The 174478-nt window shown below is 39.4% G+C and carries 148 protein-coding genes, 2 tRNA genes and 1 pseudogene; 70 read left to right on the plus strand and 81 right to left on the minus strand.

All coding sequences use genetic code 11. The features are described from left to right. Positions 1 to 218: 218 nt before the first annotated feature. The 10 genes from ABDZ97_RS13805 to ABDZ97_RS13850 form a co-directional block, all read right to left on the minus strand. On the minus strand, positions 219 to 428 hold the full coding sequence (locus tag ABDZ97_RS13805; RefSeq protein WP_343788807.1) for a hypothetical protein: 210 nt from the start codon (positions 426 to 428) through the stop codon (positions 219 to 221). 22 nt (positions 429 to 450) lie between these two features. Continuing rightward, positions 451 to 693 carry a hypothetical protein gene (locus ABDZ97_RS13810; RefSeq protein ID WP_343788810.1) on the minus strand — a complete coding sequence of 81 codons (243 nt, stop codon included), beginning with the start codon at positions 691 to 693 and terminating at the stop codon, positions 451 to 453. Between the two features lie 215 nt (positions 694 to 908). Next, positions 909 to 1346 carry a hypothetical protein gene (locus ABDZ97_RS13815; protein ID WP_343788813.1) on the minus strand — a complete coding sequence of 146 codons (438 nt, stop codon included), beginning with the start codon at positions 1344 to 1346 and terminating at the stop codon, positions 909 to 911. 130 nt (positions 1347 to 1476) lie between these two features. Then, positions 1477 to 2169 carry a hypothetical protein gene (locus ABDZ97_RS13820; RefSeq protein ID WP_343788816.1) on the minus strand — a complete coding sequence of 231 codons (693 nt, stop codon included), beginning with the start codon at positions 2167 to 2169 and terminating at the stop codon, positions 1477 to 1479. A gap of 85 nt (positions 2170 to 2254) precedes the next feature. Beyond that, positions 2255 to 2806, minus strand: coding sequence for an OmpA family protein (locus ABDZ97_RS13825; protein ID WP_343788819.1), 552 nt, complete (start codon positions 2804 to 2806; stop codon positions 2255 to 2257). A gap of 153 nt (positions 2807 to 2959) precedes the next feature. Then, entirely contained in the window at positions 2960 to 3571 is a 612-nt protein-coding gene (locus ABDZ97_RS13830; protein ID WP_343788822.1) for a FeoB-associated Cys-rich membrane protein, read from the minus strand. Positions 3572 to 3759: 188 nt separating this feature from the next. Beyond that, on the minus strand, positions 3760 to 5592 hold the full coding sequence (locus tag ABDZ97_RS13835; RefSeq protein WP_343788825.1) for a P-loop NTPase fold protein: 1833 nt from the start codon (positions 5590 to 5592) through the stop codon (positions 3760 to 3762). A 271-nt stretch (positions 5593 to 5863) separates the two neighbouring features. Next, on the minus strand, positions 5864 to 6817 hold the full coding sequence (locus tag ABDZ97_RS13840; RefSeq protein ID WP_343788828.1) for a hypothetical protein: 954 nt from the start codon (positions 6815 to 6817) through the stop codon (positions 5864 to 5866). Positions 6818 to 6926: 109 nt separating this feature from the next. Then, positions 6927 to 7880 (minus strand): hypothetical protein, encoded by a 954-nt coding sequence (locus tag ABDZ97_RS13845; protein ID WP_343788831.1) that lies wholly within the window; start codon positions 7878 to 7880, stop codon positions 6927 to 6929. Positions 7881 to 7979: 99 nt separating this feature from the next. Beyond that, on the minus strand, positions 7980 to 8486 hold the full coding sequence (locus ABDZ97_RS13850) for a hypothetical protein (protein WP_343788834.1): 507 nt from the start codon (positions 8484 to 8486) through the stop codon (positions 7980 to 7982). A gap of 228 nt (positions 8487 to 8714) precedes the next feature. On the opposite strand from ABDZ97_RS13850, the gene parS reads away from it, so the two are divergent. Together parS and ABDZ97_RS13860 are read left to right on the plus strand one after the other, a co-directional pair. Beyond that, positions 8715 to 9218: a type II RES/Xre toxin-antitoxin system antitoxin gene (parS, locus tag ABDZ97_RS13855; RefSeq protein WP_343788837.1), complete on the plus strand. Its 504-nt coding sequence runs from the start codon at positions 8715 to 8717 to the stop codon at positions 9216 to 9218. Then, a complete protein-coding gene (locus ABDZ97_RS13860; RefSeq protein ID WP_343788840.1) occupies positions 9218 to 9682 on the plus strand; it encodes an RES family NAD+ phosphorylase in 465 nt (154 codons plus the stop codon). Before parS ends, ABDZ97_RS13860 begins: the two co-directional genes overlap by 1 nt. Before the next feature lie 53 nt (positions 9683 to 9735). Here ABDZ97_RS13860 and ABDZ97_RS13865 read toward each other — a convergent pair whose 3' ends face one another. From ABDZ97_RS13865 to ABDZ97_RS13900, 8 genes and pseudogenes are all read right to left on the minus strand, one after another. Then, positions 9736 to 10605, minus strand: coding sequence for a hypothetical protein (locus tag ABDZ97_RS13865; protein ID WP_343788843.1), 870 nt, complete (start codon positions 10603 to 10605; stop codon positions 9736 to 9738). Between the two features lie 196 nt (positions 10606 to 10801). Further along, on the minus strand, positions 10802 to 11545 hold the full coding sequence (locus ABDZ97_RS13870) for a hypothetical protein (RefSeq protein WP_343788846.1): 744 nt from the start codon (positions 11543 to 11545) through the stop codon (positions 10802 to 10804). A gap of 108 nt (positions 11546 to 11653) precedes the next feature. After that, complete coding sequence (locus tag ABDZ97_RS13875) at positions 11654 to 12292, minus strand: hypothetical protein (RefSeq protein WP_343788849.1); 639 nt, start codon at positions 12290 to 12292, stop codon at positions 11654 to 11656. Positions 12293 to 12409: 117 nt separating this feature from the next. Then, positions 12410 to 12647, minus strand: a pseudogene (locus ABDZ97_RS13880) (tyrosine-type recombinase/integrase); the annotation flags it as partial. Between the two features lie 182 nt (positions 12648 to 12829). Beyond that, entirely contained in the window at positions 12830 to 13333 is a 504-nt protein-coding gene (locus ABDZ97_RS13885) for a hypothetical protein (RefSeq protein ID WP_343788851.1), read from the minus strand. A gap of 159 nt (positions 13334 to 13492) precedes the next feature. Further along, the gene (locus ABDZ97_RS13890; protein ID WP_343788854.1) at positions 13493 to 14401 is read right to left on the minus strand and encodes a helix-turn-helix domain-containing protein; all 909 of its coding nucleotides are present in this window, start codon (positions 14399 to 14401) and stop codon (positions 13493 to 13495) included. Between the two features lie 100 nt (positions 14402 to 14501). Continuing rightward, positions 14502 to 14942 (minus strand): SRPBCC family protein, encoded by a 441-nt coding sequence (locus ABDZ97_RS13895; RefSeq protein WP_343788857.1) that lies wholly within the window; start codon positions 14940 to 14942, stop codon positions 14502 to 14504. A 12-nt stretch (positions 14943 to 14954) separates the two neighbouring features. Next, positions 14955 to 15782 carry an SDR family oxidoreductase gene (locus tag ABDZ97_RS13900; protein WP_343788860.1) on the minus strand — a complete coding sequence of 276 codons (828 nt, stop codon included), beginning with the start codon at positions 15780 to 15782 and terminating at the stop codon, positions 14955 to 14957. 185 nt (positions 15783 to 15967) lie between these two features. Between ABDZ97_RS13900 and ABDZ97_RS13905 the strand changes: the two genes are divergently transcribed. Then, on the plus strand, positions 15968 to 16804 hold the full coding sequence (locus ABDZ97_RS13905) for a GIY-YIG nuclease family protein (RefSeq protein WP_343788863.1): 837 nt from the start codon (positions 15968 to 15970) through the stop codon (positions 16802 to 16804). Positions 16805 to 16868: 64 nt separating this feature from the next. On the opposite strand, the gene ABDZ97_RS13910 is transcribed toward ABDZ97_RS13905, so the two are convergent. Beyond that, the gene (locus ABDZ97_RS13910; protein ID WP_343788866.1) at positions 16869 to 18740 is read right to left on the minus strand and encodes a T9SS type A sorting domain-containing protein; all 1872 of its coding nucleotides are present in this window, start codon (positions 18738 to 18740) and stop codon (positions 16869 to 16871) included. Between the two features lie 299 nt (positions 18741 to 19039). Here ABDZ97_RS13910 and ABDZ97_RS13915 point away from each other — a divergent pair, with 299 nt between their 5' ends. From ABDZ97_RS13915 to ABDZ97_RS13940, 6 genes are all read left to right on the plus strand, one after another. Further along, entirely contained in the window at positions 19040 to 19840 is an 801-nt protein-coding gene (locus tag ABDZ97_RS13915; protein WP_343788869.1) for an SDR family oxidoreductase, read from the plus strand. Positions 19841 to 20002: 162 nt separating this feature from the next. Further along, positions 20003 to 20911, plus strand: coding sequence for an AEC family transporter (locus ABDZ97_RS13920; RefSeq protein ID WP_343788872.1), 909 nt, complete (start codon positions 20003 to 20005; stop codon positions 20909 to 20911). Positions 20912 to 20974: 63 nt separating this feature from the next. Continuing rightward, a complete protein-coding gene (locus tag ABDZ97_RS13925; protein WP_343788875.1) occupies positions 20975 to 21793 on the plus strand; it encodes an alpha/beta hydrolase in 819 nt (272 codons plus the stop codon). After that, positions 21786 to 22337 (plus strand): DUF4269 domain-containing protein, encoded by a 552-nt coding sequence (locus ABDZ97_RS13930; RefSeq protein ID WP_343788878.1) that lies wholly within the window; start codon positions 21786 to 21788, stop codon positions 22335 to 22337. The genes ABDZ97_RS13925 and ABDZ97_RS13930 overlap by 8 nt, the downstream gene beginning before the upstream one ends. Positions 22338 to 22382: 45 nt before the next feature. Next, complete coding sequence (locus tag ABDZ97_RS13935; RefSeq protein ID WP_343788881.1) at positions 22383 to 23069, plus strand: response regulator transcription factor; 687 nt, start codon at positions 22383 to 22385, stop codon at positions 23067 to 23069. Next, positions 23066 to 24439, plus strand: coding sequence for a HAMP domain-containing sensor histidine kinase (locus ABDZ97_RS13940; RefSeq protein WP_343788884.1), 1374 nt, complete (start codon positions 23066 to 23068; stop codon positions 24437 to 24439). The genes ABDZ97_RS13935 and ABDZ97_RS13940 overlap by 4 nt, the downstream gene beginning before the upstream one ends. Before the next feature lie 4 nt (positions 24440 to 24443). Here the strand turns inward: ABDZ97_RS13940 and ABDZ97_RS13945 are convergent, their stop codons facing one another. After that, the gene (locus ABDZ97_RS13945) at positions 24444 to 25946 is read right to left on the minus strand and encodes a lipopolysaccharide biosynthesis protein (RefSeq protein ID WP_343788887.1); all 1503 of its coding nucleotides are present in this window, start codon (positions 25944 to 25946) and stop codon (positions 24444 to 24446) included. A gap of 161 nt (positions 25947 to 26107) precedes the next feature. On the opposite strand from ABDZ97_RS13945, the gene ABDZ97_RS13950 reads away from it, so the two are divergent. After that, on the plus strand, positions 26108 to 27019 hold the full coding sequence (locus ABDZ97_RS13950; protein WP_343788890.1) for a glycosyltransferase family 2 protein: 912 nt from the start codon (positions 26108 to 26110) through the stop codon (positions 27017 to 27019). Positions 27020 to 27024: 5 nt separating this feature from the next. Here ABDZ97_RS13950 and ABDZ97_RS13955 read toward each other — a convergent pair whose 3' ends face one another. The 6 genes from ABDZ97_RS13955 to carB are packed head-to-tail and all read right to left on the minus strand — an operon-like array spanning position 27025 to position 35701. After that, entirely contained in the window at positions 27025 to 28035 is a 1011-nt protein-coding gene (locus ABDZ97_RS13955; RefSeq protein WP_343788893.1) for a glycosyltransferase family 2 protein, read from the minus strand. An 18-nt stretch (positions 28036 to 28053) separates the two neighbouring features. Beyond that, positions 28054 to 28785, minus strand: a complete 732-nt coding sequence (locus ABDZ97_RS13960; RefSeq protein ID WP_343788896.1) for an FkbM family methyltransferase — start codon at positions 28783 to 28785, stop codon at positions 28054 to 28056. A 15-nt stretch (positions 28786 to 28800) separates the two neighbouring features. Further along, positions 28801 to 31842, minus strand: coding sequence for a YfhO family protein (locus ABDZ97_RS13965; protein ID WP_343788899.1), 3042 nt, complete (start codon positions 31840 to 31842; stop codon positions 28801 to 28803). A 7-nt stretch (positions 31843 to 31849) separates the two neighbouring features. Then, entirely contained in the window at positions 31850 to 32623 is a 774-nt protein-coding gene (locus ABDZ97_RS13970; protein ID WP_343788902.1) for an FkbM family methyltransferase, read from the minus strand. A gap of 1 nt (position 32624) precedes the next feature. After that, positions 32625 to 32885, minus strand: a complete 261-nt coding sequence (locus ABDZ97_RS13975; protein ID WP_343788905.1) for a hypothetical protein — start codon at positions 32883 to 32885, stop codon at positions 32625 to 32627. Next, positions 32885 to 35701: a carbamoyl-phosphate synthase large subunit gene (gene carB, locus ABDZ97_RS13980; RefSeq protein ID WP_343788908.1), complete on the minus strand. Its 2817-nt coding sequence runs from the start codon at positions 35699 to 35701 to the stop codon at positions 32885 to 32887. Before carB ends, ABDZ97_RS13975 begins: the two co-directional genes overlap by 1 nt. A gap of 171 nt (positions 35702 to 35872) precedes the next feature. Between carB and ABDZ97_RS13985 the strand changes: the two genes are divergently transcribed. Next, positions 35873 to 36367 carry a phosphoribosyltransferase family protein gene (locus ABDZ97_RS13985; RefSeq protein WP_343788911.1) on the plus strand — a complete coding sequence of 165 codons (495 nt, stop codon included), beginning with the start codon at positions 35873 to 35875 and terminating at the stop codon, positions 36365 to 36367. Here ABDZ97_RS13985 and ABDZ97_RS13990 read toward each other — a convergent pair. The 5 genes from ABDZ97_RS13990 to hemB form a co-directional block, all read right to left on the minus strand. Next, entirely contained in the window at positions 36355 to 36873 is a 519-nt protein-coding gene (locus ABDZ97_RS13990; protein WP_343788914.1) for a shikimate kinase, read from the minus strand. The genes ABDZ97_RS13985 and ABDZ97_RS13990 overlap by 13 nt on opposite strands. A gap of 41 nt (positions 36874 to 36914) precedes the next feature. Then, the gene (locus tag ABDZ97_RS13995; RefSeq protein WP_343788917.1) at positions 36915 to 37523 is read right to left on the minus strand and encodes a hypothetical protein; all 609 of its coding nucleotides are present in this window, start codon (positions 37521 to 37523) and stop codon (positions 36915 to 36917) included. Next, positions 37523 to 38167, minus strand: coding sequence for a hypothetical protein (locus ABDZ97_RS14000; protein ID WP_343788920.1), 645 nt, complete (start codon positions 38165 to 38167; stop codon positions 37523 to 37525). Before ABDZ97_RS14000 ends, ABDZ97_RS13995 begins: the two co-directional genes overlap by 1 nt. 169 nt (positions 38168 to 38336) lie before the next feature. After that, the gene (locus ABDZ97_RS14005) at positions 38337 to 44300 is read right to left on the minus strand and encodes a T9SS type B sorting domain-containing protein (protein WP_343788922.1); all 5964 of its coding nucleotides are present in this window, start codon (positions 44298 to 44300) and stop codon (positions 38337 to 38339) included. Positions 44301 to 44490: 190 nt separating this feature from the next. Then, on the minus strand, positions 44491 to 45465 hold the full coding sequence (hemB, locus tag ABDZ97_RS14010; RefSeq protein WP_343788925.1) for a porphobilinogen synthase: 975 nt from the start codon (positions 45463 to 45465) through the stop codon (positions 44491 to 44493). A gap of 265 nt (positions 45466 to 45730) precedes the next feature. Here hemB and ABDZ97_RS14015 point away from each other — a divergent pair, with 265 nt between their 5' ends. From ABDZ97_RS14015 to ABDZ97_RS14035, 5 genes are read left to right on the plus strand one after another with little or no spacing between them, the layout of a single operon-like run. After that, on the plus strand, positions 45731 to 46633 hold the full coding sequence (locus tag ABDZ97_RS14015; RefSeq protein ID WP_343788928.1) for a hypothetical protein: 903 nt from the start codon (positions 45731 to 45733) through the stop codon (positions 46631 to 46633). Positions 46634 to 46637: 4 nt separating this feature from the next. After that, entirely contained in the window at positions 46638 to 47069 is a 432-nt protein-coding gene (locus ABDZ97_RS14020; RefSeq protein WP_343788931.1) for a hypothetical protein, read from the plus strand. A gap of 12 nt (positions 47070 to 47081) precedes the next feature. Further along, positions 47082 to 50156, plus strand: coding sequence for an ATP-binding cassette domain-containing protein (locus ABDZ97_RS14025; RefSeq protein ID WP_343788934.1), 3075 nt, complete (start codon positions 47082 to 47084; stop codon positions 50154 to 50156). Between the two features lie 50 nt (positions 50157 to 50206). After that, complete coding sequence (locus ABDZ97_RS14030) at positions 50207 to 50938, plus strand: 2-phosphosulfolactate phosphatase (RefSeq protein WP_343788937.1); 732 nt, start codon at positions 50207 to 50209, stop codon at positions 50936 to 50938. Continuing rightward, positions 50904 to 51929, plus strand: coding sequence for a zinc dependent phospholipase C family protein (locus ABDZ97_RS14035; protein ID WP_343788940.1), 1026 nt, complete (start codon positions 50904 to 50906; stop codon positions 51927 to 51929). Before ABDZ97_RS14030 ends, ABDZ97_RS14035 begins: the two co-directional genes overlap by 35 nt. On the opposite strand, the gene ABDZ97_RS14040 is transcribed toward ABDZ97_RS14035, so the two are convergent. Beyond that, entirely contained in the window at positions 51930 to 52709 is a 780-nt protein-coding gene (locus ABDZ97_RS14040) for a DUF481 domain-containing protein (RefSeq protein ID WP_343788942.1), read from the minus strand. A 253-nt stretch (positions 52710 to 52962) separates the two neighbouring features. Between ABDZ97_RS14040 and ABDZ97_RS14045 the strand changes: the two genes are divergently transcribed. Together ABDZ97_RS14045 and ABDZ97_RS14050 are read left to right on the plus strand one after the other, a co-directional pair. Continuing rightward, on the plus strand, positions 52963 to 53385 hold the full coding sequence (locus tag ABDZ97_RS14045) for a hypothetical protein (RefSeq protein ID WP_343788947.1): 423 nt from the start codon (positions 52963 to 52965) through the stop codon (positions 53383 to 53385). 15 nt (positions 53386 to 53400) lie between these two features. Then, entirely contained in the window at positions 53401 to 57402 is a 4002-nt protein-coding gene (locus tag ABDZ97_RS14050) for a T9SS type B sorting domain-containing protein (protein WP_343788950.1), read from the plus strand. A 67-nt stretch (positions 57403 to 57469) separates the two neighbouring features. Here the strand turns inward: ABDZ97_RS14050 and elbB are convergent, their stop codons facing one another. Beyond that, positions 57470 to 58159, minus strand: coding sequence for an isoprenoid biosynthesis glyoxalase ElbB (elbB, locus tag ABDZ97_RS14055; RefSeq protein ID WP_343788953.1), 690 nt, complete (start codon positions 58157 to 58159; stop codon positions 57470 to 57472). Between the two features lie 98 nt (positions 58160 to 58257). Here elbB and ABDZ97_RS14060 point away from each other — a divergent pair, with 98 nt between their 5' ends. Beyond that, positions 58258 to 58662, plus strand: a complete 405-nt coding sequence (locus tag ABDZ97_RS14060; protein WP_343788956.1) for a thiol-disulfide oxidoreductase DCC family protein — start codon at positions 58258 to 58260, stop codon at positions 58660 to 58662. An 8-nt stretch (positions 58663 to 58670) separates the two neighbouring features. On the opposite strand, the gene ABDZ97_RS14065 is transcribed toward ABDZ97_RS14060, so the two are convergent. The 11 genes from ABDZ97_RS14065 to prmC all read right to left on the minus strand — a co-directional run bounded on the left by ABDZ97_RS14065 (position 58671) and on the right by prmC (position 69072). After that, a complete protein-coding gene (locus ABDZ97_RS14065) occupies positions 58671 to 59801 on the minus strand; it encodes a T9SS type A sorting domain-containing protein (protein WP_343788959.1) in 1131 nt (376 codons plus the stop codon). A 357-nt stretch (positions 59802 to 60158) separates the two neighbouring features. Then, positions 60159 to 61052, minus strand: coding sequence for a patatin-like phospholipase family protein (locus ABDZ97_RS14070; RefSeq protein ID WP_343788962.1), 894 nt, complete (start codon positions 61050 to 61052; stop codon positions 60159 to 60161). 50 nt (positions 61053 to 61102) lie between these two features. Continuing rightward, positions 61103 to 62038, minus strand: coding sequence for a peptidoglycan DD-metalloendopeptidase family protein (locus ABDZ97_RS14075; RefSeq protein ID WP_343788965.1), 936 nt, complete (start codon positions 62036 to 62038; stop codon positions 61103 to 61105). A gap of 22 nt (positions 62039 to 62060) precedes the next feature. Further along, positions 62061 to 62135: transfer RNA gene (locus ABDZ97_RS14080), tRNA-Pro, on the minus strand. A 106-nt stretch (positions 62136 to 62241) separates the two neighbouring features. Beyond that, complete coding sequence (locus ABDZ97_RS14085; protein WP_343788968.1) at positions 62242 to 63120, minus strand: FKBP-type peptidyl-prolyl cis-trans isomerase; 879 nt, start codon at positions 63118 to 63120, stop codon at positions 62242 to 62244. After that, complete coding sequence (locus ABDZ97_RS14090) at positions 63117 to 63635, minus strand: FKBP-type peptidyl-prolyl cis-trans isomerase (protein ID WP_343788970.1); 519 nt, start codon at positions 63633 to 63635, stop codon at positions 63117 to 63119. Before ABDZ97_RS14090 ends, ABDZ97_RS14085 begins: the two co-directional genes overlap by 4 nt. Continuing rightward, positions 63625 to 64641: a DHH family phosphoesterase gene (locus tag ABDZ97_RS14095; protein WP_343788973.1), complete on the minus strand. Its 1017-nt coding sequence runs from the start codon at positions 64639 to 64641 to the stop codon at positions 63625 to 63627. Before ABDZ97_RS14095 ends, ABDZ97_RS14090 begins: the two co-directional genes overlap by 11 nt. 115 nt (positions 64642 to 64756) lie before the next feature. Next, positions 64757 to 65638, minus strand: a complete 882-nt coding sequence (gene dapA / locus ABDZ97_RS14100) for a 4-hydroxy-tetrahydrodipicolinate synthase (RefSeq protein WP_343788976.1) — start codon at positions 65636 to 65638, stop codon at positions 64757 to 64759. Positions 65639 to 65695: 57 nt separating this feature from the next. Next, positions 65696 to 66154 (minus strand): DUF6913 domain-containing protein, encoded by a 459-nt coding sequence (locus tag ABDZ97_RS14105; RefSeq protein ID WP_425542675.1) that lies wholly within the window; start codon positions 66152 to 66154, stop codon positions 65696 to 65698. Then, a complete protein-coding gene (ligA, locus tag ABDZ97_RS14110) occupies positions 66154 to 68169 on the minus strand; it encodes an NAD-dependent DNA ligase LigA (protein WP_343788982.1) in 2016 nt (671 codons plus the stop codon). The genes ABDZ97_RS14105 and ligA overlap by 1 nt, the downstream gene beginning before the upstream one ends. A gap of 27 nt (positions 68170 to 68196) precedes the next feature. Then, complete coding sequence (gene prmC / locus ABDZ97_RS14115) at positions 68197 to 69072, minus strand: peptide chain release factor N(5)-glutamine methyltransferase (protein WP_343788985.1); 876 nt, start codon at positions 69070 to 69072, stop codon at positions 68197 to 68199. A 296-nt stretch (positions 69073 to 69368) separates the two neighbouring features. Here prmC and ABDZ97_RS14120 point away from each other — a divergent pair, with 296 nt between their 5' ends. After that, entirely contained in the window at positions 69369 to 69671 is a 303-nt protein-coding gene (locus ABDZ97_RS14120; protein WP_343788988.1) for a hypothetical protein, read from the plus strand. A gap of 11 nt (positions 69672 to 69682) precedes the next feature. Beyond that, a complete protein-coding gene (locus tag ABDZ97_RS14125; RefSeq protein WP_343788991.1) occupies positions 69683 to 71515 on the plus strand; it encodes a T9SS type B sorting domain-containing protein in 1833 nt (610 codons plus the stop codon). A gap of 600 nt (positions 71516 to 72115) precedes the next feature. Here ABDZ97_RS14125 and ABDZ97_RS14130 read toward each other — a convergent pair. Continuing rightward, complete coding sequence (locus ABDZ97_RS14130) at positions 72116 to 72490, minus strand: hypothetical protein (RefSeq protein ID WP_343788994.1); 375 nt, start codon at positions 72488 to 72490, stop codon at positions 72116 to 72118. A 3-nt stretch (positions 72491 to 72493) separates the two neighbouring features. Beyond that, positions 72494 to 75274, minus strand: coding sequence for a T9SS type B sorting domain-containing protein (locus ABDZ97_RS14135; RefSeq protein ID WP_343788997.1), 2781 nt, complete (start codon positions 75272 to 75274; stop codon positions 72494 to 72496). A gap of 97 nt (positions 75275 to 75371) precedes the next feature. Between ABDZ97_RS14135 and ABDZ97_RS14140 the strand changes: the two genes are divergently transcribed. The 5 genes from ABDZ97_RS14140 (at position 75372) to ABDZ97_RS14160 (ending at position 80979) form a co-directional block, all read left to right on the plus strand. Continuing rightward, positions 75372 to 76214: a transketolase gene (locus ABDZ97_RS14140; protein WP_343789000.1), complete on the plus strand. Its 843-nt coding sequence runs from the start codon at positions 75372 to 75374 to the stop codon at positions 76212 to 76214. 6 nt (positions 76215 to 76220) lie between these two features. Beyond that, positions 76221 to 77579, plus strand: a complete 1359-nt coding sequence (locus ABDZ97_RS14145; RefSeq protein ID WP_343789003.1) for a vWA domain-containing protein — start codon at positions 76221 to 76223, stop codon at positions 77577 to 77579. A 4-nt stretch (positions 77580 to 77583) separates the two neighbouring features. Further along, the gene (locus ABDZ97_RS14150; protein WP_343789006.1) at positions 77584 to 78540 is read left to right on the plus strand and encodes a transketolase family protein; all 957 of its coding nucleotides are present in this window, start codon (positions 77584 to 77586) and stop codon (positions 78538 to 78540) included. Between the two features lie 12 nt (positions 78541 to 78552). Next, entirely contained in the window at positions 78553 to 79740 is a 1188-nt protein-coding gene (locus ABDZ97_RS14155; RefSeq protein WP_343789009.1) for an aspartate aminotransferase family protein, read from the plus strand. Positions 79741 to 79899: 159 nt separating this feature from the next. Continuing rightward, positions 79900 to 80979, plus strand: a complete 1080-nt coding sequence (locus tag ABDZ97_RS14160) for a CNNM domain-containing protein (protein WP_343789012.1) — start codon at positions 79900 to 79902, stop codon at positions 80977 to 80979. A 9-nt stretch (positions 80980 to 80988) separates the two neighbouring features. On the opposite strand, the gene ABDZ97_RS14165 is transcribed toward ABDZ97_RS14160, so the two are convergent. Beyond that, positions 80989 to 81765, minus strand: a complete 777-nt coding sequence (locus tag ABDZ97_RS14165; RefSeq protein ID WP_343789015.1) for an ABC transporter substrate-binding protein — start codon at positions 81763 to 81765, stop codon at positions 80989 to 80991. Between the two features lie 12 nt (positions 81766 to 81777). After that, positions 81778 to 83136: a pyridoxal-phosphate dependent enzyme gene (locus tag ABDZ97_RS14170; RefSeq protein WP_343789019.1), complete on the minus strand. Its 1359-nt coding sequence runs from the start codon at positions 83134 to 83136 to the stop codon at positions 81778 to 81780. 179 nt (positions 83137 to 83315) lie between these two features. Here ABDZ97_RS14170 and ABDZ97_RS14175 point away from each other — a divergent pair, with 179 nt between their 5' ends. After that, on the plus strand, positions 83316 to 84287 hold the full coding sequence (locus ABDZ97_RS14175) for a bile acid:sodium symporter family protein (protein WP_343789022.1): 972 nt from the start codon (positions 83316 to 83318) through the stop codon (positions 84285 to 84287). Between the two features lie 7 nt (positions 84288 to 84294). Here ABDZ97_RS14175 and ABDZ97_RS14180 read toward each other — a convergent pair whose 3' ends face one another. Then, a complete protein-coding gene (locus ABDZ97_RS14180) occupies positions 84295 to 84969 on the minus strand; it encodes a peptidoglycan DD-metalloendopeptidase family protein (RefSeq protein WP_343789026.1) in 675 nt (224 codons plus the stop codon). Positions 84970 to 85089: 120 nt separating this feature from the next. Here ABDZ97_RS14180 and ABDZ97_RS14185 point away from each other — a divergent pair, with 120 nt between their 5' ends. Then, positions 85090 to 88254, plus strand: a complete 3165-nt coding sequence (locus tag ABDZ97_RS14185) for a UvrD-helicase domain-containing protein (protein WP_343789030.1) — start codon at positions 85090 to 85092, stop codon at positions 88252 to 88254. Between the two features lie 4 nt (positions 88255 to 88258). Beyond that, on the plus strand, positions 88259 to 88801 hold the full coding sequence (locus tag ABDZ97_RS14190) for a hypothetical protein (protein WP_343789033.1): 543 nt from the start codon (positions 88259 to 88261) through the stop codon (positions 88799 to 88801). Positions 88802 to 89004: 203 nt separating this feature from the next. On the opposite strand, the gene ABDZ97_RS14195 is transcribed toward ABDZ97_RS14190, so the two are convergent. Further along, positions 89005 to 89352: a hypothetical protein gene (locus ABDZ97_RS14195; RefSeq protein ID WP_343789036.1), complete on the minus strand. Its 348-nt coding sequence runs from the start codon at positions 89350 to 89352 to the stop codon at positions 89005 to 89007. A 491-nt stretch (positions 89353 to 89843) separates the two neighbouring features. On the opposite strand from ABDZ97_RS14195, the gene ABDZ97_RS14200 reads away from it, so the two are divergent. Further along, positions 89844 to 92075, plus strand: coding sequence for an NADP-dependent isocitrate dehydrogenase (locus ABDZ97_RS14200; RefSeq protein ID WP_343789040.1), 2232 nt, complete (start codon positions 89844 to 89846; stop codon positions 92073 to 92075). 78 nt (positions 92076 to 92153) lie between these two features. Beyond that, positions 92154 to 92831, plus strand: coding sequence for a tRNA (5-methylaminomethyl-2-thiouridine)(34)-methyltransferase MnmC2 (gene mnmC2 / locus ABDZ97_RS14205; RefSeq protein ID WP_343789043.1), 678 nt, complete (start codon positions 92154 to 92156; stop codon positions 92829 to 92831). 30 nt (positions 92832 to 92861) lie between these two features. Here mnmC2 and ABDZ97_RS14210 read toward each other — a convergent pair whose 3' ends face one another. The 8 genes from ABDZ97_RS14210 to ABDZ97_RS14245 form a co-directional block, all read right to left on the minus strand. Beyond that, positions 92862 to 94298, minus strand: a complete 1437-nt coding sequence (locus tag ABDZ97_RS14210; RefSeq protein ID WP_343789046.1) for an efflux transporter outer membrane subunit — start codon at positions 94296 to 94298, stop codon at positions 92862 to 92864. Further along, complete coding sequence (locus ABDZ97_RS14215) at positions 94288 to 97425, minus strand: efflux RND transporter permease subunit (RefSeq protein WP_343789050.1); 3138 nt, start codon at positions 97423 to 97425, stop codon at positions 94288 to 94290. The genes ABDZ97_RS14210 and ABDZ97_RS14215 overlap by 11 nt, the downstream gene beginning before the upstream one ends. A gap of 7 nt (positions 97426 to 97432) precedes the next feature. After that, positions 97433 to 98596 carry an efflux RND transporter periplasmic adaptor subunit gene (locus ABDZ97_RS14220; RefSeq protein WP_343789053.1) on the minus strand — a complete coding sequence of 388 codons (1164 nt, stop codon included), beginning with the start codon at positions 98594 to 98596 and terminating at the stop codon, positions 97433 to 97435. A gap of 16 nt (positions 98597 to 98612) precedes the next feature. Further along, on the minus strand, positions 98613 to 99221 hold the full coding sequence (locus ABDZ97_RS14225) for a TetR/AcrR family transcriptional regulator (protein WP_343789056.1): 609 nt from the start codon (positions 99219 to 99221) through the stop codon (positions 98613 to 98615). 180 nt (positions 99222 to 99401) lie between these two features. Beyond that, complete coding sequence (gene fabG / locus ABDZ97_RS14230) at positions 99402 to 100148, minus strand: 3-oxoacyl-[acyl-carrier-protein] reductase (RefSeq protein ID WP_343789059.1); 747 nt, start codon at positions 100146 to 100148, stop codon at positions 99402 to 99404. Between the two features lie 83 nt (positions 100149 to 100231). Continuing rightward, the gene (locus ABDZ97_RS14235) at positions 100232 to 100945 is read right to left on the minus strand and encodes a Dph6-related ATP pyrophosphatase (RefSeq protein ID WP_343789062.1); all 714 of its coding nucleotides are present in this window, start codon (positions 100943 to 100945) and stop codon (positions 100232 to 100234) included. A 16-nt stretch (positions 100946 to 100961) separates the two neighbouring features. Continuing rightward, on the minus strand, positions 100962 to 102101 hold the full coding sequence (locus tag ABDZ97_RS14240) for an FAD:protein FMN transferase (RefSeq protein ID WP_343789065.1): 1140 nt from the start codon (positions 102099 to 102101) through the stop codon (positions 100962 to 100964). Next, positions 102031 to 107595 (minus strand): hypothetical protein, encoded by a 5565-nt coding sequence (locus ABDZ97_RS14245; protein WP_343789068.1) that lies wholly within the window; start codon positions 107593 to 107595, stop codon positions 102031 to 102033. The genes ABDZ97_RS14240 and ABDZ97_RS14245 overlap by 71 nt, the downstream gene beginning before the upstream one ends. Positions 107596 to 107699: 104 nt before the next feature. On the opposite strand from ABDZ97_RS14245, the gene ABDZ97_RS14250 reads away from it, so the two are divergent. The 23 genes from ABDZ97_RS14250 to ABDZ97_RS14360 all read left to right on the plus strand — a co-directional run bounded on the left by ABDZ97_RS14250 (position 107700) and on the right by ABDZ97_RS14360 (position 132714). Continuing rightward, positions 107700 to 108845 carry an NAD(P)/FAD-dependent oxidoreductase gene (locus ABDZ97_RS14250; RefSeq protein WP_343789071.1) on the plus strand — a complete coding sequence of 382 codons (1146 nt, stop codon included), beginning with the start codon at positions 107700 to 107702 and terminating at the stop codon, positions 108843 to 108845. Positions 108846 to 108950: 105 nt separating this feature from the next. Beyond that, entirely contained in the window at positions 108951 to 109862 is a 912-nt protein-coding gene (locus tag ABDZ97_RS14255) for a dialkylrecorsinol condensing enzyme DarA (RefSeq protein ID WP_343789074.1), read from the plus strand. Further along, positions 109862 to 110998 (plus strand): dialkylresorcinol biosynthesis protein DarB, encoded by a 1137-nt coding sequence (gene darB, locus ABDZ97_RS14260; RefSeq protein WP_343789077.1) that lies wholly within the window; start codon positions 109862 to 109864, stop codon positions 110996 to 110998. Before ABDZ97_RS14255 ends, darB begins: the two co-directional genes overlap by 1 nt. A gap of 2 nt (positions 110999 to 111000) precedes the next feature. Beyond that, entirely contained in the window at positions 111001 to 111405 is a 405-nt protein-coding gene (gene DarG, locus ABDZ97_RS14265) for a flexirubin biosynthesis protein DarG (protein WP_343789080.1), read from the plus strand. Next, positions 111402 to 112406 (plus strand): BtrH-related acyltransferase DarH, encoded by a 1005-nt coding sequence (gene darH / locus ABDZ97_RS14270; protein WP_343789083.1) that lies wholly within the window; start codon positions 111402 to 111404, stop codon positions 112404 to 112406. The genes DarG and darH overlap by 4 nt, the downstream gene beginning before the upstream one ends. Before the next feature lie 7 nt (positions 112407 to 112413). Continuing rightward, the gene (locus ABDZ97_RS14275) at positions 112414 to 113151 is read left to right on the plus strand and encodes an ABC transporter ATP-binding protein (RefSeq protein ID WP_343789086.1); all 738 of its coding nucleotides are present in this window, start codon (positions 112414 to 112416) and stop codon (positions 113149 to 113151) included. Further along, complete coding sequence (locus tag ABDZ97_RS14280; protein ID WP_343789090.1) at positions 113151 to 114425, plus strand: ABC transporter permease; 1275 nt, start codon at positions 113151 to 113153, stop codon at positions 114423 to 114425. Before ABDZ97_RS14275 ends, ABDZ97_RS14280 begins: the two co-directional genes overlap by 1 nt. A 16-nt stretch (positions 114426 to 114441) precedes the next feature. Then, positions 114442 to 114714, plus strand: a complete 273-nt coding sequence (locus tag ABDZ97_RS14285; RefSeq protein WP_343789093.1) for a phosphopantetheine-binding protein — start codon at positions 114442 to 114444, stop codon at positions 114712 to 114714. Positions 114715 to 114723: 9 nt separating this feature from the next. Beyond that, entirely contained in the window at positions 114724 to 115914 is a 1191-nt protein-coding gene (locus ABDZ97_RS14290) for a beta-ketoacyl-[acyl-carrier-protein] synthase family protein (RefSeq protein WP_343789097.1), read from the plus strand. Positions 115915 to 115926: 12 nt separating this feature from the next. After that, complete coding sequence (locus ABDZ97_RS14295; RefSeq protein ID WP_343789099.1) at positions 115927 to 116946, plus strand: beta-ketoacyl synthase chain length factor; 1020 nt, start codon at positions 115927 to 115929, stop codon at positions 116944 to 116946. 68 nt (positions 116947 to 117014) lie between these two features. Further along, the gene (locus tag ABDZ97_RS14300) at positions 117015 to 117611 is read left to right on the plus strand and encodes a DUF4293 family protein (RefSeq protein WP_343789102.1); all 597 of its coding nucleotides are present in this window, start codon (positions 117015 to 117017) and stop codon (positions 117609 to 117611) included. Between the two features lie 4 nt (positions 117612 to 117615). Continuing rightward, positions 117616 to 119481: an ABC-F family ATP-binding cassette domain-containing protein gene (locus ABDZ97_RS14305; protein ID WP_343789105.1), complete on the plus strand. Its 1866-nt coding sequence runs from the start codon at positions 117616 to 117618 to the stop codon at positions 119479 to 119481. Between the two features lie 215 nt (positions 119482 to 119696). Then, positions 119697 to 122150, plus strand: a complete 2454-nt coding sequence (locus ABDZ97_RS14310; RefSeq protein ID WP_343789110.1) for a DUF5686 family protein — start codon at positions 119697 to 119699, stop codon at positions 122148 to 122150. A gap of 87 nt (positions 122151 to 122237) precedes the next feature. Next, positions 122238 to 122690, plus strand: a complete 453-nt coding sequence (locus tag ABDZ97_RS14315; RefSeq protein ID WP_343789113.1) for a 3-oxoacyl-ACP synthase — start codon at positions 122238 to 122240, stop codon at positions 122688 to 122690. Between the two features lie 243 nt (positions 122691 to 122933). Next, entirely contained in the window at positions 122934 to 123152 is a 219-nt protein-coding gene (locus ABDZ97_RS14320) for a hypothetical protein (protein ID WP_343789116.1), read from the plus strand. Positions 123153 to 123326: 174 nt separating this feature from the next. Then, complete coding sequence (locus ABDZ97_RS14325; RefSeq protein ID WP_343789119.1) at positions 123327 to 126434, plus strand: tetratricopeptide repeat protein; 3108 nt, start codon at positions 123327 to 123329, stop codon at positions 126432 to 126434. A gap of 201 nt (positions 126435 to 126635) precedes the next feature. Continuing rightward, entirely contained in the window at positions 126636 to 126983 is a 348-nt protein-coding gene (locus ABDZ97_RS14330; protein ID WP_343789122.1) for a helix-turn-helix domain-containing protein, read from the plus strand. A 202-nt stretch (positions 126984 to 127185) separates the two neighbouring features. Then, a complete protein-coding gene (locus ABDZ97_RS14335; RefSeq protein WP_343789125.1) occupies positions 127186 to 127689 on the plus strand; it encodes a hypothetical protein in 504 nt (167 codons plus the stop codon). Position 127690: 1 nt separating this feature from the next. Beyond that, a complete protein-coding gene (locus tag ABDZ97_RS14340; RefSeq protein WP_343789129.1) occupies positions 127691 to 127906 on the plus strand; it encodes a helix-turn-helix domain-containing protein in 216 nt (71 codons plus the stop codon). A 4-nt stretch (positions 127907 to 127910) separates the two neighbouring features. Next, entirely contained in the window at positions 127911 to 129500 is a 1590-nt protein-coding gene (locus ABDZ97_RS14345) for a MutS-related protein (protein WP_343789134.1), read from the plus strand. A 140-nt stretch (positions 129501 to 129640) separates the two neighbouring features. Beyond that, positions 129641 to 130201, plus strand: coding sequence for a Crp/Fnr family transcriptional regulator (locus ABDZ97_RS14350; protein ID WP_343789137.1), 561 nt, complete (start codon positions 129641 to 129643; stop codon positions 130199 to 130201). A gap of 65 nt (positions 130202 to 130266) precedes the next feature. After that, on the plus strand, positions 130267 to 131388 hold the full coding sequence (locus ABDZ97_RS14355) for a peptidase MA family metallohydrolase (RefSeq protein WP_343789140.1): 1122 nt from the start codon (positions 130267 to 130269) through the stop codon (positions 131386 to 131388). Beyond that, on the plus strand, positions 131389 to 132714 hold the full coding sequence (locus ABDZ97_RS14360; RefSeq protein WP_343789143.1) for a S41 family peptidase: 1326 nt from the start codon (positions 131389 to 131391) through the stop codon (positions 132712 to 132714). Between the two features lie 17 nt (positions 132715 to 132731). On the opposite strand, the gene ABDZ97_RS14365 is transcribed toward ABDZ97_RS14360, so the two are convergent. Next, complete coding sequence (locus ABDZ97_RS14365) at positions 132732 to 133268, minus strand: hypothetical protein (protein ID WP_343789148.1); 537 nt, start codon at positions 133266 to 133268, stop codon at positions 132732 to 132734. Between the two features lie 53 nt (positions 133269 to 133321). After that, positions 133322 to 135127: an excinuclease ABC subunit UvrC gene (uvrC, locus tag ABDZ97_RS14370; RefSeq protein WP_343789151.1), complete on the minus strand. Its 1806-nt coding sequence runs from the start codon at positions 135125 to 135127 to the stop codon at positions 133322 to 133324. A 45-nt stretch (positions 135128 to 135172) separates the two neighbouring features. Here uvrC and ABDZ97_RS14375 point away from each other — a divergent pair, with 45 nt between their 5' ends. Together ABDZ97_RS14375 and ABDZ97_RS14380 are read left to right on the plus strand one after the other, a co-directional pair. Then, complete coding sequence (locus ABDZ97_RS14375) at positions 135173 to 135985, plus strand: glycosyltransferase family 2 protein (protein ID WP_343789154.1); 813 nt, start codon at positions 135173 to 135175, stop codon at positions 135983 to 135985. Then, entirely contained in the window at positions 135978 to 136988 is a 1011-nt protein-coding gene (locus ABDZ97_RS14380) for a glycosyltransferase family 9 protein (protein WP_343789157.1), read from the plus strand. The genes ABDZ97_RS14375 and ABDZ97_RS14380 overlap by 8 nt, the downstream gene beginning before the upstream one ends. A 121-nt stretch (positions 136989 to 137109) precedes the next feature. On the opposite strand, the gene ABDZ97_RS14385 is transcribed toward ABDZ97_RS14380, so the two are convergent. The 5 genes from ABDZ97_RS14385 to ABDZ97_RS14405 all read right to left on the minus strand — a co-directional run bounded on the left by ABDZ97_RS14385 (position 137110) and on the right by ABDZ97_RS14405 (position 139814). Next, positions 137110 to 137829, minus strand: a complete 720-nt coding sequence (locus tag ABDZ97_RS14385; protein WP_343789160.1) for a Bax inhibitor-1/YccA family protein — start codon at positions 137827 to 137829, stop codon at positions 137110 to 137112. Positions 137830 to 137878: 49 nt separating this feature from the next. Beyond that, positions 137879 to 138469, minus strand: coding sequence for a GTP cyclohydrolase I FolE (folE, locus tag ABDZ97_RS14390; RefSeq protein WP_343789163.1), 591 nt, complete (start codon positions 138467 to 138469; stop codon positions 137879 to 137881). Between the two features lie 36 nt (positions 138470 to 138505). Next, on the minus strand, positions 138506 to 138937 hold the full coding sequence (locus ABDZ97_RS14395) for a 6-pyruvoyl trahydropterin synthase family protein (protein ID WP_343789166.1): 432 nt from the start codon (positions 138935 to 138937) through the stop codon (positions 138506 to 138508). A 150-nt stretch (positions 138938 to 139087) separates the two neighbouring features. Further along, positions 139088 to 139160 (minus strand) — tRNA-Gly (locus ABDZ97_RS14400). A gap of 129 nt (positions 139161 to 139289) precedes the next feature. Next, positions 139290 to 139814 (minus strand): DinB family protein, encoded by a 525-nt coding sequence (locus ABDZ97_RS14405; protein ID WP_343789169.1) that lies wholly within the window; start codon positions 139812 to 139814, stop codon positions 139290 to 139292. A gap of 221 nt (positions 139815 to 140035) precedes the next feature. On the opposite strand from ABDZ97_RS14405, the gene ABDZ97_RS14410 reads away from it, so the two are divergent. Beyond that, positions 140036 to 140470, plus strand: coding sequence for a PaaI family thioesterase (locus tag ABDZ97_RS14410; RefSeq protein ID WP_343789172.1), 435 nt, complete (start codon positions 140036 to 140038; stop codon positions 140468 to 140470). A gap of 10 nt (positions 140471 to 140480) precedes the next feature. Here the strand turns inward: ABDZ97_RS14410 and ABDZ97_RS14415 are convergent, their stop codons facing one another. Further along, on the minus strand, positions 140481 to 141023 hold the full coding sequence (locus tag ABDZ97_RS14415; protein ID WP_343789175.1) for a hypothetical protein: 543 nt from the start codon (positions 141021 to 141023) through the stop codon (positions 140481 to 140483). 261 nt (positions 141024 to 141284) lie between these two features. Here ABDZ97_RS14415 and pcaF point away from each other — a divergent pair, with 261 nt between their 5' ends. Next, positions 141285 to 142502, plus strand: a complete 1218-nt coding sequence (gene pcaF / locus ABDZ97_RS14420; RefSeq protein ID WP_343789178.1) for a 3-oxoadipyl-CoA thiolase — start codon at positions 141285 to 141287, stop codon at positions 142500 to 142502. Between the two features lie 57 nt (positions 142503 to 142559). Continuing rightward, entirely contained in the window at positions 142560 to 143429 is an 870-nt protein-coding gene (locus ABDZ97_RS14425) for an ion transporter (protein WP_343789181.1), read from the plus strand. 6 nt (positions 143430 to 143435) lie between these two features. Here ABDZ97_RS14425 and ABDZ97_RS14430 read toward each other — a convergent pair whose 3' ends face one another. After that, the gene (locus ABDZ97_RS14430; RefSeq protein WP_343789183.1) at positions 143436 to 144098 is read right to left on the minus strand and encodes a hypothetical protein; all 663 of its coding nucleotides are present in this window, start codon (positions 144096 to 144098) and stop codon (positions 143436 to 143438) included. Positions 144099 to 144370: 272 nt separating this feature from the next. Here ABDZ97_RS14430 and ABDZ97_RS14435 point away from each other — a divergent pair, with 272 nt between their 5' ends. From ABDZ97_RS14435 to ABDZ97_RS14450, 4 genes are read left to right on the plus strand one after another with little or no spacing between them, the layout of a single operon-like run. Beyond that, complete coding sequence (locus tag ABDZ97_RS14435) at positions 144371 to 144979, plus strand: acyltransferase (protein ID WP_343789186.1); 609 nt, start codon at positions 144371 to 144373, stop codon at positions 144977 to 144979. Between the two features lies 1 nt (position 144980). Further along, positions 144981 to 146183 (plus strand): anthranilate synthase component I family protein, encoded by a 1203-nt coding sequence (locus tag ABDZ97_RS14440; RefSeq protein ID WP_343789189.1) that lies wholly within the window; start codon positions 144981 to 144983, stop codon positions 146181 to 146183. Next, positions 146167 to 147471: a tRNA lysidine(34) synthetase TilS gene (tilS, locus tag ABDZ97_RS14445; protein ID WP_343789192.1), complete on the plus strand. Its 1305-nt coding sequence runs from the start codon at positions 146167 to 146169 to the stop codon at positions 147469 to 147471. The genes ABDZ97_RS14440 and tilS overlap by 17 nt, the downstream gene beginning before the upstream one ends. Positions 147472 to 147507: 36 nt before the next feature. Continuing rightward, positions 147508 to 147801 (plus strand): hypothetical protein, encoded by a 294-nt coding sequence (locus ABDZ97_RS14450; RefSeq protein ID WP_343789195.1) that lies wholly within the window; start codon positions 147508 to 147510, stop codon positions 147799 to 147801. 52 nt (positions 147802 to 147853) lie between these two features. Here ABDZ97_RS14450 and ABDZ97_RS14455 read toward each other — a convergent pair whose 3' ends face one another. The 8 genes from ABDZ97_RS14455 to panB all read right to left on the minus strand — a co-directional run bounded on the left by ABDZ97_RS14455 (position 147854) and on the right by panB (position 158825). Beyond that, the gene (locus ABDZ97_RS14455) at positions 147854 to 149086 is read right to left on the minus strand and encodes a PP2C family protein-serine/threonine phosphatase (protein ID WP_343789198.1); all 1233 of its coding nucleotides are present in this window, start codon (positions 149084 to 149086) and stop codon (positions 147854 to 147856) included. Between the two features lies 1 nt (position 149087). Then, positions 149088 to 150014: a UDP-3-O-(3-hydroxymyristoyl)glucosamine N-acyltransferase gene (locus ABDZ97_RS14460; protein WP_343789201.1), complete on the minus strand. Its 927-nt coding sequence runs from the start codon at positions 150012 to 150014 to the stop codon at positions 149088 to 149090. Positions 150015 to 150140: 126 nt separating this feature from the next. Then, complete coding sequence (locus tag ABDZ97_RS14465) at positions 150141 to 151781, minus strand: YceI family protein (RefSeq protein WP_343789205.1); 1641 nt, start codon at positions 151779 to 151781, stop codon at positions 150141 to 150143. 171 nt (positions 151782 to 151952) lie between these two features. Continuing rightward, positions 151953 to 152951: a pyruvate dehydrogenase complex E1 component subunit beta gene (locus ABDZ97_RS14470; RefSeq protein ID WP_343790999.1), complete on the minus strand. Its 999-nt coding sequence runs from the start codon at positions 152949 to 152951 to the stop codon at positions 151953 to 151955. A 114-nt stretch (positions 152952 to 153065) separates the two neighbouring features. Next, a complete protein-coding gene (locus tag ABDZ97_RS14475; protein ID WP_343789208.1) occupies positions 153066 to 154658 on the minus strand; it encodes a T9SS type A sorting domain-containing protein in 1593 nt (530 codons plus the stop codon). A 116-nt stretch (positions 154659 to 154774) separates the two neighbouring features. Beyond that, a complete protein-coding gene (gene pheT, locus ABDZ97_RS14480; protein ID WP_343789211.1) occupies positions 154775 to 157210 on the minus strand; it encodes a phenylalanine--tRNA ligase subunit beta in 2436 nt (811 codons plus the stop codon). Positions 157211 to 157316: 106 nt separating this feature from the next. Then, complete coding sequence (locus tag ABDZ97_RS14485) at positions 157317 to 157997, minus strand: RluA family pseudouridine synthase (RefSeq protein ID WP_343789214.1); 681 nt, start codon at positions 157995 to 157997, stop codon at positions 157317 to 157319. 9 nt (positions 157998 to 158006) lie between these two features. Further along, positions 158007 to 158825, minus strand: a complete 819-nt coding sequence (gene panB / locus ABDZ97_RS14490) for a 3-methyl-2-oxobutanoate hydroxymethyltransferase (protein WP_343789217.1) — start codon at positions 158823 to 158825, stop codon at positions 158007 to 158009. Between the two features lie 364 nt (positions 158826 to 159189). Here panB and ABDZ97_RS14495 point away from each other — a divergent pair, with 364 nt between their 5' ends. Continuing rightward, a complete protein-coding gene (locus tag ABDZ97_RS14495) occupies positions 159190 to 159666 on the plus strand; it encodes a cupin domain-containing protein (RefSeq protein ID WP_343789221.1) in 477 nt (158 codons plus the stop codon). Here ABDZ97_RS14495 and ABDZ97_RS14500 read toward each other — a convergent pair. Beyond that, positions 159647 to 160906: a mechanosensitive ion channel family protein gene (locus ABDZ97_RS14500; RefSeq protein WP_343789224.1), complete on the minus strand. Its 1260-nt coding sequence runs from the start codon at positions 160904 to 160906 to the stop codon at positions 159647 to 159649. The genes ABDZ97_RS14495 and ABDZ97_RS14500 overlap by 20 nt on opposite strands. Positions 160907 to 160972: 66 nt before the next feature. Between ABDZ97_RS14500 and ABDZ97_RS14505 the strand changes: the two genes are divergently transcribed. After that, positions 160973 to 161524: a CPBP family glutamic-type intramembrane protease gene (locus tag ABDZ97_RS14505; protein WP_343789227.1), complete on the plus strand. Its 552-nt coding sequence runs from the start codon at positions 160973 to 160975 to the stop codon at positions 161522 to 161524. 11 nt (positions 161525 to 161535) lie between these two features. Here ABDZ97_RS14505 and fabF read toward each other — a convergent pair whose 3' ends face one another. Next, positions 161536 to 162780 (minus strand): beta-ketoacyl-ACP synthase II, encoded by a 1245-nt coding sequence (gene fabF, locus ABDZ97_RS14510; RefSeq protein ID WP_343789230.1) that lies wholly within the window; start codon positions 162778 to 162780, stop codon positions 161536 to 161538. A 32-nt stretch (positions 162781 to 162812) separates the two neighbouring features. Continuing rightward, positions 162813 to 163556 carry a leucine-rich repeat domain-containing protein gene (locus ABDZ97_RS14515; protein ID WP_343789233.1) on the minus strand — a complete coding sequence of 248 codons (744 nt, stop codon included), beginning with the start codon at positions 163554 to 163556 and terminating at the stop codon, positions 162813 to 162815. An 87-nt stretch (positions 163557 to 163643) separates the two neighbouring features. Here ABDZ97_RS14515 and ABDZ97_RS14520 point away from each other — a divergent pair, with 87 nt between their 5' ends. From ABDZ97_RS14520 to ABDZ97_RS14540, 5 genes are all read left to right on the plus strand, one after another. After that, positions 163644 to 164048 (plus strand): Spy/CpxP family protein refolding chaperone, encoded by a 405-nt coding sequence (locus tag ABDZ97_RS14520; RefSeq protein ID WP_343789236.1) that lies wholly within the window; start codon positions 163644 to 163646, stop codon positions 164046 to 164048. A gap of 62 nt (positions 164049 to 164110) precedes the next feature. Further along, positions 164111 to 164347: a hypothetical protein gene (locus ABDZ97_RS14525; RefSeq protein WP_343789239.1), complete on the plus strand. Its 237-nt coding sequence runs from the start codon at positions 164111 to 164113 to the stop codon at positions 164345 to 164347. Between the two features lie 117 nt (positions 164348 to 164464). Further along, complete coding sequence (gene ftsH, locus ABDZ97_RS14530; protein ID WP_343789243.1) at positions 164465 to 166378, plus strand: ATP-dependent zinc metalloprotease FtsH; 1914 nt, start codon at positions 164465 to 164467, stop codon at positions 166376 to 166378. Between the two features lie 9 nt (positions 166379 to 166387). Next, entirely contained in the window at positions 166388 to 168205 is a 1818-nt protein-coding gene (locus tag ABDZ97_RS14535) for an ATP-dependent DNA helicase (protein WP_343789246.1), read from the plus strand. A gap of 66 nt (positions 168206 to 168271) precedes the next feature. Next, positions 168272 to 168520: a hypothetical protein gene (locus tag ABDZ97_RS14540; RefSeq protein WP_343789249.1), complete on the plus strand. Its 249-nt coding sequence runs from the start codon at positions 168272 to 168274 to the stop codon at positions 168518 to 168520. Positions 168521 to 168707: 187 nt separating this feature from the next. Here ABDZ97_RS14540 and ABDZ97_RS14545 read toward each other — a convergent pair whose 3' ends face one another. The 3 genes from ABDZ97_RS14545 to ABDZ97_RS14555 all read right to left on the minus strand — a co-directional run. Further along, positions 168708 to 170966 (minus strand): OmpA family protein, encoded by a 2259-nt coding sequence (locus ABDZ97_RS14545; RefSeq protein ID WP_343789252.1) that lies wholly within the window; start codon positions 170964 to 170966, stop codon positions 168708 to 168710. A 21-nt stretch (positions 170967 to 170987) separates the two neighbouring features. Then, positions 170988 to 171911: a PorP/SprF family type IX secretion system membrane protein gene (locus ABDZ97_RS14550; RefSeq protein WP_343789255.1), complete on the minus strand. Its 924-nt coding sequence runs from the start codon at positions 171909 to 171911 to the stop codon at positions 170988 to 170990. 33 nt (positions 171912 to 171944) lie between these two features. Beyond that, positions 171945 to 174478, minus strand: a 2534-nt coding sequence (locus ABDZ97_RS14555; RefSeq protein ID WP_343789258.1) for a T9SS type B sorting domain-containing protein, incomplete at its 5' end; no start/stop codon positions are given.

The raw sequence follows: 174478 nt of genomic DNA on the forward strand, positions 1-174478 counted from the left end.
CTTCCATTCTAATTGAGGATAACGGTTTGGCTAAGAAACGTGGGGATTTCGAAGTACTTCACTTTCAGTTTAGCACATACGGTAGCCAAAACTTTGTTTTTTCGTTTTAAATTTACCCAACAAAAACGTCAAAACGAAGTTTTGGCGGATAGAAAGCACAGACCTTTCAGTTTGCACTGAAACCCGCATTACGTATAGCCTTTGTTATGGGCTGGTTTTTAGTCGCTTGTTAATTCAAATGTCGCTTGATAAACATTTTGTCCATTAGCAAGTTGAGAGTCTTTTAATAATTGTTCGTAATGAATTTCTTTCAATTTATCATCTGAAACTTGAAAAGGAATTTGTAAGCCGTTTTCAAACTCAATTATTCCGTTGTGAAATGAGTTGTCATTTTTACGTTCTCTATGTATTTTGATGTTAATCTTCATATTATTTCAGAATTTCAGATTCTTATTTCTCAAAAATATCGCTAAACCATTCAGATGAACTCCAATCAGAAGTGTTCTGACTAGTTAAGATACTAACTTCTTTTCCGATAAGATTTTGTGCCTTTGAATAAACTTCTTCAGCAGAGTCCTTATATTTTTTTAGACTCATTTTCCTCACTTCTCCATTCGTGTTTGTAATTTTTACAAATGAATAATCTTTTTTGACATTTGATAGTGTTCCAAAGTCGTTTCTTACATATCCCATACTATTATAATATTTAATTCCCTACTCATATGGCTTTTCAGTGTCGCCCCGTTTTATATGGTTTCTGGTCTCCAATTTTATTTTTTACTTGCCCATAACGGTTTACATATGGCTTGTGACGGTTTCGAAGAACTTTCCTTTCCCCAAAACCAAAGCTGGCTTTGAAGCGAAAACCTTACTGGTAGCCGTTTACCCGCCATAAGCTATATGCTGTGTTAGCTTGCGTTTTTCTTTTTTAATTTTTTCGCGTCAGTAAATTTAATTCTCCAACGCTCTTCTAATTCTTTGTCTTTAAATTTTATAATCGTGTAAGAACTGTCAAAACAGATGATTTCAATTTCAGAGTCAGGGAGTAGAAATTTGTCAGGACTTGTCCAAATTTCACTATTCATGTCAGCGTAGGGTATTTGGTCTTGGTCAAGTTTCAGAATTCTTTTCTTGGTCGCGCAGAATACTCCCCAAATGAATTGGATTTGTCGGCTTTCTAAAATCTCCAAGAGTTCCTGTCCGTCAAAGTGAATTATTTCTGATTCATGGTCAAGTTTCTCCACTACTCCTTTTTCTTTGTAATCGAGCAAAGTGTACTCTTGATTCGTTAAAATCCAATTCAACGATTTCAGTTCTTCCTTGATTGGTTTGATTATTTCACCCATGTCAGTGTGAAATTCAAGTTGTTTTGTATCGTCTAGGATTAGTGTCATTTCAAATGCAAGCTAACGGTTCTCAACTAGGAGATGCGGGCTTCTCGGTTGTGATTGTTCAGCCCGTGGCTTTTAGTTGATGTTATAGAGAGTATCTTATTATTTGCTCAGTTGTATAATTATCATTGTGGAAATTCATTATAATTTTTGTGAGAAATTGATATTGTTTGTCATTTTTTTCAAGTGTAACATATTCATAATTCTTCGTAGCGAACAATTGATTGTCGTGATAAACTTTCTCTTCTTTTAATAAACCTCCTTCGTGGATAGATTCAATTCTGCTATTCACAATTATTTTTTCTCTAATAAATACCCCATCTTCAATTCTTTGTGGTCGACCTATTTCTATATTTCTTAATTGGATGCCATCATATTGATAATAATTAATCCATGAGCTAAACAAAATCGTGTCACTCGCATATATCAATGAATGAACAAAGTTGGTATCTAAATGTGCCTTTATAGAAACAGTTTTAGAATTAGGTAACATTTCATAATCTAAGGATTCGCTGAAATTGTACATTATTCTGGAAAGACGGGAAATGGAATCGTATTTAAAAAGGTAATCCATAAATATTATTTGATTAACCTTATTTTTTTTATCTATTGTGTCCTCTTTGATTATGGTAAATATTTCAATTTGATTTACACCTAAATTTTTTAATCTATTATCCACTGGATTAATCGGCATCCCTTTCGGGAACCAAAATTCTTCATTCTGTGAATAACAATTACTCACAAAAATTATTGTCAATACGGTTATTATGCTCTTCATTCTCTATAACGGTTCTGAACTAGGCAAAGGTGCCTTCTCGAATATAATACTTTTGGCGTTTTTGTTTATTTGCTGTTATGTACATTTATTTTTCAATCGAAGTAATGACGAGCTCTTCTCTTCTGTTTAGTTGATGGAGCATTTCATACCTTCTTTTATCTGTTTTTCGAAATGTATTGATGTAGTGTTCTGTTAATACAACGGGCAAAGCTTGAACATCTTTGGATTTATCCAAATAGTAAATATTATCTTTTACCCAAACTGTTCTTGGGGTTGACTCACCAAATCCTATTGATTTTAACTGTGAAGAATCAACACCTCGTTTTACGAGTCTGCTGTACCAGTCATCAGCGTTTCTTTGAGACAGAACCAAGTTTGCAGAATCACTACCTCTTGAATCAGTGTAAAATCGAATTTCAAACTTGATTTTGTTATTCGATTTTAGAAATTGAGAAATGCTATCAAAAACAGAAGAATACTCTTCTTGAAATTGCTTTTCTGCCCATTCTTCTCCCCAACTTATACAAACCGGATAACGGACTTCAGGTAAAACAAAACTTTTTCCAACATATAGCGAGTCTTGCGAGTACGACGAACTGCAATTGCAAATTAACAGGAAGAGTATAAGCTTCTTCATTTTATTGTACATAACGTTTTAGGGCTTTGCGTTCGGGCGGGTTTCGGAGCACAAAGTTTCAATTTATTACTAAAGTTCATTAGAAGTACAAGGCTCCAATTTTGCACGTCAGCCCGCCTGACGCAAAACCCGTGTTGGTGGCTGGGCTTCCTTTCATCGTCTCATTGATATGTTTTCGTGCACCCATTTTGCTTCTTCGTCTGGCGTTACTTTGTCTAACGTACTACTTATTCTGCTAAAAGTCGCTTGCGGAAAATCGTAAGGTTTGCTGTCGTCAAAATATGGTCCAACTACACCTAAAAACCATCCGTCTTTTGCAGCCCAATGCGGTTCGCTCACTCTCCATTTAAAAACTTCATAGTGAACAAAGTTATTTTGTCCGTCAAAGTCAAAGGTTACACGTTTAATATGTTCAATTTCGTCAGGGCAAGCATCAAGTTCAGTCGGAAACTCTAACCAATTTGCAAGATTACTTTCAGCACCTGAAATTAAATTATTGAACTCCTTCGGAAAAAGATTTGTCTTGTTGTGGTCTGCTAAAAGTTGAAATGCTGTCTGTCTGGTTAATATGTTTTTCGCAAATGGCAAAACATCATTTTCTGTAATTTCTTGTCCACTTTCAAGTTTGTCGTAGAGTTCTTTAACTCTATCAAAACGTTCTGCGTTGAGTTTGTTGTTCTGTCGTTTAACAGTTACAAGTCTGTAAACAGCAAAAACTACAATTGCTAAAACTATCAGTCCGATTATTATAAAAACTATTTTCATTCTTCGTTTATTTTGAATTTGTCTGTCTGTGAAGTGTCAGTTAGCCTTGCCACCAACGGTTTGGCGCTTGGCGCAGTGGCGGGTTTCGAAGCACAAAACTGTCAATACACCACAAAAGTTGATGCGAGGTAGAGTGTTCAATTAACCACTTCACCGGCCATTGAGCCAAACGCCTGTTAGTGGCTGCCTTATTTTTTTCTCGTGTCATTTAGGTGTTGAATTGTCAACATTAAAGTCGTTTCTAATGTGGCGAACAAGAATTTTCTTGGCTGCTCAATGTTTTCATTTTTGTCAAGGTAGTCCGATAACCTTGTCTTTAATTTATTCAAACAGTCTGTATCCTCAAACAAAAACTCTCCAATGTTGCTAATTTCGTAACGATGTCGCAGTAACTCTGTAAAATTGAATAACTGCTTATTGGAAATTTTTAAAATTGTATCAAGTAAAAGTTTGTCGTCTGTGTATTGAAAAAGCTCTTTTGAGAATTTATGCTTTTCAAAAATTTCTGCTAACACAAACTCGTCTTTGTTTGTTAAACAGTCAATAAGTTCGTTGCTGTTTGCAACGTATTCCTCTTTTTTTATTTCGTTATGGATTTCTTTAATAAGTTTCTTTATTACAGTTACGTCAGGGTTTTCGTCCCCAAAATGTAAAAGATTTTCAAGAACTTTGTCATTGATTTGTTTTCGTGATTTAGCAATATCAAGCCCGTCATTGATTATTTTATCAATGTCCTCTTTGCTTTCAGTAATAAGGTTGTTTTTAGAGAAAAAGTAAAAGAAGTTTGCAATTTGAACGTAATCGTAAATGGAATACTTGCCCTCTTTAGCGTATTGTAAAACGTCTTTTGTAAGCCTTGCAAAATCTTCGTCTGATAGTTCACGAAATTTGTAGTGAAGTAACGTTCTGAAATCTTGAATTTCTTTTGAAATGACTTCAGGATAACGTTTTTTAATCTCATTTTCTAATTTTGTTTGGTCAAAATAACCTGACAGAATATATGAATATATTGACGGATAGAAGAAATATTCTTTTACTTTTTTGTCTAAATACTTCTCATAAAAAGTTTCGGCATAAGGTTTATCTCTTTCTTTTTCCTCTTTCTCTGATTTCCTTATTGTCCTTGCAATGTATAAAGAATAGTAGTGTTCGTCAATAATGTCAATACCTTTAAAATTATTGTAATCCGCAGAAGAAAATCCGCCACTTTTATATTCAATTGTAATAATTGCGGAAAACAGAATTATTTCTTGAATATATGCTGTTTCGATATTTTTAAATGCAGGAAAAACTCTTTCCAATGTGTCCAAATAGAAAGTGATTATTCTAAGGTTATCTTGTTTATATTCAATTAATACTTCTGTAATGACATTTTTTTGAGCCATCAAGAAATTATGAAAGTCTGTGTTGGTGCTATATTTGTCAAAGAGGTTAGGCAAAGTTGAAGCAATGTCAAGCTCAAATTTTAAATCACGACCAACTACTTTTTCTTTAATTCTTTCGTATCCGTTTGCCTTGTCAATTTCTGGCTCGTGAGCAAGAATTATTGTTTTCAAGTTTTTATGTTCAACTAAATTATTGATGAAACCTAAAACCTCTTTTACAGGAATTTGGCAACGTTCCAAGTCGTCAAAACAAACTATGTATTTTGAAAAATTAAAAGTGTCAATGCTTACGCCTTTGAAAATGGCTGATAAACTAGCGTTAAGATAATGGCTGCTTAGTTTGTTTAACGCATTACCCAAAAACTTTGTCGCATTTTTTATTATGTTGTTTTCTTGATTGCTAATGAAAGGTATTAGCTTTATGAATAGCTGATGGTCAAGGTCTTCTATTTTGCTAATTCCATTTAGCGACAAATAAATCGTATTAAACTTACTGTCCTTTGCAAGTTTGTCTAATGTGTATTTCCAAAAGTATGTCTTTCCACAACCCCAACTACCATTTAGCAAAATCGCATATTGCGTTTTGTCTGTTTTAATATAGTCGGTAAATATTTGTTCAATATGTTCTGTTGTCATACTTTTTCTGTATAGTGTGCTGTGTCCAAAGGTTGCCACTAACTAGTTTATACATCCAATTTAACCATACACTATCGTCTACAATATGGAAATATTGTACAGTTTTACTGAATATTACATTGTGAAAATTAATGAAATGTTTTTGATTTATAAATCATCAAACGGACTTTGAATGTTTTGTAAGCTTTTTTGACTTACGGTTCTGCAGTAGGAAAAGTGGCGCTTTTCTCGAGTATAATCATGCGCCATTTTTTACCGCATGTTAGCGGTATTATTCTTTTTTAAAATATAAATAATGTCGGAAATACGGTCCATAACCATATTCTTGAACCTCCATGAATAATCCAGTTGGAATAAAATACCCTCTATGTGAATTGATTTCTTTCCCAACTAAATTAAAGTGATTAGCCGTTGTGTTGATTGGATTAGAAAAACTTATTTGGTATTCGCTACAGGATTCCCAATCATAATAGTCTTTAGTTATCTTGTCCATTTTTTTCATCCGAATTGATCCATTGGGATAAAATTTAATTACGAAAGAAGTTCCATTCAAACAATTTGTGTCTTCGCACTGGTTGTAAAAATAGTATCCATCATATCTAATAAATGAAAAAAAATCGGTACGCTCATTCAGTATATTCGGAAAATACTTCATTCCCAAATTCTCGATATTTTTTTTCATCAAAATGACAGAATCCATCGTGCGATATTTTACCTTAAGTTTCTTATTCGTTTCAGGATAATATTTGTATTCAATTACTTCATTTTTCTCTATGTTCTTTATTTCTCGACAAATTAATTTTTTGTCGAATGGATTAGGATTCCAAATTTTAAATGATGTCAGCCCCCAAGAGTATGAATTTGAATCTTGGTGTTGTTTCTTGGATGAAAAATTAGCTGATAATTCTATTTCTCCTTGCGTGTAAAGTCTTGTTTCATTTAAATGGTAAGTACCTCTTTTTTTTATATAGGTTGCCGAATAACCATCCTCTATTCCGTTTCTGTAATGGCGTATTGACAACCTGTTTTTAGATTCAACTCTTACCCAACCTGTTATAGGTTGCTTGTCTTTTAATTCAATTAATATTGGCTTGAGATATTTGTTAAAATTAAACTCAGTTTCCTCCCATTTTATCAGTTTTTCAATTTTCAGAGTGTCTTGACCTATTCCTACGAAGAGCACCAATGTATAAATTACTGTTATTGATAAGGTTTTTAATTTCATTTTATTGCTTGGTTCATGTTGTGAAGCATAACGGTTCTCAACTAGGAGACGCGGGCTTCACGGTTGCGGCTGTTCAGCCTGTGGCTTCTAGTTGATGTTATATGTGGCCTTATTTCCATTGTCTAACTTCTGAATAAATTTTATTAATCCATCTTTTTGCATCTTCGGGTGAGATTACTTCATGAACTAAAATCAACCTATCGACAAATGCACTAAGTTTTCGCTTACTATCAATATTTCCATTAATGTCAAACTTGGCAAAATTCTTTTCATCTTTCATCAAAAACTCTTCATATTTTTTTCTGTTAAAATTTTCAATATGATCATTCAAATATTTGAAGCAGTCTTGATATGTTTGTTTTACAAATGGATTCAATTTACTGAAAGCATCTTTGTAATAAGGGTATGCCCATTTCCATGTTAGTTCTCTTAAATTCTCATTTCCAATAATATTGTAAAGAGTATTCAGTTTAAATGAATTCCATTTGTCTGGTTCTTCATACATATAATCTCCTGAAAAATTTCCTCCTGATATCAACATCCCGTATCCAGTACAGATTTTGTCCAAGTTACCTAAATCATCATAAGATTGTGGTTCAAGAATAAAAGCCTGAAGATTATGATTTAGCATTGATGGTAAAGTCCAGTTGAAATTCAAATACGAATGCTTCCCAAGAATATGTGAACTATCAGGAATCTCTTTTGGAGCATTTGAAATATTCCAATTTAAAGATTCAAAATTCAAATATGGATATATAAATTCATTTCCTTTTAAATCTAAATATCCTTTATACAATCCATAGCCTCCATTATCAAAAATTGAAAAAGCAGCGAATCCTTTCTGAAATGTTCCAATATCTGAATATTTAAACTCGGTGAGTTCTGAGCTGTCTTTCGTAACCAATCCCCACAAATTTCCTTTTAAACCTTTGTAAATACCACTAGAATCTATTTGAATTAAATTGGAATATTTCGTTTCAATTAAATTGGATCCATTTTTACTAGTACCGCAATTGTAGAGAATCAGTAAAGTGAGGATTGTTATAATTTTATAGCGATTCATGTAAAAGAAATAATTGAGTCTTGGTGTTTGGTTACATATAACGTTTTCGCACTAGGCGATGTGGCGCTTTCTCTTCAATAAGTTCGTGCGCCATATTACTTACTGAGTGTTATGTGTATTTCTTAATATTAAATCGTTTTCTGATAAGTGTTCAATTTTCATTAACAATGTATCGTTTTTGTGCTTAAATCTAAATGAGCCATTTTTCATATCAATAGGTAAATATTCTGGTAATTCCATATCGTAATATGAAGCGCCCTGTTTGTCCATAAAAATAATTACACTACATCCGTGTTTTTCAATTGCTGCCTGAATTGTATAAAACTGCTTAAATACATGAAGATCTTTCTCGTTTAGTGTAATTTGTCCGAGATAGGTGGCAAAATATTCAGCTTCATCTGATTTTCCTGATTTAACTTCCTTATTGATTTTTGTTGGATTAATTAGAGTATTCAGATATACAACTTTTGGATCTTTTTTCTCTAGTTTGAATTGTAATGAACCTAGAATTACTTTAAGCTCATTTTCCTCCGTTACCTCTTCAACATCATCTTTATTTACGATATCAGAAATACAATCATCGTCAACCAAATCTGAATGGCTCATTTTTTCATTCTCATTATTACATGAGTAAAATAAAAGCATGATGAAAATTGTATTTATCCACTTCATTTTAGTACTGATTGTCATTACACATAACGGTTAGAGCTATGCTTTCGCCGCCTAACAAATATAACACTTTCGGCGGTGAAGTATAGCCGATGTTAGCAGTATACTTTGATTGCTGGAATAATAGTTGTATATTTACAATAGAACACAAGTAAAAATACAATAATGGGTAAATTAAAAACATCAAGAGAAGTAGGCAGGAAAGAGAGAGGTAAGCATATAGGTGTAGGCCAAAAGAGAACTGGAATTGCTAGTTTGGATAAATTTTCACCAGCTTGGGTTGTTGTACATGCCAAGGACGCACCGGGTTATAAATTAGAACTTATTGACCGTATTCGCAATGGAGTCAAAAAAACCGATTGGAAATATTTGATTTCTTATTTAGGGGCAACTGAAAAAGAGTTTGCGAACATTCTGCCTGCATCAATAAGCAGTATGCAAAAGAAAAGTGTATACGGCAAAGAGACTTCTGAAAGAATCTACGAGTTGGCCAGATTATTCGGATTAGGTTATGAAGTTTTTGATACTAAGGAAGACTTTAAGAATTGGCTTATGACTCCATCTAGAGCGCTTGGAAGCAAGAAGCCTTTTGATTTGCTGGATAGTAGCTTTGGGTTTGAAATGGTCGAAAATGAGATTGTTAGAATTCAATATAACGTGTACAGCTAATGATAGTTTATAGAGTCGCTAATGTGAAGTATAAAAATTCCACTTTATCAGGAATTGGAGCTGAAAAGGTTGGTGGTAGATGGAATGAAATAGGTACTAGAGCGGTTTATTGTTCAGAAAATATTTCATTGGCTTTATTGGAGTATTATGTTCATTCCGAAAATATCACGAACTTGCCGAGCAAGATTTTAGTTGCCAAAATTAAGTTTCCAGATGAATTTAAAATTGAAGAACTAAAAGAGCTTCCAGAGCGGTGGAATCAATATCCTTATTCATCGAAAACCACTTCTGTTTTTACAAGTCTAGCAAAAGACAGGAATGTCTTTGCCCTCCGGGTTCCCTCTACAATTGTGGGTTTGGAATCCAACATAATACTCAATCCTTTATATAAAGACTTTGGAAAAGTTGAGATTGTTGATTTTATAGAGTTACCAATTGATGAAAGGCTTAAAAAAGATGAGTGAAAATAAAGCTAATCTTTAATTCTCTCAGAATAATTACCGCTAACCTTTCTCAACTAGGAGATGCGGGCTTCTAGGGTGTGGTTGTTCAGCCCGTGGCTTTTAGTTGATATTATCCTCATATTAAAATTCGACTCAAACTTTTCTTCATGGATTAATTTGTTATAACAATCATATTGTCTTGAGTAAATTCGATATCCTGCATTATCGCATTTAAATTCAATTCTTTGGCAACCGAACATTCCACCAATCACATTGAAGTATTCATCATATTCAACAGTCATAATTATTGTGTCAGCTTCATTCCAACCATAATCAATATTTAAAACGTAACTAGGCTCATCAATTTGATTAAGCCTCGCAAATGTTGAATCACAAGATTGAACGGTTTTATCTCCAATTTTTGAATAGCTACATGTTTTATATGATAAATTTGAATTCAACGTATCATGATAGTATTTTGTTTCTTCAAAAATTTCACCGTCATTTTTCTTGATGTATGAAATCAAATGACCATTTTCATAAACCCAAAAACAGGATTCGTAACTTGAGTACCTCGCTATCGGTCGGTTAAGATCATCATAGACAACAGAGTCAATTTGGTTACCATATTTTCGACATACGATATTACCATTCTCGTCAAATTTCAGGACTTGCTCAAAAGTCTCACCGTCCTTCTCTCCTTCAGACCAATATCCCTCAATAAATTTTCTATAGGTAACAGTGTCTTCATCTTTAACAATATTGGTTATTCTTCCGAGCGAATCAAATTCTTTTGTTATTGTCAATTCAAATTCACTTAAACTATCACTTGCAGATATTTCTCTCCTCCAAGCTCGAAAGGTTCTAACACCATCCATTTTTAATGGCACTATATTCTTTATGGATATATAAAACCTCCGGTGGATAGCTCCAAACTTGTCCAAACAAACTTGAACTGATTAATGTCATTGATATGATTAAAAATATGTTCTTCATTATTGAGGATAACGTTGATTATAAGAATAGTAGCCGATTGCGTTGCACTTTCCTGTCAAGTTACAAGAAAGTTGAAGCGGGCTACAACCTGTGAATTTACTACTGTCTCGGCTATTATTTTTATACATTGTTGTGTACTGGCTTTTATTCATCCGTAGTTCTATTCCACCAATTTATTAATTCTTCATTTAGTTCCTTATCAATCTTTGGACAAGCATATAACCCAAATAAAACAGCTTGTTTGTCTTTATATGCTTTTATAAAAATTGCTGCATACGCACCTTTTTCTGCAAATCCAGTCGGAATATACGATGAAAGTGGATTCAAGAAACAGCCACAAGAATCTTTTGAGTCCAACATAGTTATCAAAGTATCAATATGTTCTTTCTTTACCCAGTCAACTGGAAATTCATCAAGCATAGTCATGCATGGAATCAATGTTTTATTGTCCGAGTTTACAATTCTTGAAACTGAATTAATAAACGTAATTGGGTCATATTGTTCTGGTCTTGGAAAAAGGTTATTTGATTTCCATATTGAATTTATAAATGCTGTATCTCCGATAGAAAATGACCAATCATTGTTTTCCTTTATCTTATCGTTATTTGTCCTGAACTTTCTAATCGAACCGTCTTTTTCTTTTAATATTATCCAAAATTCAGGTAAGTAATTATACAATCCTACCGATTCCGAATTGTTCCATTTTTCAATAAAAGCTTCTTTTTGTAAATCATTTAGCTTAATTGAATCCTTATCAATCGATGACTTTTTTATATAAATATTCTCTACTGAGTCAATCTGTATTGGATGCTTTTCCGAAAATGTCTTTGAGTTATTCTGTCCGCACGCAGAAAGAGTTAATAGTAAAAATGATAAAATTATCTTCATTGCAGTTCGTTTTTTAAGCTTGCACACAACGGTTTGCAAATAGGCGCTACCGCCTTTTAAATATAGTGCTTTTGGCGGTTGCGTTTATTTGCTGTTATAGGCATCTATTCAACGAGAACCCAACCAGAGATCTCCAACTTTGAATCCATAAGCAATATCCTTTACACCTTCTTTGAATTCAAAATTAAGTTCAGAAATTCGTTGAGCCTTTTTCTTTTTATCATTCAAATATTTTAAATAATCATTGTCAAGGTCAGATTCAAAGTCAGATTCAAAAATAAAATCTTCATCTATCCTATGTTCCCATTCAAATTCAGAAATCTGTCGACCTATTGAACCGAATTGATTGCAATTAAGTTTTTTATAGTCCTTAGGATTAAAGAATGTATTCTGATAAAAATCTATTTGATCATCAATAGCACACACAACTTGTGATTTTGAAATATGTGGTATGCACAGCCATATTTTCAGATAGTATGGCTTGTCTAATTTATCAAGTTTCTTTTTCCAACAATCGTAAATATCAACTAATCCTTTAATAATTTCCTGTTTTAATTGCCCATAAGGCTCAGGAAAAATGGAATTTGTCAATGATATTCGAGTTCCCCAAGGGATAATCCTGACTTTGCAATATTCCCTTTTGTAATTGTCAAGTTCATCAAGATCGAGTTCTTTATTCATTGAAACCCACTGCTCAATCTTTCTGAACTTTCTTTTGTTACCACGTATTTTTCGGGTTCTCTTCATTATTACCTATAACTAGTTTATACATCCAATTTAATCATACACTATCATCTACAATATGGAAATATTGTACAGTTTTACTGAATATTACATTGTGAAAATTAATGAAATGTTTTTGATTTACAAATCATCAAACGGACTTTTTATTCGTTGTATGTATCTATTAATCAATCGCGTGTAATCTCGGTTGTCTTTGAACTGCTATGTCCTAGTAATTCCTGAATAAAGCGAAGATCTGTACCACTTTCCAATAAATGGGTAGCATAGCTATGCCGTAACCGATGAAGTGTGACTTTTTTCTTAATGTCTGCCTTTTTTACAGCTTTTTTACTACTTCTTGAATGCTGGCAGGGCTATATTGTTTAGCGTTGTTTTATCTTTATTATTTAACGATGTGTGATTATTATTATTTAACGCAATTATAGAACTAATAAACTAAAATACAATAAGATTAAGATCTATTTAAGACTATTATCCGAACAGTTTGAGAAGAAATATCAGGACGATAAAATAAACCTTCATAAACACACACCATCCCCATCACTGTAAAAAACTGGAATACCAATCGATAACAAAATGGTACCGGAATCCGTTCTTCTCCAATTGGAGGTTTTCCGGATAAAGTTCCTGAGCGTTACCACCGAACATATAGTCCTTATAATCAAACACAAGAGAATCGATCAGTCCGGAAACGGAACCGTACAAATGAATTTTCCAGTCTTCGGTTGTGTTATAGGTCATTACCACTATCGGATCCGTTGTAAGGTTTTCAACATGTGGAATATTCGAATTGGCAAAAGTATCTGAAACAAATACAAGGTCCTGGTTCGAATCGGTTAAGGTATAATACAGATCTTCTTCAGGCCAGGGATTACCCGTGCTATCCAATCCGGGTATTGCATCTAACGAATATTCATAGATAAGACCTTTTCCGGGATAAGTACACTCCTGCTTAAAACCGGTATTGGTGGCTTTAGGATCATCACATTTTTGTTTACAGGAAAAAAGCATAAATAGCACAAAAGGAATGACAAAGAGCTTCATAAGGCAATACAATTTGATTATCAACAAAGTAACGCCTTAACAGAACAATTTATTGTTCTAAGAAATCCAGTGAAATGGAACTTCAGATAGCAGAACGATATTCAAGTCAGCCAATACGTTCAAACTGTCCGGATTCTTCCTATAAAAATCATATCTTATTTACGAATAACTTCTAAATTCACTCGGACTCAGTCCCGTTTTAGATTTGAATAGTTTACTAAAGTGATTCGGATAGTTGAAACCCAGTTCATAGGCAATCTCGCTGATGCTTTGTTCCGATTGCAACAGTAATTGCTTTGCCTTGTCTATTAAAAACAGATCAATGTGTTCCTTCGCACTTTTCCCTGTTTCGGCTTTTAACAAGTCACTCATATAGTGATCAGACATATTCAGCGCCTTACCACACGCAGCCACGGTCAGCATTCCTTTCTCTGCCAGATCATCGGCAAAATAATCCTTCAGAAAGTTCTCAAACCGCACCAAAAACCCTTTATTGATACTCTTACGGGTGATAAACTGCCGATCGTAGTACCGCTGACAATATTTCAGTAATGATTCCAGATTAATGCTGATAATTTCATTCGTATGTTTATCAATACGCTGATGGTATTCCCGTTCAATTTTCTGCACGATTTCGGTCAGCGATTTTTTCTCTTCATCCGAAAGGTGAAGTGCCTCGTTAGACTCGTATTTAAAAAAGTGATAGTTGCTCATTTGGCTCCACAGATCTGACTGGGTAATAAAATCCTTGTGCACCAAAATACTCCATTCGTCCCCGGTTTCTGAAAAATCAGCTCCCCGGGTAGCAAACACCTGATCCGGTGCAATAAATACCATCGTTCCCTCCTGAAAATCGTAGGTATTCCGACCATACTGCATTTCTGCCTGCTGTTTATCCTTCAGTGAAATCATATACATATCCGCACTGAATCGTTGCTCTCCGAAATTTTCATCCAATTGCAAATCTGCATGTCGCAATACGGAGATCAACGGATGCTTCGGTTTAGGCAATCCAAACATAGCATGTACTTCCGAAAGGGTTTTAACATGAATAACCGGCTGACTCATACTACAAATTTAGTGATTTACAGATGTTTCTTTTTCCTCTGTGATTTTTTATAAAAAACAGCTCCCGACTCGATATATTTCGGGAGCTGTTTTCATTTTTCTATATTCCTGATTCGACCAGTTGTTTCAACTCCTGGTTAAAAACCTTATACCCTTCCAACATTTGTTTTTCGATTTCCTCCACTCCCGGAATATCGGCTCCGTGTAAACCGTCGGATTGTATCAGTCGTGTTCTACTATTTCCGGCATCCTCCAATTCAAAAACATGAAAATCTTTTAATCCCGCAAAAGCATCTCCTGTCCATCCGAACACTTTTCCTTCTTCGAAGAGAAACATCGTTCGTTCAAAAACAATACTTCCCCCATCCGGGCTGACAAACTCCAGTATTAATTGACTCCTCTTTTTGAACGTCCCCTTTGCCGAAAGCATCAGACTCGTCCACTCCGGCCATTTTTCGAGATCGGACAGAACCTGCCAAACGATTTGTCTGGGTGCGTTGATAATAACATCTGTAGAGATATGAATATTTTCGTGCTGCATTTGTTTCTGTTTTTAATGTGAATCCGGATTTACTGTTAACATATCATTTGTACGAGCTTTCCAGGCTTGCTCCTGTGTGGCTTTAATCCAGGGAATGATGGCCTCCGGAATGACATTCCGAAACAGGGAGTTTTCTTCTTCCGCGACGCGGATCATTGCATCTATCATTACCTGTGGATCCAGTTGTTGTTCCAGTGCTGTAGGATCAGTAAATGCCTGAATAATTTCCGGCTTAGACAGTGATACTTCGGGGTTCCACCATTTTAACAAGGTCTCCGCTCCCCGGTCATTGAATCCTGTACCAAACACACCCGGATTCACCGTACAAATCTCTACTCCGGTACCTGTTAGTTCTTCTTTCAGTCCTTCTGCAATTCCTTCCAAAGCGTGTTTTGTAGAAGTATAGATCGCTGCAAAAGGAACTGTAATCAGCCCACCCATCGAGGAAGTGAAAACGACTTTTCCTTTTCCTTTCTTTACCATTTTCGGAAGAAAAGCCTGTACCAACTGTAAAGGGGCAAATACATTCACTTCATAATTTCTACGGACATTTTCAATCGGAATTTCAGCTACCGGACCGGTTTCCATCACTCCGGCATTGCTCATCAATACATCTACATCGTATCTTTCCGCAGCATACTGTCGGTCACTCGCTTTGGTTACATCCAGTACAATTACTTCCAGTTCTACATTTTCCTTTTTTGCTTCTTCCAACAAAATGGTCTTCAACGGCTCAACGTGTACGGCCGCTATCACTCTATGTCCTTTTTTTGCCAGTCCTATCGCTGTTCCTTTACCAAAACCGGACGAAGCTCCTGTAATCAAAATTGTTTTACTCATTTGTTCTGTTTTTAGTTTGTAACAATTTGTAGTACAAAGGTGCAGTCATTCTATCCGGGGGACAGATACAAACCGCAGCAGATCGGATATAAAATGCAGGAAAAGTTCTATTTTTACCCTTTGAAGAGCTTTAAGAACCTGTAATTACGTTCCTGAAATGCCTGATTATAATTGAATAAACAGATATGAAACCTCAAACCATACAAATATTCCTCCCGGACGGATCTCCTACCAGTATCCGGGAAGCTGAAATAACGAATCGCCTGGTAAAAGCTATTTTGTTTCCGCGGAATAAGATGCAGGAAGTAGCCGAACGCGACATGGTCCATTTTACCGGGATCTATTTTTTGTTTGGTACAGATAAAGACGGCAGTAGCCCAAAAGTCTATATAGGAGAAGGAGAAAATTGCTACAAACGTATTCAACTACACAATAGAAATAAAGATTTCTGGACGCATTGTATTGTTGTAACTACCAAAACAAACGAATACACGAAAACAGATGGTAAATTTTTAGAGCATTATTGTCTGGAACATGCTACGAAAATCGGGCGTTACAAAACAGATAATGACAATGGTTCAAAGAAACCATCCATTCCGGAAAGCAGAGAGCACGATCTACTGGATAATTTCGAAACGTTAAAAATTCTTTTAGCAACATTGGGATACCCCCTATTTGAAGAAAAACGCAAAGCGAAATCTTCGAAAGAGCTATTTTACTGTAAAGGAAAAGAAGCGAGTGCCAGGGGAGAATTAACGGATGATGGTTTTCTGGTTTACAAAGGAAGTTTGGCAAACAAAGAAACAAGTAAAACAGTTGGTGAATGGATAAAGAATATGCGGGATTCTATGATTGAAGATGAAATACTGGTCGATAAAAATGGTGTTTTAGAATTTCAGGAAGATTATATTTTTAAATCCCCCAGCGCGGCTGCCTCTACCATTCTGGCACGTAGTTCAAACGGATGGAAAGATTGGAAGAATAAAGAGGGAAAGACATTAGATGAACTAAAAAGAAAATAAAACGTACTGCAACAAAAAGGCCGGGTATCGCTACCCGACCTTACTTGTACTAGCAATCTAAAACCTAGTGTTTGATAATTCGTTTTCTTAGAACACCTTCTTCTGTAGAAAGGTTTACAAAATATACTCCCGGAGCCAGCTCTCTGACATCAATACTGTTATCAGCGTTCATTTCCACCTGAATTTGTTGTCCATTTAAAGCGGTCAGGTGCACAGACGAGATCGCTACATTTGCATCAATAAACAAGCGGTCGTTAACCGGATTCGGATAAACTACCCATTGGTCTTCTTCCTGATCTGTAATTCCCAGATTAGTAATAACTACACACGCTGACGTATCCGGACAAGCAAACGAAGAGGAGGTTACAACCACCGCATAACTTCCATTTGAAGATGGCGTAAACGTCTGATTCGTCTCTCCTGAAATTTCTGCATATCCGTTGTTACAATCCACCCACTGATAAGATACTCCGGTTGCTTCCGATGTTAGGATTCCATCCTGAAATGTAACCGATGTATTTACTACACACATCATGAACAACTCGTTACCGTTTGTTCCATCATCTGCGCTAAAAAACAGAACATCTCCCATGGCAACCAAATCCATTGGATTAGCATCTCCTGCCCCGGGATTAATCGAATGCAATTGAACACTGTTGCCATCGTACGAATACAATTCATTACCTTCACTGGTGCTCATTGCTGAAAAAATCAATTGCTGGTTAACAACCATAAGCATGGAAGGATTTGAACCTGCTGCTCCTGCCTCAATATCCTGCACCAGAGAAACAGTAGTTCCGTCATACATCATCAGCTCGACACCGTTTGCTCCGTTATCTGCTCTGAAAAACACATTTCCATTATACAGGGTAAAATTCTCCGGATTTGACCCTGAAGCTCCCGGATTAACATCCGATGAAGAAAGTGCTGTTCCATCAAAATACCAAAGTTCCCTTCCTTCTGTTCCGTCATCAGCGGCAAAGTACACGCCTCCGTTTCCATCCGGAACATAGTTATCCGGAGACGAAGATGTTGCACCTGTATTGATGTCATAGGTATTCAAATCCGTTCCGTCGTAGGTATAAAATTCAGTTCCTTCTGTTCCAGTCGTTGCTGTAAAGAACAACGTAGTTCCATCACTCGTAAGAGAATACGGATAGGAACTATTCGGACCGGATTGAATATCAATAAGGGTTACCGAAGTTCCGTCATATTTTCTCAACTCGGAACCGTTTGCATCGTCCTGTGCTGAGAAATATAAAATTCCGTTTGATTCCGTAAACTCATTCGCCAGAGAGCTTCCTGATCCGGGATTGATGTCTTCGATTAAACTCGCGGTACTTCCATCAAATTTATAGACTTCTATTCCCGTCGTTCCGTCATCGGCTTTAAAAACCAATTCGTTACCGTAAACGGTAAGACTGGTCGGATAAGAACCATTTGCCCCTGTGTACACTTCGAACATCGTCACATTCGTTCCGTCACACTGCCAAAGCTCTGCTCCGTTTGTTCCGTCATCGGCCGAAAAGACCACATTTCCGTTAAACACGGTAATCTCCGAAACACCGCTTCCGGTTGCTCCGGGATTAATTTCAAACTGCGTAAGACTACTTCCGTCATACTTGTACAACTCTGGCCCTGATGTCCCATTATCAGCAACAAAATACAAGTCACTTCCGACCGCTGTCAGACTGGACGGATACGAACTCCCTACCCCGGGATTGATATCAATCAATGTAGTAGAACTCCCATCATACATCCACAACTCATTTCCATCACTACCATTATCAGCCGTAAAATAAACCGCAGAACCTACAGGAGTAATCTCCATCGGGTAGGAATGATTTCCTCCGGGGTTAATATCTTCGACTAAAAATTGAGACCTCGCACTGAAAGCTGCCAGTGCAACAACCAAGGTAAGATACGTTTTTTTCATAATACTTGTTTTTTGGTGTACCATTAGACACGTAACAACTCCAACATTGGTTGGAGTTTTTTTAGAATCACTGAAAAAAACTATTGGATTCCTAAAAAAATAAAAACAAAAAATAATCACACAAAACCTGTAAAACAGCGAATTACCATCAAAAAACATGTCTCATTTTTTAATTCCTTAAAATTTGTTAAAATTATTTACCCCGTACTCTTTCCCTACTTGTATTCTATCAAAAAAGAGTCCGCTTTCCGGCTTGATTTTTCCTTTTTTCACTATCTTTCTTTACCAAATCAGAAGGCATGTTCACGATCGCAGGAAAAACAGTTTTGATTACCGGAGGTGCCTCCGGAATAGGAAGATTAATGGGAGAGCTAATCCTTCAAAAAGGAGGAACATTAATTATCTGGGATATCGATTCCGAAAAAATTGATCACACGGTCCGGGAGTTAATTCCACTTGGATCTGTAGCAGGTTACCGGGTAAATATTGCTGATGTAACTCAGGTAAAAGAAACCTACCTGAAAACAAAAGAAAATCATGGTACAGTAGATCTATTGATTAATAATGCCGGAATTGTTGTCGGAAAATATTTTCATGAACACAGTGAAGAAGATATCGAACGAACAATGGAAATAAATGCCCGCGCACCTATGTATATTACCCGTCTTTTTCTACCCGATATGCTTCAGCAGAATTCAGGATATATATGTAATATCGCCTCTTCGGCAGGTTTAATTTCCAACCCGAAAATGTCGGTCTATGCGGCCAGTAAATGGGCATTACTGGGATGGTCGGATAGTATACGACTGGAAATGAAACAACTCCAAAAGAACATTGGAGTAACAACTGTAACTCCTTATTATATCAATACTGGAATGTTTGATGGCGTGCGTTCTGTTATTCCTATTCTGCAACCGGAAAAGGTCGCTAAAAAAGTGATTCGCAGCATTGAACGCGGTAAACCTATTGCCAGCATGCCCTGGAGTATTCATTTTGTCCGCTTCTTTCAGGGAATTTTCCCGATTCCGTTTTTCGATTGGTTTGTCGGGAAAGTTTTGGGTGTGTATACAACAATGGAAGACTTCAAAGGTCGACATTAGTCCGACATTCTGAAACAGAAAAACCGGATCGTGATTCCCTCCCACTTTACTCACACACAACACATAACATTTTCCTTCGGAAATCTGACACAAAACAAATCTCCTTTACTCCGCTTTAGCCCGTAAAATCTCTGTAGCTTTGTCGTAAATACGTTCGGTATAATGACAAGTATTATTCTTCTTTTTCTATGCCTTTTCATCGGAATTGGCATTCGTTACATCAAGGCTTTCCCCAGAAACACACATACTACGCTCAATCAATTTATTATCTATATTTCACTTCCGGCGATGGCTCTCCATTACCTGCCGAAGATTAATTTCTCATGGGATCTGTTGTTTCCTGTTGCTGTCCCCTGGATTGCATTTGCCGGAGCATTTTTACTCTTTGCCGGTCTGGGGAAACTATTCGGATGGTCCCGATCATTAATCGGCTGTCTGATCCTGACCGGAGGACTCGGAAATACTTCATTTGTAGGAATTCCTGTCATCGAAGCCCTGTATGGACAAGAAGGACTGAAAACACTTATTATGGTTGATTTACCGGGAACTTTTGTTGCCTTATCAACCGTTGGGATACTGGTCGCTACGATTTATTCGAGAGGAGAAAATAATTTCGGACTCATTTTCAGGAAAATATTTACGTTTCCTCCCTTTATCGTTTTCCTGATTGGGATTGGCCTGAATTTACTGAACGTTCAGTTTCCTGATTATCTGGATGAAGTTTTTTACAAACTCAGTGCTACGATCACGCCAATAGCACTTGTTTCTGTAGGGTTTCAGTTGAAAATCAAAGAACGGAGTAAACACTGGCCCTTTTTATTTCTCGGGCTATCGTATCAATTGATTGTATTACCTGCATTCATTTATCTTCTCTACATCGTATTTCTTGGTCAGAAAGGAACAGCTATCGAGGTTTGTGTTATGGAGGCAGCCATGGCTCCGATGATCACTGCCTCTATTATTTCTTCGTCCTATGGTCTCAAACCCCGTTTAAGTAATATGATGGTTGGTGTGGGAATTCCTGTATCCTTCCTTACTCTTGCCTTGTGGTATTTTATTTTACAGGTATAAAACGCTATACGAATTCCGCAATTTTATTTACCTTGCTTTCGGTTAACCTTATATTTTATCAATATGCGTTTATATATTTTCGCTCTTAGTGCCTTATTATGTAGCATCACTGGTTTTGGGCAGCATAAGTCGCAGCCTATTACTATCGGAGAAACGGTGACATTACATTCTGAAATTCTACAACAGGAAAGAAAGCTGAATATCTACTTACCTCAGGGGTACTCTCCTGACTCGATAAAGCGTTACCCGGTTCTTTATCTTCTGGATGGATCTATGCATGAAGATTTTATTCATGTGTCGGGGTTGACGCAATTTGCTTCTTTCTCCTGGATCAATATGATGCCGGAATGCATTGTTGTCGGAATAGCCAATACAGACCGCTACCATGACTTTACTTCTCCCTGTGACAAAAAGGAGTATAAGGAAATCATTGAAAACAACGGTGGTTCAGAAGACTTTACTTCCTTTCTCGAAAAGGAGGTACAACCCTTTATTGACCAGAACTATAAGACCACAAAAAGCAAAACACTCATCGGACAATCGCTTGGCGGACTTTTAGCCACAGAGATTCTTTTTAAACACCCCGATCTGTTTGACAATTACCTCATCGTTAGTCCAAGTTTGTGGTGGGATGATCAGTCGCTTCTGGAAACGACTCCCCTCCCCTATACTTCGGATAAATCTGTTTATGTAGCTGTTGGAAACGAAGGAAAAGTGATGAAAAAAGTTGCGCGAAAATTATATAGTAAATTGAAAAAAGTAAGTCCTGAAACCACTTCGGTTTATTTCCGTTATTTCCCAGAACTGGATCATGGTGATGCACTTCATCAATCTGTGTACTATGGCGTGAAGAAGATATTTTACCCTGAAAAGCGTGATTAATTTTGAAAACATCGACTATCTCCAAACCGGGAATAAACGTCAGCGAGAGGCTTACCAGACACTGACCCGACACACACTACTGGAAAGACTGGTCGAGTTTGATCCGCTTCTTGCAGGTACAGTACCAATTGGGATTAATCTTCCCTCCAGTGATCTTGATATTGTCTGTTCTTTTCAGTCTCCTGATTACTTTGAGAAGTTCATTCTCTCCCGTTTTCAGAAAGAAGATCAATTTCGGATCAGGTTGATAGAACACCCGGCAGGTAAGGCCATTATCGCTAACTTTTTTCTGGATACATTCGAAATTGAACTCTTCGGACAAGCTGTTCCCTCCAAACAGCAATATGCCTTTCGACATTTACTCGTTGAACATCAGCTTCTGGTACAATTCGGTGAAGAACTACGACAAAAGGTAATTCATCTCAAAGAACAGGGATATAAAACAGAACCTGCTTTTGCAGAAGCACTTGGCATACAAGGAGATTCATACATTGAATTACTCCATTTACCAGCCGATTTATCAGTTCTCTCAATAAAAAAATAATTCCCGGGCACCCAAAGAGCTGTTGTTATCCCTACCTTTACGAATATGAAAATTCTAGTCATAGAAGATGACCCCACATTGAATCAAAACATCTCCGAAGCACTGGAAGCTGAAAAGATGATTGTCGAACGTGTATTTGATGGTTCATTGGCGGAAAGAATGCTCAAAAAGGATGTTTTTGATTGTGTGATCATGGATATTAATCTTCCCGGAAAAACAGGATTTGATGTCTGTCGTGAGTTTCGCACCTTCAATACCATTACACCGGTAATTATGCTTACGGCATTCAACGAACTGGAAGACAAGGTAAAAGGATTTGACTGTGGAGCGGACGATTATCTTACCAAACCCTTTTTCATGCGGGAGCTGTTACTTCGCATTCATGCCCTGGTAAAGCGTGCTAAAAATCAAAAAAACAATCCTGACGAAAACGATACCTTAACTGCCGGAGATATCCGCATCGTCAAAAGCAGAAAAAAAGTATTCCGTCAGGAAAAGGAAATTCAACTCACACCACGAGAATATCAGATTTTGGAACGCCTGAGTAGTAATCCGGGAGAAATTATTTCCAAAAAAGAGCTGATCAACGAAATCTGGGGTACTTCCTTCGACACCAACACCAATACGATTGAAGTGTATATTAACTTTCTCAGGAATAAACTGGACAAGCCTTTTGGTAAGAACAGTATAAAAACAAAAGTCGGTTACGGTTATTTTTTGGACCCTGAATGAAAATACGTAATAAAATACTGATTTATTTTTCCAGTACAGTGATTGCTTTATCAGCAATTTCCTTTGTACTGATCTATCTCCTTTTTTCAGAGTACCGGGAAGAAGAATTTCAACAGCAGCAAAATGAAAAAATCAAATACACAATTGGTCTGATCACCGACTTTAAAGACATGAGTGAAGAACTCTCCTTTCTCATGGACGAACAAAACATCAATGACTTTTACGATGAAAAACTACTTGTATTTGACAGTCAAAAGGACCTGATATTTTCCAGTCTGGATGACCTCCCCATCACACACTCTAATGAAATTCTGAATCAATTATCTCCTTCCAAAAGATGGATAGAAACCAAAGACGGGAATTATGATCTGATCGGAGTTTATGTTGAAAATAATGGTAAAAGCTACTATGCCATCAGTAAGGCGTATGATGAATTCGGATATTCTAAAATGTACTATCTGAGAACAGTTCTTACCGGATTATTTATTGCAATTACCGTGATCGTCCTCTTTGTATCTTTCTTCCTCTCCAATGCTATTTCCAAGCCCATTACTCGCCTTGCAGAACAGCTTACCCGAACCGATCTCAGTAGCGAAAAACCTGTTGAACTGGATCCAGACACTTCATCGTATGAGTTAAACTATTTAACCGATCGCTTCAATGAGTTACTCCGCAGAACCAATACCGCATTTTCATTTCAGCGCCATACCATCCATCACATTTCACATGAGTTAAAAACACCCGTTGCTGTGCTCGTTTCCGAACTTGAGAAAACAAAAAATACAATTCATGACCCTCTTTTGGAAAGCAGGTTAGATAATCTGGTGAACAAAGCCAAGTCACTGGGAGAAATTATTAATGTTCTGCTTGAAATTTCCAAAATCGAATCCGGTCAGGATATACAGAAAACTAAACTTAGAACAGATGAAATTCTATTTGACCTCATTAGTGAGCTAGCCAGTATTTATCCTGATTTTCATTTTGAAATTCGCTATACCCCTGATACATTTAATGAAGATCGCCTTATCCTTACGGCTAACAAGATGCTTCTCAAGCAAGCATTTCTCAACCTTCTGACTAATTGTGTGACATACGGAACTGAAAACAGAGCGGAAATACATCTGGATTGTTCATCTCCCGAACAACTACGAATTGCTGTTATAAATCACGGAAATCCTGTTTCAAAAGAAGAGGAAAACTACCTTTTTCATCGTTTTTTCAGAGGAGAAAACAGTCGCGGCAAATTGGGGTTTGGACTCGGATTAGTACTTACACAACGTATTATACGTTTTCACAACGGTTCAGTCTCCTATCAAAACCCATCCGGAGATGAAAATATTTTCGAGGTTGTGTTTACTAATAAAGTCTAGAAAACTAGTTACCGGAAATCACGCGAAATACTTTTCGGAACACATTATTAATTACCGTATTTACATCCTCTGAACACTTTAATACATAGACCAAAGGAATAAATGAAAGGGTAATAATCCCTCCCTTCCAGAAAAGATTAAGATATAGATTTTCAAGATCCGGCAGAAAACCTGACAATGCTAAAACGCCCAGAAACACACTCATTGACTTCAGTGTTTTAAGTGAAAAAGGAGACAAACCGTACCGGGATTTCAGGAAAATAAATCGCACTAAATTAATCACAAAAACAGATACTAATGATCCCAATGCAGCTCCTACAATTCCGATTTCCGTGATGAACCAATAATCTGTAAGTACCAGAAGAACAACAGAAATAACGGATAAAATTACGTTGAAGTAGTAGTAACGGGAAACAGCAATGATCTGATAATTCACCGATGCAATTACATCTGTAAACTGCGCTAAACCAATAAAAAAGATTACCCATATTGCTCCCGAAAATGGTTCTCCGAGATACTGCTCAACGGAATATCGGTTCCCCCAAATCATTAAAAACACATAACCGGCAACGACCATTAAAACCTCACTACTTTTTTTGTAGATTGCCTGAATTTCGCTCATCTCTTTTTTAGCAAAGGCTTCCGCTATAATAACAATTGCCACGCGTGTCAATCCACGTGCAGGAATCCCGACAACTAACCCGAAAAAGAACAATGTGGAATATACACCCACCGCTTCTTCTCCAATCAACCATTGCAACATAATGGTATCGACATACAAAATAATTCCAGCGCTGATGATCTCAAACAACCCCACCATTGAAACACCCCGCATCTCTTTTCGTTCCTCCTTAGAAAAAGGTCCCGGAGCCGACAAATGAAAAATCTTTAGTTTTTTCAGAAAGACAAAAGAAAGTACAAGTGGTAGAATAAAGATTGACATATTAAAGTAGATTAAACCTACAAAATCAATCCATTCAAAGTAGTACAAAGCTAATCCTATAATGGGAAACACTTTCAGGATGATACTATCAGAAAAAATCCCCAGGGTACTGACTTTATTTGCTCTCAGATAACCGTCCAGAATATTCTGAAACAATCTCGCTATTATAACCAGAATGACTCCCAGATAAAAATTGTTTGTATAGGCAAACTCCTCCAGCGATTCGCCTTCCTTATTTTCAAAAAAGAAAAACTCTGTTGCCAGAAAAACAGGGATCATAATCAAAGCTCCCATTATTCCGATCAGTAATACCAAAGAAAACAACCCCCGGTTATTATCCTTTTCCGATTGAAAAATGGGAAACATTCGCAGAGTGGTAAAGTTTGCGCCCAACGTAAAAATACCGGAGAACATAGCCGTTGTATTGAGAATAATCTGCAACAATCCAATTTCTCCTTCGGATAAAATTTTAGGACGGATCAGGGCAGTCCCTATAAAACCGATAATCACTCCTGCATAAAGTATGATCAGCGAATAAGTTGACTGCTTTTTGATAATTCCCATACCTGTTATACCTGAAAAAGCAAATGTAATGAATATAGTCAGGAAGACCGATAACTAATTACTTTTCTTGTTTTGAGTTATCCGCTGGGAGCAGAATATTACCTACTCAGGTTCATCCGGTTTAATGTTACCTTATATTTGTGAGGAAAAGTAAGCTGGTAATGTATAAAATATCTGTTGCAATATGTACGTATAACAGGGAAAGATACCTCCCTCAGCTTTTCGAATCTATTCGGAAGCAAACTATTCCCAGAGAATACTTTGAGTTGATTCTTATCAACAATAACTCTCCCGGGAATACAAAAGAGCTATTTGAGAACTTTATCGCAGCAAACCCGGATATTCGATCAACCTACGCCGATGAGTTTAATCAGGGGCTATCCTTTGCTCGAAATACAGCCATTTCCAAGGCAACCTATCCCTTAATAACCTTCCTTGATGATGACGCCTTTATCTCTGAAAATTATCTGGAGGAGGTTATCAGGGCTTTTGAGACACATCCGGATATGCATGCTTTAGGAGGAAAAATACGTCTCCACTATGAATCCATTGTTCCTTCCTGGGAAAACAAATATCTCAACTCATTATTAGGTTATTTTAATAAAGGTGATAACTCTTTTTGGTTTACTTCTCGTGACTATCCCAGAGGGTCTAACATGGCTTTTAAGACGGATGTTTTTAAAAAAATCGGAGGGTTTGACACGAATCTTGGAAGAATCGGGAAAAAGATGACCGGAGGAGAAGAAAAAGAACTTTTCAACCGGATTTATGCTTCAAAACTCAATGTCTTTTACTCACCCGATGCTATTGTATATCATTGCGTCCCTGTCGAACGAACGACAAGCTCTTTCATCCGAAAACAAGCTATTGGAACAGGTATGAGTGAACGGCAACGCACTTTATCCCAAGGAATAATATCCTATGGTAAAAGATTAGTAATCGAAGCATTTAAATGGGGAGCCAGTTTTATTTTATGGGGCTATTATCTACTCTCTTTTCATCCCGCAAAGGGTACTATGATTTTAGCATTTCGATGGTGGGTATCGCTGGGACTTATCGGAAAAAAAATATAACTTTTTTATTTATACAACAGTAATTTTATCGCCTTAAATACAACCTCCGGATTATACCAGGTAAAAGGAATCCGTGTCAATTGAGTCAATCGTTTCGTCCGTATACATATCACCCACCAACGGCTCAATAATAAAGCATCTAAATCATTTTGGCGAAATAATTGTTTTGACTGGTTTTTCTTTGAAAGCTTAATCAACCATTTTTTAGCCTTTTTCAATAACTCCGGAGAAACGAGTTTTAATTGTTCCTTAGGTTGATAAGACATAAAATGTAATGTAAGATCTTCCCGTTGCAATTCTCCGGACAAGTGCTCTACAAACGGTAAAATATATTTCCCTCTATTCTCCAATTGAAATTCCGCATGCTGAACCGATATGTTTGTCGAATGCCAACGATATTTCAGTAAATATTCAGGAATATTAGCAAACTTATATTGCTCATTATTAGCTAAACGAATCCATAACTCAAGATCTTCACAATGCAAAGCCTCCTCTTTATATTTTTCGGTCTGTAAGGCCTCTCTTCTGATCATAACAGTCGGATGCAGGAAAGGAGTAGTAAATAACATATTTGCCCGAACGAGCTCATTGGTATCGATCCGTTTTACTCGTCCCGTTAAATCACTTCTATCATTCATGATACGTGCCCATGTTCCACACATAACATACTCCTGATTCTCTTCAAGAAAATTGACTTGTTTCTGAAAACGATCCGGCATACAGACATCATCTGCATCCATTCTCGCAATATATTTTCCCTGAGCTAACTCTATCCCTTTATTAAGCGTTCGTATAAGCCGGATATTTGTTTCGTTTTCTATATAGCGAATACGAAGGTCTTTGAACTCATTGATGATTTCTTTACTTTTATCCGTTGAACCATCATTCAATATAATAAGCTCAAAATCGATAAAAGTCTGATTCAATACACTTTGAATAGCTTCTTTCAGAAAACTTTCCGCATTATAAACGGGGAGAAGTACAGATATCGTTACAGTTTTTAAAGCTTGTTTCATACTAAAAAGATGTTACTCTCAAACTATGAATTCCCTTCGAACAAAAACGACCTTCTCTCCCTTACTCCACTCTCGCCAAATGCTCTTGTCAATAGCATTATACACTGCTTCTGAGCAACCTTTTCTCATCCTGTCATGGAGTTCTAATACAATTATATTTACTTTGTTCAGCCACTTTTTACTATTTGTAGAGAATAATTCTTTCTCCGCTCCTTCAATATCTATTTTCAAAATATCTATCCTATCAAAATCAGAATCTTCCAGCAACTTACTAACTGTGACCGACCGGATATCGTACTCTTCTCCCTCCTCAACCCTCTCCAGCGTAAAAGCCCATTTTTCTTTTTTTACATCAGCAATTTTCAGTAGTGCATTCTCCGACCATAGTCCTGCCTGAATACATTCAATGTTTGAATTATCAACCGTATTCTGATTCAAAACTTTAAAATTAGATGACTCAGGTTCTACAGCTATAATTTTTGCGTTAGGATATGTTTTTGAATAATAAAGGGCTGACAAACCAGTATAAGCTCCTGCATCAATAATGAAATCAGGATCAATATCCACAGGTAGTTTAAACTCCCCAAATAAAAATATATCCCTGAAAACATAATGATCTGAGGTTCCTCTCCTTATAATTAGTTTCTTAAACTTAAACCTGTATATACCTATAAGCAAGTTAGTAACTGCAGCTAATATTCCTTCTACAACGGGTCGTGGTACTATTTTCTTTGTTAATTTCGTCATCATTTTTTGGTCAAAAGATTACTCTTCTGACTCTACTTTTTTTCTTCTTCTGTTAAGAATTTCATATACCAGACCTGCTAACAGTAATAGGTATACCAAAGAAGAACCTATTCTTGCAAATAAAACTCCCTTTTCGTAGGTACCTGTATTCACCTCAAATTCGATTGTATGTTTACCCGCCGGGATCTTCAATCCTCGTAACACGTAGTTAACACGAATGTGTTCTACTTCTTTTCCATCAATTTTCGCAGTCCAACCTAGTGGGTAGTAAATTTCTGAAAAAACAGCCAACTGTTCTTCGTCAGATTCAAACTCATAGGTAATCTTATTTAGTGTTCGGTCTTTCAGTTCAATTTTACCTTTTCCTGAAAATTCCGTTTTTCCAATAGCACTTTCATTGTCTGCATTAACGATCGTCATTTTTGACGGATCAAAATTATAATCGACAATTAGTTTTAGAACAGATGTAAATGAATCTGTTGTATCCTGCTCAACGGCTCCCGCATTTACCCACTCTATGGTTCCATTTGTATCTGTCACCAGATAAGCTGTAGTTGCCACAGCCAATCCATCGGGCCATTGCACCAAAATAGAGTCCTGATCTTTTGATACAACTATGTCTTCTCTACCATACACCTGGGCTTTTTCCTTTTGCTCATCATTAACAGATAGCTTCCACCCGGACTGCGATTCAATAGAGTAGATTTTCCCCAACTTTAAGATCTCTTCATCTTCATCTTCAGCAATGACTACCGATCGGGTTAACCACACATTCCCCATTGCACCAGCATTTCTCCGGGCTGCGGGACCTTGTTCAGTACCCTGTATAATATACTTTGTATTCAGCATATTCAGAACCTGTCTGTCATAGGGAATATAATCAAATTCAAATAAGTTCTGATATCGTCTCAACTTAGCTCCGTGGTACCCCCCAACGGATTCGTGCCAATAGGACGCTCTCGAAGAAGATGAAACAGGGTCTGTAACATCTGCCACACGAAAATTAGTACTTTCATTGTATACCCGAAAACGCTCTCTTTGTATGTAATTATTGGTTGCTGTTCTAGAATAATCATTTTCTTTCGCAAAACGTAACGCTGCCTCACCGGCTTTATCAATCTCTGCTCTTAATTCAGGATTGGCTGCCATTTCTACCTCCAGAATCTGTATATCCGCCTCTTTTGGAGATAAGGGATAACGTTTTTCTTCAACTTTCTGCCACTGGTTGTATATTTTTTCTCCTCTTCGTTCTTCCCCTTCAGTATTTAAATATTTCAGGTCAAGATTAATCAGATCCACTACCATTACAACACAAATCACGCCTATAGGAATTATCGCCTTAACAGAAGGCACGAATAATAAAATCAGAATCATTCCTATCCCTAACAACATCAAGCCAAATGAGCGAAATGCATCCGATGTGAAAATAGAAGCCCGAAAAGCTCCTAATTCCGGCATATTACTTTCATAAGCATCAGCTTGCTGTTTCACTACCGCCTGAATAAACAATTCTACTTGTTGCGGATCATTTGGGTTTTGTACACCATATTGAACCAATTGTTCTTTAGGGATTCGTTTTACCTGTTCTCTTACCTCTGCTCCGATATACAATTCAGGGTCACTCATCTTATTCATTTCAGCCTGAGAGTATAGCCCTGTCGAAGATGGTGAGGCAATTAAAAACAACATAAAAGCAACTACAACGGATGAAATGAGTACGAATTTCTTTCTTTGTTCGGCTATCTCTCCTCTGTTTTTATACAGTTGGTGTAAAAATAGAATAGCCAAAATAGGCATACACAGTTCAAGAATAACAAGAATAATAGTAACAGCTCTAAACTTGGAATACATTGGGAAATAGTCCAAAAAGAAATCCGTAAACCACATCATATTCTTTCCCCAGGATAAGAACAGTGTGAGTATTGTAACAACTAATAAAGGCCATTTAATTGCTGATTTGATAAAAAACAGACCTACTATCGCTAATAAAAACACCAGTGCACCAACATACACAGGACCACTCGTAAAAGGCTGATCCCCCCAGTATTGTGAATTTTGTGCAATAAACTCTTTCGCTTCTCGACGAAACTCAGCTGTTTTTAAATTTTCTGAAAATTCTCCGTTACCAATGGCAATACTATGTCCTCCTTTTGCATAAGGGATTAAAAATGTAAGTGATTCAGATTTACCATAACTCCATTGAGTTACATAATCCCGGTCCAAACCGTCCGCAGTCGAATTGGCATCATTTTCCCGTAAGTCAGGAGCTATTGTCAGATTATTCTTACCTCTTATTGTTTCATTCGCATACTCCTGAGTCACCATGATATTAGCAGCACTCGACATTATTGCCAACCCGTAAGCAACTATTACTCCAGCTGAAGCGATAAAAAGGCGCTTATAACTTTTAGACTTTATTGCCCGGACTACTTCCAAAACTCCCAAACCAATTAGTAAGAAGCCTAAATAATAAGTGATTTGTAAGTGATTCGATCCGATTTCCAGCATCATAAAAAATGCAGAAAGTAAAACGCCCCAAATCAAATTTCTTCGATACGCCATTATAAACGCCCCAACAACAGGAGCCATAAACGCAATAGCATACGCTTTTGTAACGTGCCCTGCTTCAATAATAATCAGGAAGTAAGATGAAAAACCAAAAGCCAGAGCTCCTGCAGCAGAAATCCAGGGATTAATTCGAAGTACCAACCCTAAGAAAAAGAACCCTATAAAATAGAGGAATAAAATATTAACAGGGTGCGGTAGCCCTAACCCTATTACCTTTCGAAGAGGATCAATATCATTCCCTAACTCATAAGCTGTAATTTGGATAGAAGGCATTCCTCCAAACATACTATTAGTCCACAAGGGTTCCTCATCCGGATTTTTCTCATGGAATGCATTCAGGTCATTTGACATACCTCTGTAATTCACAACATCGGCCTGTTTTACATCGTATCCGTCAAAAGCCGGACTAAAATATAAGGACGATACGACCAAAAAGATTAACACAGGCACTACATAAGGAATACTGCTCTTTAAAATTCGGCTAAACGACATATTTCTTCTATTTACAAATCAAATCACTTCCGAATTGCTGCATCTTTTCTTCAGTAAGAAAATAAAAGTCCTGATCGATGCTCTGCAATTCATCTTCAGTAATCGGCTTCAGTTTATTTTGGTCTAATATAAAGGCTTTATACGAAATAGACGTAAGAAGTTTGTACGAAATACTTCTGTTTTCTCTTCCTGACAATTCTATTTGTATTACCGGAAGATGGGTTCTCAGGGTAGACTCGATTTCTCTGAGAACAAATTGCTCATACCCTTCCACATCTATCTTGACGAAATCCAGTTGCTTCAGATCAGAAAAGATAGCATCTCCCCGTTCCATTTCTACATCAAAACTAAGAGCGGACTGTCCTACATTATCTCCTGTATCTACTTTGGTAAGTCCATGTCGGACTACTCCATCCCGAACAGGAATTGACATTTTCACCTGTTTCTTTTCCTCTCCTAAAGCGATGTTGTATAAGGAAACTTTTTTTCGGGAAGGTAAAATATTTGATTTCCAAATAGCAGCAAAAAGAGGAATGGGCTCTACTGCATGTAAAGCCCCTCCCTCAATATTTCGTAAAATTCTATTTGAATAGTATCCTAAATTGGCTCCTATATCCAAGCATACCCAATTCGGTTGTACTAATCGGTCTATAAAAAAAAGTTCAGGATATGATTTTTTCAGAAAACCCAGATTCGTAAGAGACAAATAGACTTTACTGATTAATTTCAGATAAGCTTTTATCCCTATTAACCGGACCAGCAGTTTTCGTATCCATTTCATATTAATCCTTTACTTCTTCGTAATCAACATAATCTCCTTCATCCCGAGAATGTTCTTTTTTCCCAAGAATCTTGACTCTCCCTTTGTTTTTCTCCACTTCTTTTTTGGCTTTTTCAAAGCGTTGCCTTTTGCTTTCGAAATCAGCGGCTTCAGCCTGACTTCTTTTTGCAGTAAGCAATTGATTAATAAAACGAAGAACAACAATTACCCCAATGACAATCAGTACCGTCCGGACAACTCCTGTGAAACTGGCCTCTACCATTACTTACTCAGATAAAGGTTTCTTTCGGAATAAATTTTCACAAAGAAAGGGTCTTTCAGATTCTTAATGAAACGAATTGCCTCTCCGGTGGATTTCATTTCCGGACCTAACTCCTTATTTACATTCGGGAATTTTTCAAATGAGAATACCGGGATTTTAATTGCGTATCCATCTGTCTTGGGTTCAAAAGTAAAGTCTTTCACTTTTTTATCTCCCAACATCACCTTTGTCGCATAGTTCACATACGGTTCGTCGTATGCTTTTGCAATAAACGGGACTGTTCTGGATGCTCTTGGATTCGCTTCTATGACATATACTTTGTCATTCTTGATGGCAAACTGGATATTAATTAACCCTACCGTCTCAAGTGCCACAGCTACCTTTCTGGTAATATCTTCTATTTGCTGCATCACAAAATCTCCCAGATTGTAAGGAGGCAATACGGCATATGAATCTCCAGAATGGATTCCCGCAGGTTCGATATGCTGCATCACACCAATAATGTGAACATCTTTTCCATCACAAATAGCATCTGCTTCCGCTTCAATCGCACCTCCAAGGAAGTGATCCAAAAGAATCTGGTTGTCCGGCATATCCCGAAGGATCTCTACCACATGATGCTCCAACTCCTCTTTGTTAATCACAATTTTCATCTTTTGTCCACCCAATACATAAGACGGACGAACAAGAAGCGGAAAACCAAGTTGATCGGATAACTCAAGTGCCTGTTCAGCACTTTCTACTACTCCGAACTCCGGATAAGGGATATTCAGTTCTTTTAACAGTCCTGAGAATCGCCCTCTGTCTTCAGCAAGATCCAGTGCTTTATAAGAAGTTCCAAAAATCCTGATGCCGTATCGCTCTAGTTTTTCAGCCAGTTTCAATGCTGTCTGACCTCCCAACTGAACAATAACTCCCTCAGGCTTTTCGTGTTGAATAATATCGTAAATATGCTCCCAGAAAACCGGCTCGAAATATAATTTATCTGCCGTATCAAAATCCGTTGAAACCGTCTCCGGGTTACAATTGATCATAATGGTTTCATAACCTGCTTCTTTAGCAGCCAGAACCCCGTGCACACAACTGTAATCAAATTCAATTCCCTGACCAATTCGGTTCGGTCCTGATCCGAGTACCACTACTTTTTTACGATCTGAAACAACTGATTCGTTTTCATACTCGAAAGTAGAATAATAATAAGGCGTCTCTGCTTCAAATTCAGCAGCACAGGTGTCTACCAGTTTGTATACACGTTTGATACCAAATTCTTTTCTTTTGGCATGTACTTCAGATTCCAGACAACGCAACAAATGAGCTACCTGTCTGTCAGCATATCCTTTTTGTTTGGCTTCGAATAATAATTCTTTAGGAATACTTGTAAGCGAATGCTTTTCTATGCTACGCTCCAACTTGATCAAATCTTCAATCTGACGCAGGAACCAAACATCTATTTTTGTTTTCTCGAATATCGTCTTGAAAGGAATTCCTAGTTTAACCGCATCATAGATATGAAACAATCGGTTCCATGATGGATTCTCCAGAGAGTGCAAAATTGCATCCTGATCTCTCAATTCTTTTCCGTCAGCCCCCAAACCATTTCGGTTGATTTCAAGTGACTGACATGCTTTTTGAAGAGCTTCCTGAAAAGAACGTCCGATTCCCATTACCTCTCCCACTGATTTCATTTGGAAACCAAGTCTTCGGTCCGATCCCGGGAATTTATCAAAATTCCAACGAGGAATCTTTACAATCACATAGTCCAACGTCGGTTCAAAAAGAGCCGATGTAGTCTTTGTAATCTGGTTTTTCAATTCATCCAGGTGATATCCTATCGCTAATTTTGCGGCAATCTTTGCAATCGGATATCCTGTTGCTTTAGATGCAAGAGCTGAAGAACGGGAAACTCTTGGGTTAATCTCAATTGCTATGATATCTTCTTTTTCGTCCGGAGAAACAGCGAACTGAACATTGCAACCTCCTGCGAAATTACCGATAGAGCGCATCATTTTGATTGCCATATCCCGCATACGCTGAAAAGTCGTATCCGAAAGTGTCATTGCAGGAGCGACCGTAATAGAATCTCCCGTATGTACTCCCATCGGATCAAAGTTCTCGATAGAACAAATAATCACAACGTTATCATTTGCATCCCGCAAGAGCTCAAGCTCATATTCTTTCCAGCCAATAACAGCTTTGTCAATCAATACTTCGTGGATCGGAGACGTATGCAAACCTACCGTAAGTGCAGCATCAAAATCTTCTTTATGATACACTACAGATCCTCCACTACCTCCAAGTGTGAATGAAGGACGAATCACCAACGGAATTCCCAGTTCCTGCATTACCTCTTTTCCTTCCAGAAAGGATCTCGCTGTCTTAGAAGGTGCACATCCCACACCGATTTTTTCCATCAGTGCACGAAACTCTTCTCTATCCTCTGTAATATTGATCGCATCAATATCTACTCCGATGATACGAACACCGAATTCCTCCCAGATTCCGAGTTCATCACATTTTATACAAAGATTAAGTGCTGTTTGTCCCCCCATAGTTGGAAGCACCGCATCAATCTTGTGCTTTTCAAGAATAGACCTGATACTTTCAGGCTCCAAAGGCTGCAGGTACACATTATCCGCTACAACTTTATCAGTCATAATAGTCGCCGGATTAGAGTTGATAAGAGTCACCTCTATCCCCTCTTCTCTCAGAGATCTTGCGGCTTGTGAGCCTGAGTAATCAAATTCGCATGCTTGTCCGATGACGATGGGTCCACTTCCGATTATTAGGACCGATTTAATGCTAGTATCTTTTGGCATAAATAAAGAATCGTTTGCGTGTTTAAACAGAACACAATAAATCGGATGCGAATTTAAGGAGAAAAAATGGAACTCACAGGATGTTTTTTGAACAAATACAATTCCTATCCCAACAGCCTTGTCCGACTCCCCGTTCAAAAAAAGAATTTATATTTGCTAAAAATTAGTGCGATGGAGAATACGATTTTGAACAAACAACAAATTGAACAGAAGATTGTACGTATTGCTCATGAGATTGTAGAAAACACTTTTTCGCACAACCGGATTTTTATTGCCGGAATTTCAGGTAACGGGATGATTCTTGCCGAAAAAATTGCTACCATCGTAAAAACGGTAGCCGATCAGCAGGTTGAACTGGTCACAATTACACTCGATAAAGAAGCCCCTTTATCTCATCCTGTGAAGCTATCCTGCCCATCAGATGATTTAACCCATTCGGTTGTCATTCTTGTTGATGATGTGATCAACTCCGGAAGAACAATGCAGTATGCACTTATGAAAATACTGGAAACTCCAGTGGATTTTATAAAAACGGTAACTCTGGTAGATCGAACCCACAGACGTTATCCTATCCGGGCCGATTTTGTCGGAATCACACTTACGACAACACTAAAGGATCGTGTTGAAGTCACTTTTGAAAACGAAGCACGTGCTTACCTCGTATAAGTTCTGATTAATTCAACAATTTTTCCGGGATGTATCTCATTCCCGCTGACAATAAGATGTGCCTGTTCATAAAAAGGAGACCGTACTCGCATCATTTCTGCAATGTACTCTTTCAGTTCCTGTTCACTTTTCTCACGAATTAATGGCCGTGTTTTTTTAGCATGTATCAACCGATTTACCAACTGTCCAACAGGATGCTTAAGATAAACTACTATCCCCAGACTCTTCATTTGATCCATATTGTTATTAAAACAAGGAAGTCCGCCACCAACGCTCACTATACCAGAAGAATTTCGGTCAAGACTCTCTAAAAAAAGTGTTTCCTGTCCCCGAAAAAAGGACTCTCCTTTTTCGTCAAAGATTTGATTAACGGTCATTGCGTGTCTCTTCTCCAACTCCTGATCCGAATCCTGAAAGGGAAGTCCCATTTTTGCAGCCACTTTTTTTGCAACAGATGTTTTCCCTGCCCCCATAAAACCAACAAAAAAGATATACCCCTCCTCCATACTATTCGAATTTGTGGCAAAATAATCAATTTTACTTCAATTTAGATTTTGATTCTTGTTAGAACTAGCCTCAGTAAAAGAAAAGGAGTTATGATAAGTACTGATCCCCATAAATTGTCTGGCGTAAAAATGTCCGGATAACGAAATACAACAAAAAACAGAATAAATGCACTTAATATGATCGAGATATGTAACACAATCATATTTACCGTAAATATACCCGAACTCATCAATACAGGTTTATTGGTCCAATGTCTATATAAGCGCTCTAGCAAGACAAATGAAAGGTTCAGATTAAAAAACCAATTGTGAAAAAATAATACTTCCAAATTGGTTATCAAAAGTTTTTGATTTTGCCAGTTAGCTATAAAACCAAAAAACACAACAATAAAAACAAAGTAGATACCCAAAACGAATAGTGAACGAGAAATAGGAGTTGTTGTACTTTCTTCCGATGTAAAAATCGCCTGTGGATTCCTTTTATAAAAAAGCCGATCTACACTAATAATCGCTGCTTCATTCCACCAAAAGAAATACAGAATGTAAAAAATCGTAACCTCTCCCTGATACACCCCCAAAACCGTAAATAGAGTAAACACCCAGGCATCTATCCTGTCACGAATTTTACCCGAAAAAATCGTACTTATCACTATCTTTCCATCATACGGGGAGAAAACTGTATTTCTACTTGCAATGCATTATCAACAAAATACTTTTCCCGGGTTATTACTTCTTTAATCACCTCCATACTTTCCTCCGTCCTGATCCGATCTACCTTACTTATTTCGCTTGTCAAAACCAAATGGTCTTCGATCTCTTCTATTCGTGTCGTTTCGCTAAAATCATGTACAAAGTAGCGATCGTTCCGATCATAATACCTACTGGAAGCTTGCCCCACCACCAACACTTTGGTGTGATCACCTGCGAACAAAATCAGTTCATAATGTCCTTCCAATCCTCCATCAGCAGGATTTCGAACTACTGCATACACTAAAAGCCCTTTTACTACAGATACTTCTACTTTCCCAACAGAATAATAACGTACTCCTTTTTCAAAACCTGTATACTTTTCAGAAAAAAGGGTCGTCACCTCATTCATTGGCAGAGTTGGATTCGCTTCAAACTCGAGCTCAACACCATAACGGTCATCATATCCAGCTACCGGAAAGTAATCCAGCGGAGTATCAAAAGGTAATTCCAGAAAGGAAAAATGATCTTTCAAAGCGGTATAATCTCCTTGTCCAAAGGTTATATTCCCCAGAAAAAATAATACTACAGCAGATAAATATTTCATGCGAAAAAGGTACTCTATTTATTCTTCAAAAATAGACTCTCTTTAAGAGATTTACAATAGGGCGAACACCTTATATTTTAAGCTATCGCGGAACTATGGAACACTCTTCTATTTAACAAAAAAGTCCGGTAATTAACCGGACTTTTTCATCTGTTTTAATCTATTTTCATTAGCGAAGTAGTGTAACGTGTCCTATTTGTTCAACTCGTTGGGCATTTTGAAGATCTCCCACCATAATTTTCCAGATGTACACACCATCTTCCACATCTACGCCTCCATAGGTACCATTCCATCCCACTTCTGTATTGTGTGATTCAAATAGAACTTCTCCCCACCGGTTAAAAATTAACAACGTATAATCATACGGATCATACCCTGAATAAAAGACCGGCATAAACACCTCATTTACTCCTTTTCCATCAGGCGTAAAGGCATTTGGCACATAAAAAATCAATTCATTACCAATTGTTACCGGCATTGTTATTGAATCTACACAACCGTATGCTGAAGTAGCCACTAAAGTCACAAGATATTCTCCGGGACCGTGATCAGGAAAAAGGTGTTGTACATTCTCTAAATTTGAATCTTCAGACCCATCCCCAAAACTCCACTGATACGCTTCTGCTCCGGAAGAGAGGTTCGTGAAATATACAGATGGAGTAATAAATGAAGGATCTTTTGGTGTAGAACTAAAATTTGGATTTGGTAGAGGTTCTACACAAATATAGTCACTCACCATTTGGGTTGTCACACACCCAAATGAACTTATCGCCTCAACTTCTGCATCTATACATCCCAACCAATTTGCAGTGATCGTTCCAGGAGCACAAGAAGAACTTGTCAAACCATTAGAGAATGTCCATAGTACCGTATTATCCGAATCTGTTGCACACGAAATCTCTACCTCATCTCCCAAACAAACTCTCTGAGGGGTCGACAACGAAATTTCAGGTACAGGGTGAGCATCTAAAATAATGTTATCACTGACCTGACAACCATTCGCATCAAAGATAGTCACATCATATTGTCCTACTCCCAAACCGGACAATGAGGAGTTATTCCCGGGAGGATTATGCCAGACGATTGTGTACGTAGGTGTTCCTCCGCCAAAAACAACCTCTATCGTTCCATCCTCATTATTGTCGCAACTAACCGGCATTCCAAAGTAATCCGTCAATGTATTTATATCTGTAAAAAGAGGTCCCGGATCACTTAGGACTACCGTAGATGTTGACTGGCACCCATTAGCATCCGTAACCACAACCGTATAAGTTCCTGCTCCTAAACCGGAAACACTTTGTGTATTCCCTACATTTTGCCCTCCGGCATCTATCCACACATAAGTAAACGGTCCCGTACCACCCGCAACGACAACTGTTGCAGAACCATCAGTTGCATTATAGCAACTAATATCCTGACCATTATAATCAGAAGTTACGGTACTATTCGCTTGCAACTCTTCCGGCTCTTCTACGGTCACCTGATCTGTAAACTGACACCCATTAGCATCGGTAATCAATACTGTATACAGACCTTCCTCAAGCCCCGAAACTGCCGGTGCATTACCCACCAATACATTACTGGAATTTGTCCATTCATAAGTATAAGGGGCAACTCCTCCTGAAGGAGCACTTGCTACACCTCCGTCAGAAGCTCCAAAACAAGATATATTTTCTCCGTTATAATTTGTTGTCACCTGGGAAACCGTATTTAAAGGAGCGGGAGATTGTACTGTTACGGCTGTAGAAGTCGTACAACCATTCTGATCCATTACTGTTACAGTATACACCCCTGCGCTTAAATTTCCTGCATTAGGTAATGTGCTCACTACATTTCCTGTTGCATCTGTCCAGGTATAAACATACCCCGGAGTTCCCCCGTTAACTGTAGCCATCACCACACCATCCGACGCTCCTGCACAACTTATATCTTCTCCATTATAATCTGAAATAACCTGAGCTGAAACAGTAATAGCAGGAGGCTCCGATAAAGTTATTGCTCCAGGTAATGTACACCCGTTAACATCAGTAATCACAACAGAATAAGTTCCCGCCGGAACACCAGAAAGGTCTTCCGTTACAGCCCCATTATCCCATGAATAAGTATACCCGGGAGTACCTCCGTTGACTGACAAATCGACACTTCCATCGCTGGCTCCATTACACGAGACATTCCAGCCACCAGTAAAAATTGTAGCTGTCATTGTTTCTGTTATTACCGGAGGTTCAGTTAATGATACTGAAGAAATAATAACACAACCATTCGCATCCGTTACGGTTACATTATAAGTTCCTGCCGAAACACCGGAGAGATCTTCTGTACCAGCTCCATTATCCCAAACATACGTGTAACCAGGTGTACCGCCTCCTATCGTTAAATCTACCGAACCATCACTCGCACCATTACATGAAACATTCCAGCCCCCCGGAAATACTGCCGCAGTGCTATTCTCTGTTAACATTGGTGGTTCTGTAAGTGTAATCGATGAAGTAATAACACAACCGTTAGCATCTGTTACAGTCACTGTATACGTTCCTGCGGACACTCCCGAAAGATCTTCTGTAATAGCTCCATTACTCCAAGCATACGTATAACCAGGTGTACCGCCTCCTATTGTCAAATCTACCGAACCGTCACTCGCGCCATTACATGAAACATTCCAACCTCCAGCATAAGTTGCTGCTGTGGCATTTTCCGTAAGCACCGGCGGCTCAGTTAGTGTTATAGAAGAAGTAACTGTACAACCATTCGCATCCGTTGCTGTTACCGTGTAAGTTCCTGCTCCAACATTAGACAGATCTTCCGTTGTTGCACCATTGTTCCAAACATAAGTATATCCGGGCGTACCACCTCCTATTGTTAAATCTACCGAACCGTCACTCGCACCATTACACGAAACATTCCAACCTCCGGCATAAGTTACTGCAGTGACATTTTCCGTAAGCACCGGCGGCTCAGTTAGTGTTATAGAAGAAGTAACCATACAACCATTTGCATCGGTTGCTGTTACCGTGTAAGTTCCTGCGCTAACATTAGACAGATCTTCCATTGTTGCACCATTGTTCCAAACATACGTATATCCGGGCGTACCGCCTCCTATTGTTAAATCTACAGAACCATCACTCGCGCCATTACACGAAACATTCCAACCTCCAGCATAAGTGGCTGCAGTAGCATTTTCCGTAAGCACCGGTGGTTCAGTAAGTACAATTGATGTTTCGTACTCACAACCGTTCGCATCTGTTACGGTTACCGTATAGGTTCCCGCAGGTACTCCGGAAACATCCTCGGTAGTAGCTCCCGTATTCCATAAGTAAGTATACGGTGCAGCACCATTGAAAGGAGTTAAATCAATACTCCCATCACTGGCTCCGTTACACGAAACGTTCCAACCACCAACATAGGTTCCTGCACTTATATTTGCAGAAACAGCATCCGGAGAAATTAAAGAGATCTCATCTGTAATTACACAACCATTCGCATCCGTTACAGTTACCAAATAATTTCCAACACCAAGTCCAGAAAGGTCTTCTGTCACCTCTCCATTACTCCAACTATACGTATAAGGTAATGTACCACCTGTGACAGTTAAATCAATAAAACCATCATCTACACACCCTGATGTGTTTCCACCTCCCGCATAAACAGATGGAGTTAACGAGCTAGTCAGTACAGGTGGCTCAGTAAGTATAATAGAAGTTGAAATTACACATCCGTTAGCATCTGTTACGGTTACGTTATACGTTCCCGCTCCGACATTGGAAAGATCTTCCGTTGTTGCACCATTACTCCATGTGTATGTATAAGGTGGTGTTCCACCTCCTATAACCAAATCAACAGCCCCGTCAGTAGCTCCATTACAAGATACATTCCAACCACCGGCATAGGTTATAGCACTTACTGATTCTGTCAGAACCGGCGGTTCTTGCAATGTTATTGAAGAAGGTATTGTACATCCGTTCGCATCTGTTACTACAACTGAATAGGTACCTGCCGGAATTGAATTAATATCTTCTGTTACAGCTCCATTACTCCAGGCATACGTATATCCGGGAGTTCCACCTGCAACTGTAAGATTTATTGCACCGTTGCTCGCTCCATTACAAGTTATATTCCAGCCACCTCCATAAGTTGTCGCAGAAATTCCTTCTGAAAGTACTGGTGGCTCCGTAAGCGTTATAGAGGAATTGATCACACAACCATTCGCATCCGTTACGGACACATTATATGTTCCCGCAGAAATCCCAGAAAGATCTTCCGTCACATCTCCATTATCCCAAGAATAGGTATAATCGGGAGTACCTCCTCCAATTACCAGATCAACCGATCCGTCATTCGCCCCATTACAGGAAACATTCCAACCTCCGGCATACGTTATCGCACTAGCACCTTCTGTCATCACAGGCGGCTCAGTAAGTGTAATAGCGGTTGAAATTACACATCCGTTAGCATCTGTTGCAGTTACGCTATACGTTCCCGCTCCGACATTGGAAAGATCTTCCGTTGTTGCACCATTACTCCACGCGTATGTATAAGGTGGTGTTCCACCTCCTATAACCAAATCAACAGCCCCGTCAGTAGCTCCATTACAAGATACATTCCAACCACCGGTATAGGTTATGGCACTTACTGATTCTGTCAGAACCGGTGGCTGTATAATATCAGCCTGTGTGGCGTATTCACATCCGTAAACGTCTGTAACTACAACGGAATAAGTCCCTATCCCTAATCCCGAAATATCTTCGGTGGTTTCTCCTCCTGACCAAACAAACGAATATGGCGATGCACCACCAGTAATTGTCATATCTATAGCACCATCTGACAGTCCAAAACAAGAAACATCTGTCACATCCAATACTACATTTGAATCAAACTGAGACAGAGTAATTGTAATAGCATCCTGATCCCCCGGACAAGTCAAATTATTAGTTGTACTTAATGTAAGTGTTACTGATCCGGCAGCAATTTCTGCTGCACTTGGAATGTATTGCAAATCAAGGCTTGTATCTCCGTTTACATAGGTTCCTGTTCCTCCACTCCAGATTCCGGTTGTAACACCTGTTACCACTCCATTTAATTGGAGAGTAGGAGCAGGTGTTCCACAAACTGTAAAATCAGTCCCCGCATCTGCTGTTATCGGATTACTAAACTGTGTAACTGTGATCGTAGATACAGCTGCCGGACAACCTGTAGCATCTGAAATTTCAACGGTATAATTTCCGGGAGTTGTCGCAAAAATATCCTGTGTTGTTGCACCATTATTTGACGGACCATACCACACATAGGAATAAGGCGCTGTTCCTCCTATCGGAACAGCACTGAGGTTAACTCCTGCCGCCCCAAAACAGATTGCAGGATCATCCGGATTGATATCCGCAAATAATGTAGGGTATATAAATACGCTCACCGTATCACAAAATGATCCAACGCTACAACTTCCCAACACATCTCCACATACTTCGTACTGGATTTCCGATGGGAAACCAGGTTGTGGCGTTACGACAACAGTTTCTTCTCCTGTATAAGTAACACCAGTAGCACCTGCGTTTGACCCTCCCAGATTATTTAGATAACCATTATAGTCTCCCGGAGCCCCCGGAAAAATAGAGTTCCATGTAATTGTCATTGGTTCAAGCCCGGATATACTCAATGTATCAGCACAACCGTCTGCCGTAATCACATCTCCTGAACTAACAGGACCTGGAACTGAAGTAATTGAATACGTATTAGTGTTGTTTCCGACTTTACAATAAGAAATCAAATGCGGACCAGCTCCATCCAAACAAATTGGTGCAGATCCTGAAGCCACAGGCACATCCTGACAATTGATCTGGTAATACAGTGATCCTCCCGGATTAGCCCCGGATTCCACAGCAAATATTATTCCTTCAGCGGCAGGATCTAATGTGATTGACAATTCTATACAATTCACCTGATTTGTACCTCCCCCACAACAAGAGCCATTTCTTGTCACTGCCGGACTTACCCACACTCCATCAGGGTCTCCTGATAAGTCAACTGTAAAAAACGGAGTATCACCGGAACAATTAACCTGGCTGAACAAACCAGAAGAAAAAAGTATTATCCCTACTAACGTTACCCCTACTTTTAAGGGTAAAAGTATCTTTTCCATAGGCCTTTATTTAGGGTATATTTCATACCCTCTTTGGCATATTTACGGAAAAACGGTCTGCTTAGTTGCCAAAAAGTGTGTTTCTCACCAATTATTTCGACTAATTAACAGATTACATAGTTAAAGTTATATATCTAAAACTGTCAAAACTTACCGAAACAAACTGTTTACGAAACACTTACTCTCATGTTCATTTCTTTACAAATTCAGCAAAATCCTTTGCAAAATAGGTTAAAATTCCGTCTGCCCCTGCTCTTCTCATACTCAGAAGCATTTCTGCTACCACGCGCTCATAATCTAACCATCCGTTTTGAGCTGCCGCATAAACCATTGCACATTCTCCTGAAACATTATAAGCAGTAACCGGTAATGTAAAATTCTCTTTGAGAAGATGAATAATATCCAAATAACATAATGCAGGCTTCACCATTAACATATCTGCCCCTTCTGAAAGATCTAGCTCGGCTTCACGTAGTGCTTCTGTTTTATTAGCCGGGTCCATCTGGTATGTTTTCTTATCTCCCGATTTTGGAGCCGAATCAAGCGCATCGCGAAACGGATTATAGAATGCACTTGCATATTTGGCAGTATAACTCATAATACTAACATCCGTATATCCTGCATTATCCAAATGATCACGAATAAACCCAACTCTTCCATCCATCATATCTGAAGGTCCTATTATATCGACCCCAGCCTGAGCCTGAGCAAGAGACATTTTAGCTAAAACAGGAAGTGTTTCATCATTTAGAATTTTGTCTCCTTCCACTATTCCGTCATGCCCATCACTACTATAGGGATCCATCGCCACATCACTCATAATCACCACTTCCGGAAATGCCTCTTTTACTTTTCGGATTGCATCAAGATAAAAGTTCTCTTCTGCAAAACTGTAAGACGCCATTTTATCCTTCAGCTCCTCTCTTACAGCAGGAAACAGATCAAACTTATTGATTCCTAACTTAATGCAAGACTCTATCTCTGGCAACAAACGATCGGTACTCCAACGAAAATTATTCGGCAATGATTTCACTTCTTCCTTAATATTATTTCCCTCTACAAGAAACATTGGATAAATCAGATGTGCAGGCGATAAATAGGTTTCAGCAACCATATCCCGTATTGCCGCCATTTTTCGATTTCTTCGTGGTCTGGATAACATCATTTTTTTGTTTTTTGATCTGTAAAGTTACCAAATAGATTTTGTCTGTAGTAAGATTCCCGGAAGCAAAAAAACCGATCTATGCGCTTCTTTATTTAATTCCTCCTGTCTAATGAGATTAAAAAATGATAAACGAATAAAAAAAACGAACCAAACTTCTTTTTTCGTAGATTAATACTTCTCTTTTGACAAAAGAAAAATACTCAGAAAACCTATTCTTTATAATAGTTTTCATAATTTAGCTGATTGAATAATGAACAGTACTATCATGAGATTACAATCTGTAGTTTTTCTTTCTTTGGGAGTTGTATCTTCTTTCCTTATCAGCTCCTGCAATGACGACCGTAAATCAACTGATAATGAACCACAAGAGTTAAAAACACATGTGGTTGATTCAACCAGTGCTATTAACGCCGAATTTGAAGGTAAAATATTTTCAATTCCATCTCCGGTTCAAACGGCTATTTTATTAAAACAAGCCAGCGGAAGCTTCAATGCTGAGCTGATTAATCCGGCTGAAAATGCAGATAAATATTCCACTACTTATAGTCGTGCTTTAAATTTAGGTGTTTATGGAGCCGATCTGGGCTATGCTACGTTATTCGGACAGCAAAAAGAGAGCATGAATTATCTGAAAGCATTGCAAACACTTGCGGACGGGTTATCAATAGCGGGAGCATTTGACAAAAGTTTTGCTGAGCGGTTTGAACGAAATATGAATCAGCAGGATTCTCTTCTTATTATTGTACAGGATGCCTACAGAACAGGAGACAACTTTCTGAAAAACAACAAGCAGAAAGATATTTCCTCACTTATTCTTGCCGGCGGCTGGATTGAGTCAATGTATTTTGCCTGTCAACTCAATGCGTTACAATCAAATCCTCAGATTATTGAACGAATCGGAGAGCAGAAACAAAGTCTTGAAACCCTGCTTTCTATTTTATCAGGGTATAATACAGACAACATGAACGATGCCTTGCTTAATGACCTTAATGAAATCAATGACCTGTTCAAAGAAGTTCAGTTCTCTTACACATTCAGAGAACCTGTTACAGACGCATCCAACCATATAACAACTTTGAATCATGATTCATCCGTTATTATGTCAGATGAATTGGTCGTTGCTATTACAGAAAAAATTAGTGCTTTGAGAAACAACATTATCGGATAATATTATGAACAAGTTAGGTTTATTCTTTTTCACTCTTTCTATTCTTTTCTTTTCCTATTCATATTCTCAGGATTGTGACAGCATAGTAAAGATTTGCGAAAACCAGTTGCGAAATGACACCAACGGATCACTTTTCGTTTCTGACGGACAGGTATACCAGGCATTTATTAATGACGAAATTGCAGAATTCAAAACTACTTTTTTCGGCGGGACTACTTACCGGATTGTAGCTTCAGCCGGATCTGCTGATAATTATGTCATTTTCACCGTTTACGACCCTGAGAATCGCGTGCTTTTTACGAATAAAGATCATAAAAATGCTCCCTATTGGGATTTCAAAGTAAACAGTACTATTCCTGTAAAAATTGAAACGCAGCTTGATATGGATAAAAAAGTATCCGGATGCGCTATTATGTTGATCGGTTTTAAAAAATAAATAACCTCCGAAATGAGTGAACGAATACTAAAGGCTCTGATGCAGCTCTTTGCCATCATTGCGAAAGTAGAAGTTGACGAAAACGGAGAGTTAAATTTTAAAAAGAATTCCAAAGAACGTTCGATCGTTGAGTTATTTCTCAAACAGGAACTCAATCCCGAACAAGTCAAATCCTACCTTAAAAGGTACGACGATTTCCTGTTACAGCATCATAATTCAAAAAAGAGAAAAGACGGGAAACAGAAACGAACTTCTGTAAATTCCGTCAAAATTCTTCGAATCTGTGCTCAGATAAACAGTGAACTTACGCAAAAGCAACGAATTATTGTTTTAGTGCGTATCCTGGAGTTTATTTATGTAAAAAAGAATCCTACCGAACAAGATATTGAATTTGCCAGAACTGTTTCTGACAGCTTTAATATTGATGAAGAGGAATTTGAAAGTATCTTCAACTTTATACGTTCAGACAAAAAATCCGTAGCTTCTTCGCAAGATCTCAACCTGCTTCTTATTAGCTCAGAGCGTCCCGAATCTGCTTATCGTTTTTTACAGGCAGAAGGGATAGAAGGTGAAATCTGGGTACTCCGTATCAGTTCTGTTAACTTTCATTTTTTCAAATACCTGGGAAAGGATGAAATTTACCTGAACGGGCAGTTGATATCCAATGACAGACATCATATTCTCAATCAGGGATCCAGCATTCGCTCCAACAGGATGCAAACGATATATTACAGCGATATATTAAGTGTCTTTCTTTCCGATGAGAATCATGAAAAGTTTGTTTTCAAAGCAGACAATGTAGTATACCGGTTCTCCAGAAATTCATACGGTGTTCGGGATCTCAACCTTGAAGAAGAAAGCGGAAAGCTGATCGGGATTATGGGAGCATCCGGTTCAGGAAAATCGACCTTACTCAATATTCTTAATGGGAACCTCGCACCGACAAAAGGTTTTGTTTCTATCAACGGAATTGACATCCACAATGAGAAAGACAAAATCAGAGGTGTTATCGGTTATGTATCGCAAGATGATCTATTAATAGAGGAACTGACGGTTTTTCAGAACCTGTATTTTAACGCCCAACTTTCTTTCGGGAAAACCAATAAACGATTAATTGCCCGCAAAGTATTATCCCTGCTTACTGTTTTGGGACTTTACGAAGTAAAGGATTTAAAGGTAGGAAGTCCACTGGAAAAAACAATTTCCGGAGGACAGCGTAAACGGCTAAACATAGCACTTGAGTTAATCCGTGAACCGGCAGTACTTTTTGTTGATGAGCCTACTTCCGGGCTGTCTTCCCGGGATTCGGAAAACATCATGGATTTATTAAAGGAACTTACCTTAAAGGGTAAACTTGTTTTTGTTGTTATTCATCAACCTTCTTCTGATATTTTCAAAATGTTCGACCAACTTCTCATTATGGATCAGGGAGGATATCCGATCTACCAGGGAAATCCGGTTGATGCAGTTATCTATTTTAAAGAAGCTATAGATCATGCCAACAGTCAGGAAAGTGAGTGTAGAACCTGTGGTAATGTTAATCCCGAACAAATTTTCAATATCATAGAATCGAGAGTTGTTGATGAGTATGGAAATCAGACTCCTGTTCGCAAAACACCTCCGGAATCCTGGTACAAACTATATAAGGAACACCTTTCTGAAAATAAATCGCAGCAGGAAACAACTCTGGAAACAACAGCTCCTAAAAGTCAATTTGAAATTCCTGGAAAGTGGAAACAGTTTTTACTTTTCTACAAAAGAGATATCCTTGCTAAGCTTACGAATCGTCAATATGTTCTGATTAATTTACTGGAAGCACCTGTACTTGCTTTAATTCTTGCTTTTTTTGTCAAGTTTTTTGCAGGAGAATCATATAGTTTTGAGAAAAACAGTAATATTCCGCAGTACCTGTTCATATCTGTAATTATTGCTTTATTTATTGGGTTAACAGTTGCTGCCGAAGAAATTATAAAAGACCGAAAAATCAAAAAAAGGGAAACATTTCTGAATCTTTCAAGAGGAAGTTACCTTTTTTCAAAAATCTCTATTCTCTTTGGAATTTCCGCAATTCAGGCACTTCTTTTTGTTTTGGTTGGAAATTCTATTTTGGAAATAAAAGGTTTGTGGTTGCCTTACTGGTTTACCTTTTTTACAGTTGCCTGTTTTGCAAATCTTGCAGGATTAAATATTTCCGCAGGATTTAATTCAGCTAAAGTAATTTACATCCTGATTCCTCTTATCATCATTCCTCAACTTCTCTTTAGTGGGGCAATTGTAAAATTTGACAAACTACATCCTGTTTTTGGAAAGGAAAGTGGCGTCCCCGGTATTGGAAACCTGATGGCCTCACGATGGGGGTATGAAGCGTTGGCTGTTGTCCAATTTAAAAACAATACCTTCCAGCAATTAACGTACGAACTTGAAAAACAGAAAAGCTTTCACGAATGGAAAAGAGATTTCTACATTCCTGAATTAATTCGGATAACGGATCAGGTTATCCTGAAAGGAACAATCTCTTCGTCTGACTCTTCTCTTTTTTCAAAAGAGTTGCAACAGGAACTTAGTAACTGGTCAGATATCCCAAATAGCGAAGGTTTTGAACTAGCAACACTTTCTTCTGATCCGAAAAAAGTATCACGTTTATACCAAACAAAAGAACTACTGACAGACATAAAGAACTATCACAATATCCAACTTCGAAATATTAACCGACAACTTGATAGCGTAGTCATGAGTTATCCTCCTGACCAATATGCAAAAATAAAAAGGACATACTTCAACACCGCATTATACGACCTAATGACAAATCGGGACGAGCTGGATAAACTGGTTTTAAAAAATGGGGCTATCATTCAAAAACACGACCCTGTTTTCAGGGACTCTGATGCAGCTTTTTTTTCAGCACATTTCTTTGCTCCACGTAAACAGATAGCAGGAAGAACCGTTTCAACGTTTGGGGCGAATATGGTTGTTATCTGGTTCATGACAATTATACTATTCATTATGCTTTATTATAACCTGCTCCGTCGTCTTATCGTATCCGGAAACAGACTGCGAAAAACAGTTTCTCTGAGAAAAAGGGCTTAATTTCATCCTAATTCCTAAATTCGCAACTCGTTTTACTTTAAGAAATTTAAATGGACACCAGAAAACATATAGAAGTCTGCTTTTCACCTTATCTATTTCCCTTACACAAAGAGGAATATGAAATAGTAGTAGTTATTGACGTGCTTCGTGCAACATCTGCTATCTGTGCAGCCTTTGACAATGGTGTCAAAGCAGTTATTCCTGTCGCAACTATCGAAGAAGCCCGTTCTTATCAGGAACAGGGGTACCTTGTCGGGGCTGAGCGCGGGGGACAGATTGTTGAAGGTTTTGACTTCGGTAACTCACCGTATAGTTATATGAATGATGATCTGAAAGATCAGGAGGTCGTTCTTTCAACAACAAATGGAACTAAAGCTATTGACCTGGCCAAAGATGCTGAAACAGTAGTTATTGGTTCTCTATTAAATCTGGATGCTCTCTGCGAATGGCTTGTTGAACAGGATAAGAATATATTATGTCTTTGTTCAGGATGGCAAAACAAGTTCAACCTTGAAGATACAATCTGCGCCGGAGCAATTACAGAACACCTTATCAATACAGGAAAGTTTAAATCCGACGAAGATTCTTCAATTGCCGCAAAATATTTGTATCTTTCTGCGAAGGACAACTACATGGGATATCTGAAATCCAGTTCTCACAGAAGACGTTTGAAGAACCTGAACCTGAATGAGGATATCAAGTATTGTCTGACACCCAATCAATCGTCGGTAATACCTGTGCTGAAAGATGGTAAACTTGTCAACATTAAAAATAGTAAGTAGTTTTCTGCTGGTAACTGTTACCATTGCTTTTTCTTTTCCTTCCGCTCAACCCGAAAAAGTTAATCACCTCAACTGGGGATTTTATGGTCATAAGCGTATTAACCGAATGGCTGTATTTACGCTTCCTCCTGAATTGTTTGGTTTTTATAAGGAGCATATCGAATACATTACCGAACATGCTGTAGATCCGGATAAACGAAGATATGCTGTAGAAGGAGAAGCTCCCAGACATTATATTGATATTGATCATTACGCCAAAGAAGGCGAAGATCCTTTTGCCATCGTTCCTCGTTTCTGGAAAGATGCCGTTTCAAAATTTTCTGAAGACACACTACAAACCTATGGAATTGTTCCCTGGTACATCGAGGTTATGGTCAATAAACTCACCCGGGCCTTTGAATCTAAAAACGTAGACCTTATTTTAAAATATTCTGCGGATTTAGGACACTATGTAGGAGATGCCCATGTTCCTCTTCATACAACCGAGAATTATAATGGTCAATTAACCAATCAGAAAGGCATACACGGACTATGGGAGTCCCGACTACCCGAGTTAATGGCTGACAATTACGATTACTTTGTTGGAAAAGCCCGTTACCATAAGAATATCAACACATTCGCATGGGAGGCTGTTCAAGCCTCCCATATTGCAGTAGATTCCGTATTAAAAATAGAAAAAGAATTAACTGAAGAACTTGCTACAGATGCCAAATACTCTTTTGAAACAAGAGGAGCCAGTACCGTTCGTACATATTCACGTGATTTCTCTACCGTCTATCATGAACGCCTGAATGGAATGGTCGAACGAAGGTTTCGCGCAGCAATTATTGGTGTGGGATCTATGTGGTATACAGCCTGGGTAAATGCTGGGCAACCGGACCTCACTGAACTTCTTCATGTCCGTCCGTCAGAAGAATTACTCCGAGAACAGGAACAGCTTGATCTGGATGTAAAACAAGGAAAAGCAAAAGGACGAATTTGTGATCACTGATTATTTCTTGCCGAACTTGTATTTCAGAGAATTCCTTGCCGAGAAAAAAGTAGTCTGCAATCCTTCCGGAGGATGTGTATCGTAAAAGACGGCAAATGCAACTTTGAAAAGTAGTTTCTCCGTAATTGGAATCTCATAACTTGCCTGAGATGAAATCCTGAAATCAGTAAGTCGTGCAATATCCGGCTGAATATAGGCTACCAATTCAAAAGCCGACTTTGACGAAAAAGGGACATTGAATGAGACAATGGAATTGAGCCGGTGATGACGATTAATTTTCCCACCCATTTCCTCTTCGTATTCCGGCATGTAATGTACACCTGTATAAAGCTGTAAAGAATCTTTTTTGGTTTCAAAAACCTTAAACAACATTCCTATTCCTGCAAGGTATCTGGCTTTTAATCGCGTATTATGATTGTACTGCCCCTGAACAAAGGATTCAAAAATATAGTGTTCCTTTATTTTATATCCGTACCTAAAATGTTGAAAGCCATCATTAACAGGAGTTGTTTTATTCACAACAGTCAGGTTTAATGAATTGACAGATAATACGGAATGATTTTTTTTCGCATACTGCAACTGCGAAGCATTAGAAGTATTAAAGATAAAATTAACCGCCTGAGTAAAGTTTAGCCCCACATCAATATTCCCTGAAAATCCTTCATTTCGCTGACTAAACCGTGAATTTTCAATATGCACTATTGACTGAGAAGATACGTATAATGAAAGGAAAAACACAATCCCTGTCACAACTCCTCTTTTTGCCCCATTCAGCTTCATAATCGGCAAAGTTAGAAATAGAAGAATGAAACTCCTCTCAAATTGCAGAAGAAAATAACTGTTTATTCAATAGAGCTTAATGCTTTTTTAACACTAATTTATAAACTAGTTTATATTAACATCTATAAAAAACACATAAAACACTGATAAACAATACACTAAACCAAAAAAGTCAACTTTTCATTCTTCTCCCCTTTGGATATATTTCTATAAAAAAATAATTTTGGGATGAAACCCTATTATTACTGTACATATGTTTTCGCAAAAACGATTCATTCCCTTCATAGCGGGATTTGCTTTATTTACGTATACACTTCCAGGTTATTCTCAGGAAGTGATCAACCAATCTGGTATTCAAATTACTTCTTCTCAGATAAGATGTACTTCTACAAAAAACGGAACCGATAACTCTTATATAAGTCTGTCTTTAGAGAACACAACGGACAAACAAGTAACCGTTAGTTTCTATAAACAACTCTGGTATAATAACAATTGTATCAATTGTAATGAAACTTCCGAGGAGTACCTGGTTCAGCAAACGCTCTCTCCCTATGAAAAAATGGAAGGTAACTGCACGAAAGAAAACATGCAACTTCTCATCTTCCACTCCATGCCCAAACACCTAAGCAAAAACACATTAACAAAACATAAACTTATTGACATACAGGTCAAATAAACAAAAACGAATACCATGCTATTACGAATATTTGTTCTATTTTCAGTCTTTATCATTTGGAGGACTGATCTTTGGGCGCAACCATGTGATATCACTACTATCGCATCTCAGGAGACAATAACATGTGGAAACTGTACAACTCTATCAGCTTTCGGATACGGAGCAGGAAATATCGCTTTTCAGGAAGATTTTAACTCCGGGTCGCCTGTCGGATGGCAGTTTACTCAAGCTGTTACTATTGCTAATAACACATGTGGAGTTCCCTCTCCGGACGGCTCACCATTTATGTGGATGGGAGACGCGTCTGTAAATCCCAGAAGTATGGAAACTGTTCCGTTTGACCTCAGTCAGGGTGGAGTAATCTGCTTTGAAATGCGCTATTCTATACAGGCAGGGGCTTCTCCATGTGAGGGTCCTGACCTCTCCAATGAAGGAGTTTACGTACAATACTCTACCGATAACGGTGCGACATGGAACACTATACAATACTGGGATCCCAATGGTGGAAATGATCCGCAACTCACCAACTGGAATGAATATTGCGTAACAATTCCAGCAGCAGCTCAAACTGCAAACACAATGATCAGATGGTATCAGGATGATGTATCCGGAGCGGAGTATGACCATTGGGGTATTGATAATGTTCTTATTACTCTGAATGATCCCAACTTTGAAATTTCCTGGGTCCACGACGGTTACTCTTATGGCTTGGGACAAAGTGGTGGTGAAAATCCAAATCAGGTTTGTCCGACGACAACAACTTCGTATGAAGCTATTATTACGGATGGAGTAGAAACATGTAATAGTACAATAACCATTGTTGTGGAAGATCCTGTACTTATTGTTGATGCCGGAGAAGATACCACATTTTGTCCCGGAGAATGTATTGATCTCGATGCCGAAGCCAAAGTGATTGTAAGCCCTGCAGGAATAAAAGAGTTTTGTGATGCAACCATTCAAGAGATAACAGGAGCTTTCGGTATGGTAAGCAATTCCATTGAAATTAATGTCACTGGGTTAAATTTAGCTACGGTTACATCAGATTATATCACCTCTGTATGTATTACCGGATTACAGTTTTTTGGACAAAATATTTTCCCTCCGTCAACGGTTGATTTATCTAGCTTTGATATCTCACTCTCCTGTCCTTCCGGGCAGTCTGTTCAGCTAGTTACCTCTGGTGATTTATCGGGTCAGAACCTTAGTAGTCTTGGTCAGGAAACCTGTTTTACATTACTGGCTACTCAGCCAATCAGCAATGGAACCAATCCTTATGATGGTGACTTCCTTCCTACAAACGGTAACTCATTGAATGATCTCGTAGGGTGTAGTACAGAAGGAAACTGGACATTAACAGTGAACACAGACGCAAATATTGGATTTGGTTTTTTCAATGGCTGGTGTATCACATTTGACGATCCTGAAATTAGCTATGAAGCAGATTTTGCATGGACTCCGGTAACTGATATGACCAATGAAACAACATTAACACCAACGGTCTGCCCTACTACCACCACAACTTACACTTTGGAAGCTTCTGATGCCAATGGTTGTATCAGTACTTCTGACCAGATTACGATCAGTCCTTCATCGGATTGTTGTGACCTTGTTATTGATGATATTCAGATTACTCCTGCATCATGTGGTGCTAATGATGGTGAAATTACAATTCAAACATCAGGTGCTACAACCGGGTTAATTTTCAGTATTGATGGAGGAACAACCTTTCAACCATCAAATGTATTCAGTAATTTACCTGCCGGTAACTATGCTATTGTTGTAACAGATGATAACAACTGTGATGTTTCTGATAATGTAACTATTAGTAATAATGGTGCTCCCGTTATTGACGATATACAGATAACAGGCTCCAATTCATGTACTGCGTCAAACGGTTCTATATCTGTCACCGTTTCCGGAGGTACACCGCCCTATCAGTATAGTTTAGATGGTGGAACGACTACTCAACCGGGAGCTAACTTTACAGGTCTTAGCAGTGGGAATTATACTGTAACCGTTATTGATGATAGTGGTTGTGAAGTATCCAGCTCAGTTATTACTATTCCCGGATCAGGAGGAGCGATAACCGCAGATACTGATACACAACCGAATTCGGCCTGTTTATCCTGTAATTATGATGGCCCTTCTATCATGATTAATGAACTAATGATCTCTCCAAGCAGTGGAGACGGATCTATATCAGGTGAAGGCGGTTCAGGAAACGGGCGTGGTGAGTGGATCGAACTGTACAATCCAAACTGGTGTGACTCAGTGGATATCTCCTGTTACTATCTGGGGAATAGTGCTCCCGGTAGTATTGGCGGAACAAACTCAGGAGGTTACGTAATCCCTCAGGGAACGATTGTACCACCATTAGGATTCGCGTTGATAAGAGGAGCGAACGCCTCACCAGTCCCCTCACAACTTCTGGTTGAAAACGGAGGGAATGTTGTCGAATTAATTGTGCCTTATAACATTACCGATCCCGGAGTTTGTGTGGGAACAGGTACACAACGCCTTTGGTTTCCTAATGCCGGAGGATGGTTTGCTTTTTATGATGCTCAGGGTGTTCCCCAGGATGCTGTAAGATGGGGAATGGGAAATACAACTGATTTAGATGGTACGCCTTGTGTTCCGCAATCCAATTGTAGTTTTTCCGGTACTCTGGATAGTTATAATACAATTCCTGATGCAAATAAAAATCACGTCAGTACTCTGGATGCCGGATCTCATATCGGGCAGTCTATTCGAAGAATTCCTGACGGAGGGACATGGGATGGAGCAGGAGCTCCTTCTTTGGCCACTTGTAATGATCCTTCTAATTGTCTTGCTGAAACCGGAATCAGTTTTTGTAACGGAACAGCTACAGTTACCCCTCAAACCGGAACAGCTCCATTTAGTTATCAATGGGATGATCCGGCATCACAAACCTCTCAAACGGCTTTAAATCTTTGTGCAGGAAATTATACTGTGGTCATAACGGATGCCAATGGTTGTACTGCCACTTTTTCCGTGACTGTGGACGAGGATATTTTTACAATTGAAGCTACAAGTATTGATCCCATTTGTTATGGTACGGATGGTAGCATTAGTGTCACAACAAGTCCGGTAACAGGTAATTATCAGTTTGACTGGTCAGCCAATACAGGAATAACAGATAATCAAACAACTACAGCAGACAATCTTGGTGTAGATACGTACTCTGTATCGGTAACCCGCGGAGGATGTACAAGAGATACTTCTATTACACTCACATCAAATGGTATCGAAGCCATTGTAATTACAACCGAGTCAACCGAATGTGGTTTTGATAATGGAGCACTTTCCGTTACTGAAGTAACGGGAGGAACACAACCCTATTCTTATCAGATCAACTCCGGTTCTTTTGGTTCCTCAAATCAATTTACTGATTTAGCTGCAGGTAACTATACGGTTACTGTAGAAGATGCTGAAGGATGTGAATACACAGAAACGGATATTTTAGTTGACCCGTCGAATGGTATTGAGAGCATTACAGCCTTCAGTACTGAAGCTACATGCGGTTTTGATGATGGACAAATTATTGTTGAACAGGTTTTCGGAGGTGAGGCACCGTATTCTTTCCTTTTGAACAATACGCTAACGTCAGAAGAAGGTGTATTTACAGATCTTTCTGAAGGTGAATATACGCTGACAGTTGAAGACAACAACGGATGTATTCTGGAGAATCTGTTCACAGTTCATACAGCTGCATCAATTGAGGAAGTCATTGTTCCAAACGTGTTAACACCCAATAATGATGATGTGAATGATTACTGGTTTGTAACCGCTGATTGCGTAGAGGAGTTTGAATGCTCTATTCTTAATCGATGGGGAAATCTTGTCTACCAGTACAATGATATTTCAGGCTTCTGGAACGGGAAAGACCTGGGAGGAAATGACTCCAGTGAGGGCGTGTACTTCTATAAAATAACATTGAAGTATTACTCCGGAAACTCTGAAGATTTACACGGGTTTATTACCCTTGTTCGAAAATAATAACTACTCACAATAAAAACGGGGCGGTATTTAACCGCCCCGTTTCTTTGTATATATACTTCAATAGCTATGCTTCAATTAAATTAATTGTCTCTTCGATAGCTGACTTAATATTGTTTCTTACTTCTATCATATTTGCGTCCATCATATAACAAGGAGCCGAAACAATTCTATTTACCGTATCTACCTGCACTTCTTTAACTGTTTTAAAAACAGGTTCTACTCCTGTCTGTTTGATTCCATCCGAGAATCCCTGAATATCATAAGGCGAAGATTCTTCTGTTGTTCCCAACGTCATGGTCGCATGAATATCGGAATCTTCAAGAGCTTTTGACACAACAACCGGACTAACACATAGGGCACAAACCGGCTTACCGATATTTATCATATTAACAATTAACAATTTGACTTCAGGTAGAACCATTCCCTCCGGACCTTCAAATGCCCAGGAAGTAAAGTTTTTCGCAGACCCAAATCCTCCCGGGATTACCAGAGCATCAATATCCGCAGGATCAACTTCTGTAATGTCTTTTACATTTCCTCTCGCAATACGTGCAGCCTCTATCATCATATTGCGGCTTTCTTTCATCTCTTCTCCTGTCAGGTGATTAACAACATGATGTTGCGGTTTATTTACCGAAATACAAATGTATTCTGCTCCCGCTTCCTGAATAGCAAGCATTGTAAAAACCGACTCATGAATTTCTACCCCATCATACACTCCGCACCCTGATAACAATACACCTATCTTCTTCATATCCTCAAATCTGTTTTCTGTTTCTCTGATTAATTTCGACAACGACTAAGATAAGAAATGTTAAGCAATGGAATAAACTTATTCGTATTTTAGCAGGTATGAATGATTTTCATCAAATCGTTTTTTATGATGGCGATTGTGGCTTTTGTAACCGGTCGGTAATGTATATATTACGTCACAATAAAAAGGATCCCTTTTTGTATTTCGCCTCTCTTCAATCTGATTTCGCAAATGATTTTTTCCGGAAAAAGGGAGAACCTTTGCCCGATTTATCCTCTCTGGTTTTCTTTGAAAATGGACATTTCTATTATCGTTCAACCGGTGCACTCCGAATAGGCAAGCATCTGAAGAGGTATAAATTCCTATCAGGAGTAGTATTACTAATCCCTGTTATCATTCGGGATAGTGTATATAACTTCATTGCCAAACACCGAAAAAAAATCTACAAACAGGAAACCTGTCAACTTCCTTCTGAGAAAGAACGGCATCGTTTTCTCGGGTAACCCAATCGTTAGAATAGAATAACTTTTTGCGCTTTTTGGCTCCCTTCTTCAGTAACACTAACTATATATAATCCTTTTGGAAGTGAAGACACATCAAAGATCACCTGGTCTCCCGTATCAATAGCAGGTATCTTTACTTCTTGCCCGGTTGAATTGATTATTTTCACCAGGCTGATCTCATCACTATTCACAACAAGTGTCTGATCAGACGTATTTAGGTAGGCGAATAAATGCTCTTCACGAGCACAATCCACTGTAACTACTCTCAACATCTCTCCCTCTCCATTAAAGTCGGTCTGTGAGAGTTTATAATACATGATCTTCTCATAGTCTGATACATCTTCAAACTCATACGTACTACTATTAGTTGTCGTTCCGCTTCCATCTACTTGCCCTACTTCCCTCCACGAAACACCATCTACAGATCTTTCAATCGTAAAATAGTCATTATTACTTTCAGAAAAAGTTGTCCACCTTAGTATTGTTTTGTTATCATCTTCACAAACGGCCGTAATATCCTTTAATTTAACAGGAAGAGGAAAACCACCACAATCCACACTGTTAATCTGAAGGTTATAGTTTCTGTTCTGACTGGAAGACATTGCACTACTCCAACTGGAGCCCCACCCCACTTTACCTGAATAAATTCCAGGTCCGGCATTATTCGTTCTATCGAACCAGGGTTCCTCATACGTATTATCACTCCCTCCCCTGTTTTCAATTAAAAGTTCAAGGTTTTGAATACCATCGTAAGCAAAACCTGTGGACAGTACAAATGTGTAAGTTCCGGTTGAACTAAAAGTCATATTCCCTGACCAGACCTGTATAAAACCAGTTGTTCCCGGATATCCCGGAGAACTACTATAATTAGTTACTGAAGTATGTCGCATATATATTCGAATATTGTTGTACGTATACGACCCAAAAGGAGAATGATTATCCAAACGAAATGATAAAGTGGTCAGCGTTTGTGCCCCTCCCAACTGAAAAGGCATATATAACCCTGCTGACCAACTGTAAAGCGCCCAATCATCGTCTGTGGTAAATGGGAATTCCGGAGTATTCAGAGGACAATCAGTCTGTCCGGAAACAAAAAAACTTGAAATAAAAATACTGGTAGCTAGTAGTAGTTTGTTCATGATGTTACGTTTATGTTGACCGCAAAAGTACATCATAATCAATCTGATACAAAAAAAATATTATTTTTTTATCAAAAAAGAATGATTAGTGTTAAAATTAATGTAACACTTTGGTAAGAATCAAGAAACAGTAACCAACTCGTTCTGTATCTATATTTTAGGACACTTCTTGCAGTGTTTACCCTTCTTCTTATAGTTCTTACAACACTTACTTTTCTTTCCACAACAACCTCCATCCAAAACAGGAATGTCTTCAGAAAAAAGAGGAAAATTCACTTCCAATCCATTAAGATTTTTCGCTTCCATCTATTTAGATTAAATCCAAACAAAAATAAGCAAAAAAACGTTTGATTAGAATCAGGCGGATAATTTTATTGTCATCAAATTAAAAAGCCGATCAAATTTAGGGGTTGCTGCACGAAGGTAATTGACAGAATCATTAACTAAACCGGAAATATTTTCATCCGAAGTATCATCAATGCTTTCGTTTGCAATCAATAGATCAGGTTGTAAACGTACATAGATCAGATTTTGATCAAAATCCATCTGCTTCTTCATGTATGAATGTGTCTTTACCACCTCACTATCTATCCAGTCGGTCTTCTTTGTTACGCAAGATCCCGTCCCTAAAGAAACTACTAATAGTTTATCATTCGGAAATAATTCCCTTGCATACTCGTACGCATGTTTCGTTGGATTCTTTGCGGTCAGCATTCCATCAGCCAGTTCCCGATCCCGATATCGAACAGGAGGAAAATATCCGGGGACAGCTGAACAAGCCATAATCACCTCTGACAATTCCGTAGCGTTTTGCTCTTCTGTATTGTTTTTAAAAAAATAGGGGGAGTTTTCAACCAAATCATAACTAACAAACATATAGTTATGTTTCAGATCACTCATACGATAGTTACCAAAACTGGACTCCAATACCAATCGGAAAGGGTAAACATATCTGTGAGAACTATTCCCATTACTTTTATTAAAAATCTGGTGTCCCCGATTCATATACATATTCAGCATATCTCTTACCGAATATTTCATCGAGCCATCCGGATTCTTTAACATCAGACCACTACTGATTATGGTTCCTGTTGAAGTTCCAACAAATAAATCTACTAAATCAGGGATTAGAACTTCATGACCTATCACCCTGAAGTTCTCTACGATATGATCCAACATAATCAAAGGAATAATACCTCTGATTCCCCCTCCGTCAATCGACAACACAACTCTATATCCGCACGTATCCATGGATACAACTTACGAAAAAAAAGAGTGTCAAACAAATTTTTGTGATTTTTTTAACGAACGCGAAGTGTCTGTCCTATCTGAAGGATAGTCGTCTGGCGGATTCCGTTTAACGAGCACAAACGCGACACAGTTGTTCTGTATTTTGCGGCAATGTGCCCCAATGTATCCCCGGAACGTACTTTGTGATACGTCGCTCCTGATGTTGACGCAGAACTGGCAGAAGATGATGAATAAGAAGGACTTCCTTTAAATAGTCCACTGTGTACAAACAGGTTCTCATCCACCAGTTCTTTTTTATCAAAATCAATGATTCGTTCCGGATTGATCGGAATATCGAAGAATCGTACTTCAAAGTGGAGATGCGCACCATACGACCTACCTGTATTTCCACCAAGCCCAATAGGGTCTCCTGCATTTACCAATTGATTGGGAACAACCATATGCTTGGATAAGTGTGCGTAAAATGTCTCCAAGCCATTGTAATGGCGGATAATTACAAGATTACCAAAACCGGACTCATTGTATTTAGCGTAACGTACTCTCCCTGAAAAGGCAGCTCGAACGGTATCTCCTGTTCGCAAACCAATATCAATTCCATGGTGAGGACGACCTCTTCTCCATCCGTAACGAGAAGTTACTCTTCCGTCAAATGGCATCACAAATTCGGAATACATCGAATCCACTGTACACAACCAGATTGTGTCTTTCAGATCTGAGTAACTATTTTGCAAATTGGAAGGATAGCAAACTTCCGTATCCCAATCATGTGTAAAATTCAGGGTGGAATCTGCCGCAAGAATATCATACAGGTAGCTATTCATGATACCGTCAAAGTGCATATCCTCCAGATATTCCCAGGTATAATTTGAATAGATAACCATTGGACCTCTTTCAGAATCCAAGGTATCCAGTACGTATTGAGACCGAGCCGTTAATGCGGAAGCAAAAATGATAAAAAACAGAGTGAATCGGATAGTAAACTGCATGATTTTCAAGTATTTTAAAAAGTCGGGGTGAGAGGATTCGAACCTCCGACCACACGCCCCCCAGACGTGTACTCTAACCTGGCTGAGCTACACCCCGAGCTCATTAAAATTCAAAACTTCGCAAAGATAGCAATCTTTTTGAGTTTTAGGATGTATACTACTTCCTCCAACTGATTTTTGTACGAAAGATTATAGATAATCAATTAATTAGCATCCAAAATTTTGAGGATACGCAGATCAAAAAACACACTCTCGTTTGGTTTAACCAAATTCAGGTTCCCCTTCGTTCCAAAAGCATGTCTGGCAGGAATTCGAACCCATAACTTATCACTTAATTTAGCCTTCGACAATGCTATATTTAATCCCGGAAGGTTGCTTCCTCCTCCAACTTTCAACTGATAAGGTTCTCCGTTCTTAAAGGAATTATCATAACGAGGGTTTGATTTGGCATGCGCGAAATAGTCTATCAGAATTTCGTCCCCTTCTTTTACTTCAGGCTGTGTCTTTCCCCGATTAATGACCCATACCTCTACACCATCGACGGTATAATCAGGTGCACTAACTTCGTTTACTTTTAATGTGATAACATTATCTGCATTCGGAGGAATAACACCCGGAATTCCTTTTTCTCCTCTGGCATATTTCGCAGGAAGAAAAATGTCTACCTCATCGCCTTCTTTTAACTCCTTAACAGCTATATCCCATCCTTCCGTCTGCAATCCCCAGCCGACCATATACGGTATGGGCTTCCCCAACTTCTTGTTGGTATCAAATACTTTTCCGTCCGTAAGTCGACATGTATAATCTATCCAAATAACGTCATTGTCTTTTACCTGCTCCCCACTACCTTTCTCCTTGTACACAATATAAATACCATTATTCAGGAAAAGTGTGTCAATCGGAGCTTTTTCAATTTCGGGCGTTATAACCTCAGAAGTTATCTTTTCTGTAGAGTCCTGACTTTCTACTGATTTTCCGTTCTCACGAAATGATTCATCCTTTTCTTTATCTACACCTGAAAAATTACAGGAAGCAACAATCAAAAATCCTAGCAGTAAAAGACTTAATTTCTCGTATTTCATCGGCTCAATCCAATTAAGTGAATATCAAAAATAACGGTTTCCAAAGGAGGTATTTTATCCATATCTCCTAATAGGCCGTGCGCTAAGTGACTTGGAATAATCAATTTTGCCCGGTCACCAACCCGCATGTACTTAATACCTTCCTGAAGTCCGCTCTCCACTTCGCTTCTGTCAATCAAAAATGATTCCGCCCCAGTTGAGTCTGACGAGTAACAAACCGTGCCATCCAATAAACTGATTTCGTATTCTACCTTTGCAAACCAACCGGCTCTTGCAGAATCTCCTTCTCCATGTTCATAAACCATATAGCGAAGTCCTGTTCCTGATTCTGTCATTTTCCAATCCGGTCTTCTTTCCAAAAACTTTTGGATTACATATTCTTCGTCTTCTGACCAGGACTTATTCAGTTCAACGGATTGCTCCTTTGTCCACTCAATATTCTGCTGTTTTTCTTCTTCTCCACAACTCTGGAGTACCAAAGCTATACCCAGCAATACGCAAAAGCTATATTTCATTTTTCAATGCTTTTTTAAATCGTTCCACAGCGCTTTCAATCGGTAAATCCCATCTTCCACCGGCGGCGTTTTTATGTCCTCCGCCATTGAAATATTTCGCTGCTATCTCATTTACCGGATTATCCTCTCCCTTGGAACGGAAAGAAATTTTTATGTAGCCTTCACTTTCTGAAAAATAGGCTGCTCTTTTCATTCCCACTATTGATAAAGCAACATTTACCAGTCCTTCGGTATCTCCTTTTTTATAATTAAAGCGCTTCATTTCTTCTTCTGTAAGCGAAATAACTGCCGTATCCAGATCTTCCCAGATTTCCATTTTTTCGGCCAGCGCATATCCTCTTAACTTGATCCGGTCAATCGTATTGGTATCATATACATTTTCATGCACTTCGTATTGTTTGACTCCCGCCCGAATCAGTTTCGCTATAATTTCGTGTGTTTCCGGTTTTGTTGACGGAAATCGAAATGAACCTGTATCTGTCATAATTCCACAATAGAGTGGCGTACCGATCAAATTGTTCAATTTATCCTCATGTCCCGAAGCGATAATAAGTTCGGCAATCATTTGACTGGTCGAACAACAAGAAGGATCAGAATATGAAAGATCAAAAAAGTCTTTATCAGGATCCAGGTGGTGATCAATCATGATTTTCTTTGCTGTCGCTTCTTCCAAAGCTGGTCGCATATCCTCTCCTACACGTCCGGGAGCATTAAAATCGAGGTGTATTACGAGATCTGCATTAGCAAAAAGTTCTTTAGCGAATTCATTTTCCTGCTGCCAGCTATGCACCTGATCAGCTCCTGTCAACCATGACAGAAAATCGGGAGCAGGATCCGGATGACAAATACAAGAATCAATCCCTAACGACTGAAGGAAAAAATACATTCCTAACGAACTCCCTATGGAATCTCCGTCAGGTGATTTGTGTGCTGTAATTACAATGTTATTTGCGGCTTCAACTTCTTTCAGAAAGCGAAGACTATTCTCTGCGTTAAATATGGACATGTACCTCGTTCAATTTTTGCCCTAAAGGTATGAATTTTGGCTGTATAACGTTAGTATATACTTTCGTTACGCAATCCCTTAAAAGCTATTGAAAACAGGTGCGATTCCTGAAAACTTATACCAACGCGTTCATTTCTCCCACTATTTTTTCTGACAAAGCAGAAGAAACATTAACAAGTGGAAGGCGCATATACTTTTCCATTATTTTCCTGAAGACCAAGGCTTCTTTAACTCCCCCTGGATTTCCTTCTGCGAAGAATAATCCGGTAACAGGCAATAGTTCATAATGCAGTTTACGTGCCAACTCCCAATCTCCTTTTAAGCCTGCATGTACCATTTTACCGAATTTTTCAGGAAGAGCATTTGAAACAACAGAAATAACTCCGTCTCCCCCACACGCAAGAATTGGTAACGTAAGCGCATCATCTCCTGAAAGAAGAAGAAAATCGTCCGGTTTGTTACGAATAATTTCCATGATCTGCTCTAAACTTCCGGAAGCTTCTTTCATAGCAACAATTGTCGGAATTTCGGAAAGTCTCAACGTTGTTTCTGCTACTACATTCGACGAGGTTCTTCCCGGAACATTGTATAAGATAATCGGTAAATCAGAGACCTCTGCTATATACTTGTAATGTTGATAAATCCCTTCCTGTGTAGGCTTATTATAATAGGGAGATACGGAAAGAATTCCATCTACCAGTGACGTATCAACCTGCTTGATTTTTTCAGCAACATCAACTGTATTGTTTCCTCCCACGCCATAAACAATGGGAAGTCGCTTATTGTTTACTTCCGCTACCGTTTCAAGGACCTGCTGTTTTTCAGTTGACGATAATGTCGGAGACTCCCCAGTAGTACCTTGTACGACCAGAAAATCTGTCCCCCCATCCAGTTGCAACTCTACCAATTTTCGCAAAGCAGTAAAATCGATTGAATAATCTGATGTAAAAGGGGTTACCAAAGCTGTCCCTACTCCTGAAAAACGTTTAGCGTTCATACGTTGAATCTATTTAATACCTAACTGATACAAAGTTGGCGAAAGTTTTGAAATATTTTATCTTCTCAGAACATACTTTCTGAATAATCTTACTTTTTCAGAAAACTGATTGCTACTATCTGAAAACACTGCTGAGTAAAAATCTTCTTTTGGAGTAAATCCAATCTTTAGTCCGTTTTCCGTCTTTTTGAATAATTTTCGTACTTTTTCCGGAAATTCAAAAGGAAAAACGACCAAAACTTCAAAGTCACCTAAGAAATAATGCTTCAAATGTTCATTTTTGAGCTTCCCGAAAAGAGAGAAATCCGTCCCATTCATTTCATTCGGATGTCGAACGTGATTCTTTGCACCCGCCTTTCGCTTATCCGGTTCCCATACAATAGTCTCAAGTTGTAGTCCGGAATTCATTTCTTTCATTTCCAGTAATAATTCCCGAAATTTCTCCTGTTCTGTATGATTCAATACAGGTAGAATGAACAAAACACGTTTCCAGTCTTTTATATTACCAACCTCCATCAAGCCTTACCAATTAGGGTTAAGAACTCTTTTTCGCTTATTATCTGAACACCTAACTTTGTGGCCTTTTCAAGTTTTGCTGGCCCCATATTTTCGCCCGCCACAAGATAGGTAGTCTTTGCTGAAATTGACCCCACGTTCTTCCCCCCATTGTCCTCTATCAGCTTTTTTAATTCATCTCTGCTTACGGTTTCAAAAACTCCTGATACAACAACAGAAGCTCCTTCCAGCAGATTGGATGCCAACTCTTTCACCTCCATCTCAAACTGGAGCCCACTATCCCGAAGACGACGTATGATTTCGATATTCTCCGATTGCTGAAAATGATACTGGATACTCATCGCAATCTTTTCTCCGATCTCATCCACAGCTATCAATTCATCAAAAGAAGCTGCTATCAGTTTATCAATCGACCCAAAGGCCTTTGCTAATTTTTTTGCAACAGTCTCTCCTACAAATCTGATTCCTAACGCAAACAAAACACGTTCAAAAGGTATTTGCTTGCTGGCTTCAACTCCCTGCAACAAATTATTGACCGATTTATCAGCCATCCGATCCAGTTTGACAAGATCATCAAACTGCAGATGGTAAATATCTGCCACATCATGTATCAATCCTTTTTTGAAAAGCAATTCAATAGTCTCTGCCCCCATTCCATCAATATCCATTGCTTTTCTACTGATAAAATGCTCCATACGCCCCGTTATTTGTGGGGGACACCCTAACTCATTCGGACAAAAATGCTGTGCCTCACCTTCTCGGCGGATCAATCCGGCCTTACATTCAGGGCAAAACTCTATAAAACTTACTTTTTCCGCACCCGATTGACGAAGCTCAGTATTTACCCCCACGATCTTAGGAATTATCTCCCCTCCTTTTTCCACATATACAGCATCACCAATATGTAAATCCAATTTCTCTATCTGGTCAGCATTATGGAGAGAGGCTCTTTTTACGGTAGTTCCTCCCAATGCTACAGGTCGTAAATTTGCAACAGGTGTAACTGCGCCTGTCCTTCCCACCTGAAAGTCAACCGACTCAAGAATCGTCTCAACTCTTTCTGTTTTAAACTTATACGCAATCGCCCATCGAGGAGACTTGGCAGTAAACCCCAGATCATCCTGTTGCTGATAACTATTTACTTTAATAACAACTCCATCTATTTCAAAAGGCAAGTCATTTCGTTGTTTATCCCAGAAATGGATAAACTCCATAATTCCTTTTATAGTTGTATGCTTTTCAATGTATCGTTGTTTAACGGGAGGAATCTTAAATCCCCATTCTCCCGCATGTTGGACCATTTCAAAATGTCCTGATTCTACTCCGTCGGCTCCATAAACACCATATAAAAAGCAGTCCAGACCTCTCTCTGCAACCACAGAAGAATCCTGTAACTTCAACGTACCTGACGCTGTGTTTCTCGGATTAGCAAACAAAGGCTCTCCTAATTCTTCGCGATAATTATTCAGTGCATGAAAATTCTCCAGCGGGAAAAAGATTTCTCCTCTGATTTCAAAATCTTCAGGAAAATCACCTCTGAGTTGAAGAGGAATTGTTCTGATTGTACGCACATTTGCAGTAATATCTTCCCCCTGGGTTCCATCTCCCCTAGTAACGGCCTGAACGAGCTTCCCTCCCACATAACGAATCCCTATCGCTACGCCATCGTATTTAAGTTCACAAACATACTCTAGGTCTCCAGAAGCCAGTTTTTTCAACCTTGCCTCCCAATCGGTAATTTCCTCCTCTGAATAGGTATTAGACAAAGAAAGCATCGGGAAACGGTGTACAACCGAAGGAAACTTCTTTGTTATATCTCCACCTACACGTTTCGTCGGACTATTTTCATCGGCAAACTCAGGAAACAAAGCCTCCAACTCCTGTAATTCTTTCAACAACATGTCAAACTCGAAATCAGAAATTTCAGGTTCTGATTGTACATAATACAAATAATTATGATGATTCAGTTCTTCTGTTAATCGTTTAATCTTATCCTCTGCCTGTTCTTTTGTCATGATTGAAAGTCATTTTCGGGGCGAAAATTACGCATTTTCAGCAAAAACCATTCGTTCCTTCTCCTGCAAATCCGTCAACACACTTACGTGAATAAACTTGTGTTCCTGTACTTGTTTTACCGTCTCTTGTGCCAGATCCTCATGTATTTCAAATCCTAACAAACCTCCGCTCAGTAGACTCGTTGAAGCATACGCTGCTATTTCCCGGTAAAAGATTACTGGATCATCATCTTCAACAAACAGAGCAACATGCGGCTCAAAACTCAATACGTTAGTACACATATCCTGCTTATCACGCAACGGGATATAAGGAGGATTTGACACAATGATATCCCACTTTGCATCCTTCAACACCTTACTCTCTCTCCATTTTAATACATCTACCTGATGAAAGGCAACTTCTAATCCGGTACTTATAGCATTTTCTTTCGCTAGTTCTAACGCTCCCTCCTCACTATCTACTCCAACAACTTCTGCCGTCGGGAAAGCTGACTTCAAACTCAAAGCAATACAACCTGACCCTGTACATAAGTCCAGTATTCTCAATCCTTCATAACCGTCCCGCTTATTTACAATCTGGTGAACCAATTCTTCCGTTTCCGGACGGGGAATCAAAGCTCTTTTGTCCACCTTCAACCTCAATCCAAAAAATTCCGTATCCCCAATAATATACTGTAAAGGTTCATCGTTCAACAAACGTTTCACCACATCTCTGAAAAAAAGCAAATCGGATTCAGACAATCCCTCCGTTTTATTCAACATCAGATCCGAACGGGAAAAACCGAGACGTTTCTCAAATGCAAGATGCTGGATAACCCTGATTTCACTCTCGCTAAACCTGGGACTCAATCTCTCTTTCATATAATCCAGACAGGCAGCTACTGTATTCTTACTTACAAACATGTTCTATTTTTCTAACAACAAAAGTAATTTTATATTCTCGTAAAACTTTTCTCTCGTCCTTTTCAATGGTTCATTTTTAACTTTATTGCTCATCTACTTACCCTGTTAAACGAACAAAAACAACACTTCATCCCGAAAGAATAATAATTACAAGAAATTTTTGAGCTTTTCACTCTCTAAGCCCCTCTGCCTCTACTAGTATTTAGCAAGTCACAATTCCATTCAAAAAGCAGAAACCTAAGCAACTTTAGCTGTTTTTTAAACGTCTAATAAGTATATTTGTAAAAAATATAACAATGAAAAAACTTATAATTTCAATACTTTCTTTACTGTGCATAGCGACATCTTTCGCACAGGAACAACCTAAATCAAACTCAAGCAACACAAGTGTCCAAAAAGATCGATTTACATCAATCGCGGACGTTGATTCATATATTAAAGCAGTTCAAACTAAGATTGAGTATGTAAAAAACACTCCTGAAGAACATGCTATAGCACTTAAAGAGGGTTGGTACGAAAAAATGGAAAAGAACATTCAGAAAGCTCTGATTCAGAGAGAGGAATTGGTCAAAGCTTCTGAAGATAACAACAACAAATAAAACCAATTGACATGAAACACATACATTTTTTCATTGGATTACTGGCTCTTGGTATATCTTCTTTCGCTAACGCTCAGGGGAACAATTGTATCAATGCAGCCCCTCTGTGTACTGATTCACCCATTACTTTTCCTGCCGGGACCAACTCCGGAACAGGAGAAACAGGTCCTGATTACGGGTGTCTGGGATCGGAGCCTAACCCGGCATGGTATTTTCTTCAAATTGCTGACCCCGGGTCTATCACTTTTACTTTAACAACAAGTCCTTCAGAAGATATAGATTTTATTCTTTGGGGACCTTTTGCTAGTCAGTCAGCACCTTGTACGGATGATTTGACAGATGAGAATGAGGTAGATTGCTCATATTCATCTGCTTCTACAGAAACAGCCGTGATTCCAAATGCTCAAACAGGAGAGTTGTATATTCTACTAATCACAAACTACTCTAACGATCCTACAAATATATCAGTGTCTCAAACAGGAGGAACCGGTACAACGGATTGTGGAGCTGTTATTCCCTGTGATCTGGTTGTAGATGCAGGTCCTGACATTAATATCTGTGTAGGCGAACCTCAACTTCTTAACGGATCTTTTACTGATGATGCAGGTAATACATCTTACACCTGGACGTCTGTTCCGGCAGAAGCTGTAAATGATCTGGATGATCCGACATTGCTAACACCTACATTTACTCCGACAATAAATTATGACTCAGTAGTGTTTACTCTTACAGTCGCTGATGACGGAGCTTCTTTAGGTACTTGTACACGAACTGATGAGGTTACAGTTTACTTCAGACCTCTCCCCTCATTATCTTACAATCCGAATGTTTGTCCTAATGATGATGCCTCCTTTGTTTTTTCGGGAACAGAAGGTGATACTATCAATTACACATTAAACGGTGTAGCAGGTATAGCTGCAATTGATCAATCGGGTGAGGTTGTCATTACAACAGAAAATGTCACAGAAAGTCAGGAACTAATCCTTACCAGCGGATCTATCGGAACATGTCCACTTTCTGCGGACGATTTAGATAGTATCGGAAATGGATTTATTACAATGTATCCGATATCAATAGATACACTCATTCAATATCCTGCCGATTGTGGTGTTAACAATGGAGCTGTACAGGCTGTAGCTTCCAACTTCCAGGGAACACCTAGTTACCTGTGGAGCGGACCAGGTCCAGACAGCCCGAATACTTTTCAGGCTACAGTTTGGCAAAATCTTTCATCGGGATGGTATTACTTCTCGGTCTCTGATAATGTTTGTACAATAAATGATAGTGTATTTGTAGAACAAAACAATCAACCTGTTGCACAATTTGAGGCTGATCCAACCTCAGGAAATGCACCATTAGATGTTGTATTTACAAACAACTCAGAAAATGCAAGCTCCTTTGAATGGGACTTTGGGAATGGTGAAACTGCCAGCGTAAATGATATGAGTTCTCAAAACACAACGTATGGTCAGGAAGGTGTTTATATCGTAACACTTACAGCCATTGAAGGAGAATGTACAGATGTGGCAACTCAGGAAATTGTGGTAAATCTTATTTTACCTCTTTCTTACGACCTTCCGAATGTATTCACTCCTAACGGAGACGGAAGCAATGATGTATTTACTGTGAATCCGCAAAATGCTACCAGTATGAGTCTTTCAATTACCAATCGCTGGGGTAATGTTGTCTTCCAGTCGGATGACATTAACGCAACATGGAATGGTCGGATAATGAATACAGGAGAAATGTGTGCCGAAGGGGTATACTTCTACAACTTAAAGATTGCAGGAGCCGATTTAGAGCAAATTTCAGAACACAACTTTGTGCACTTGGTACTGGAATAAAATTTTAAATTTCTTTTTAGTTAACGATAAAAAGATCCGGGAAGAAATCCCGGATCTTTTTTATTTACAACGGTCTAGAATAGACATACTGTTTGGAAATAATCACAAATATCTTTGAATAAACTACTCCCCCGAAACAAATGATTAAACCATCAGAGTATCTTATAAACTATTCTCCTCTTCCTATTATTCATAAGACAAAGAGCGGTAATCCACTCTAAATACCTGACTAGTTAATGAAGAAAATGAAATCTTGGGCTTTTTAAGCTTTTCCCTAGTTTCCAAATCTTTAAACAGGAATACTCATCACTATTAAACACAATATTCTAAGACACCAAATTCATTATAGCATTCAGTCACTTAACCTCCCTTGGACTTCCTGATAAGTTGACTGATGATCTTCAACTAAGACAGTAACTCATAGCCTCAAACTAATACGTAATTATCTGATTACATCGAACTCTCGCTGGGCAGAATCTTTCTTCTATAAAAACAATGTCAACTTATATTTGAGAGACAAAGCATCAAAACAAAAAAAGAGGACTCAATTAATGAATCCTCTTTTACTTTCATAGTTGTTTTTTAGCTTACAGCTTCTTATTAATTTGCACGTAGCACCTCAAGCTCTTCTACAGGATGGCTTTCTCCATCGATTACAATAGTGGTAATACCCATATTTTTCAATGCAGAAATCGCATAATTTACATCCTTTTCAGGTTTAAACATTAGAACTACACGATACACATTACCTTCTCCTTTTTCGTACGTAAACTTCAGGTGCTCATACAATGGATTCGTGTAATTTATCATATTGGTAAATTCCTCCTGAGTTGCTGTAACCTCAAACCTTGTAGATTTGAATCGTGCCTCTGTCTTAAACAAATTCTCTTTCACTGAATAATGAGCAGTTAATTCCTGTGCATATCCAAAATACCCCAGGCTTAATACAGCCAAAATAGCAACAAACTTTTTCATAATTTACTCTCGTATTAATTGAACGAAACCATGCTTCTCAAGAATTTCTCCGTTCCATGTTTCTGTTTTCACGTTATAAAAATAAACTCCTTCTCCTAACTCTTCTCCTGCCTCATTCGTACCATCCCACTTAAAGTCAGGACTTGTATATACCCGAATCACATTCCCCCATCGATTAAGAATAGCAATTTCAAAATTCTCAAGTCCGTCATACTCTTTCAACTGGAAGAAATCATTTAAATCATCCCCATTAGGAGTAAAGACATTAGGCACCTCAAGATCACAAAGAATAAAGTCCACAAGAATTGTATGACTATATGATCCACATGAATTTGAAACAGTCACCGTATACTCACCTGGTTCATCAATATTTGTTGCTTGTGCCTCATATCCATTATCCCAGGAATAAGTCTCATTTTGTTCCAAATGAAGCGCCTCTACATAATAGACACTTCCTCTACATAAAACCGAATCTCTCGCCTCTGTCCAGGGATACCTGTTGAAATCAACATAAGTCGTGTCCGAATCATTACAAACATCTTCCGAATAAACGAAACCTACAGTTCCCATGCCTTCATAAACAGCATTGGTATTCAGGTCGTTTTCATCAATAAAAGTAACATCCAAATCATCCAAAACAGACCACACACCTGTGGTTACACCCTGATTACCAAACATAAACAATGTGTCATCACAAACTAAACTAAAATCATTCAGAATGATTTTGTCCTGTGTATCAATGATAAACAATGTGTCATTTGTACAACCGCTACTATCTACAAGCGAAGCCTGGTACTCTCCGGCAGGAAGATAATTAGAGAAATTCGTCCCTATTACCGATCCTCCTGAGATCCATTCGAATGACTCAAGCGCAAGTGAATCTGCAGCAAACAGAAACTCCTCATCTCCGGGACAAACAAAGAAATCAGAGTCAAATCCAAAGTTCTCCGGAATAGCTACTGTAACTGTCATTTGATCATCGGAATAACATTGTGGAGCTCCTTGCGGATACACTGTAATCGTAAAAGTTTCTTCTCCCGTAACAGTAGCATTCGGATTAATAATATTCGGATTATCCAAATTATCAGGACTTGTCCATTCGTATACCAGATTTGAGAAACCATTAGCTGTAACTGTTGCTCCCAACTGAACAACATCAGTACCAGTTGTATTACAAACAAGAATATCATCTAATGCCTGCACAACAGGTGGTTCTTCAACATTTACGACTAAAGAAGTATCATTAATACACCCAAAGTTATCAATCACCTCATAATTCAGTGTATACTGTCCAACCTGATCTGGAGTTCCCTGAAATAAATTATTGTTATCTGAAATACTCCCCCAAGGATAAGAACTTGTCCAATACGAACTATCCTGATGTTCCGGAACGACAACATCAATTGTAATATTCTCCGCTAATAAGGCCGGGTTTACATTGATCGAGAAACCAAAAATCACTCCATCATCTGCCGCCCAATTATCCGTAAATATAATAGTCCACACATCATTCAGCGGACATCCGATCAAATCATTTAAATTACCTACCGGAGCATAATCCCCTGCAGGAATAGATGCACCACCTACAGCAACATCTACCCAGGTCTGTGTTGCAGTTGGCGTAAAACAATAGTTATATCCGACTCCAATTGTAGAAGGGTCATCACAATCCACATTATCTGCCTGAACAGGCTCTCCAAGGTTAGCACTCCCCCCTCCTTGCTGGTGAAGCGTTACCGTTTGTCCTGTAGCACATTGAACCTGTAAAACAAAATCCCCGATAAATGAATGCTCTATCTCTATACATACACTTTGTAAGTCACTTATATCCGTAAGTGTTGCTCCGGGAATATATCCTCCCAATTCCAACGTATGCACCTGCGCAATTCCGTACTGCTCATCATCCACACATCCGTCGGCAATCGTAGATGAATTAGGAAAACCATTCCATGTATTTCCATATGTTTCAGGTGTGGCTTCAATAGAAATAGATTGTCCCAAACAGATGGTCGTATCTGTTGGAAAGCCTTCAAAAGATGGTCGTGGCGCAACATAAACACGCAAACCTGTAGAGTTCATACTTTCACATCCGTTCTCATCTACGACTACTAATCGAGGCGTATAATATCCAGGCTCAGTGAATGTATGCGTTGCATTTTCCTGAGCAACCGGTGCCGAACCATCCTGAAAATCCCACTCATAGCTCACAATATTAAACCCTGAAGGTGAGTACGATCCGTTATTCAAAAAATCTAATGGAACGTCCAAACATGCCGGAATACTATCTCCCGCAATTCCGGAAACAATAGCATCTACAATAGGAGGTGTACAAGGAGCAACACACGTTACTGCCGCTGTAAATCTTCCTCCCCCTGAGGCATCTGAAACAAACCGTATTGTTATACACCCAGTAGGATTTGTAGCTGATGCAGCCAATACAATCCCCTCTAATTCATTATCAACATATGATCCGATTAACGGTGCTCCCGTATTATCCCCATCATAAACGAACATAGAATCTGCAGAACCACCAACAGCGTCCAGATTAAACAGGTTAAACTGAATGAAAATTTCATCATTCGCCGGATCAGGCGGGCAAAATGTAATCGTTATATCTTCGTTATCCGAATACCCTGGTCCTCCCTGTCCTCCTGAATCAATAATAAAACCTGCACATGTACTAAATGTAGCTCCATCATTTGCCGAAGTATAATCAATTTGATCCTGTTGTGCCTTCAAAAGAAAAGGAAACGCAAGACCAAATAGTAATAAAACTTTCTTCATTTTCTACCGTTAATAAACTGTTTATACATTATTCTGTTTAAAACGAAATAGTACGCCAAAAACACTAACTTTGCACAAATATTATGAAATAATCCTTATGCAGACATCAGAACTTCAACGAATCGCTTCACAGGTAAGACGTGATATTGTCAGAATGGTTGCAGCAGTTAATTCCGGACACCCGGGTGGGTCATTAGGTTGCGCTGACTTCCTGACTACGTTATACTTTGATACTATGAGAATTACCCCTGAAAATTTTTCTATGGATGGGGTAAGTGAAGATTTGTTTTTTCTTTCAAACGGACACATCTCGCCCGTTATTTATAGTGTTCTTGCTAGAAGAGGTTATTTCGACGTAAAAGAGCTTGCCACATTTCGTAAGCTTAGTTCCCGCCTTCAGGGACACCCCAGTGTCGATAAAGGGCTACCCGGAATACGAATGGCATCAGGTTCTCTTGGACAAGGTCTTTCGTGTGCGCTTGGTGCAGCTTTGACGAAAAAACTAAATAACGACGACACCGTTGTCTACTCACTTCACGGAGACGGAGAATTACAAGAGGGGCAAATTTGGGAAGCTGCAATGTACGCAGCAGCCAATAAGGTAGACAATATTATTGCCACAGTTGATTACAACGGCAGACAAATAGACGGAGACGTAGAAGATGTTCTGTCACTTGGAAATCTGGCACAAAAATGGATGGCTTTCGGTTGGGAAGTACTTGAAATGGACGGACATAATATTGATGAGATTAAAGACACATTGTCAAAAGCTAAGTCTAAACTTGGAAACGGAAAACCTGTAGTTATCCTGATGAGAACAGAAATGGGTCAGGGAGTTGATTACATGATGGGATCTCACAAATGGCACGGGGTCGCTCCAAATGCCGAGCAACTTGAAAACGCGCTTGGACAACTGGAAGAAACTCTGGGAGATTATTAATTTTAGATGCGGAAAACCTTTTTTGTCATACTGTTTAGTTGCATCTCGTTGGGAAGTTATGCTCAACCAGATGAGTTGACTCGAATTCTTTTCGTTTTTGACGCCTCCAACAGTATGAATGCAAAATGGGACGGATCAACACGTATTGCAATTGCCAAAGAACTATTGATTAAAGCGGTTGACAGTTTGCGTGGTGTTCCGAATCTTGAGCTCGGTTTACGCATATATGGTCATCAGTCACCAATTACTCCTACCTATCAGGATTGCGAAGACACCAAGCTTGAAGTTCCTTTCACAAAAGGCAATCACAATCTGATAAAAGGAAAAATCAGAGGAGTCATTCCTAAGGGAACAACTCCGATTGCCCGTAGTCTTGAAGCCGCTGCAGATGACTTTCCTGATAAAAATGCCCGAAATGTTATCGTTCTTATTACCGACGGAATTGAAGCATGTGATCATGATCCTTGTGTAATAGCGGATAAACTTCGCGCAAAGGGGATTTCCATTCGCCCTTTTGTTATCGGAATCGGGATTGATATGGAATACCTGAATCATTTCGATTGTATAGGAACCTATCTGGACGCGAATAACAGAACTTCGTTTGCCAATGTTTTAACCACTGTTATAAACAGTGCTTTAATAGCAACTACGGTTCAGGTTAATCTGAACGATATATATGGCACTCCTTCTGAAACAGACGTGACATTTAACCTGTATGAATCCGGTAAAAAAATTCCTTTGTATTCGTATACACATACGTTGAATAAATTCCGTCTTCCTGATACATTAGTGATCAATGATCGGGTAACATACGATCTAGAAGTATTTACTACTCCTGTCGTATCTAAAAGCGGTATTACGATCAAGCGAAATCAACATAACATTATTGAGATTGATGCTCCAAGAGGGACACTTCACGTTCGCTTTTCCAATGCTCTTCGGGAATACCCTGTTCAGACGCGTGTCATACAACACGGAAAAAGTAAAACACTGAACGTCCAGGAGATGAATCAGGAAGATGCTTATATAGTGGGGAAGTACGATCTGGAAATAATGACACTCCCGAGGATTTACCAAACGGTAGAAATCAATCAAAGTAGTAAAAAGACGATCAATATTCCTGCACCGGGAATTCTGTTGTATACGACAAGTAAAAAGATATCCGGGCAGTTATTCCTGATTACTAGCACCAATGAAATGGAGTGGGTAGCCAATCTTGATGAACAGGCACAATCCGGCACGTGGAATTTACAACCGGGTAATTACCGGATCGTATACCGTCCTCTGAATGCAATGAATACATTGCACACTGATAAAAAAGACTTTAGAATATTATCCAATAAAACAACTTCGTTAAATTTTTAGTAGCATGCAAGAATTTGAAATTTTTGGGAACAAGGATACCCGTTCAGGTTTTGGAGAAGGACTTCTTGAAATCGGAAAGAAAAACCCGAATGTTGTTGCACTTTGTGCTGACCTGACCGGCTCATTAAAAATGAATGCCTTTCAGAACGAGTTCCCGGAAAGATTTTTTCAGGTAGGAATTGCTGAAGCCAACATGATGGGACTCGCTGCCGGAATGACAATAGGAGGAAAAATTCCTTACACGGGAACTTTTGCAAACTTCTCTACCGGACGTGTATATGACCAGATTCGTCAATCCATCGCTTATTCTCAGAAGAATGTCAAAATCTGTGCTTCTCATGCCGGACTAACTTTAGGTGAAGATGGTGCCACACACCAGATTCTTGAAGACATCGGTATGATGAAAATGCTACCAAACATGACCGTTATTGTTCCTGCTGATTTTAATCAGACGAAACAGGCTACAATTGCAATCGCAGATCATGTAGGTCCTGTTTATTTACGATTTGGTCGTCCTTCAGTTCCTATTTTTGTTAAACCGGATGCGAAGTTTGAAATTGGAAAAGCAGATGTTCTTATCGAAGGAACAGATGTAACAATCATAGCATGCGGACATCTTGTGTGGAAATCAATCGAAGCTGCTCAGGCACTTCATGAAAAAGGAATTTCTGCTGAAGTTATCAATATGCATACGATAAAACCACTAGATGAAGAAGCTATTCTGAAATCTGTTGCAAAAACAAAATGCGTAGTAACAGCAGAAGAACACATGAGAAATGGTGGTTTGGGTGATTCCGTAGCACAGGTACTGGCAATGAACACTCCTGCTCCTCAGGAATATGTCGCGGTCAATGATACTTTCGGAGAAAGTGGAACCCCGAACGAACTAATGACCAAATACCATATTGACACAGTTGATGTTATTGCAGCAGCTGAAAAGGTACTGGCTCGCAAAGACTAGTTTCTCCTCCTTATGACCAGAAAGGATACTTTTCTTAAGCGTTTAGGACAAACATCGCCCTTCCCTTTTTTAATCGATGTGGATTATGCTGAAGGCATATACATCTATGATAAAGCAGGAAAGGCATATATGGATATGATTTCCGGTGTGTCTGTTACTAACATCGGACATCGTCATCCCAAAGTAATTGCTGCACTGAAAAAGCAACTGGATAAGCATCTGCATGTGATGGTTTACGGAGAATTCATTCAGGATAGTGAGAATGAATTTGCGGAAAAGTTAACAGCAATACTGCCGGAAAGTTTGAATTGTGTATATGCTGTAAACTCTGGAACAGAAGCAAATGAAGCTGCACTGAAATTAGCAAAACGAATTACAGGCAGAACCGAATTAATTTCTTTTCGAGGTTCCTATCATGGATCGACTCATGGATCTATGAGTGTTTCCGGAAATGAGGTTAAAAAACAGGCTTTCCGTCCCTTATTACCTGATGTACAATTCCTTCAACACAACTCGATCAATGACCTGGATCGAATTACAGAAAAAACAGCGGGGGTTATTATAGAAACTATTCAAGGTGATGCGGGAGTCCGCGTTCCTTCTTTTGAATTTCTGCAAGCACTTCGTAAACGATGCAATGAGACAGGTGCTCAACTTATTTTTGATGAAGTTCAGGTAGGTTTTGGAAGGACGGGGAGAAATTTTGCATTTGAACACTACACAATAGTACCCGATATTTTAACATTGGGAAAGGCTTTGGGAGGAGGAATGTCTTTTGGAGCATTTGTTTCTTCTTACGACAAGATGAAGTTATTGTCTTTTGATCCTATACTTGGACATATCACGACTTTCGGCGGACATCCGATGAACTGTGCAGCAGCAGCAGCAGCGTTAGATGTGCTTGTCACAGAAGTGGACATGAATGAAGTAGAACGATTGGGGTATTTGTTGGAAACAATTATCAGTAAATCTGACGAAATAAAAGAAGTTAGACGAAAAGGTATGTTGTTTGCATTTGACATGGTCTCAGCTGACAGGGTAGCAAAAGTTGTAGACAGATGCCTTGAAAAAGGACTTATTAGTTTTTGGTTCCTTTCACATCCTTACAGTTTCCGTTTATCTCCTCCACTGACTATCACAGAAAGTGAAATTCGAAAAGCAGGGCAAATAATATTGGAGGCAATCAAAGAGACAGAGTAATTCTCAGAACCTGTTTCTTTTGTTAAAAATTTCTAATAATACGCTGCCGGCTGAAATAATCCCTACCTTTACTCTAAGATTTAAGAATTTCAAATGGAATCTTTCAGGTGTAATACACGCATTTTGTGTATTTTTTTGTAAAGTAACGGAAAAGCAATTATGATACTGTTACTTGTATATCTTTTTATAGCAATTTTCACTTCTTTTCTTTGTTCTATAATGGAGTCCGTATTGCTATCTCTACCGATTTCCTATCTAAAATCAAGGGCTGAAAAAGGAGACCGGAATGCTGACTCTATGATTAAGCTTAAAGAAGACATTGACAAACCATTGTCTGCAATCCTTTCCTTAAACACTGTAGCCCATACAGTCGGAGCTGCCGGAGTTGGGGCACAGGCTTCTATTGTTTTCGGTGAAGCCTATTTTGGACTGGTTTCTGCTATCCTTACTGTTTTGATATTGGTTCTTACAGAAATTATTCCAAAAACATTGGGAGCCAGTTATGCGAAAGATCTGGTAGGACCTACTGCTAAGATTATTAAAGGGATGATTATTCTTACCTATCCTTTAGTTGTCGTTTCTGCATTTATAACCAAATTGATTTCGAGAAACAAGGAAGGTGATTTCACTATTTCGAGAGACGAAATTTCTGCATTAGCCAGCATTGGTACACGCGAAGGAATTTTTATTGAAAAAGAAAATAAGATCATTCAAAACCTGATAAAACTAAAAGGTATCCGCGTATCGGAAATCATGACCCCACGTGTGGTAGTTGTAATTGCCAATGAAGAAATGACCTTACAGGATTTCCTGAAAAATAAGGATTTTCTTCACTTTTCCCGTATCCCGGTTTACAGAGAGAACAGTGATAATATTACAGGATATGTATTCCGCTCTATGGTATTTGAGAAACTGGCTGAAGATCAGTTTGACCTTAAACTAAAAGACATTAAACGGGATATTCTGATTTTCCCAAAATCCACAACCCTTTTCAATGCGTGGGATGAAATGCTTTCAAAAAAAGAACATATTTCTCTTGTCGTAGACGAATACGGGGGAATGGATGGGATTACAACTCTGGAGGATATTATCGAATCTTTGCTTGGTTTTGAAATTGTTGATGAAAAAGACAAAGTTGAAAACATGCAACAGTACGCAACAGAACGTTGGAAGACAAAACAGAAAAAGTACATTCTGCTGAAAGAAAGTCAAAAAAACAAAGAGGAAAATAACGAATAATCTCAGTTCTTATTCACTGATAACTTTCTGAAAGTATGGCAGGGCTTTTACCAAACGACTTCCGTACCACGAAAAAAACTCACCATCCAATAAACGAACTTCTGCACCGGGACACAATTTTTGATACCGTTGAACATGTTCCTCTTTGTACGGATATGGTTCTGAACTCAATATAATTAAATCGGGTTGCAAGCGAACAATCTCTTCATCCGACAATTCCGGGTACCGTATCTGTTCTTCCAAAACATTCTCCCACCCGATCCTTGTTAGCATATCATGAATAAAAGTAGTATTGCCTGCTGCCATAACTGGTCTTTCCCAAATTAAATACAGCACTCTTTTTCTTTTTTCAGCTTGTTGAATAGCTTCAAAACCTTCTCGAATTGTAGTAATCATCGAACGGGACTTCTCTCGTCTATTGGTCAAAACACCAATCTGCTTGATCATATCCAGGGCTTCTTCCAGTGTATGAATATCTGAAATCCAAACAGGTGCAACACGTACTAACTTTTCAATATCCTCTTTGGTATTCTCTTCCTTATTAGCAATAATAAGATCCGGTTCCAACGTTTGCACCTTATCGATGTCTACCGTTTTTGTTCCCCCTACTCTTGTTTTTGATCGAAACCAGGTATCGGGATGAATACAAAACTTTGTGATTCCGACAACCTCATCTTCCAACCCCAGGTCAAAAAGAAGCTCGGTCTGACTGGGCACTAAAGAAACGATTCGCCTTGGAAAATTTTCCAGGCGAATCGTTCGGTTCATTTGATCTTTATATTCCATTCGGCACAGGTTTTACGCCATTGCCGCTATAATGTCATGACGCGTAATAATATGGTATCCGTTCTCTGTGTTAACCAAAACCGCAGGAACATCTTTGGTGATTAACGCTGATATCTTTTCAATCGTAGCTGTGCTATCCACTACTGGTAAAGGCGGATGCATAATCTGAGAAACAGGTTTATTCAATAAATCCGGCTGCTCACACAACAACTGAAAAACGTGAAGGTCATCCACAAATCCAACAAACTCTCCTTCTTTCATCACAGGAATCTGAGAAATCGAATGTTTCTTCATTTTCGCAACCGCATGTGACAACAACTCTTCCGAATACAATGTCACCAAAGGCTGATCTCCATGACGACCGACAAGATCTCCTGCATTCTTTGTTTCTTCCTCAAGGAAGCCACGCTCACGCATCCAGTCATCATTGAAAATTTTCCCTACATACCGGCTTCCATGGTCATGGAAAAGTACAACTACAACATCACCTTCCTTCAACTCGTCTTTTAACTGTAAGATACCTTTTATTGCAGCCCCGGCTGAGTTTCCTACGAAGATTCCTTCTTCTCGTGCCAGCCTACGTGTATAAACGGCAGCATCCTTATCCGTAACTTTTTCGAATTTATCAATCACATCAAAATCCACATTGGCAGGAAGGATATCCTCTCCTATCCCCTCCGTGATATACGGATAAATTTCTGCTTCATCAAAAATACCTGTCTCATGGTATTTTTTGAAAACAGAACCGTAGGTATCAATTCCCCAGATCTTGATATCCGGATTTTTCTCCTTTAGGTATTTACCTACTCCTGAAATAGTACCTCCGGTTCCAACACCCACTACAAAGTGTGTTATTTTACCATCTGTTTGCTCCCAGATCTCAGGTCCGGTCGATTCATAATGCGCTTCACGGTTCGACAAGTTGTCATATTGATTGACGTACCATGAATTAGGGATTTCATTCGCAAGACGCTTTGAAACCGAATAATACGATCTTGGATCACTCGGATCAACCGCTGTAGGGCAAACAACTACTTCAGCACCCACCGCTCTAAGGATATCCATTTTTTCCTTCGATTGCTTATCATTCAGAACACAAATCAATTTGTATCCTTTTACGATAGCCCCCAAAGCCAATCCCATACCGGTATTTCCTGAAGTACCTTCAATAATGGTACCACCCGGTTTTATCAAACCTGCTTTTTCAGCGTCTTCAATCATTTTAACCGCCATACGGTCTTTCACTGAATTTCCCGGGTTAGTAGTTTCTACTTTCGCAAGAATCGTAGCCTTTACGTCCTTTGTCAGTTTATTTAAACGTACAAGCGGAGTATTCCCGATTGTCTCAAGTATGTTGTTATACACCTTCATAAATTCTCTTTTCTTCTACAAAGATAATAGTATAAAACGGAATAGCCGGGGTATCAACTCCTGTTTTCCGGCAATTCCCCTGCCGGAGTCCTCCAATAGTTTTCAAATGACACACAAGCTATTATCAGGAACCTGATTCTAACGCCCCACGGTCTCTATTTATTCACTAATTTTGCAAAATGAAATGGAAATTTCCGTCCCCTGATCCTTTTATCATCGGAATTATCCTGATGATTGTGGTCGCTTCTCTTTTCCCATTCCGGGAATCATACAGTATTTATTTCCCTCTCAAAGACACTATTTACTGGGGAATTACAGGGATTTTCTTTCTTTACGGGTTAAAACTAAACCCAAAACAAATCCGTCAGGACATGAGTAACTGGCGACTTCACATCCTGATTCAGTCAGCAACTTTTTTATTTTTCCCTCTAATTATTTTACCTTTTTACCCTTTGTTTGCAGGAGGACCTTACGAAAATATCTGGCTGGCAGCTTTCTTTCTCGCTGCTCTGCCCTCAACAGTTTCCTCTTCCGTAGTGATGGTATCAATAGCAAAGGGTAATATTCCATCCGCCATATTTAATGCCAGTATCTCAGGATTAATCGGATTAATTGCTACTCCTCTCTGGATGAGTCTCTTTTTATCTGCAAACGGGGAAGGCCCCGAACTTTCCGAAACAATCCAACAATTGGTTCAACAGATATTACTCCCTGTTGCTTTAGGGTTATCATTGAATAAATACCTGGGAACAGCTGCTCAAAAACACAAATCCCTGATCGGATGGTTTGACAAAATCATTATTTTTCTGATTATTTATAAAAGCTTCTCCACCGCCTTCCTGTCCGGAGTATTTACTCAACTCCCACCGATTTCGTTACTGTTACTTGCTGTTTGTATTATTGCGCTCTTTTTCCTTGTATTTTATAGCATCCGTTTCTTATCACAAAAATTCCATTTTTCAAGAGAAGATACAATAACAGCTTTATTTTGCGGTTCAAAAAAATCACTGGTTCACGCATCAGTATTTGTTATTATTCTGGTTACAGATAGTGCGGCTCAAAGTTTATTTCTGCTTCCTGTTATGGTGTATCATGCTTTTCAGCTTTTTTACACCAGCTACCTCGCCCGTAAATGGGGGAAAGAACAATAAAGTTGTATTAATCAGTCAAACGAAGCAGTAGATTCGGGTTAGGACAATTCGCACTTAGATCTGGCAATTCTTCTTCCGAGCTTACCCCCGGATAATCACCCTCTTTCCCCTGCATATCCAGAATAATCTGAAAGTGAAGATGCGGAGGGTAATCTCCATTTACCGTCCGGTCTCCTAACTCTCCAATCTTTTCACCAGCTTTAACTTGTTTTCCTTTCCAAAGTCCCTGTAAACTATTCACTGACAAATGACCATATAAAGTATGGAAGACCTGTCCGGCAAACTGATGTTTCAAAATAATTGTAGGTCCATAATCTCCCATCGAATCATTGTTCTGAAAACTATGTACTTCTCCTTCCAAAGCTGCGAGAACGGGTGTACCAGAATCACACCAAAGGTCAATTCCCAGATGAATAGTACGCTCCGGAGTTTGAGAATCTCTAAAAACAGGACTTCTTTTATAAATGGCTCTTCGTTCCAGATAACCTCCCCATAAATAGTCCACATCAAGATCAGCTATGATTCCATCCACATACTTACTAAAGGCTTCACTATTGCTTACCTCCACACTATTCTTTTCCGTAAAAACCTCTGACAAATCAAGCCGGGCGTACTTGCTCCCGGTTTCTAAAACCCGGGCTTCTGGTAAAGCGCTAAAAAAAGCAGTATTAAATACAGACATACTTCAAAGTTACTAATGGGATTTTGGAAACCCAAATCAACGATTCACGATTACTTGAAAATAACCAGTAAACGAAAATTAATGTACCTTTAAAACCAATTCGTTTTTAAGAAAAACTTCATGTCTGAACAACCATTAAAAATACTAAAAGCTTCTGCTGGATCAGGTAAAACGTATGCACTGGTTCAGGCATTTTTAAAGATTGTACTTACCAACGACAATCCTGATCACTTTGCAAGGGTTATGGCCATGACTTTTACCAATAAAGCAGCTTTGGAAATGAAAGAGCGGGTAATTAAAGCACTGGTACAACTCAGCTTTCAGGATGCAGAAGACCTAAAGTTTGTAAATGATACCTGTGCAGCAATTGGTATTCCACCGCACGAAATTCAAACAAAGGCCAAAAGAGTTCTTAAACGTATTCTTCACAACTTTAATGATCTCTCTGTTCAGACAATTGACAAATTTAATATCCGGCTTGTCCGGTCATTTACACGGGATCTTGATCTCCCGGGCGATTTTGAAATTCTTCTGGATACGGAAGAGCTTCTTTCCCGTACGATTGATAAGTTAGTAGATGAAATAGGTGAAAAAGGGAAAGAAAAAATATCCAATCTTCTTATTTCTTTTGCCCGACACAATATTGACGAAGAAAAACACTGGGATTTTAGAAAATCACTACTCGACTTCCTGAAAATGACCGAAAAGGAGGAGTTTAAGGAGGTCATTAACATCATATCAAGAACAGAATTTACAAAAGAGAAAAAAGAAGCTATTTCCATGGTCTGTCAACACCTGGAAGAACAGTTTAATCAGAAAAAAGATCCAGTTGTTCGCACGATTGTAAGTAATAACTGGACAAAAGAGGATTTTAAAATCGGGCGTGCTAATCCTTATGACAGAATTTGTCGGATCCCTGAACTTTCACTAGCAGATATGACAATCCGGTCAAGTGCAGAAATAAGTGCTGTATCTCCTACCGAGGCGATGCTTAAAGCCATTCTTTCAGAAGCGGAAGGTGGTGCTAAAACAAGTGTTCCTTCTGAGTTTTTTCAGCAATTACTGGATTTCTACAACTATACAGAGAGCATCAAAGACGAGTATATGGTACACAAGTACGCTATTGATAGCTTTCATCAATTGGCGCTGCTTAAATATACTTCCGAACTCATCAAAGAAACGCGCAACAGGGAGAATATATTACAAATCAGTGAGGTAAACGGTTTAATATCAGAACTCATACAGTCAGAATCCGCACCTTTCATTTACGAACGAATCGGTACACGCTATGACAATTACTTGTTGGACGAATTTCAGGATACATCACGGTTACAGTGGCTCAACCTGATTCCCTTGCTACATGATTCTATGGGAGAGAATAATAGTAACCTGATTGTTGGAGATGCCAAACAGGCTATTTACCGGTTCAGAAACGGACTTGTAGAACAGTTTGCTGCTTTGCCTGCTATCTACAATCCGGAAGACAACCCCGAAATAGCGATAAAGTCGGTTTATTTTCAGCAAATGAGTTTACCGGATACACTTCAGTATAACTTCAGGTCCAAAAAAGAAGTGGTCGAATTCAATAATTCTCTTTTTGCCGGAATCCGTGAACAACTTCACCCCGATTACGCCCCCTATTATAATGACAAGGATTTAGTTCAGATAGCCAGGGGAGCTTCCGGCGGATATGTGAAATTTGAACTTTCCTCTCCTGATAACATTAGTGAAACGTCAGAGGAAGAGGATGAATCCACACCACAGGAATTATCATTCATAGACAAGACAATTGAAGAAGCTGTTGCAGACGGATACAGTACAGGAGACATTTGTATTCTGGCAAGAAAACGGGGACATTGCGAAGAATGGGCAAACTACCTGATCAAAAAAGGATATTCCGTTATTTCGGACGAAGGAATGAAAGTAAGTCAATCGCCCTGGGTGACAACACTTGTTGCCTGCCTTGAATACAGAAACACTCCTTTATCGGAAACTCATCAACTACTTTTATCGGAGAGTTTTTTGCTCGCAAAGCAAATAGAACCTTTTAAGACACTTGTTCCTTATATAGAAGAAAGAAAGTTCGACTTTCGAAAGTTCTGTAACGATTTTTTTCAATCCGAATCGGCATTGGACTTTACCTATGAAAACTTGTACGATTTTTCGCAACACCTGTTAAAAGTCTTCCAAATACGGGAAACAGATGAACCGTATATTCATTATTTCTGCAATATGCTACTCAATTTTGACCTTACCTCAGGTCCCGATCTATCGCGTTTTCTGGAGTATTATCGCACAAAAGGGCATAAAGAAAGTATTCCCCTCCCGGAGCAAAGTGATGCCATTACCATCATGACTGTACACAAATCAAAAGGACTTGAGTTCCCGATCGTTCTGCTTCCCAATATGAAATGGAGATACTCCCTCCTTCCCGGAGAACAATATATTTTCCATGACAAACAATATGATCAGGTATTTTATCAGGCCATTAGCTCCAACCGGACGAAAATTCAGGCAGAAGTCTACGAACGAAAACTCGCGACCAACCTTCTGGATGAAGTAAACCTGTTTTATGTGGCTTGTACACGTGCTGTTGATCGCCTATATGGGTTCATAGACACAGCCAAATCCAGAGGAGGAAAGTATCTTACCGATATTATTCGTGAAACCATACAAAACCTTTCAATTCTGGAAACGGAAGAGGAGCGCTTCAGCACCTATGGAAGCAGAACATATACGCCTCATCCAAAAACTCCGGTCGATAAATTTAAACTGAAACCGGAAGGAGAAAAACTTTGGTTCCCGGATATTTCTTTGATCGATAAAGAAAACATTGATGATCTGGATATCAGTTCCGAACGGATTTATGGCCGCAACCTCCATCGGGTCATGCAGGAAATTACTCAGTCGGAAGAGCTACAAAGTGTGATTCAGCAATTAACTCTTGAAAAAGTAATTGAAACTGAATTTGCTCCACTTATAGAAGACAATATCCGGAAACTACTGGATAATCCTGAAATAGAAGAAATCATCCTTCCTCAGAAGGGAGAGAAAGTACTGGATGAGCGGGAAATTATTCTTTCAAAAAACGAGAAAATACGCCCCGACCGGGTAATTGTCAAGGGAACAGCCGCCCGGATTATAGACTATAAAACTGGTATTCCGCGAGAGAAGGATAAAAAACAGATTTTATCTTACGCGCTTGCACTACAACAAATGGGCTTTGAAGCTTGTAGTGCTTACGTTTTATACACGGATTCAGAACAATTGATTCAATTACGCTAATACGATGATCAGAAAATTTCTATTTACCATTTATCTATTTCTGGCACTCCCTTCCCTGTCACAATCAGGACCTATGGTTGAAAAAATCATTGATTTTGAAACAAATGAAGCGGTTTTTATCGTTACGCAGGAGTTTATGTTACACATGAAAAGCGGAGACACGGTATTCGTTGAGTGGAATATTCACCCGGAAAGGACCGGATTCATTATTGACGACTTTGTGCTCATCTTTCCGGAAGGATTTGAAGGAAATTTACGCAAATCCATCCTTACTTTTTATTTAGAAAATGGTCAGCAAATTCCCCTTCCTGCTTCCTATTTTATGGAGGAATTACCCGCTCTTTTTTTCACACTATCTCCTATACAAAAAAGAACGATTAGCCGCTCTCCCCTTAAAACCATTACACTTTCTTCTTCAAAACAAACCTATCATTTCTTTGATCTTTCCGGACGCAACAAACATTTTATGCAACAACTTTTTGAAGAAGAACAAAACACCATCTATTCTCCCGTAAACTGGTTGAATCCTTATTATTACGATGAGTAGAAAGTAACCGTAACAGATATTTTTTCTTCGCGGGTTGAATACCACTCCGAATATTATTACTTTTACCGAAAATTCACAAGACTATGGACGACAATAACAATTATTTTGACGATTCGACAGCTGGCGTAGGTGCTATCTATACAGTAGTTTGTTTGGCAATCGTTATTGGAATTTTAATCTTCGGATAAAAAAAGGAGAATATTTTATTCTCCTTTTTCATTTCCTATCTCGTTTTCAAACGGGAATTGAGGTATCTTCACTTCTACTTTTGCATTCGGGTTTTTATACCTGATAAATTCAACGATCTTATCCGTAAAATCATCCAAACCGGGACGTAACTGCTCGAAGGAAATCTCCAGTACTTTATACCCCCTATCGTATTCGTATTCAATATATCCGAATTTAGCTACTTTCTCCGAATTATAATAAATGTACTCTTTATCGTAAGAGAATTTACTAAGCTCATCTTCGGTTAATGTCATCTTGTATCTAATACCACTGCAAGAAACCAAAACAGCAGCTACAAACCCTAAAATCAAAATTCGTTTCATTCTTCTTTTTTCAGCAAAGCTAGGACGGTTTATCTGCTTATGAGTTAACACAAGGTTAATAATAGTTAACAGTAACATTATCCTTTCAGGTCTTTATTTAAAGTCTCCCCCTTTCACTATTTACAGCAAAAGAGAGAGACTTCAGGCAGTAGGTTAGGTTGAAACGCAACTGAATTGATTTGCCTGTAATCAACACGTCAAAGTTCCATAAGAAAAGTGCATGATCTGTTTATTAATCAATTGTATTCGTAAGTTATTCGTTTACAAACTTTTTTACAACTAAAAACCAACCATTTAACCCCAAAACATAAGCACCCGAAGTGTTCTGCTTTCTTTTGTTTGTTTTCATTATTTTCTTCGCGGGAAAACGGAAAAACAACAGCAAAGCATTCGCATTTTTTTATTAAATTCGCATCGCTTGTAAAAGTCAATTCAAAGACTGAATTCAAGTAGGTTATTTGAAATTTTATCCAATAAATAATACATGTAAAATGGCATCAAAAATCATTTACACAAAAACGGACGAAGCTCCTTTTTTAGCAACTTATTCATTATTACCAATCATTAAAGCTTTTGCTGGTTCAGCAGGAGTAGAAATGGAAACCAGAGATATCTCCCTTGCAGGACGTATTCTGGCAAACTTCCCTGAGTATCTTTCTCCTGAACAGCAAATCAATGATGATCTTGCTGAATTAGGCCAGTTGGTTACTCAACCTGATGCCAATATTATCAAACTACCTAATATCAGTGCTTCTGTACCACAGATAAAAGCAGCTGTAAAAGAACTTCAATCGCAAGGATACAAACTTCCTGATTATCCGGAAGAACCTAAGAACGAAGATGAAAAGGCCATTAAAGCCAAATACGACAGAGTAAAAGGAAGTGCTGTGAATCCGGTACTTCGCGAAGGGAACTCGGATCGACGTGCTCCAAAAGCAGTAAAGAATTATGCCAAGAAAAACCCGCATAGTATGGGGGCATGGGCTTCCGACTCCAAGTCCCATGTATCTACAATGACTTCCGGAGATTTTGCGCATAATGAAAAATCGGTAACGCTTCAAAAAGCAGGAAGTGTACGCATTGAAATGACAGACACCACCGGACAAACAACGATTTTGAAAGAAAGTGTAAAAGTACAGGAAGGTGAAATCATTGATGCGACTGTTTTAAGCAAGCAAGCTTTACTACAATTCATCAGTCAACAGATTGAAGAAGCTAAAGCGCAGGGTGTACTTTTCTCGCTTCACATGAAAGCAACCATGATGAAAGTTTCTGACCCTATTATTTTCGGTCATGCTGTTGAAGTATTCTTTAAAGATGTCTTTGAAAAGCATGGTGCAACGTTCAAAGAGCTTGGTGTAGACGTAAGAAACGGGTTCGGTGATCTTATTGCAAAAATCGAAACACTGGAGGAAGGAAAAAAACTGGAAATACTCGCTGATATTAATAGTGTATATGCATCACGTCCTGAACTTGCTATGGTGAACTCCGATAAGGGCATTACCAACCTTCACGTTCCAAGTGACGTAATTATCGATGCTTCTATGCCGGCTATGATCCGTAATTCGGGACGTATGTGGAACAAAGAAGGGAAAGCGCAAGATACAAAAGCCGTTATTCCTGACAGCAGCTATGCTGGCGTATACAGTGCTACTATTGATTTCTGCAAGAAAAATGGTGCTTTTGATCCTACCACGATGGGAACAGTTCCGAATGTCGGGTTAATGGCACAAAAAGCAGAAGAGTACGGTTCTCATGATAAAACATTTGAAATCAAAGGAAATGGTGTTGTTAAAGTAGTTGATCAGGACGGAAACGTATTGATGCAACACGATGTTAACGATGGTGATATCTGGAGAATGTGTCAGGTGAAAGATGCACCTGTTCAGGACTGGGTTAAGCTTGCTGTAAACCGTGCCCGTGCAACAGCAACACCTGCTGTATTCTGGTTAGACAGTAACCGTGCTCATGATGCCGAGTTAATTAAAAAGGTAAATCTATACCTGAAAGATCATGATACAGAAGGTTTGGAAATTCTCATCAAATCTCCGGTAGAAGCGACTCTTTATACGTTGGATCGATTGAAAAAAGGAGAAGATACTATTTCCGTAACCGGAAACGTTCTTCGTGACTACCTTACCGATTTATTCCCTATTCTGGAGCTGGGAACCAGTGCAAAAATGCTTTCTATCGTTCCGTTAATGAATGGCGGAGGTCTTTTTGAAACCGGTGCAGGAGGTTCTGCTCCTAAGCATGTTGAGCAATTCCTTGAAGAAAACCACTTGCGTTGGGATTCTTTAGGTGAATTCCTTGCTATTGCTGTATCGTTTGAACATTTAGCACAAACAACTGACAACGAGAAAGCACAGATATTGGCAGACACATTGGATGAAGCAACTGGAAAATTCCTTGAAAACGACAAATCTCCATCCCGTAAAGCAGGAGAATTGGATAACAGAGGAAGCCACTTCTACCTTGCTACCTATTGGGCTGAAGCTCTTGCTTATCAAGCAAAAGATACTGAGTTAAAAGCTCTTTTTGCACCAATAGCCGAAGAGATGAAAGCTAATGAAGGTAAGATTGTTGATGAACTAAACAGCGTTCAGGGACAACCTGTAGATATCAAAGGATACTATCACCCGAATGAGATGTTAACTTCATCTGCAATGCGTCCAAGTGTAACTTTAAATACAATTTTGGATAAATTAGCTGTTGAAGCCTAAAAACATAGCTAACAATAAGCATATCAAAATGGCGGGTTTTATATCCGCCATTTTTAATAAACACCACTTTTCATCAATATGGAAGCCAATACATTCAAACGCGAAGTAAGGATTACCGAAGATGGTTCGAAAACGATTTATATTCCGGAAATGGATGAAAATTATCATTCGTTTCACGGTGCACTCCAGGAAGCCCGACATGTATTTATCAAGCATGGCTTGTTACATACAGATCAAAAAGAACTCTCTGTTCTGGAAGTTGGTTTTGGTACAGGTCTAAACGCACTACTAACTGCTTTAGAAGCTGAGAAAGAGAACATAAAAGTTTCGTACTTCGGACTGGAAGCCTATCCGGTAGAACGTGAAATTCTGGCTCAAATGGATTATTGTTCGGTCATTTCTGAGAGCAATTGTCAGTTACTTTATGACGCAATACACGCGTCTGAGTTTGGGAAAAAAAGTGATGTTTCGACATTTTTTAGTCTCGAAAAAATCCAGGAAAAACTGGAAGATTATATCCCCGGGGAGAGCAAATTTGACTTGATTTACTTTGATGCGTTCGGCCCCCGTGCTCAGGCGGATATGTGGAACAAAAAACATTTTGAAAAGCTATATCACGCAGTAAAGCCGGGAGGAGTATTTGTTACCTATTGTGCCAAGGGACAGGTGAAAAGAGATTTGAAAGCTGTAGGATTTAGCCTTGAAGCACTTCCGGGACCTCCGGGAAAAAGAGAAATGACACGGGGAAGGAAATAAACGGATGAAAATCCTCCCCCAAATGTCATTTTATTTCCATCCACCACCTAAAGCCCGGTATAGATGAATCATTGCTTTATACTTACTTAATTCATCTGAGATTTCTTCAATCTGCGCTCCAAGTAATGCCTGTTCAGATGTAAGAACATCTGTATAGTTTGTAGAACTCGTAAATTCCAATAATTTCATTCGGAAAGTAACCGCATTTTGCAAAGCTTCAATTTGCTTTTCTCTGATCGCTTCTTTTTCCTCTATTGTTTTATAAGCAAAAAGAGCGTCTGTCACTTCCTGCCCGGCAACCAGCATACTTTTCTCGAAGTTATTGAACGCTTGTTGTTGCGCCAGTAAGGCATTTCTGTGATTTGCCTTCAATTTTCCTCTCTGAAAGAGCGGTTGCGTCAATCCTCCTACGATATTCGCAAAAATACTTTTCGGATCAAGTAAGGTACGCGTTGTTAAAGCTGAAATTCCAAAAGTTCCCGAAGTAAGTGTAATAGAAGGATAGAAAGATGCTTTCGCTACATTAGTTTGTTCAAAAGCTTCTCTGAAAGCCCATTCCGCCTCCATCACATCCGGACGATTTTGTAACAGCCGTGCCGGTACTCCCACCATCAATTCACGGGAAAGGTCTACTTCATCCAACTTCGACCGGTCAATGGTTTGAAATGGTTTTCCCAATAAAACACACAACGCATTTTCCAGTTCCCGAATCGATCGTCTTAATTCAGGAACCTGAATTTCCGCAGCATACAGATTAGATTCTGCCTGTACCAGATCTGCACGGGTAATCGTACCTGCCTCCAATAATGAGGACAGAGTATTCACGGTCTCTTTACGCAAATCAATTGTCCGCAGCGTAATTTCCAACTGCTTATCCAGTGCCATCAACGTGAAATACGACTCGGCAACAGAACTGATCAACGATGTCTGATACGCTCGTTTACCGGATTCTGCTTTCATAAATGAGGCATACGCTTTATTCTTGGCCGCTGTCATTTTTCCCCATATTTCCAATTCCCATGAACTGGTAACACCAATCGACACATTTGTCGTTTTGAGATTAATGTTAACGGATGGAGGTAAATTCAATGAATTCTGCGACGTATTATTGTACGTAACAGAAGGAGAGAAGTCTAAACTCGGCAAGAAAGCCAATTTACTTTGCTTCAATGAATTCTCTGCAGCCTGAATAGATAGTACAGCATTTTGAAAATCATAATTATTTGCCAGAGCCTCGTCTATCAGAACCAACAATTTAGGGTCCTTAAAAAACTCTTCCCATGAAATATCCCCGATACTTAACGTATCTGTAACCGTAGTATCTCGATATAATGAATCAACAAGTCCTTCTGAAAAATCAGGACGTTCATATTTTTTGGTGACTACACCGCAGGCATTCAGAACAAGTAGTCCGAATAGTATCCCTGCTATAATTTTAACTGAAAAACGTTTCATATTATTCTTCATGAATTTCACTATTCTCTCTCTTTTTTCCGGAAACCTTTTCCTGTAAATACTGGAATACGACGAACAAAGCCGGGATAACCAGTATTCCCAACAAGGTTCCTGTTAACATTCCTCCAATAGCTCCTGTTCCAATAGAGTTGTTCCCGATAGCTCCGGCTCCTTTCGACAACATCAGCGGCAAAAGCCCTAAGATAAATGCAAAAGATGTCATCAAAATCGGACGGAAACGCGCTACAGCACCCTGTACAGCAGCTTCAACAAGCCCCATTCCCCGCTTTCTCCTGTCTACCGAGTACTCTACAATCAGAATGGCATTCTTAGCCAACAATCCTATCAACATGATCAGGGTGATCTGCAAATAGATATTGTTACTGATAGCAAAAAGATTGGCGAAAAGGAATGTTCCCGCTAACCCAACCGGCACTGACAACAAAACAGAAAATGGCAGAAGATAACTCTCATATTGAGCTGCCAACAGGAAGTAAACGAAAACAACTGACAGCAGGAAAATGTATATCGTCTGACCACCTGCATTCAACTCTTCACGCGTCATTCCCGAAAACTCGTATCCGTAACCAACCGGCAGTGTTTCTTCGGCAACTTCTTCGATCGCATCAATCGCATCTCCTGATGAATATCCCTGATCAGGAGCACCGGTAATCGTAATACTGGTAAACAGGTTAAAGCGATTAATAATCTGTGGTCCAAGTACCCGTTCTATCGTAATAAACTCGGTAATCGGAGCCATATCTCCATTCGCATTTCTTACCATTATTTTTCGCAACGACTCCTTATCTGCCCGGAATTCGGGTGCTGCCTGGTACATAACACGATACTGCTTTCCGAAAGCGTTAAAGTTGGAAGCATAAACTCCTCCATAATACCCTTGCAACGTACTTAGTATGTGATTAACAGGGATACCTGCTTTCTTCGCTTCTGCCGCCTTCACATCTATCAGGTACTGCGGGAAATTCGGAGAAAAAGAAGTCGAAGCATATTGAATTTCGGGACGACTGTTCAGTTTTGCCAAAAATTCGTTTTTAACCCCGTCAAAATCGGTTATTGAACCACCTTTTTGATCCTGAAGCTGTAATTCAAAACCGGAAGAGAATCCAAAACCACGGATGGTAGGCGGGGCAAAGAAAATAATACGGGCATCATTTATTTTCCCGGTTTGCATAAAGAGCTTCTTAACGATACTCTGCACATCCTGACCTTGCCCTGTGCGTTCTGCCCATCGTTTCAACTTAACGATAATCATTCCGTAATTGGAACCGGAACCGGAAATCAATGACCGACCTGAAATTCTCAAAATGTTATTGACTTCAGGGATTTCCTTCACCACTTTTTCTATCTCCAGTAATACGGTCTCCGTTCTTTCTATCGAGGTTCCCGGAGGAAGAGAGATATCAGACATGATAGACCCCGTATCCTCATTAGGAACAAAGGCCTTTGGTGTTGTTTGCATAAGGAATACAAAAAGTCCTATAAATGCTGCAATAAAACCAAAAGTCAGCCATTTTCGGGCGATAAAGAAGTTTACTATCTTTCCATATTTATTGGTTGTTGCTGTAAACCCAGTATTAAATGCCACATAAAATCGTTGTAAGAAATTCTTGTTCTTATGCTCTTCATGTGGTTTCAAAAGGATAGCACAAAGTGCGGGAGACAATGTTAACGCGTTAACTGCTGAAAGTAGAATTGCAATCGCAAGAGTTAGCCCGAATTGCTTATAAAATACACCTGCCGAACCGGAAATAAAACTCACCGGAATAAATACGGCCGCCATGACAAGTGTAATGGAGATAATTGCCCCAGAAATGTCATGCATGGCTGCAAAACTTGCTTTTCGTGCATTCTTTTCACCTTCTTCCATTTTTGCGTGGACCGCCTCGACGACGACAATGGCGTCATCCACTACAATTCCCACCGCAAGCACCAAAGCAAATAAGGTCAACAGGTTGATGGTAAAACCAAATAAACTCAGGAAGAAAAATGTTCCGATAATAGCTACGGGAACAGAGATGGCAGGGATCAATGTAGAACGCCAATCCTGAAGGAAGAGGAATACAACAATAAATACAAGAATAAATGCCTCTACCAATGTTGAAATTACTTTCTTAATCGACGCATCCAGAAAGTCATTTGCATTAACAAGACTGGTGTAATCTACCCCAGAAGGAAATTTCACCTTTTCCTCTTCCAGTACTTTCAAACAGTCTTCAATTACCTGCTGAGCATTGGAACCAGCTGTCTGACTGATTGCTACACCAACCGATTCATTTCCATTTGTAAACGAATTACTGGCGTAACTTTGTGCACCCAACTCAATACGAGCGATATCTTTCAGATAAAGTACCTGACCACTCTCATCCGACCGAATCACAATATCCCCGAATTCAGTCTCATTTTGAAGACGTCCTTTGTATTTCAGCATATACTGAAAGGACTGGTCTCCGTTTTCCCCGAACTGACCGGGAGCTGCTTCAATATTTTGTTCTGCCAATACCGCCTGAATGTCATCCGGAACTAATCCATAACTAGCCATCACATCCGGCTTCAGCCAGATCCGCATGGAGTAATCCTTCTGCCCGAATACCATGGCTTCTCCTACCCCGGTAACACGTTTGATTTTCGGAAGAATGTTAATATTGGCGTAGTTCTGCAAGAACGTCTGGTCATACGCCGTATTCTCTGAATACAACGAGAAGATCAAAATATTATCCGACTGTCTCTTGGCTGTATTTACCCCGGACCGGGTTACTTCCTGGGGTAAAAGAGGGGTTGCACGCGCTACTCTGTTCTGAACGTTTACAGCCGCCAGATCCGGGTTAGTACCCAGCTTGAAATAGATATTAATATTTGCAGTTCCATCATTAGAAGAGGTGGAAGTCATATATAACATGTCTTCCACTCCGTTAATTTGTTCTTCCAGCGGAATTACAACAGAATTCATTACCACATCTGCATTAGCTCCCTGATAATTTGCAGATACTGTCACCGTCGGAGGTGCAATCTCCGGATACTGCGATACAGGAAGCGTAATCAGACCAATTACTCCCAGAATGACAATGAGAATAGAAATAACTGTTGAAAGAACTGGTCTTTCAATAAACTTATTAAACATAAAAATCTTATTTACTTAAATTATCCGCCAGCTGAATGACTTCTTTTGTGTCAACCTTAACCGGTTCAATAACTGTACCTTCTGTCAACAAGCCTATTCCCTCTACAACAACGCGATCATTAACCGCCAGTCCTTCATCCACAACGAAATACTTTCCTCCGGGTACAGGACGTACTTTTACAGGAACACCTTTTACAGCATTTCCTTCACCTACGATAAATGCCATTCGCTTGTCCTGTAACTCAACAGTTGCTCCTTGTGGAATAACAATACGGTTCTCAACTTTAGTCGGGATTTGTATACGCGCACTTCCTCCGGAAAGAAGAACTCTTTCTTTATTCGGAAATGCTGCTTTTACACGAACAGAACCTGTCAATGTATTAACAATACCTGAAAAACTCTCTATATGTCCCTCTTCTTCGTATTCTTCTCCTGTTGATAGAATCAACGACACGGCATCCATATTTTTAATTTTCTCGGCCATATCTTTCCCTTCCAGGTTTCTCATCATCTCCAATTGCTCTTTTTCATTCAGAGCAAAAGAGGCATAGACTTCACTGATATCCGAAACGGTTGTTAACGGTTCTTGTGTAGCATTACTGATATAACTTCCTACTTTAAAAGGAATAACTCCCACTACCCCAGTAACCGGGCTTTGAATTTTAGTATACCCCACATTGGTTCGGGCATTGGATAACTGAGCCTTAATCTGTGCCAAGTTAGCCTCCGCTGATTTCAATTTCAATTCCGCTGCCTGCAGATCAAATGCAGAAACAATTTTCTCATCTACCAACGGACGTGTTTTTTCCACCTGAAGACGAGCTGTGGCAATTTCTGATTCGGCAGCTGCTTTCGACGCTTCCAACCGCATTACATCCTGATTGTATTGCGGATTTGATATCGTAAACAATAGCTGACCCTTTTTCACTTCCTGTCCTTCAATAACGTGGATCTGTTCAATATACCCGTCTATTTTTGAACGGATACTAACATCCTGCTTACCTTCCAGTGTCGCAGGATATGAAGTCAACAAGGTTACATTTTCACCTGTTGCTTCGATGAACTTATATGGCTTAGCCTGCTGTACCTGCTTACCATTCTGTTCACTCTGACCACAAGCTGTCAATACCAACAACCCCGCAATCCCTGCAATAAATTTAAAACTCCTCATTCCTACTTTTACTGTTTTAATTAAATACCATACGTAAAGCAACTTCTTTACGTTCTGCCAACATTTGTTCGTAATCGTGTTCCGAAATATTGAATGCACTCTGGTAAATTGGCTTCATTACTTTCGGATATGAAATCAATGCGATAATCGTAATGATAAAATCAATCGGCTGTTTGAATTTTAGCCTCCCGGTTTTTATCTCCTCATCAATCTCACAAAGAAAAACCGACAACTCTTCAATGTATTTAGGTTGTACAATTGATGCTTCTCTGTTAGAAATTTTCGCCGTCTCGTGAATATTGAACACCTCCAAAAACGGGTATTTATCCCTGAACTCAAGAACAAAATCAATAAACAACTCTACTTTCTCTCTGAAAGGAATTTTTTCCAGATATACCCTTGCTAGTTCTTCCTTCATTTCTTTCATTACCTCGGCATGTGCTTTCGCAAAGAGGTTCTGTTTAGAGCGGAAATAATAATTTACAAGGGTTCTGTTCACACCCGCAAAGTCAGCTATTTCCTGAGTGCTTGCATGTAACAATCCACGCGAAAAGAAAAGCTCTTTTGCTTTCACCAACAATTGCTCTTCTGTTGATTCACAAGGATTTGACGATTCGTTTAACATACTGTTTGACAAAAGTGTCAACAAAAGTAGTCAATAAACCCGATCAGGGCATAGTTACCCTGGTAATTTAACATTTTTTTAATTCGTAAAAATCGGATTCCTATCAGGAAATTCGGAATTAGTTTGCACAAAAAAACGGCCCCCTAAGAAGCCGTTTCACTATTCATATTTTGTCCAGTATTACATCAACATACCACCACAAACATGCAATGTCTGTCCTGTAACATACGCTGACATTTCAGAAGCCAGGAATACGGTAGCATTCGCAACATCTTCCGGTGTACCTCCTCTTTTTAGAGGAATTGAAGCTCTCCATTCCTCAACAACTTTCGGATCAAGCACTTCTGTCATTTCTGTTTCAATAAATCCGGGAGCAATGGCATTACAACGAATGTTTCGGGATCCCAATTCCTGTGCCACGGATTTCGAAAAACCAATCATACCCGCTTTTGAAGCTGCATAATTAGCCTGTCCGGCATTTCCTGAAACACCTACAACCGAAGACATATTTATAATTGATCCCGCTTTTGCTTTCAACATAGGACGAATAACCGCCTTTGTCAGGTTAAAAGCAGACTTCAGATTCGTATTAATAACTTCATCCCACTGCTCTTCTGTCATTCGCATTAAAAGTGTATCACGTGTAATTCCGGCATTGTTAACCAGTACATCCACTTTACCATAGGTAGCTACAACATCATCTACCAATTGCTGTGCTGCTTCAAAATCACCGGCATTTGATTTGAATCCTTTCGCCACACCACCATTTGCTGTTAACTCCTGCTCTAATGCTTTTGCTTTTTCGTCTGAAGAAACATACGTAAACGCAACCGTCGCCCCTTGTTCTACAAACTTTTGAGCGATCGCTTTACCTATTCCTCTTGACGCTCCTGTTATAATTGCTACTTTTCCTTCCAGTAATCTCATAATGTATTGTTTAAGCACATCCCGAATCAATTCAGGCGGTCAAATATAGGTAGTCTGTCTCAGAAAAAGAAACCCGTCATAAATTATTGATTGTTTACAGGGATCAGATCAATGAACCAGTAAGCTGTCTCTTCATATTCTTCTGAAGGAGCAGGATATGTCTTTTTAACGATTTCCCCTTTAGAAAACTGAACCGGTTTAGCAAACAATGGACCGTCAAATACAAAAGTATGAAACTCTCCGTTTTCACCACAGGGATCAACTCCCTCAGGCAATTCTTCCAGAAGTTTCTTATCTATAACTCGCCCGACAAAACTCTGATCCAAAACACATGCATCGACACAGGTTATTATCGTTTTAAACCCCAAATCTATAAATTCACGTATCAATTCTCCCGTATCTCTTCCCCATAGCGGAAAAACAGCAGTAATACCTGCTTTTTTAAGGTTATTCTCCCGATAGACACGTAAATCTTCCAGAAAAATATCACCAAATGCAGCATACGAAACACCTCTCTGGGTATATACTTTCAATTGTTTCTGCATACGTACTTCATACACTTCCATATTCGTGTTTTCAGGAATATACATCAGATCACAAGGAAGTCCGATGGCTTTTACCTGTTCTTTCAAAAGCTCTGTACGCACACCATGCATAGAAATACGATCCGCACCGGAAGTAACGGTTGTCAAAAGCGAAACAACTTCACTATCTTTTGTTTGCCGTAAGGTATAAAGCGCCATACAAGAGTCTTTTCCCCCACTCCAATTCAGAAAAACTTTTCGTTGTTGTTTCATTTACAAACACTCTTCATTAATCCAGAAATCGCTTCATTCCGGGAGTAAAGAATTTTTCCATTCGCCCCTTTTTATTTGTAAAAATAAGCAGCACTTCCAGATGTAAATCGGAATTCGTTTCCAGAAACTCCATTGCTTTTTCCGTTCCCATCACCATAAAAGCAGTTGCATACGCATCCGATGTCGAAGCCTGCGCTGACCAGACCGTTGCACTCAATAACGTATGCTGTACAGGGTAACCCGTAACAGGGTTGATTGTATGACTATATTTTATTCCGTCTTTTTCGTAATACTTACGATAATTTCCGGAAGTAGCCACTGCCCCGCCACGCAAGTTTACAACATTCGTAATATCACGTATTTCATCTCGTCCGTCATTGGATTCCTTGGGGGCATCAACACCTATTCTCCAGAAATGCCCTTCCCGGTTCCGTCCTTTTACCCGAACTTCTCCACCAATCTCTACAAAGTAATTTTCATGTCCTTTTTCCTCCAGATACTTTGCCACAACGTCAACAGAAAGTCCCTGCGCAATAGCATTAAAATCCATCCTCAGTCCCTGTTTCTTTTTGGTCAATGAAAAACGTCCGTCACCTAAATTCTTATAATCAAAATCAATCCCACTCCGGAACCCAGTCATGGCCAACAAAGAATCTACTATATGCTGATCCATTTCCATTCCAGGATCTTTCAAAAACCCCCATCCTGCAACCAGTGGATATACCGTAGGGTCAAATGCTCCCTTTGTCCGATCATAAACACGCATTGACTCCTCGATACACTGTTGAAAATACTGCTGTTGATCATCGAAATAATAAACTCCCGGAGAAGCTACATTGAATCTGGAAACAATTGACTCTGGAATATACGACGACAGAGATGTATCGAAATCCTTTAGTAAATTATCAATCTCCTGTTGAGATACCAGAAGAGAATCATCTCCTGTAATAATCGTATAGGAAGTTCCCTGCGCATAACCAGAGATTAATTGATCTATACGTACCTCATCGTTGTCTGTTTCAAATTTTTCTTCAGAAACCGGAGCATCACAAGCTGTAAGGAATAAGGCTCCCGTTAGTATAAACTTACTTATGACGCACCAGTTTCGCGTCTTGTGTATCTCTTTGCCAAACATATTCTGCAATCGGTTCTCCATTTTTCGTATAAGTCGTTCCGTATTTATTCGAGCTACGTACATATACATCTCCACGTCCATCCTTCACAACAATTCGACGGGTTTTCATTTCAACCAACAATCCGTCCTCATCCTCTATTGTAAAGTTTTGTTCTGTTACTCCTTCCGGAAATTCTTCTCCCAGGGTATTGGCTACAGATTCAGAAAATCGAATTCCTTTTGTCTCAAGACTCTCCAACATACGACGCATCTCAAGCGTTCGTTTTTTCTTGTCCTCAGAATCCTTACCTGCCTGATCTTCCAAATCTTGCTTTGTAGAAGTGATAATCTCGTTATTGTCCGTTTGTTTTTCTGACTCTTTTTCCTTTTCCTTGCGGACTCCTTCTTCAATATTGGAAACCGTCTTTTTCGTCAGGTAAATATCTTTTGTTTTATCATCTGATTGCTTAGAAAAATGATCTCCCTGTTCTTTATTCAACCCCTCGACAGCATCCACAATCTCCTCTCTTTCTTCTGCTCTGTCACTAACAGCTACTTCGTATTTCTCTTCTACTTTACCGACTTCTTTTCTTGTATCCAGAATTTCGGTTTTCTTCTCATCTGTTCTTTCAGCAGCCACATCATCCTGATGCTTGAATAAGCCTTTCACAGTCTCGACATTTTCCTGCCTGTCCAAATCCCGTCCTTCATTATCCGCACTAACCTCTTCATTAACCGCAATAATTTTCCCTTCAATTGTTTTGATTACCTCATAATCCGAAAGCGCTTTTTCTCTGACATTATCTGATATTTCTTTATTAACTCGTGAAATTTTATCATCAATATCTTTACCGATCAAAAGCAAGTCCTCTTCAGCAGAGTTCTTGTTTTTGGAAATTTCTTCCATTTCCTGAATCATTCTTTGAACCCGGTCGTATTCTGTCAATAACTCTTCATCGGTCTTGGTATCGAGATCAAATTTCAATCCTTTTAATGCCATCTCATTGGCATCAACAATCATCTTACCTTCTTCCTGAAACCCGGAATGTTTCTCTTCAACATCCACAACCAACGATCGGGTCTCCTGATGAACAACCTGTTCATCCATAGCGTCATTTCTTAATTTCTGCTCAATTTCATACGTTTTCCCTTTTATGATTTCCTCATTCTCATTTGGGATTACGATTTTACCTTCTTCATGTTGCGCTTTTTCAATCACCACCTGACGAGCATATGCTTCTCTTCTTAATCGTTCTGCATAAGCAAACAGATTGTCTTCCGCTTCTTTTGCTTTCAGGGAAGTATTCAACTGATCCACCTCTTCCGCTATCACCTGTTGTTCTTCGCTCCTGTCTGCTTCAAACGCTGACTTTTCTTTTTCTATCTCCGCTACGACTTCTCTTGCTTTTAAACGCTCCTCTTCTTCTGATTCAGAAACTACGACTGACTTATCCTGAATCTCTTCCTCCGTTTTCTTGACTTTCAGGTTGCGTTTGTATCTTCGGTTCTCTTCCGCCTTCACAAAAAGAGCTTCTCCTTCCAAAATAGAGATATTCTCTTTTTTACCAAGGTTCTCCAGTTTGACAGGCATTTTACCTCCGTTTGCTAAAATGGCCTCTATCTCAACCAGCTTATCTTTCGGATACTGATCATTAGCACGGAAAGTAAGTGCTCTTTCATACATTCCTTTTGCCTTCTCCCAATTCTCACTATCAAAAAAGTCGTCGGCTTTTGCCAGAATTTTCAGATATTGCTTCTCAGCTTCTTTCTCGGATTCTTCTTTTTGTTTCTCAATTACTAAATTCAACTGACTTTTCGCATACTTATCCAAAGGACGAATTGTCAACGCCTCCTGATAGAATTCCTGTGCTGATTTCCAATCCTCCTTCACAAAACGGGTATCAGCTTTACTGATCACTTTTCGGTATGCCTGTTCCGTTTCTGCTTCTTTCAGTTTCTGTTCTGCGATACTCTCCAGAATTTTATTGATTTCTTCAATCTTATCCAAAGCAGCTTTATCGTTTGGCTTTACTTTCAATGCTTCATTGTAAGCATTTTTTGCCACATCATAATTTTCCTCAGAAAACGCTCTGTTCCCCTGTCCGATCCATTCTGCATATTTTTGATTATCCGCCTGATTCTTTTCTGATTCGATCAGTGCCTTCACTTCCTGAATTCGTTTTTGGGCATCCGGATCACCTGCCTTAACCGCAAGTGCTTTCTCAAACGTCTTTATTGCCTCCTGGTAATTCCTTGCATCAGCCAGTTTATTTCCTTCGGACATATATTTCTTATATTCTTGCTGTGCTTTCTCGGCATTCATCTTCGATGCCATCAGATTATTCACCTGTTCAATTTTCTGCCCCGGTAACGACTCATTAGGTTTCAGGTTTTTTGCTTTCACAAACTGTTCAAGTGCTCCGGACAAATCTCCGGCAGCCAGTTTAGCATCTCCACTTTTCATAGCTGCATCGTACTCCGCAGTAACTTCTGCATTTTCTGCTTCCTGCTTTTTACGTTGCTCTATTATCTCCCTTATTTCTGCAATTTTTTGTGTTGGGTACGCGTCGGCAGGTTTGATTGTCAGGGCACGCTCATAATAACCAATTGCGTTTTCAAAATCTTCTGCATTTTTCAGCTGATCGGCTTTATCAATAATCTTTTGATAGTTTCTTTCCTCCTGCTCCTGTGTTTCCGCTTTCATTCGTGCTTCCACATCTTCCAGTTTACGACGAATAGCATCATCTTCTCGCAGAGAAAGCGCCTCATGATATTTTTCTTTTGCTCCATCATAATTCCCTGCCCCTAACTTCGTATCTCCTTCACTAACGAGTTGTGCGATTTGATTATTCAGTTTCTGATCGGCCGACTGTTTTGCTAATCGGTCTTTTAGTTCACTGATCTTTTGACGGGGAAGTTCTTCTTCCGGTTTGATCTGTGTCGCCTTTTCATATTCTGCAATTGCTCCGGATAAATTTCCCGACGCTTCCTGCCCCTGAGCACGGGCGATGGTCTCACTATAATTTTGTTCTTTAGACAATTCAGCTTCTTTTTCCGCTAATTCTTCCGAAATAGCAGTAATGCGTTGGCGAACGTCAGCGTCTTCTTTATACGATAATGCCTCTTCAAATTTTGCAATGGCTCCCTTCAAATCTCCCGAACCATACAAAGAATTAGCCGCAGCAACCAGTTCTGTAAACTGCTGTTCTTTTTCAACTTCCGATTGTTTCGCTGCCAGCTTATCATTTAATTTTTTGATTTGCTCTTTGGGGTATTCATTTAAAGCATCAATCTCCTGAGCTTCCTGATAAACCGCTATTGCTTCCGCATACTTCTCAGCGTCACGTAGCTGATCTGCCTGAGCTATTTTCTGCTGGTACAACTGCTCCTGTTGCTCTTTTTTAAGACGTTCTGCCAGTTGCTCATCAATTTGAGTAATTTGTCCTTTTGGATAGGCCTCATCTTTAACGCCTAATGCATCCTGATACTTCGCCTTGGCTTCTTCGAGTTTTCCTGCATTCAACAGTCCGTCCGCCTCTGCAATCAACTGATTATACTGAGCTTCCTGTTCCGCATTAGCCGCCTGTTGTTCTAATAATTGATTAATTTCAGCTATCTTGTCTTTTGGCTCCTGTTCATTCGGTTTTAATCCGGAAGCTTCCTCGTACTTTGCTTTTGCAGTAACTAAATCTCCCGTAGAAAAAGTATTCTTCGCCGCCTCCATTGCTGAAGTATAGTTGCTTTCTAATTCTTCAGCAGCCGCTAACTCACCAAGAAGGGCGTTTATTTCCTCAATTTTTTCACCCGGTAGACTTTCTGCCGGTTTTATCGTCTGCGCCTCCTGATACTTTGATTTCGCCTCCTGATATTTCTGTTGCTGGAATAATTGTCCTGCTGCCGCAATTAATTCATCATACTGTTTTTGTTGTTCAGCTGCCGCATTCTGTTCTGCCAGTTTACTGTCAATCAACTCCACCTGACTTTTCGGGTACCCTTCCTCCGGTTTAATAGTTGATGCTGATAAATAGACCGGTTTGGCTTCGGTCAATTTACCTTCGACAAAAAGTTGATCTGCTTCGGCAATTTTTTCAGCAAATTCCTTCTCCAGTTGTTCCTGATTCTTTAATTTCTCTATCTCAGCCTGCGCTAGAACTATTTTATCTTTTGGGGTCTGTTCGTCAGGTTTAATTCCTAAAGCTTTGTTGTAAGCATCAATTGATTTCTGCCACTCTTTCGCATCAAAGAAGGTATTTGCTTCCGCTAAAGCCTCCTCATACGCTTTGTCTTTAGCCATCTGATCTGCCAGATTTTGTAAAATTCCTTCGATCTCAGTTATTTTATCTTTTGGCTCCTGTTCATCCGGTTTCAATCCGGAAGCCTCAACATACTTGCTTTTGGCTTCTTCGTAGTTTTTCTGATCAAACAGAGCTTTTGCCGCAGTCATAGCAGCTGTATATTCCTTCTCCAATTTTTCAGCAGCATCTGCATCAGCCATTATTTTCTCTATGTTCTGAATCTGATCCTTTGGATACTGCTCTTCTTTTTTCTCCAGCGCCTGCTGATAGGTCTGAATGGCTTTTTCATAGTTTTTCTGATCACGCAGATTATCTGCTGCCTGAATCAAATTATAATACTCTTCATTCTTTTGTTTCTCTTCCAGCTCTTTTCGCTTCTGTTCAGAAAGAATTTCATCAATTGCCACAACTCTCTCCGTCGCATGCTTATCATTTGGTTTGTACCCCAAAGCTTCTTCGTATCCAGAGAGTGCTTTATTCCAATCTTTTTCAATAAATGCCTTGTCCGCAGCAGCTATCGCTTCATTGTATTTAGCTTCTTGTTCCGCTAGTTTTTTTGCTTCTTCTTCCTCTTTTATTTTCGCTTTTGCTTCCTCAATTTTCGTCTTTGGTAAAGCTTCTGTTGGTTTTAATTTTTCCGCATTCTGGTAATGACTCAATGCCTCTTTGTATTCCTTCAAAGCCATCGATTTATCACCTGCAGCCATCGATTCGTCGTATTGCTTATTAATCGCTTCCGTCTGATCGCCCAGTTCCTCCTTCTTTTCCAACATGTCATCGATCTTAGACTTCATGGAAGAAATCTGTTTCCCATCCATATCGACCATCATCTTTTTCATGTTGACCGAAAAAGTGGTTGTGGGTTCCTGCGCAAAAAAGGACATATCTACTCCGGGAACTTCAGCATAAAGTGTCATCTCCATTTCCTGCATCAAGTCTCCTGCCGGCAAATCCTCTTCATTAACCCCTACTAAATCAACATAAAGGTGACGGGCAGCAAGACCACCTTTATTAAATTCTATTTTATACCTTTTTCCGTAATCGAGTGCAACCTTAAATTTACCGGAATTGGAAGTAACTGTAGTAGTAACCGGAGATCCATTTGCTGTAACCGTAACGGTCACATCACCTTCACGGCGATTCATATCATCATTAGTTACCGCTCCGAAAAGCAAAAACTTACTTTGCCCTATCGAATAGGAAGCAGTTAAAAGGAAAAGAAATAATATTATGTTTTTCATTTCGGTTACTTCAACGCAATTCGGTACACTTTGTTACCAAAAAAGTTCATTCTTTAACTTACAAATATCGTGAAAAATTAGCATACTTGTTAAAAACGAACACAATGCTTTCATTTAGCGACTTAAGTTACTGGGAAAAAAGATCTTTCACGGAAAACATTGATTATGTCATTATTGGCTCCGGGATTGTTGGCCTCAGTACCGCTATCGAGTTAAAGCAATTACATCCGGAAAGTAAAATTGTTATTCTCGAAAGGGGTTATTTACCCACTGGAGCAAGCACAAAAAATGCAGGTTTCGCCTGTTTCGGAAGTCCGTCAGAGCTTCTCGACGACCTTAAAACTACTACTCCGGGTAATGTCAAAGAGATAATTCAGTTGCGCGTACAAGGATTGAGACGTTTACTAAACCGACTTGGTACAGCAGATATAGATTATCAGAACTGTGGATCGTATGATCTTTTTACAGAACAGGAAGCTGATGCATTCACCTACTGTTCTTCACAAATTCCCTTCCTCAACAATCTCATAGAAGAAACCACGGGGTTACGCGATTGTTATTCCGTTTGCAAGAAGGGAACGATCCCGGGATTACCCAATATTCACGGAGCAATCTACAATCGTCATGAAGGCAGCATTGACACCGGAAAAATGATGAGTTCACTAGTAAGGGAAGCCGTAAAATCAGGTATCCTACTACTTAACCGGATACAGGTTATTGACATTCTTTCACAAGAAAACAATGTTATGATAGCAACTGAATTCGGGCCACTTTTCGCTAAAAAGGTAGCTTTATGTACCAACGGACTTACGCAATCTTTATATCCGGATATAGAACTGGAACCTGCCCGGGCACAAGTACTTGTTACCTCACCTATTCACAATCTTCAACTCAACAGCACATATCACTATGATAAAGGATATTTTTATTTCAGGACAGTGGACACAAACCGAATATTGATCGGTGGTGCACGTAATTATGACTTTGCAGGGGAACGAACCGAAAAAATAGAAAATACAAACCTTATTCTCGACAAAATTCAGGAATTACTTCGTCAGGTAATTATCCCTGATCAATCATTCGCGATCGATTATCAATGGGCCGGAATTATGGGGATAGGAAAAAACAAAGCTCCTATCCTGAAAGAACTGGAGCCAAACATCTATTGTGCTGTCCGTTTAGGCGGCATGGGAGTTGCAATGGGTTCTGAATTAGGCTCTCGTCTTGCCAACTTACTTTCTTTCAGATAAACAGAAAGGCATGCACAGTTAACACCAAAAGTATTGATCTGTGAAAAATCACTTTTTTAAACCAATCAATTTGTTATTTTTGCAGCCATTAACGGCATGTTCTCCATGAAAAAAGTTCTTGTTTTACATTACAGTCAATCCGGTCAGCTGACAGAAATTTTAAAGTCATTGACATCCGGCATGAATGCGAACAACGTAGAGCTGGAATTTGTCGATATACGACCTAAAAACAAATTTCCTTTTCCATGGAAAGGAGATAGTTTTTTTGAACAAATGCCAGAGTCCGTATTGGGAAAACCTTGCGAACTGGATGAAATCACGACTCGTCACGACCAATATGATCTGATTATCCTCGGTTATCAGGTATGGTTTCTCAACCCTTCTGTTCCTTTCAATAGTTTCTTACAGTCTGACAAAGCCAGGACTCTTTTGAACAACACACCTGTTGTCACTGTCGCCGGAGTTCGCAACATGTGGGTTATGGCACAGGAAAAAATAAAGAACGAGTTACTAAAAATCGGAGCCCGTCTTGTGGGAAATATTATCCTTGAAGATAAAAACCCGAATCTTATTTCAGTCGTTACGATTCAACATTGGCTTTTTACAGCAAAAAAAAGCCGTTTCCTTGGTTTTTTCCCACTTCCCGGTGTCAGCCAGGAAGATATTGATGGAGCGAAACGATTTGGCACGACTATTGAGGAAGCATTACTAACAGATGATTGTAACAATCTTCAGGAGAAACTCGTCAAACAAAATGCCGTAAGGATTGTTGATACAATCGTTTTTGTTGAAAAACGGGCTACGACTCTTTTCGGGATATGGGCGAACCTGATCGAAAAGAAAGGAACTACCCCGAAAAAGAAGAAATTATGGCTCAGAGTATTTAATTATTATTTGCTTTTTGCCATATTTATTATTTCTCCTATTGTAATATTACTGTATTCGATAGGTCGATTATTCTTCTTGGGAAAAGTGAAAAAAGAAAAATTGTATTACCAAGGTGTTAAGTTAAAGTAATGATAAAAGAAGCCTATATAACACGCATAAGCAAGTTTTTGCCGCATGATCCTATATCAAATGATGAATTGGAAAGCGTGCTAGGTTATGTTAACGACCAACCCTCTAAAAGTCGTGCTATTGTTCTTCGGAACAATGGAATAAAAACGCGCTATTACGCTGTAAAAGACGGTGTATTTACGCACAACAATGTTCAGTTAACCTGCGAAGCTATTAACAAACTTGTTGATCAGCAGGAAATTCAGAAAGTTGACTTACTGGCTTGCGGAACTTCTTCTCCTGACCAAATGATGCCTTCTCACGCATTAATGGTACATGGAGAGCTTCGTCACGCTCCTTCTTTTGAGGTTGTTTCCCAGGCAGGAAATTGTTGCTCTTCTATTCACGGATTGAAATATGCTTTCAATTCTGTTCGGGTAGGCGATGCAAAAAAAGCGGTTGTTACAGGTTCCGAATCATTTGCCCGAAAAATGCAGGCTTCTAACTTCGTTGAAGAAGTTCAAAAACTGAAAGAATTAGAAGAAAACCCATACATAGCCTTTGAAAAAGATTTTCTTCGTTGGATGCTTTCCGACGGTTCTGCCGCAGTGCTTGTGGAAGACCACCCGAACGAGGAAGGTTTATCTCTTCGCATTGACTCTATCGATATGTGTTCTTATGCCCAAAAATATGACACATGTATGTATATGGGAGGCGATAAAGATGAGAACGGGAATTTTAAAGGCTATCTTGAGTTCTCCAATCAGGAATTAATCGAAAAAAGTATTTTCTCTGTAAAACAGGATGTGAAACTTCTGCGTCCGAATATCGTTGCACAAGGCTTTGAAAAACTAACTGAGATTTGTGAAAGATATGCAATCGGAGCAGATGACATCGACTGGTTCTTACCTCATATGTCTTCCGAGTTTTTCAGAAAACCGATTCAGGAAGCACTGATCAAATATAATTTACCCATTCCACAAGAGAGATGGTTTACCAATTTGACAAAGGTTGGAAATGTCGGAGCAGCCAGTGCTTTTCTCATGCTTGAAGAGTTACTGAATAAAAATATGTTGAAAAAAGGAGAACGCATTTTAGTTGCTGTTCCTGAAAGTTCCCGTTTCACTTATGCATTTGTTCTGCTAACCGTTGTTTAGCTATGAAAAAAGATGAAATCCCTCAGGACTACAGCGCGCTTGTCAATCACTTTCGGGAGCTATGCTACGCAAAGGATAATGACGGAAAATATACCACCGGACTTTCTACTGGTTGGGAAGTAAAAACAGTAGCCCTCGAACAGGCCTGGGAAGAAATCAAATTGAGGATTGAGGAAACGTTGGAAGAAATCCGAAAGGGACATAAAACACCGTTGGCTTATTTTATGGAACTACAACTAATGGATTCCAAGCTCCTTTCTAAGTATGTAGGCATCTGGCATTTCAAAGTAAAACGCCATCTTAATAAACCAGAGGTATTTCGTAAATTAGACAGTAAAACAATCCAAAAATACGCACAGGCGCTCGACATCACCGCAGAGGATTTGACCCAATTTAACAAGGCATGAAGACAAATTTCGAACATCATCAGGCAGCCCATTGTGAAAACGGGGTCACCTCTAATTTATTCCAGTTTTATGGACTGAATCTTTCTGAGCCTATGGTATTCGGAATAGGTGGCGGGATATTCTTTATGCACCTTCCCTTCATTAAGGTTAATAATGCTCCGGGAACCACCTTTCGACCAATGCCCGGAACCATTTTTAAGCGCAACGCGTCTTACTTTGGAATAAAATACAAGCGTCTCACATTCAATTCCCCGGAAAAAGCACAGAAGAAACTGGATGAAATGCTGGAGCAGGGAAAACCGGTAGGTTTACAGGTCGGAGTGTTTCACCTCCCCTACTTTCCGGTTGAATATCGCTTTCATTTTAATGCCCACAATATTGTTGTTTTTGGAAAAGAAGGAAATACCTACCTAATTTCTGACCCTGTAATGGAAACCACAACCACCATTACGGAAGAAGAACTGGCTCGTGTTCGTTTTGCCAAAGGTGCTTTTGCTCCCAAGGGACAAATGTATTACCCGGAATATATTCCGCATATCAGCGATGATAAAATAAGAGGTGGAATAAAAAAGGGGATTAAGCATTCTGCCTTTTTCATGAATGCTCCCGGGCCGATAATCGGGGTCAACGGAATCCGTTACATTTCGAAAAAGGTACGCGGATACAAAGAAAAACTGGGAGACAGGAAAGCCGGGTTATATCTTGGTCAACTCGTACGGATGCAGGAAGAAATAGGTACCGGAGGTGGTGGTTTCCGCTATCTTCACGCAGCATTTCTGGAAGAAGCATACGGGTATATTCCAAATGAAGATTTACTCCGGTTGAGTGAGCAGTTTACTAAAAGCGGAGATCTTTGGAGACAATTTGCTTCTCAGGCAGCTGCCATCTATCGGGGAAGAATAACAACACAGGAAGCATTTGATCAGGCAGCTGATATTTTACTGGAAGTCGCTGAAATAGAAAAACAAGCCTTTCGAAAATCTGCCAAACTGAAATTCTAATTCGGGTATGGAAGCTTTAGTAGCCGAGCACATATCAAAATCATACCCGGGATCAGAGCACCCGGCACTCGACAACGTGAGTTTATCCATTCAACAAGGCGACATCGTCGGGATTTTAGGACCGAACGGTGCCGGAAAAACAACCCTGATATCCATCATCTGCGGACTTATCCGCGCTGACTCGGGAAAAGTCTTCGTTATGGGGGAGCCGAATTCCTCTCCTCAAACCAAATATACACTGGGAGTCGTTCCACAGGAATACGCTCTGTATTTTGATATGACACCACAGGAAAATTTGCGGTATTTCGGAAAAATGTGGGGAATTCCGGGAAAATTGCTTCAGGAACGAATTGATATGCTGCTGCAAGTACTCGGACTTGAAAATGTAAAAAACAAAAAGTTAAAAACGTTTTCAGGAGGTATGAAACGCCGAATCAATCTGGCGGCTTCTATTCTGAATAACCCGAAAGTTCTGATTCTGGACGAACCTACTGTAGGTGTAGACGTGCAATCAAGAGCTGCGATTATCGATTACCTGAAAAAATTAAACAGGGAACAAGGAACAACAATCATATACACTTCACATTTGCTAGCCGAAGCTCAGGAATTGTGTAATCAGGTGCGAATAATTGAACAGGGAAAACTATTGGAAACAGGTAGTCCGGATGAGTTGATTCAAAAATATGAAGCTGCAAATCTGGAAGAAGTGTTCTTAAAATTAACCGGAAAAACAATCCGAAACTGATGAAAAAGTTGTTGACCGGAATATGGAAAGAAATGATCTTACTCAGGAGAGATAAAGCCGGACTGGGTATTTTGTTTATTATGCCGGCGATTCTTGTTGTCATCATCACGCTTGTTCAGGATAGTACTTTCCAGTTGATGCAGGACAATCGTATCCCGGTAGTGATTGTCAACCAGGACCAAAAAGATATTGCCGAAGAATTGATTGGTAATGTTGAGAAACTGGGTGAATTCAATCTTGAGAAAAATGACCAACTCAGTCTCTCTAGACTCGAACAGGAAATCAGGAAAGGAACCTACAAAGTCGGGATTTATATTCCGAAGGGTTTTTCACAATGGATTCACAACAGGAGCTCCGGAAACGGAGAAAAGATAATAGCAGCATTGAACGAGGTCGAGATGGAAAAGATTAATGACACTGATTCCTCTTCGATTCAACTGGTATTTGACCCGGTTATGAAACTCTCTTTCCGTACAGCGGTACGAAGTGGTTTAGAAACCATTCTTGCCCGAATTGAAACCGAACAAATGATGGAATCCCTGTTTGTTGAACTTACAGGTGAATCAATGCCGGATGATGTTGCAGAAATGCTAAATGAACCTCCTGTATATTTTACTGAAAAAGTACAGGATAATTCAGGCAAATCTAAAATTCCGAGTTCTACTCAACATAACGTTCCCGCATGGACACTATTTGCTATGTTTTTTATTGTTATTGCCCTTGGCGGAAACATCGTTTACGAAAAAGATCAGGGTAGTTTTATGCGTCTCCGCACTCTTCCCGTATCGTTCATGAACATTTTAACGGCAAAAGTGTTAACGTATATCATGGTATGTTTTATTCAACTTGGGGTTATTCTTATTATCGGTTACTTTTTGTTTCCTGTAATCGGGCTTCCGCAAATTGAACTACCGGAAAACAATGTTCTTTTCTTTATTATGACTTTTCTGATTGCACTTGCGGCAACTTCCTACGGAATGCTTGTCGGGACGCTATCAAGAACTCATCAGCAAGCAGGTTCTTTCGGGGCAATTTCCGTGATGATACTTGCCGCACTTGGAGGCATCTGGGTTCCAACATTTGCCATGCCTGATATCTTACAAAAAATAAGCATCCTTTCGCCTTTAAATTGGGGACTGGAATCCTATTACGGATTATTCATTCGTAATTCAGGGATAGCAGATTTATACATTTATATCGTTTTATTTGTGATATTCTCGGTATGTTGTTTTTCTGTTACCTTTGCATCACTCAAAAAACAAGGAATATTATAACCCATAATCAAAATAAATGGATCGTTCAGAGTTAATACAAAATCTTAAAGCTCAGATCATCGAGCAATTAAACTTAATGGATATGACACCGGCAGACATTGCGGACGACGCTCAGCTTTTCGGTGAAGAAATAGGCTTGGACTCCATAGACTCTTTCGAACTTATTGTATTAATGGAAAGAGAATACGGTGTAAAAATAACTGATCCTAAAGAAGGTCGGCAAATATTAGCTACTGTTGAAGCAATGGCTGATTACATTCTTGAAAAATCTGACAAATTTAAAGCCTGATCTTTTCCTGTGAGTCACCGCGTATTCATAACGGGAGTCGGTCTCATCTCGGCAATTGGCGATACACCAGAAGAAAACTGGCAATCCTTAGTCGAAGGGAAATCAGGAATCGGCACTGCAAAATATGTTGATTCAAAACTAACAGACCGTTTCGTATTCGGTGAAGTTCCTCATTCTAATGAAGAGCTCAAGCAAATAGCCGGGCTTCCTTCAGACGCTAATTTTGCACGCACCTCACTTTTGGCATTTATTGCTGCCGGTGAAGCACTGCTGCAAGCCGGTCTCACCTCTTCTGAAATTGACGGAATTATAATGGGTTGTACAGTCTCTTCCATGTGCGAAACACAAAAACTGTACGAAAACGCCCAGGGGATTGATAACGGATCTATGTTGTACGACCGATACGACATTGGTTCTGTAGCCATGGAAGTAAGCGAATACCTTGGACATATTCCTTATCACAATACCATCAATACGGCCTGTTCCTCTTCAGCGAATGCCATTATGCAAGGTGTCATGATGATTCGTTCAGGAAGAGCAAAACGAGTATTGGTAGGCGGAGCTGATGCACTTTCCAAGTACACCATCAACGGATTTAATTCTATGATGTTGTTATCCGAACAACGTTGCTCGCCTTTTTCAGGAAATCGCGACGGAATCAACCTTGGCGAAGGAGCTGGCTTTTTAGTCCTCGAAGGAGAAGAATCGATTGCCTCAAAACCTGTTTTGGCTGAAGTAGAAGGTTTTGGAAATGCGAATGACAGTTACCACGCAACGTCTACCTCCCCAGAAGCGACCGGTCCCACCTCTGCAATGCAGAAAGCCCTCAGGACTGCAGGAATATCTTCGGAAGAGGTTCAGTACATTAACGCTCACGGAACCGGAACAGAGAACAACGATGAAACTGAATTTCAGGCCATCCGTAAAGTATTTGACAAACAGATTCCTCTTTATGCTTCAACGAAAGCGTATACCGGGCATACATTAGGTGCTGCCGGTTCAATCGAAACTATTTTCAGTCTGTTGATGCTCCGACATCAAACAGTAATCGGGGGAAATTACACCTTGACTCACGACGATAAAATCAGTATATTGCCTTTAGAAGCGTCCAAAAAGGTGCCTTTACGTCGGGTAATGTCCAATGCTTTTGGTTTCGGAGGAAACTGTACCTCTCTTATTCTAAAAGCCGGAAGAGAATAAATACGGGAACAAATGAAGTATTACCTCAATCATAGCTCGTGTATTTCACCTCAATCTTCTTTTGAGGGTAAATTTCCCTATGAGCCTTTTACAAATCAGACAACGCATCATATTCTTGCCTCGGAACCGGATTACAAACCTTTTTTTCCGATGAACCTTCTCCGGCGAATGGGAAAAATATCGCGAATGGGCTTAACTACCGGACTAAAAGTTATCGAGGATAGTAAAACTGATTTTGATGCAATCATCAGCGGTTCCGCTTACGGCAGTAATGAAGAGTCATTCAAATTCCTGGATCAGATCTATAAATACGATGAAGGTCCGATGACTCCGACGAACTTTACACAATCCACTACCAATGTGGTCAGTTCGCAGCTTGGGCTTATGACTAAAAATTATTGCTACAACTCAACCAATAGTCAAAAAGCACATTCATTCGAAAATTCATTACTCGAAGGAATGATCCTGTTGGATAATCAGCAGGCTTCTCACATACTAGTAGGAGCGGTTGACGAAATTTCAGAATACACATTTAATCTTTTCGGATTGTTAAACTGGGTTCGGAAAGATCAGGTCACACCACAGGAAGCACTTAATAATCCGGGAACAGGATTTGTACCCGGTGAGGGTTCCGCTTTCTTCCACCTTTCAACACAACCCGAATCTGAATGTTCTGTAGAGGTAGCTTACCTGAAAACATTCGCTGGTATTGATCAGGAAAACGTTCTTAAAGAGATCAGACAACTGGAGGAACCGGATCTTATTCTTACACCTCGTAACGGGGATCTTGAGAACGACAAAGCTGTCAACCATCTGATTGCTCCGTTTGAAGATATTCCCCAAATTGATTTTAAACAGTTCTTCGGTGATTCTCCCACGGTTTCTGCTCCCGCAACATGGCTCGCCCAGCAATTGCTGAACCCTGCAATGACAGGATTTCAGGGAATACAATGGGAACGACCACTTACATCGATTCTTGTATTCAATAAATTTGCGACGGGACAATCCAGTTTACTTCTTCTGAAGAAATAGCAAATAACCTTTCTTTCATTCATCACATACGGAGGGAATATCCCTATATTTGCAGAAATACTTTCACCATGATTCAACGTATTCAAACAGTTTATTATGCTATCGCCATTGCCTTACTGGTATGGATCAGTCTAGGGCAGGAAATTGTCAGTTTTGATCTGTCCGCCGAAGGGTATACTGAAAATGTACACCTGACCGTTAATAGTTTCGGAATTGATGCCAACGCTACACTGGATCTTACAACAGAAGAAGTAAAAGCATTTGAAAAACACATTACTGAAACCGGAGCTGTGTTCAGTATGGAAGAACAGCAACTGAACTGGAAAAATACGATTCCGGTCTATATTCTGTTTTCTGTTGTTGCCCTGCTTACACTTATCGCGATACTTTCTTATAAAAACCAAAAACGCCAGCTTCGTTTGGGAAGAATTGCCTTTTTCCTGAATTTGCTTGTAACAGCAGGTTTGTTTGTACTTATCATGATGATTCCTTCCAGTTTACAGGAAACAGCTACACAATTTATGTACGCAGATACCATAGAAGCAAAGCGTTCCTTAGGACTTGGATTCTATCTGCTTTGTGCTTCAATTCCTTTCATTTTCCTGGGTAATTTAGGAGTACGAAAAGATTTGGATTTGTTAAAGTCACTGGACAGATTACGTTAAGTCTATGAATTATCTATCCATTGAAGAAGTAACCAAATCGTACGGAGACCGAATTCTTTTTAAAGATCTCACGTTCGGTATTGAACAAGGCCAAAAAGCAGCTATTGTAGCCCGTAACGGGAACGGAAAAACAACTTTACTGCGCTGTATTCTTGGTGTGGAAAGCACCGACTCTGGACGCGTTGTTTTTCGTAATGATATTCGTGTAGCTTTTCTGGAACAAAGTGACCAGTTAAATCCGAATCATACGATCGAAGAGGAAATTCTCTCACATGATTTACCTGAACTGAAAGCGTGGAAAGCCTATAATGATGCACTAAAAGCACAGGATGACAAAAAAATAACAGAAACTTCCGAAGTACTGAATTCTCTTCATGCCTGGGAAGTTGAAAGTCGTATCCAACAGTTGATCAGTGTCCTTAAATTATCCGGAGTTCATAATCCTATCGGAGAACTTTCGGGAGGACAGAAAAAAAGAGTGGCTTTGGCGAAGGTACTTCTCGCTGATCCTGATTTCCTTATTTTGGATGAGCCTACCAACCATCTCGATCTGGATATGATTGAATGGCTGGAAAATTACCTTTCCCAAAGTAAGGCTACTTTACTTATGGTTACACACGACCGTTATTTTCTGGAAGTCGTTTGTGATACAATCTTCGAACTGGAGGATCAGACGATCTATAAATACAAGGGAAATTTCTCCTATTACCTTGAAAAAAAGGCAGAGCGGGAAGAACAGTTGGCTGCGACAATCGATAAGGCCCAAAACCTTATGCGAAAAGAGCTGGATTGGGTACGTCGCCAGCCTAAAGCAAGAGGGACAAAACAAAAGGCCCGTTTAGATGCTTTTGAAGTAACCAAGTCGGTTGCCTCTCAAAAAGTCAACAAAGACGAACTGGAGCTAAATATCAAAATGGAACGCATCGGTTCCAAGATACTTGAATTACATAAACTCGGAAAGAGTTATGGTGATAAAGTAATGTTGAAAGACTTTTCATACGTCTTCAAAAAAGGCGAACGGGTAGGAATTGTCGGAGCTAATGGAGTCGGAAAGACTACCTTTCTGAATATGCTCACCGGCCTTGAAGAGCCTTCCAAAGGAAAAGTTGTCGTTGGTGACACCGTTGTTTTCGGATATTACCGACAGGAACAAATTAAAATTCCGGACGACAAACGTCTGATAGAAGTTATTAAGGATATTGCTGAGTTTATTCCTCTTGAAAAAGGAAAAGAACTTAGTGCCGCCCAGTTCCTCGAAAAATTTCTTTTCCCACGCAGCGTACACTGGAATTATGTCAGTAAATTAAGCGGAGGAGAAAAAAGACGGTTGAAACTGATGACCGTTCTGATGGCAAATCCTAACTTCCTTATTCTGGATGAGCCTACCAATGATCTGGATATTTTCACACTCAGTGTTCTCGAAGATTATCTGCGTTCCTTCCCTGGGTGTCTTATTGTAGTTTCTCACGACCGTTATTTTATGGACAAGATGGTCGATCACATCTTCTACTTTAAAGGAGACGGAGAAATCAAAGACATACTTGGTAACTATACGATTTACCGTCAAGAGCTACAGGAAGATGAACTGAACAAACGTAAAGAAGAAAAAGCGCAAATTGTTGAGAAAACGGAGAAGTCTAAAGAAGTAAAAGAAAAAAGAAAGTTATCCTACAAAGAGAAAATTGAGTTTGAATCCATGGAGGAAGAACTCGAAAAACTGGAGGATAGAAAAAAGGAACTTACCGACAAGCTTTCTAATCCTGATCTTTCAGGAGATGAATTGAATCAGGTTAGTATCGAGCTTACACAAGTCATGCAGGATATCGAGTATAAAACGGATCGCTGGCTTGAACTTTCCGAATTTGCCTGATTTTTTATTGGGAAATGATTCTCGTTTATTTTTCAGTAGCGGGCTCTTATTTTGGGTGTACCTGAAATAGACTACTTTTGTCTTATTATGCACCAATAGAACGACTATGAAAATGTAGAATACTACTCATTCGCACTTTTCTTCCATTCTTTGGACGGATCAACCGTTCATACCATACCTGATTGAGACATTTGATTTTATTTTATTTTTGTCACATGAGACAACTACTATGTATTGCTATTTGCTTATTTACTTCTATACACTTTCAGGCACAGGAAATTGAAGCCCTCGTACTTGACAGCGAAACCAAAAAGCCCATTCCGTTTGTCAATGTGATTGCCTACAACAACGGAAAAGTAATGGATGGAACAGCAACCAATGTGGAAGGAAATTTCCGCTTGCGACTTTCAGTTCCTACCGACTCGGTCGTACTCTCTTTCGTAGGCTATCAACGTAAGAAGATCACCAATTACTCAGCCCGGCACTACTACCTGAATCCTGTTTCCAATGAATTAATTACAGTTGAAGTACGTCCCGGTCTGAATCCCGCATTACGCATCATACGAAATGCTGTAGAGAATCAAAAGATTAACAACATTCAACGAAACATGAGCTACACTCATGACACCTATAATGTATTTAACGCAGATGTCGACTCTCTTTCTGAAGAGCAGATTGCTTCTCTCGAAGATTCTTCGGACATCAAGACGGCTCTTTTCTTCAAAAAACAACAGGCCTTTCTTATCGAGAATTACAGCCACGTTGAATATAAGCCTCTAAACAACCGAAAAGAAACGATTACAGCAACGCGTACTTCAGGGCTGAAAAACCCATTGATTGCCACACTTGCTGCGCAAATCCAGCCTTTTTCTGCCTACGATAATCCCATCAGTCTGTTTGCCACGGAATACCTGAACCCCATAACTTCTGCCGGGATGAAAGGCTATTATTACGAGCTTCGGGATACGCTATATACGGAAAAAGACTCGGTTTTCATCATTGACTTTGCTCCCAAACCCGGCAGTAATTTCAAAGGAGTAAAAGGAAAGGTCTTTATCCACTCTGAAAACTGGGCTATTACCAATGCTATTTATGAACTTGATCCCTCTCTTTCGCTGAGTGTGGAGCAGGAATCCTCTTCTTCCGAAAACAAGGATGATTCATCAACAGGTACTACCATACTGATTGCCTATGAACAACTTTCTTCGGGACATTGGTTCCCCAAAGAAGTCCGAACAATTATACCGCTGGGGTCACTTGTTGGGAATTCCAATTTCTTCATCTGGAATACCAGTTTCTATAGAAATATTCAGTTGGATGTAGATCGAAAAACCGTAAAAACAGGCGGTGCACCAATTGAGGTAACAGAAGCAGCAATGGAACGTAGTAACGCTTACTGGGATAGCTTAAAAGGAGAAACAACCAATGCACGCGAATTGGAAACATATCGTTTTAATGACAGTATTTCGGAAGAAGCTCAACTGGATCGCAGACTGAACAATCTAACTACCCTGGCAAAAGGGTATGTTAGTATTCGTTGGTTTGATCTGGATTTACTCAGTATTCTTGATTTCAATAATTTTGAAGGTTTCCGACTTGGTATTGGCGGACGAACGAATGACCGTCTGGCAAAATGGATGTCCGTCGGAGGTTATTTTGCATACGGTTTTGGTGATAAACGCTTTAAATACGGAGGTGATCTTACGTTTCGGTTGAAACGATCTCATAATGTGAACCTGAGAGTACTTTACTACGACGATGTGGAAACAACCGGAGAATATGAACTCCCCTCTCCTACTGGTGTTCTTGATCCGGGACAGTTCTATCGCCAACTGTATATTAACCGTATGGACTATACCCAAAATCTGGGGTTTGAAGTGGAAGGATACCTTTTCAAAAGTTTTTTTGTTAAAGCGTTTAACCACAATAAACGGGTTTGGGCAGGTTACGATTACAACTTTGCTGATCCGAACTCCCTATCAGATGGTCAATTTTTCCGTCTTTTTGAAACCGGATTATCGGTGAACTGGAAAATCAAGGATGACTATATTCAAATGGGTTCGGACCGTGTTTATCTGAAACCGGCTAAATTCCCGGTCATCAGCGCTACTATGGTAAAAGGTTGGAACGGAATCTGGATGGGCGAATACGACTATTTACGCTCACAGGTTCGCGTAGATCAGACGTTTAAAATCATGCGATTGGGCTCCATTGGCTTACGCGGAGAATGGAATCAGGTATGGGGTGATGTTCCACTTCCATTACTTTTACAAACACCAGGAATTTTTGACCGCTGGGGAATTACTGCTCCCAATAGCTTTGAAACCGTACGTCCTTCCGAGTTTATTAATGACCAATTAGTCACAGGTCACTTCAATCTGACATTCAACCCATTTCGTTCTAAAAAAGGAAATTTTGCTCCCGTTTTGTCATTGCGCTTTAGTGCAGGATGGGGAACACTTTCTAACCCCGGAAGACATACGCTCGTAACCGTAAAGACCATGGAAAAAGGATATTATGAAACCGGATTTGTTTTGGATGATTTATTGAAAATCAACTTCCTTCGTTTGGGAATCGGGTATTTTTACCGATTAGGGGATTATATGTTTACGGATGAATGGGACAATATGGCCATTAAATTGAGTATGAGAATTAAATTGGGGAGGTAAATCATTACCTGTTTCAGGACATGAATGTCATTATCGAATGGACATGGAATTAGCAAATAGTGTACCTTTGTCTTTTTATCCCATATCATGCAAAGACAAGAATTTACTGCTGTTTTAAAAACCATCCTGCAAGAAAAGGCACAACGTTTACAGAGCGAAATAGAACAACTTCGTCATGATTTGAGTGCGGATACGAAAAGTACAGCCGGTGATAAACACGAGACTTCCAGAGCTATGGCACAACTGGAAATGGAAAAACTCGGGCACCAATTACAGGAATACCACAAACAACTGCACTGGATTCAACAATTTGAAACTTCTGAATCCCAACCAACAGATGCCATAGGGGTCGGATCACTCATCCGGCTGACAAACGGGTGGTACTTCCTCGGGCTGGCATTGGGTAAAGTGACGTATAATGAAACTCCCGTCTTTTGCATTTCTCTTCAATCTCCATTGGGAACACAACTCCTGAATAAACAAATCGGTGATGAAATTACCCTACCCAACCTACAACTCAAAGTAACTGAGATTTGTTAGTTGCATACAACTCGTTTTCTAAAATTACTACCCCTCCATATTAACCATATCCATACCAAGTTTTGCCATCATTAACACGACATGGCGGATCACAAGGAAAGTATACAAGAAAACCAATTTATCCTACATCCGGAAACCTTCAATAGTATGAACTAAAAGTTCTTATTTCGGAACTATTGATGTAAGACTTCCTTTTTGATAAGATGTTCCTTTGTAAAACATTATTATACAAACAATATCATTATGAAAAGAGTTTTATTCGTCGGACTTACCGTTATTGCATTATCGTCATGTGAGAAACTGGATAATTACGACTGTAATTGTGGAGGAATGGACATGGGTGTAATTACAAATGCTTCTAGTCAGGAAGTTGCGCAAGAGAAATGTGATGAAATGATTTCAGGGCTAACAGGAGAATCTGAAACATCATCAAATTGTGCCGTTTTTTTAAAAGCTGATTAAAAGATTCTTTTACAACATAACTATAAGTAACACTTAAAAATCCCGGTAAATTATTTTGCCGGGATTTTTGTATTTAAACTGCTCCATATTCGCAAAAGAGTTATATTCGGCGCTTGCTTTATTTGATCGTCCTTCCCCAATTTATAAGGAAAGGGCGCAGATTTTATGTAAACCATGAATAGCAGACGTTTACTTATTTTTCTCCTGATAATTTTTGTATCTATGACGGTTGTTAATGCCCAAGATCAAGAGATACAAGAAAAAATCAGCCTGTTAAAAAAGGCTCTTTCCAAAACAAAAAGTGAGCAGAAAAAAGTGGACTTACTAAATGAACTGAGTCGCTTTGAAATGCAGGAAGGAGCCTGTAAAATGGCAGTGCTACATGCTCATAAAGCTGAAAAATTAGCACAAAAAAGCCACTACACAAAAGGGTTAACAAGTGCCTACGTTTCACTGGCTGCTGCGTATAGAGATTGCGGAGCAGACAAAAAGCTTTTTTACTACAGTGAAAAAGGTCTCAAAAACCTAAAAATCAACACTAATTATAGTGATGAAGCATTTCTGTATTTTCAACTTGGAGATTATTATTCCGGAAAAGGAGAAAAAGAAAAATCGAAAGAATACCTGCAAAAAGGAATTACCTTAAGCGAAAAAACAGATGATTTAGTATTGCAAGCTAATCTGCATAGCTTTTTAGCAAACCTCTATTCGCAAGAAGCAAAGTACAGTGATGCCACTCAACATTTTACAAAAGCCCTGGCACTCTATAAAAAATCAGATAAAACATCAAAAATAGCCTGGACTGCCGGAAATGCAGGTCTGTTAAACTATTGGCAAGGCAATAGAGTTGTTGCATTGCGTCATTTTAACTTATCGCTTGAAAAATATATTGAAAGTAATAATCAGGAAGGGATCATCTGGATTTGTGGACAGTTAGGAAATCTTTACCGCAGCATAAAGGACTTTGACAAAGCGTTAGCGTATTTTAACCGGGTTTTAGCACTTAATAAAAAGTTAGGTAAAAAATTAGAAGAGGGTGATTCTTATTTATTACTGGCCGGACTCTATTTTGAAAAGAAAGACATCGCAAAATCCAACGAGATTTTAGAAAAAGCCAATCGTATTTTCGAAGAATACAATGATACGATAGGTTTACATGGTGTTTATGGACAACTTGGCGCCAATCATTTCGAGCAAAAGAAATACGATCTGGCACTAGAGGCACTAAACAAGCAAATTGAAATTTCAAAAAAAATAGACACCTATAGAAAACTTATACATGCTCAAAAACTAGTCGGTGCGATCTATATCGAAACTGGTAGAATAAAAGAGGGAGAAGAACTACTGAACAAAACCTTTGATTATTTTGTAGCAAATGATGAAAAACAGAGTTTACCTTTTGTCTACACCTATCTAGTCAAAGCAGACAGCATAAAAGGAGATTATAAGTCTGCTTTTGAACATTACAAGAAACTTGTTGAATATCGAGAATTAACAAAGGAGACAAAAGGGGATACAGAGAAGTTGGCTATTCGTTACGAGTTTGAAAAGAAAGAAGTCGTTGCTAAAGCAGAGTTAAAAACGAAACAGATCCAGCGCAATGTAGCAATGCTTGGATTAGTTGTAACCTTCCTGATACTAATCGTCGTATTTTTCCTGTTTCGATTGAGAAATAAAAAAATAAAAATTGAAAAAGAAAATATAGCGCTGTCTAAAAGAGAGGTAGAACGTATCGTAGAAACCGAACAATTTAAGGTTCGTTTATTGGCTAATATCTCACATGAATTCAGAACTCCTTTAACACTCATTAACGGACATCTGGAAGTCTTAGAAAAAAATGGAAGTGACGAAGATCAAATGCACTTTCAAGAGATGAAAAGTAGTAGTAAACATTTGCTACAGCTCATCAATCAGCTACTGGAGTTATCAAAAATGGAAAGTACTTCCTATACCTTGAATTATAAAACCGGGTTTATTGTAGAAGAGACAAAAGCACTGGTAGAGGCATTTTTCTCACTGGCAGAGCAGAAAAATATCCAGCTCAAATTTCAGCAGGAAACGAAACAACAAGATCCTTTTGTTTTTTCACAAGAGGCACTTTCAATTATTGTTTCTAACCTCTTATCAAACGCTTTTAAGTTCACACCTGATGGAGGAACAATCACTGTAGATGTCGCCACAAAAGAAGAGTTCTTTTTATTGAAAATAACGGATTCAGGTACAGGAATTGCTGCTGAACATATCCCCTATATTTTTGATCGTTTCTTTCAGATTGATAAGCCATCTAACAGAACATACGAAGGTTCCGGGATTGGATTAGCACTGGTTAAAGAATTAGCCCTATTGCACGGAGGGAAGGTGTCTGTTGAGTCCTCAATTGAACAGGGCGGAAGTACATTTTATGTTCAGTTGAAAAATGCACGTATGGAAAAACAAGTCGTTGCACAAGATACGAATACAGTGTTTATACAATCAGTAGAAAACCAAACATATACTTCTTCTCAGAATAAAGAATTACCTCTTGTATTGGTAGTTGAAGATCAAACTGAACTACGACGCTTTATCATTACAAATTTAGGGGACGAATATCGTTTTGCAGAAGCAAAAAATGGAAAAGAAGGAATTCAGTTAGCAGAAGAATTGGTTCCCGACCTGATCATCAGCGATATTATGATGCCCGACACAAGTGGTTTGATTTTATGCAAAACCCTGAAGGAAAACATATTTACATCGCACGTTCCTATCTTGCTATTAACTGCAAAAGCCGATCAAAATGATAAAATAGCCGGACTGGAAACAGGGGCCGATGACTATTTAACCAAACCATTTTCATTAGCAGAACTAAAGTTACGGGTACGAAATATAGTACGGACAAGACAATTACTCCGTCAAAAATTTGAAGGCACCACTATCCCAACACCTGATGAATTACCAGAGTTGTCATCAAGAGATCGGGAACTTCTAGCCCAAATAAATGACAGCATTCAACACCACTTATCAGATCCACAGTTTGGTGTTCCCGAATTGGCAGATCAACTCTACTTTTCTTCGAGTAAACTCAACCGAAAAATGAAAAGCCTTACGGGAACCACTCCCGCAGAATATATCCGAAATATTCGCTTGCAGAAAGCCGTTGAATTATTGAAGGAAGGGTTGAACGTAACTGAAGCCGGATGGGAAGTCGGATTTGAAGATGCGGTGTACTTCAGTAAAGTATTTAAAAAACGATTCGGTCACCCACCTTCACGTGTAAACAGAGTGGATAGTTGTGCTATAAAATAAGACATGTCACATCTGAAAATTGGTTATTCCTCCTATCCAATAGGAAAATGCCTCTCTTTTTGTAAGCCCCTTAAAAACAAACCCTTGTTTTTAACAAATGACTGAAAAACGCCAATATTTCGAATAAAAAGTACCAAGTTGAGAAGCTTTTGAGCAAGTACATTTGCACAGATGAAAACTGCTGACAGAAATACAACGGAAATGCAACCAATAAAGGAACCACATATTAATATCAAGCGACTTCGAGAACTAAAAAACTGGTCCCAGGAATTTATGGCAGACGCCCTTGGAATCTCGACACGTGCCTATTCTAAAATTGAAGCCGGAGAAACACAGTTAAGTATAAAACGACTCAATGAAATAAGTCAAATCCTGCAAGTAAACCCAATAAAGATATTAGTATTCGATTCTCAAAGTATTTTCTCCGATAAACAAAATACACCTGATTCTTCAAAATTAATCGCGCAATACGAAAAAACGATCCGTGTACTCGAAGAGCAAATTCAACTCTTAAAATCCTTATTAAATCTCTCTCAGAATTCCGTTTGACTCTGGCAGTTTACCCCAATAGTATTGTTGTTTCTATCCGTTATATTTAATTAAACAGTCCTGTTCTTCATCAGCTTGCTACCGGAAATTACAATCACTGATTTACAGCATCTGACATTGTCTCTTTCATGTTCTTTTTCGTAAAAATTATCGTTTATCATTAATTTTATACTGTTTTTCGTATATTTGTCAAAAAAATAGTATGAATAAAGCCCCCTTACTTTTTACATTGATCTGCTTCGTCCTGTACCTGACACTCCGTCATTTCACAGGTGAAATATGGATATCGCTGCTAGTATTTATCCCCCCTGTCGGGCTTCTTATTACCAACCTGGCTCTCCGAAAAAACCTACGCTATAAATCATGGTTTATACGTTATCTGGGCTTTCTTCTTGAAAAAAAAGAATTTACGACCAACAGTACTATTTCAACAGATCTGCTATTTGACAAACTTCTGGAGATTATACAAGATTCTGAATTTCAGTTATTAGACGCGGATAAAACAAGTTTCAGTCTACTCTGTGGAACCTCTGTTAATTTCTGGACCTGGGGTGAAAATATTTACATTCAGTTAGAACCCGGTGAAGGCTCTACCACACATTTACAGTTTGTTTCTACCAATCTGTTCGGAGGATCTTCGTGGAACAGGAATACAAATAACTATTCATCTTTTATCAATTCACTTGAAGACTCACTAACCATTTGATATGGCAATAATTGTAAACCTTGATGTAATGCTTGCCAAACGAAAAATGCAAGTAAAAGAGCTTTCTGAAATTGTTGGGGTATCGGTCGTGAACCTTTCTATTCTGAAACAAAGTAAAGCGAAAGCAATACGATTTTCAACACTGGAAGCCATTTGTAAAGCACTGGATTGTCAGCCCGGTGATATTCTTGAGTTTGTTGAAACTCCCAATTCCTGAACCTATGTTGTTTCGAAGAAAAAAGAAAACACTCCAAAAACTAGAGTCCCGGTTTGGTCATCTAAAAACAGAGGGCTTTAATTTTCAGCTAATAACGCGCTATACTGCTCATAAAGATCATTCAAGCACTTTTCAGGAAATTTCAAATCAAACAGGTAATGATCTTGACTTTGATCTCTTCTTTTGTTTCGTGGATCGTACTTCTTCAAAGATTGGACAACAATTTTTATACGATCGATTAAAAACAATAGATGATCGGACAGAAGAATTTGTCGTTCAGGAAAAAATCATCACATATCTTGAAAAAAATCCCAAAGAACAGCTTGAAATACAATATTTACTCAACAAATTAAATAACCATCAGACCTATTACATTCCTGATTTATTCCAAAAAGAAATTGAAAGGAAACCCAAATGGTTTTTCCTGTTTCCTATTCTTTCCTTCACAGCTATTTTATCTATTTTACTGTCTTTTTTCAATCCGAATGTTGCCCTTATTCTCTTCGGGTTATTTCCCATCAACATCTTAATTCACTACGGATTAAAAAGAAAAACCACTTTATTCCTCAATTCGGTTCCTTCATTACTGGCGATGGGAGCTGTAGCCAAAAACCTGTTAAAAGTAAAAGTGATCCGGGACTCTTTCTCTGAAATTTCCCCCTCCATTAAGGTAATTGCTTCCATCCGACGAAATATGTCCTTTTTTAAACTGGAACAAAAAGTAGACAGTGATATGGAAGCAGCCTATTGGTTTTTACTGGAACTAATAAAGATCACCTTCTTACTGGAACCTCTCCTCTTGTTTAGCTCACTTGATAAACTTCAAAACAAGGCAAAAGATATCGAAAATGTCTTTCGCTTTATTGGTCAAGTAGACACATTCGTATCTGTTGCATCACTGCGAAAAGGAGAACCATACTGCACTCCAACGATCAATAAGAACAACCGTACTATTCAGTTCACTGACCTCAGACATCCGTTGGTCCCTCATTGTGTTCCTAATTCTGTTGACACCCAAAAATCGATTCTATTGACAGGTTCTAACATGTCTGGCAAAACAACCTTCATTCGATCCATCGGACTCAACTATATTTCCGGAATAGCCTTAAACACTTGTTTTGCTTCTGCTGCCTCTCTGCCTGTTGCCAGACTCTTTTCGGTTATTCGTATTGAAGATGATGTACTAAATGCCAGTAGTTATTTTTACAGGGAAGTAGATGAAATAAAAGAAATTATTGAACAATCAGGAAAGTCAACCCGGTCAATTATTTTATTGGATGAACTCTTTAAAGGGACCAATACTGCAGAGCGTATAGCAGCAGCAAAAGCTGTTCTCTCTTATCTTGAGCAGCAGAATAGTCAAATCTTTGTTTCGACACACGATATTGAATTGACAACTTTACTAGGCGATAAATTCGACCTTTTCCACTTCACTGAATCTATCGTTGATTCAAGCATTTATTTTGACTACAAAATCAAAAAAGGAATATCACAAAGTGGAAATGCACTCAAAATTATAGCTATTCACCAATACCCCGAAGCAATTGTAAAAGAGGCAGAAGAATTACTTCATACGATGAAACGGAATTACTAACAGTCACTTTTCAATACCCCATCTATTTCGAAAAAAGATACTATAAGGAATGATAAAGTAGTAAATTACCCCACGGGAAACAAGAAAATAGCGGTAAACTCGTTTCTCTACTATCAGAAGGCATTTTATTGTAAATAAGCATGAAAGATATTATTTTATCACATATCGATATCTCCGATCATCAATATGAGCTTTTACTCAGTGTAGCAACGAGACATCATGTTCCGAAAGGTCAGCTACTATTCCGTCCGTCAAAACCGAATCTCAAGTACCTGTTTCTGGAAAAGGGACTCTTGCGTGGTTATAAGGTTATCGACGGAAAAGAATACACGCATCATTTTTATTTTCCGAAATGGTTTGCAACCGATTATAAAAGTTATTTAACCGAAAAAGCAAGTGATCTTTTTATTGAGACCCTAACCGATGTTGACTACTATGCATTCAACAAGAAGGATCTTTTACATCTTTTCAGCACACAACATGCGTTTGAAAAACTGGGAAGGATTATTGCGGAAGAAGCATTCCTGCAAACTGTTGAAAAGTTGTCCGATATGCAAGTTCTCAATTTAGAAGAACGTTATAAGAATTTGCTCAACAAGAATCCCGAACTTTTTCAGAAAGTTCCTCAACGACATATTGCGTCTTATTTAGGCGTAGCAGAACAAAGTTTAAGCCGGATAAAAAACAACCTCATTTCTTAACAAATGTGATTGTCCGGTATTTTCACGGGACCTAACTTCGCAGAGAATCAAAAAATGAAAAACCCATGTACAAAAACATGTTCGTCCTATTATTCTGCTTACTACCCGGAATTTACCAGGCGCAATCTCACTTATCAGAACATGAAACAGGTTGTCAATTTCTACTTCCCTGGACTTGTGAAACCTGTACTTTTACCTGGACAGGAGATTGTTTAAATCGCATACCAGAAGGGAAAGGTGTTCTTACCGTTTTTAACGAGGGAGAAGAAATAATGTGGTACGACGGAGAAATGAAAAATGGAAGATTTGATGGCTTGGGAAAGTACCGGGACGGAATGAATCAATTCGAAGGAAATTTTAAAAATGGAATGTATATTGGCAATAATCCGTATGTAATCAACAAGAATGCACGTATCGACACGACGAAATTCAATCAAACAGCTGACTGGGAAGAAAAAACAGTTGTTACAAAACAAATAGACAACCTCCATTTCACATTTCCTGCTAAAGGATATGCCTATGAAAACAGGGATGCACTTGTTGAAAAATGTTTACTTGCCATTCAGGAAAACTGCCGTTTAATTAACGATACAAGCTTTACGGAATTTACCCGGATTCATTTTGTCACCTCCAAAAAAGAAATGCTTTTACAGGCTGGTTATTATGTCAATGCACTGGCCAACATTGACGCAAGAACTATACACATGAAAGTAACCAACGAGAACAGTGACGAAGAAAGTAGCATTACCAATCCTCCGATCCAACATGAAACGATGCATATTGTTTCAATGACAGCCTGGGGTCGGCCTGCAGAAGGTAATAACTGGTTAAACGAGGGATTAGCTACTTATTCAGAAAACAATTGCTCAGGATATATCGTCGCTGAATTATACCGGTACTTCTTAGAAGAAAACAAGTTGGTTCCGTTGGAATCTCTGGCCTATCAGTTTTATCAAACAGAAGAAATGATTAGTTATCACCAATCGGCTTATGTTGTGGAATATTTGATTTCAAATTATGGGTTGCCTAAGTTTGAAACACTGTGGAAAAGTGGATTTTCAAGTATGCAAAACATCTATGGCTTCTCCCCTGCTCAACTGGAAACAGAAATAAATAAGTCGTTGCTGAAAACTCATCCCAAATCGCCAAAAATTAACTGGGAACTCATACAGAAAGGTTGTAAATAAATGAGAAAGAAGCTCTTTATCCTGTTCATACTGGCAGTGTACATTCAGACGGGGTGTGCACAGGATACTATTCCAAAAAAATATACCGTACATGAAGTCATAGCCAAATCGGAGTACATGGCCGATTTAGAACAACTGGTAAAGGCCGTTAAACGCAATCATCCTCAACCTTATACCTTTATAACCCCGGAAGAGTTTGATCTTTTTGTCAGGCGAAAAAAGGAATCAATTTCGGATGCAACTACAATGAGTGAATTTGTATGGCTCTGCAAATCTGTAGTAGCACTTGTCGGGTGTGGGCATACCTCAACATCTGTTGACAATGTACTGGAATTATCCCCGTCTCTCTTTTTTCCTTTGGAAGTCATGTATGTAGAAGATCAACTCTACATTACTGACCCCCTGAACAATGCTGATGTACTGGATCAGGGAATGGAAGTCATATCAATCAATGGTATTGACGTAAAAACGCTGAAAAGAGAACTAAACGCAGTGATTAACTCTGACGGATACATTTCCAGTCTCCGGGAACTGCAAACGAATATGAACTTCAGATCCCATTGTGCCTTTCAACTTGGTTTTCCGGAAACCTATACCATCGAAATTCGTACCAATACCGGTCTAAAATCAATCGAACTAAAACCCTCGGATCAATCTCCTTTAAAAGGCAATGATCTAAACCCGTGTCCGGATAACCTATGTTTTCAAATGGATGCTGATCATTCACTGGGGAAAATAACTATCAAAAGTTTCAATTATTACAACGACAATCTCCCTCTATTCCAATCCTTCATTGACAGTTGTTTTAAAGAACTTGAACTTTCCCAACCGGACAACCTGGTAATTGATCTGAGAAATAACTACGGAGGGGATCCGTATTGTACCTCCTATTTACTCCAATATCTCATGGAACAACCCTTTCGTTATTTCAGAAAAGGTTCAACAAAATGGTATAAGGATTTGGAACAACTTCTCCCTGTAAAACAGAACCGATTCAAAGGCAATTTATACCTGTTAATCAACGGGGGCTGTTTTTCATCAACAGGGCACTTTCTTTCGTTAGTAAAAGCGCATCTGAATGCTGTATTCGTCGGTCAGGAAACGGGAGCAACCTTTAGTTGCAACGCCAATCCTACTTCATTTTTATTGAACAACACCGGGATTCAGGTCTCTGTGGCTACAGAAATTTATCAAACGGATGTAAGCGGATTTTCAAAAAATGAAGGAATATTCCCCGATTATTTCATTACACCTAAACTAAATGACATCCTAACAAACAAAGACCTGGAAATGGAAAAAGTAGTTCAATTGATCTATGAGAACTAAGACTGGTTTAACATCTTTCACTCGCGTTCAAAAGTGATCCTTATTTTTTCTGCATCCGATATAATCTCAACAATGACTTCCTGACCATTTTCTTCTATTACCCGAACCATATCCATTTTAAAGTTAGGATTCCCGGTATCCAGCATAAAAGAACTTGACGAAATATTCTTTTTCACCAAGAAAGAATCCTCAAAGAGAACAAAAAAATTCCCCGAAAACGCGCTCGTGTATAAATATATCTGGTACGAGTCACCTTTCAAACGTTGCTCGAAGTCAGCATTCATCAATCGAAGAAAAAGAGGACCACCCAAAATACCCAAAAATGGTGCAACAAAAAGAGGAAGAACTAGAGTTGTTACTGTAAAAAATCTCACACTATGCCATTTCCAGTTCTTCACAGCTAAGTACAACGAAACAATAAACCAGACACCCCAAATAGTGCGGGATGTCCATACTCCAGTTATCGTGTAAGTAAAAAAGAGTACATCAGCCACTAACAAGTAATTGACAAGAACAGATATTAGCAGATAGATAAGAATTTTCGATCGTTTCATCAAAGTCTAAACGAAGTACAACCGTACTTATTTCTGTCCGGAATTAAAAGATTCTACATCCCATTGAAATAGGCATGGACAATCTTTGCCTTTGCCTGTCCTATTACAGAAATCAATGAGTCCAGAGAGGCTTCTCTTATTCTTTTAACCGATTTAAAATGTGTCATCAACTCTTCATACGTTTTCGGACCGATGCCTTTTATCTCCGAAAGTTCAGATACCAATGAGTTTTTGCTTCTCTTATTCCGGTGATGTGTAATTCCAAATCGGTGGGCTTCGTTACGCATGTGCTGAATCACTTTCAGACTCTCCGAACGTTTATCCAGATACAAAGGAAGACTATCTCCTGGAAAGAATATTTCCTCCAATCGCTTGGCGATGCCTACAACCGGAATTTTACCCCGCAAATTCAAACGCTCCAGTGCTTTCAAAGCCGATCCCAACTGTCCTTTCCCTCCGTCAATTACTACCAGTTGCGGAAAAGGCTTATCTTCCTCCTTTAAACGTCGGTAACGTCGATAAACTGCTTCTTCCATCGAAGCAAAATCATCCGGACCTTCCACCGTTTGAATGGTAAAATGCCGGTAGTCCTTGGTGCTTGGTTTACCATCCCTGAAAACGACACAGGCAGACACAGCATTTGTTCCCTGAAAGTTGGAATTATCAAAACATTCAATATGAACCGGGAGTTCTTTCAAACGAAAATCTTTCTGGATTTGGGTTAAAATCCGGTTTTTATGCGCCTCAGGATCTTTTATCTTTTGTCTTTTTAACTTATCCATCCGGTAGGCCCTTGTATTCCGTAAGGACAAATCCAGCAGTTCCTTTTTATCTCCCCGTTGCGGAACAAAAAAACGAATCCCTTCAAGTTTTACATCCGGCAATTCTTCGACTAACACTTCTTTGGAAGGACTCTGAAAACGCTCCCGTAGCTCCGGCAAAGCAAAACCGACTACTTCTGCTGCTGTTTCATTTAACTTCTTCTTAATTTCACTGGTGAAAGCGTGAATAATTGCCCCGGATTTTATCACCAGATAGTTGACAAAAAAAGAATCTCCATCATCCAATACTGTAAATACGTCAACTTCCGAAACGGTAGGACTTACAATCGTACTTTTACTCTTATAATTTTCCAGTAATTCGCATTTTTCTTTCAGCAATTGTGCCTCTTCAAACCGATAGGCTTCCGCTTCTTCCTGCATCAGGACTTTTATCTTGCGGATAACCGAAGAAATATTTCCTTTGAGAATATCGTGAATGTCTTCAATGTACTTGTTGTACTCCTGTATGGTTTGTTTAGCCTCGCAGGGTCCTTTGCAATTACCAATATGATATTCCAGACAGACCTTATAATTTCTCTTCTCAATAGCATTTTGCGATAAATCTAACCCGCACGTTCGCAAAGGATATAACCTTCTGATCAGATCCAACAGAGCGTGCATCATTCTCCCCGAAGGATAGGGACCGTAATAGCGGGAGCCATCTTTCACTACTCTTCTGGTAGAAAATATCCGCGGGAAAGCTTCATTTTTAACGCATATCCAGGGATACGTTTTATCGTCCTTCAACTGGATATTATACCGCGGTTGATACTTTTTTATCAGGTTGTTTTCCAACAGTAAGGCATCCATTTCGGTAGCCACCACGATATATTGAATATCCCGTATTTTGCGAACCAACATCCGCGTTTTCCCGTCTAAATCCTGTTTGTTAAAATAAGAGTTAACCCGTTTTTTCAGGTTTTTCGCCTTACCGACATAAATAATTTTCCCACTCTCATCAAAATACTGATACACTCCCGGATTTTCCGGAAGGGTTCGTAAGATTAATTCTATATATTCTGTCTTTTTATTACTCACCTGAATTACAAAAATAGCGGAAATCTAGAGTAATCTACGCAAAAAATGCAACTTGCCTCTCAACAATTTTATCTCATTTTCCGCTATCTTTACCACATGGATAAATTGTCTGCGGTTATTATTACCCTGAACGAAGAACGTAACATCCGTCGTTGCATTGAATCACTGATCGGTGTTGCTGATGAAGTTATTGTTCTGGATTCACTTTCAACCGACACGACAAAGGCAATTTGTTCAGAGTATGATTTTGTCCGGTTTGAGGAACGAAAATGGGAAGGATACAGTTCCTCCAAGAATTTTGCCAACTCACTTTCTTCTTTCTCTTACATTTTCTCTATTGATGCAGATGAAGCAGTCAGTACAGAATTGAAAACAGCCATTCTTCACGAGAAGAATCAAGGCTTTTCGGGAATTTATACCGTCAACAGAAAGACCAATTATTGCGGTACATGGATTCATCATTCGGGTTGGTATCCAGATTATAAAGTCCGTATTTTTCCAAAAGATCAAACCAAATGGGTTGGTGAATACGTGCACGAAGAACTGGAGTTCTCTGCGCCTTTCCAGGAGAAACTTCTTTCAGGAGATTTACATCATTACTCCTATTATGATTATACAGACCATCGGACGCGCGCAGACAAATATTCTCTGCTTACCGCCCGTAAAATGAATGCCCGGGGAAAAAAAGCAGGAATATTCAAGCCATACCTGAGCGCATTGGGTCGGTTTATTTCCATGTACCTGATCAAACGTGGCTTTCTGGATGGTTACGCCGGATGGAAAATAGCTACAATATCGGCTCAGTCTAATATTTTTAAGTATAAAGAACTTCGAAGACTCAATAAAAAAGATGCTTGATCTTTCCTATAGAACAGTCATAATTAGCAGAACAGACAGTATTGGGGATGTGTGCCTTACATTGCCTTTATGTGGTTATCTGAAGAAGCGTTTCAAAGGTGTTCGTATTGTTTTTCTCGGTAATACGTATACGGCTCCCATTCTGAATTGTTGCCACGACATTGATGAAGTACTTAGTTGGAAAGAACTGGAGTCCCTCGAAGAAAGTGAACGAATAAAGGCATTCAGAAGCATACGGGCATTTGCTATTATTCATGTTTTCCCCCGAAAAGAAATTGCCCGGTTGGCAAAAAAAAGCGGCATACAACATCGTATAGGGACAAGCCATCGGTTATTTCATCTGGTTACTTGTAACCACAGAGTTAACTTCACAAGAAAGCAGGCCAATGAACATGAATCACAATTGAATTTTCATTTGCTCCGACCATTTGGGGTCCGTACATTACCTTCGTTAGAAGAAGTTTCAGAATCGGTTCATTTTTCTACCTCATTTCCACTCCCTGAATGGCTACTTAATGAAGTAGATACTCCGCAGCCTAAAGTCATACTCCATCCCAGATCACAAGGGAGTGCTGTCGAATGGGGTGTGAACCATTTTGCCGAATTAGGAAAACAGCTAACTGAGAAGGGATACAAAGTATTCTATACAGGAACTGAAAGTGAAGCAACTTCTTTCCGTCATCTTATACCTGAAGACTGTATAGATACGAGTGGCAAACTATCGCTAGACGAATTAATCGCTCTGATTCAACAGATTGACATACTGATTGCAGCAAGTACAGGTCCTTTACACATTGCCGGATTACTAAATAAAGGAGCCATAGGATTATTTGCATCCAGACGCCCCATCCATCCCGGGCGTTGGAGACCATTAGGCAAACACTCAACCACACTTGTTTTCGATGAAAACTGCTCTACGTGTCAGAAAGGAAGTCCCTGTAACTGTATCGAAAAAATTAGTGTGGATACCGTAGTATATGCCGCTACTGGAATAAAATATTAGCTCCGTTACATCCCTAAGTCTATGAACCACATCTGTGTTTGGAAACAGGAGTTTTATTCCCCAATAAAAAACGGCTACCTCAGATGAGATAGCCGTCAACATATTTTCTACTTAAGATTTTTTATTCTCTTCCGAAAACTCTCAATAGAGAAAGGAACAAGTTAATGAACAGGATGTACAACGACAATCCTCCGATCAATGCCAGTTTCTTTTTCTCCTCTCCTGCGTATTGCGGATCAGCAGCAATGTACTTCAACTTTTGCATTTCCCATGCCGTAAGACCTGTAAAGACAAAGATTCCGATAAAAGAAATCCAATATCCCATTGCTTCACTCTGCATGAAGAAGTTAACTAAACTTGCAATGAAAATCCCAATGAAAAGCATATACATTAAGCTACCAAACTTAGACAAATCGGTCTTTGTTGTATACCCCAGTATAGCCATCCCACCGAACATACCGGCTGAAATAAGGAAGACATTGAAAATTGTACCTAACTTATACTGTAAAAATATAGTTGCTAAACTCAACCCCATTAAGAATGAGAAACCAACAAAAAGTGCCAATAACATGGACATACTCAATTTTGCCATTCTCATCTGCATCAAAAGCACCAATCCTAAGGGCGCAAAAGCAATCACGTAAAAAATCGGAGAAAGCCCTCCTGTTGGAGATTTAATAAATTCAACAAATCCAGTCTGAAAAACCTCTCCTACCATAAAGGCTGTCACTCCGGAAATACCAAGTGCTACAAACATGTACGTGTACACCGAAGCAAAAAATTCCTTCGTCATTGGCTTTACGCCAACTGGTTCAGTTCTGTCTAAAATGTTTTCTAACATTTGTATCTAAATTTTAGTTTACTGTAAAGATAACGAAATTTCTCCAGCTTTAGTGTAGTCTGGCCTGCACTAAATTTATAAACTCTTTTCGGGTGGAATCGTTTTCCAAAAACACTCCTGTAAACGCGCTGGAAGTCGTTACTGAATTTTGCTTTTGTACTCCTCTCATTTGCATACACATATGACTACACTCAAGAACAACCGCTACTCCTTCCGGCTGTAATGCTTCATTAATCGCGTCCCGTATTTCAAGTGTCAACCGTTCCTGAACCTGCAAACGACGAGCAAAAGCATCTACTACTCGCGGAATTTTTGATAACCCAACAATTTTTCCTTTGGGAATGTAGGCTACGTGTGCCTTTCCGAAAAATGGTAACATGTGATGTTCACACAAAGAATATACTTCAATATCCTTTACGATCACCATTTCAGAATAGTCCTCATTAAAAAGAGCCGATTCCAAAATTGCTTTCGGGTTCTGCTCATATCCTTGCGTCAGAAACTGCATAGCTTTCGCTGCGCGCTCCGGAGTTTTCAATAAGCCTTCTCTACCCGCATCCTCTCCTAGATCGGTAATTATCTTTTGATATGCATCCGAAATCCGGAGGGTTGTTTCCTCCTTGTTTTGTTCTTCTTTCACCAAATTATTTTTCTTTTTCAAAAGAACAGATAAACACTAATAAGGTTCCCGTCCTCCGAAATATTCTACAAAATTGTTCTCTGTTTCAATCAACCTGATTTTTGCCAGAGTCCCCCCTAAATTGGCAATCGGTCCTTCGATTTGTTCCCAGATCTTTATCGCCAGATTTTCAGTAGAAGGTAAAATTCCTTTTAAAAAGGGAACATCCAGATTCAGGTTTTTGTGATCCAACGGTTCTACAACGTACTCCTTTATCAGGTCACTCAAATCTTTCAAATCTACAACAAATCCTGTATCCTCATGAGGCATCCCTTTTACCGTAACAATTATCTGGTAATTGTGTCCATGCCAGTTTGCATTGCTGCATTTCCCAAAAACTTCTTCGTTCTTTTCGGGAGACCATTTGTCATTATATAATTTATGGGCAGCATTAAAATGCTCTCTACGCTCTATATAAACCGTTTTCAACTTTCTTAAAATTTTGTGCAAAGATACGAGAAAATGTAATAGGTTTCGTGAAGAAAGAAACGTTCAAACCTACGGGGCACACTTACTGAAAATCAACTTTTCAACCCATATAAACAAAAAAAGCTCCGCCGAAGCGAAGCTTTTTCCACGAGCGGGAGACGAGATTCGAACTCGCGACCCTCAGCTTGGAAGGCTGACGCTCTACCAACTGAGCTACTCCCGCGGACGGTGCAAAAGTAAAACTTTTTTTTATTCCAACTCTATTTATGCTATGATATTTTCAGAAAGATTTCATTTTCATGGAACAGGTAAAATCTTTGAAGTGCTTCCCTTCCTTCTTTTTCTTCATCGCTTATCTTTTCAAGACACTTAAATAATTAATCCATGGTCCTACTTCGTTTTTGTACTGTTTGGCCATCACTCTTGAAATTTGCCCTATGTGCCCCAAGTCATGAACTACCCATGTTGCAATTAACTGCCCGAGTGTCACTTCTCCAAATTCAGGATGAATTCCGGTCAGCTGCAGATCCTCGTCGCTGATATTCAGCGCACGTAATTCCTCCAAATTACTCGTCCTCAAAACATTGAAATCAGTCAATAATTCGGCAATTGGTCTATCCTGATCCTCCTTTAATTGAGCCAACCTGTCAAACGGTTCAAAGAGTTTGTTCCCGGAAGTACGTAATATGGTTTTAACCCGCACCATCCAGTCTGTTTTTTCTCCATACACCAAATGCCCCAATATTTCATAGGGACTCCAGGTATTTTCTCCTTCATTATTCTTTAACCAATCTTTAGACAATCTCCCGAGATAGGCTTCTAAGATCAAAGGTGTCCTTTCCAGAATTTCTACTGATTTTTGTAATTCAAACTGCATTTCTTCTTTTTTAAGTACTGCCAAAGACGATTTGCGCTACAAACCTGCTTTCTGCGCTTTGCACAAGATATCATTTTTGAAGGTTCAGTCACTCAATATCTGTTATTTTATAACGTATTTCACATCTCCTTTTCCTCTTTCATCAATTATTTTGCCGCTTCATTATCCTACTAATTTATTATGCATTCATTATATTTGCAATAGATTTTACAGGCATAGTTATGGAAAGTGTAAGAGATTTGATTATCGAGACCTACAAGAGAACCAATCGGTTCGGAGATGATCTCGGCATGCAATTGAGTATTGTACAACCGGGGGAAATAGAATACAAACTAGCTGTTTCTGACAAACACATGGCTACACCCGTTGCCGCACACGGAGGAGTCATCGCTACCTTAATGGACGGAACTTTAGGTGTAGCTGCTCTTTCTCTCGTTGTCGAGCAGGGAAAAGTAGTCTCAACCATCGAATTGAAGCTTAACTTTCTTTCTCCAGCTCGTTTAGGAGATACACTAATTGCTACAGGGAAGGTAGTTCAGGCCGGAAGCCGGATTATCTATGCTGAAGGAGAAATTCGAAATCAAAAGAATGAGTTAGTTGCAAAGGGAAGTGGAACTTTTAATGCTTACCCGGCAGAAAAGGCCGGGATATTATAATCCTACGTTTTTACGCGATTAATTTATAGCGTTTGAAAAACGCGTTCCAATCCCAGACAAAATTGGTCATCACATCATCCATTCTCTTAAGGAAAAGGGGATTAGGACATTGCATTTTCCGGAAGTAATCATCCTGATAATCATTCAGATTATACTTGTGAAAAACAGCCTTTGACATTGCGTACAACGTATTCTTTGAAGGATGATTAACACGCGCCATGAAATGATCGTATTCTTTAACAATCTGTTTTAATTCGGATGCGGAAATACCAAATACTCCAGCAAACTTGTCAAATATTAATTCTTCTACACGCGCTACCTGATCCGCTTCAAAATGATCTTCAAGAAACTTCAGGTTACCTGCCAGAACGATCATTGTAAATTTTCCGTTATCTGAAACATTGATTTGTGGTTGGTGTACAAATGCCGAATCCTCTTTAATCAGCCCCGCTACTTCCTCAAACCCTTTTTCAGTAACATCAAGGATGGCGTTCACGAAAATATTCGCCACCTTCTCATCTGTCAATCTTTTCTTAATTAGGGTTCCAAACATAAACAACCTGTTTTATACTACAAAAATATAAGTAGTTCCGCTCCGTTTTACTACCAAAACCAATTGACTTTTCAACGAAGTTATTAACAATTTGACTATAAAGAGTTAAAAATGAATTAACTAAAATTCACATTTTGAAACACAAAATTGTTAATTAATGATACCCAACATGTTGAAAACCTCATCATAAATGAACAGGGAAATGAAAATTTTTTATTTCAAAAACTAACCGCTAAATTCGCACATAAACAAAGCAGACAAATGAGTTCAGAAAACGTATATATTGTTGACGGAGTAAGAACCGCTATCGGAAATTTTGGCGGCACGTTGGCTCCTGTCAGAACAGATGACTTGGCAGCGCACGTTATCCGTGAGTTGGTAAAGCGTCACCCACAGCTTGATTTAAAATCAATAGAAGATGTGATTCTCGGTTGCGCCAATCAGGCAGGAGAAGATAATCGAAATGTCGCCCGCATGGCAGGATTACTGGCTGGTCTACCTGTAGAGGTTGCAGGAGAAACGGTTAATCGTTTATGTTCGTCCGGGATGGCTTCTGTAATCAATGCTTCCCGTGCTATAAAGGACGGAGCAGGAGAGTTTTATATCGCCGGAGGAGTAGAAAACATGACGCGTGGGCCATGGGTTCTTTCAAAGGCATCTACTCCTTTCGGACGCGATTCTCAGTTATTTGACACCAGTTTCGGATGGCGCTTTATCAATCCGAAGATGAAAGAATTATATGGAGTTGACGGAATGGGAGAAACAGCAGAAAATCTGGTAGATAAATACGGGATCTCACGTGAGGATCAGGATAAATTTGCAGCCTGGTCTCAGCAAAAAGCTTTTCAGGCACAATCCGAAGGAAGACTTTCGGAAGAAATTGTACCCATTGAAATACCGAGAAGAAAACAAGATCCTCTTGTATTTGACAAGGATGAATTCATAAAAGGAACGACTACACCTGAAACCCTGGCTAAATTACGTCCGGCATTTCGCAAAGAGAACGGAACAGTTACTGCCGGAAATGCTTCCGGGTTAAATGATGGTGCAGCAGCTTTGCTGATCGCTTCTGAGAAGGCAGTAGCAGCAAACAACATGAAACCATTAGCCCGTATCGTTAGCGCAGCTGTTGCAGGAGTTGAGCCACGTATCATGGGAATTGGTCCGGTATATGCCTCTCAAAAAGCATTACAACGCGCTGGTTTAACACTTGACCAGATGGATGTAATTGAGTTGAATGAAGCCTTTGCTGCTCAAGCACTTGCCTGCACCAGAGAAATGGGGCTGGCAGATAATGACCCGAGAATAAATCCAAACGGAGGCGCTATCGCCTTAGGACACCCATTGGGAATGTCCGGATCACGTATTCTTCTTGCTGCTGCCCATGAGTTACAACGCACCGGAAAGCGTTATGCACTTGTTACCATGTGTATCGGTGTGGGACAAGGGTATGCAACAATCATTGAAAGAGCTAATTAATATTTACGATACATCAGGGTGGTGATCTGAATCTTTTCCACCACCCTGATTCATACTATGCAACGTCCTATCCGAAATATCATTAAGGGAGAAAACCCCATTGAAAAAAGCAGGTTAAAACCCTGGCAGCTGAAATTACATGAGATCATCTTTGAAGCAGATACAGTAGCCGGAAAAACTTTTGACCTCGCTCTCCTTGGTGCTATTTTTACCAGTATAGTAGTTGTAATGCTGGAGAGTGTTGACTACCTGAACGCAGAATACGGCACACTTTTCATCACTATAGAATGGACACTTACCATTCTCTTTACTATTGAATATATCTTACGCATACTTAGTATCGGAAAACCCGTCTATTATATCTTCTCTTTTTATGGGATTGTAGACCTGGTTTCAACTCTTCCCTCTTATCTGGGACTATGGGTTTCGGGAGGACATACTTTATCTGTTATTCGCGCTCTTCGCTTCCTACGTATTTTCCGAATTCTCAAGTTAGGTCAATATATCGATTCCGGAAAAATTATTACCAAGGCATTAGTCACAAGCAGACACAAAATCATTGTGTTTATGTTTGCCGTACTCACAATCGTAATGATCATAGGCAGCCTTATGTTTTTAATTGAAGGAGACATCGAAGGTTCGGGTTTTACAAGTATTCCCCGAAGTGTTTACTGGGCCATTGTCACACTGACTACTGTTGGTTATGGTGATATTTCTCCAACAACCGCTCTGGGACAAACATTAGCCTCAATTCTAATGGTCCTGGGTTATGCTATTATAGCTGTCCCTACCGGAATTATGACCAGTGAAATGATCTCTGCCAACAAAGAAGTAAGTAATCATCGTGCGCGCAGTTGTCCGAACTGTAGTTTCGAAGGCCATGACGACGATGCCGATTTTTGTAAGAAGTGCGGACACACTCTTTAGAAGCTATTAATACAGATCTCTTCGATAACCTACCTGAACTGAAAATAACATCAGCGATGTTACTGGCGTCACAGCATTTGAGATGATATATAAATCAAGTCCTGCCATTGTAAACAAAGTTCCCCAGGGTTGGGAATACTTAATTCCCGCTCCAAAACCGGCAAAAAGAGATATCGAAGTATATTTATCCGCCAGATTTGTTTCCAAACGATATTTTGTTTCGTCATAATCACCTACTACAGAAGAAACAGGAGAAACCAAAACCCTGATTTTCGTTTCCAAAACTCCTGCAAGTCCAATATCGTAGTCATTCCCCAAATAATATCGGGTACCTCCTTCCAGTGAAAACGTACTTATTTTCGTCTCCAACTTCGCAGACGACTGGTATGGGTTGGTCATATCATCAATTGCAATCAAAGTTGCTCCTGCCGGATCCTCAACTTTTGTAGGAAGGTAATAACCAATCTTACCATAAGGCACTACAGAAGCCGAACGCGGAAACTCAGCAAAGAAGGACATCCCCGTAAGGTAAGCTCCGGTATTAATGGGATTAAGGACATCAAAGCTACCTCCTAACCCATACGATAATCCTGCTCTGCCCTGTCCCTGTGACCATCCTTGCGAAAGGGAAACAAGCGCAACAACCAGTACAACAATTATTTTTTTCATATCTCTTATCCTTTATAAAGTCTTAACAAAAACCATGCTATTTTTCACACACTCCGGTTCAGCAAGGACTTTTTCACTTTTCTAACATATTACCCGTTACCTTTCGGCAACTTCAATCTTCTTGTTATTGTAAAGATACAACTTTTTCCCGGCAATAAAATTGTATTTCCGGGTGTCCAACAACCAATATTTACAAAATTCAACCTTCATTTTTATTACCTTTACAATAGAGAACGATAACTTCGTGCTAAAAGTTAGAAAAACGAAAAAATATGCCCAATATTTTCGAATTTAACGGATTTAAACCGGTTATTCACGAAAGTGCATTCATCCATCCGAATGCGACTGTCACCGGGAATGTTATTATTGGTAAAGACGTATATATCGGTCCCGGAGCAGCCCTTCGGGGAGACTGGGGACAGATACGCATTGAAAATGGATGTAATGTACAGGAAAACTGTACTATTCACATGTTTCCCGGAACTACGGTTACACTTAAAGAATCAGCACACATCGGGCATGGAGCGATTGTTCACGGAGGAACAATAGGAAGGAACTGTATGATCGGGATGAATTCTGTCATTATGGACGATGTCATTATCGAAGATGAGTGTATCATCGGAGCTCTCTGCTTTGTCCCCGCAAAAATGTACATCCCCAAACGTAGTCTTGTGGTTGGCAATCCTGCTAAAATTATTAAAGAGGTCAGCGACGATATGATCGGGTGGAAAACAATGGGAACTCAATTGTATCAACAACTTCCGGGAGAATGTTATGCCTCCCTCCGTCCTTGCGAGCCGCTTCGCGAAGAAGAAGCTGACAGACCTCAGCAGGAAGCCATGTATTCAACCTGGGAAAAAATTAAAAATCAGAAAGCATAAATTGAAAGAAGCAGAACACACCAGTTTGTTTTATTTCAACTCCAATTCGGGAGACACCTGGCTATGTATCGGGTCAGAAAAAGAGTTAGTCTTTGAAGACCGGGTCAACTGGAAAGAGGTAGATGATTTTACTGAACAATTCAGAAAGGATTATATTGTAGCCCTTATTGGTTTTGATGTAAAGAATAGTATTGAACAATTACACTCTTCCAACGAAGATCATTTTCAGTCACCTGCTTTTGCATTTATAGTACCTCAAACGGTTTACCACATCCGTGAAAATGTGGCAGACCTTGTCAAAGGAAAAAGTCGCACGGACATCTTACTAAAATTCCTGGAAGAACCGCAACCGGACACTCCTTCGTTTCAATTGCATCCCCGACTTTCGAAAAAAGAATATCTAAAAAAAATAGAGCGGATTCAGGAATATATCCAAAAAGGGGATAGCTATGAGGTCAATTTCTGCCAAATCTTCGAAAAAAAGAATGTTTCCCCGTTTAATTATCTGGATACATATAAACGCATTCACAATACAACCAAAGCGCCTTTTTCTGCTTTTATTGACTGGCGCGAGTTTAAAATGATGGGAGCTAGTCCGGAACGATTTATTAAACGTGTAGGACATCTTTTGGTATCTCAACCCATCAAAGGCACACGAAAAAGAGGAAACTCTGCATACGAGGATGAACTGCTGAAAAAAGAACTCATCAACAGTGAGAAAGAGAAAGCTGAGAATGTAATGATTGTCGATCTGGTTCGAAATGATCTTGCGAAGGTTGCTCTACCCGGAAGTGTAAAAGTTGAAGAACTATTCGGTCTTTATACTTTTGAATCTGTTCACCAACTTATTTCTACGGTAATCTGTACACTTCGAGAGGACACAACTTTCTCTCAAATCCTCAAAGCGACATTCCCTATGGGATCCATGACCGGCGCTCCTAAAATTCGCTCTCTGGAGCTTATTGAAGAACTGGAGAATTTTAAAAGAGGTTGGTACTCCGGTTCCGTCGGTCTTATTCAACCAAAAGGAAACTTTGATTTGAACGTTGTAATACGAACCCTGTTGTACAATGAAAAAAACAAGTATCTATGCTGCCCTGTCGGAGGAGCGATAACCGATCTTTCTTCTCCGGAAGAAGAGTATGAAGAATGTCTTGTAAAAATTGAACGTCTAGTAACAAACCAGGATGAATCGTTGGTCTGAAATAGCGAATGAACTGGACTCCCTCAGAAACTATGATACCCTATTTTTGGCTTGTAGTGGCGGAGTTGACTCAATGGTGCTACTTCATCTTTTGAGCCAATCAGGATTTCCTGTTACCGTTTTGCACTGCAATTTCAATTTACGTGGAAAAGATTCTGACGATGATGAAAAATTTATCACGGATCATTGTCGCACATCCGGGATTTCGTTTGCCTGTAAATCTTTTGATACCAAACGTCTTGCTGGAGGAGAAAAGTCAATACAAGCTATAGCTCGAGAACTCCGTTATGAATGGTTTGATCAACTAATACTTGAAAACCCCAACTCTATTGTTTGTACCGCTCATCATCTGGATGATAACCGCGAGGAAGTCCTATTAAAATTAATGAGTTCCGGGAAACTATCCGATCTTGGAGGAATCATGAAACAACGTCCGGGGTATTACCGCCCCTTATTGTCTGTCAGCAAACAGGATATTATCCGGTATGCAACAGAAAATACTCTATCGTGGCGGGAAGATGCCAGCAATAAGGAGAACAAATACACCCGTAATAAAGTCCGAAATCTTCTCCTTCCCCTGATGCAGGAAATTGATCCACGATCATTGTCCTCCCTTGATCGTCTCTCTCAGGATGTTCAACGCATGCTATCAGAATCAGATCGGCAATGGAATCACTTTCCGGGAGAACGCAGTGAATTTTTCTTCGCCGATAAAGATATCCGAAGTCTATTATTTCTTCAACGGGAACGACTTCTCGTACAATGGATGCAATCGACCGTTTTAGCGACTGCTTTGGAACAACTCATTTCCTCCGGAGCTGCGGGCGCAATAGTTGAACATGGGGATTTTTATATCCAACGGCAGAAAAATGGTTTTTGGTTCGGGAAACATTCACTAGATACCGTTCAACTGAAGTTTTCTGATTTAGGTATTCCCGACAACACTCCGGCTATTTCTGTTACATTAACAGAGATGGTTTCCACTAGTTCTGAAGAACTTTTTATTCCTCAGGATTTGCTAAAAGAATTTGGTGTACGCAATCCTTTGTCTGGTGAAACTATTCCTTTCAGAGGCAAAAACGAACGACCTCTGAAAAAAATTCTAAACGACCTGAAACTAAGTTTTACCGCACGAAAAAAAGCTCTTGTACTCACCCGAAATAATCAACCGGTTTTATTTCTTCACCCGGATGAAATCAGTACCTGGAATCAGAAAAAAAGTATGGAATCAGCTTCCAAAATTGTTGTAACTATTTTTAGCTCCTTCTTTGCAGAAGTGAAAAAATAATGCTATCTTGTTCATCCCATTTATAAATTTTTGGCCATGCAAAATGAAGTAGTAACAAGCAGCCCGGTTTTGATCCAAAAGGAACAAATTCCGGCACTTAGCTTTAAAAAAGCTATAGAAATAGAACAGATTCCGGACTTAATGGCTAAACTAGTTGAAGCGACGAAATTAGGTAACTTACACCACGGAAAAGTGGCTATTATCTTTATGGATGATGAAGGGCTCAAACGTGTTGAAACAACAGTTTGGGCTTCCGGAGGCAAGTACATTTGTCTTAAGGGAGGAATTTGGCTTCCTATTTCAAGGATTGCTGATGTCCGGTTCATCTGATAAAACGTACGAAAAAGAATCTCTGAGGCGGTCCGAAAGACCGCTTTTTTTATTAGAAAAACCGGCAGGTAAATATCGCTGTATCATCTGCATACTTAGCCCCACCTTTCCATTCATCCAGCTTAGAGAAGACAAGGTTATTCAGATCATCCGTTTTCAAGGGGTAAAAACTATGAATAACTTTTATTACCCGCTCAATTTCAAATTGTTCCTGTTCTTCGTTCTCCAACTCAACGACTCCGTCCGTATAAAGAACAAGTGTTGTATTCTTGGGCAACGAAATGCTATCCTCTTCCAAAAAGGGAAGCTCCTCAAACATCCCTAAACCAATCGATCCTTTGTCCAGAAACTGATAGTTTCTGCCATCCGTGATAAACGGATGATTATGTCCCGCATTGATGTATTTTAACTGGCGGGTATTCACATTATATTCAGCAATAAAAAAAGTGATAAACTTCTCACCTTTGGCATTACCAAATACAATCTTATTCAGTTCGTGTACTAACTGCCCAAGAGGAAATCGTCGGTATGTAGCCAAAGCCCGTAAAGTAGCCTGAAAATTAGCCATTAGTAATGCCGCAGAAATTCCTTTTCCCGACACATCTCCGATGCAAATAACATATTCCTCATCTGAGATAGGAAAGAAGTCATAGTAATCCCCCCCTATCTCGTGTCGCGCTTTATATTTTGCTGCGACATCCATTTCCTTATTTGTTGGAAGATCAGATGGAAAAAGTAGCTTTTGCGTTTCGGAAGCGACCTCTAACTCCTTCTTTAGCTTTGCCTGCTTTACTCCTTCATTAGCCATTCTTTTATTCTCTATGGCTACGACAATAATATTGGTGAGCGTCTGAAGGAAGTTCATGTCATCCACCGTCTCTTTTAAACGCATGGCATGATCTTTCACTTCTCCCACCAACAGGAATGCCAATTTCTGATTTTTATGGGCTACCGGAATAATAACATCAAATTCATTTAACGAAGCAATATGTGAGGATTCTATTACCGTTATTTCATCAAAGCGTCCCAGATCCGATTCGATAGTCAGATCTTTCAAACGTCCTTTATAACCTACTTTCAGCATGATATCCCAACCGTTATGGTTAACGATCAGAATAAATTTTGACAGTCCTAATTGTTCACGAACAATGAACTCGTAAATCCGCAAAAGTTGATCGACAGATTCATTCGCGTTGATGGCCGTGGTCAGCTCAAGAAGCGAATACAGTTTCAGATCACTGAACTGTACCTTTTCTTCCAAATGCGTAACCAGTGTTTGCGGCATATTATAAGTTTTCCAGTATCTCAGGAATTCGCTTGATGGCAGCTATTTCCCTAAACTTGACTCTTGCTTCCCCGGCCGGAGAACCGAAGTAGGTTTTCCCTCCTTCCAGACTCTTGTTAATTCCGGATTGCGCCAAAACAACAGCCCCTTCACCAATTAGTATATCCGAAGCTACTCCAACCTGACCCCATAAAGTTACGCGATCCTGAATGGTTACACATCCGGCAACTCCAACGTTAGCGGCAAACAAGCATTTCTTCCCCACAACGGTATCATGACCAATATGTACCTGATTGTCCAGTTTGGATCCTGCTCCTATAACCGTATCTCCCGAAACACCCCGGTCAATTGTGCAAAGCGCACCAATTTCGACATCATCCTCAATAATTGTTCTACCGCAAGAATACATCCTGTCAAAACCATCTGTCTTTTTCTTATAGTAGAAAGCATAATGCCCGATCACACTATTAGGCCCGATCACGACATTATCTCCAATGATTGAATCCTGCTCGATAACTGCTCCCGGAAATATGATGGTATTTTTACCAACACTTACATTGGCTCCGATTACAACATTTGCTCCGATTTCCGCTGACGGATCAATCGCAGCTGTTTCAGATACGGATGTGTACGAAAAACGTTCCGGATTATAATACCGGGTCAGTTTATTAAAATCATCAAACGGAGACTCACTAATTAACAGCCCCTTTCCTTCGGGACACTCCACTTCTTTATCTATAAGAATCGTCGTTGCCGCACTCTCTAATGCCTTTTTGTAGTACTTCTCAAAATCTACAAAAACTATATCCCCGGGGACTACCTTATGGATTTCATTTATCCCAGTGATCTCATGATCCGGATTACCTGTAAATCTGCACCCGAGAAATTCAGCTACTTCTTTGAGTGTTGTTGGCTTCGCTAACTTCATACAACCGTTTTAACTATATAAAGTTAAGAAGAACAGTACCCGCATCAGAAAACTTTTTACAATAGTTATTCAAAGCAAAATGTTGATTGCTTTCTTTTTTCTGATAATCTGTATTTAATCAATCGATTATTTCGCGAGAAATTCAGTCTGAAATTCGAAATTAACCACATCCCCGATTCCAGGATCAGGTGTCATTCCAAAGTCGGTTCTATTCAATGACCCACTACCTTTCAACACAATAAAGGACTTCCCGTCACGCTCACCTTTACCTATAAACTGAAAAGTAACATCGATTGTTTTCTTCACTTTTTTCATCGTGAATTCTCCTTTTGCCAGATACTCTTCTTTAGAAAATTCTACCCCTTTTACATTGAAAGTAATTACAGGATGTTTTTCCGCTTCAAAAAAGGCTGCATCGGACAATAATGATTCATCGCGAATTGCATTAAAAGTTGATATCGAACTTACGGGAATTGTTATGTTCATTTCAGCATTCTGCCAATCCTCCGGAACAGAGAAAGTTCCTTCGTAGGATTTAAACTTTCCTTTCGTTTTGGAACCACTTGCTTCCAGTGTAAAATTCAAGTTCGAATTTTCAGGGTTTACTACCCAGTCTCCTTTTGCTTCGCTTAGATCCAGCATGTTTAGTTCTTTTTCCGCTCCATCTTCTCCTACCACAACTAACTTCTGTGTGGTAGTATCTAAGCCTTCTATCTCTGTCGATAATTCTTCCGTTTCGTGTTTCAGATAGGGTACAATAAGAATTGCCGATCCGATCAACATCGTTGCCACCGCAAAACTTCGGTTACGAAAAACCAAATGTAAAATAGGAATTACCAATGCTGAAGCAATCAACATGGCTATTACGGTAGAAGTTCCTCCAAAAGATTCATACATGAAATACAACATCCCTCCCAAAGCAACAAACAAAATGGGTAGGACCATGGCTTTCAATAAAAGGAGTTTTGACTTCCATCCGGATACGTTCTCACTCCAGGACAAGATCGCTGCGTGAAAAACAGTAAGCATAGCCCCCAGGAACAATCCTGCAAACATTTTCCCTTGAAGCACAGACAAATTATCAGCTTCTCCCACTTCACTGATCACCGTCAATGGCAAGAGTAATAGCATCGACAATCCAAACGGAACTGCAGTATCTCGACCTTCTTCGACAACATTTCCTGCAACAATCGAAGACGCCAGAAAAGTAACCATAGCCACAAAAAGTCCGAAAGGTCCTGCTAAAAAGAATCCGGCAATTGACACACCGAAAAGAAAGAAAAACAGAAACCCTGTCTCAATACTCAGTTTTAGGGTTGATTCATTGTCACCTGCCACAAAACCAAAGCGTTTCAAAAGGGAGAAAACAAGTACAAAAGCTATTGGAACAATTGCTCCCAAAACTCCTGTTTTCAACAAATCTGCACCTGTAAATCCTCCTCCTCCAAAAGCATACGTTGTATCACCCAACATCAGATACAACAAAGGAAATGCTATACCTATAAATCCTATTATTTTTTTGTTTTCTCCAACAAAACGGGAAATAATCAATGCTAAAAACAAGATCCCAACACTTAAGTAGAGCGGGTTTTGATTTATCTCCCCTGTTTCAAAAACAGTTAATTCTCCAAATGCATAGTAGGCTGTGAAAACCGTAGCCAATACAATAAACCAATGGTGAATATAACGTGGCTTATGGGCTAACTTCCCTATTATCGCCACAACACCTAAAATCAAAAGTATAATTCCGACAAAAATATCTTCCATGGTAAATAAATTTAGCGTGAAGGTACAAAAAGAACTATAAACAGCAAAAAACATCTCTTTTTTATCTCTCGCTGATGCGCACTATCCAATAGTAAGAATAGTACTCAGAACAAATTACAAAAAAAGCCGTACAAATGCACGGCTTTTCAACAACTATATTTCGTTAACGAATTAGTTTCTGTATAAAGTAGTTTTAATCGCTTTCACCAAACGCTCTACATTAGGCAACGCCTCATCAATTAAAGATGTAGAGAATGCAAACGGAGTATCTGTTTGAGTTACACGTTGTACTGGTGCATCCAGATAATCAAAAGCATACTGCTGTAAATGGTATGCAATCTCAGAAGAAATAGAAGCCAATGGCCATGATTCTTCCAACACTACGCAACGATTTGTCTTTTTTACAGATTCCACAACCGCTGCATAATCAATCGGACGAATTGTACGTAAATCAATGATTTCGCAGGAAACACCTTCTTTTTCCAAAAGTTCTGCAGCCTGATGTGCTACTTTTATGATCTTTCCAAAAGTCACAATCGTAACATCGCTTCCTTTTCTCTTCACATCCGCTACTCCGATAGGAATAACATACTCTCCTTCGGGAATTTCTCCCTTATCTCCGTACATTTTTTCTGACTCCAGAAAAACAACAGGATCATTGTCACGGATAGCAGATTTCAAAAGTCCTTTCGCATCATACGGATTCGAAGGTGTAATTACTTTCAATCCCGGAACATGCGCATAGAAAGCTTCAAAGCTCTGTGAGTGCGTTGCAGCCAACTGTCCTGCCTGTCCGTTTCCTCCGCGGAAAACAATCGGGCAACCATATTGTCCACCGGACATCTGTAACATCTTTGCAGCACTGTTTATGATCTGATCCGCAGCCAAAATCGCAAAGTTCCAGGTCATAAATTCTACGATCGGACGCAATCCATTCATGGAAGCTCCCACTCCAATACCTGCAAACCCAAGTTCCGCAATCGGTGTATCAATAACTCGCTTGGCTCCAAACTCGTCCAGCATACCTTGTGAGACCTTGTAGGCTCCGTTATATTCAGCTACTTCCTCCCCCATAAGGAATACGCTTTCGTCTCTGCGCATCTCTTCAGACATGGCTTCTCTAAGTGCCTCTCTAAATTGTACCTCTTTCATTTCAAGTAAATTACAAATAACCTTGGCGTATGCAAACGCCGTGAGCTGTCAAAAGTACAAAATTTAGTGAATAAAAAGCTTCCCGTTAAATTGAAAAACTTTCCAGTACAAAACCGATTCCTGCTAATTTCTTTACTGAAGAACAACTTTCTTAGTTCTACTCCCAAAACGAATAAAGTAAATTCCCTGTCCGTGACTTTCCAAATCAATCATAATGCTGTTCATTCCTTCTTCTATAGCAACTTGCTCTATGACTTGTCCTATACCTGATAAAATCTGAACCTGATCCCCCTCCATATCGCCCAACGAAACTGTGACAACATTGGTTGCAGGATTTGGGTACACAAGTAAATCTCCACTTTCCGGTACCGGCATCATCCCGGGTAGGTCATGCACACCATTGTCATTTGCAATTTCCGTTGAATAAAATAATTGAACCGAATCAGAGTATTCCAGTAAACCGGCTACATTATCCAAATGATCCCCTCTCCGGTTCATAATAAATGCCAGATCCCAACTTTTCTCTTCCCCTGACAATAGTCCTCCGGTACTAATTGCTATATATCCCCTTCTGTCTCCCATAGGGTTTCCAATGGAAACTTCCGAAAGTCCTTCTCCGGTAACAGGGTTGCCGGTAAAAGTATGAGAAGAAGCATCCCCTCCTCCAATATTTAGGAAATTAAAAGGGAATCCACCAGCCCAAATCCCTCCCATATACTCCCAATAATTGGGAGTATATGGATTCGACATCGAATCACCAGTACTAATTCTACTATATCCTACCGATACATTACAAGTATAGTTTAGCGATTTGACGCCAAACGCAGGAGGATTTTCTCTAAATCCATAGTTTCCATGACACGTTTCATCATAGGCTGTACCATTATAAAAATAGAGCATATCCCCCAGAGAATCAGATCCACAATAGTCATTTTCAGGACAACCAATATCAGCATCCAAAGCAAACGCCATTCTGGAATCAACATAATCCGTAACACTCCTGTTGATAACCCGTACATTCAAAAAGGTTGACGAATCAATATAATCCGATGAACGATACTGGTACAGCATAAGGTGTACCTCTATTCCTAACGGAGTTCCTGGCGTAAATGTATGTGGTTCCGCAACATCATTCAAAATCATATATGCTACAGCATCTCCTTTTATCCTTGGGTAGTCCCCCTCTGCCGGAGTATAGTAGCCATCCTCATTAACATCAATGTAAGGTGCCTGATTATCGGCGATTCCCAATTCTGAATTGCCGTTGGCCGGCCAGTTTAGGATAGAAGAAGGTACTATATAATCTGCTTCCGTATAGTGTTCAATATGATAAATGATTTCTGCGCGTGTTACTTTCCAAATCGCAGGTGAATAATCGGATTGATACTCTACCGAATTGTACGAGTTATTATTCGATACAGGTCCCTTAAAAACATCTTTTTCAACCTGATACCAACCTCCTATTGCAACACGCTCTTCTCCTTCATCGGTAATGGCTCCGAACCAAAGTGCTGAATTAAAAATCAACGGTTGAGAAAGCCCGTTGGTATCAAGAATACCGTAACCATGCCTGATATTCTCATCATCAAAAAAGAGACCGCCGTCATCCATTGCACGACACCAAACGGAATTTGCATATAGGTCGTTAGGAAAAGTTTGCCCCCAGGTAGAATGATATATGCCGCCACATATCAACGCCAGTACTAATCGGATAGTTGTTTTCATCTCGCTCTATTTTTCTATTCAAACGACAAAACGTAACTACCTTATAAAACGTTGGAAATCAAAAATCCCGAACATCAAAAGATACCCGGGATTTTCAAGTGTTTTTCTAATCAAATTTATCTTAACTGTGCATTTAACTCTTTCTCCAGTCCTTCCCGGATACGATTCATAATAGCATCAACCTGTTCATCTTTCAATGTTTTTTCTTTGTCCTGAAAAACAAAACTTACCGCGTATGATTTCTTCCCTTCTTCCATATTTTTCCCCTCATATACATCAAAGAGTCCCACATCCTGAAGTAATTTCTTATCGGATTTTCTGGCGATATCCTGAATTTCAGCAAATGTAACCTGCTTGTCCAGCAATAAAGAAAAATCACGACGAACAGCTTGTGTCTTGGGCAATTCAGTGTATTTCACCTTATTCATAACAGAAGATTGTACGAGTGCGTCCCAGTCCAGGTCTGCAACAAAAACATCCTGTTTGATTCCAAAATACTTTTTCATTTTTTTGGAAATCCGCCCCATCTCTCCGGTTTTTTGTTTGCCGGTAATCAGTTGAACTCCATCTTCCAAAAGCGAGCTTTTTAACGCTTTTTCACTTGTCATATTGGCTAATCCCAACCTGCCAAATAAAGCATTTACCAAACCTTTCATCGTATAATAGGAAACGACTTCCGATGTACTGTTCCAATTTTCCTGCTCTCGTTTTCCGGAAAGTATAATCAATAAACGCTCATTTTCGTGATAACCACTTTCAAACTTATGATATACCTTACCAAATTCAAAAGCTTTGATATCTGAACGTTGACGATTTTGGTTATACGCAACTACTTCCAGCGAAGAAAATAAAAGCGTCTGACGCATAACATCCAGTTCGTTAGATAGTGGATTCAGCATCCTTACATGCCGTTCAGGAAGCAAAACATCCTGCCCGAGTTCCTCTACATAAGCCGCTTTTGTAAGCGAGTTATTCAATAATTCAAATGCTCCAAACCCGACTAACAAATCAGCTACCTGATTTTTCAATCCCTCTTTATCCGGTTTGGGTCTATATGACAAGGAAGTATTCAGTTTTTCAGGAAGCGGTACGTTATTAAACCCGTAGATCCGCAATACCTCTTCGACTACATCTGCTTCTCGCTGTACATCTACCCGATAAGCGGGAACTTCCAGCATCCAATCGGCATCATTTTTTTCAACAACCGAAATATCCAGATTTGTAAGGATTTTCTCCATTTCTGTCTCCGGAATGTTTACTCCGATAAGCTGATTGCAACGCACAGAGTTGAACGATACCTGAAACGGCTTAATAGGCTCAGGATAATTGTCGACAGGAGCCATTGCTACCTCTCCTCCCGCTACTTCCTGTATCAATAATGCGGCACGTTTTAAAGCATACATCGTCAATTCCGGATCAACACCTCTTTCAAAACGGAAAGAAGCATCTGTATTTAATCCGTTTGCCCTCGCTGTTTTACGAACTGAAACAGGGTTAAAAACGGCCGATTCCAAAAAGATCGCCTTTGTCGAATCACTGACGCCTGACTGTATCCCTCCAAAAACTCCGGCAATACACATCGCTTCCGAAGCGTTGGCTATCACTAAATCCGTTTCCGAAAGTTTTCTTTCTTCTTCATCTAACGTAACAATTGTTTCCCCGGCTTTTGCCGTACGTACCCGCACTTTTCCATTTACGACTCCGGCATCAAATGCATGAAGCGGAGTTCCTAATTCATGCATGACGTAATTTGTAACGTCTACAATATTGTTAATCGGACTAAGCCCAATTGTTCTCAATCTTTTCTGTAACCATTCCGGAGATGCTTTAACCTCTACTCCTTCAATTGTTACACCACAATAGCGGGGACATCTTTCTCTGTCCTCCACTTCAATAGCAACGGGATTTATTACTTCTCCGACTTTGAACGCCGAAACATCCGGTCTATTTATTTCCAACTGAGCATTTTCATGTACATTCAGGTAGGCTTTCAGATCACGCGCCACACCTATATGTCCCATAGCATCTGCACGGTTTGGTGTCAATCCTATTTCAATCAGGTAGTCATCTCCCAGGTTGAAGAATTCAGAAGCAGGAGTACCGGGAATTGCATCTGCAGCAAGCACCATGATTCCATCATGAGACTTACCCATCCCCAATTCATCCTCCGCACAGATCATTCCATGCGATTCAACTCCACGAATTTTTGATTTTTTGATTTTAAACGGCTCGTCAGGATTCGGATATAGTGTACAACCAACTGTTGCTACCACTACTTTTTGCCCGGCTGCCACATTGGGAGCACCACAAACAATCTGTACGGGTTCTCCCTCTCCCAGATTTACGGTTGTAATATTTAAACGATCCGCATCCGGATGTCTCTCACACGTCAGCACCTCGCCGATTACCACTCCCTGTAATCCACCTTTGACGGCTTCTATTTTTTCGACACCTTCAACTTCCAGTCCTGTATCTGTTAAAATTCTATCGATACGTTCAGGAGCCAAATCAATTGCAATATAATCCTTCAGCCAGTTGAGTGAAATCTTCATGTATATTCCTTGTTTCTAAATTCAGATCGTAAATTTAAGGAATATGTGTGGAATGAAAACAGGAATTAGAGGTGAAACAAAGGTATCTTGAATAAATTACTTGTTCTTATTTTACTCTTTGTTCAAAAAACTTCCACAACGTATCGTGTTGGGGAACCGGGGCAATTACTTTGATATTCTCTTTGGAAACCGGATGAACAAACGAAAGTTCACGTGCATGAAGGTGAATAGAAGCATCTTCATTAGAGCGTTTAGCACCGTATTTCAGGTCTCCCTTAATGACACATCCCATAGTAGAAAGCTGTACCCGGATCTGATGATGTCTCCCCGTATGTAACTCCACCTCTAGTAATGTGTACCTGTCTGAGCGATCCACAACTTTGTACGATAGTTTACTTAGTTTAGCCCCCTGTTTATCATCCTTCTGAACAAAGGACTTATTCTTCTCCGGATTCTTCTTCAAATAATTCTCAAGCGTAGCAGACTCCTTATCCGGTGTATTCTCTACAATTGCCCAGTATTTTTTTGAGACATCCTTTTCTCTGAATTTTTTGTTCATTCTCTCCAGTGCCTTACTGGTTCGGGCAAACAATACGATTCCTGACACCGGACGATCCAGACGATGAACAACTCCCAAAAAAACGGCTCCCGGTTTGTCGTACTTAAGGCGGATGTATTCTTTCACTTTGTCACTCAGGGGAACATCTCCTGTTTTATCTCCCTGAACAATCTCACCCGCCTCTTTATTCACGATAATAAGGTGATTATCTTCGTACAGAACTTCCATTTTCCTTTTTTAATAGGATTCGTTTTCATTCGGGAAATCAACGGCTTTCACATCTTCGATATACCGTTGAAATGCACCTAACATCTCCTCGTGAAGATTTGCATATTTTCTGAGGAAACGCGGATTGAACTCATTATTGATTCCCAACATATCATGAACAACCAACACTTGTCCGTCAACTCCTCCTCCGGCACCGATACCGATAATCGGAATGGTAACCTCTTTCGCTACTCTCGCAGCCAGATCAGCCGGTATTTTTTCCAAAACGATAGCAAAACAACCAGTTTCTTCCAGCATTTTTGCGTCTTCAATCAAACGTTTTGCTTCATCATCTTCCTTTGCTCGTACCACATAGGTACCGAATTTGTAGATGGACTGCGGAGTAAGTCCAAGGTGTCCCATAACAGGAATACCGGCTGTTAGAATACGTTCAATGGATTCTTTAATTTCTTTTCCTCCTTCCAGTTTCACAGCATGTCCTCCGGATTCTTTCATAATACGAATTGCATTAGAAAGAGCTTCTTTGGAATTTCCCTGGTAACTTCCGAAAGGCATATCTACGACAACAAGTGCGCGCTGAACAGCACGTACAACTGAAGATGCGTGATAAATCATCTGGTCAAGAGTTATCGGTAATGTAGTCTCATGACCTGCCATTACATTCGAAGCTGAATCTCCGACAAGGATAACATCAATCCCTGCCGTATCAATAATACGCGCCATTGAATAATCATAACCTGTCAGCATAGAGATTTTCTCTCCACGATTTTTCATTTCCTGCAAAACGTGTGTCGTAACACGTTTCTCTTGTTTTCTGTGAACAGACATTTCTTCAGTTTTTATACAGCAAAGGTAAAGGTTTAATTGAATAAATACACGGCACTGCTGTTTAAACTAACCAGAAAACCGTTCCGTTCTTTGGTTCAGTCTCCTACTAACAATTCGATACGATTATATGATTCTTTCCATTTACACTCCCCTGTTTATTCTTACTTTTATCCGCATCATGAGTTTTGGAGCTGGACATATACAGGACATGAACAACCGGATTAAGCAAAACCGGGACATGAAATCTTCGCGCAAATCCAGAAACGAAGAAAACGGCTGCAAAACAGCATACTCACAGGAATAGGCCTCGCTGCTTTGGCAGGAATACTCTGGTTAGTATTCGCTCTTAACTAACAGAAATAAGATGAAAGAACGAATTGACTTTTTAATACAGACACTCAACCTCCAACCTCATCCGGAAGGCGGATATTATGGAGAAACTTACAGAGCAGATTTACAAATTGCTACCGGGAATGGAAACAGGAGTTTGATGACAGCCATATACTTTTTACTAACTTCTAAAGATGTTTCGCGTTTTCACAGGATTAAAAGTGATGAGTTATGGTTTCATCATGAAGGAAGTGATCTTACCGTACATATTCTGGATGAAAGAGGACATACAGAACTTAAACTAGGATCGGGGACAACCTTCTCATCTCCTCAGCAACTGGTTCCCGCCGAAAAAATTTTCGGGTCGTCTGTAGACTCAGAAAACAGTTATGCACTGGTAAGTTGTGTTGTAGCTCCGGGGTTTGATTTTACCGATTTTACATTATTTGAAAAAGAAGAACTGATCAGACAGTTCCCTACACATGAAACTATTATTTCCCGACTGACTTAAAATCGCTTCCTGTCGGACTTTCAAATACTTCCAGTTCAAAATAACGTACAGCACTTATGAGGTGATCAAATACATCCCCCATAACCATCTCGTACTGTAACCATTCTTTGGTTTTGGTAAAGCAATAAATTTCCAGAGGTAATCCTTCTGATCCCGGTTCCAATTGACGCACCATAAGAGTCATGTTCTGATTAATATGCGGGTTATTTTTCAGGTAATACTCTACATACCTGCGGAACAAACCTATATTGGTCTGCCTTCTCCCATTTAATGGAGAATCCTGCATTTCGAACCCATGTTCTGCATTATACGCTTCAATCTGAGCCTGTCTTTCTTCTATAAAAGGTTTTAGAATTCTGATTTCTTTAAACCGATCTATCATTTCGGGCGTTGCAAACTTTACGCCTTCCATTTTCAAGCGGATTGCCCGTTTGATTCGACGACCATCCGACTCCTGCATCCCCCGCCAGTTCTTAAACGAATCCGAAATAAATGAATAAGTAGGGATCGTTGTAATGGTCTTGTCAAAATTCTGGACTTTAACCGTTGCCAGGCTGATTTCAATCACATCTCCATCCGCACCGTATTTTTCCATTGTCACCCAATCACCGATACGGATCATGTCATTTGCAGCTAGTTGCACACTTCCGACAAACCCCAGAATTGTATCTTTGAAAACCAGAATCAGAATAGCAGAAACAGCTCCTAAGGAGGTCAGGAAAAAGACGGGAGATTTTCCGGTTACTACAGATAGCATCAGAAAAATAAAAACTCCCGAAGTAACGATTTTGATGACCTGAAAATACGAATGAATCGGTTTATCTTTCATGCGTTCATTTTCCATTACCAGATCACGCATGGTGTTCAAAAGTCGTGAAACAGATACCAATGCAACCAACAGGATCAGAATATCAACAATCCTCAAAAAGAAGTTCTCAAATGCCGGCAATGCATAAAATGTAATATTGAGAAAGACGTGAGCAAAAGATAAGGGGACAATATTAGCAAGAGCAGCAAAAAACCGATTTTTAATTAACAAATCATCCCAATGGGTACGGGTTCTCTCTGCAAAAGAATGAATGATTGCCAGCAAAATAGTACGTGTGAGCCACCACATCAATATACTCAACCCTAATGTTGCTATAAACATAAGTAGGGTAATCAGGTACATCGAATTTCCCGATTCGGGTAATCCAGCTTCAAAAAAACTTCCTAACCAGTTATGTACAAGTTCTTTCATGTTCCAGTCCTTCTTTTAACGTTTTAGCGTACTAAATCAATTACTTTTGTACAAAAGTACAAGAATTTGGACAAGTTCAGGATATATCTTATCGGAGCAGCAACGTTACTGCTTTTCCCTCTTCCTGCTTATTTCATTTTGCATTACGTTGAAGGGTGGAGCTTTTCCGACTTCTTCCAACTGCACCGCTTATCTTTAAAGAACATTATTCTGGGAACAAATCTGGGAATGCTCTATGCTTTTTTTGCCATATTTCTCCTGTCTACTCCATTTCTGAAGTACGAAAAAATAAAACAGGTACAACTACTTCAGCAATTGAATCTCAACAGTACCGACATCATTTTTCTCTCGCTTTGTGCCGGAATCGGAGAAGAATTACTATTTCGGATTGGAATACAGTTCTATTTGGGACCACTCCTTACCTCTCTCCTTTTTGTTGCCTTACATGGTTATTATAGTTTCACCAACTGGCGAATCAACCTATATGGGCTTCTGATTACTCCTTTTATCCTGATACTCGCCTACTCCATAGACACCTTAGGACTATGGTTTTGCATTTCCGCCCATTTCACTTATGATCTGGTTATGTTTGTAGCCTATACCCGAAAAAGAAACTAGACAAATAAAAATTACTCTTCGAATTTCTTGAATAAAACGGCTGCAATATGTCCTCCAAACCCAAAGGTATTGGACAAGGCATAATTAACCTTTCGCTCTTCCTTTTTCCCAAGAGAAATAGAAAACTTACCGGAAAACTCTTCTTCGATTTCTTTTGTATTAATTGTCGGTGGAATAGCATCATACTTACAAGAAAGTGCCGTAATCAAACCTTCTACAGCTCCAGCAGCACCTAATAGGTGTCCGGTCATTGATTTAGTTGCTGAAATTGTCAGACCCGGGTTTTCACCAAATAAACGCTCAATTGCTATTAACTCACTCTGATCTCCTAAAGGCGTTGAAGTAGCATGTGCGTTAATGTGATCTACCTGATCGGGAGTTATTCCCGCTTCTTTCAAAGCTTCTCCCATTCCTATTACAGCTCCTTCTCCCTCAGGATGCGTTCCGGTAAGGTGATAAGCATCTGCTGCCATTCCTCCCCCAACTACTTCGGCAATAATTTCTGCTCCTCGTGCTTTGGCATGTTCATACTCTTCCAAAACAAATGCTGCTGCTCCTTCTCCCATTACAAATCCATCGCGATCTTTATCAAACGGACGGGAAGCTGTCTCTCTGTCCTCATTACGTGTTGACAATGCTTTCAACGCATTAAAACCTCCTATTCCCGCTTCACAAATTGCAGATTCAGAACCTCCGGTAATCATGATCTCACTTTTACCCCATTTGATTTGATTGTAGGCATCAATCAGTGCCGATGTTGCAGAAGCACATGCTGAAACTGTAGCATAATTAGGTCCCTGAAGACCATACTTAATAGAGATTACACCTGCCGCAATATCTACCAAAACTTTTGGGATAAAAAACGGATTGAAACGAGGAGTTCCATCTCCCTCTGCAAACTCCAGTACCTGATCCTGGAAAGTTTCAAAGCCTCCATTCCCAGACCCCCAGATTACCCCCGCTCTCCTTCTATCAGCCACCTCAAAATCCAATCCGGATTCTTTTACTGCCTGATCGACAGCATAAAGTGCATAGAGCGTAAAATTATCATATTTTCGTACATCCTTTCGATCCATGAATGATAGCGGATCAAAGTCCTTTACTTCACAAGCAAACTGTGTTTTGAATTTTGAAGCGTCAAATTTGGTAATCGGTCCTACTCCGTTTACACCATTCAGACAGTTCTCCCAAAATGTTTTCACATCATTTCCTATTGGTGATAAAACACCTGTTCCCGTAATCACAACTCTTCTCATACGCCAAATTTGCCGGCAAAAGTAAAGATATTTTATTTTACTATGAGAGAAAAACGTCCCGTACGTCGTGTGAGCATACAATTCGGAACGCGTATAACCGGATCAACATAAACCAATTCAAGCGATCTGAGGTAGCAAAGAGATTCCGGCAAATCCAATAACGGGCCGCTACTGTTGACGTGTAATTCTGTAAGATTTTCCAACTCTCCAATGCTCTCCGGCAATTCGGTAAGATGATTCAGACCTATATCCAGAATACGCAAATTCTTGAGCTTACCAATGCTATCAGGGAGTTTTCTCAGGTTATTCCTTCCCAAATAAAGATATTTCAGGTTTTCCAGTTCACAGATCTCGTCCGGGAGCGAATCCAACTCATTATTATTTAGCCGAAGGAGTTCGATATTTTTCATCTTCCCGATTTCTGCGGGTAATGATCGGAGGTTATTGTACTGTAAAGACAATTCATTTACATTTGTCAGGTTTCCGATTGATGCAGGAAGTTTTTCCAGGTTATTAGAACTCAGAACCAGGATTTCCAACTTTTTCAGATTACCGATTTCTTCAGGAAGCGTAACAAATCTGTTCCTGAATAAACGCAGCACTCTCAGTTCTGAATAAATTCCAATCTCTTCGGGTAAACTATCCATAAAGGAATAACTCAAATTGATTTTCGTAACATCCGGAGGGTAACTCAACACTTTTTCCAAAGGAGTTTTTGTCTGGCATCCCGCCAAAATCAGAAAAAAAAGACCGATATATCCGTAGATTCTAAGCATTGTTAAAAATAGTTAATTACTAAAATACAGAAAAGTTTGGCACGATATTTTCTTGTATCTTACTGTAAAACAATAAAAATTCAGGATATGAAAAAGTTAATCGTGTTGAGTATAGCAACTTTCGGGTTACTGATTGGTAATGTAAACGCTCAGGAAAAAAAAGAAAAAGTACCTCATGAGGAACGCATGGAGAAAAAGTTCGAAAAAATGGAAGCAGAGTTGAAATTAACTCCTGATCAATCAGCTAAGATCCGTGCCATTCATCAGGAAGCAATGGAAAAGCGCAAGGCACTCCATGAGCAAATGAAACAGGTCAAAGAAGAAGAAAAACAAGCCATAAAGACTGTTCTTACACCTGAACAACAAAAAAAGATGCAGGAAATGCGCGAAAAAAAGCAAACCGAACATAAAAAAGAGCACATGCATCATCCGCAAAAAGTGGAAGCTCATGGAAAAGAAGGAAGAGGAAAACCTACTCCGGAGCGTAAATAATCCAGAATTATTTACTGGATGAATAAAAAAATAGTAACTTGTATCTCGTAAAAGAATAAACTATGAAGACAATAAAATTTTTCGCTCTCGCTGCGATACTAACAAGTGCCGGATTCACTTTCGGACAAGAAAAAGAAAAGGTGAAACAACAAGAGCCGGTTCGCAATGAAACATCTGCTAAAAAGCCGGTTACGAAGACGGAAAGTCAGGGGTTGAAGAAAGAGGTTAAGATGGTACCTGTTCAACGTAGTGAAATGAAAAAGGCTACACCGGCAAAAACGTCGGAAAGTCCGAAATAAAATTCAGATATATTTAGTAAGTTAGAGCCACTTGATTTCGAGTGGTTCTTTTGTTACTGACGAAAGTCAGTTGATCAGATCAGCTCTCTTTTTACATTCGCAGAAGAAATAGAAAATATGAGTCAGAATAATACCTCCAAAAACCGAACCCCCTTTAACCCAACACCGAAGTTTAACTTTATCTGGGTATACGTTATTATTCTGGTCATCTTTTTCGGTTACTCTTACCTGAACACATCGCTTTCACCAAAAGAAACAGACTGGAAAACCTTCCGGTCGGAAATGCTGAACGATGGAGAAGTTCAAAAAATAGTTGTAGTAAACAATGAGTCGGTTGAAGTCTACCTGACAAAAGAAGCGCTTCAAAAAGAAGAACATAAAAAGGTAAAAGAACACGCAAAAGGACCCCAATACGTATTTACCATCGGCTCAGTTGATTTTTTTCAGCAACAACTGGAAGAAGCCCAAAAAGATTTTCCTCCGGAAGAAAAGATCAGTGCGACTTTTGAAAAACGGGAAAACTGGTTTGGCACTATTTTTTCGTGGTTACTACCTGTTGTAATTATTGTTGCAATCTGGCTATTTGTGTTCAGACGAATGTCCGGAAGTGGTGGCGGAGGAGTTAATCCTTTTGTCAATACCGGAAAATCAAAAGCTCAATTGATTGATGGAAAGGATCAAATAAATGTAACTTTTGATGATGTCGCCGGACTGGATGAGGCAAAAGAAGAGGTAATGGAAGTAGTTGACTTTCTGAAAAATCCTGAAAAATATAAAAAACTGGGGGCAAAGATTCCGAAAGGCGTACTCCTGACAGGACCTCCCGGAACCGGAAAAACGCTTATGGCCAAAGCAATGGCAGGAGAGGCCGGGGTTCCTTTCTTTTCCATATCGGGATCTGACTTTGTAGAAATGTTTGTCGGAGTCGGTGCCGCACGTGTACGGGATCTGTTCAAAAACGGAAGAGAAAAAGCTCCCTGTATTATTTTTATAGATGAGATTGAAGCTATTGGGCGTTCACGCAGCATGTCAAAAACACAAACGAATGACGAACGGGAGAACACACTAAATCAGTTACTCGTTGAAATGGATGGGTTTAGCAGTGATAAAACAGTTATTATTCTCGCAGCTACCAATCGTCCTGACTTACTGGATAGTGCATTATTACGACCCGGACGTTTTGACCGACAGATTCTTATTGATAAACCTGACCTGAATGGTCGCGAGGAAATCTTTAAGGTCCATTTAAAAAAGTTAACGCTCGGCACTGATGTTGACGCTAAAAAGTTAGCACTTCAAACTCCCGGATTTGCCGGGGCTGAAATTGCGAATGTCTGTAACGAGGCTGCTCTCCATGCTGCACGAAAGAAGAAAGAACAGGTAGAAATGGAAGATTTCAATTCGGCTATTGACCGGGTGGTAGGTGGACTGGAAAAGAAAAACAAATTGATTTCTCCCAGAGAAAAGAAAATTATTGCTTACCACGAAACCGGACATACCCTATGCGGTTGGTATCTGAAACACGCGCATCCTCTCGTAAAGGTTTCAATTATTCCCCGCGGATTAGCAGCACTTGGATTTGCTCAGTATTTGCCCAAAGAACAAAATCTATATACTTACGAAGAGTTGGTTGACACCATTTGTATGACTTTAGGCGGAAGGGCTGCTGAAGAAATTGTTTTCGGAGACATTTCTACCGGGGCACAAAACGACCTGGAGCGAACTACTCAATTGGCTTACTCTATGATCGCCCTGTACGGAATGAACAAAAAGATCGGCCCTTTTTCATTTAAAGATTTACAAAATGAATACAGCCTGAAACAACCTTATTCAGAAGACACTGCCAAGCTCATTGATGAAGAAGCCAGAGCATTTATACGGGGCTGTTATGAAAAAACAAAAGCACTTTTACAGGAACACCGCGAACAAATAGACCTTGTTGCCGCAGCACTTATTGAGAAGGAAGTCTTATACAAAGAAGATCTTGTGAAATTATTAGGCGAACGAAAAGAAACAGAAAATCAGGAATAAGAAGGTAAAATGAGTACAAATGTTGAGTTTGCAACCCAATTTATCAACACCACCAATGCCAGTGTTTTTCTTACAGGAAAAGCCGGAACGGGGAAAACCACTTTCCTGAAGGAAATCTACAACAGCACTTTCAAACAAACAGTAATTGGGGCTCCTACTGGTATTGCAGCTATCAATGCCGGAGGTTCAACGCTGCATTCGTTGTTTCAACTCCCCTTTGGAGGCTTTGTTCCTGTTGAAGAAAATTTTTCAACTTATTCCATAAACAGTAAAATTCATACACCATCCTCTTTACTCTCCTCTTTAAAAATGAATGAGGTAAGACGCTCGGTACTTCGCAATATGGAGTTACTGATTATTGATGAAGTCAGTATGCTGCGAGCCGATCTTCTGGATGCGATTGATACGATTCTCCGGCACGTCAGACGGGAGAAGATCAAACCTTTCGGAGGTGTACAAGTGTTATTTATCGGCGATTTACTTCAGCTCCCCCCTGTCGTTCAGGACAGTGAGTGGAGTATTCTCAGTAAACATTACCGGACTCCTTTCTTTTTTGACGCACATGTTCTCAGATCCAATCCTCCTGTTTTCATTGAGCTGGAAAAAGTATATCGTCAGGGAGACGATGTATTCATCAACGTATTGAATAATCTCAGAAATAATTCTGTTACCCGTCAGGATATTGATCTACTCAACCGCTATTACCGACCGGATTTCAAACCGGATTCAGAAGATAATTTCATTCAACTTACAACACATAATTTTCAGGCGGATGACCTGAACAAAAAAGAAATGGAGAAGCTGAACACTCCCTCTCACTTTTTTGAAGCGGAAACAGAAGGGATATTTTCAGAAAACTCCTATCCCATTGATCACAAACTGGAATTAAAAACCGGAGCTCAAGTCATGTTTATCAAGAATGATATTACAGGAGCACAACGTTACTTCAATGGAAAAATCGGAAAAATAGAACACATCAAAGGGAATACAATTACCATTGGTTTTAATGACGGATCAAAATCGGTGTCTGTGGACCGGTATCAGTGGGAAAACAAAAGGTATTCAGTCAATGAAATCAGCGGTGAAATTGAAGAGGAAATTATCGGTACATTCAGCCAGTTTCCGATCAAGCCTGCCTGGGCCATAACGATTCACAAAAGCCAGGGATTAACATTTGATAAAGCAGTTATTGATACCAGTAAGGCATTTGCTCCCGGACAGGTGTACGTGGCACTATCCCGCCTGCGCTCTCTGGACGGTCTTGTATTAACTTCCCCGATTAATTACAATAGTCTCTCCATTGATCATCACATACGCGTATTTAACACGACAAAACCAGATCATGACCAATTAACACAACATCTGGAAGTCGCTTCCAAAGCTTTTCTCCATTCGTTTACTGTTGCCTGTTTTGATCTTAGTTTACTTACGTATCAGTTTGATAAACACCGGAATTCCTATGACACTTCCAAGAAAAAATCGGTCAAAATGAAATATGTCACCTGGATTACGGAATTGTTGGATCGTTTCAAAGAACAAAAAGAAATTGCAGATCGTTTTATCGTTCAGCTTGACCGTATCTTTTCACGAAAACAGAATCTTTCGTACCTGCACGAACGCATACAATCGGCTAACGAGCATTTTGAAACAGAACTGCAAGGTATCCGAAAAACAATTACACTTCATACCGAACATCTTGCACAGAATGAAAAGGGAGTAAAAACATACATCCAACAATTGAACGAGTTGGAAGGACAAATTACCTTCAAACTGGAACGTATGCAAAAAGCAGTTCAGGTTGTCAATTCAGGAAACACTGGTAAGTAGCTAAAAAATAGGACAAATGCCGTATTGACGTGTCTTTGAAATTATTTCAACTTTGAAAGAAAAGCGATGAAAAAGACATTCAACCTGATAGGTCTCACACTTGGGGCCGGTCTAGTATTACTAACAGCTTGCAACAAGGATGATTCCAGTTGCGGTGAACCCAGCACTTGTTATACATGTACGAATTGTCAGGGGCAGTATGGTCACCTGATCAATGGCGAAAAATGTGTAGATGGATTTGACAATTGTGAAGATTGGAAAAATGCAAAAACAACCTTTGAAACAGAAGACGGTTGCGACTGTGCATATAATTAGTGTTTCCCTTTTTATCTCTACAAAACAAAAAGGTAGCGGAAATGAATCCCGCTACCTTTTTTGATCAGGCGGTAATAAAAACAAGCTTCGTTTTACATCTTTATTCTACATATTACCACATTAGAAGAAGTACCCCCTCTTCTTTTAACTTAACAAAATCAGCTTATCCTATATCACCCACCCAATTTTAGAAACTGTCTGTACTGGAGTTACTCACTTTTAACTTGTCATCACCTGTAGAGATAACCTTAAACTCAGTTCGTCTGTTTTTTTCATGTTCTTCTTCCGTACAGTCCGATTTTACACTTCCTTCACATTCACAATGGTTCAACAACCGGCTTTCTCCATATCCTTTTCCATAAATGCGTTCAGGATCTGTAATTCTCTTTTTAATATATTCCGCAGAGGCTTTGGCCCGTCTATCCGATAATTTCATATTATACGCTTTTGAAGCACGACAGTCCGTATGCGATCCTAATTCAATGACCATATTCGGATACTTATTCATCACTTCTACGATTTTATCCAGCTCCGTAGCAGCATCCGGACGAATATTATATTTGTTCAAATCAAAATTGATCGGGTTGATCTGAATCATCTCGGACAAATCTTTAACCTCCGGATCCATGCTTAAATCAAGAAGAGCATGAATGTCATACTGACCGGGTTGATCAAATAGTGTATTATAGGTTACTGTCTTAGAGAAATAACCTTCTTTCTGGAGTACCAGATTATAACTTCCCCTGTCATTTAACTTCTTACCAAACAAAGCTTCCCGGAAATCTCCGGTTGCAGGAGAAGTAATATTCTTGGATTTACCCGTCATGTTATCAACAAGATTAATCTGTACCCCTTCTAACGGTTTCCCCGTCTTTTTATCTGTAATTATTGCATACAAAGACAGTCCGGGATCTTTTTCCAACACAACATCTGCAATGACAACCTGCTCGTCGGTGTAGGTACTTGCCCGGTTGTTTCCGTCAAAATAATCTTTCTTTGTACCTTCCAGAATATAGTTTTTTTCATAATCCGCTTCAAAAGAATACGCTCCATTTTCGTCAGCCTTAACTGATCCTATTGTATTCCCTGCATCATCTTTCAGTTCGATGGTTGCAAACGGAACTTTTTCTCCTTTTTTGTCTTTTGCTGTTCCCTTGATCGTTATAGAGAATACAAACGGACGAATTAATTGAACCGCATAGATATCGTCTCCTCCTTTTCCTCCTTCCCGGTTCGAAGAAAGAAATCCTGTTTTGAAATCATCTGACATACTAAAAGCAAAATCATCATATTGACTGTTAACGGGTAATCCCAGATTATGAATCTTCCCTGTTTTGTCTCCGTCAGGAAGTGCTACAAAAACATCAAGTCCTCCCAATCCCGGATGACCATCTGTAGAGAAAAACAATCTTCCTTCGCTATCTATAAACGGAAACATTTCCTGTCCTTCCGTATTGATTTCTTTCCCCAGGTTAACCATCTCCCCGAAAGTGCCATCCTCATGAATCTGTACTTTGTAGATATCTGCACCTCCAAATCCTCCGGGCATATCAGATACCAGATACATTGTCTTCCCGTCACGGGTAATAGCAGGATGCCCGATTGAATAGTTTGTCGAATTATACGGGAATTCTACTTCATCTACCCATTTTCCTTTTTCGTCAACTTTAGCAATATAAATTTTAAGATTCTGAATCCGCTGCCCGTCACGACGCTTCTTTCCTGATGAAATATTGTTTCTTGTATAATACACCTTAGAACCGTCCGGTGAAAAAGTCAATGGTCCTTCATGAAATTTTGTATTTACTTTCGATACACGCTCAGGATCTCCTAATTTCTGGTCCTGGCTTACGGAAGCTTTGTATACATCAAGAAATCGTTTGGCATCCCATGACCATTCTTTTTTGACAAAAGCCGTTTTCTTTCTTGCTGTAAGAAAATAGAGCTGATCCTGAGACGAATTGTAATATCCTCCGAAATCGGCAGAGGACGTATTCAAAGACAAATTTTCCAGAGAAAAGAAAGGTTGATTTTTTTCAATTCTGGACTTATACGTTGTATTCTCTAGAAATAACTGACCTCTTAAATCCGCAGTTACCTGATTACTATACGTATTCATCCATTTATCACTTTCGGTATAATTTCCTGTCTGTTTCAAAACGTATGAGTAGTTGTAATAATCTTCCGGTTTAGCCTCCGAAGAAGTTATCATCTGACTGTAATAATTCACAGATTCTGTATAATTATCCATTTTCAGGTAACTATACGCTAACTTACTTTTTAGTTCAGGGCTATCCACTTCTGAACCAATCAACTCTTCATACAATTCCGCGGCGTATGCGTATGATAATCGTTCAAAATAGTTATCTGCCTTTTTCAATTTCCCGGATTGTCCCAACAAGGACAATGACAGGACACATGCTATAATTACTAGTATTGCTTTCATTTTCTTTGTCTGTTTGTTAGGTTAGAAATAGCGAGGTGAACGAATTCCTTGTTTCTTGAATGTAAAGTCATACGACAACAGGATTTCAAATGATCCGTGGTTATAATTTCTCAATTTCTGGGTTCCAAAATCACTTGCAACACCAATTTTGAGTTGAGGAGAAAGCTGTACCTGTACAAAAGCACCAAAGGCCGCCATTAATCTGTAGTTTGCTCCGAACCATAATTTTTCATTATAAATTGCGGCTAAAGATACATCCAGACTCAACGGTGCTCCTTCCGTAATTTTAATGAGCGAAGTTGGTCTCAGTTTCCACTTATCCGACACGGCAAAAACACCTCCGATAGTTCCAAAATAATGGCGTCTTTCCAAATTCGTAGTATTCAGTTGGTCATAACTTTGCTCCATAATTTTTGGAGTACTTATTCCTACAAAAAACTGAGGTGTATGATAATAAATCCCAAATCCAAAGTTCGGGTTAACATTATTACGAATGTTCTGTAATAACTTCGGATCATTCGGATTATTGGTATTCAGTCCTTCCCTGCCAATGTTGATCAGATTAATTCCTCCTTTTAGCCCAAAAGCAAGCTTCCCTTTATGATTCTTGAATTTTAGTGTGTACGAGAAATCAGCATAAAACATTGTCTGATTCATTGGTCCGATGTTGTCGTTTACGGCTGTCAATCCCAGCCCTACGGACTCATAAGACAAAGGTGAGTGAATACTGAGTGTCGATGAACGGGGGCGCCCGTCGAATCCTACCCATTGTTCACGGTGAATTCCCGTAACATTTAACATACCATTACTTCCGGCGTACGCAGGATTGATAAACAACATATTGTCAAAATACTGCGTATAATGTGGATCCTGTTGTGCGGTGGCACTGGTGCTTCCTAGAAGCACCAGTGTTATAATCCCCACTAAAAACTTAATTCTTTTCATTTCTTTTATTTTCAATTTGAAGAATCTTTATTCTTATCGTTGGATGTAGACATATCCTTTTACTACACCAACTGTATCGTCTTTTGTATCGATCACATAGTAATAGGTTCCTGTCGGAAGTTCTTCGCCTCCTACATTCAACTTACTATTTGATTCCCCGTTCCAGGTATTCAGATACCCGTCTGCTGAGAAGACTACATTCCCCCAACGGTTATACACAACTAACACGTTATCCGGATACTTTTCAATTCCGTCAATCACCCAGACATCATTTATTCCGTCTCCATCCGGAGTAAAGGCATTAGGAATGTCAATACCACAAGGGTTAGGGTCACATGCATCATTCGGATTCGAACCTCCGGACACTTCTTCTCCATTCGATATACCATCGCCATCACAATCAGCAGCATTCCAATCACCTCCCTGAGGCAGTGTTATACTTCCTGTTGCATAATCACACGGATTATTAGGATCTGTACCTCCTATCACTTCATCACCATTTGTTACACCATCCCCATCGCAATCTGCAGCATTCCATACTCCACCTTGCGGAAAAACTATACTCTCAGTCATATAATCACATGGATTATTCGGGTCAGTACCATCTGTAATTTCATCACCATTTGTGACACCATCGCCATCACAGTCAGCACTACTCCATAATCCCCCTTGAGGAAGTGTACTACTTGCAGCTGTATAATCACATGGATCATTTGGATTCGTTCCATCAGTAACTTCATCACCATTCGTGACACCATCGCCATCACAATCGGTAGCGTTCCAATCACCTCCCTGAGGTAGTGTGATACTTCCAGCTGTGTAATCACATGGATTATTCGGATCTGTGCCATCGGTAACTTCATCGCCATTCGTTACGCCATCCCCATCACAGTCTGCGGAACTCCAGAGACCATTTTGTGGCAGAGTAATGCTTGACGCATCATGATCACACGCACTATTCGGGTCCGTACCATTCGTAAGTTCATCACCATTTGTGACACCATCTCCATCACAATCGGCACTATTCCAAGTGGCAGAAGGTACTACTGTTTGGCTTGCCAAATTAAGATCACATGGATCATTTGGATTCGTTCCATCAGTGACTTCATCACCATTAATTACACCATCGCCATCACAATCAGCAGCGTTCCAATCACCTCCCTGGGGTAATGTTATACTTCCCGCTGTGTAATCACATGGATCGTTCACATTAGTTCCGTCGGTGGTTTCGTCACCATTGGTCACTCCATCACCGTCACAATCAGCAGCATTCCACATAGCTCCAACGTTTGCTATTACCTGACTGGAAACGTTATAATCACATGGATCATTCGGATCTGTGCCATCAATAAGCTCATCACCGTTCGTTACACCATCTTCGTCACAATCGGCACTATTCCAAGTGGCAGAAGGCGCTACTGTTTGACTTGCCAAATTAAGATCACATGGGTTATCCGGGTCTGTACCATCAGTGACTTCATCACCATTGATCACACCATCTCCATCGCAATCAGCAATGTTCCAATCACCTCCCTGAGGTAGAGTTATACTAGCAGCTGTGTAATCACAAGGATCGTTCACATTAGTCCCGTCGGTGGTTTCGTCACCATTGGTCACACCATCGCCATCACAATCGGCAGTATTCCACATTGCACCGACGTTTGCTATTACCTGACTGGAAACGTTATAATCACATGGATCATTCGGATCTGTGCCATCAGTAAGCTCATCACCGTTCGTAACACCATCTTCGTCACAATCGGCACTATTCCAAGTGGCAGAAGGCGCTACTGTTTGACTTGCCAAATTAAGATCACATGGGTTATCCGGGTCTGTACCATCAGTGACTTCATCACCATTGGTCACTCCATCACCGTCACAATCAGCAGCATTCCAGTCTCCTCCCTGGGGTAGCGTAATACTTCCTGAAGCATAACCACACGGATCATGTGGATCTGTTCCATCAGCAAGCTCATCACCGTTCGTTACTCCATCTCCATCACAATCGGCAGCATTCCATTCAGTACTTGGTATGACCGTTTGACTAGCCATTACAAAATCACAAGGGTCGTTCGGATTCGTGCCATCAGAAATTTCATCTCCGTTCGTCACACCGTCACCATCACAGTCAGCTGCTAACCAGCTTCCACCCTGGGTCAATGTTATACTAGATGTTGTGTAATCGCAAGGATCATTTGGATTCGTTCCATCAGTAACTTCATCACCATTCGTGACACCATCTCCATCGCAATCGGCGGTATTCCAATCACCTCCCTGAGGTAGAGTTATACTAGCAGCTGTGTAATCACATGGATCGTTCACATTCGTTCCGTCGGTGGTTTCATCACCATTGGTCACACCATCGCCGTCACAATCGGCAGCATTCCACATTGCGCCAACGTTTGCTATTATCTGACTGGAAACGTTATAATCACATGGATCATTCGGATCTGTACCATCTGTAAGCTCATCACCGTTCGTCACACCATCTTCATCACAGTCAGCTGCTAACCAGCTTCCACCCTGAGTCAATGTTATACTAGATGTTGTGTAATCGCAAGGATCAT

Source organism: Wandonia haliotis, assembly GCF_039523435.1.
In the GTDB taxonomy this organism is placed as follows: domain Bacteria; phylum Bacteroidota; class Bacteroidia; order Flavobacteriales_D; family Crocinitomicaceae; genus Wandonia; species Wandonia haliotis.

What these genes read in the sequence shown, in the direction of transcription:
- ABDZ97_RS13805 (WP_343788807.1), bottom strand. Translation starts at nt 428, where the DNA reads ATGAAGATTAACATCAAAATACATAGAGAACGTAAAAATGACAACTCA.
- ABDZ97_RS13810 (WP_343788810.1), bottom strand. Translation starts at nt 693, where the DNA reads ATGGGATATGTAAGAAACGACTTTGGAACACTATCAAATGTCAAAAAA.
- ABDZ97_RS13815 (WP_343788813.1), bottom strand. Translation starts at nt 1,346, where the DNA reads ATGGGTGAAATAATCAAACCAATCAAGGAAGAACTGAAATCGTTGAAT.
- ABDZ97_RS13820 (WP_343788816.1), bottom strand. Translation starts at nt 2,169, where the DNA reads ATGAAGAGCATAATAACCGTATTGACAATAATTTTTGTGAGTAATTGT.
- ABDZ97_RS13825 (WP_343788819.1), bottom strand. Translation starts at nt 2,806, where the DNA reads ATGAAGAAGCTTATACTCTTCCTGTTAATTTGCAATTGCAGTTCGTCG.
- ABDZ97_RS13830 (WP_343788822.1), bottom strand. Translation starts at nt 3,571, where the DNA reads ATGAAAATAGTTTTTATAATAATCGGACTGATAGTTTTAGCAATTGTA.
- ABDZ97_RS13835 (WP_343788825.1), bottom strand. Translation starts at nt 5,592, where the DNA reads ATGACAACAGAACATATTGAACAAATATTTACCGACTATATTAAAACA.
- ABDZ97_RS13840 (WP_343788828.1), bottom strand. Translation starts at nt 6,817, where the DNA reads ATGAAATTAAAAACCTTATCAATAACAGTAATTTATACATTGGTGCTC.
- ABDZ97_RS13845 (WP_343788831.1), bottom strand. Translation starts at nt 7,880, where the DNA reads ATGAATCGCTATAAAATTATAACAATCCTCACTTTACTGATTCTCTAC.
- ABDZ97_RS13850 (WP_343788834.1), bottom strand. Translation starts at nt 8,486, where the DNA reads ATGAGCCATTCAGATTTGGTTGACGATGATTGTATTTCTGATATCGTA.
- parS (WP_343788837.1), top strand. Translation starts at nt 8,715, where the DNA reads ATGGGTAAATTAAAAACATCAAGAGAAGTAGGCAGGAAAGAGAGAGGT.
- ABDZ97_RS13860 (WP_343788840.1), top strand. Translation starts at nt 9,218, where the DNA reads ATGATAGTTTATAGAGTCGCTAATGTGAAGTATAAAAATTCCACTTTA.
- ABDZ97_RS13870 (WP_343788846.1), bottom strand. Translation starts at nt 11,545, where the DNA reads ATGAAGATAATTTTATCATTTTTACTATTAACTCTTTCTGCGTGCGGA.
- ABDZ97_RS13875 (WP_343788849.1), bottom strand. Translation starts at nt 12,292, where the DNA reads ATGAAGAGAACCCGAAAAATACGTGGTAACAAAAGAAAGTTCAGAAAG.
- ABDZ97_RS13885 (WP_343788851.1), bottom strand. Translation starts at nt 13,333, where the DNA reads ATGAAGCTCTTTGTCATTCCTTTTGTGCTATTTATGCTTTTTTCCTGT.
- ABDZ97_RS13890 (WP_343788854.1), bottom strand. Translation starts at nt 14,401, where the DNA reads ATGAGTCAGCCGGTTATTCATGTTAAAACCCTTTCGGAAGTACATGCT.
- ABDZ97_RS13895 (WP_343788857.1), bottom strand. Translation starts at nt 14,942, where the DNA reads ATGCAGCACGAAAATATTCATATCTCTACAGATGTTATTATCAACGCA.
- ABDZ97_RS13900 (WP_343788860.1), bottom strand. Translation starts at nt 15,782, where the DNA reads ATGAGTAAAACAATTTTGATTACAGGAGCTTCGTCCGGTTTTGGTAAA.
- ABDZ97_RS13905 (WP_343788863.1), top strand. Translation starts at nt 15,968, where the DNA reads ATGAAACCTCAAACCATACAAATATTCCTCCCGGACGGATCTCCTACC.
- ABDZ97_RS13910 (WP_343788866.1), bottom strand. Translation starts at nt 18,740, where the DNA reads ATGAAAAAAACGTATCTTACCTTGGTTGTTGCACTGGCAGCTTTCAGT.
- ABDZ97_RS13915 (WP_343788869.1), top strand. Translation starts at nt 19,040, where the DNA reads ATGTTCACGATCGCAGGAAAAACAGTTTTGATTACCGGAGGTGCCTCC.
- ABDZ97_RS13920 (WP_343788872.1), top strand. Translation starts at nt 20,003, where the DNA reads ATGACAAGTATTATTCTTCTTTTTCTATGCCTTTTCATCGGAATTGGC.
- ABDZ97_RS13925 (WP_343788875.1), top strand. Translation starts at nt 20,975, where the DNA reads ATGCGTTTATATATTTTCGCTCTTAGTGCCTTATTATGTAGCATCACT.
- ABDZ97_RS13935 (WP_343788881.1), top strand. Translation starts at nt 22,383, where the DNA reads ATGAAAATTCTAGTCATAGAAGATGACCCCACATTGAATCAAAACATC.
- ABDZ97_RS13940 (WP_343788884.1), top strand. Translation starts at nt 23,066, where the DNA reads ATGAAAATACGTAATAAAATACTGATTTATTTTTCCAGTACAGTGATT.
- ABDZ97_RS13945 (WP_343788887.1), bottom strand. Translation starts at nt 25,946, where the DNA reads ATGGGAATTATCAAAAAGCAGTCAACTTATTCGCTGATCATACTTTAT.
- ABDZ97_RS13950 (WP_343788890.1), top strand. Translation starts at nt 26,108, where the DNA reads ATGTATAAAATATCTGTTGCAATATGTACGTATAACAGGGAAAGATAC.
- ABDZ97_RS13955 (WP_343788893.1), bottom strand. Translation starts at nt 28,035, where the DNA reads ATGAAACAAGCTTTAAAAACTGTAACGATATCTGTACTTCTCCCCGTT.
- ABDZ97_RS13960 (WP_343788896.1), bottom strand. Translation starts at nt 28,785, where the DNA reads ATGATGACGAAATTAACAAAGAAAATAGTACCACGACCCGTTGTAGAA.
- ABDZ97_RS13965 (WP_343788899.1), bottom strand. Translation starts at nt 31,842, where the DNA reads ATGTCGTTTAGCCGAATTTTAAAGAGCAGTATTCCTTATGTAGTGCCT.
- ABDZ97_RS13970 (WP_343788902.1), bottom strand. Translation starts at nt 32,623, where the DNA reads ATGAAATGGATACGAAAACTGCTGGTCCGGTTAATAGGGATAAAAGCT.
- ABDZ97_RS13975 (WP_343788905.1), bottom strand. Translation starts at nt 32,885, where the DNA reads ATGGTAGAGGCCAGTTTCACAGGAGTTGTCCGGACGGTACTGATTGTC.
- carB (WP_343788908.1), bottom strand. Translation starts at nt 35,701, where the DNA reads ATGCCAAAAGATACTAGCATTAAATCGGTCCTAATAATCGGAAGTGGA.
- ABDZ97_RS13985 (WP_343788911.1), top strand. Translation starts at nt 35,873, where the DNA reads ATGGAGAATACGATTTTGAACAAACAACAAATTGAACAGAAGATTGTA.
- ABDZ97_RS13990 (WP_343788914.1), bottom strand. Translation starts at nt 36,873, where the DNA reads ATGGAGGAGGGGTATATCTTTTTTGTTGGTTTTATGGGGGCAGGGAAA.
- ABDZ97_RS14000 (WP_343788920.1), bottom strand. Translation starts at nt 38,167, where the DNA reads ATGAAATATTTATCTGCTGTAGTATTATTTTTTCTGGGGAATATAACC.
- ABDZ97_RS14005 (WP_343788922.1), bottom strand. Translation starts at nt 44,300, where the DNA reads ATGGAAAAGATACTTTTACCCTTAAAAGTAGGGGTAACGTTAGTAGGG.
- hemB (WP_343788925.1), bottom strand. Translation starts at nt 45,465, where the DNA reads ATGATGTTATCCAGACCACGAAGAAATCGAAAAATGGCGGCAATACGG.
- ABDZ97_RS14015 (WP_343788928.1), top strand. Translation starts at nt 45,731, where the DNA reads ATGAGATTACAATCTGTAGTTTTTCTTTCTTTGGGAGTTGTATCTTCT.
- ABDZ97_RS14020 (WP_343788931.1), top strand. Translation starts at nt 46,638, where the DNA reads ATGAACAAGTTAGGTTTATTCTTTTTCACTCTTTCTATTCTTTTCTTT.
- ABDZ97_RS14025 (WP_343788934.1), top strand. Translation starts at nt 47,082, where the DNA reads ATGAGTGAACGAATACTAAAGGCTCTGATGCAGCTCTTTGCCATCATT.
- ABDZ97_RS14030 (WP_343788937.1), top strand. Translation starts at nt 50,207, where the DNA reads ATGGACACCAGAAAACATATAGAAGTCTGCTTTTCACCTTATCTATTT.
- ABDZ97_RS14035 (WP_343788940.1), top strand. Translation starts at nt 50,904, where the DNA reads ATGGTAAACTTGTCAACATTAAAAATAGTAAGTAGTTTTCTGCTGGTA.
- ABDZ97_RS14040 (WP_343788942.1), bottom strand. Translation starts at nt 52,709, where the DNA reads ATGAAGCTGAATGGGGCAAAAAGAGGAGTTGTGACAGGGATTGTGTTT.
- ABDZ97_RS14045 (WP_343788947.1), top strand. Translation starts at nt 52,963, where the DNA reads ATGTTTTCGCAAAAACGATTCATTCCCTTCATAGCGGGATTTGCTTTA.
- ABDZ97_RS14050 (WP_343788950.1), top strand. Translation starts at nt 53,401, where the DNA reads ATGCTATTACGAATATTTGTTCTATTTTCAGTCTTTATCATTTGGAGG.
- elbB (WP_343788953.1), bottom strand. Translation starts at nt 58,159, where the DNA reads ATGAAGAAGATAGGTGTATTGTTATCAGGGTGCGGAGTGTATGATGGG.
- ABDZ97_RS14060 (WP_343788956.1), top strand. Translation starts at nt 58,258, where the DNA reads ATGAATGATTTTCATCAAATCGTTTTTTATGATGGCGATTGTGGCTTT.
- ABDZ97_RS14065 (WP_343788959.1), bottom strand. Translation starts at nt 59,801, where the DNA reads ATGAACAAACTACTACTAGCTACCAGTATTTTTATTTCAAGTTTTTTT.
- ABDZ97_RS14070 (WP_343788962.1), bottom strand. Translation starts at nt 61,052, where the DNA reads ATGGATACGTGCGGATATAGAGTTGTGTTGTCGATTGACGGAGGGGGA.
- ABDZ97_RS14075 (WP_343788965.1), bottom strand. Translation starts at nt 62,038, where the DNA reads ATGCAGTTTACTATCCGATTCACTCTGTTTTTTATCATTTTTGCTTCC.
- ABDZ97_RS14085 (WP_343788968.1), bottom strand. Translation starts at nt 63,120, where the DNA reads ATGAAATACGAGAAATTAAGTCTTTTACTGCTAGGATTTTTGATTGTT.
- ABDZ97_RS14090 (WP_343788970.1), bottom strand. Translation starts at nt 63,635, where the DNA reads ATGAAATATAGCTTTTGCGTATTGCTGGGTATAGCTTTGGTACTCCAG.
- ABDZ97_RS14095 (WP_343788973.1), bottom strand. Translation starts at nt 64,641, where the DNA reads ATGTCCATATTTAACGCAGAGAATAGTCTTCGCTTTCTGAAAGAAGTT.
- dapA (WP_343788976.1), bottom strand. Translation starts at nt 65,638, where the DNA reads ATGAACGCTAAACGTTTTTCAGGAGTAGGGACAGCTTTGGTAACCCCT.
- ABDZ97_RS14105 (WP_425542675.1), bottom strand. Translation starts at nt 66,154, where the DNA reads ATGGAGGTTGGTAATATAAAAGACTGGAAACGTGTTTTGTTCATTCTA.
- ligA (WP_343788982.1), bottom strand. Translation starts at nt 68,169, where the DNA reads ATGACAAAAGAACAGGCAGAGGATAAGATTAAACGATTAACAGAAGAA.
- prmC (WP_343788985.1), bottom strand. Translation starts at nt 69,072, where the DNA reads ATGTTTGTAAGTAAGAATACAGTAGCTGCCTGTCTGGATTATATGAAA.
- ABDZ97_RS14120 (WP_343788988.1), top strand. Translation starts at nt 69,369, where the DNA reads ATGAAAAAACTTATAATTTCAATACTTTCTTTACTGTGCATAGCGACA.
- ABDZ97_RS14125 (WP_343788991.1), top strand. Translation starts at nt 69,683, where the DNA reads ATGAAACACATACATTTTTTCATTGGATTACTGGCTCTTGGTATATCT.
- ABDZ97_RS14130 (WP_343788994.1), bottom strand. Translation starts at nt 72,490, where the DNA reads ATGAAAAAGTTTGTTGCTATTTTGGCTGTATTAAGCCTGGGGTATTTT.
- ABDZ97_RS14135 (WP_343788997.1), bottom strand. Translation starts at nt 75,274, where the DNA reads ATGAAGAAAGTTTTATTACTATTTGGTCTTGCGTTTCCTTTTCTTTTG.
- ABDZ97_RS14140 (WP_343789000.1), top strand. Translation starts at nt 75,372, where the DNA reads ATGCAGACATCAGAACTTCAACGAATCGCTTCACAGGTAAGACGTGAT.
- ABDZ97_RS14145 (WP_343789003.1), top strand. Translation starts at nt 76,221, where the DNA reads ATGCGGAAAACCTTTTTTGTCATACTGTTTAGTTGCATCTCGTTGGGA.
- ABDZ97_RS14150 (WP_343789006.1), top strand. Translation starts at nt 77,584, where the DNA reads ATGCAAGAATTTGAAATTTTTGGGAACAAGGATACCCGTTCAGGTTTT.
- ABDZ97_RS14155 (WP_343789009.1), top strand. Translation starts at nt 78,553, where the DNA reads ATGACCAGAAAGGATACTTTTCTTAAGCGTTTAGGACAAACATCGCCC.
- ABDZ97_RS14160 (WP_343789012.1), top strand. Translation starts at nt 79,900, where the DNA reads ATGATACTGTTACTTGTATATCTTTTTATAGCAATTTTCACTTCTTTT.
- ABDZ97_RS14165 (WP_343789015.1), bottom strand. Translation starts at nt 81,765, where the DNA reads ATGGAATATAAAGATCAAATGAACCGAACGATTCGCCTGGAAAATTTT.
- ABDZ97_RS14170 (WP_343789019.1), bottom strand. Translation starts at nt 83,136, where the DNA reads ATGAAGGTGTATAACAACATACTTGAGACAATCGGGAATACTCCGCTT.
- ABDZ97_RS14175 (WP_343789022.1), top strand. Translation starts at nt 83,316, where the DNA reads ATGAAATGGAAATTTCCGTCCCCTGATCCTTTTATCATCGGAATTATC.
- ABDZ97_RS14180 (WP_343789026.1), bottom strand. Translation starts at nt 84,969, where the DNA reads ATGTCTGTATTTAATACTGCTTTTTTTAGCGCTTTACCAGAAGCCCGG.
- ABDZ97_RS14185 (WP_343789030.1), top strand. Translation starts at nt 85,090, where the DNA reads ATGTCTGAACAACCATTAAAAATACTAAAAGCTTCTGCTGGATCAGGT.
- ABDZ97_RS14190 (WP_343789033.1), top strand. Translation starts at nt 88,259, where the DNA reads ATGATCAGAAAATTTCTATTTACCATTTATCTATTTCTGGCACTCCCT.
- ABDZ97_RS14195 (WP_343789036.1), bottom strand. Translation starts at nt 89,352, where the DNA reads ATGAAACGAATTTTGATTTTAGGGTTTGTAGCTGCTGTTTTGGTTTCT.
- ABDZ97_RS14200 (WP_343789040.1), top strand. Translation starts at nt 89,844, where the DNA reads ATGGCATCAAAAATCATTTACACAAAAACGGACGAAGCTCCTTTTTTA.
- mnmC2 (WP_343789043.1), top strand. Translation starts at nt 92,154, where the DNA reads ATGGAAGCCAATACATTCAAACGCGAAGTAAGGATTACCGAAGATGGT.
- ABDZ97_RS14210 (WP_343789046.1), bottom strand. Translation starts at nt 94,298, where the DNA reads ATGAAGAATAATATGAAACGTTTTTCAGTTAAAATTATAGCAGGGATA.
- ABDZ97_RS14215 (WP_343789050.1), bottom strand. Translation starts at nt 97,425, where the DNA reads ATGTTTAATAAGTTTATTGAAAGACCAGTTCTTTCAACAGTTATTTCT.
- ABDZ97_RS14220 (WP_343789053.1), bottom strand. Translation starts at nt 98,596, where the DNA reads ATGAGGAGTTTTAAATTTATTGCAGGGATTGCGGGGTTGTTGGTATTG.
- ABDZ97_RS14225 (WP_343789056.1), bottom strand. Translation starts at nt 99,221, where the DNA reads ATGTTAAACGAATCGTCAAATCCTTGTGAATCAACAGAAGAGCAATTG.
- fabG (WP_343789059.1), bottom strand. Translation starts at nt 100,148, where the DNA reads ATGAGATTACTGGAAGGAAAAGTAGCAATTATAACAGGAGCGTCAAGA.
- ABDZ97_RS14235 (WP_343789062.1), bottom strand. Translation starts at nt 100,945, where the DNA reads ATGAAACAACAACGAAAAGTTTTTCTGAATTGGAGTGGGGGAAAAGAC.
- ABDZ97_RS14240 (WP_343789065.1), bottom strand. Translation starts at nt 102,101, where the DNA reads ATGGAGAACCGATTGCAGAATATGTTTGGCAAAGAGATACACAAGACG.
- ABDZ97_RS14245 (WP_343789068.1), bottom strand. Translation starts at nt 107,595, where the DNA reads ATGAAAAACATAATATTATTTCTTTTCCTTTTAACTGCTTCCTATTCG.
- ABDZ97_RS14250 (WP_343789071.1), top strand. Translation starts at nt 107,700, where the DNA reads ATGCTTTCATTTAGCGACTTAAGTTACTGGGAAAAAAGATCTTTCACG.
- ABDZ97_RS14255 (WP_343789074.1), top strand. Translation starts at nt 108,951, where the DNA reads ATGAAAAAAGTTCTTGTTTTACATTACAGTCAATCCGGTCAGCTGACA.
- darB (WP_343789077.1), top strand. Translation starts at nt 109,862, where the DNA reads ATGATAAAAGAAGCCTATATAACACGCATAAGCAAGTTTTTGCCGCAT.
- DarG (WP_343789080.1), top strand. Translation starts at nt 111,001, where the DNA reads ATGAAAAAAGATGAAATCCCTCAGGACTACAGCGCGCTTGTCAATCAC.
- darH (WP_343789083.1), top strand. Translation starts at nt 111,402, where the DNA reads ATGAAGACAAATTTCGAACATCATCAGGCAGCCCATTGTGAAAACGGG.
- ABDZ97_RS14275 (WP_343789086.1), top strand. Translation starts at nt 112,414, where the DNA reads ATGGAAGCTTTAGTAGCCGAGCACATATCAAAATCATACCCGGGATCA.
- ABDZ97_RS14280 (WP_343789090.1), top strand. Translation starts at nt 113,151, where the DNA reads ATGAAAAAGTTGTTGACCGGAATATGGAAAGAAATGATCTTACTCAGG.
- ABDZ97_RS14285 (WP_343789093.1), top strand. Translation starts at nt 114,442, where the DNA reads ATGGATCGTTCAGAGTTAATACAAAATCTTAAAGCTCAGATCATCGAG.
- ABDZ97_RS14295 (WP_343789099.1), top strand. Translation starts at nt 115,927, where the DNA reads ATGAAGTATTACCTCAATCATAGCTCGTGTATTTCACCTCAATCTTCT.
- ABDZ97_RS14300 (WP_343789102.1), top strand. Translation starts at nt 117,015, where the DNA reads ATGATTCAACGTATTCAAACAGTTTATTATGCTATCGCCATTGCCTTA.
- ABDZ97_RS14305 (WP_343789105.1), top strand. Translation starts at nt 117,616, where the DNA reads ATGAATTATCTATCCATTGAAGAAGTAACCAAATCGTACGGAGACCGA.
- ABDZ97_RS14310 (WP_343789110.1), top strand. Translation starts at nt 119,697, where the DNA reads ATGAGACAACTACTATGTATTGCTATTTGCTTATTTACTTCTATACAC.
- ABDZ97_RS14315 (WP_343789113.1), top strand. Translation starts at nt 122,238, where the DNA reads ATGCAAAGACAAGAATTTACTGCTGTTTTAAAAACCATCCTGCAAGAA.
- ABDZ97_RS14320 (WP_343789116.1), top strand. Translation starts at nt 122,934, where the DNA reads ATGAAAAGAGTTTTATTCGTCGGACTTACCGTTATTGCATTATCGTCA.
- ABDZ97_RS14325 (WP_343789119.1), top strand. Translation starts at nt 123,327, where the DNA reads ATGAATAGCAGACGTTTACTTATTTTTCTCCTGATAATTTTTGTATCT.
- ABDZ97_RS14330 (WP_343789122.1), top strand. Translation starts at nt 126,636, where the DNA reads ATGCAACCAATAAAGGAACCACATATTAATATCAAGCGACTTCGAGAA.
- ABDZ97_RS14335 (WP_343789125.1), top strand. Translation starts at nt 127,186, where the DNA reads ATGAATAAAGCCCCCTTACTTTTTACATTGATCTGCTTCGTCCTGTAC.
- ABDZ97_RS14340 (WP_343789129.1), top strand. Translation starts at nt 127,691, where the DNA reads ATGGCAATAATTGTAAACCTTGATGTAATGCTTGCCAAACGAAAAATG.
- ABDZ97_RS14345 (WP_343789134.1), top strand. Translation starts at nt 127,911, where the DNA reads ATGTTGTTTCGAAGAAAAAAGAAAACACTCCAAAAACTAGAGTCCCGG.
- ABDZ97_RS14350 (WP_343789137.1), top strand. Translation starts at nt 129,641, where the DNA reads ATGAAAGATATTATTTTATCACATATCGATATCTCCGATCATCAATAT.
- ABDZ97_RS14355 (WP_343789140.1), top strand. Translation starts at nt 130,267, where the DNA reads ATGTACAAAAACATGTTCGTCCTATTATTCTGCTTACTACCCGGAATT.
- ABDZ97_RS14360 (WP_343789143.1), top strand. Translation starts at nt 131,389, where the DNA reads ATGAGAAAGAAGCTCTTTATCCTGTTCATACTGGCAGTGTACATTCAG.
- ABDZ97_RS14365 (WP_343789148.1), bottom strand. Translation starts at nt 133,268, where the DNA reads ATGAAACGATCGAAAATTCTTATCTATCTGCTAATATCTGTTCTTGTC.
- ABDZ97_RS14375 (WP_343789154.1), top strand. Translation starts at nt 135,173, where the DNA reads ATGCAACTTGCCTCTCAACAATTTTATCTCATTTTCCGCTATCTTTAC.
- ABDZ97_RS14380 (WP_343789157.1), top strand. Translation starts at nt 135,978, where the DNA reads ATGCTTGATCTTTCCTATAGAACAGTCATAATTAGCAGAACAGACAGT.
- ABDZ97_RS14385 (WP_343789160.1), bottom strand. Translation starts at nt 137,829, where the DNA reads ATGTTAGAAAACATTTTAGACAGAACTGAACCAGTTGGCGTAAAGCCA.
- ABDZ97_RS14405 (WP_343789169.1), bottom strand. Translation starts at nt 139,814, where the DNA reads ATGCAGTTTGAATTACAAAAATCAGTAGAAATTCTGGAAAGGACACCT.
- ABDZ97_RS14410 (WP_343789172.1), top strand. Translation starts at nt 140,036, where the DNA reads ATGGAAAGTGTAAGAGATTTGATTATCGAGACCTACAAGAGAACCAAT.
- ABDZ97_RS14415 (WP_343789175.1), bottom strand. Translation starts at nt 141,023, where the DNA reads ATGTTTGGAACCCTAATTAAGAAAAGATTGACAGATGAGAAGGTGGCG.
- pcaF (WP_343789178.1), top strand. Translation starts at nt 141,285, where the DNA reads ATGAGTTCAGAAAACGTATATATTGTTGACGGAGTAAGAACCGCTATC.
- ABDZ97_RS14425 (WP_343789181.1), top strand. Translation starts at nt 142,560, where the DNA reads ATGCAACGTCCTATCCGAAATATCATTAAGGGAGAAAACCCCATTGAA.
- ABDZ97_RS14430 (WP_343789183.1), bottom strand. Translation starts at nt 144,098, where the DNA reads ATGAAAAAAATAATTGTTGTACTGGTTGTTGCGCTTGTTTCCCTTTCG.
- ABDZ97_RS14435 (WP_343789186.1), top strand. Translation starts at nt 144,371, where the DNA reads ATGCCCAATATTTTCGAATTTAACGGATTTAAACCGGTTATTCACGAA.
- tilS (WP_343789192.1), top strand. Translation starts at nt 146,167, where the DNA reads ATGAATCGTTGGTCTGAAATAGCGAATGAACTGGACTCCCTCAGAAAC.
- ABDZ97_RS14450 (WP_343789195.1), top strand. Translation starts at nt 147,508, where the DNA reads ATGCAAAATGAAGTAGTAACAAGCAGCCCGGTTTTGATCCAAAAGGAA.
- ABDZ97_RS14455 (WP_343789198.1), bottom strand. Translation starts at nt 149,086, where the DNA reads ATGCCGCAAACACTGGTTACGCATTTGGAAGAAAAGGTACAGTTCAGT.
- ABDZ97_RS14460 (WP_343789201.1), bottom strand. Translation starts at nt 150,014, where the DNA reads ATGAAGTTAGCGAAGCCAACAACACTCAAAGAAGTAGCTGAATTTCTC.
- ABDZ97_RS14465 (WP_343789205.1), bottom strand. Translation starts at nt 151,781, where the DNA reads ATGGAAGATATTTTTGTCGGAATTATACTTTTGATTTTAGGTGTTGTG.
- ABDZ97_RS14475 (WP_343789208.1), bottom strand. Translation starts at nt 154,658, where the DNA reads ATGAAAACAACTATCCGATTAGTACTGGCGTTGATATGTGGCGGCATA.
- pheT (WP_343789211.1), bottom strand. Translation starts at nt 157,210, where the DNA reads ATGAAGATTTCACTCAACTGGCTGAAGGATTATATTGCAATTGATTTG.
- ABDZ97_RS14485 (WP_343789214.1), bottom strand. Translation starts at nt 157,997, where the DNA reads ATGGAAGTTCTGTACGAAGATAATCACCTTATTATCGTGAATAAAGAG.
- panB (WP_343789217.1), bottom strand. Translation starts at nt 158,825, where the DNA reads ATGTCTGTTCACAGAAAACAAGAGAAACGTGTTACGACACACGTTTTG.
- ABDZ97_RS14495 (WP_343789221.1), top strand. Translation starts at nt 159,190, where the DNA reads ATGAAAGAACGAATTGACTTTTTAATACAGACACTCAACCTCCAACCT.
- ABDZ97_RS14500 (WP_343789224.1), bottom strand. Translation starts at nt 160,906, where the DNA reads ATGAAAGAACTTGTACATAACTGGTTAGGAAGTTTTTTTGAAGCTGGA.
- fabF (WP_343789230.1), bottom strand. Translation starts at nt 162,780, where the DNA reads ATGAGAAGAGTTGTGATTACGGGAACAGGTGTTTTATCACCAATAGGA.
- ABDZ97_RS14515 (WP_343789233.1), bottom strand. Translation starts at nt 163,556, where the DNA reads ATGCTTAGAATCTACGGATATATCGGTCTTTTTTTTCTGATTTTGGCG.
- ABDZ97_RS14520 (WP_343789236.1), top strand. Translation starts at nt 163,644, where the DNA reads ATGAAAAAGTTAATCGTGTTGAGTATAGCAACTTTCGGGTTACTGATT.
- ABDZ97_RS14525 (WP_343789239.1), top strand. Translation starts at nt 164,111, where the DNA reads ATGAAGACAATAAAATTTTTCGCTCTCGCTGCGATACTAACAAGTGCC.
- ftsH (WP_343789243.1), top strand. Translation starts at nt 164,465, where the DNA reads ATGAGTCAGAATAATACCTCCAAAAACCGAACCCCCTTTAACCCAACA.
- ABDZ97_RS14535 (WP_343789246.1), top strand. Translation starts at nt 166,388, where the DNA reads ATGAGTACAAATGTTGAGTTTGCAACCCAATTTATCAACACCACCAAT.
- ABDZ97_RS14540 (WP_343789249.1), top strand. Translation starts at nt 168,272, where the DNA reads ATGAAAAAGACATTCAACCTGATAGGTCTCACACTTGGGGCCGGTCTA.
- ABDZ97_RS14545 (WP_343789252.1), bottom strand. Translation starts at nt 170,966, where the DNA reads ATGAAAGCAATACTAGTAATTATAGCATGTGTCCTGTCATTGTCCTTG.
- ABDZ97_RS14550 (WP_343789255.1), bottom strand. Translation starts at nt 171,911, where the DNA reads ATGAAAAGAATTAAGTTTTTAGTGGGGATTATAACACTGGTGCTTCTA.